At 68.3% G+C, this 227209-nt stretch carries 204 protein-coding genes, 1 tRNA gene, 1 pseudogene and 1 riboswitch (1 of these 207 running past the window's edge); of the genes and pseudogenes, 118 read left to right on the forward strand and 88 right to left on the reverse strand.

Going from position 1 to position 227209, the window contains the following annotated elements:
- On the forward strand, window positions 1-841 hold the 3' portion of the coding sequence (locus ABIE65_RS14535; RefSeq protein ID WP_354078619.1) for a methyltransferase domain-containing protein. Its footprint begins 71 nt before the window's first position; the window shows 841 of its 912 coding nt (coding positions 72-912); the start codon falls outside the window, past its left edge; the stop codon is at window positions 839-841.
- Between the two features lie 44 nt (window positions 842-885).
- On the opposite strand, the gene ABIE65_RS14540 is transcribed toward ABIE65_RS14535, so the two are convergent.
- The 7 genes from ABIE65_RS14540 to ABIE65_RS14570 form a co-directional block, all read right to left on the reverse strand.
- Entirely contained in the window at window positions 886-1470 is a 585-nt protein-coding gene (locus ABIE65_RS14540) for a thiamine pyrophosphate-dependent enzyme (protein ID WP_354078620.1), read from the reverse strand.
- Window positions 1467-1997 carry a phosphonopyruvate decarboxylase gene (locus ABIE65_RS14545; protein WP_354078621.1) on the reverse strand — a complete coding sequence of 177 codons (531 nt, stop codon included), beginning with the start codon at window positions 1995-1997 and terminating at the stop codon, window positions 1467-1469. Before ABIE65_RS14545 ends, ABIE65_RS14540 begins: the two co-directional genes overlap by 4 nt.
- A gap of 86 nt (window positions 1998-2083) precedes the next feature.
- Window positions 2084-2452 carry a VanZ family protein gene (locus tag ABIE65_RS14550; RefSeq protein WP_354078623.1) on the reverse strand — a complete coding sequence of 123 codons (369 nt, stop codon included), beginning with the start codon at window positions 2450-2452 and terminating at the stop codon, window positions 2084-2086.
- The gene (locus ABIE65_RS14555) at window positions 2449-3108 is read right to left on the reverse strand and encodes a dioxygenase family protein (RefSeq protein WP_354078625.1); all 660 of its coding nucleotides are present in this window, start codon (window positions 3106-3108) and stop codon (window positions 2449-2451) included. Before ABIE65_RS14555 ends, ABIE65_RS14550 begins: the two co-directional genes overlap by 4 nt.
- Before the next feature lie 101 nt (window positions 3109-3209).
- Window positions 3210-4400, reverse strand: coding sequence for an acyl-CoA dehydrogenase family protein (locus ABIE65_RS14560; protein WP_354078626.1), 1191 nt, complete (start codon window positions 4398-4400; stop codon window positions 3210-3212).
- A gap of 74 nt (window positions 4401-4474) precedes the next feature.
- Window positions 4475-4885 carry a hypothetical protein gene (locus tag ABIE65_RS14565; protein WP_354078627.1) on the reverse strand — a complete coding sequence of 137 codons (411 nt, stop codon included), beginning with the start codon at window positions 4883-4885 and terminating at the stop codon, window positions 4475-4477.
- Window positions 4886-5330: 445 nt separating this feature from the next.
- Window positions 5331-7052 carry an N-acyl-D-amino-acid deacylase family protein gene (locus ABIE65_RS14570; protein ID WP_354078628.1) on the reverse strand — a complete coding sequence of 574 codons (1722 nt, stop codon included), beginning with the start codon at window positions 7050-7052 and terminating at the stop codon, window positions 5331-5333.
- A 189-nt stretch (window positions 7053-7241) separates the two neighbouring features.
- Here ABIE65_RS14570 and ABIE65_RS14575 point away from each other — a divergent pair, with 189 nt between their 5' ends.
- Both ABIE65_RS14575 and ABIE65_RS14580 read left to right on the forward strand, forming a co-directional pair.
- The gene (locus ABIE65_RS14575; protein WP_354078629.1) at window positions 7242-8015 is read left to right on the forward strand and encodes a ferredoxin--NADP reductase; all 774 of its coding nucleotides are present in this window, start codon (window positions 7242-7244) and stop codon (window positions 8013-8015) included.
- A gap of 94 nt (window positions 8016-8109) precedes the next feature.
- The gene (locus ABIE65_RS14580) at window positions 8110-9288 is read left to right on the forward strand and encodes a TAXI family TRAP transporter solute-binding subunit (protein WP_354078630.1); all 1179 of its coding nucleotides are present in this window, start codon (window positions 8110-8112) and stop codon (window positions 9286-9288) included.
- Between the two features lie 162 nt (window positions 9289-9450).
- Here ABIE65_RS14580 and ABIE65_RS14585 read toward each other — a convergent pair whose 3' ends face one another.
- The 3 genes from ABIE65_RS14585 to ABIE65_RS14595 all read right to left on the reverse strand — a co-directional run bounded on the left by ABIE65_RS14585 (window position 9451) and on the right by ABIE65_RS14595 (window position 13856).
- Window positions 9451-10707, reverse strand: coding sequence for a Rieske 2Fe-2S domain-containing protein (locus tag ABIE65_RS14585; RefSeq protein WP_354078632.1), 1257 nt, complete (start codon window positions 10705-10707; stop codon window positions 9451-9453).
- 364 nt (window positions 10708-11071) lie between these two features.
- Window positions 11072-13219, reverse strand: a complete 2148-nt coding sequence (locus ABIE65_RS14590) for a DUF294 nucleotidyltransferase-like domain-containing protein (protein ID WP_354078633.1) — start codon at window positions 13217-13219, stop codon at window positions 11072-11074.
- A gap of 4 nt (window positions 13220-13223) precedes the next feature.
- Window positions 13224-13856, reverse strand: coding sequence for a hypothetical protein (locus tag ABIE65_RS14595; RefSeq protein ID WP_354078634.1), 633 nt, complete (start codon window positions 13854-13856; stop codon window positions 13224-13226).
- 257 nt (window positions 13857-14113) lie between these two features.
- Between ABIE65_RS14595 and ABIE65_RS14600 the strand changes: the two genes are divergently transcribed.
- The 5 genes from ABIE65_RS14600 (at window position 14114) to ABIE65_RS14620 (ending at window position 17429) form a co-directional block, all read left to right on the forward strand.
- Complete coding sequence (locus tag ABIE65_RS14600; RefSeq protein ID WP_354078635.1) at window positions 14114-14365, forward strand: DUF4212 domain-containing protein; 252 nt, start codon at window positions 14114-14116, stop codon at window positions 14363-14365.
- 10 nt (window positions 14366-14375) lie between these two features.
- Window positions 14376-16229, forward strand: coding sequence for a sodium:solute symporter family protein (locus tag ABIE65_RS14605; RefSeq protein ID WP_354078637.1), 1854 nt, complete (start codon window positions 14376-14378; stop codon window positions 16227-16229).
- Between the two features lie 98 nt (window positions 16230-16327).
- The gene (locus ABIE65_RS14610; protein ID WP_354078638.1) at window positions 16328-16624 is read left to right on the forward strand and encodes a YggT family protein; all 297 of its coding nucleotides are present in this window, start codon (window positions 16328-16330) and stop codon (window positions 16622-16624) included.
- Between the two features lie 7 nt (window positions 16625-16631).
- Complete coding sequence (locus ABIE65_RS14615; RefSeq protein ID WP_354078639.1) at window positions 16632-16955, forward strand: hypothetical protein; 324 nt, start codon at window positions 16632-16634, stop codon at window positions 16953-16955.
- A 90-nt stretch (window positions 16956-17045) separates the two neighbouring features.
- Window positions 17046-17429, forward strand: coding sequence for a hypothetical protein (locus ABIE65_RS14620; protein ID WP_354078640.1), 384 nt, complete (start codon window positions 17046-17048; stop codon window positions 17427-17429).
- Window positions 17430-17448: 19 nt separating this feature from the next.
- Here the strand turns inward: ABIE65_RS14620 and ABIE65_RS14625 are convergent, their stop codons facing one another.
- Both ABIE65_RS14625 and ABIE65_RS14630 read right to left on the reverse strand, forming a co-directional pair.
- Window positions 17449-18876: a protein adenylyltransferase SelO gene (locus ABIE65_RS14625; RefSeq protein WP_354078641.1), complete on the reverse strand. Its 1428-nt coding sequence runs from the start codon at window positions 18874-18876 to the stop codon at window positions 17449-17451.
- A gap of 60 nt (window positions 18877-18936) precedes the next feature.
- Window positions 18937-21066, reverse strand: a complete 2130-nt coding sequence (locus tag ABIE65_RS14630) for a T6SS phospholipase effector Tle1-like catalytic domain-containing protein (RefSeq protein WP_354078642.1) — start codon at window positions 21064-21066, stop codon at window positions 18937-18939.
- 237 nt (window positions 21067-21303) lie between these two features.
- Here ABIE65_RS14630 and ABIE65_RS14635 point away from each other — a divergent pair, with 237 nt between their 5' ends.
- From ABIE65_RS14635 to msrA, 3 genes are all read left to right on the forward strand, one after another.
- Window positions 21304-22455: an acyl-CoA dehydrogenase family protein gene (locus tag ABIE65_RS14635; protein WP_354078644.1), complete on the forward strand. Its 1152-nt coding sequence runs from the start codon at window positions 21304-21306 to the stop codon at window positions 22453-22455.
- Between the two features lie 120 nt (window positions 22456-22575).
- Entirely contained in the window at window positions 22576-23280 is a 705-nt protein-coding gene (locus tag ABIE65_RS14640) for a DUF1223 domain-containing protein (RefSeq protein WP_354078645.1), read from the forward strand.
- A gap of 7 nt (window positions 23281-23287) precedes the next feature.
- Entirely contained in the window at window positions 23288-23935 is a 648-nt protein-coding gene (msrA, locus tag ABIE65_RS14645) for a peptide-methionine (S)-S-oxide reductase MsrA (RefSeq protein ID WP_354078646.1), read from the forward strand.
- A gap of 21 nt (window positions 23936-23956) precedes the next feature.
- On the opposite strand, the gene ABIE65_RS14650 is transcribed toward msrA, so the two are convergent.
- Window positions 23957-24799, reverse strand: a complete 843-nt coding sequence (locus ABIE65_RS14650; RefSeq protein WP_354078647.1) for an alpha/beta fold hydrolase — start codon at window positions 24797-24799, stop codon at window positions 23957-23959.
- Window positions 24800-24898: 99 nt separating this feature from the next.
- On the opposite strand from ABIE65_RS14650, the gene ABIE65_RS14655 reads away from it, so the two are divergent.
- From ABIE65_RS14655 to ABIE65_RS14665, 3 genes are read left to right on the forward strand one after another with little or no spacing between them, the layout of a single operon-like run.
- Entirely contained in the window at window positions 24899-26050 is a 1152-nt protein-coding gene (locus tag ABIE65_RS14655; protein ID WP_354078648.1) for a CaiB/BaiF CoA transferase family protein, read from the forward strand.
- A 19-nt stretch (window positions 26051-26069) separates the two neighbouring features.
- Complete coding sequence (locus ABIE65_RS14660; RefSeq protein WP_354078649.1) at window positions 26070-28475, forward strand: penicillin acylase family protein; 2406 nt, start codon at window positions 26070-26072, stop codon at window positions 28473-28475.
- The gene (locus ABIE65_RS14665) at window positions 28472-29701 is read left to right on the forward strand and encodes a threonine ammonia-lyase (protein ID WP_354078650.1); all 1230 of its coding nucleotides are present in this window, start codon (window positions 28472-28474) and stop codon (window positions 29699-29701) included. Before ABIE65_RS14660 ends, ABIE65_RS14665 begins: the two co-directional genes overlap by 4 nt.
- Window positions 29702-29704: 3 nt before the next feature.
- Here the strand turns inward: ABIE65_RS14665 and ABIE65_RS14670 are convergent, their stop codons facing one another.
- The gene (locus ABIE65_RS14670) at window positions 29705-30196 is read right to left on the reverse strand and encodes a flavin reductase family protein (protein ID WP_354078651.1); all 492 of its coding nucleotides are present in this window, start codon (window positions 30194-30196) and stop codon (window positions 29705-29707) included.
- Window positions 30197-30364: 168 nt separating this feature from the next.
- Here ABIE65_RS14670 and ABIE65_RS14675 point away from each other — a divergent pair, with 168 nt between their 5' ends.
- Window positions 30365-30922: a PAS domain-containing protein gene (locus ABIE65_RS14675; protein WP_354078652.1), complete on the forward strand. Its 558-nt coding sequence runs from the start codon at window positions 30365-30367 to the stop codon at window positions 30920-30922.
- A 3-nt stretch (window positions 30923-30925) separates the two neighbouring features.
- Here ABIE65_RS14675 and ABIE65_RS14680 read toward each other — a convergent pair whose 3' ends face one another.
- From ABIE65_RS14680 to ABIE65_RS14700, 5 genes are read right to left on the reverse strand one after another with little or no spacing between them, the layout of a single operon-like run.
- A complete protein-coding gene (locus ABIE65_RS14680; protein ID WP_354078653.1) occupies window positions 30926-33226 on the reverse strand; it encodes a GNAT family N-acetyltransferase in 2301 nt (766 codons plus the stop codon).
- Between the two features lie 2 nt (window positions 33227-33228).
- Window positions 33229-34209, reverse strand: a complete 981-nt coding sequence (locus ABIE65_RS14685) for a D-alanine--D-alanine ligase family protein (protein WP_354078654.1) — start codon at window positions 34207-34209, stop codon at window positions 33229-33231.
- Window positions 34199-35872: an L-lactate permease gene (locus tag ABIE65_RS14690; RefSeq protein WP_354078655.1), complete on the reverse strand. Its 1674-nt coding sequence runs from the start codon at window positions 35870-35872 to the stop codon at window positions 34199-34201. The genes ABIE65_RS14685 and ABIE65_RS14690 overlap by 11 nt, the downstream gene beginning before the upstream one ends.
- A 35-nt stretch (window positions 35873-35907) precedes the next feature.
- On the reverse strand, window positions 35908-36903 hold the full coding sequence (locus ABIE65_RS14695) for a D-alanine--D-alanine ligase family protein (RefSeq protein WP_354078656.1): 996 nt from the start codon (window positions 36901-36903) through the stop codon (window positions 35908-35910).
- Window positions 36903-38108, reverse strand: a complete 1206-nt coding sequence (locus tag ABIE65_RS14700) for a KamA family radical SAM protein (protein WP_354078657.1) — start codon at window positions 38106-38108, stop codon at window positions 36903-36905. The genes ABIE65_RS14695 and ABIE65_RS14700 overlap by 1 nt, the downstream gene beginning before the upstream one ends.
- A 702-nt stretch (window positions 38109-38810) precedes the next feature.
- On the opposite strand from ABIE65_RS14700, the gene glgP reads away from it, so the two are divergent.
- Window positions 38811-40499, forward strand: a complete 1689-nt coding sequence (gene glgP / locus ABIE65_RS14705; protein WP_354078658.1) for an alpha-glucan family phosphorylase — start codon at window positions 38811-38813, stop codon at window positions 40497-40499.
- Between the two features lie 11 nt (window positions 40500-40510).
- Here glgP and ABIE65_RS14710 read toward each other — a convergent pair whose 3' ends face one another.
- Window positions 40511-41947, reverse strand: coding sequence for a helix-turn-helix domain-containing protein (locus tag ABIE65_RS14710; protein ID WP_354078660.1), 1437 nt, complete (start codon window positions 41945-41947; stop codon window positions 40511-40513).
- 151 nt (window positions 41948-42098) lie between these two features.
- Here ABIE65_RS14710 and aceA point away from each other — a divergent pair, with 151 nt between their 5' ends.
- Entirely contained in the window at window positions 42099-43406 is a 1308-nt protein-coding gene (aceA, locus tag ABIE65_RS14715; RefSeq protein WP_354078662.1) for an isocitrate lyase, read from the forward strand.
- Window positions 43407-43470: 64 nt separating this feature from the next.
- Window positions 43471-43674, forward strand: a complete 204-nt coding sequence (locus tag ABIE65_RS14720) for a DUF4170 domain-containing protein (RefSeq protein ID WP_354078663.1) — start codon at window positions 43471-43473, stop codon at window positions 43672-43674.
- A gap of 10 nt (window positions 43675-43684) precedes the next feature.
- Here the strand turns inward: ABIE65_RS14720 and ABIE65_RS14725 are convergent, their stop codons facing one another.
- Genes ABIE65_RS14725 through ABIE65_RS14735 form a run of 3 tightly spaced genes read right to left on the reverse strand, consistent with a single transcriptional unit; the run spans window position 43685 to window position 48040 of the window.
- Complete coding sequence (locus ABIE65_RS14725; RefSeq protein ID WP_354078665.1) at window positions 43685-45985, reverse strand: heavy metal translocating P-type ATPase; 2301 nt, start codon at window positions 45983-45985, stop codon at window positions 43685-43687.
- A 34-nt stretch (window positions 45986-46019) separates the two neighbouring features.
- Complete coding sequence (locus ABIE65_RS14730) at window positions 46020-46805, reverse strand: fumarylacetoacetate hydrolase family protein (RefSeq protein ID WP_354078666.1); 786 nt, start codon at window positions 46803-46805, stop codon at window positions 46020-46022.
- A gap of 38 nt (window positions 46806-46843) precedes the next feature.
- Window positions 46844-48040 carry an alpha-hydroxy acid oxidase gene (locus ABIE65_RS14735; RefSeq protein ID WP_354078667.1) on the reverse strand — a complete coding sequence of 399 codons (1197 nt, stop codon included), beginning with the start codon at window positions 48038-48040 and terminating at the stop codon, window positions 46844-46846.
- Between the two features lie 250 nt (window positions 48041-48290).
- Here ABIE65_RS14735 and ABIE65_RS14740 point away from each other — a divergent pair, with 250 nt between their 5' ends.
- From ABIE65_RS14740 to ABIE65_RS14760, 5 genes are all read left to right on the forward strand, one after another.
- Window positions 48291-48998, forward strand: coding sequence for a Crp/Fnr family transcriptional regulator (locus tag ABIE65_RS14740; RefSeq protein WP_354078668.1), 708 nt, complete (start codon window positions 48291-48293; stop codon window positions 48996-48998).
- Window positions 48999-49096: 98 nt separating this feature from the next.
- Window positions 49097-50020 carry a hypothetical protein gene (locus ABIE65_RS14745; protein WP_354078669.1) on the forward strand — a complete coding sequence of 308 codons (924 nt, stop codon included), beginning with the start codon at window positions 49097-49099 and terminating at the stop codon, window positions 50018-50020.
- A 68-nt stretch (window positions 50021-50088) separates the two neighbouring features.
- Window positions 50089-50313 (forward strand): DUF3072 domain-containing protein, encoded by a 225-nt coding sequence (locus ABIE65_RS14750; protein ID WP_354078670.1) that lies wholly within the window; start codon window positions 50089-50091, stop codon window positions 50311-50313.
- A 90-nt stretch (window positions 50314-50403) separates the two neighbouring features.
- Window positions 50404-50625, forward strand: a complete 222-nt coding sequence (locus ABIE65_RS14755) for a hypothetical protein (protein ID WP_354078671.1) — start codon at window positions 50404-50406, stop codon at window positions 50623-50625.
- Window positions 50626-50715: 90 nt separating this feature from the next.
- Window positions 50716-50805 (forward strand) — tRNA-Ser (locus ABIE65_RS14760).
- A 213-nt stretch (window positions 50806-51018) separates the two neighbouring features.
- On the opposite strand, the gene ABIE65_RS14765 is transcribed toward ABIE65_RS14760, so the two are convergent.
- On the reverse strand, window positions 51019-52050 hold the full coding sequence (locus ABIE65_RS14765) for a GlxA family transcriptional regulator (RefSeq protein WP_354078672.1): 1032 nt from the start codon (window positions 52048-52050) through the stop codon (window positions 51019-51021).
- A 153-nt stretch (window positions 52051-52203) separates the two neighbouring features.
- On the opposite strand from ABIE65_RS14765, the gene ABIE65_RS14770 reads away from it, so the two are divergent.
- Window positions 52204-53283, forward strand: a complete 1080-nt coding sequence (locus tag ABIE65_RS14770; protein ID WP_354078673.1) for a class I SAM-dependent methyltransferase — start codon at window positions 52204-52206, stop codon at window positions 53281-53283.
- Window positions 53284-53337: 54 nt separating this feature from the next.
- Here the strand turns inward: ABIE65_RS14770 and ABIE65_RS14775 are convergent, their stop codons facing one another.
- A complete protein-coding gene (locus ABIE65_RS14775; protein ID WP_354078674.1) occupies window positions 53338-53733 on the reverse strand; it encodes a hypothetical protein in 396 nt (131 codons plus the stop codon).
- 440 nt (window positions 53734-54173) lie between these two features.
- Between ABIE65_RS14775 and ABIE65_RS14780 the strand changes: the two genes are divergently transcribed.
- Window positions 54174-54569 carry a RidA family protein gene (locus ABIE65_RS14780; RefSeq protein ID WP_354078675.1) on the forward strand — a complete coding sequence of 132 codons (396 nt, stop codon included), beginning with the start codon at window positions 54174-54176 and terminating at the stop codon, window positions 54567-54569.
- 32 nt (window positions 54570-54601) lie between these two features.
- On the opposite strand, the gene ABIE65_RS14785 is transcribed toward ABIE65_RS14780, so the two are convergent.
- On the reverse strand, window positions 54602-55369 hold the full coding sequence (locus tag ABIE65_RS14785; protein WP_354078677.1) for an SDR family NAD(P)-dependent oxidoreductase: 768 nt from the start codon (window positions 55367-55369) through the stop codon (window positions 54602-54604).
- A gap of 131 nt (window positions 55370-55500) precedes the next feature.
- On the opposite strand from ABIE65_RS14785, the gene ABIE65_RS14790 reads away from it, so the two are divergent.
- A complete protein-coding gene (locus ABIE65_RS14790) occupies window positions 55501-56145 on the forward strand; it encodes a DsbA family oxidoreductase (protein ID WP_354078678.1) in 645 nt (214 codons plus the stop codon).
- A gap of 28 nt (window positions 56146-56173) precedes the next feature.
- Here ABIE65_RS14790 and mfd read toward each other — a convergent pair whose 3' ends face one another.
- Together mfd and ABIE65_RS14800 are read right to left on the reverse strand one after the other, a co-directional pair.
- The gene (gene mfd / locus ABIE65_RS14795; RefSeq protein WP_354078680.1) at window positions 56174-59680 is read right to left on the reverse strand and encodes a transcription-repair coupling factor; all 3507 of its coding nucleotides are present in this window, start codon (window positions 59678-59680) and stop codon (window positions 56174-56176) included.
- Complete coding sequence (locus ABIE65_RS14800) at window positions 59667-59948, reverse strand: FAD assembly factor SdhE (RefSeq protein ID WP_354078681.1); 282 nt, start codon at window positions 59946-59948, stop codon at window positions 59667-59669. Before ABIE65_RS14800 ends, mfd begins: the two co-directional genes overlap by 14 nt.
- An 82-nt stretch (window positions 59949-60030) precedes the next feature.
- Here ABIE65_RS14800 and recG point away from each other — a divergent pair, with 82 nt between their 5' ends.
- Window positions 60031-62112, forward strand: a complete 2082-nt coding sequence (recG, locus tag ABIE65_RS14805; protein WP_354078682.1) for an ATP-dependent DNA helicase RecG — start codon at window positions 60031-60033, stop codon at window positions 62110-62112.
- Window positions 62113-62154: 42 nt separating this feature from the next.
- On the opposite strand, the gene ABIE65_RS14810 is transcribed toward recG, so the two are convergent.
- A complete protein-coding gene (locus ABIE65_RS14810) occupies window positions 62155-62472 on the reverse strand; it encodes a hypothetical protein (RefSeq protein ID WP_354078683.1) in 318 nt (105 codons plus the stop codon).
- A 198-nt stretch (window positions 62473-62670) separates the two neighbouring features.
- Here ABIE65_RS14810 and ABIE65_RS14815 point away from each other — a divergent pair, with 198 nt between their 5' ends.
- The 3 genes from ABIE65_RS14815 to ABIE65_RS14825 are packed head-to-tail and all read left to right on the forward strand — an operon-like array spanning window position 62671 to window position 66834.
- The gene (locus ABIE65_RS14815) at window positions 62671-63747 is read left to right on the forward strand and encodes an LLM class flavin-dependent oxidoreductase (RefSeq protein WP_354078684.1); all 1077 of its coding nucleotides are present in this window, start codon (window positions 62671-62673) and stop codon (window positions 63745-63747) included.
- A 14-nt stretch (window positions 63748-63761) separates the two neighbouring features.
- On the forward strand, window positions 63762-64781 hold the full coding sequence (locus ABIE65_RS14820) for a TAXI family TRAP transporter solute-binding subunit (protein ID WP_354078686.1): 1020 nt from the start codon (window positions 63762-63764) through the stop codon (window positions 64779-64781).
- Window positions 64782-64800: 19 nt separating this feature from the next.
- On the forward strand, window positions 64801-66834 hold the full coding sequence (locus ABIE65_RS14825; RefSeq protein ID WP_354078687.1) for a TRAP transporter permease: 2034 nt from the start codon (window positions 64801-64803) through the stop codon (window positions 66832-66834).
- A 35-nt stretch (window positions 66835-66869) separates the two neighbouring features.
- On the opposite strand, the gene ABIE65_RS14830 is transcribed toward ABIE65_RS14825, so the two are convergent.
- Window positions 66870-67781 (reverse strand): NAD(P)-dependent oxidoreductase, encoded by a 912-nt coding sequence (locus tag ABIE65_RS14830; RefSeq protein ID WP_354078688.1) that lies wholly within the window; start codon window positions 67779-67781, stop codon window positions 66870-66872.
- Between the two features lie 123 nt (window positions 67782-67904).
- On the opposite strand from ABIE65_RS14830, the gene ABIE65_RS14835 reads away from it, so the two are divergent.
- Together ABIE65_RS14835 and ABIE65_RS14840 are read left to right on the forward strand one after the other, a co-directional pair.
- The gene (locus tag ABIE65_RS14835) at window positions 67905-68741 is read left to right on the forward strand and encodes a putative hydro-lyase (RefSeq protein WP_354078689.1); all 837 of its coding nucleotides are present in this window, start codon (window positions 67905-67907) and stop codon (window positions 68739-68741) included.
- Window positions 68742-68807: 66 nt separating this feature from the next.
- A complete protein-coding gene (locus ABIE65_RS14840) occupies window positions 68808-70676 on the forward strand; it encodes an ABC-F family ATP-binding cassette domain-containing protein (protein ID WP_354078690.1) in 1869 nt (622 codons plus the stop codon).
- 2 nt (window positions 70677-70678) lie between these two features.
- Here ABIE65_RS14840 and ABIE65_RS14845 read toward each other — a convergent pair whose 3' ends face one another.
- Window positions 70679-70924, reverse strand: a complete 246-nt coding sequence (locus ABIE65_RS14845; protein WP_354078691.1) for a hypothetical protein — start codon at window positions 70922-70924, stop codon at window positions 70679-70681.
- Between the two features lie 99 nt (window positions 70925-71023).
- Here ABIE65_RS14845 and ABIE65_RS14850 point away from each other — a divergent pair, with 99 nt between their 5' ends.
- Window positions 71024-73474, forward strand: coding sequence for a ligase-associated DNA damage response DEXH box helicase (locus tag ABIE65_RS14850; RefSeq protein ID WP_354078692.1), 2451 nt, complete (start codon window positions 71024-71026; stop codon window positions 73472-73474).
- 10 nt (window positions 73475-73484) lie between these two features.
- Here ABIE65_RS14850 and gmk read toward each other — a convergent pair whose 3' ends face one another.
- From gmk to ABIE65_RS14865, 3 genes are all read right to left on the reverse strand, one after another.
- Window positions 73485-74090 (reverse strand): guanylate kinase, encoded by a 606-nt coding sequence (gene gmk / locus ABIE65_RS14855; protein WP_354078879.1) that lies wholly within the window; start codon window positions 74088-74090, stop codon window positions 73485-73487.
- A 34-nt stretch (window positions 74091-74124) separates the two neighbouring features.
- A complete protein-coding gene (locus ABIE65_RS14860; RefSeq protein WP_354078693.1) occupies window positions 74125-75012 on the reverse strand; it encodes a YicC/YloC family endoribonuclease in 888 nt (295 codons plus the stop codon).
- A 91-nt stretch (window positions 75013-75103) separates the two neighbouring features.
- Window positions 75104-76051: a bifunctional riboflavin kinase/FAD synthetase gene (locus tag ABIE65_RS14865; protein WP_354078694.1), complete on the reverse strand. Its 948-nt coding sequence runs from the start codon at window positions 76049-76051 to the stop codon at window positions 75104-75106.
- Window positions 76052-76233: 182 nt separating this feature from the next.
- Between ABIE65_RS14865 and ABIE65_RS14870 the strand changes: the two genes are divergently transcribed.
- The 5 genes from ABIE65_RS14870 to ABIE65_RS14890 are packed head-to-tail and all read left to right on the forward strand — an operon-like array spanning window position 76234 to window position 81575.
- The gene (locus tag ABIE65_RS14870) at window positions 76234-77646 is read left to right on the forward strand and encodes an amidase (protein WP_354078696.1); all 1413 of its coding nucleotides are present in this window, start codon (window positions 76234-76236) and stop codon (window positions 77644-77646) included.
- Window positions 77647-77699: 53 nt separating this feature from the next.
- Complete coding sequence (locus ABIE65_RS14875; protein ID WP_354078697.1) at window positions 77700-78482, forward strand: SDR family NAD(P)-dependent oxidoreductase; 783 nt, start codon at window positions 77700-77702, stop codon at window positions 78480-78482.
- Window positions 78483-78489: 7 nt separating this feature from the next.
- A complete protein-coding gene (locus ABIE65_RS14880; RefSeq protein WP_354078699.1) occupies window positions 78490-79299 on the forward strand; it encodes an enoyl-CoA hydratase in 810 nt (269 codons plus the stop codon).
- Window positions 79300-79336: 37 nt separating this feature from the next.
- Entirely contained in the window at window positions 79337-80125 is a 789-nt protein-coding gene (locus ABIE65_RS14885) for an MOSC domain-containing protein (RefSeq protein WP_354078700.1), read from the forward strand.
- Between the two features lie 4 nt (window positions 80126-80129).
- A complete protein-coding gene (locus ABIE65_RS14890) occupies window positions 80130-81575 on the forward strand; it encodes an N-acyl-D-amino-acid deacylase family protein (RefSeq protein WP_354078701.1) in 1446 nt (481 codons plus the stop codon).
- A 28-nt stretch (window positions 81576-81603) separates the two neighbouring features.
- Here the strand turns inward: ABIE65_RS14890 and ABIE65_RS14895 are convergent, their stop codons facing one another.
- Entirely contained in the window at window positions 81604-82803 is a 1200-nt protein-coding gene (locus ABIE65_RS14895) for an acyl-CoA dehydrogenase family protein (RefSeq protein WP_354078702.1), read from the reverse strand.
- A 121-nt stretch (window positions 82804-82924) separates the two neighbouring features.
- On the opposite strand from ABIE65_RS14895, the gene ABIE65_RS14900 reads away from it, so the two are divergent.
- Window positions 82925-83425, forward strand: a complete 501-nt coding sequence (locus tag ABIE65_RS14900) for a hypothetical protein (protein WP_354078703.1) — start codon at window positions 82925-82927, stop codon at window positions 83423-83425.
- A 40-nt stretch (window positions 83426-83465) separates the two neighbouring features.
- Entirely contained in the window at window positions 83466-83744 is a 279-nt protein-coding gene (locus ABIE65_RS14905; RefSeq protein WP_354078705.1) for a hypothetical protein, read from the forward strand.
- Window positions 83745-83747: 3 nt separating this feature from the next.
- On the opposite strand, the gene ABIE65_RS14910 is transcribed toward ABIE65_RS14905, so the two are convergent.
- Window positions 83748-84659 (reverse strand): ABC transporter substrate-binding protein, encoded by a 912-nt coding sequence (locus ABIE65_RS14910; RefSeq protein ID WP_354078707.1) that lies wholly within the window; start codon window positions 84657-84659, stop codon window positions 83748-83750.
- 86 nt (window positions 84660-84745) lie between these two features.
- Between ABIE65_RS14910 and ABIE65_RS14915 the strand changes: the two genes are divergently transcribed.
- The 4 genes from ABIE65_RS14915 to ABIE65_RS14930 all read left to right on the forward strand — a co-directional run bounded on the left by ABIE65_RS14915 (window position 84746) and on the right by ABIE65_RS14930 (window position 88781).
- Window positions 84746-85912 carry a CaiB/BaiF CoA transferase family protein gene (locus ABIE65_RS14915; protein ID WP_354078708.1) on the forward strand — a complete coding sequence of 389 codons (1167 nt, stop codon included), beginning with the start codon at window positions 84746-84748 and terminating at the stop codon, window positions 85910-85912.
- A 113-nt stretch (window positions 85913-86025) separates the two neighbouring features.
- On the forward strand, window positions 86026-86250 hold the full coding sequence (locus ABIE65_RS14920) for a hypothetical protein (protein ID WP_354078709.1): 225 nt from the start codon (window positions 86026-86028) through the stop codon (window positions 86248-86250).
- Between the two features lie 391 nt (window positions 86251-86641).
- Window positions 86642-88324, forward strand: coding sequence for a 2-isopropylmalate synthase (gene leuA, locus ABIE65_RS14925; protein WP_354078880.1), 1683 nt, complete (start codon window positions 86642-86644; stop codon window positions 88322-88324).
- Between the two features lie 124 nt (window positions 88325-88448).
- A complete protein-coding gene (locus tag ABIE65_RS14930) occupies window positions 88449-88781 on the forward strand; it encodes a DHCW motif cupin fold protein (protein WP_354078710.1) in 333 nt (110 codons plus the stop codon).
- 18 nt (window positions 88782-88799) lie between these two features.
- Here ABIE65_RS14930 and ABIE65_RS14935 read toward each other — a convergent pair whose 3' ends face one another.
- Window positions 88800-89963 carry a mandelate racemase/muconate lactonizing enzyme family protein gene (locus tag ABIE65_RS14935; protein WP_354078711.1) on the reverse strand — a complete coding sequence of 388 codons (1164 nt, stop codon included), beginning with the start codon at window positions 89961-89963 and terminating at the stop codon, window positions 88800-88802.
- Between the two features lie 147 nt (window positions 89964-90110).
- Between ABIE65_RS14935 and ABIE65_RS14940 the strand changes: the two genes are divergently transcribed.
- The 12 genes from ABIE65_RS14940 (at window position 90111) to ABIE65_RS14995 (ending at window position 101979) form a co-directional block, all read left to right on the forward strand.
- Window positions 90111-90572 carry an SUF system Fe-S cluster assembly regulator gene (locus ABIE65_RS14940; RefSeq protein WP_354078712.1) on the forward strand — a complete coding sequence of 154 codons (462 nt, stop codon included), beginning with the start codon at window positions 90111-90113 and terminating at the stop codon, window positions 90570-90572.
- A 66-nt stretch (window positions 90573-90638) separates the two neighbouring features.
- Complete coding sequence (gene sufB, locus ABIE65_RS14945) at window positions 90639-92105, forward strand: Fe-S cluster assembly protein SufB (RefSeq protein ID WP_354078713.1); 1467 nt, start codon at window positions 90639-90641, stop codon at window positions 92103-92105.
- Window positions 92106-92187: 82 nt separating this feature from the next.
- Entirely contained in the window at window positions 92188-92937 is a 750-nt protein-coding gene (gene sufC / locus ABIE65_RS14950; RefSeq protein WP_354078714.1) for a Fe-S cluster assembly ATPase SufC, read from the forward strand.
- Window positions 92938-92989: 52 nt separating this feature from the next.
- Window positions 92990-94336 (forward strand): Fe-S cluster assembly protein SufD, encoded by a 1347-nt coding sequence (gene sufD, locus ABIE65_RS14955; RefSeq protein ID WP_354078716.1) that lies wholly within the window; start codon window positions 92990-92992, stop codon window positions 94334-94336.
- On the forward strand, window positions 94333-95598 hold the full coding sequence (locus ABIE65_RS14960; RefSeq protein ID WP_354078717.1) for a cysteine desulfurase: 1266 nt from the start codon (window positions 94333-94335) through the stop codon (window positions 95596-95598). The genes sufD and ABIE65_RS14960 overlap by 4 nt, the downstream gene beginning before the upstream one ends.
- Window positions 95598-96065: a Fe-S cluster assembly sulfur transfer protein SufU gene (sufU, locus tag ABIE65_RS14965; RefSeq protein WP_354078718.1), complete on the forward strand. Its 468-nt coding sequence runs from the start codon at window positions 95598-95600 to the stop codon at window positions 96063-96065. Before ABIE65_RS14960 ends, sufU begins: the two co-directional genes overlap by 1 nt.
- 7 nt (window positions 96066-96072) lie before the next feature.
- On the forward strand, window positions 96073-96486 hold the full coding sequence (locus tag ABIE65_RS14970) for an SUF system Fe-S cluster assembly protein (RefSeq protein ID WP_354078881.1): 414 nt from the start codon (window positions 96073-96075) through the stop codon (window positions 96484-96486).
- Between the two features lie 61 nt (window positions 96487-96547).
- A complete protein-coding gene (locus tag ABIE65_RS14975; RefSeq protein ID WP_354078719.1) occupies window positions 96548-96886 on the forward strand; it encodes a HesB/IscA family protein in 339 nt (112 codons plus the stop codon).
- Between the two features lie 15 nt (window positions 96887-96901).
- Window positions 96902-97963: a GDP-mannose 4,6-dehydratase gene (gmd, locus tag ABIE65_RS14980; protein ID WP_354078720.1), complete on the forward strand. Its 1062-nt coding sequence runs from the start codon at window positions 96902-96904 to the stop codon at window positions 97961-97963.
- Window positions 97956-98933: a GDP-L-fucose synthase gene (gene fcl / locus ABIE65_RS14985; protein WP_354078721.1), complete on the forward strand. Its 978-nt coding sequence runs from the start codon at window positions 97956-97958 to the stop codon at window positions 98931-98933. The genes gmd and fcl overlap by 8 nt, the downstream gene beginning before the upstream one ends.
- 27 nt (window positions 98934-98960) lie before the next feature.
- Window positions 98961-101192: an adenosylcobalamin-dependent ribonucleoside-diphosphate reductase gene (locus ABIE65_RS14990; protein ID WP_354078722.1), complete on the forward strand. Its 2232-nt coding sequence runs from the start codon at window positions 98961-98963 to the stop codon at window positions 101190-101192.
- Window position 101193: 1 nt separating this feature from the next.
- On the forward strand, window positions 101194-101979 hold the full coding sequence (locus tag ABIE65_RS14995) for a 5-formyltetrahydrofolate cyclo-ligase (protein ID WP_354078723.1): 786 nt from the start codon (window positions 101194-101196) through the stop codon (window positions 101977-101979).
- Here the strand turns inward: ABIE65_RS14995 and ABIE65_RS15000 are convergent.
- The 6 genes from ABIE65_RS15000 to ABIE65_RS15025 form a co-directional block, all read right to left on the reverse strand.
- Window positions 101894-102577: an ABC-type transport auxiliary lipoprotein family protein gene (locus tag ABIE65_RS15000; protein ID WP_354078724.1), complete on the reverse strand. Its 684-nt coding sequence runs from the start codon at window positions 102575-102577 to the stop codon at window positions 101894-101896. The genes ABIE65_RS14995 and ABIE65_RS15000 overlap by 86 nt on opposite strands.
- The gene (locus ABIE65_RS15005) at window positions 102561-103571 is read right to left on the reverse strand and encodes an MlaD family protein (protein ID WP_354078726.1); all 1011 of its coding nucleotides are present in this window, start codon (window positions 103569-103571) and stop codon (window positions 102561-102563) included. The genes ABIE65_RS15000 and ABIE65_RS15005 overlap by 17 nt, the downstream gene beginning before the upstream one ends.
- Before the next feature lie 3 nt (window positions 103572-103574).
- Complete coding sequence (locus tag ABIE65_RS15010) at window positions 103575-104396, reverse strand: ABC transporter ATP-binding protein (protein WP_502918539.1); 822 nt, start codon at window positions 104394-104396, stop codon at window positions 103575-103577.
- 5 nt (window positions 104397-104401) lie between these two features.
- Window positions 104402-105559 (reverse strand): MlaE family lipid ABC transporter permease subunit, encoded by a 1158-nt coding sequence (locus ABIE65_RS15015; RefSeq protein ID WP_354078882.1) that lies wholly within the window; start codon window positions 105557-105559, stop codon window positions 104402-104404.
- 107 nt (window positions 105560-105666) lie between these two features.
- Window positions 105667-107208, reverse strand: coding sequence for a bifunctional aminoglycoside phosphotransferase/ATP-binding protein (locus ABIE65_RS15020; protein ID WP_354078728.1), 1542 nt, complete (start codon window positions 107206-107208; stop codon window positions 105667-105669).
- A gap of 30 nt (window positions 107209-107238) precedes the next feature.
- Entirely contained in the window at window positions 107239-107700 is a 462-nt protein-coding gene (locus ABIE65_RS15025) for a type II 3-dehydroquinate dehydratase (RefSeq protein WP_354078729.1), read from the reverse strand.
- Between the two features lie 111 nt (window positions 107701-107811).
- Between ABIE65_RS15025 and phnC the strand changes: the two genes are divergently transcribed.
- From phnC to phnN, 5 genes are all read left to right on the forward strand, one after another.
- Window positions 107812-108609 carry a phosphonate ABC transporter ATP-binding protein gene (gene phnC, locus ABIE65_RS15030; protein ID WP_354078730.1) on the forward strand — a complete coding sequence of 266 codons (798 nt, stop codon included), beginning with the start codon at window positions 107812-107814 and terminating at the stop codon, window positions 108607-108609.
- 17 nt (window positions 108610-108626) lie between these two features.
- A complete protein-coding gene (phnD, locus tag ABIE65_RS15035) occupies window positions 108627-109541 on the forward strand; it encodes a phosphonate ABC transporter substrate-binding protein (RefSeq protein ID WP_354078732.1) in 915 nt (304 codons plus the stop codon).
- A 95-nt stretch (window positions 109542-109636) separates the two neighbouring features.
- Window positions 109637-110452: a phosphonate ABC transporter, permease protein PhnE gene (gene phnE / locus ABIE65_RS15040; RefSeq protein WP_354078884.1), complete on the forward strand. Its 816-nt coding sequence runs from the start codon at window positions 109637-109639 to the stop codon at window positions 110450-110452.
- Entirely contained in the window at window positions 110449-111276 is an 828-nt protein-coding gene (gene phnE, locus ABIE65_RS15045; RefSeq protein ID WP_354078733.1) for a phosphonate ABC transporter, permease protein PhnE, read from the forward strand. Before phnE (ABIE65_RS15040) ends, phnE (ABIE65_RS15045) begins: the two co-directional genes overlap by 4 nt.
- A 27-nt stretch (window positions 111277-111303) precedes the next feature.
- Window positions 111304-111849 carry a phosphonate metabolism protein/1,5-bisphosphokinase (PRPP-forming) PhnN gene (phnN, locus tag ABIE65_RS15050; RefSeq protein WP_354078735.1) on the forward strand — a complete coding sequence of 182 codons (546 nt, stop codon included), beginning with the start codon at window positions 111304-111306 and terminating at the stop codon, window positions 111847-111849.
- On the opposite strand, the gene ABIE65_RS15055 is transcribed toward phnN, so the two are convergent.
- Together ABIE65_RS15055 and ABIE65_RS15060 are read right to left on the reverse strand one after the other, a co-directional pair.
- Window positions 111846-112184: a PilZ domain-containing protein gene (locus ABIE65_RS15055; RefSeq protein WP_354078736.1), complete on the reverse strand. Its 339-nt coding sequence runs from the start codon at window positions 112182-112184 to the stop codon at window positions 111846-111848. The two genes, phnN and ABIE65_RS15055, sit on opposite strands and share 4 nt — an antisense overlap.
- 63 nt (window positions 112185-112247) lie before the next feature.
- A complete protein-coding gene (locus ABIE65_RS15060; RefSeq protein ID WP_354078737.1) occupies window positions 112248-112940 on the reverse strand; it encodes a DUF1045 domain-containing protein in 693 nt (230 codons plus the stop codon).
- A 217-nt stretch (window positions 112941-113157) separates the two neighbouring features.
- Between ABIE65_RS15060 and ABIE65_RS15065 the strand changes: the two genes are divergently transcribed.
- Entirely contained in the window at window positions 113158-114243 is a 1086-nt protein-coding gene (locus ABIE65_RS15065; protein ID WP_354078738.1) for a CDP-alcohol phosphatidyltransferase family protein, read from the forward strand.
- A 12-nt stretch (window positions 114244-114255) separates the two neighbouring features.
- Here the strand turns inward: ABIE65_RS15065 and hpxZ are convergent, their stop codons facing one another.
- Together hpxZ and argE are read right to left on the reverse strand one after the other, a co-directional pair.
- On the reverse strand, window positions 114256-114654 hold the full coding sequence (gene hpxZ / locus ABIE65_RS15070) for an oxalurate catabolism protein HpxZ (protein ID WP_354078739.1): 399 nt from the start codon (window positions 114652-114654) through the stop codon (window positions 114256-114258).
- Complete coding sequence (gene argE, locus ABIE65_RS15075; RefSeq protein ID WP_354078740.1) at window positions 114651-115829, reverse strand: acetylornithine deacetylase; 1179 nt, start codon at window positions 115827-115829, stop codon at window positions 114651-114653. The genes hpxZ and argE overlap by 4 nt, the downstream gene beginning before the upstream one ends.
- Window positions 115830-115912: 83 nt before the next feature.
- Here argE and ABIE65_RS15080 point away from each other — a divergent pair, with 83 nt between their 5' ends.
- The 11 genes from ABIE65_RS15080 to ABIE65_RS15130 all read left to right on the forward strand — a co-directional run bounded on the left by ABIE65_RS15080 (window position 115913) and on the right by ABIE65_RS15130 (window position 128925).
- The gene (locus ABIE65_RS15080; protein ID WP_354078741.1) at window positions 115913-117454 is read left to right on the forward strand and encodes a M81 family metallopeptidase; all 1542 of its coding nucleotides are present in this window, start codon (window positions 115913-115915) and stop codon (window positions 117452-117454) included.
- 227 nt (window positions 117455-117681) lie between these two features.
- On the forward strand, window positions 117682-119202 hold the full coding sequence (locus ABIE65_RS15085) for an ABC transporter substrate-binding protein (protein WP_354078742.1): 1521 nt from the start codon (window positions 117682-117684) through the stop codon (window positions 119200-119202).
- 82 nt (window positions 119203-119284) lie between these two features.
- Window positions 119285-120262, forward strand: a complete 978-nt coding sequence (locus ABIE65_RS15090) for an ABC transporter permease (protein ID WP_354078743.1) — start codon at window positions 119285-119287, stop codon at window positions 120260-120262.
- The gene (locus ABIE65_RS15095) at window positions 120259-121212 is read left to right on the forward strand and encodes an ABC transporter permease (RefSeq protein ID WP_354078744.1); all 954 of its coding nucleotides are present in this window, start codon (window positions 120259-120261) and stop codon (window positions 121210-121212) included. Before ABIE65_RS15090 ends, ABIE65_RS15095 begins: the two co-directional genes overlap by 4 nt.
- A gap of 53 nt (window positions 121213-121265) precedes the next feature.
- Window positions 121266-122249 (forward strand): ABC transporter ATP-binding protein, encoded by a 984-nt coding sequence (locus tag ABIE65_RS15100; RefSeq protein ID WP_354078745.1) that lies wholly within the window; start codon window positions 121266-121268, stop codon window positions 122247-122249.
- A complete protein-coding gene (locus ABIE65_RS15105) occupies window positions 122246-123319 on the forward strand; it encodes an ABC transporter ATP-binding protein (protein WP_354078746.1) in 1074 nt (357 codons plus the stop codon). Before ABIE65_RS15100 ends, ABIE65_RS15105 begins: the two co-directional genes overlap by 4 nt.
- A gap of 79 nt (window positions 123320-123398) precedes the next feature.
- Window positions 123399-124883: an IMP dehydrogenase gene (guaB, locus tag ABIE65_RS15110; RefSeq protein ID WP_354078747.1), complete on the forward strand. Its 1485-nt coding sequence runs from the start codon at window positions 123399-123401 to the stop codon at window positions 124881-124883.
- Window positions 124884-124918: 35 nt separating this feature from the next.
- Window positions 124919-125467: a GNAT family N-acetyltransferase gene (locus ABIE65_RS15115; RefSeq protein ID WP_354078748.1), complete on the forward strand. Its 549-nt coding sequence runs from the start codon at window positions 124919-124921 to the stop codon at window positions 125465-125467.
- Between the two features lie 85 nt (window positions 125468-125552).
- Window positions 125553-127103: a glutamine-hydrolyzing GMP synthase gene (guaA, locus tag ABIE65_RS15120; protein ID WP_354078749.1), complete on the forward strand. Its 1551-nt coding sequence runs from the start codon at window positions 125553-125555 to the stop codon at window positions 127101-127103.
- The gene (locus ABIE65_RS15125; protein WP_354078750.1) at window positions 127100-128074 is read left to right on the forward strand and encodes a hypothetical protein; all 975 of its coding nucleotides are present in this window, start codon (window positions 127100-127102) and stop codon (window positions 128072-128074) included. The genes guaA and ABIE65_RS15125 overlap by 4 nt, the downstream gene beginning before the upstream one ends.
- A complete protein-coding gene (locus ABIE65_RS15130) occupies window positions 128071-128925 on the forward strand; it encodes a sulfotransferase domain-containing protein (protein WP_354078751.1) in 855 nt (284 codons plus the stop codon). Before ABIE65_RS15125 ends, ABIE65_RS15130 begins: the two co-directional genes overlap by 4 nt.
- Here ABIE65_RS15130 and ABIE65_RS15135 read toward each other — a convergent pair.
- Window positions 128922-130850 (reverse strand): asparagine synthetase B family protein, encoded by a 1929-nt coding sequence (locus ABIE65_RS15135; protein ID WP_354078752.1) that lies wholly within the window; start codon window positions 130848-130850, stop codon window positions 128922-128924. The genes ABIE65_RS15130 and ABIE65_RS15135 overlap by 4 nt on opposite strands.
- A 12-nt stretch (window positions 130851-130862) precedes the next feature.
- The gene (locus ABIE65_RS15140) at window positions 130863-131024 is read right to left on the reverse strand and encodes a hypothetical protein (RefSeq protein WP_354078753.1); all 162 of its coding nucleotides are present in this window, start codon (window positions 131022-131024) and stop codon (window positions 130863-130865) included.
- Between the two features lie 154 nt (window positions 131025-131178).
- Between ABIE65_RS15140 and ABIE65_RS15145 the strand changes: the two genes are divergently transcribed.
- The gene (locus ABIE65_RS15145) at window positions 131179-131505 is read left to right on the forward strand and encodes a PqqD family protein (protein ID WP_354078754.1); all 327 of its coding nucleotides are present in this window, start codon (window positions 131179-131181) and stop codon (window positions 131503-131505) included.
- 22 nt (window positions 131506-131527) lie between these two features.
- Here ABIE65_RS15145 and ABIE65_RS15150 read toward each other — a convergent pair whose 3' ends face one another.
- Together ABIE65_RS15150 and ABIE65_RS15155 are read right to left on the reverse strand one after the other, a co-directional pair.
- The gene (locus ABIE65_RS15150) at window positions 131528-132160 is read right to left on the reverse strand and encodes a 2OG-Fe(II) oxygenase (protein WP_354078755.1); all 633 of its coding nucleotides are present in this window, start codon (window positions 132158-132160) and stop codon (window positions 131528-131530) included.
- Window positions 132161-132444: 284 nt separating this feature from the next.
- On the reverse strand, window positions 132445-132681 hold the full coding sequence (locus ABIE65_RS15155) for a hypothetical protein (RefSeq protein ID WP_354078756.1): 237 nt from the start codon (window positions 132679-132681) through the stop codon (window positions 132445-132447).
- A gap of 86 nt (window positions 132682-132767) precedes the next feature.
- Here ABIE65_RS15155 and ABIE65_RS15160 point away from each other — a divergent pair.
- Window positions 132768-133160: pseudogene (locus ABIE65_RS15160) on the forward strand (DUF2000 family protein).
- 194 nt (window positions 133161-133354) lie between these two features.
- Here the strand turns inward: ABIE65_RS15160 and ABIE65_RS15165 are convergent.
- From ABIE65_RS15165 to gltB, 5 genes are all read right to left on the reverse strand, one after another.
- Entirely contained in the window at window positions 133355-133597 is a 243-nt protein-coding gene (locus tag ABIE65_RS15165) for an anti-sigma factor family protein (RefSeq protein WP_354078757.1), read from the reverse strand.
- Window positions 133597-134136 (reverse strand): sigma-70 family RNA polymerase sigma factor, encoded by a 540-nt coding sequence (locus ABIE65_RS15170; RefSeq protein ID WP_354078758.1) that lies wholly within the window; start codon window positions 134134-134136, stop codon window positions 133597-133599. Before ABIE65_RS15170 ends, ABIE65_RS15165 begins: the two co-directional genes overlap by 1 nt.
- A gap of 197 nt (window positions 134137-134333) precedes the next feature.
- Window positions 134334-135329, reverse strand: coding sequence for an NADPH:quinone oxidoreductase family protein (locus tag ABIE65_RS15175; protein ID WP_354078759.1), 996 nt, complete (start codon window positions 135327-135329; stop codon window positions 134334-134336).
- Window positions 135329-136774: a glutamate synthase subunit beta gene (locus ABIE65_RS15180; protein ID WP_354078761.1), complete on the reverse strand. Its 1446-nt coding sequence runs from the start codon at window positions 136772-136774 to the stop codon at window positions 135329-135331. Before ABIE65_RS15180 ends, ABIE65_RS15175 begins: the two co-directional genes overlap by 1 nt.
- Window positions 136775-136785: 11 nt before the next feature.
- Window positions 136786-141402, reverse strand: a complete 4617-nt coding sequence (gene gltB / locus ABIE65_RS15185; protein WP_354078762.1) for a glutamate synthase large subunit — start codon at window positions 141400-141402, stop codon at window positions 136786-136788.
- Between the two features lie 393 nt (window positions 141403-141795).
- Here gltB and ABIE65_RS15190 point away from each other — a divergent pair, with 393 nt between their 5' ends.
- Both ABIE65_RS15190 and ABIE65_RS15195 read left to right on the forward strand, forming a co-directional pair.
- Window positions 141796-143874 (forward strand): hydantoinase/oxoprolinase family protein, encoded by a 2079-nt coding sequence (locus ABIE65_RS15190; protein ID WP_354078763.1) that lies wholly within the window; start codon window positions 141796-141798, stop codon window positions 143872-143874.
- Entirely contained in the window at window positions 143871-145595 is a 1725-nt protein-coding gene (locus ABIE65_RS15195; RefSeq protein WP_354078764.1) for a hydantoinase B/oxoprolinase family protein, read from the forward strand. Before ABIE65_RS15190 ends, ABIE65_RS15195 begins: the two co-directional genes overlap by 4 nt.
- A gap of 18 nt (window positions 145596-145613) precedes the next feature.
- Here the strand turns inward: ABIE65_RS15195 and ABIE65_RS15200 are convergent, their stop codons facing one another.
- Together ABIE65_RS15200 and ABIE65_RS15205 are read right to left on the reverse strand one after the other, a co-directional pair.
- The gene (locus ABIE65_RS15200; protein ID WP_354078766.1) at window positions 145614-146627 is read right to left on the reverse strand and encodes an aspartate-semialdehyde dehydrogenase; all 1014 of its coding nucleotides are present in this window, start codon (window positions 146625-146627) and stop codon (window positions 145614-145616) included.
- A gap of 128 nt (window positions 146628-146755) precedes the next feature.
- Window positions 146756-148012 carry a multidrug effflux MFS transporter gene (locus ABIE65_RS15205; protein WP_354078767.1) on the reverse strand — a complete coding sequence of 419 codons (1257 nt, stop codon included), beginning with the start codon at window positions 148010-148012 and terminating at the stop codon, window positions 146756-146758.
- A 316-nt stretch (window positions 148013-148328) separates the two neighbouring features.
- Between ABIE65_RS15205 and ABIE65_RS15210 the strand changes: the two genes are divergently transcribed.
- The 4 genes from ABIE65_RS15210 to ABIE65_RS15225 all read left to right on the forward strand — a co-directional run bounded on the left by ABIE65_RS15210 (window position 148329) and on the right by ABIE65_RS15225 (window position 152139).
- Entirely contained in the window at window positions 148329-149567 is a 1239-nt protein-coding gene (locus ABIE65_RS15210; protein WP_354078768.1) for an MFS transporter, read from the forward strand.
- 94 nt (window positions 149568-149661) lie between these two features.
- Window positions 149662-150720, forward strand: coding sequence for a sialidase family protein (locus tag ABIE65_RS15215; protein ID WP_354078769.1), 1059 nt, complete (start codon window positions 149662-149664; stop codon window positions 150718-150720).
- Between the two features lie 42 nt (window positions 150721-150762).
- Window positions 150763-151338, forward strand: a complete 576-nt coding sequence (locus ABIE65_RS15220; protein WP_354078770.1) for a metallophosphoesterase family protein — start codon at window positions 150763-150765, stop codon at window positions 151336-151338.
- Between the two features lie 81 nt (window positions 151339-151419).
- Window positions 151420-152139, forward strand: coding sequence for a nitroreductase family protein (locus tag ABIE65_RS15225; RefSeq protein WP_354078771.1), 720 nt, complete (start codon window positions 151420-151422; stop codon window positions 152137-152139).
- Window positions 152140-152284: 145 nt separating this feature from the next.
- Here ABIE65_RS15225 and ABIE65_RS15230 read toward each other — a convergent pair whose 3' ends face one another.
- Complete coding sequence (locus ABIE65_RS15230) at window positions 152285-152965, reverse strand: cupin domain-containing protein (protein WP_354078772.1); 681 nt, start codon at window positions 152963-152965, stop codon at window positions 152285-152287.
- Window positions 152966-153134: 169 nt separating this feature from the next.
- On the opposite strand from ABIE65_RS15230, the gene ABIE65_RS15235 reads away from it, so the two are divergent.
- The 9 genes from ABIE65_RS15235 to ABIE65_RS15275 all read left to right on the forward strand — a co-directional run bounded on the left by ABIE65_RS15235 (window position 153135) and on the right by ABIE65_RS15275 (window position 163815).
- Window positions 153135-154724 carry an ABC transporter substrate-binding protein gene (locus tag ABIE65_RS15235; protein WP_354078773.1) on the forward strand — a complete coding sequence of 530 codons (1590 nt, stop codon included), beginning with the start codon at window positions 153135-153137 and terminating at the stop codon, window positions 154722-154724.
- 67 nt (window positions 154725-154791) lie between these two features.
- Complete coding sequence (locus ABIE65_RS15240) at window positions 154792-155775, forward strand: ABC transporter permease (RefSeq protein ID WP_354078774.1); 984 nt, start codon at window positions 154792-154794, stop codon at window positions 155773-155775.
- Window positions 155772-156692: an ABC transporter permease gene (locus ABIE65_RS15245; protein WP_354078776.1), complete on the forward strand. Its 921-nt coding sequence runs from the start codon at window positions 155772-155774 to the stop codon at window positions 156690-156692. Before ABIE65_RS15240 ends, ABIE65_RS15245 begins: the two co-directional genes overlap by 4 nt.
- Window positions 156689-157693, forward strand: coding sequence for an ABC transporter ATP-binding protein (locus ABIE65_RS15250; RefSeq protein ID WP_354078777.1), 1005 nt, complete (start codon window positions 156689-156691; stop codon window positions 157691-157693). The genes ABIE65_RS15245 and ABIE65_RS15250 overlap by 4 nt, the downstream gene beginning before the upstream one ends.
- On the forward strand, window positions 157690-158697 hold the full coding sequence (locus ABIE65_RS15255) for an ABC transporter ATP-binding protein (RefSeq protein ID WP_354078778.1): 1008 nt from the start codon (window positions 157690-157692) through the stop codon (window positions 158695-158697). The genes ABIE65_RS15250 and ABIE65_RS15255 overlap by 4 nt, the downstream gene beginning before the upstream one ends.
- 35 nt (window positions 158698-158732) lie before the next feature.
- The gene (locus ABIE65_RS15260; protein WP_354078779.1) at window positions 158733-160121 is read left to right on the forward strand and encodes an aspartate aminotransferase family protein; all 1389 of its coding nucleotides are present in this window, start codon (window positions 158733-158735) and stop codon (window positions 160119-160121) included.
- A gap of 33 nt (window positions 160122-160154) precedes the next feature.
- Window positions 160155-161801 (forward strand): amidohydrolase, encoded by a 1647-nt coding sequence (locus ABIE65_RS15265; RefSeq protein WP_354078780.1) that lies wholly within the window; start codon window positions 160155-160157, stop codon window positions 161799-161801.
- Window positions 161802-161804: 3 nt separating this feature from the next.
- Entirely contained in the window at window positions 161805-162728 is a 924-nt protein-coding gene (locus ABIE65_RS15270; protein WP_354078781.1) for a CobW family GTP-binding protein, read from the forward strand.
- Between the two features lie 85 nt (window positions 162729-162813).
- Window positions 162814-163815 (forward strand): isopenicillin N synthase family dioxygenase, encoded by a 1002-nt coding sequence (locus tag ABIE65_RS15275; RefSeq protein WP_354078783.1) that lies wholly within the window; start codon window positions 162814-162816, stop codon window positions 163813-163815.
- Between the two features lie 157 nt (window positions 163816-163972).
- On the opposite strand, the gene thiC is transcribed toward ABIE65_RS15275, so the two are convergent.
- Entirely contained in the window at window positions 163973-165799 is a 1827-nt protein-coding gene (gene thiC / locus ABIE65_RS15280; RefSeq protein WP_354078785.1) for a phosphomethylpyrimidine synthase ThiC, read from the reverse strand.
- Window positions 165800-165880: 81 nt separating this feature from the next.
- Window positions 165881-166017: riboswitch (TPP riboswitch) on the reverse strand.
- A 106-nt stretch (window positions 166018-166123) separates the two neighbouring features.
- Between thiC and ABIE65_RS15285 the strand changes: the two genes are divergently transcribed.
- From ABIE65_RS15285 to ABIE65_RS15300, 4 genes are all read left to right on the forward strand, one after another.
- Window positions 166124-166951 carry a HesA/MoeB/ThiF family protein gene (locus ABIE65_RS15285; protein WP_354078787.1) on the forward strand — a complete coding sequence of 276 codons (828 nt, stop codon included), beginning with the start codon at window positions 166124-166126 and terminating at the stop codon, window positions 166949-166951.
- On the forward strand, window positions 166951-167385 hold the full coding sequence (locus ABIE65_RS15290) for a hypothetical protein (RefSeq protein WP_354078789.1): 435 nt from the start codon (window positions 166951-166953) through the stop codon (window positions 167383-167385). Before ABIE65_RS15285 ends, ABIE65_RS15290 begins: the two co-directional genes overlap by 1 nt.
- Window positions 167386-167481: 96 nt before the next feature.
- Window positions 167482-168600: a TRAP transporter substrate-binding protein gene (locus tag ABIE65_RS15295; RefSeq protein WP_354078791.1), complete on the forward strand. Its 1119-nt coding sequence runs from the start codon at window positions 167482-167484 to the stop codon at window positions 168598-168600.
- A gap of 49 nt (window positions 168601-168649) precedes the next feature.
- Window positions 168650-169528, forward strand: a complete 879-nt coding sequence (locus tag ABIE65_RS15300; RefSeq protein WP_354078793.1) for a hypothetical protein — start codon at window positions 168650-168652, stop codon at window positions 169526-169528.
- Here ABIE65_RS15300 and ABIE65_RS15305 read toward each other — a convergent pair.
- Complete coding sequence (locus ABIE65_RS15305; protein WP_354078795.1) at window positions 169509-170225, reverse strand: GntR family transcriptional regulator; 717 nt, start codon at window positions 170223-170225, stop codon at window positions 169509-169511. The two genes, ABIE65_RS15300 and ABIE65_RS15305, sit on opposite strands and share 20 nt — an antisense overlap.
- 124 nt (window positions 170226-170349) lie before the next feature.
- Here ABIE65_RS15305 and ABIE65_RS15310 point away from each other — a divergent pair, with 124 nt between their 5' ends.
- Together ABIE65_RS15310 and ABIE65_RS15315 are read left to right on the forward strand one after the other, a co-directional pair.
- Window positions 170350-171438, forward strand: coding sequence for a mandelate racemase/muconate lactonizing enzyme family protein (locus ABIE65_RS15310; RefSeq protein WP_354078797.1), 1089 nt, complete (start codon window positions 170350-170352; stop codon window positions 171436-171438).
- A 95-nt stretch (window positions 171439-171533) separates the two neighbouring features.
- Complete coding sequence (locus ABIE65_RS15315; protein ID WP_354078799.1) at window positions 171534-173141, forward strand: PAS domain-containing sensor histidine kinase; 1608 nt, start codon at window positions 171534-171536, stop codon at window positions 173139-173141.
- 21 nt (window positions 173142-173162) lie between these two features.
- On the opposite strand, the gene ABIE65_RS15320 is transcribed toward ABIE65_RS15315, so the two are convergent.
- From ABIE65_RS15320 to ABIE65_RS15330, 3 genes are all read right to left on the reverse strand, one after another.
- Window positions 173163-173912 carry an SDR family NAD(P)-dependent oxidoreductase gene (locus ABIE65_RS15320; RefSeq protein ID WP_354078801.1) on the reverse strand — a complete coding sequence of 250 codons (750 nt, stop codon included), beginning with the start codon at window positions 173910-173912 and terminating at the stop codon, window positions 173163-173165.
- Between the two features lie 16 nt (window positions 173913-173928).
- Entirely contained in the window at window positions 173929-174621 is a 693-nt protein-coding gene (gpmA, locus tag ABIE65_RS15325; protein ID WP_354078803.1) for a 2,3-diphosphoglycerate-dependent phosphoglycerate mutase, read from the reverse strand.
- 151 nt (window positions 174622-174772) lie between these two features.
- Window positions 174773-175021: a YMGG-like glycine zipper-containing protein gene (locus tag ABIE65_RS15330; RefSeq protein ID WP_354078805.1), complete on the reverse strand. Its 249-nt coding sequence runs from the start codon at window positions 175019-175021 to the stop codon at window positions 174773-174775.
- A 258-nt stretch (window positions 175022-175279) separates the two neighbouring features.
- On the opposite strand from ABIE65_RS15330, the gene ABIE65_RS15335 reads away from it, so the two are divergent.
- The 5 genes from ABIE65_RS15335 to ABIE65_RS15355 all read left to right on the forward strand — a co-directional run bounded on the left by ABIE65_RS15335 (window position 175280) and on the right by ABIE65_RS15355 (window position 179910).
- Window positions 175280-176653 (forward strand): leucyl aminopeptidase family protein, encoded by a 1374-nt coding sequence (locus ABIE65_RS15335; protein WP_354078807.1) that lies wholly within the window; start codon window positions 175280-175282, stop codon window positions 176651-176653.
- 157 nt (window positions 176654-176810) lie between these two features.
- Window positions 176811-177668 (forward strand): transporter substrate-binding domain-containing protein, encoded by an 858-nt coding sequence (locus ABIE65_RS15340; protein ID WP_354078809.1) that lies wholly within the window; start codon window positions 176811-176813, stop codon window positions 177666-177668.
- Window positions 177669-177792: 124 nt separating this feature from the next.
- On the forward strand, window positions 177793-178539 hold the full coding sequence (locus tag ABIE65_RS15345) for an amino acid ABC transporter ATP-binding protein (protein ID WP_354078810.1): 747 nt from the start codon (window positions 177793-177795) through the stop codon (window positions 178537-178539).
- 18 nt (window positions 178540-178557) lie between these two features.
- Window positions 178558-179229 carry an amino acid ABC transporter permease gene (locus tag ABIE65_RS15350; protein ID WP_354078812.1) on the forward strand — a complete coding sequence of 224 codons (672 nt, stop codon included), beginning with the start codon at window positions 178558-178560 and terminating at the stop codon, window positions 179227-179229.
- A 9-nt stretch (window positions 179230-179238) separates the two neighbouring features.
- Complete coding sequence (locus ABIE65_RS15355; RefSeq protein WP_354078813.1) at window positions 179239-179910, forward strand: amino acid ABC transporter permease; 672 nt, start codon at window positions 179239-179241, stop codon at window positions 179908-179910.
- Window positions 179911-180125: 215 nt separating this feature from the next.
- Here the strand turns inward: ABIE65_RS15355 and ABIE65_RS15360 are convergent, their stop codons facing one another.
- The 4 genes from ABIE65_RS15360 to ABIE65_RS15375 all read right to left on the reverse strand — a co-directional run bounded on the left by ABIE65_RS15360 (window position 180126) and on the right by ABIE65_RS15375 (window position 186445).
- Entirely contained in the window at window positions 180126-181820 is a 1695-nt protein-coding gene (locus ABIE65_RS15360) for a hydantoinase B/oxoprolinase family protein (RefSeq protein ID WP_354078815.1), read from the reverse strand.
- 17 nt (window positions 181821-181837) lie between these two features.
- Window positions 181838-183919, reverse strand: a complete 2082-nt coding sequence (locus ABIE65_RS15365) for a hydantoinase/oxoprolinase family protein (protein WP_354078817.1) — start codon at window positions 183917-183919, stop codon at window positions 181838-181840.
- A gap of 107 nt (window positions 183920-184026) precedes the next feature.
- Window positions 184027-185166, reverse strand: coding sequence for a TAXI family TRAP transporter solute-binding subunit (locus ABIE65_RS15370; RefSeq protein ID WP_354078818.1), 1140 nt, complete (start codon window positions 185164-185166; stop codon window positions 184027-184029).
- 115 nt (window positions 185167-185281) lie between these two features.
- Window positions 185282-186445 (reverse strand): TAXI family TRAP transporter solute-binding subunit, encoded by a 1164-nt coding sequence (locus ABIE65_RS15375; protein WP_354078820.1) that lies wholly within the window; start codon window positions 186443-186445, stop codon window positions 185282-185284.
- A 169-nt stretch (window positions 186446-186614) separates the two neighbouring features.
- On the opposite strand from ABIE65_RS15375, the gene coaBC reads away from it, so the two are divergent.
- The 4 genes from coaBC to ABIE65_RS15395 all read left to right on the forward strand — a co-directional run bounded on the left by coaBC (window position 186615) and on the right by ABIE65_RS15395 (window position 190638).
- Window positions 186615-187829 (forward strand): bifunctional phosphopantothenoylcysteine decarboxylase/phosphopantothenate--cysteine ligase CoaBC, encoded by a 1215-nt coding sequence (coaBC, locus tag ABIE65_RS15380; protein WP_354078822.1) that lies wholly within the window; start codon window positions 186615-186617, stop codon window positions 187827-187829.
- The gene (gene dut, locus ABIE65_RS15385) at window positions 187826-188278 is read left to right on the forward strand and encodes a dUTP diphosphatase (RefSeq protein ID WP_354078824.1); all 453 of its coding nucleotides are present in this window, start codon (window positions 187826-187828) and stop codon (window positions 188276-188278) included. Before coaBC ends, dut begins: the two co-directional genes overlap by 4 nt.
- A 103-nt stretch (window positions 188279-188381) precedes the next feature.
- Window positions 188382-189542 carry an acyl-CoA dehydrogenase family protein gene (locus tag ABIE65_RS15390; protein WP_354078825.1) on the forward strand — a complete coding sequence of 387 codons (1161 nt, stop codon included), beginning with the start codon at window positions 188382-188384 and terminating at the stop codon, window positions 189540-189542.
- Between the two features lie 37 nt (window positions 189543-189579).
- Complete coding sequence (locus ABIE65_RS15395) at window positions 189580-190638, forward strand: acyl-CoA dehydrogenase family protein (protein ID WP_354078827.1); 1059 nt, start codon at window positions 189580-189582, stop codon at window positions 190636-190638.
- An 83-nt stretch (window positions 190639-190721) separates the two neighbouring features.
- Here ABIE65_RS15395 and bcsD read toward each other — a convergent pair whose 3' ends face one another.
- The 6 genes from bcsD to ABIE65_RS15425 form a co-directional block, all read right to left on the reverse strand.
- Window positions 190722-191189 (reverse strand): cellulose biosynthesis protein BcsD, encoded by a 468-nt coding sequence (gene bcsD / locus ABIE65_RS15400; RefSeq protein WP_354078829.1) that lies wholly within the window; start codon window positions 191187-191189, stop codon window positions 190722-190724.
- 29 nt (window positions 191190-191218) lie between these two features.
- Window positions 191219-195556 carry a cellulose biosynthesis protein BcsC gene (locus tag ABIE65_RS15405; protein WP_354078831.1) on the reverse strand — a complete coding sequence of 1446 codons (4338 nt, stop codon included), beginning with the start codon at window positions 195554-195556 and terminating at the stop codon, window positions 191219-191221.
- 28 nt (window positions 195557-195584) lie between these two features.
- Window positions 195585-200387, reverse strand: a complete 4803-nt coding sequence (bcsA, locus tag ABIE65_RS15410) for a UDP-forming cellulose synthase catalytic subunit (RefSeq protein WP_354078833.1) — start codon at window positions 200385-200387, stop codon at window positions 195585-195587.
- The gene (bcsQ, locus tag ABIE65_RS15415; protein ID WP_354078835.1) at window positions 200384-201184 is read right to left on the reverse strand and encodes a cellulose biosynthesis protein BcsQ; all 801 of its coding nucleotides are present in this window, start codon (window positions 201182-201184) and stop codon (window positions 200384-200386) included. Before bcsQ ends, bcsA begins: the two co-directional genes overlap by 4 nt.
- Before the next feature lies 1 nt (window position 201185).
- Window positions 201186-201647, reverse strand: a complete 462-nt coding sequence (locus ABIE65_RS15420) for a hypothetical protein (RefSeq protein ID WP_354078837.1) — start codon at window positions 201645-201647, stop codon at window positions 201186-201188.
- 211 nt (window positions 201648-201858) lie between these two features.
- Window positions 201859-202965, reverse strand: a complete 1107-nt coding sequence (locus tag ABIE65_RS15425; protein WP_354078839.1) for a family 8 glycosyl hydrolase — start codon at window positions 202963-202965, stop codon at window positions 201859-201861.
- 160 nt (window positions 202966-203125) lie between these two features.
- On the opposite strand from ABIE65_RS15425, the gene ABIE65_RS15430 reads away from it, so the two are divergent.
- The 4 genes from ABIE65_RS15430 (at window position 203126) to znuB (ending at window position 206411) form a co-directional block, all read left to right on the forward strand.
- Window positions 203126-204145 (forward strand): S1C family serine protease, encoded by a 1020-nt coding sequence (locus ABIE65_RS15430; protein WP_354078841.1) that lies wholly within the window; start codon window positions 203126-203128, stop codon window positions 204143-204145.
- Window positions 204146-204238: 93 nt separating this feature from the next.
- Window positions 204239-204757 carry a Fur family transcriptional regulator gene (locus ABIE65_RS15435; RefSeq protein ID WP_354078843.1) on the forward strand — a complete coding sequence of 173 codons (519 nt, stop codon included), beginning with the start codon at window positions 204239-204241 and terminating at the stop codon, window positions 204755-204757.
- Window positions 204754-205602, forward strand: coding sequence for an ATP-binding cassette domain-containing protein (locus ABIE65_RS15440; RefSeq protein WP_502918537.1), 849 nt, complete (start codon window positions 204754-204756; stop codon window positions 205600-205602). The genes ABIE65_RS15435 and ABIE65_RS15440 overlap by 4 nt, the downstream gene beginning before the upstream one ends.
- Window positions 205602-206411 (forward strand): zinc ABC transporter permease subunit ZnuB, encoded by an 810-nt coding sequence (gene znuB, locus ABIE65_RS15445; RefSeq protein WP_354078886.1) that lies wholly within the window; start codon window positions 205602-205604, stop codon window positions 206409-206411. The genes ABIE65_RS15440 and znuB overlap by 1 nt, the downstream gene beginning before the upstream one ends.
- Before the next feature lie 21 nt (window positions 206412-206432).
- Here znuB and allE read toward each other — a convergent pair whose 3' ends face one another.
- The 3 genes from allE to olsC form a co-directional block, all read right to left on the reverse strand.
- Entirely contained in the window at window positions 206433-207227 is a 795-nt protein-coding gene (gene allE, locus ABIE65_RS15450) for a (S)-ureidoglycine aminohydrolase (protein ID WP_354078844.1), read from the reverse strand.
- Between the two features lie 12 nt (window positions 207228-207239).
- Window positions 207240-207623 carry a Rid family hydrolase gene (locus tag ABIE65_RS15455; RefSeq protein ID WP_354078845.1) on the reverse strand — a complete coding sequence of 128 codons (384 nt, stop codon included), beginning with the start codon at window positions 207621-207623 and terminating at the stop codon, window positions 207240-207242.
- A 97-nt stretch (window positions 207624-207720) separates the two neighbouring features.
- A complete protein-coding gene (gene olsC, locus ABIE65_RS15460) occupies window positions 207721-208563 on the reverse strand; it encodes an ornithine lipid ester-linked acyl 2-hydroxylase OlsC (RefSeq protein WP_354078847.1) in 843 nt (280 codons plus the stop codon).
- A 125-nt stretch (window positions 208564-208688) separates the two neighbouring features.
- On the opposite strand from olsC, the gene ubiM reads away from it, so the two are divergent.
- Window positions 208689-209924, forward strand: coding sequence for a 5-demethoxyubiquinol-8 5-hydroxylase UbiM (ubiM, locus tag ABIE65_RS15465; RefSeq protein WP_354078848.1), 1236 nt, complete (start codon window positions 208689-208691; stop codon window positions 209922-209924).
- On the opposite strand, the gene ABIE65_RS15470 is transcribed toward ubiM, so the two are convergent.
- The gene (locus ABIE65_RS15470) at window positions 209900-210886 is read right to left on the reverse strand and encodes a threonine ammonia-lyase (protein WP_354078849.1); all 987 of its coding nucleotides are present in this window, start codon (window positions 210884-210886) and stop codon (window positions 209900-209902) included. The two genes, ubiM and ABIE65_RS15470, sit on opposite strands and share 25 nt — an antisense overlap.
- Window positions 210883-211608, reverse strand: coding sequence for a haloacid dehalogenase type II (locus ABIE65_RS15475; RefSeq protein ID WP_354078851.1), 726 nt, complete (start codon window positions 211606-211608; stop codon window positions 210883-210885). Before ABIE65_RS15475 ends, ABIE65_RS15470 begins: the two co-directional genes overlap by 4 nt.
- Window positions 211609-211770: 162 nt before the next feature.
- Here ABIE65_RS15475 and ABIE65_RS15480 point away from each other — a divergent pair, with 162 nt between their 5' ends.
- The 5 genes from ABIE65_RS15480 (at window position 211771) to ABIE65_RS15500 (ending at window position 216335) form a co-directional block, all read left to right on the forward strand.
- On the forward strand, window positions 211771-213357 hold the full coding sequence (locus ABIE65_RS15480; protein ID WP_354078852.1) for a peptide chain release factor 3: 1587 nt from the start codon (window positions 211771-211773) through the stop codon (window positions 213355-213357).
- A gap of 92 nt (window positions 213358-213449) precedes the next feature.
- On the forward strand, window positions 213450-213698 hold the full coding sequence (locus ABIE65_RS15485; protein WP_354078854.1) for a DUF3297 family protein: 249 nt from the start codon (window positions 213450-213452) through the stop codon (window positions 213696-213698).
- Window positions 213699-213809: 111 nt separating this feature from the next.
- Window positions 213810-214226: a hypothetical protein gene (locus ABIE65_RS15490; RefSeq protein WP_354078855.1), complete on the forward strand. Its 417-nt coding sequence runs from the start codon at window positions 213810-213812 to the stop codon at window positions 214224-214226.
- Between the two features lie 57 nt (window positions 214227-214283).
- On the forward strand, window positions 214284-215462 hold the full coding sequence (locus ABIE65_RS15495) for a DUF3734 domain-containing protein (protein ID WP_354078857.1): 1179 nt from the start codon (window positions 214284-214286) through the stop codon (window positions 215460-215462).
- A gap of 93 nt (window positions 215463-215555) precedes the next feature.
- On the forward strand, window positions 215556-216335 hold the full coding sequence (locus ABIE65_RS15500; protein ID WP_354078859.1) for a 3-hydroxybutyrate dehydrogenase: 780 nt from the start codon (window positions 215556-215558) through the stop codon (window positions 216333-216335).
- A 24-nt stretch (window positions 216336-216359) separates the two neighbouring features.
- Here the strand turns inward: ABIE65_RS15500 and ABIE65_RS15505 are convergent, their stop codons facing one another.
- Window positions 216360-217769 carry an amidase family protein gene (locus tag ABIE65_RS15505; RefSeq protein ID WP_354078860.1) on the reverse strand — a complete coding sequence of 470 codons (1410 nt, stop codon included), beginning with the start codon at window positions 217767-217769 and terminating at the stop codon, window positions 216360-216362.
- A 110-nt stretch (window positions 217770-217879) separates the two neighbouring features.
- On the reverse strand, window positions 217880-218074 hold the full coding sequence (locus ABIE65_RS15510) for a DUF6898 family protein (protein ID WP_354078862.1): 195 nt from the start codon (window positions 218072-218074) through the stop codon (window positions 217880-217882).
- A gap of 104 nt (window positions 218075-218178) precedes the next feature.
- Here ABIE65_RS15510 and ABIE65_RS15515 point away from each other — a divergent pair, with 104 nt between their 5' ends.
- Complete coding sequence (locus tag ABIE65_RS15515; RefSeq protein ID WP_354078863.1) at window positions 218179-219405, forward strand: acyl-CoA dehydrogenase; 1227 nt, start codon at window positions 218179-218181, stop codon at window positions 219403-219405.
- A 45-nt stretch (window positions 219406-219450) separates the two neighbouring features.
- Here ABIE65_RS15515 and ABIE65_RS15520 read toward each other — a convergent pair whose 3' ends face one another.
- A complete protein-coding gene (locus ABIE65_RS15520; protein WP_354078864.1) occupies window positions 219451-220269 on the reverse strand; it encodes a sulfite exporter TauE/SafE family protein in 819 nt (272 codons plus the stop codon).
- A gap of 146 nt (window positions 220270-220415) precedes the next feature.
- Between ABIE65_RS15520 and ABIE65_RS15525 the strand changes: the two genes are divergently transcribed.
- Window positions 220416-220697 (forward strand): hypothetical protein, encoded by a 282-nt coding sequence (locus ABIE65_RS15525; RefSeq protein ID WP_354078865.1) that lies wholly within the window; start codon window positions 220416-220418, stop codon window positions 220695-220697.
- Here the strand turns inward: ABIE65_RS15525 and ABIE65_RS15530 are convergent.
- The 3 genes from ABIE65_RS15530 to ABIE65_RS15540 all read right to left on the reverse strand — a co-directional run bounded on the left by ABIE65_RS15530 (window position 220689) and on the right by ABIE65_RS15540 (window position 224091).
- A complete protein-coding gene (locus ABIE65_RS15530) occupies window positions 220689-221849 on the reverse strand; it encodes an acyl-CoA dehydrogenase family protein (protein ID WP_354078866.1) in 1161 nt (386 codons plus the stop codon). The genes ABIE65_RS15525 and ABIE65_RS15530 overlap by 9 nt on opposite strands.
- Before the next feature lie 13 nt (window positions 221850-221862).
- Complete coding sequence (locus ABIE65_RS15535; protein WP_354078868.1) at window positions 221863-223494, reverse strand: GMC family oxidoreductase; 1632 nt, start codon at window positions 223492-223494, stop codon at window positions 221863-221865.
- Window positions 223495-223617: 123 nt separating this feature from the next.
- Window positions 223618-224091: an Lrp/AsnC family transcriptional regulator gene (locus tag ABIE65_RS15540; protein ID WP_354078869.1), complete on the reverse strand. Its 474-nt coding sequence runs from the start codon at window positions 224089-224091 to the stop codon at window positions 223618-223620.
- 143 nt (window positions 224092-224234) lie between these two features.
- Between ABIE65_RS15540 and ABIE65_RS15545 the strand changes: the two genes are divergently transcribed.
- Complete coding sequence (locus ABIE65_RS15545) at window positions 224235-224360, forward strand: hypothetical protein (protein ID WP_354078870.1); 126 nt, start codon at window positions 224235-224237, stop codon at window positions 224358-224360.
- A 202-nt stretch (window positions 224361-224562) separates the two neighbouring features.
- On the opposite strand, the gene ABIE65_RS15550 is transcribed toward ABIE65_RS15545, so the two are convergent.
- From ABIE65_RS15550 to ABIE65_RS15560, 3 genes are all read right to left on the reverse strand, one after another.
- Window positions 224563-225849 (reverse strand): DUF4055 domain-containing protein, encoded by a 1287-nt coding sequence (locus tag ABIE65_RS15550; RefSeq protein WP_354078872.1) that lies wholly within the window; start codon window positions 225847-225849, stop codon window positions 224563-224565.
- Window positions 225850-226078: 229 nt separating this feature from the next.
- Window positions 226079-226276 (reverse strand): hypothetical protein, encoded by a 198-nt coding sequence (locus ABIE65_RS15555; RefSeq protein ID WP_354078873.1) that lies wholly within the window; start codon window positions 226274-226276, stop codon window positions 226079-226081.
- Between the two features lie 634 nt (window positions 226277-226910).
- The coding region (locus tag ABIE65_RS15560) for a helix-turn-helix domain-containing protein (protein WP_354078875.1) at window positions 226911-227209 on the reverse strand (299 nt) is incomplete at its 5' end.

Here is a 227209-nt window from a genome sequence, read left to right on the forward strand (position 1 = left end):
GGCCGCGCCGCGTCTGGCGGATCACGACTTCCTCATTCGTGAGGTTGCGGATCGCCTCGGAGACCGCCTCGACGACGTCCGACGCGAGTTCCCGACGGGTCTCGACCTCGGCTGCCATACCGGCCAGATCGCGGACGTTATCGCAGGACGGGCGGGTATCCAGACCCTCGTACAGTGCGACCTCTCCGAGCGCATGGTTCGCCGAGCGGGAGGTTTACGGCTGGCGGCCGATGAGGAGGTCCTGCCCTTCGGCGCGGCGACCCTCGATCTCGTGGTCAGCTGCCTCGGCCTTCACTGGGTGAACGACCTTCCCGGCGCTCTTCTGCAGATCCGCCAGGCGCTAAGGCCCGATGGCTTGATGCTGGCTGCGATGCTTGGCGGCGACACATTGTTCGAGCTTCGCCAAGCCCTGTTCCAGGCCGAAACCGAAGCCACGGGTGGCGTTAGCCCGCGCGTGTCACCCATGGCCGATTTGCGCGATGCGGCAGGCCTTCTGCAACGGGCGGGATTCGCCCTGCCGGTCGCCGACCTCGACACGATAACAGTCAGTTACGATGATCCTATTGCTCTGATGCGCGACCTGCGCGGCATGGGGCAGACCAATGCCGTGCGCGCTCGACACCGAGCCCCGATGCGACGGGAAACTCTGCTGCGTACGGCATCGGTGTTGCAGGAGCGGTTCGCCGACCACGAGGGACGGATCGGGATCACTTTCCAGGTCGTGTGGCTGATGGCGTGGGCGCCGCACGCGGCACAGCCGAAGCCACTGCGGCGCGGCAGTGCGGCGATCCGGCTGGCGGATGCGCTCGGCGTCGGCAAGCCGGAGAGCGAGCCGGATTGAAATGACGGCCGCCGCTCCGTGACCAAGCGGCGGCCGGACATCATTCAGCCGACGGCGTCCTCGCCGACGACGGCCTGCCTGAAGCGGGTCTTGAGGAATGCCCCGTCCTTCGGCGGCAGGACCATGGGCACCGCATCCGCCGACACCTTGATCAGGACGAACACCGGCCCCTCGCCCTCGCGGGCGATCCGGACGGCCTCACCCACAGTCGCCTCGTCCTCGGCGACGAACACCTCGCGGAAACCGACGGATCGCGCCACACCGGCCAGATCGGTCCCGCGCGCCGTGTGCGTCACCTGCTGCCCGGTTTCGCCGTAGCGGCCATTGTCCAGCACGACCACCGCCATGTTCTTCGGCTGCTCCGCCCCGACGACGGAGAGGCTACCCAACCCCATCAGCAATTCGCCGTCCCCGGTAATCACGACGGTTCGACGCTCCGGCTGCGCGATCGCCATGCCGAGACCGATCGGGACAGCCCCTCCCATAGCACCCCAGAGGTAGAAGGTACGGGGATCGTCACCGGCCGCGAAGGCGTCGTAGGTCGACTGTCCCAGACCGGTAACCACCATCGTGTCACCGCGGTTGCTCAGGAGGCTCTTCACCACCTCCCGCCGATGCAGCGCGCTCATCGCGTTCCCTCCGGTCGGCCGGCTTCGAAGACCTTGGCTCCGATCAACCGCTGACCGAGGAGCACGGCAACGGCTGAGTTGGTATTGTAGGCGTAACGGATGCCGGTCCGCACCGTCTCACCGACCGACTCCGGCGTATCGCAGCGATAGCAGGCGACACCGCACAGTTCGAGATGCGCTTCGGTGGTGCGGCCCATCGGGATCTGCCACGTATTGAACTCGCCCCACTCGCCCCGCATGGTCACCAACGTGATCAGTGGAAACTGACAGATCTTCGTCAGGGACAGCATGTTGATGCAGTTGCCGACACCGCTCGACTGCATCAGCATCGCGCCACGGTCGCCGCCGAGCCAGGCTCCCGCGAGCAGCGCGATGCCGTCTTCCTCGGTCGTCATCGACACCGCCCGCATCGACGGCGTTTCGAGACACCGGCGAATCACTTCCTTGTGCCCGGCGTCGGGGACGAACGCCACCTGCCGGATCTTCGCCTCGATGAAGGCGTCGTAAATGTCGTCCTGCCAGGCCATGCCGACCGACGCTCCCTGCTGAACTACGATCGCCGCTGTCTACACGAGGGGCACCGGGGGCACAACGCCGGTCCGGACATTCCGAGCTAGCGGCCGGAGGCGGCCCGCCTGCCGAGTAGTCCAGTGAGGGCCAGAGCAGTAAGCCAGCCGACCGCAACGCCGCTGATATTTGCCGCCACATCGCCCCACTCTGCGAGATGGCCGGTGGGCAGCGCCACCTGCAGTACCTCGATGAGACATCCGAGCGCGACGAGAAAGGCGCAAAGGACGGCACCGCCCGGCATGCCCCAGCCCAGGACGGCGAGCATCGACGCGAGCGCATAGGTGGCGCCGTGCCCGAGCCGATCATGGACGTCGACCATGGGGAGCAGATTGCCGGTCAGCAGAAAGACGGCGGGGAAGCCGGCACAGATCAGCGCCATGAAGGCAATGCGGCAGTGTCGAGCCGGAATCATGCCGGCGCCGAGCGATTGAAGCCCAGGATGATATCGAATTCGGCCCTGAACGTGACGCCCACCTGTTCGGCATCTGCGGTTTGCTGCAGTGGCACGACCAAGCGCGCGCGCGCAGCGGGATCGCGCACGCTGCCCAGAACAGGGTCCCGCTCGTTGTCCTTCTCCCCGGCGAAGAAGATCTGAGTTGTTGTCGCACCGAATCCTGGAGCGGAAATGCGGACATGGATATGCGGCGCGCGGCCCGCGACGGCGCCAGGGCGGATCGTCCGGAAGCCGAAGCGGCCGTCGCCTCCCGTCTCGCTCCGTCCGTAGCCCTGAAAGTTCTGATCCGACGCTTGATCTGTACCGGGTTGCCGCCCTTGCGCGTCGGCATGCCAAATCTCCACACGCGCGTCGGCCACCTCCCGCCCGGCGGCGTCCAGCACCCGGCCTGATAGCAGCAGCAGGCTACCGTCGGCGCTGCCGGCCCGGCCAGCTATTCGGGCCAGGTCGGTGTCCGTCTCCGCTGAAATATCGCGAGGAACAGAAGTCTCCGGTGGGAGGGCCGGGGTAGGGACCAGTTCCGCCCGCGCGGTTCCTATGGTCGCTGCCACCGCAACGAAGAGGACCACCGGAATCACGGCCAGACCCGCCAGCCGCTTGATCGGTAGAGACACATGCCGCTCCAGGATTTTCGTCGCGGCTGGATGTTGGGATCGCTCGTAACGAATGCCAGCCTCGCCCCTGGCGTTGCTCGCCGCCGAGAGGCGATCCGCAGCTATAGCCCCAATTCTGCCTTCGTGATGATGTTCCGCTGGATCTCGTTGGAGCCGCTGTAGATCGAGGCTGCGCGCAGGAAAAGGTAGCTTGGGACCAGGGCATTGAACTCCTCGGATCCCACCGGCTCTTCATTCCAGCCGTTCTTGAGCGCCCCGATATTGTGCGGCAGCGCATAATATCCGGCAGCCTGAACACCGAGCTCCGAGATCATCTGCTGGACCTCAGTCCGCCGCACCTTTATGAGCGACGACACCGCACCGACCTCCTGATCGGCCGTATGCGCCGCAAGCGCACGCATCGTCGTCAGTTCGACGGCTTCCAACTCGATCTCCGTGTTCGCGATCTTCCGGCGGAAGTCGGCATCCGCCATGAGAGGCTCACCGTCGTTCGTCTCGCGCCCCGCGATATCCTTCACCCGCTGCAGCGCCGTCTTCAACTCGCCGACCGCCCCGCCGGAAAACCGTTCGTGCTGAAGCAGGTACTTGGCGATGGTCCAACCCCTGCCCTCTTCCCCGACCAGTGCGTCGAGCGGCACCTTCACGTCGGTGAAGAAGACTTCGTTCACGTGGCGCAGACCGTTCATCGTGATCACGGGCCGGATCTCGATGCCCGGTAGCGTGACCGGGAAGATCAGGAAGGAAATTCCGTCCTGCCGTTTCGCCTCCTGGCTGGTCCGTACCAGGCAGAAGATCCAGTCGGCGTGATGAGCGAGGGAGGTCCAGAGCTTCGAGCCGTTGACGACGTAGTGATCCCCCACCCGATCGGCTCTAGTCTTGAGCGACGCGAGATCCGAACCGGACCCGGGCTCGGAATAGCCTTGGCACCAGACCTCCTCCCCGGACAGGATCTTCGGCAAGTGCTCGTTCTTCTGTGCATCGGTGCCGAATGCCATCAGCACCGGGCCGATCATGCCGATCCCGAACGGCGAGAGGCGCGGCGCCCCCGCAAGCCCTGCCTCATCATCGAAAATATAACGCTGGACGACCGTCCAGGCCGGACCACCCCAGGCCTCCGGCCAATTCGGCGCGACCCATCCCTTCCGGAACAGGATGCGGTGCCAGCGCATATAGTCGTCCTTCGAGACCTCCATGCCAGCGAGCACCTTCCGGCGCACGTCGTCCGGCAGATTCTCGCGGATGAAACGCCTCACCTCGGCACGAAACGCCTCATCTTCGGCACTGAAGCGCATGGCGTCCTCCCGGATGTATTTCGCGCATCGTAAGACGATGCAATCAGTCCGGACAAGTCACCTACGCCAGTCACTCACCGCGTTCGGAGCGATGCATCGCACGCCGCCCGCAAAGCCTCCTGTTGCGGTCTTTCGAGCGGGCGCCCGTTGATCGAGACGCGGCCATCGCCATGGAGTGTGAGGAGACCTGCGAGGGCTTCGCCATAATAGTCCCTGCGGTCGAACCGCCCGGCGTCGGCCCGGCGCATCGGGATCAGGATCTCGAAGGTGGTTTCTTCCGGAAGATCGAACGCGGGAGGCTCCAGATCGGCGGGGATCACGGCACGCCCCTTGACGTCGACGCCCGCCCGGTAGGCGACATCGGGGGACGGACTGTGACGGAGGACCTGCGCGCAGGCGTCAGGCCGTGCGCTGGCCGGGCCGGCCCAGACGACGATCAGCCCGAGCGAAAGCACGGCTATGGGACGGCTGAAGGAAGTGGTCATGCCCACAGGATCGCATCGCAATGATTAACGATCCGCAACTAGCTGCACACGCCAGAGTCGCCAAAGTGCCAACGCATCGGGCGGGTGACGCACACATTTCCGTCGCAATGTGCAAAAAACAGGTGACTGCGACGATGCGACGCTGTAATATCACCGCATTAATCAAGAAGGTCGCTGGTCGCGACCCACGCGGCCCAAGTTGAGGGAGGAAAACCGCTCAAAGCGGGGTGCGCAATAAGCACCGTTCGGGGATCAAGGGCAAGACTTCGGTCTTGCTCTTTTTTTGTCTATTTTTCTGCTCGATTGTACTTGCCTTAGTTGGCGTGGCGGCGTCCTGAAAAGCCGCTTCGGCGGCACAAACGTTGATGAAGTTGGGCAGCCGAATTTCGGCTAGTGCGACATCGAACGGGTCGCCGCTCGCCGAGCGGTGACCCGTTCAGCAACATCAGAGCCTTGTCGAGCGCACGAGCTTCCCGGGCATTGCACCTGTCGCGTGACCCCTCTCGAAGATCGGGGTGCCTGCGACGATGGTCATGACATAGCCGTCTACGCGCTGAACCAGACGCTTGCCTCCGGCTGGCAGATCATAGGCCAGTTTCGGTATGTGGAGTCGCAATGCGGCATAGTCGATGAGGTTGATGTCGGCCCGCTTGCCGACTTCGAGGCGCCCACGATCGTGCAGGCCGAAAAAATCGGCCGTAGCGCTGGTCTGGCGCTTAACGATCATTTCCAACGGCAGTCGCTCGCCCCTTTTGCGGTCGCGAACCCAGTGGGTGAGCATGAAGGTGGGCAGGCTGGCATCGCAGATAACGCCGACATGGGCACCGCCGTCGCCGAGGCCCAGGAGCGTATGCTTGTCGGTCAGCATCTCGCGAATCGGTTCGTGGTCGCCGCTCGCGTAATTGGTGACCGGGAAATAGAGCAGGCGATCACCGTCGCCGTCGACCAGGTAGTCGTAGGCATACTCGGCCGGAGCTTTCCCGTCCCGCGCCGCCAGTGCCGCGATGCTGCAATCCGGCTCGGGCTCGTAGTCGGGCGGATCGCTCAGCAGGAAGATCCGCGACCATTCCGTTGCCAGGACCCGCTGCAGCGGGGGCAGGATGGAAAGCAGCTTTTCCGAAATCGGTTCGTCGAGGATCGCGCGTCTCACGGCCGGGTCGCGGAGCCGGAGCATTCGCTCCGCTGTGGGCAGTTTGGCGATCTCGGCGAAAGTCGGCTTCGGCGTGAAGGGACTGAGCGAGGTCATCAGGCCGAGAATGACGCCGACCGCGCGGCCGCAAACCTGTGCCATGACTGCAGCGCCCTCGTCCTGGGCCTGACGCACTTCACCCATCAGGCGCCGCCAGCGACCAGGGTCGGAGTTCCGGTCTGTGAGCAGGAACCAGACGGGCCGTCCGCTCTCGTGCGCCTGCTTCCGCATCCAGGTGAACTCGGCGGCCTCGTCCTCGAAATCGTTGAGCATGCCGAAGGCACCGGTACCCACCTTACCCAGCGCCTTGCCGATTCCCAGCAGTTCCTCCGGCGCTGCATTGCGGGCCGGCACCAGATCGCCGGTGGTCGTGCGATGGGATTCGGTCCGCGACGTCGTGAAGCCGAAGGCACCGGCGCGCATCGCTTCCTCGGTAAGGAGGTGCATCGCCTCGATGTCGTCGGAGGTTGCCAACTCGCGCCGCACAGCGCGTTCGCCCATCACATAGACCCGCAACGGGTGATGGGGCATTTGGGCGGCGACATCGATCGTGCGCGGCACCTGCTCGAGCGCGTCCAGATACTCCGGGAACGTCTCCCAGTTCCACTTCAGACCTTCGGCAAGGACGATGCCGGGGATGTCCTCCACCCCCTCCATCAGATCGATGAGGCACTCGCGGTCCTTCGGCCGCACCGGAGCGAAACCCACTCCGCAGTTGCCGAACATGACCGTCGTGGCACCGTGCCAGGAGGATGGGGCGAGTTCCGGATCCCACATCGCCTGCCCATCGTAATGGGTATGGATGTCGACCCAGCCGGGGGACACCAGAAGTCCGCTGGCATCGACCTCGCGTCGTCCGGGTCCCACCTTTCCGCCGACTGCCGCGATCCTGTCGCCGTCTACGGCGAGGTCTCCGGAAAAGGCTGGACGGCCGGTACCGTCTACGAGAGTGCCTCCGCGAATAACGAGGTCGTGCATTGCCCGCTACCTCCTATACAGCCGCCCATCGGCACATTAGCGTCGCGTCGACCGCTGGGCAATTTCCATGCCGAATCTGTGAGGATAGCCGCGGCTTGTCGCCGCATGTCAACCTGACGCACAAACCGTCGTGGTAGGACTTCATTTTGCGCCTATCTGCACACTGCCTCCTACCGAAGTGATCTCCGCATGAGCAGTTTCGATCGCGAGCATATCCTTTCGGTCCATCATTGGACCGACAAGCTCTTCAGCTTCACCGCGACGCGCAGTCCCTCGCTCCGGTTTCAGAATGGGCAGTTCGCGATGATCGGCATCGAGGTGGACGGCCGTCCCTTGCTGCGCGCCTACAGTATGGCGAGCGCCAACTGGGAGGATCATCTCGAATTCCTGAGCATCAAGGTGCCCGACGGCCCCCTCACCTCGCGCCTCCAGCACATCCAGCCCGGCGACACGCTCCTGGTGGGGCGCAAGCCCACCGGCACTATCATTCTCGGTAACCTGCTGCCGGGTCGAACCCTCTGGCTGCTCGCGACGGGAACCGGGCTCGCGCCGTTCATGAGCCTGATCAAGGATCCCGAAGTCTACGAGACATTCGAGCGCGTCGTGCTGGTGCACGGCTGCCGACAAGTTGCCGAACTCGCCTATCGCGACTGGATCACCGAGGAACTGCCGCGACACGAACTGCTCGGAGAACTCGTTCGCGGCAAGCTGGCCTATTACCCGACGGTGACCCGCGAACCCTTCACGCCCCGCGCGCGGATCACCGACCTGATCCAGACTGGCCGGATCAACGTCGACCTCGGTCTGCCGCCGCTCGACCCGGCGGCGGATCGGCTGATGCTCTGCGGCAGCCCCGCGATGCTGGCGGATACATCGGCCCTGCTGGAGGCCCGCGGCTTCATCAGCGGCAGCGCCTCCCAACCCGGTCACTACGTAATCGAGAAGGCATTCGTCGAAAAATAGCTGGCGGCACCGGCGCTACCCCGATCCTGTTGCCTAATCCGGACCAATGCGGCGACACTCCTCGAAACGAAGAAGATACCGAGGAGGACGTTCCATGATCTACAGTTCGACCCGCTGTCTGGCCGGCGCACTGTTCGGCGCCGGCCTTTGCCTGTCTCCCGCGCTTGCCGCACCCGATATCGAGCTGCCGCAGACCCTGGTCTGGACCGCATACGACATCGGCTCGACCGGTTACAGTCAGGCCGTCGGTATCGGGTCGGCACTGAAGAACAACCTCGGCATCAACCTCAGGGTCCTGCCGGGCAAGAACGACGTGTCGCGCCTCGTCCCGCTGCGCGAGGACCGCGCCGGTTACTCGGCGACCGGCTCGGAGAGCAGCTACGCCTCGGAAGGCATGTACCTGTTCGGATCGCGCGAGTGGGGACCGCAGCCGATCACCCAGCTGATCATGAGCGTCTCGGACGGGACGTCAGCCATGGTCACGGCGCGCGACGCCGGCATCAAGACAGTGGCGGACCTGAAGGGCCGCCGTGTCGCCTGGGTCAAGAGCGCCGCATCGCTGCAGAACTCGATCCGGGGGCATCTGGCATTCGCCGGACTCACCTGGGACGACGTGATCAAGGTCGAGGTCCCCGGCTATGCCGCCTCCGTACAGGCGGTGATCGACGGCCAGGCCGATGCCGCCTACGGCACGACGAACTCCGCACCGTTCCTCAAGATCGAGGCCAGTCCGCGCGGGCTGCGCTTCCTGCCGTTACCGCACGACGACGAGGCGGGATGGAAGCGCCTGCTGGACGTCCTGCCATTCTTCTTCCCCGCCATCGCGAAGGAAGGACCGACGATCCCGCCGGAGGGCATGCAGATGGCGTCGGCCGCCTATCCCGTGCTGGCGACCATGCCCTTCACCTCGGCCGACCAGAACTACAATCTGACGAAAGCGATGGTGACCTTCTACGACGCCTACAAGGATTCGGCGCCGGGCGCCTACGGCTGGTCGATCGACCGGCAGCGGTTCACCGAAGGCCTGCTGCCGTTCAACGAAGGTGCGATCCGCTACTATAAGGAAATCGACCGCTGGACGCCCGAAGCGCAGGCGAAGCAGGACGAGAACCTGGCGCGCCGGAAGCTTCTCCAGGAGACCTGGGCCGAGTTCATCAAGACGGCCCCCGAAGATGCCGGGGAGTTCCAGAGGGCCTGGATGAAGCTGCGCTACGAGACGCTCCGCAGCCGGGACCTGCCGGCGATCCAGGACTCCTGGGATGTGATAAGCTGACGACGAATCGCGCGGCCGGTGCGGATGCCCGCGCCGGCCGCTGACGTGGAAGGGAGACACCGTCGTATGCCGCCAAGGCCCAGCACGCTCAGCATGCTCATCGTCATCGTCTTCGTGATCGCGGCCGTGTTCGTGCTCTGGGTGTCCTTCGGCTGAGCCTCTTCAGGCCTTTGCTTTGACGCGGCCCAGCGGGTCGCCGAAGCGCTCCATCATCACCTGCTCGAACGAGACCCCCTCCGCGGCGATCCAGCTGCCGGAGCGCAGGCGGAAGGCATCGTGGCGCCACGGGGCCTCCGGCTCCTGGCCCTCGGCGAGCGCCTTGGCGCCGCCCATCACCGTCCGCCGGAAGCGCATGATCGCCGCGTCGGTGGCGGTCAGGTTCTCGGTCGTGCGATCCACGATGAAGCCCTGGCTCTCCTGGATCATCGCGTCCTGCTCGGCGAGGCCGCGGACGCCGGTATAGGTCCGGTCCTTCTGGTCGGCGCGGTCGATCTGGTACTCGTTGCGCCGGTTGCGCAGCGGCACATAGTCCGGGCCGACCTCGCCGATGACGCCGTGGCCGCCCCGGAACTTGGCCCGTTCGGCGTCGGTGATCGGCCGCTCCGGGTTCCAGACGTAGGTGTAGATCCAGCACGACAGGTCGTCGATCGGCACGAAGGTGTAGCCGAAATAGTTCTCGCCCGGCAGGGTCGAGGGCGTCGTCGCGTGCGCCGGCAGCATGAACTGGGTCGTGCGCCAGTAGATGTCCCTGCCGTCCGCCCGGCGCGCCCCGCCGATCACGAAGCCGACGTCGTGCGGCAGGATCGAGAAGCGTGGCATCGGATCGTCGCGGATCCACTTCAGCCGCTTCTCGTCGGCCGGCACGTCCGGGCTCTCGTTCGACGGCACGCTGGGCGCCGGCATGTGCAGGAACGAGAAGTGCGACGTGTCGAGCGCCCCCTCCATCGACTGCGCCCAGTTGCACTCCTGCAGCTTCTTCGTGACGAACCGGTTCTCGGCCGGGAGCGTCGCGAACTCGAGCTGCGAGAGTTCCGGCACCCGCTCCGGCCATCTCTCCGCCGGGCCCATCCAGGCCCAGACGATCTCGCCGAACTCGCGCGTCGGATAGGCCGTGATCCGGATCCTGTCCTTGTAGGACGATCCGGGCGGCACGTTCGGCAGGTCGACCGCCCTGCCCTCCGCGTCGAACTTCCAGCCGTGATAGACGCAGCGCAGGCCGCAGTCCTCGTTGCGGCCGTAATACAGGTCGGCGCCCCGGTGCGGGCAGCGGCGATCGACGAGGCCGACGCGACCGCTGCTGTCGCGGAAAGCGACCAGATCCTCCCCCATCACCCGGACCCGGATCGGCGGACCGTCCGCCTGCGGCAGTTCCTCGCTGAGCGCCACCGGCTGCCAGAAGCGCCGGAAATACTGTCCCATCGGAGTCTCCCGCCCAGTCCGGGTCAGGATCTCGTTGTCGGCCGCGGTGAGCACAGGGCGTTTCCCTAGGTCGTTTCGGGAAACTATAGGAGCGGCGCCCGCCCCGATAAAGCGGCCGCCGCCCCGCTTCGGCCGGGAGATAAGGCGGATAGGTTTTTATGGTGTTTTATGGGGGTGCAGCGGACGGAGCGGTCGTTGGGGGGTTACCAATCATGGGGTTCCATTCCCTTTCGTTGGCAGACGCCACGGCATCACGGAGCGGTGCCTCGATTGCGACGATGTCCAACAGCGGCTGCCGGACGTTGCCGGCGGAAGGCATATCGGGCGGCGCAGGACAATATTCCATACGGACCGTCGGCATGCATCAGAACAGCAGCTCCCGCGTCGTGTCGTGCAGGCCGCCGGCGATGCGCAATGCGTCCTTCACGCGGTCGAGCAGGTCGCGCGGCAGGCCGCTCGGGTCTACCTTCCCGGTCGGCGGAACGCCGGCCTCCACGTCGCGCACCTGCTGGCGCAGGACCGCCTCCAGCACCGCCTCGTAACCCTCCGCCGCGACGACGAGATCGGCCGCCCCGCCGCGCCCGAGTGCCGCGACCTCGCGGAGCCGGTCGACGGTGCCGCGCGTGCCGCGCCCGTGACGAAGCGCCAGGACCCGAGCGGCGCTGACGACCGGCAGCATCGCGGCGCGCTTCAGGTCGATGCGCCCGCCCTCGGTCCGAAGCCCGCCGAACAAGCCGAATGCGGAGGGCGGCTCGGGCGACGCGTCGGCGAGCAGCTTGAGGAATTGCGGCGTCCGCGACGCCTCGGAGAATGCCCCCGCCATCACCCGCCCGGCCAGATCCGGGTCGCCGTGAACCGTGCGGGCGTCGTAGAAGATGTCGACCGACAGAAGATCCTCCGGGCTCGAACGCCGGAGCCAGCCCACGATACGCTCCTGCCATGTCGCGACGCTGCCCCGCCAGTCTGGCTCGCGCGCCATAACCCCGCCGCGGCAGTAGACGACGCCGATCTGGTCCAGGATGTCGGCCAGACGCCTGCCGAGGTCGGCGAAGTAGCCGTCTTCCGGACCCTCCGGATCGCCGTCGGCGAAGACGATCGCATTGTCCTGGTCGTGCGACAGAAGGCTTTCGCCTCGCCCCGCCGACCCGAGGACGAGCAGCGCGTACGGTCCCGGGACGGCTCGCCCCTCGGCGGCGAGCGCCGCCTCCGCCAGTTGCGCGGCGCGCCGCGTGGCGGCCCCGAGTTCCCGGCTGATCACGGCGGCGATGCCCGCCGCCGGCACGCCCTCGGCGAGCAGCGCCTCCGCCATGGCCGGCAGCTGGCCCCACGCGCGGGCCAGGGCGGGCATGTCCGATGCGGCATCGACGGCATCGCCCAGCCGCAGGGCGGCCGATGTCCTCAGCCGCAGCAGGTCACGCGCCGACAGCGCCCCGACGAGCACGCCGGCCTCGTCGACGACGCCCAGATGACGCACTCCGAGCCGGTCCATCCGTCCCATCGCACGATAGATGAACGCTGCCGCCGGTACGGCGCACAGCGGAAAGGACGCCGCTGCCGCCGCCGGCATGCCCAGGGCGTCTGCACCGTCCGACGCCAGCGCCCGAATGACGTCGCGTTCGGTCAGGATCCCTGTGTCGCCGGCATGCCGCAGGAAGACCGAGCTGATGCCGCGCGCGTCCATCATCGTCGCGGCGTCGCGCAGCGACGCGTCTTCGGCAAGGAACTGCGGCGGCGTCGACATGATGTCGGCGACGCGGTGGCGATAGGGGAAGGAATCGATCCGCGCGAGCGGTGCCAGGTTCGCGGCCGAGCCGTTGCCCGATGATCCGTCTCCCGAGCGGCCCCCTTCAGAGCCGCGGTCGCCGGTCCCCTCGTCGTCGGGCAACACCGCGGCGCCGCCGCCGAGGGGGCCGCCGGCCTCGCGCACGACGCGACACGCCGCTTCCGCTTCGGCCCAGGTGCGGATACCGCGCTCGCGGAGCAACGGGAGCAGTCGGCCGAAGATCGCGGCGGTCATGCGCGCGTCGCCGATCGCCGAGTGCCGCATGTCGACCGCGAGGCCCAACCAGCTGCACAAGGTTTCGATCGTGAAGGACGGGAGGGTCGGCGCCACGAGTTCGGCGAGATGCCGCGTATCGAGCGAGCGCGGGCGGCGCCAGAGTACACCGGCACGTTTCGCTTCGGCCGCGAGAACGGCGATGTCGAATGCGACCGCATGCCCGATCAGCGGCCTCTCGCCGAGATAGCGCAGCAGGTCTCGGAGCGCCTCGGCGATAGGGGGTGCGTCCGCGACGTCGGCCGCAGCGATATGGTGGATCGCGGTCGCGGACGCCGGGATGGCGACGTCCGGCTTCACGAAGGTGACGAAGATATCCGGCTCCCCCGCCTCCGGATGCAGCTTCACCGCGCCGATCTGGACGATCCTGGCACTCCGCGGATCGAGGCCCGTCGTCTCGACGTCGAGGACCACCGCATCCGCGGCGATCAGCGGCGCGGCGGCGGGGGACGCCATCGGGTCACGCCCGAGCCGGCGGGATCGCGGAGAGCCGGCGCGCCAGCCGCGGCGGGTCAGCCTCCTTGAGGAATGCTTCGTAGGCCCGCAGAAGGTTGGCGCGCTGGTTGTTGGTCACGAGGCGGAAATCGTAGCTCCTCAGGTCCGGGTGGATCGGCAGGTTGGCGAAGAATGCCTCCGCCGTCTCGATCGGGATGTCCTTCACGGCGCAAGGCGGGGAGCCGGCGCCGTCGATCAGCCGGCCGGCGATGGCTGCCTCGGCCCTGTCCCAGAAATCGAAAGCGGTACCCGGCGGCGTCTCGTAGCCCCGACACACGGTGCCGACGGCCGCGGCGACGCCGGCGGCCAGCGCCCGGGCGTCCTCCGCATGCGGCCGCAGGACGCCCTCCGCCATGATCGCGAGCCCCTGGAGGCAGAGCGGATAGTTGCGCCATTTCGCGCGTTCGGCGGCCGTCTTGAATGCCGGCTCCTCCAGCAGCTTCGTCGACAGCAGGCCGGAGCGGGCACGCGCATACTCGTAGATGCACTTCTGCACCATGAACGCGGCATGCCGGTCGAGGAAGGCCGAGAGGGCGGCCGGATCGCCGATCGGCGCCGCGCGGCGGAAAGAAGCGAGCAATTCCATCAACCCAGCCATCGATGCCGATCCAAGAACAGCTCCTTGTTCTTCACACGCGCCGCGGCGACTTCAATGACGCAAGTGCACAGTGCACATTGTGCAGATGCGAAGATCTCGCCACAAAGTCGCGATATCACCGTAAAGAAGTCTAGTCTAACGCGCCCTTTGTGGATTAAGAATCGAATATCCCGGCTCGTCTAGGTGGTTTGCCGGGCAACCGGACCGGGGCCGTCTGCTTCTGCGGCCGTCAGGTCGAAAGCTGGGGGGATCTGGCATTGACCAATGACCAACTCTACTGGGCGAAGACCAAACGGTTGATGATCACCTGCCTGGTCATCTGGGCGCTCGCCTCGTTCGTTGTGCATGCCTTCGTGTCCACGCTGAACGAGATCGTGATCATGGGCTTCCCGCTCGGCTTCTACATGGCCGCGCAAGGGTCGCTCATCATCTTCGTCGTCCTGATCTTCTGGTTCGCCAGCCGCCAGGACGCGATCGACCGCGAATTCGGCGTCGCCGAGACCGAGTAAGGAGGTCACCATGGCAGCGCGATCGGGTGCTGGTGACTTCACCAGCAATCTCGGCCGGATCTACGGCATCTACACCGGCGGCTTCCTCGGGTTCGTCATCCTGCTGGCGATCCTGGAACAGGTCGGCGTCCCGAACAGGATCATCGGCTATCTGTTCGTCTTCTTCACGCTGGCCGTCTATGCCGGCATCGGCATCCTGTCCCGAACCATGCAGGTGTCGGAATATTATGTCGCCGGCCGGCGCGTCCCGGCGGTCTACAACGGCATGGCGACCGGCGCCGACTGGATGTCGGGCGCGTCCTTCGTCGGCATGGCGGGCACGCTCTACGCCCTGGGATATGACGGCCTCGCCTATGTCCTCGGCTGGACCGGCGGGTACGTCCTTGTCGCGGTCCTGGTAGCGCCGTACCTGCGCAAGTTCGGCGCCTACACCGTGCCGGACTTCCTGGCGGCGCGCTTCGGCGGCAATATGGCGCGTTTCCTGGGCATCATCGTGCTGCTGTGCTGCTCGTTCACCTATGTGGTGGCGCAGGTCTATGCGACGGGCATCATCGCCTCGCGCTTCCTCGGCATCAGCTTCGAGGTTGCGGTCTATGTCGGCCTCGCCGGGATCCTGCTCTGCTCGATGCTGGGCGGCATGCGCGCGGTGACCTGGACCCAGGTGGCGCAGTACATCGTGCTGATCGTGGCGTACCTCGTCCCGGTCGTGCTGCTGTCGACGCAGAAATACGGCCTGCCGATCCCGCAGTTCACCTATGGACAGGCTCTGCAAGACATCACCGCCCTCGAACAGCAGATGCTGACGAACGGACTCGCCACGGCAGGCACGCTTAAGGCTCATTTCGCGCCGTTCACCAACCTCGATCCGTTCAACTTCTTCGCCCTGATCTTCTGCCTGATGCTGGGCACCGCATCGCTGCCGCACGTGTTGATGCGCTACTTCACGACGCCGTCCGTCCGCGACGCGCGAAAGTCGGTGGCGTGGTCGCTGCTCTTCATCTTCATCCTCTACTTCACGGCGCCAGCCTATGCCGCCTTCGCGAAGCTGGAGGTCTATCAGAACGTCATCGGCGTCTCGATGGACGCCCTGCCGCAGTGGATCTATACCTACGGCAATCTCGGCCTGGTCAAGGTCTGCGGCGTCAATGCGACGGCGCTGGAGGCGATCCGGGCCGCGTGCGTCGCCACCGGCAGTGCCGACAACATCCTGGCCCACGCCGACCTCGCGATTAACAACGACGTCATCGTCATCGCGATGCCGGAGATCGCGGGCCTGCCCTACGTCATCGCGGGCCTCGTCGCGGCCGGCGGGTTGGCGGCGGCGCTGTCGACGGCGGATGGCCTGCTGCTAGCCATCGCCAACGCGCTCAGCCACGACATCTACTACAAGATGATCGACCCGAACGCCGCGACGAAGCGGCGCCTGGTGGTGGCGCGTACGCTGCTGGTCGTCGTGGCGGTCTGTGCCGCCTGGGTGGCGGCGACGAAGCCGGCCGACATCCTGTCGATGGTGGCCTGGGCGTTCTCGCTGGCGGCGGCAGGCAACTTCCCGGTGATCGTCCTCGGCATCTGGTGGAAGCGCTGCACCACGGCCGGCGCGGTTTCCGGCATGATCGTCGGCTTCGGCATCACGCTCTTCTATCTGGTCATGACGAAGTATGGCGGCATGCCGCTCTGGGGCATTCCGGGCGTCACCGGTGGGATCCAGAACATCTCCGCCGCGATCATCGGCCTGCCATTCGGCGTCGCCGCGATGATCATCGTCTCGCTGATGACCCCGGCACCATCGCGGGAGATGCAGGACTTCATCGACGAGATCCGGCGGCCGCGGGGCCCGACCGTGATGGTCGAGAAGACGACCTGACCTTCGGAGGAGGGCGGGGACGCCTCCCGCCCTCCTCTGCCGTCCGCGCCGCCTGCCATCGCACCGGCGCCCCTGCCCGACGATCGGAATACCTGTCCTTGGGAACATCCTTCTGGCTGTACGCGCTGCCGAACTATGCGATGGCGGCGCTGATGTATTCGCTGCTCGCGCGCTACGTGCTCGCCTTCTTCATGGCGCCGGACACCGGCAACTACATCTACCGATTCTTCGTACGCATCACGGACCCGGTGGCCGCGGCGGTCAGGTTCGTCAGCCCGGCGGCGGTGCCGGCGCAGGTGATCCTGCTGTTCGGCATCGTGTGGCTGCTGATCCTCCGCTTCGCCTTTTTCCTCGCCATGACCGGGGCGGGGCTCGCCCCCACCCTGGAGGGCTGAGGCGTCGATGAGCGGCACGCCCTTCCTGCCCGTCATCCTCGGGCTCGCCATCCTGAATGGGATATTCTCGCCGTTCCTGGTGTTCACCGCCCGGCTGATCCTGCTGCATCTGGCACCGGCCCTGCTGTTCCTCGGGCCGGTGACCGTCGCCTTCTTCGCGTCCCTCCTGGCCGCGACGGCGGCGCTGGTGCTGGCCGGCGTTCCGGCGGCGCTCTTCGAACGCGTCACTGGTCGGCGGCAGACGGATGCGGCTTCGGCGGCGGTGTGGCTGGTCAGCCTCGGGGTCATCAGCTTCCCCGCCCTGCGACAGGCAGGTGCGTTGCTGTTCTGAGGTGCCGACGACGGTCCGCGGCCGGGTGGCAGCGCATTTGCAGGGAGGTGGCGGGTGTCTGCATCGAACGAGAGCAACGCGGGATCGGGTATGAACGACGTCAGGGATGCCGCCTTTCTGAGCGTCGGGCGCGGCGTCGCCTATGCCGGCTTCGCGATCCTCACCCTGATGCTCAGCCTCTCCTTCGACCCGGTCATGGCGCTGAAGAGCGGTGGCGTCCTGCAGCTGCTGCTGTTCGCCGCGCTGATGCTGAAAGCGCAACGCATCCAGGCACGCGACTACCGCCACACGGAGACGTGGTCATTGCTGGATCGCGCGAAGCGTCCGGACGAGCGCTTCGCCGGCCGCGTCGTCGTCGACGCCCTGCGCGAGGCCTGCCACTGCTTCGCGCGCTGGACCGCCGGCGCCGCCGTCGCCACCTGGATGGCCGCGATCCTGCTCCGGCTGATGGGGGTCGGCGGACCGGTGGTGTGAGCGGCCGAGCCTGCCGCGCCTACGGCGTTGCGCGGCCGTAGGCCTCACCCATCGCACGGATCGCCGCCACTTTGTCATAGAACATCGTCCAGTCGTCGTCGCGGGCGATGGGATCCCAGATCGCCTCCACCTCCTCGATCAGCATCGTGCAGGGCTGGCCGCCCGTGAAGTAGGCGTGATCGGTGCGGGCATCGGGAGCGGGATCGAAACGATCGAGGGCCACGCGCACCGGTTGGAAGTCCGCCGTCGCATAGAGCGGGGCCGACGGGCCTGACGCCGCGCGGGGTGCGGCGAGGCCGCCGCCGTACCAGTCGAACAGCGTCTGCTCGAAAGGTGCCCCGCTCTGCCGGAGAAAGCTCCACAGCGCGCGCACCAGTTCGGCATCCGCCTCGGGGCCGGCGGAGACGATACCGAGCCGCCGAAGGGCCTCCTCGGTGAACATGCGATGGAAGGCGGGCTCGAAGCCGTCGAGCACCGCCTGGAGCGCCGGCGTGTCCGCCACCGGCACGAGGCATTCGGCGAGCCGCGTCAGGTTCCAGGCGAGCGTCTCCGGCTGACGCCCATAGGCGTAGAGGCCGGTCTGGTCGAAATAGGCGGCGGTGAAAGCCGGATCGAGCAGCGGCAGGAAGCGCCAGGGACCGTAGTCGAAGCTCTCGCCGGTGATGTTGATGTTGTCGCTGTTGAGCACGCCGTGCACGAAGCCGGCGACCATCCACTGCGCCCCCATCCGCGCGACGCGTTGCACCACCTCTTCCAGGAAGGCCGCCGCGCGCGCCGGCCGCTCCTCGCGCCATGCATCGGGTATGTAGGTGCGGATGCAGTGGTCGAGCAGCCGGCCGATATTGTCGGTCTCGTCCAGGAAGAGCAGCCGCTGGAACGTGCCGATGCGGATGTGCGAATGGCTGAGGCGCACCAGCACCGACGATCGCGTCGGCGACGGCTCGTCGCCGCGGACGAGGTCCTCGCCGGTCTCGATCAGACTGAACGACTTCGACGTCTCGACGCCGAGCGCCTCCAGCATCTCGGTCGCCAGCACCTCACGCACGCCGCCCTTCAGCGTGAGGCGTCCGTCGCCGCCGCGCGACCAGGGGGTTCGCCCGCTGCCCTTGGTGCCGAGATCGAGCAGGCGGCCGTCGGACCGGTCGTGCAGTTGCGCGAACAGGAAGCCGCGGCCGTCGCCCAGGTCGGGATTGTAGGTGCGGAACTGATGGCCGTGATAGCGCAGTGCCAGGGGCCGTTCGAAGCTGCCGGGAATGGGCGTGAAACGGCCGAAATGGTCGATCCACTCGCCGTCCGTCAGCCCTTCCAGCCCGACGCGCGGGGCCCAGCGGTCGTTACGGAAGCGCAGGTCGTGGCGCGGAAAGCGGGCGGCGTCGACCGGATCGAAGAAGTCGCCGCCGAGGCCGGCATGGGCGGTGGAGGCGCGGATGTCGTGCGAGACAGGCATGGAGCTCCCGGATCCTGGGTTGCCCTCACACTTGGCGCGCCCGGCGCGACGAACAAGGCGTCAGGGTGCGGTCGCCCCGCCGCCGGCGGCGGCGGGCGCCGTCCAGACCGCCGCCCGGGGGTCGCCGGGCCGGAACTGCAGCAGCCATGCCGGCGTCGCGGGATCCGTCTCGCGAAGGCGCTCGATGCGCAGCCGGATGCCGCCGCTGTTGTTGCTGGCCGTCTGCCACCAGTCGTTGGCGAAGAGATAGAGCAGGCCGCCATGCGCCTCGTTGCGCAGGATCACGGCGTCGCCCGGCGCGTGGAGGTCGCGGCCGATCGGCGCCAGTTGCCCCGTCAGTTCCTCCGGATCGCTCACGAAGAGGAACTTCACGAGCAGACGCCATTCGCGTTCCAGCAGAGCCCATCGCCGCGGATGCGCCACGGTCGCCACCAGCCGCATCCAGGGCTCCGTCCTGAGCCGAAGGCCGCGGCCGGCGAAGCGGCGGATGTCGCCGCCGGCCGCCCGCTGACCGTCGGGTCCGCACGCGTCCTTCTCGGCATCGCGCCACAGACCGCCGACATAGGTCAGCCGGTATGCCGCGCCGGCTTCGATCGCGAAGCCGGTACGGTCCCATTCGCGATGCGCCTGGGTGACGAAGTCGCGGCTCTCGCCCGGCGCAAGCCGCAGGATGTCGGGCCGCCCGAGACGCTGGTGCATGATCTCGGCGCGGGCCACGACCGCGTCGTGCAGGTAGGATCCGTGCGGTCCGGTGCTGTCTCCCGGCAGCGGATGCCAGCGCGGCCAGCTGCCGAACAGCTTCCAGCTGGGGTTGCGGGTCAGTTCGTCGTGCATGCGGGCGAGCGGATCGGGGCGCATGTTCTGCCGGGCGTCCTGCCGGAACACCAGCCCATGCCGCTCCATCGCGTCCATCATCCAGCCGAGCGGAATGTCCGAAAGGCCGGTGGTGGCGTAGCCGCCGCCGATGTCACCGTGCGCGCCGCGGAACCAGACCTGCTGCACGACGGTGTCGGCGGGTGCCAGCGGCGGGTCGAAGAGCGTCGGGAAGAACTGCGAGCGCCGCTCGTCCATGGCGAGGGCATGGTAGACGAAGCGGCAGACGGCGGCCGGATCCGTCGCGAAGGGGATGTTGCGCCAGATCGGGAAGACGCGGAACCACCAGCCCCACAGCGGGACGCCGAGCGACGCCACAGTGTCGAAGACGCCGAGGAACTCCACCCGGACATCCTGGTGCATCATGTCGTGCCGAAGCGCCAGCGCGTCGCCGGGCTTGTCCCGGATGCGGTAGAGCTGCACCACCTCGGGGGCGTAGCGGATGTTCTCGGCGCGCAGCAGGCCGCAGCGCGAGATGACCCCGGCGATGCAGCGGGCGGTGAAGGCGCCGCGCGAGAATCCCACGAGATAGATGCGGTCGCCCGGCCGGTACTGGCGCACGATCTCGGTGTAGCCGCGGATGATGCCCTCGCTGACCCCGGCGCCGAACGCACCCTCGAACAGCTTCAGCAGCCGGCTGCCAAATGCGGCGACCTTGGCGCCGGTATCGGTGCCGACCGCCTCGAGCACCTTGTGGGTGCGCCGGGCCTGCCGCGCCGTCGAGGAGGTGTCGGACCCGACGCCCGCCTGGTACCAAGTCACCTGCGTCTCGTCGCAGACCAGGGTGTAGTAGAGCTTCCAGACATTGGTGGTGGCCGGGCTGCCCTCCTCCTCCTGGTCCGGACGGTTGCCGGTGCCGTCGCAGCAGATGACGATGCTGCGGCCGCCGACCTCGCCGGGCGGCGTCGCCGGCTCGGCCGGGCCGGCCAGATCGAGCAGGTGGCGCTGGCGCAGCAGGGCGCCCCAGGCGGCCGACGTCTGCGAGAAGGTGCCGACGATCGCCGCGATCGTGCCGAACACCAGGGGCACGATCAGCGACCACTCCCATATCGCCGCCGTCGTCGGCGACCAGTTCTCCGGATCGGGACGCAGCGCGAGGTACAGGAGCCACGTGGCGACGAGGGTGCCGGCCGCGACCAGCAGCGACACGACGCCGAGCAGGGCGACGCAGGCGTTGCGCGGACCGCCGTGCAGCGGCCAGAGGCGCTCCAGCCGCCTGAGCACGAGGCGCATGCAGAGCGTTGCGATCCACCAGACCGCGACGATGATCGCGACGGCGGCGGTGACGATCTGCCCGAGCATGATCAGCGGCCGCATTCGTGCCTCCCCCGACACCGAGCTGCATCCAGGCAACCGTGGCACCCTCGGCGGCACCACAATGTGAGCGCCCTCACTCGGAGCAGTGTCGTGCAAAATTCGCGGCGAATACAGGCACACCCGGCGCCGGTCCCCATCGGCCATTGCGTCTTCCGCCGAGGCGCGCAAAGGTCGCCGCAACGGGCGCAGGGCCGCCGCATCCATCGCCGGCGGCCCGCATTTCAGGGACGGAACGAGATGCTCTTCACCCACGAACACGAGGAACTGCGCCGCACCGCGCGGCGGGTCATCGACACGCACGTCAACCCCTTCGTCGACCGGTGGGAGGAGGAGGGCATCTTCCCGGCGCACCAGGTCTTCAAGGCGTTCGGCGACGCCGGCCTGCTCGGCATCACGAAGCCGACGGCGTATGGCGGCCTCGGCCTGGACTACACCTACAACATCGCCTTCACCGAGGAGCTCGGGCACATCCGGGCCGGCGGCGTCGGCATGGCGCTCGGCGTGCAGACCGACATGTGCACCCCTGCCCTCGCCAAGTACGGCAGCGACGCCCTGCGCCGGGACTGGCTGGCGCCGACCATCGCCGGCGACCTCGTCGGCTGCATCGGCGTGTCGGAGGAGAGCGCCGGGTCGGACGTGGCGCAGCTGAAGACCTTCGCGCGCAAGGACGGCGACGACTACGTCATCACCGGCTCGAAGATGTGGATCACCAACGGCACCCAGGCCGACTGGATGTGCATGCTGGCGAACACCTCCGACGAGGGCGGTCCGCACAAGAACAAGTCGCTGATCGTCGTACCGATGAAGAGCAAGGGCGTCACGGTGGCGCGCAAGCTCGACAAGCTGGGCATGCGTTGCTCGGACACGGCGCAGCTCTTCTTCGACGAGGTGCGCGTGCCGCAGTCGAACCGCATCGGCGAGGAGAACCGCGGCTTCCTCTACCAGATGGAGCAGTTCCAGGAGGAGCGGCTGCTGGGCGCGGTCAAGATGATCAAGCAGCTCGAGGAGATCATCGAGGAGACGCTGGACTACACGAACACACGCAAGGCGTTCGGCCGGTCGATCCTCGACAACCAAGTCGTGCAGTTCAAGCTGGCCGAGCTCCAGACCGAGGTGGAATGCCTGCGCTCGCTGGTCTACCGGGCCGTCGAGCGCTACGTCGCCGGCGAGGACGTGACGCGCCTCGCCACCATGGCGAAGCTGAAGGCGGGCCAACTCGGAATGACGGTGCCGTCGGAGTGCCTGCAGTTCTGGGGCGGTCAGGGCTACATGACCGAGAACCGCGTCAGCCGGGTCTTCCGCGACGCGCGCCTCACCGCGATCGGCGGCGGCGCCAACGAGATCATGCTGCAGATCCTGTCGCGGATGATGGTGAAGGGCGTGCGCTGAGCGGCAGGGTTGCCGCCGCCGCTCACGGCCTTATGAAGAGAGCCGGCGTCGATCCCGCTTGGCAGGGCGTCGGCGCGGCGCCAACTCCTCGCTGAACGAGATCGAACGGCGGAGAGGCGGATGTCCCCTGCACGCGCGTTGCTCCTCACGGCTGCCGCCGTCGCGGCGATCGCCGCTTCGGCGCTCCGGGGCGGCGCCAGAGCAGCGGACCGGCCGGTGGTCGTCGAACTGTTCACCTCGCAGGGTTGCTCGTCGTGCCCGCCGGCCGAGGCGTTCCTGCTCGACCTGACGGAGGAGCGCGACGACGTGATCGCGCTCGCCTTCCACGTCGACTATTGGGATCGGCTGGGGTGGAAAGACCCATTCTCCTCGCCCGCCGCCACGCAGCGCCAGCGGACCTATGCCGCCCAACTCGGCCGCAGAAACATCTACACGCCGCAGATGGTGGTCGACGGCCGCGCGGACGTCATCGGGTCCGACCGCGCCGGCGTGCGGTCCGCCATCGCCGAAGCCGAGAAGAGCTTGGATTCCGTTCCGATTGCCATACGGCGCACCGACGGTAAGGCCGAGGTCGCGGTCGGTGCAGGGAGCGGTGCCGGAACGGTCTGGCTGTTCGGCTACGACGCCAGGCGCCGGACCGAGGTGCGGCGTGGCGAGAATGCCGGCCGCACGATCGAACAGGCCAATCTGGTGCGCGCCATCGTCCCGGCGGCAGCGTGGGTGGGCGAGCCCGTCACGGTAAGCGTCGCGGACCCTGAAGGCGAGCAGCTGGTCGCCATCGTTCAGACGGCGGACGGCACCATCCTCGGCGCCGCCCGCCAGTGAGGATCATATGAAAAAGCATCCGAGCCCGAACCGGTGGGCGCCGCGCTTTCGGACCATAGCGACCCTGGCGGTGGTGCTGATCACCGCCACAGCCGCGGTGGCGCAAGCGCCCAAGTCCGGCGAGACGAAGCCGCAGACCCAGACCGCGATCTTCGCCGCCGGCTGCTTCTGGTGCGTCGAGGAGGCGTTCGACAAGGTCGAGGGCGTGGTCGAGACGACTTCGGGCTATACCGGCGGCACGGTGCCGAACCCGACCTACGAGCAGGTGTCGTCGGGCGGCACGGGCCATACCGAAGCGCTGGAGGTTCGATACGACCCCAGCGTCGTCGGCTATGAGGAACTGCTCGACACCTTCTGGCGGAACGTCGACATGTTCGACGCAGGCGGCCAGTTCTGTGATCGGGGCAGCCCCTATCGCAGCGCGATCTTCGTCGCAGGCGACGCGGAGCGGCGCATGGCGGAGACCTCGAAGCAGAAGATCGCAGAGAAGTTCGGCCGCGAGGTCGTCACACCGATCCAGCCCGCGGCCCCCTTCTACCCGGCCGAGGACTATCATCAGGACTATCACAACAAGAATCCGCTCCGGTACAACTACTACAAGTGGGGCTGCGGCCGGGCGGCCCGGCTGGAAGAGATCTGGAAGGCGGGCGGCTGAAGCCCCGTCGAGGCTGAGCCGTCACGCCGTTAGGAAGCGCCGCACAGCCTCGATCTGCGGCGCATCGACCAGAGCCGGCGTGTGGCCGATGCCCTCGATCTCGATCGCCTCGCAGCGCGGTCCACGGCGCTGCATCTCGGCGACCGTATCGGCGCGCAGGAGGTCGGATACGCCGCCGCGCAGGACCAGCACCGGCGCGCGGATGGCATCCCACAGTTCCCACATCGCGATGTCCGCCTTCGGCGCGTCGGCGAGCGACCAAGCGATGCCCGGGTCGTAGTTCAGGCGATAGGTGCCGTCGGCCTCCCGGCGCAGTTGCACCTCGACGAAGCGGCGCCATTGCGTCTCCGTCATCGGGCCGAAACCCTTGGCCACGGCACGGATGGTGGCAAAGGCCGTATCGAAGTCCGGAAAGCGCGCGTCGCGCCCGACATAGCCCGCGATCCGCTGCAGCCCCTCGACCGCAACCACGGGCCCGATGTCGTTCAGCACCATACGCCGGATCGGCGCGTTCGGCAGACTGGCCAGCATCATGCCGATGATGCCGCCCATGGAGGTGCCGATCCAGTCGACCTCGGCCGCGCCCGTGGCGGCGACCATCGTCGCCATGTCGCTGCAGTAGAGCTTGTAGTCGTAGAACTCCTTGACCGTCAGGTAGTCGCTCTCGCCGCGTCCCACGATGTCCGGGCAGACGACCCGGTAGACGTCGCTCAACGCCGCGGCGATCTCGTCGAAGTCGCGGCCGTTGCGCGACAGCCCGTGCACGCAGACGAGCACCCGCGGGTTTCCAGGATCCCCCCATTCGGTGTACGCGATGCGGTGGAACCCGGCCGGGCCGAGCGTGCGGAAACTACGTGACCTCATGGACATGTCCCACTACCCTCCGGCCGCGTTCGTGTGGAGTTTCGCTCAGGTCGGCCGCTCGCCGCGTCGATCCTAGCGCCGACAACCGAAAGGACCAGCATGACCGCTTCCGGACCGCTCAGCGGCGTGACCATCGTCGACCTCACCCGCGTGCTGGCGGGGCCCTTCTCCACCATGATCCTCGCGGATCTGGGCGCCCGCGTCATCAAGGTGGAGACGCCCGGCACCGGCGACGATGCCCGCGAATACGGGCCGTTCGTCGGCGGCAAGTCGGCCTACTTCATCTCCGTCAACCGCGGCAAGGAGAGCATCGCCCTCGACCTGAAGAAGGACGAGGATCGGGCGGTGTTCGAGAAGCTGCTCGCCAAGGCCGACGTCGTCGTCGAGAATTTCCGGCCGGGCACCATGGAGAAGCTCGGCTACGGCTGGGACACGCTGCACGCCAAGTATCCGAAGCTGATCTATGCCGCCTGCTCCGGCTTCGGCCACACAGGTCCGCATTCGAAGCGTCCGGCCTACGACATGGTCGTGCAGGCGATGGGCGGCATCATGAGCATCACCGGCCAACCGGGCGGCGAGCCGACGCGCGTCGGCATGTCGATCGGCGACGTCGCCGCCGGCCTCTACACAACGATCGGCATCAATGCGGCGCTCTACGACCGCGCAACCACCGGCGAGGGCCGCAAGGTCGACATCGGCATGTTCGACGTGCAGATGGCGCTGATGGAGAACGCCATCGTCCGCTACTCGGCGACCGGGGAGATCCCGGGCCCGCTCGGCGGCCGCCACCCGTCGATCACGCCCTTCCAGGTCTTCAAGACCCAGGACGGCCACATGATCGTCGCCGGCGGCAACGACACGATGTACCGCCGCTTCTGCGAGATCATCGAGCGGCCAGACCTCGCCACGAATCCGCTGTTCGCGACGAACCGGCTGCGCAACGAGCACCACGACGCGCTGGAGGCCGAGATCCAGGGCGTACTGACGACGCGCCCGACCGCGGCATGGCTCGAACTGCTCGACGCCGCGGGCGTGCCGGCGAGCCGGATCAACGACGTCAGCCAGGTGATGCAGCATCCGCAGGTCGAGCCGCGCAACATGGTGATCGACGTGACCGACCCGAAGGCGGGCAGCCTGCGCGTCGCCGGCAACCCGGTGAAGATCTCCGGCTACGACGACCCGACCAGTCGACCGACCGCACCCGACGTCGACCAGGACCGCGAAAAGATCCTGCGCGAACTCGCGGGCTGAACCAGGAACGACGCCTCTCATGCACCGCGTGCTTCGCCGGATCGTCTTCGGTCTCGCCGGCGTGGCCGCGGTGCTCGTCCTGGCCGGAGCGGCGGGATGGTTCTGGCTGGGGACATCCCTGCCCGACCTCGACGGCGACATCGCGCTATCTGGTCTCGACGCACCCGTCACCGTGGCGCGCGACGCGCACGGGATCCCTTTCATCCAGGCGGGGAGCGAACGCGACGCCGCGTTCGCCCTGGGCTTCGTCCACGCGCAGGACCGGTTCGCGCAGATGGAGCTGACGCGCCGGGTCGGCGCCGGGCGGATGGCGGAGATCCTCGGCGCCGATCTGGTGCCGATGGACAGCATGATGCGCACGTTCGGCGTCTATCGGCTGGCCGCCGCCGATGCCGCCGCGCTGCCGGCATCGGTCAGGACCCACCTGGAAGCCTATGCCGCCGGGGTAAACGCCTGGATGCGGACCGATCACGGGGCGCTCCCGCCCGAGTTCTATGCCCTCTGGTTCGAGCCCGAGCCCTGGAGCGTGACCGACAGCCTCGTGTGGATCCGGCTGATGGCCCTGCGCCTGACCGGGAACTGGAACACCGAACTGCTGCGCGCCGGCCTGCGCCGTCACGTGCCGGAGGATCTCATCGAGAACCTGTTTCCCGAGGCGGAGGGACCTTCGACCCTGGCGAGCGGGTCGGCGGGCCGGCCGGCCGGCGCCAGAGGGGTCGAAACTGGAGGGGACGAAACCGATACGGCCGGCCTCTGGCGGGAAGCCGGACCGGGATGGCGGGCCGAGGGCGGCTCGAACGTCTGGGCGCTATCGGGTGCGCGCACCAGCACGGGCGGTCCCATTCTCGCCAACGACCCGCACCTGGGCATCGGCGCGCCCGCAGTCTGGTACCTCGCGCACGTGGAGACGCCGGACCGCGTGCTTGCGGGCGCGACGGTGCCCGGCCTGCCCTTCCTGGTGCTCGGGCACAACGGCAAGGTGGCCTGGGGGCTGACAACCACCCACGGCGACGCGAGCGACCTGTTCGTCGAGCGTCTCTCCAAGACCGACGACTCCGTATACGACACGCCCGAGGGCGTTCGGCCGTTCTCGGTGCGAAACGAGGTCATCCGCGTCCGTTTCGCCGAAGACGTGCTGCTGCAGATCCGGAGCACACGCCACGGTCCCGTGATCTCCGACGTGAATCCCGCCGCAGCGGAAGCGGCCGGAGACGATCATGTGCTCGCGCTCAGGAACTCCGCCCTGCTGCCCGGCGACCCCGGCGCGACGGCGCTCTACCGTGTCAATCGCGCAAACAATGTCGCCGAGGTCCGGGAGGCCCTGCGGGCGATGCGGGCGCCCCAGCAGAACATCGCCTATGCCGACTCGCACAGCATAGGCCTGTCCATGCCGTCACAGGTCCCGATCAGGCGCTCTGGCGACGGCGCCGACATCACGCGCGGCTGGACCGGCGATCACGACTGGACCGGCTTCGTTCCCTTCGAGGAACTGCCGCACGTCGCCGATCCGGAGTCCGGGATGATCGTCAACGCGAACAACCGCGTGGTCGGCCCTGCCTATCCTCACTTCATCAGTCGCTTCTGGCCCGACGGATACCGCGCCGAACGGATCGAAGACGTTCTCTCCGATGCCGGCCCCACCGACCTGGCCTTCAGCACGGCGCTTCAGCTCGATATCCGGTCGGGCACGGCCGGGACGCTGCTGCCCGTGATGATCGACCCCGCCGTCGCCGATGGAGGCAATGCCGAGGTGCTCGACGGCCTGAGAAAATGGGACCAGTCGATGGCCGTCGACCGCTGGGAGCCGCTCGTCTACGAGGCGTGGCTCCGGGAGGCGACGCGCGCGATCTTCGCAGACGAACTCGACGAGGCCTTCGAGGAATGGTGGGGCGCGCGGCCGGAAACGCTGCTCCACGCCCTGACCAGCGAGCAGACGCTGTGCAACGACACCCGCACGCCCGACGTCGAAACCTGCGGCCAGACGTTGGCGGCGGCACTGCGAGCGGCGCTCGACTGGACCGCGGCGCGGTATGGCTCCGACCGCCGCAACTGGCGCTGGGGCGATGCGCACATGGCGACGTTCCGTCACCCCGTCTTCGGCAGGGTGCCTCTGCTGGGTGACCTGACCAACATCCGGACGCCCGCGGCGGGCGGACAGCACACCGTCAACCGCGGCGGGTTCATGGTAACGGACCCCGTGGCACCGTTTGAGATGGTTTTCGGCCCCGCCTATCGCGCGGTCTACGATCTGTCCGATCTCGATCGCTCGCTCTTCATCGTCGCTCCAGGCCAGTCCGGCAACCCGCTGTCGCCGCACTATGGCGATCTGGTGGACGTCTGGCGCGAAGGACGCTACCTGACCCTCGTCCCGCCGGACGATCCGGCACATATGCTGCGCCTCATGCCGGCCGGAACGGAACGATGACGGTAACCCTAGCGGACATCGAAACTGCCGCCGCAACGCTGACGGGGCATCTGGTCGACAGCCCGTGCGTTCGCTCACGCACGCTGTCCGATATCTGTGGCGCGGATATCTGGCTGAAGCTCGAGAACCTGCAGTATACCGGCTCCTTCAAGGAGCGCGGCGCGCTCATCCGGCTTCTCGCACTGTCCGAGGACGAAAAGCGACGCGGCGTGATCGCCATGTCGGCGGGCAACCACGCCCAGGGCGTCGCCTATCACGCGACCCGGCTCGGCATCCCCGCGACCATCGTGATGCCGGCGGCCACGCCGATGGTGAAGATCCGCAACACCGAACTGCTGGGCGCCAACGTGGTGGTCAGGGGCGACAGCCTGGACGAGGCCTATGCCCTGGCACGCGCCACGGCGAGGCGCGACGGCCTGACCCTCGTCCATCCCTACGACGACGAGAGGATCATCGCCGGCCAGGGGACCGTCGCGCTGGAGGTTCTGCGCGACGGCCGGGACTTCGACACGATCGTCGTGCCGATCGGTGGCGGCGGGCTGATCTCCGGTATCGCCATCGCCGCCAAGGCGTTGCGCCCCGAGACGGAGATCGTCGGCGTTCAGGCGGCGCTCTACCCGTCGATGCTGTGCGGCCTGCAGGGCCGCTCCGTCGAATCCGGCGGGCCGACGATCGCCGAAGGGATCGCCGTCAAGCGGCCCGGCACCATCACCATCGAGATCATCCGGCGCCTCGTCGCAGAGATCCTGCTGGTCAGCGAGGCCCATCTCGAGCACGCGGTGCAGCTGATCGTCGAAATCGAGAAGACGGTCGCCGAAGGCGCGGGCGCCGCACCCCTCGCCGCCGTCCTGGCGAACCCAGCACGCTTTGCCGGAAAGCGGGTCTGCCTGATCGTCAGCGGCGGCAACATCGACGCTCGGCTCCTCGCCTCCGTGCTGATGCGCGGCCTGGTACGCGCCGGACGCCTGATGCGCCTGCGCGTCGAGGTGAGCGACCAGCCGGGCAGCCTCGCGCGGATCGCCGCGTGCATCGGCGGCCTGGGCGGCAACATCCTGGAGGTGCACCACCAGCGCTGGTTCTACGACGTGCCGATCAAGCTGGCCGAGGTCGACATCGTCGTCGAGACGCGGGATGCCGATCATCTGACGCGTATCGTCGCCGGCCTGGGCGAAGCCGGCTTTCGCGCACGCGCCCTCAGCAGCCGTGCCGAGGGCGATGCGAGCTGACGCCTACTGGACTTCGTCCGGCTCCAGCTTGCGGTAGCCGCCGCCGAAATAGAGAAGCGGGCGTCCGGCGGGCGCCGCCTCGATGGCGACCACGCGACCGACGAAGATGTCGTGGTCGCCGCCCGGATGAATCGCCTCCATCTCGCACTCGATCCATGCCACGCAGTCGGCGAGCAGCGGCGCCCCGGTCTTGCCGACGCGGGTGGCGAGATCGCCCCACGGCCGAGCGTTCCGAGAGGCGAAGATGTTGGAGAGCTCCGTCTGGTCTTCGGCCAGGACGTTCACGCCGTAGACCTTCGCCTTCATGAAGGCCGGATGGCAGAGCGCCGACTTGTCGAGGCAGAAGAGAACGAGCGGCGGCGAAAGCGACAGGGAGGAGAAGGAGCCGATCGTGGCGCCGGACCAGACGCCGGCGTCGTCCGTCGTCGTAATGATGCTGACCCCCGTGGGGTAGCGGCCGAGCGTGTCGCGGAAAGCGCGGGGTTCAACGGTCATGACGAGGGGTACTCACAAGGCGAAGGAGGGGTGACCGAAGCATAGCCCGGAGACGGCCCGGTGCGGCAAGGGCCGTCGGACGCAAGCGCCGCTATTTCCGTCGCGCGAAGTAATTTCTTAACGGATGCCGCGTAAGGATGGTTGCAACTGGACAGGAGGTCCAGAAACATGGCGTTACCCCGCGCACGAAGCCGGAATGACGGCGGAGACACGTCGCCCTTCGACCCCCGCCAGATCACCCATCCGGAACTCCGCCGTCTCTACGACTACTGGTACCAGCGGTGCGTCGGCGATCGGCTGCCCGGCCGCTCTATCGTCGATCCCCTGGCGATGCGAGGGTGGTTGGGCAACATCACGCTGATCGACGTGCATCCGTCGCCGCCGCGGTTCACGTTCCGACTGTGCGGTTCGTCCATGGTCGAACGGATCGGCCTCGACCCGACCGGCGCCGACCTCTCCGCGATCCCCGATGCCGACTACCGTGTCCGGATCGAGACGATCTTCGCGCGGATGGTCGAAACGCGCGAACCGTCCGTCTCGCGCAACCGGCGGCGGATCGCGTCGCGCGCCTACGACTTCGAAGTGCTTCGGCTGCCGCTCGCCGATGACGGCCATTCGGTCAGCACGCTTCTCGTGTGCCCGATGTATTTCGAGGTGCCGCCGCTCAATTGTGCCGTCGGAACCGGCCGGGAGCCCGAATTCGAGGCGCCGACCTGGCTCGAATGAGCGTCAGGCCGGCTGCCTGACCAAGGGCTTCACGAAGATCGTCTTGCCGTCGCCGTCACGATAGAAGTCGGGCATCTCCGCCGCAACGCGATAGCCGGTGCGCTTGTAGAAGGCGCGGGTCGGCGCATAGTGCGCGCTGGTCGACGTATCGACGTAGAGGCGCGCCGCACCCTGAGCAGCCGCATCCGCCTCCGTTCGTTCGAGGATCTCCCGGCCGAGCCCCCTCCCCTGGATATCCGGCGCGACGGCGATCCAGTAGAGGTCGTGGCGTCCGTCCGTGCCGGGGATCGGACCGTAGCAGGCATAGCCGGCCAGCCGCCCCTCGCGCTCCGCGACGACGAAGTGATAACCGCTGGCGGGGCCCTTCTCGACCCGCTCCGCGACGAGTTCCGCCGCGATCTCCACCTCCTCGGCCGTGAAGAAGCCGGTCGACGCGACCAAGCGGCGCACCAGGTCGACGTCGCCGGCCTGCACCTCGCTGCGCCAGGAGATGGTCATGTCGGTCGCATGCTTCGCCCGCTGCCGCGTCAGCGAACGGGGTGGCGGGGCGGGTACCGGAACGGCGGCGCGCGCGTGCTCCGTCCCATCCCACAGTCCGCGAAAGAAAGCGGCGGCGTTCTGTCCGAGCGTACGGGTGCGGTAGCCACCCTCCTGCACCACCAGCGTCGGCAGGCCGGCCTTGCCGATCGCCTGTCCCATCCGGACGAAATCGTCGGGCCGGTGCGGCCACGACCCGGTGGGATCGCCGACCGCCGTATCGAATCCGCAGGCAAGCACCAGCCACGCCGGTCGGAAGCGGGCGATCCGCTTCAGCGCATCGGCGAGTGCCGCGGCGTACTGCTCCGGTGTGATCGTCTCCGGCAGCGGCAGGTTCATGTTCGTCCCGGCGCCGGCGCCGCGCCCCTGTTCCTCGCGGAAGCCGCTGAAGTAGGGATAGGCGAAGCTCGGATGGCCGTGGATCGATACCGTCAGCACGTCGCCGCGGTCGTAGAAGATGTCTTGCTGCCCGTTGCCGTGGTGATAGTCGATGTCGAGGATCGCCACGCGGCCGTATTGCGACAGATAGTGCGCCGCCACCGCCGCGTTGCAGAAATAGCAGAAGCCGCCGAACGCCCGCCGCTCGGCATGGTGGCCCGGCGGGCGCGTCAGGGCATAGGCGATCCGGCGGCCGCGCAGGACCTCGTCGGCGGCGGTCAGCGTGCAGTCGACGCCGTGCCGGGCGGCGAGATAGGCATTGCGGTTGATCGGCGTGAAGGTGTCGATGCACCAGTAGCCCGCGCGCAGGCTGAGTTCCTTCGGCGGCCGCGCGGCGTTGCGGATCGGGAAGACGTACGGGTAGACCGACTTGCCGTTGCCGACAGTGGCGCTCGACCGGTCGAGATAGTCGACGAGGCGCGGGTCGTGTACGGCGCGGATGTGCCGGTCGGAGAAGCCGTGCGGCTCGACCCGGTCGAACAGGCCCATCGGCTCGATCGCGCGGAGGATGGCACGTACGCGCACCGGCGCCTCGACATAGCCGCGCTCGTGCACATGGTGGATGTCGTGCCTGTCGTTGACCACCAGCGCGATCTTCCAGGCCGGCGCGGGGACCGGCGAACGCTCCGGGTCCGGGCGGCGGGCATAGTGCGGCGGCCGCAGGCGGATCGGGTCGTCGGTGAAGGACTCGACGACCATGTCGATATAGCCGGGCGGGCAGCGGCTGCCGTACTTGCGCTCCAGGATCGCCCGCACGATGCGACGCGCCTCGTCGCGGCCGGGCGGCGTCTCCCGGCCGAGGCCGTCGTAGGTCAGGTACGGCGGATTGGTCTCGCCCGGCTGCAGCGGCGTCTCGTAGCGGGTGCCGATGATCGGGCGTGCGCCGTAGCGCTCGTAGAAGCGCAGCCGCGCCATGTTCTGCCGGCGGATCGGCGGCTCCGGGCTCAGGGCGGGATCGTCCGGCAGCGTCTCGTAGAAGAGCCCCACCGCACCCAGCGCCGCCGCATGCTCGCGCACCCGGGCATAGAGCGCGCCGCCGATGCCGCCGCCGGAACGGCCGGGCGCAGAGACGATGTAGTCCAGATAGCAGAACTTGTGGTCCGGGGCCCAACTGAGCAGGGCGAAGCCGCGCACCCGCCCGCCCTGCTCGGCCACGAACAGCATGTAGCGGAAGCCGTATTTCAGCGGGTCGTGCAGCTTGGCCGGAATGGCGGCCACCTCGGCCGCGGAGATGCCGGCGAGCTGCGCCGACAGCATCTCCTGGACCTGGGCGACGGCGGTCGCGTTGGCCGGCGTGACGGCGTCGGGAACCTGACGGATCCGGAACATGGCTAGCGTCCACCCTCCCGGGCCGGCCGGTTCGCGGACGCCGCGATGCGCGCGATCACGTCGTCGAAGGAGAGCCCGGCGCGTGCCGCGGCGGCGGCGAAGCCCGCATCCGGCGACAGGCAGGGGTTGGCGTTGACCTCGAGCACGAAGGGCCTCCCCTGTTCATCGACGCGGAAATCGATCCTGGCATAGCCGCGCAGGCCGAAGGTATCCCAGCAACGCCGGGCCAGTGCCGCCAGTTCGCCGAGCAGCGGTTCGTCGGACGGCGGAAAGTCGGCGCGCCTGGGCGTTGCGCGGGCGGCGGCGCTGGCCTCGTCCCACTTGGCCGCATAGCCGACGATCTCGACCCCCGCCAGCAGAAGGATCTCCGCCGGCGGCAGCACTTCCGGCCCATCCGGGCCATCCAGGACGGCGAGATTGAACTCCCGGCCCGGGACGAAGGCCTCGGCAAACCAGCGCCCGCCGTAACGGGCGGTCCTCTCGGCGATGGCGGCGTCGATGCGGGACGGTTCGACGATGCTGCCCTCGTCCAGGCCTAGAGAGGCGTGCGCGGTCGCCGATTTCACGATCCAGCGCTGCCCCTCCACGCCCGCCTCCGGGCCGAGCGGCGTCGGGATGCCGGCGGCGCGCATCAGCCGCTTCGCCACCAGCTTGTCGCTGGTCAGCGCCAGCGCGCCGCTGTCGCAGCCGGTATAGGCGAGACCGAGATGCTCCAGCAGCAGCGGCCCGAGCGGCAGGAGCGCGTCGCTCCCCGCCACCGTCTCGACGAGGTTGAAGGCCAGTGCCGGTGCCAGCTCGCGCAGGCGTGCAGCCGCCGCTGAAAGATCCAATCCCAGTTCGACGCCGACCGCCGTCCGTCCGCGCGCCGCGAAGGCGGCGATGACGGCATCGCGCTGCACCAGGGTGTCCAGGTCGTCGGGTCGCGCGTCCGGCGGGATCGCGCCGTGCAGGATCGCAATGGGACGCTGCGGTTCAGGTCGCATCGAGGCCACGCTCGATCAGGCCGAAGCCGAGGGCGAGCCCGCCGCTGAGCAGCAGGTAGGCGGCCGCGGCCGGCAGCGTGTAGCGGATGATTGCCCCCTCCCGGCCCAGCAGCTGCACCACCGATGCCGCGGCAACCACGTTGACGACGCAGATCATGTTGCCGGCATCGGCGCCCAACATCTGCGCCGCCAGCACCGTCTCGACCGGCCAGCCGGCCATCTGGGCGACGTCGGCCTGGAGCAGCGCGAACATCATGTTGCTGAAGGTCGCACTCCCGGAGATGAAGGATCCCAGCGTTCCGACTACCGGCGCCGCGAGCGGCCAGACCGAACCCAGGCCGGCCGCGGCGACGCGCGCCAGTTCGACGGGCATGCTGGCGAGGCCGGAGGCGTTGACGTCCGAGTTGATGAAGATGCGCACCATCGGCACCGCCGTGCCGAGCGCCACGGCGGTGACCGCCACGCGTTGCGCGGCGCCGCCGAAGGCGCGGCTCATCACGTCACGGCCGGCACGGTGCAGGAGCACTGTGATCAGCGCGACGATCAGGAAGACCGTCCCGGGCAGGTGCAGCGGTGCCACCGCCGCATCGATCGGCGTGCCGAGGATCGCCGGCCATTCCAGCCGAACGCCGGTCAGCCATCCCTGCACCGGCAGCTCGCGCAGCCGCGTGATCACCAGCAGCAGGCCCACCAGCAGGTAGGGCGCCCAGGCGAGCCGCAGGTTCATCGGCTTCGAGGGTTCCACGACCTGCGCCGCGCCCTCGCCACCGCCCTCGCCACCGCCGAAATCCCAGGTCCGGCGTGGCATCAGGAAGCCGAACCGCGCGGCCGAGACGGCGAGCGCGAGACCCGCCAGCGCCCCGAACATCGTCGGGAACTCCGGGCCGAGGAGAATGGCGACCGCCAGCGCCGGCACCGTGAAGCCGAACCCGGCGAGCAGGGCGAACGGCCAGACCTCCAGGCCGCGGCGCCAGCTCCGCTCCGTGCCGAAGAAGCGGGTGAGCACCACGCAGACCAGCAGCGGCAGGAAACTCCCCGCCAGAAGATCGATCGTGATCGCCCGGATGCCCACCGCCTGCAGGAACAGGTCGTAGGGTCGATCACCGACGGCGGCGGCGGCGAGCGGCGCCAGTTCGCCGCCCTGCAGCAGGCCCTGCCCGATGCCGATGAGGACCGGCGTGCCGACGGCGCCGAACGAGACGGGGCTGGAATTGGCGATCAGTGCGAGCACGACGGCAGCCATCGGCGGGAAGCCGAGGGCGACCAGCAGCGGCGCGCACACCGCCGCCGGCGTGCCGAAACCGGCGGCCCCTTCCATGAAGGCGCCGAACAGCCAGGCGACGATGATCGCCTGGATCCGACGGTCCGGCGTGATCCGGGTGAAGCCGGCGCGAATCGCATCGAGGGCGCCGGTGCCCCCCACGGTGCGCAACAACAGGATCGCGCCGAAGACGATCCACAGGATGGACGCGGCGACGAACAGCCCTTCGATCGCCGCAGCGGCCACGTGAACCGCCGGCACGCCCCACAGCCAGACCGCGGCGGCGGCCGTCGCGACGAGGCTGAGCGGCATCGCCTTGACCGCAGGCAGACGCAGCGCGACGAGAAGCCCGAAGACCGCGACGATCGGCGTCAACGCCGCGAGCGCGGCCCAGTACCCCACGTTACCCTGGTCCTCTTCATCGTACCGGCGCCGGCTCAGGCAGCGGCCTGCCTCGCGTCTCCGAGCCGCGTCAGGCAGGAGTCGAGGATGCGCCCGAGCAATCCATCGTAGCTCCAGCCGGCCATCCGCGCGAGGATGACGAGGTCGGACTTCTCGGGGTTGATGCCGGCAAGCGGGTTGACCTCGATGAAATGCGGCCGCCCCGCCGGATTGGACCGGATATCGATCCGCCCGCCGTCACGGCAGCCGAGAGCGCGCCATGCCGCGAGTGCGAGACGGGTCGCCTCCTGCGCCTCGGCATCGTCGGCGAGCCGGTAGGTGATCCGTCCCTCGTAATGCTCCTTGTTCTCGTAGGAGTAGCCGTTCGCCTCGGCCTCCGCACCGAAGAGGATCTCCATCGCGCCGATCGCCTCGGCATCCCGTCCGGTGCCGACGATGCCCACGGTGAACTCGCGCCCCGGAAGGAACGTCTCGACCAGCGCCGGCTGCCGGTAGCGGTCGACGATGCGCAGGCAGGCGGCGCGGAGGGCTTCCGGCGTCTCGACGCGCGAGGCGGCGGTGACACCCTTGCCGGTCCCTTCGGCCACCGGTTTCACGAAGAGCGGAAACGGCAGGTCGACGGCGGCCAGGTCGGCGGCATCGGCGACCACGGCGAACGGCGCCGTGGCCAGACCGGCATCCCGCACCACGCGCTTCGTCATCGCCTTGTCGAGCGTCAGGGCGAGCACCATCGGGTCGGAGAAGGTGTAGGGAATGCGCCAAGCGTCGAGCAGTGCCGGAACCTGCGCCTCCCGTCCGATGCCGTGCATCCCTTCTGCGATGTTGAAGACGAGATCCCACCGCTCGCCCGCCACCAGCCGTTCCGCCAGCCGCCGGACGTGGCCGATGCGGTCGACGGTCCAGCCGCGCGCCGCCAGGACGGCGGCGATCGCGTCGATGGTGACGACGGAGTCGAACTCCGCCGTCTCCTCTTCGGACCAGCCCTCGGCCAGATAGTCGGACCGCAGATCGTAGGTGATGCCGACGCGCATCAGCCGCCGTTCCCCCGCGCATTCCGATCCGCCCCCAGCGATCCGGCGGGATCGGGATAGCGGAACACACCGCCCTCGAAGTTGCGCAGCAGCAGGTCGTCGCCGTCGCGGCCCACGACCGGATCCGGAATCAGCGGGATCTTGCCGCCACCGCCCGGGGCATCGATCACGTAGGTCGGCACGGCATAGCCCGTCGTATGCCCGCGCAGCCCGGCGATGATCTCCAGGCCTTTCTCGACCGGGGTGCGAAAGTGGGCGGAGCCGGAGATCGGGTCGCACTGGTAGATGTAGTAGGGCTTCACCCGGCGCATCAGCAGGCCGTGCATCAGCCGCTTCATCGTCTCCAACTCGTCGTTGATGCCTTTCAGCAGCACCGTCTGACTGCCGAGCGGAATGCCCGCGTCCGCGAGGCGATCGCAGGCCTCGGTCACCTCGGTCGTCAGTTCGTTGGGGTGCGTGAAGTGGAGGCTGAGCCAGACGCGATGCTTGCGCAGCATGCGCGCCAGGTCCTTGGTCACGCGCATCGGCAGCACGACCGGCACCTTGGAGCCCAAGCGGACGAACTCGATGTGCGGAATCTCGCGCAGGCGCGACAGCAGCCACTCCAGCTTGTCGTCGTGGATGGTCAGCGGATCGCCGCCGGAAAGCAGGACGTCGCGCACCTCGGTGTGCTCGCGGAGATAGGCGAGCGCCTGCTCCCACTGACCGACGCTGAAGTGATACTCGCCGCCGGCCTCGCCCACCATGCGGGAGCGCGTGCAGTAGCGGCAGTAGGTCGAGCAGAAGCCCGTCGTCAGGAACAGCACACGATCGGGGTAACGATGGACGAGACCCGGCACCTGCGTGTCGTGATCTTCGCCGAGAGGGTCGTCAGCTTCACCGGGTGCGCGCAGATACTCGCCCATCACCGGCAGGTGCGTGCGACGCAGCGCCTCGGTCGCGTCGGAACGCGCCATGAGACTGGCGTAGTAGGGCGTGATGCCGACGGGCAGCGAACCGGAATGATGGGCGACCGCCGCGCGCTCGTCATCGGAGAGATCGAAGATCCGCTCGAGCTGCGCCAGGCTGCGCACGCGGTTGCGCGCCTGCCAGCGCCAATCGTTCCAGTCACCGAGGGTGGCGGCCGGAAAGAAGCGGCGGCGGAAGGCATTACTGGCTTCGCTGATGGGAAAGCGGTGAACCGGGCGGCCGTTGCGCCCACGCATCGGGACGATCTTGGCGGGGCCCGTAGCGGGCAGGAAAGGGCCACTGTCGTAGGCCGTGGCGGATTCTGATTGTCGGTGGTCGAGGGTCCGGGGGACGCCATCGTTCATCTGTCGGGAGCCTCCGTCTGGGCTTCCGGCGCGACCGCCGGCCCGCTGCCGGTCGAAAGCGCCACGATTTCGCGATATCGCGGAAGACTTCCCCAATTCAAGGTGTCGCGCACGCCCCGCGCCACTTTTTATTCCCGTGTATCCAGTCCTCGCCGCACGTCGATTTTTTGCCACATTTAAAACGATCGTCATCGCAAATATTCGCAAGAAATTTTACTAGGACCGAGAGGAACGCCCATCGCGTGGGCAGACATGGGCCGTCGCGGCCGAATTTAGGTGCAGACCAATCCGTAGGGTGGAGGTCATGCTGCTCGCGCAGGGTTTCGTTCGGTTATCGCCGTCGCGGACCTGCCGGACCGACAACCCGCGACAGGCATCGGGAATCTGCCGGAAGCCTTGTGTAATCAGCACGACGCCCCGCCATCCCGCACGCGGAGCCGGGTAGTTCAGCCCGGGTTCCGTCACACCGCGCTTTAAACTAGCTTAGGGTTTGGCACGTATGATGAAGAGAGATACCGGACTCCGAGCGCATGCTGGGCACCGCCAGCGCGAATCGGGGCTGCCGGATGAAACGGCTCGATCGGAGTTACACATTTGGATGTTCTGACGCGCCGGGCGCGCATCGCCTACTTCTCGATGGAGATGGCGCTCCGCCCCGAAATGCACACCTACAGCGGCGGCCTCGGTGGCCTCGCCGGCGATACGGCGCGATCCAGCGCCGATCTCGAGCTTCCCGTGGTGTTCGTGACGCTCGCCTCCCGCGGCGGCTACATGCGCCAGGAGATCGATGCGGAAGGCCGCCAGGTCGAGCAGCCGCACCCGTGGTCGCCCGAGCAATGGACGCGGCCGTTGGGCGCCAAGGTCGCGATCACGCTGGAAGGACGGGACGTCTGGATTCGTCCGTGGCTGTTCCTGGTCACAGGCGTGACCGGCTATCAGACACCGGTGATCCTGCTGGACACGGCCCTGCTGGAGAACGATCCGGAAGACCGCATCATCACCGATCGGCTCTATGGCGGCGACAAGCGGTACCGGCTGAAGCAGGAGGCGGTCCTCGGCATCGGCGGCCTTCGTGCGCTCCGGGCGCTCGGCTTCGAGATCGATCGCTACCACATGAACGAGGGCCACTCCGCCCTCCTCGTCACCGAACTGCTGAAGCGCTTCGGCACGCACGGCCCGGGTCACGACGGGGCGCAGCACTACGACGTCGCGCAGGTGCGCGACCGCTGCATCTTTACGACGCATACGCCGGTTGCGGCCGGTCACGACCGCTTCGCCTACGATCTGGTCGAGCGCGAACTGGGCGCCAGTGTCGACATGCAGGCCCTGCGCCGCTTCGGCGGTCACGAGGACCTGAACATGACGCACCTCGCGCTCAACCTCAGCGGCTACGTGAACGGCGTCGCAAAGCGGCATGCCGACACCTCGCGCAAGATGTTCCCTGGTCATGCGGTCCACGCCGTGACGAACGGCGTCCATCCGTCGACCTGGACGGCCGCCAGCTTCATCCACCTCTACGACCGGCACTTCCCGGACTGGCGCCACGATCCCGAGGTGCTGCTGCGCGCCCACATCATCCCCGACGCCGAGATCCGAGCGGCCCGGCAGGACGCGAAGCGCGCCCTGCTGTCGCGCGTGCGGGCGGCATCGGGCGTGGTGATGAACCCGGACGTGCCGCTGATCGGCTTCGCGCGGCGCATGACCGCCTACAAGCGCGCCAACCTCCTGTTCCACGACATCGAGCGGCTGCGCGCGATCAACAGGAAGCGGCCGTTCCAGCTGGTCATGGCCGGCAAGGCGCACCCGCACGACGAGGACGGCAAGAAGATCATCCAGCAGATCCACCACCACATCCGCGACCTCGAAGGCGAGTTGCCGATCGCGTTCCTGCCGAACTACGACATGGAACTGGCGCGCACGCTGATCTCCGGCAGCGACGTGTGGCTGAACACCCCGATCCCGCCGATGGAGGCATCCGGCACCTCGGGCATGAAGGCGGCGCTGAACGGCGGCCTTAACTTCAGCGTCCTCGACGGCTGGTGGAGCGAAGGCTGCGTCGACGGGGAGACCGGCTGGTCGATCGGCGACGGCACCGACGGCACAACCGCCGAGCAGGACGCACCGATGCTGTACGACAAGCTCGAGAACAGCGTCCTCGCCCTCTACTACGACGACCCAGACCGCTGGACGTGGATGATGGCCCAGGCGATCAGCCGCCTCGGCAGCTATTTCAACACGCATCGGATGATGCGGCGCTACGCCTCCGAGGCCTATCTGCGATAGGTCTCGGCCGTTCAGTCGGTCAGGAACATGAAAGGCGCCAGTTCGCGCCGGTGCTCGTCGACGATCAGCGGCCGGGTCAGGGGCGGAAAGGCCCGCGCCGTGCAGTCGGCCCGTTCGCAGAGCCGGCAGCCGAGCCCGATGGGCGTGACCTGGCTGTCCTTCGTGGGATCGAATCCGTCCGCATAGACGACGCGCTGCGCGTAGGCCGCCTCGAAGCCGAGCGCCACGGCGAACGGGTGGTGGTCGCCGCTGTTGCCGAGGCCGGCGCGCGAGACCGTGCGCACGAAGGTCACGTAGCGCGATCCGTCCGGCATCTCGACCATCTGCGACAGGATGCGGCCGGGCGTCTGGAAGGCTCGGTGGATGTCCCAGCGCGGGCATGAGCCGCCGAGCCGCGCGAACCGGAAGCCGCCGCTGCTGAAACGCTTCGTGACGTTGCCGGCCGCGTCGAGCCGGACCATGAAGAACGGCACGCCCCGCGCACCGGGACGGTGCAGCGTGGTTAGGCGGTGGCAAACCTGCTCGTAGCTGGCGCCGAATCGGCGCGAGAGCACCTCGACGTCGTAGCGCAACGTCTCCGCCGCCTGCAGGAAGCGCTCGTAGGGCATCATCACGGCACCGGCGAAATAGCTCGCCAGATGGGCGCGGCAGAGGCGGCGCGCCGTCCCGCCCTCGATGCCGCTCTCCTTCACCGCCGCGTCGATCGCCTCGCCGTGCTCGATCAGCGCGATCTGGTAGGCGACCTGGAAGACCCGGCCGGATTCCGGCAGCATCTCCGACAGGACGAGCCGACGGCGGTGGCGGTCGTACAGCCGCAGGGTCTGCGGCAGCAGGTCCACGGGCATGATTGTCACGCCGATGCCCAGCGCATCGAGCAGGTAGCCGCGCAGCCCGTGCAGCAGGTCGTCGCGCGACAGCTTCGCCCGCACGTGCAGGTCCTCCGCACGCGCCTCCAGGTCGGGGAAGTGGTTGTTGCGCAGGCGCAGGAAGTCGCGCACCTCCTCCATCGGATCGCGGAGTTCGGGTGCGTCGCCGCCCTCCCCCCGACTGGTCATGCGCTCGGCCAGATCGGCGCCGCGGGTCAGCGATTCGCGATAAGCCTGGTACAGCGCCAGGATCGCCCGGCTAACTTCCGGGCCGGCGGCGGCCACGTCCTTCAGTTCCTGCTGGGCGATCTCGCGACCGCGCAGCAGCGGGTCGCTAAAGACCTCGCTGAGGTCGGCGAACGCCTCCGCTTCCTCGCCACCCGCGAAATCGCGCAGGTTCACGTCGTAGACCTCGGCGAGGCGGATCAGCAGCTGCGCCGTCACCGGCCGCTGGTTGCGCTCGATCAGGTTCAGATAGCTGGTGGAGATGCCCAACTCCTCGGCCATGCGCACCTGTGTGAGCGCGCGCTCGCGCCGCAGCCGCCGCACCCGCGGCCCGCAGAACAGCTTCTGGTCCTTCATCGCCGTCGCCATCACACACCAATTTTACAAAACGACATTTGTAAACTCGGACACACGTACACCGAAACCTTTTGCTTTCAAACGCCTTATCGACAGACCCACGGATCGTGTCAATCTTCCGTCCAACAAACACATACCGACGGAGACAGACATGTCCGCCAGCGACTTCTCCCGCCTCGTGCCCAACGCGCCGCAGGGCCGCTTCGACGGAATCGAGCGCCCGTACACGGCCGCCGACGTCGAGCGCCTGCGCGGCTCCGTCCGGATCGAGCACACCCTTGCCGAGCGCGGCGCCAACCGGCTGTGGGAGCTGCTGAAGTCCGAGCCGTTCGTGAACACGCTGGGCGCCATGACCGGCAACCAGGCGGTGCAGCAGGTGAAGGCCGGCCTGAAGGCCATCTACCTCTCCGGCTGGCAGGTCGCGGCGGACTCGAACACGGCCGGCGCCATGTATCCGGACCAGAGCCTCTATCCGGCGAACAGCGGCCCCGAACTCGCCCGCCGCATCAACAAGGCGCTGCAGCGCGCCGACCAGATCCAGAAGATGGAAGGTCAGGGCGAAATCGACTGGTTCGCGCCGATCGTGGCGGACGCCGAGGCCGGTTTCGGCGGCCCGCTGAACGTCTTCGAGATCATGAAGGCCTATATCGAGGCCGGCGCCTCCGGCGTGCACTTCGAGGATCAGCTCGCGTCCGAGAAGAAGTGCGGCCACATGGGCGGCAAGGTGCTGATCCCGACCCAGCAGCATGTCCGCAACCTCGACGCGGCGCGCCTCGCCGCCGACGTCATGGGCGTGCCGACCATCGTGATGGCCCGCACCGACGCCCTGACCGCGAAGCTGATCACCAGCGACGTGGACGAGCGCGACCGCCGCTTCATCACCGGCGAGCGCACCGCCGAGGGCTTCTTCCACCTGAAGCCGGGCACGGGCCTGGAGAACTGCATCGCCCGCGGCCTCGCCTTCGCGCCGCATGCCGACCTGATCTGGTGGGAGACCGGCGAGCCGAACCTGGAAGAGGCGAAGATCTTCGCCGAGGCGATCCAGCGTGAGTTCCCGGATAAGATGCTGTCTTACAACTGCTCGCCCTCGTTCAACTGGGAAGCCAAGATCGACAAGGCGACGATCGCCAAGTTCCAGCGCGAGCTGGGCGCCATGGGCTACAAGTTCCAGTTCGTGACGCTGGCCGGCTTCCACACCCTGAACCTGTCGATGTTCGAGCTGGCGCACGGTTATCGCGACCGTGGCATGGCCGCCTATTCCGAGGTGCAGCAGCGCGAGTTCGCCGCACAGAAGGACGGCTACACCGCGGTGCGCCACCAGCGCGAGGTCGGCACCGGCTATTTCGACGCCGTCTCGATGGCGATCTCGGCCGGCCAGTCCTCGACCACGGCCCTGGGCGAGTCCACCGAGGCCGAGCAGTTCCACGGCGAGAGCCACCACGCCGCGGCGGCCGAGTAACCCACTTTCAACCGTCCGAGGGGCCGGTCGTTCCGGCCCCTCCCCTGCCCAGGAGGAAGACACGATGTCTATGTTCGACCGGCGCTACTGGGTCGTGGGCGGCATCTACCGCGACACGGCCTTCGAAGAGATGACGCCCGATTCCCGCAGCGTCATGGGTCCCTACCGCACGCGCACCGAGGCGGAGAGCGCCTGGCGCGTCGCCGCCGACGCCAGCCGCAGCGAGTGCATGGCCCGCTTCTCGATCGCCGAAGAGGTCGTTCGCTGACCCGCGGCGGTCATGCTTCCGCCAAACTGTCGTAGATCTCGTCCTCCTGCGCGAAGTGGAGGCGAAGGATCGCTTCCAACGCATGCAGAACCCGCCGGATGTCGGACCGCTCCGCCGCATCCGGGCCCTCGGGGGGGAGATCGCGCACCAGCCGGTTCAGCCGCCGTGCGAGGTGCGCGATCTCCCGGTGACCGCGGCTGATGGCTGCCATCGGATCACGCCCGCCCAGCATCGGGGCGATCTGCGGATGCAGCACCGCCTCGTCCGCCTGCTCGTGCGGGACGATCCGTTCCGCCAGCAGGCGGTTCACCTCGCGCAGTTCACCGACCAGCGACGCTCCGCCGTCGGTGCCGTCCGCCCCATCGAGCAGGTTGGCCGCCCGCCGCAGCCTGTCGATCACGCCGCGCAGCGCGGCATGGTCGGCGAGCAGCGCCCGGCTCTCCTCCGCGCCCAGTCCAGCGCGTCTCGCCCGGCGGCCGATCGTCAGTGCCCGCAGCGCGTTCAGGATCACCGCGACGTCGATCCCCTCCTGGACGAGCGCGCCGGCCACCGGCGGCAGCCATCCCAGTGCCGCCACGACCATCGCCAGACCCGACAGCGCCATCCCCGCCACCACGCTCTGACGCGCGATCCGGACGGAACGCTGCGCGATGCCGATCCCCTCGGCCAGCCGGTCAAGCCGGTCGACCAGGAGGACCACGTCCGCCGCCTCGCTCGCCGCCCCGGCGCCGCGCGCGCCCATCGCGACGCCGATGTCGGCGGCGGCCAGCGCCGGCGCGTCGTTGATGCCGTCGCCGACCATCGCGGTGATGCCGTCCCCGCGCTCGGCGCGCACGGCATCGACCTTGTCGGCCGGGGTGCGTTCGGCGAGGACGGTGTCGACGCCAAGGGCGGCGCCGACCGCGTCGGCGATGTCGCTGCGGTCGCCGGTGAGCATGACGATGCGGCCGATGCCGGCGCGGCGGAGGGACCGCAGGGCCCGCGGCGCCTCGACCCGGATCTCGTCGGCGAGCAGCAGCGCGCCAGCAGGCACCCCGTCGATCGCGACGAAGACCGACGACGCGCCGTCACGTTCCGCCCGACGGGCGACCGCGCTCGCCCACGCCGGGGCGGCGTTGCCGTCGAACGCATAGGACATAGCACCGGCACGAACGCCGCGCCCGTCGATCGAGCCGGCAACACCGGTCCCCGCCGTTTCCGTCACGGCCTGCGGCATGGCGATGTCCAGGCGCCGCTCCTGTGCCGCCGCGACGATGGCGGCAGCCACGACGTGGTGCGACATCTGCTCCAGCGAGGCGACGAGGCGGAGCAGCTCGTCGCGGTCGATGCCAGCGCCACGCTCGGGTGAGATCTCGATCGCCGTCAGGCGGCCGATCCCGGTGGTCACCGTGCCGGTCTTGTCGAAGACGACCGTCGCGACCCGCGCCAGCGCCTCAAAGGCGCCCCCCGTCTTGAACAGGAGGCCCCGCCTTGCCGCCGCCGACATGCCGGCGACCAGCGCCACGGGTGCCGCCAGGATCAGCGGACACGGTGTGGCCACTACCAGCACCGCCAGCGCCCGGACCGGATCGCCCGACAGCAGCCATCCGGCGCCCGCCACGACGAGGGCCAGCGGCAGGAGGATCAGCGCATACCGGTCGGCCATCCGCACGAAGGGCGACCGGCTGGACTGGGCGGCCTCGACCAGGCGCACGATGCCGGCATAGGTGCTCGCGGCGGCCGGTGCCGTGGCGCGGAGCCGCAGCGGACCGCCGGCATTGACCGATCCGCTCGCGACCGGAGCGCCGGGGCGGCGCTCGACGGGACGCGCCTCACCGGTCAGCGCCGATTCGTCGAGCGTCGCGGCCTCCCCCGTCACGACGCCGTCGACCGGCAGGACCTCGCCCGGCTTCACCACGAGGCGGTCGCCGACGGCGACGGCGTCGACGGGGATGTCCTCGATCCGGTCGCCGCTCTCGCGGTGTGCCGTGCGCGGCGCGCGCGACAGAAGCGCGGTCAGTTCGCGCCGCGCCCGCCCCTCGGCGAACTCCTCCAAAACGGTCCCGCCGAGATACATCGCCGCCACGACGGCGCCCGCGAGATATTCGCCGAGTGCGAGGGAGCCGGCCATCGCGAGGCCGGCGATGATGTCGACGCCGGTTTCGCCGCGCAGCAGCTTGCGGCCCGCCGATACGACCAGCAGCAGGAGTGCGGGAACCACCGCGGCCGCCCAGAGGATCGCGGCGATGCGATCCGCATCCGCCAGCCACGCCGCGATACCGGCGGCCAGGGCGAGCACGGCTAGGACGAGCGCCGCCCGATGCGCCGTCACCGCCGCACCGGTGCCGCGCGCGGCGGCATCGCCGCTACGCGCCCTCGCGCACGACCGGGTTCTTCAGCACGCCAATGCCGGTGATTTCCACCTCCACCGTGTCGCCGTGCTTCAGGTTCTCCGTCTTGCCCTCGGTCCCCATCCAGACGACGTCGCCCGGGTGCAGCGTCATGTACTGCGACATGCGCGACAGATAGTGCGGGATCTTGAAGATCATGCTGTTGGTCGGAAAGCGGATCTTCTCCGCGCCGTTGACGCGCACGATGGTTTCGGCGGCGTCGAGGTCGAGGTCGGTCTCGATCCAGGGCCCCATCGGCGCGAAAGTGTCGGTGTTCTTCGCCCGCCACAGGGTCGTGTCCTCGCCCTGCCACGTCCGCTCGCTGACGTCGTTGCCGATGGTGTAGCCCAGCAGGTGCGACAGGACGTCGGCCTCGGCGACGCGCTTCATCGGCCGGCCGACCACGGCGACGATCTCGCCCTCGTACTGGACGCGCTCGGTCGCGTCGGACGGGATGACGATCGTCTCGCCGTCGGCGATGAGGGCGTTCACGGCGCGGTAGCCGATATTGGCCGTCTTCGGCAGCTTCGGGATCTCGCCGCGGCTGTTCGCGGCGGCCACGGCGTGCTCGGGATAGTTCAGCCCGGCGGCATAGAAGGTGCGCGGCTCCACCGGCACCAGCAGCCGCACGGAGGCGAAGGGGCGCTTAGCACCCGTCCGCTCGTAGCCGGCGAACGGGTCGCCGCGCACCTCCGCCACGTCGTCGCCCTCAACGATGCCGTAGGCGGCACCGCCGTCGGCCTCGTACCGGATCCACCGCATTCTGCTGCCCCCTGCCCGGTTCTTCTTCTCGGCTCGGTCTATTCGGCGGCGCTGACGAGGCCCGGCGAATTGCGCCGCAGATCCTCGGGCCGGTCCCACATCATGAAGTGGGGCCCGAGGTCGGCCAGCGTCGGCGCCCCCATCTGCGCCATGGTCATGTCGAGCTCCTCACGCACAATCGTCAGGGCGCGCGCCACGCCCGGCACGCCGCCGGCTGCCGCGCCGTAGAGCGTCGGCCGGCCGAGGAACACGAACTTGGCACCCATGCAGAGGGCGATCACCACATCGGAGCCGCGACGGATGCCGCTGTCGAGCATCAGGGTCATCCGGTCGCCCACCGCCGCATTGATCGCCGGCAGCACGTCGAGCGCCGCGGGTGCCCGGTCCAGCTGTCGGCCGCCATGGTTGGAGACGACGAGGCCGTCGACGCCCAGTTCGGCAGCGCGCAGTGCGTCGTCGGGGTGCATGATCCCCTTGATCACGAAGTTGCCGGGCCAGAGGCGGCGGAAGTCCTCGATATCCTTCCAGGTCACCGAGGCGCGCGTCTGCGACGACACGAACGTGGCCACCGCATCGGCATCGGCGTTCGGCCCGGCATAGCGCTGCCAGTTCTGGAACATCGGCATGCCGTGCTTGAGATAGTCGGACAGCCAGCCGGGATAGCGCAGCGCGTCGAGCTTGGTCAGCAGGCTGAGCCGCAGCGGCCGTGTGAAGCCGTTGCGCATGTTGCGCTCGCGCTTCGAGCCGGCCGGTACGTCGACGGTCACCACCAGCGTCGACAGACCGGCGTCGTGCGCCCGGCGGATGATGTCCTCGGAAATCTTGCGGTCGCGCGCCGGATAGAGCTGGTACCAGCCATGGTCGGGAGCCACGCGGCCGAGATCCTCGATCAGGCCGGTGCCGGTCCCCGACATGACGAAGGGCAGGTTCGCGTCACGCGCCGCCTCGGCGAGCATCATGTCGGCGCCAGGCCGGAACAGGGCGGCGAGCCCCGTCGGCGAGATGCCGAACGGGCTGGCATAGGTGCGGCCGAACAGCGTCGCCGTCTGGTCCCGCTTCGAGACGTCGACCATGTAGCGCGGCACGATCGCCTTGTCGCGAAAGGCCCGCTCGTTGCGCGTCAGGCCGTCCTCGTCGTCGCAGCCGCCCTCGATGAAGTCGAACGCGATCTTCGGCATCCGCTTCTTCGCCAGCTTGCGCAGGTCGTCGACATTGACCGCCCGGTCGAGATCCATGGTCGTCCGCTCCCCATTCTTCGCGAGCCGCGCCGTCCTCTGGCCGGCTCTTGCCCTCGCCCGCGTTTCGCGCCCTATTCTGATCCGGGCGCGCCCGGCATCCAAGTGGTACCCGTTCGGCGTAATCTGCTTATCCGAGTGCCTTAAGTCACACGAATCGCGCCCATTCGTGGCAAACTGCGCCCGGTGCCGGATCGGCAGGATGTCGGACCGGCACCAGCTGTGACGTGACAGGGATGGGGAGTGCAGGATGAGCAGGCTGTCGGGGATCGCGCTGCTCGCCTCGTTGAAGCCGGACGAACTGGCCGAGGTGGAGCGCCATTGCCGCTGGCACCGCTACTGCAAAGGGGACCAGATCGTCGAGCGGGCCGGCGAGAACCGCGACGTCTATTTCGTCATCGACGGCGTGGTCGAGATCGTCAACCACTCGATATCCGGCCGGGCGGTGGCGTACGCCGACCTCTGCGCCGGGCACTTCTTCGGCGAGCTGGCGGCGATCGACAACGAGCCCCGGTCCGCCAGCGTGGTGGCACGCACCGACTGTGTCCTGGCCTCCATTCCCCCGGCCGACTTCACGTCGCTCCTGCTCAAGCACCCCGAGATGACGCTCTACGTCATGCGGCGGCTGGCGTCGGTCATCCGGATCTGCGACGAGCGCATCATGGATCTCGCCACCCTGGGTGCCATGCAGCGCGTCGTGGTCGAGCTGATCCGACTGTCGCGCCCGGATCCGGCCGTGCACGGCCGCTGGCTGGTCTATCCGGCGCCGCCGCAGCGCGAGACGGCGGTGAAGGCCGCCACCACCCGCGAGACGGTGGCACGCGTGTTCACCCAGTTGCAGGAGACCGGCCTGGTCTTCCGCAAGGACAAGACCCTCTACATCCGGGACAAGCCCGAGTTGGAGCGGCTCGCCCAGCGCCTGGACCCGAACGCCGGCAAGGCGATGCGCAACCTCTGAGGCGCGCCGGCACCGGCCTCGCCGCCCCTTCGCCGCGCCACTTCTCTCGCGCCCCGTCCTGGGCGACAGTGCGGGCGAGCCATTCGGGGGAACAGCCCATGCGTCCGACCGCCCGCCTCGCCGCTGCTCTTTTGCTGGCGGTAGGCACCGTCCTGCCTGCCCATGCCTTCGCACCGTCCGAGACCGCCGATGCGGCATTGGCGGACCTGAACAAGGCCGCGCGTGCGGCCTATGCCCTCGGCAAGGCCGAGAACCTGGCCCGCACCGGGCCGGTCATCCTGGTCGAGAATGATCTGATCTTCATCCGCGACGGCGAGCGGACGGTGGTTCCCTACCTGCCGCCGCTCTACACGACCCTGAAGAACGTTTCCCACATCGCACTCGGCACCATCGTGCTGCTCCAAGCCTATGCCGACCGGCCGGACACAGCGGAGCGTTGGCGCGATTCCCTGACCGACCTGCGCGACAAGGTGCGGACCGCCCGCCCGCTGTTCGCCCAGTCCGGCCTGGAGGGCGCGGCACTGTCGCGCAACGAGGCTCATGCCGACGCGATGCTCGCCTTCATCGACGGCGTCCTCGAACGCGGCGTGGCCTCCGCCGCCGAGGTCGAGGCGGTCGCACGCGCGGCCGCCCTGGTCCTGCTGGCCAACGGCAGCGACGCCGCGCGCATCCAGCTCGATGCGATGCACGAGAAGGTCCAGGCGTGGCGGGCCGGCCTGAAGCCGGGCGAGTGGGAGACGACGCGCGTCATGGTGCTCGGCCCGCGGATGCCGCGCGAGGGCAACCTGCAGTTCGAGTATTTCGTCTACGCCATGGGGCGCAACGCCATCGACCGGCGGCTGATCTATGCCGAGACGATCTTCGATCCCCAGGGCCAGTACGGCCTGCTCGGCACCGTCGTCACGGACCGCCGCCTCGCCGCCGCGATGTTCGGCGACGAGATGCGCATGGACCGCGACTTCATGGCCGACGGCGCCCAGGCGCACCTGCTGCGGATGTTCGGCAAACTCGGGACGGAATAGCCGTCCTGGAGAGGAACCTTCGGCGTCGTCCGTGGTTGGAACGGATGAAGAACACGCGAAGGTGAATCATGTCCGACACGCACGAGAATCCCAAGCTCGACCCGACCCCCGGCTCCAACACCGCAAAGGATCCGGACGATTGGGTATCCGGCGACGAGCCGATGACCGGCGCCCAGGCGTCCTACCTGACCACGCTGTGCGAAGAGGCGCATATCGAGCCGCCGCCCGGCACGATGACCAAGGCGGACGCCTCGAAGATGATCGACGACCTGAAGGCCAAGCTGGGGCGCTGATCCGGAACCGCGGCCCCCGCCGGCCTGTTGTATTGGCAGGCCGGCCGCCGGATGCGCCGGCGGCCGCCTCCCGCTAAGAGAGGATCAGACATGGCCAACGCCAGCGGCAAAAAGATGGGCCCCGGCGCCCAGGGCAAGCACTCCGGCACCGGCGCCATGACGGACCTCCAGGAAGACCTGGTCGGCGAGAACGACGTTCTCAACAATCGCGACAAGGCCAGCCGCGGCGAGATGCGCGGCATGGACGGCAAGGGCGACCAGACGGACCAGTACCAGGACCATTCCGCCAACCGCCGCACCAAACAGGACTGACGCGCCGTTGCGGGAGGCGGAGAACCACCTCCCGCAACCCAAACCGGTTGCCATCCCCCCCGCCCGGCCGCTAAGACGCGATACCGCGACGGATGGGTGGCAGAGCGGTTGAATGCACCGGTCTTGAAAACCGGCGGGGGCGCAAGCCCCTCGTGGGTTCGAATCCCACCCCATCCGCCACTCTGGAACATAAGTGGGAACGCCGTTCGCCGCCGTTCCTACGCCATTCGCTGAAACCAGGACCCTCAGGAGGTCGTTTCGCGAGCCCATGATCCGTACTTCGCGCTCGGCGACCACCGCGCCCGAGCTGGACCAGCGGAGCAGGTGGGTATCCGGCGGCGAACCGGTGCCGTCTCTCCAAAAGGGGGGACACCGAAAGCGGAGTGATATCGTTCACGCCGAATGCAGCGCCGACATCCCTGTGAACCGCTGCCGGTAGCGGGTCGGCGTGATCCCGACCTGACGCTTGAAGATGCGGCGGAAGAAGACCGGGTCGGCATAGCCCACGGCGAACGCAATCGCGTCGACGGGCGCGTCCGTGGTCTCGAGCATCTGCTTGGCCTCCTCCAGACGCAGCGCCTGGACGTACTCGACCGGCCCGTATCCCGTCGCCTTGCGGAATCGGCGCGAGAAGGTGCGGTCGGGCAGGCCCGCCACCTCGGCCATGCGCGCCACCGGGCTCTCGGCGGTGTAGTTGTCGGCGATCCAGAGCTGCGCGCTTCCGATCGCGGCGTCCTCGTGCTGGCGCGGGCGGGCCATGGCGGCGAAGGGCAGTTGGCCGTCCGTCTTGTCGCCGATCACGAAGACCTTTGACAGGCGCCGCGCCTCCGTCTCGCCCGCGAAGCGCGCGACGAGGTAGAGCCCGAGTTCGCTCCAGGTCGAGGCGCCGCCGGCGGTGACGATGCGATGCTCGGCCCCGGCCGGGCACAGGATCCGCTCGGGGCGCAGCTTCACGCCCGGATAGAACTCGCGGAAGATCGGGGCGACCGACCAGTGCGTCGTCGCCTCGATTCCGTCGAGAAGCCCCGCCTCGGCGAGAAACAGCGAGCCCGAGCAGATCGAGCCGACCACCGCGCCCTGTCCGTGCATCCGGCGCAGCCACGCGGCCTCTTCGCCCCATTTGCCGCGCGGGTCGAAATCGACCGGCAGGCCGAGGTCGGTCACTATCACGATGTCGGGCGCGGGCGGTGCGTGCAGCGGGGCCTCGACCGCGATCACCGGCCCCGCGGGAGAGGCGGCCGGCTCGCCTGTGACCGACACCAGCCGCGGCGCGAAATAGCAGGCCGCGGCCTCCGGCTCACCGGTGATCGGCTGCCAGGTGCGCCCGGCCAGCCCGAAGAGTTCGTGCAGGCAGTAGAGCGCGCCCGGGAAGGATTCCGGCAGGACGAGCAGGCTGACGGTCAGCGTAGGCGACGTATCGTTCATGCTCCGATCATGGCCGAAATACAGGAGTGAATCGAGAAGAACGGCCAGCCTTAATGGCCGGAATGCCCCTTTTTCGGCGGTTTCGTCTCTCACGCACGGGTCGACATCGGGCCCATCTCCGCCCCGAATGCAATGGACCCAAGGATGAAGACGATGACGACCCTCGAAAAACTGCCCTTCGATACCGACCGCGCCGAGGCTTTTGCCGGGCGGGTCGGCGACATGCTCGACGCCGGTGCGGCGGCGGCGATGATGGCGCTCGGCCACCGGCTGGGCCTGTTCGACACGCTGGCCGGGCGCGCGCCTGCGACCAGCGCCGAGATCGCCGAAGCGGCGGGCCTGGCCGAACGCTATGTGCGCGAGTGGCTCGCCGCGATGGTGGTGGCGGGCGTGGTCGACTACCGGCCCGACGACCGGCGCTATCATCTGGCGGCCGAGCACGCCGCCTGTCTGACCCGCGAGGCGCCGCTCGGCAACCTCGCGGTCTACGCGCAGCACGTCGCGCTGCTTGGGCAGGTCCAGGACCGGACGATGCACTGCTTCCGCACCGGAGAGGGCACGCGCTACGACGACTATCCCTGCTTCCACCAGATCATGGCCGAGGATAGCGGGCAGACGGTCGCGGCGGCGCTCTTCGACCACATCCTGCCGCTGGCGCCCGAGCTGCACGGTCGGCTGGAGGCGGGCATCGACGTGCTCGACGCGGGCTGCGGCCGCGGCGCCGCGCTGCTCGCCATGGCCGGGCGGTATTCGGCCAGCCGTTTCACCGGCTACGACCTCTGCGCCGACGCCGTCGCGCACGCGACGGCGGCCGCGCGCGACGCGGGGCTGACCAACGTGACGTTCGAGGCGCGGGACCTCACCGGATACGCCGAGCCCGGCCGCTGGGACTTGGTCACCAGCTTCGATGCGGTGCATGACCAGAAGGATCCTCTTGGCCTGGTGAAGGGGCTGCGCAAGTCGCTGAAGCCGGGCGGTGTCTACCTGATGCAGGACATCGGCGCCTCGGCCGACCTCGAGAAGAACCGCGACTTCCCCTTCGCGACGCTGCTCTACGCGGTCTCGACGGTGCATTGCACGCCGGTCTCGATCGGCCAGGGCGGCGAGGGAGTCGGCACAATGTGGGGCTGGGAGACGGCGGAGCGGTTTCTGCGCGAGGCGGGATTCGCCAGCGTCGAACGGCACGTCCTGCCGCATGACCCGATGAACGTCTGGTTCGTGGCACGGGTCTGAGCGTGCGCCCGCTCCGGCATCTCCTCAACTTCACATGCATGAAGGAAAGGAGAACTACATGAAGACAAGGAAGGAAGACCGATCCGGCGGCCGGAAGTCGGCGCCGCGCGCGCTCGCCGCAGGGCTGCGCTGCGTAGGCCTCTGGCAAGACGCCGACAGGGTGATTCCGAGCCCCACGCCTAGTTCGTAACCCGTCGCCTCCAGCAAGCCCGCCGCGCCGCCCTTGCTCGCGTCGACGGCGCCCATGTTGTCGATCGACGAGGCCGTCATTCCGATGCTGAGCGTGAGCCCGAGAATGGCAAGCGCGAACGAAACGAGGAAGCCCGGATCGTGGAAGTCGCTTTGCGCGAGAAACACCAGCGCACCCTGCTGGAGAAATGATAAGCCGCCATCAGACACAGGTTTGGAGCGAAAACGCGGCACCGCCATCGAGAGGTAGGCATTGATCATCCTGCCACTTCTACAACCCGTCGCCGCCTGCTAGCTTCGGTTGCAAGGCGGGGAGCTGGTCGACTTCGAGCGCTACTCGATCTGTCCGGGGGACGTTCCAGGCTGCGCGTGTCCAATGTGCTGAGGGCGGGTGTGCAACAGGCCTCGGATCGGGGAGATCGTGCAACTCGCACAATGCGCCAAGCCTGGTCTCAGCCGGCGCTGGATCCGATGTCGGCGGCGGGTACCCCACCCGGACGGCCCGCCGCCGCGTCGCCTTCAGCAGGGGCAGGCAGTCGTCCGGCTTCGCGCGCCTTCAGGAACGGAACCGAAGCGGTGCCGCCCGGCGCCGGGCCGAACGATGCCGTCGGCGTCGGTCGTGGGGACGTGCCGTGGGCGCGTCTGTCGCGCCGGCGCGCGTCGCGTTATCCTCGTGCCGCTACAGCGAGGAGGCCCAAAAGATGATCAAGAAGCGCATCACCAGCCCGCATGTGGGCGAGCCGCCGGAGAAGACCTGGTCGAACTGCCTGGTCGTCGGCAACCAGTTCTTCATCTCCGGCATGACGGCACGCGACGGCACGACCGTCCTGGGCGGCGACAGCATGTACGGTCAGGCGCAGGCGGTGTTCACCAAGATCCGCCACCTGATCGAAGCCGCGGGCGGCAAGCCCAATGACGTCGTCAAGGTCCTGATCTTCGTCACCGACATCAAGCGGCGCGAAGAGGTCTGGAAGGCGCGCGCCGAACTGTTCAGCGGCGACTTCCCCGCCTCGACCCTGGTCGAGTGCAGTGCGCTCGCCGCCCCCGAACTCCTGGTCGAGGTCGAGGCGGTCGGATTCTTCGGCGCCGGGGGCTGACCGGACGGCAGGACGGCTGACGCTGGGGCCGCTCAGATCGGCGAGACCGAGTGGCCCCCGTCGACGTGCAGGATCTGGCCGGTGACATAGCGCGACGCGTCGCTGCACAGGAAGAGCAGCGGTCCGTCCAGGTCGGCGTCGAAGCCGAGCCGGCGCTGCGGGATCCGGCCGATCAGCGCCTTGCCGGAGTCGCTGGCGAAATAGTCGCGGTTCATGTCCGTCTCGAAATAGCCGGGCGCCAGCGCGTTCACCCGGATGTCGTTGCGGGCGAGTTCGACGGCCATCGTCCGCGTCAGGTGCGCGAGGCCTGCCTTTGCGGCATTGTAGGCGACCGTCCCGATGCCGGTGCGCAGCGCCAGCAGCGAGGCGATGTTGACGATGTTGCCGCCCTGCCCGGCCGCTGCCATCCGCTGCGCCGCCTCCTGGGCGACGAACCAGGCACCGGTCAGGTTGGTGTCGATCACGCTGCGCCAGTCGTCCTCGTCCACGTCGAGGATCCGCCGCGTCACCGCGACGCCGGCATTGTTGACCACCACCGCCGGCGTGCCGAGCGCATCCTCGGCGGCGGCGAAAGCGGACCTGACGGCCGCCCGGTCGGTGACGTCCAGCGAGAAGGTCGCCGCCTCGCCCCCGGCGCCGACGATCTCCGCCCGGATCGCCTCCAGCCGGGACGCGTCGCGGGCCATCAGCGCCACCTTGGCGCCGGCCCGACCGAGGGTCCTGGCGAAGGCCGCGCCGAGGCCGCGCGAGGCGCCTGTCACCGCCACCGTGCGACCGTCGAGCCGGAATATGCTACTCATGAATCGATCCGCTTCTGTCTGCGTCTGCGCCCGGCCTTAACCGACTTTACCGGGACCCGCAACCGGAGGCCCAGAAGCTCGAGCCCAGAAGCTCGAGTCCCACTGCCCGAGCCGCATCGCGGGAGCCGCCGATGATCATCGACATCTTTTCCGACACGATCTGCCCCTGGTGCCTGATCGGCAAGCGGCGCCTGGAACGTGCCATGGCGCAGCGGCCGGACCTGACCTTCGATATCCGCTGGCACGCGTTCCAGCTGAACCCCGGCATGCCGCCGGAGGGGATGGAACGGGCGGCCTATCTGGCGGCGAAGTTCGGCGCGAAGGACGCGGCGTCCGTCTACGACAATATCCGCCGCATCGGCGCCGGCGAGGGCATCGACTTCCGCTTCGACCTGATCCCGCGGACGCCGAACACCCTCGCGTCGCATCGCCTGGTCCGGCGGGCCGCCGCGAGCGGCTGCCAGGATGCCGTCGTCGAGGCGCTGTTCCGGGCCTACTTCCAGGAGGGGCGCGACGTCGGCAGCATCGAGGAACTCGCCGCCATCGCCGCGGAAGCCGGAATGGACCGCGCGGCGACGCTGGCGTGGCTCGCGACGGACGAGGAACGCGAGGCCGTCGTGGCGGAGGACGCGGGCGCCCGACGGATGGGCGTCCAGGGCGTCCCGCTGTTCATCGTGGCCGGCCGCTACGCCGTCTCCGGGGCGCAGGAGCCGGAATATTTCATGCCTGTCTTCGACCTCGCGCTGAACGGCGGCGACCGGTCGGCCGCCGAGTAGCACGGGCAGCCGGTCCGGGAGGGCCCCGTTACGAGGCCGCCTTGCGCCGGGGCGGCTCCGCCTCCGCCGCCTTGGCGATCGAGGCCAGCGCCTGGAGCAGCTTCTTCACGCCCTTCAGCCGCTGCTTCGCGTCTTCCCAGGCGCGCTGGTAGACGAGCCGGTGGTCCGGGCGCAGCTTCGCCGTGCCGGCCTGCCGCGTGATGAAGTCGATCAGCCCGCCGGGATTGGCGAAGCGGCTGCCGCGGAACGATACGACCGTGCCTTTCGGCCCGGCGTCGATCTTCTCGACCCCGGCGATGCGGCACAGCCGCTTGATCGCGACGATCTCCAGCAGGTTCTCGACCTCGGGCGGCAGCGGTCCGAAACGGTCGACCATTTCGGCGGCGAAGGCGTCGATCTCGCGCCGGTCCTCCAGGGACGCCACGCGGCGGTAGAGACCGAGGCGCACCGAGAGGTCCGTCACGTAGGCGTCGGGGATGAGGACGGAGCTGCCGATGTTGATCTGCGGCGACCAGACGTCTTCCTTCTCGGCCGCCAGGTCGCCCTCACGCGCCTGGGTGACCGCCTCTTCCAGCATCTGCTGGTAGAGCTCGATGCCCACCTCGCGGATGTGGCCCGACTGCTCGTCGCCGAGCAGGTTGCCGGCACCGCGGATGTCCAGGTCGTAGCTCGCCAGGGTGAACCCGGCGCCCAGCGCGTCCAGCGTCTGCATGACGTGCAGCCGCTTCTCCGCCGCCTTGGTCACCTGCCGCTTGGGCGGCAGGGTGAGATAGGCGTAGGCGCGCACCTTGCCGCGACCGATGCGGCCGCGCAGCTGGTAGAGCTGCGCGAGGCCGAACATGTCGGCGCGATGCACGATCAGCGTGTTGGCCGTGGGGATGTCCAGGCCGGATTCGACGATGTTGGTGGATACGAGGATGTCGAACGAATGCTCGTAGAAGCCGCTCATCACGGCCTCGAGCTCGCTCGGCGCCAGCCCACCGTGCGCGACCGCGATCTTCACGTCGGGAACGAGCTTCTTGATCTCCTCCACCACCTCGGCCAGGTCGCGGACGCGCGGGCAGACGTAGAAGATCTGGCCGCCGCGGAAGCGCTCGCGGGTGATCGCCTCGCGCACGATCAGCGGGTCGAACGGTCCGACGAAGGTGCGGACCGCCAGCCGGTCGACGGGCGGCGTCGCGATGATGCTCATCTCGCGCACGCCGGACAGCGCCAGCTGCAGGGTCCGCGGGATCGGGGTGGCCGTGAGCGTCAGCACGTGCACGTCGGCGCGCATCTGCTTAAGGCGCTCCTTATGGGAGACGCCGAAATGCTGCTCCTCGTCGACGATCAGCAGGCCGAGATTCTTGAACTGGATCGACTTGGCGATCAGGGCGTGGGTGCCGACCACGATGTCGACCGTCCCGTCCGCCACGCCCTTCTTCACCTTGGTGGCGTCCTTGGCGGAAACCATCCGCGACAGCTGTTCGACGCGGATCGGCAGGCCGGCGAAGCGCTCGGAGAAGGTCTTGTAGTGCTGGCGGGCGAGCAGCGTCGTCGGCACGACGACAGCCACCTGCAGCCCGGCCATCGCGGCCAGGAAGGCGGCACGCAATGCCACCTCGGTCTTGCCGAAGCCGACGTCGCCGCAGACCAGCCGATCCATCGGCCGACCTGAGGCGAAGTCGTCGACGACATCCTCGATCGCCTTCATCTGGTCGTCGGTTTCCGGATAGGGGAACCGCGCGCAGAACTCGTCCCAGAGGCCTTCCGGCGGCGTCAGCGTCTCGCCGGTCCGCACCTGGCGCTGCGCGGCGACGGCGATCAGCTGGTCCGCCATGTCGCGGATGCGCTGCTTCAGCTTCGCCTTGCGCGCCTGCCACTGGGCGCCGCCGAGCTTGTCGAGCTGGACGCTGCTCTCCTCGGAGCCGTAGCGCGACAGCACCTCGATGTTCTCGACAGGCACAAACAGCTTGTCGTTGCCGGCATAGACGACGCGCAGACAGTCGTGCGGCGCGCCGCCGGCATCGATCGTCTCCAGGCCCTCGTAGCGGCCGATGCCGTGGTCGATGTGGACGACGAGGTCGCCCTCCGAGATCTCCGACAGTTCGGTGAGGAAGCGTTCGGCGCGGCGGCGCGAGCGCGGCCGGCGGCCCAGGCGCTCGCCGAGAATGTCCTGCTCGGTGAGGATCGTCAGGCCCGGCGCGCGGGTGCCGTGATCCAGGTCGAGCACCGCGAGCGCCGTCGCCGCGGCCGGCAGCGCCTGCACCTCCGGCCATGTCTGGGCGGGATGCAGGTTCTCCAGGCCGTGCTCGCGCAGGAGATTGGCGAGGCGGTCCCGGGAACCGGCGGTGTAGGCGGTGACGAGCACGCGCTGGCCGGACGCCGCCTCGGCCACCGCGCGCTTGACCGCCGCGGTGAAGACGTTGGCCTTGGGGTCGGCGCGCGCTTCGGAGAAGTCCGGCGCGGGCCGTCCGCCGGCATCGGCGACGCCGGCCTCGCCGGATACGGCCGAGGACAGTTCCAGCACCGGCCGGGAGGCGATGCGCTCCTCCCATTCCGCCTTGTCGAGATAGAGCCCCTCCGGCGGCGCCGGGCGATAGACGCCGTCGCCGCTGTCGCTGCCCATCATCGAGCGCCGGGCGCCGTAATGGTCGGCGATCATGTCGAGCCGGGCGTCGCGCGCCTCCGCGGCCTGCTCGTCGAGAATGACGGGCGCGTCGGGCAGATAGTCGAAGAGCGTCTCCAACTCGTCGTGGAAGAGCGCCAGCCAATGCTCCATGCCGGGGTGCCGACGGCCGGCGCTGATCGATTCGTAGAGCGGGTCGTTGCCGGCGACCGCGCCGAATAGCGCACGATAGCCGGTGCGGAACCGCTGGATCGACGCCTCGTCGAGCAGGATCTCGCTGACGGGCATGAGTTCGAAGCCGTCGCGCTTCGCCGTCGTCTTCTGCGTCAGCGCGTCGAAGCTGCGGATGCCGTCGACCTCGTCGCCGAACAGGTCGAGCCGCACCGGCTCGGCGGAACCCGGCGGGAAGATGTCGACGATCCCGCCGCGCACTGCGAACTCGCCCGGCTCCATCACCGTCTCGGTGCGCGCATAGCCGTTGCGCCCCAGGAAGGCGGTCAGCGCGTCCAGGTCCAGCCGGTCGCCCATCTTCACGGCAAAATGCGCGGCCCGGAACATCTCGCGCGGCGCGACACGCTGCACGACGGCATTGACGGTCGTCACGACCAGCAGCGGCCCGTGGTCGCCCCGCGCGGCGCGGGCGGCCAGCTGCGACAGCGTCTCGATGCGGCGGCTGACGACCTCGCCGTTCGGCGACACGCGGTCGTACGGCAGGCAGTCCCAGGCGGAAAAGCCGGTGGTCGGCAGGTCGGGCGCGAAGAAGGCGGCGGCCTCGCGCAGCCGCACCATCCGCTCCTCGTCGCGCGCCACGAACAGAACCGGCCGGCCCGCCGCCTGGGCCGCCCGGACGATCAGAAGTGCCGCATAGCCCTCGGGCGCGCCGCCGAGACGGCTTCGCCGCGCCTTGGAAAGATCAATATCGATCAATGTCTTGTGCCGAGATGTCGAACTTCAGCAGGAGCTTCGTCACGGGGCTCTCCACATTCCCCGGCACGGCCGCGCGGCCGCTGATCCAGTCGAAGATTTCCGGGTCCGGACAGTCCAGAAGCTGTTCGTAGGCGTCGAGTTCCGCGTCGCCGAACGTGTCGAGATACCGGTCCGCGAACCGGCCCAGAATGAGGTCCGATTCCTTGGTTCCCCTGTGCCAGCTCTGAAACTTCAGTCGCTTTCGCCGGATCTCGATCGGTTGGTCCATCGGGTTCTCCCAGGCTGTGTGACAGGATATAGAGGCGGTCTGCGCCGCTGTCAGCAGGAGGCGCGCTCCCGGATCGGCCCGAATGCGCCCGCAAAGTCTCTTCCCGCTCTTCGCACCGCTCACCGCCCTCCCTGGCGTCGGGCCGCGCGTCGGCCCGCTGCTGGAGAAGCTCGCGGGCGAACATGCGGTCGACCTCTGCTGGCACCTGCCGACAGGCATCGTCGACAGGCGGCACGCGCCGCACATCGCCGACGCCGAGCCCGGCCGGATCGTCACCCTCACGGTCACGGTGGAGCGGCACCTTCCGGGAGCCAGCCGGCGGCATCCGTACCGGGTACGGTGCGCGGACGACACCGGTTTCCTCCACCTCGTCTTCTTCCATGCCCGCCGCGACTATCTGGAGAAGCTCCTGCCGGTCGGTGCCGAGCGGATCGTCAGCGGGCGGGTCGAACGCTTCAACGCCGAGATCCAGATGGTCCACCCCGACCATGTCGCGGCACCCGACGACCTGGACGCCATCCAGGCGGTGGAGCCCGTCTATCCGCTGACGGCCGGCGTGATGCCGAAAGTGCTGCGCCGTGCGATCCGGGCGGCGCTCGACCGTGCGCCGGAGCTGCCCGAGTGGCTGGACCCCGCCTACCAGGCGCGTCAGGGATGGCCTGCCTGGAAGCCGGCGCTGGAAAGCGCGCACGCGCCCGCGGACGAGGCCGACCTAGCGCCCTCTTCCCCGGCCCGCGCGCGGCTCGCCTATGACGAACTGCTCGCGAACCAGCTGGCCCTGGCGCTGGTGCGCCGCCGCCAGCGCCGGCTCTCGGGCCGGCCGATCGCGCCGGAAGGGATGCTCCGGGCAAAGGCCGAGGCGGCACTGCCGTTTGCGCTGACCGGTTCGCAGCAGACGGCGGGCGCCGAGATCCGCAAGGACCTGGCGAGCGGCGACCGGATGATGCGCTTGCTGCAGGGCGACGTCGGCAGCGGCAAGACCGTGGTGGCCCTGATGGCGATGCTGGACGCCGTCGAGGCCGGGGCACAGGCCGCGCTGATGGCGCCCACCGAGATCCTGGCGCGGCAGCATTTCGCGACGATCTCCCGCCTCGCCGCCCCAGCCGGCGTGGAGGTGCAGCTGCTCACCGGCCGCGAGAAGGGCGCCAGCCGGACAGGCATCCTCGAGGCCATCGCCGACGGCCGTGCGCGCATCGTCGTCGGGACGCACGCCCTGTTCCAGGACGACGTCGTCTTCGCCGACCTGGCGCTCGCGGTCGTCGACGAGCAGCACCGCTTCGGCGTCGAGCAGCGGGTGAGCCTCGCGGCCAAGGGGCAGCGCACGCACATCCTCGTCATGACCGCGACGCCGATCCCGCGCACGCTGACGCTGACGGCCTACGGCGACATGGACGTGTCGCTGCTGACCGAGAAGCCCGCCGGCCGCAAGCCGGTCGACACGCGGGTCCTGCCAGCGTCGCGGCTGGAGGATGTGCGCGCCGGCGTCGCGCGCGCCCTCGATCGCGGCACGAAGGTCTACTGGGTCTGCCCGCTCGTCGAGGAATCCGAACAGTCCGACCTCGCCGCGGCGGAAGAGCGCCATGCCGAACTGAAGGCGGCGTTCGGTCCGCGGGTCGGGCTGGTGCACGGGCGGATGAAGGGGCGCGACAAGGACGCGGTGATGGCCGCCTTCGCCGGCGGAGACATCGATCTCCTCGTCGCGACGACGGTGATCGAGGTCGGCGTGGACGTACCGGCAGCGACCGTGATGGTGATCGAGCACGCCGAACGTTTCGGCCTCGCCCAACTCCACCAGCTGCGCGGGCGGATCGGCCGCGGGTCCGACGCGTCCACCTGTATCCTCCTCTACACGCCGCCGCTGGGCGAGACGGCCCGCGCCCGGCTGGAGGTGATGCGGGACACCGAGGACGGCTTCCGGATCGCCGAGGAGGATCTGCGCCTGCGCGGCGCCGGGGAGATCCTGGGCACGCGGCAGAGCGGCATGCCCACCTTCCGGCTGGCCGATCTCGCGCATCATGCCGAACTGCTGGCGGCCGCCCGCGACGACGTGAACCTGATCCTGGAGCGCGATCCGGACCTGTCGTCGCCACGCGGCGCAGCCCTGCGGACGCTTCTCTACCTGTTCGAACGCGACGCTGCCGTGCGCTACGCCCGGTCAGGCTAGGCGACCTCGATACGCCACCGCGAGGATCAACCCCGGGGACTGTCAACCCTGCGGGCTGCTCCTCGGCCCCCGGCCGCCGTTCAGCCGGTTCGCCGCCCCGTCGCCGCCGGCGCAGTTGCCGTGGCGGTCGCAACGGATCCAGCCACGCGGCGTGATGCAGCCATACGTGTCCTGCCCGCGTGGGGCGGCGACCGTCGCTTCCGTTCCCCAGGGCAGCGCATCCGCGGCCTGGCAGAAGGCGGCGACCTCGGCGCGCGTGGCGCGCAGCGGCTTCGCCGCGCTCGCATCGGCGACCGCCGCATATGCCAGGGTGCCGGCGCAGGTGAGCGCCATCAGCAGCGCGATGATCCGTATCGCCATGGTCCGTGTCCCGGACGGTGCAGTGCTTCCGATGTGCGCAATCTGGCCCCGCACCCGGTCGCAGCGAAGTGACCGCTGTCACGACGCGGCGCTCTGTACCGCGTGCCTGTGACCGCTTAACCTTGGCACGTGACTTGCGTCCTGCGTGCGCCCGGCCGGATCTCCGGCACGGCACCGAAGCCGAAGCGGAACCCCAAGATGGACTACGGCCTCTTCATCCTCTCGCCGCTTCGCGACCGCGCGAAGCCCGTATCCGAGCTGGTGTCCGAGATCGAGGCACAGGCGAAGCTGGCGGAGGAGATCGGTTTCTCGACCGTCTGGTTCGCCGAGCATCACCTGAGCAACGTCAGCGTCTGCCCGTCGCCTCTCATGCTCGCCGTCCACTGCGCAGCGCGCACGCGGCGCATCCGCGTCGGCACCGCGATCCTCGTTCTGCCCTTCTATCAGCCGATCCGCCTGATCGAGGAGATCGCCTATGCCGATATTCTGACCGATGGACGGCTGACGGTGGGCGTCGGATCGGGCAATCAGGACCACGAGGCGCGCCGCTTCGGCACGCGCGGCGAAGACCTCCATGTCCGGTTCACCGAGATGCTCGACATCCTCGACCAGGCCTATGGCGAGGGCCCGATCGCCTATGACGGCCAGCATTTCAAGATCCCCGAGACGGAGCTGATCTTCCGGCCGCGGCGGAAGCCGGAGGCGCCGGTTCACATCGGCGGCATGGCGCATGTGCCGGAGGTCGTCCGGCGGGTCGCCGAAAAGGGCTACGTCCCGTTCATCTCGCCGCAATGGAAGCCCGTCGAGACGTTCGTCGAAGCGCGCGACACGCTGTCCCGAGCCCATGCCGCGGCCGGGAACCGGCCCGGCACGATGCCGCTGGCGGTGCAGCGCTATGTGCATGTGGCGACGGACAGGGAGTCGGAGCGGCGCGCGATCGAGCAGCTGCGCTACGGCCAGCGTGTCGCCGGCAGCCTCAAGGCGCGCTCGGCCCGCTTCGAGGGCGCCTGGGTCACCGAGCCGGCCGACGGCACGGGCGAACCGACCGACGCCGAGATCATGGAACGTCTGGTCTTCGGCGACGCCGAGAGTTGCGCGGCCCGCATCGTCGACGACTATCGCGTCCTCGGCCACACCCACATGAGCTGCTTCGTGCAGTTCGGCGGCATGACCGGCAAGGAGGCACTGGACGTACTCGAGCGGTTCGGCCGCGACGTCATGCCTGCGGTCGACAAGGCCCTGGCCGATACACCGAAGAAATCCGCCACCGCCTGAGAGGGGAGCACGATATGACCAAGTTCGAGCGCATGGGGCCGGCGATCACGCGGCGAGACATCATGGCCGGCATCGCCGCCGTCGGCGGAATGGCGGCTCTCGGAAAGGCGGGCATCGCGTTCGCGGCGGATGGCAAGCCGCTGATCTGGGGCTCGTCCAGCCTGGGCTCGACCGGCTACGTCATCCTGACGACGCTGGCGAGCTTCGTGAACAAATCGACCGACCTGCGCAACTCGGCGATCTCGACCCAAGGCGGCACGGAGAACATCGTGCTGATGGGCAAGGGCGAGATGGACCTGGGGCAGACCACCTCCAGTGGCTGGGGGGCCGCGACCTCCGGCGAGAAGCCGTTCACGCAGAAGGTCGATCTCGTCCAGCTCTTCTCCTACACGATCTTCCAGACGTCGCCGATGGTCCGGGCGGACTCGCCGATCCAGTCGATGGCCGATCTCGCCGGCAAGCGCGTCATGCCGGCGGGCGCCGGCGGTGCGACCGCACTGATGTTCCGGACGCTGATGGACGCGGCCGGCGTGGGCGGCAAGGTCAACTGGACGTTCGGCTCGTGGCGCGAAACCTACGACGCGATGAAGTCCGGTGCTGTCGACTGCATCCCGACGCTGATGACCAACGGCCGCATGGCCCCGGTCATGACGGAACTGCAGACCGCGCAGGATATGCGGCCGATCCCGATCACGGACGACCTGGTGAAGGCGGCACAGGAATCCAACCCGGGCATCCTGGTCAGCACCGTCGCGCCGTCGCAGTGGTCGACCCTGAAGGCGCCGGCGCAGTTGATCACCGATTCCGGCATCCTTGCCACGACGCCGCGACTCGGCGCCGACGCCGGTTATGCGATCACGAAGGCCGTGTTCGAGAACGCCGAAGAGATCCGCGCCAGCGGCGCGCAGCTGCGCGACATCGCGCCCGATTTCGCGACGCGCTACCTCCTGCCCAAGTTCCCGGTCAACGCCGGTGCTGCCCGATACTTCAAGGAAAAGGGCGTGTGGCGCGACGATCTGACGATCGCATCGTGATCGAGGCCGGTTCAACGGAATGACCTCGGACCTGTCGTCGGAGCCGGCCCGGCGCGAGCCGGCCGGACTGTCCGGATTCATCCGGGAGATCGCTGACATCCCCACCGCTACGGGCGGGCTGGGGGTGGCCGCGGCGGGGGCGGCGCTCGTCGTCGCGCTCGCCATGGCCGTTGTCCATCTGGCCCAGATCTGGGGCTATTACCTACCGGCGGGCCAGTTCAAGAACCTGCATCTCGGGCTCGGACTGCTGGTCTGTACACTGGTAATGCTGGCGAAGGCGCCGCCCGGCCGAACCCTCGACCGGGCGATCCTGCTGCTCGCCGTGGCGGCGATCCTGGTTCCGCTGGTGTTCATCCACGTCGAGTATGAGGAACTGGTCACCACGCGGACCTTCTTCGCCGAACCGCAGGATTTCTGGATCGGCGTGCTGCTGATCGTCGTCGCCTTCTACATCTGTGGGCGCGAGTGGGGCTGGACGATCCCGGCACTCGCCCTGGCGGCGATGGCCTACGGGCACTGGGGCAACCTGCTGCCGGGCGACCTCTTCTGGCATGGCGGCCTCGGGCTGGAGCGGCTCGTCGGCTACGCCTCGATTCCCTATTTCCAGGGCCTCCTCGGCGGCCTCACCGAGCTCTCCGCCGGCACGATCTTCCTGTTCATGATCTTCGCCGGCATCCTGCAGGTCACCGGCGGCATCGAGTTCATCATCGCGATCGGGCGGGCGCTGGGGGGTCGCAGCCGCGCCGGACCGGCCCAGGTCGCCGTGATCTCCAGCGGCTTCATGGGCATGATCTCCGGCAGCAGCGTCGCCAACGTCGCGGCGACCGGCGCCTTCACCATCCCGATGATGAAGCGCTCGGGCTTCAAGCCGGAGTTCGCTGGCGCCGTCGAAGCGGTCGCATCCACGGGCGGACAGCTGACACCGCCGGTCATGGGCCTGGCCGCCTTCCTGATCGTCGGCACCACCGGGATCCCGTATCTGGAGGTGATGCTCGCCGCCGCCTTCCCCGCGCTGATCTATTACGTCCACCTGATGCTCGGCGTGCATCTGCGGACGGTGGCACTCGGCATCGACACGCGGACCGTGTCGCAAAAGGATGCGGACGGGATGGAGCCGATCGGCGTCGGCGAGGCGATGCTGCGCTACGGCCACCTCCTGCTCGGCATCGCGGTCCTCGTCTGGCTGCTCGTCATCCAGATGCCGGCCGGTACCGCTGCCCTCTATTCGATCGGCGCGCTGATCGCGCTCGACTCCCTGCGCCGGCTCGTCACCGGGTATCGCGAGCCGGTAAAAGCCGTGGGCGGCATCCTGCGGATGATCGTCACCGGCCTGAATGTCGGCGCGCGCGGCGGTGCGCAGGTCGCGGTGGTCATCGCCGTCATCGGCGTCATGGTCGAAGTGTTCGCCGTGACCGGCTTCGCGCAGAAGCTCTCGAACATGATGCTGGAGCTGGCCGACGGCAGGCTCTGGCTGCTGCTGCTGATCGCCGCCTTGACGTGCCTCGTCTTCGGCCTCGGCCTGCCCACGTCGGCGGCCTACATCATCGTCGCCGTGCTCGGCGCTCCCGCGATGATGAAGCTGGGCGTCCCCGAACTCGCGGCGCACATGTTCGTCTTCTACTTCGCCAACGTGTCGGCGATCACGCCACCCGTCGCCGTATCGGCGCTGGTCGCCGCGAACATAGCCGGCGGCCGGTTCATGACGACCGCCTTCACCAGCATGCAGCTGGGCCTGCCTGGCTTCCTGCTGCCGTTCCTGTTCGTCGTCCGGCCGGAAATCCTGGGCATCGATGCGAGCCTGGGAATGCAGGCGGCCGTCGCCGGACTGGCACTGATCGCCGTGCTCTCGCTCAACGTGGCGCTGGAAGGCTTCCTGCTGCGCCCGATGCGCCTGTGGGAACGGCTGCTGGTGCTGCCGGCTGCCTTCGGGCTGCTGGAGCCCGGCTGGATCACCACGGTGATCGGACTGGCGCTTCTGGCGGTGGTCGTCGTTCTTCAGCTGCGGCCGGTGCCGCAGCGTGCGGCGCTGGAGTCAGCCGGGCCGCCGCACTGAGCGGCGGCCCGTCCGGCGCGTCTATTCCGGCGCGGCTACTCCGGCTTGGTGTTGCGGCGACCGCGTACTTCGACGCCCACCGGCTCCTCGACGTAGCGGATGATGTTGGTGAAGTCCTCGGTCTTGCCGCCGCGCGAATAGGCGTAGCTCCACCACTGCTTCACCATCTGGCCGATCCACATCGGCACGCCGAGCGCTTCCGCCTCGTCGATTGCCAGCTTCACGTCCTTGTACATGAGCTCCGTGCGGAAGCCGTAGTCGAAGCTCCGGGTCAGGATCGCGGACGGGAACTTGTCGGTGACGGCCGTATTGCGACCGCTACCGGCGCTGATCACATCGACCATGACGTCGGGGTCGAGGCCCGCCTTCGCCCCCATGACAAACGCTTCGGCCGAGGCCGCCATCGCCGTCGCGGACAGCAGGTTGTTGATGATCTTCATGGTCTGGCCCTGGCCGGCCTCCTCGCCCACGAAGAACGGCTTGCCGATGACCTTGAACACCGGCTCCAGCCGCTCCCAGGTGGCGCGGTCGCCGGACACCATGACGGCCAGCGTGCCCTTCACCGCGCCGCCGACGCCACCGGAGACGGGCGCGTCCATCGGCACGATGCCCTTCGCCTTCAGACCGTTCGCGATGTCGATCGCGGCGCGCGGGCCGGTGGTCGACAGGTCGATGAAGGTCTTCACGCGGCTGCCTTCGGCGACGCCGTTCGGCCCCAGGGCGACCTGCTTCACCACGTCGGGCGTCGGCAGGCTGACGAGAACCGTCTCCGCCTTCGATCCGACGTCGGCCGGCGACGCGGCCGCCTCGGCACCGAGTGCGATCGCCTTGTCCAGCGCCGCCTTGTCGAGGTCGGCCACGATCACCTTGTAGCCGGCCTCGATCAGGCGTCGCGACATCGGCGCGCCCATTGCCCCAAGACCGATGAACCCGAGCGTCTCTGCCACGTCTTGCTCTCCATGGAGGTGTGATTGGCCGGCACTTTAGACCCGACGCCGACCGGGCGCCATCGGCCTCGACTTGGACGCACCGACAGCGCTAGGGTCGCAGCGTTGGACATGGAGGACGTGATGGCCGTCGTCGCGCTGCAACAGCCCGTCGCTTCGCCGGATGCCGCAGAAGACCCGAAACTGTCTCCCGCCGCTGCCCGCCGGCTCATCCGTTCCGGCCGGCACACGGGGCACACGGCCGGCATGGCGCTCGGTTGCCTGCAGGGCAACATCGTCATCCTGCCGAAGGACCAGGCGCTGTTCTTCGCGAACTACTGCCATCGCAATCCGAAGCCGTGCCCGCTGGTCGGCATGTCCGATCCGGGCGATCCGTCGCTGCCGACGCTCGGTGCCGACATCGACATCCGCACCGACGTGCCGCGCTACAACGTCTACCGGGACGGCGAACTCGGCGAGCAGGTGACCGACCTGCAGTCGCTGTGGACCGATGACATGGTCACGTTCGTGCTGGGCTGTTCCTTCTCGTTCGAGGAGGCGCTGATGCAGGAGGGGATCCCGCTGCGCCACATCGAGGAGGACCTGACCGTCTCGATGTACCGGACCAGCATCGAAACCACGCCCTCCGGGCCGTTCCGCGGCGGCATGGTCGTTTCGATGCGGCCGATGACGCCAGCCGACGCCATCCGCGCGGTCGAGATCACGTCGCGCCAGCCGGCGGCGCACGGTGCGCCGGTGCATCTCGGCGACCCGTCGCCGATCGGCATCGCCGACCTCGGCCGGCCCGACTGGGGCGACGTGCAGGAGATCCGTCCCGGTGAGATCCCCGTCTTCTGGGCCTGCGGCGTCACGCCGCAGAACGCCGTGCGTGAGGCGCGCCCGCCGCTCTGCATCACCCATACGCCCGGATCGATGCTGATCACCGACCATCTAAGCCGAAACTTCCGCACCAGCTGGTAGGGGCACCGGCTGCGGCGGAGCGCGCGCGTGCAGTGAGGCGGCCGGCGTGATATCCATCCGGCCGCCATGCTCCGTATAGACAATCTCACCTACCGCATCGCCGGCCGGACGATCCTCGAAGGGGCGTCGGTGACGATCCCCGACGGCCACAAGGTCGGCCTCGTCGGCCGCAACGGCACGGGCAAGTCGACCCTGCTGAAGCTGCTGACCGGCGAGTTGCTGCCTGATGGCGGCTCGATCGAGCTCAGTGCGCGCACGCGCGTCGGGTCGGTCCTGCAGGAGATGCCGGAGGCGAAGCGTTCGCCCCTCGCCTTCGTTCTCGCGGCGGACAGCGAACGCGACGCGCTGCTCACGGAGGCCGAGACGGCGACGGATCCGCAGCGCATCGCCGACATCCACACGCGTCTGGCCGATATCGGCGCGGAGTCGGCCGAGGCGCGCGCCGCGTCCATCCTGGCCGGCCTCGGGTTCGACGATGCGATGCAGGGCCGGCCGCTCGGCGACTTCTCCGGCGGCTGGCGGATGCGCGTGGCGCTCGCCGCCACGCTGTTCGCCGCACCGGAGCTGATGCTGCTGGACGAGCCGAGCAACCATCTCGACCTCGAGACGCGCATCTGGCTGGAGAGCTACCTCAACAATTATCGCGGCACGATCCTGCTGGTCAGCCACGACCGCAGCCTTCTCAACGGCGTCGCCGGCTCGATCCTCCACCTCGCCGGGGGTGCCCTGACGCTGTATCGCGGCAACTACGACACGTTCGAGCGGACGCGTGCCGAGCGCCTGCGGCTGCATGAGGCGCAGGCGGTCAAGCAGGCCGCGGCGCGCGCGCACATGCAGGCCTTCATCGACCGGTTCCGCTACAAGGCCAGCAAGGCGCGCCAAGCCCAGTCGCGCATCAAGGCGCTGGAGCGGATGGAGGAGATCGGGCCGATCCTGCGCGAGCCCGAAACGCGCTTCCAGTTCCCGGACCCCGAGGCGCTGCCCTCGCCGCTGATCACGCTGGACAATGTCAGCGTCGGCTATGACGGGCGGCCGGTGCTGCGCGGGCTCAACCTGACGATCGGATCGGACGACCGGATCGCCCTGCTGGGCGCCAACGGCAACGGCAAGTCGACCTTCCTGAAGCTTCTGCTCGGGCGGCTGAATCCGATCTCGGGCGACGTCGTCCGCGCGTCGAAGGTGCGCCTCGGCTATTTCGAGCAGGAACAGGCGGACGCCTTCGACCTGTCGATCACCGCGTTCGCGCACATGTCGCGCGAGATGCGCGACGCGCCGGAGGCGAAGGTTCGCGCCCATCTCGGCCGGTTCGGCTTTCCGCAGCAGCGCGCGGACGTGAAGATCGGTGCGCTGTCCGGCGGCGAGAAGGCGCGCCTGCTGTTCGCGACCGTGACCCGCGACGCGCCCAACATCCTCCTGCTCGACGAGCCGACGAACCACCTGGACATCGAGGCGCGCGAGGCCCTGGTCGAGGCCCTGGCGGAGTGGGAGGGTGCCGTCCTGCTGGTCACCCACGACCCGCATCTGGTGGAACTCTGCGCCGACCGGCTCTGGCTGGTTCGCGAGGGCGGCTGCCGGCCGTTCGACGGCGACATCGCGGACTACCGCCGCCAGCTTCAGGAGGAACGGCGCGCCGAGAAGCGCGAGGCGCGCGACGACAAGACCAACCGGAAAGAGAAGGTGCGCACGACGGGCGGTGCCCGTTCGAACCTGGCCGCCGAGCGGCGCGCCGTCCGCGATGCCGAGGCACGGGTCGACCGCCTGACGAAGGCGCGGGAGCAGGCCATGCGGCTGCTGGCCGACCCGGGTCTCTACGAGCGGCCGGGCAACGACGTGGCCCGGCTGCAGGTCAAGCTGGCCGAGATCGAGGCGGAACTGGCCACGGCCGAGGATGCGTGGCTGGCGGCGCAGGAAACGTTGGAGGCGACGGCCTCCTGAGGTCAGTCGGCCTCGCCGCCTTCGAGGGTGAACTCTCCGCCCAGGATCCTGTCGGGAAGATCCCCGACGATGTCGGCCGTCCATTCCTCGCCGCGATCGTCGACCAGATCCGTCACGGCGAGATAGATCAGCACCTCGGCCAACACTTCGGCCGAGACGCCGATGTCGGCGGCCTTGTCCCACGTGTCGAGAAACATCTCGATCGCAATCTTGCGTTGGGATTCCTCGCCCAACTCGCGCTGGCCCATCGCCGCCTCCTTGGTCTGCGCATTGCGCTTAATATCGGACGCTTTCTCGGGGGTTTCCACTCCGGCAACGGGAATCCGCACCTTATCTTGTGCATTGCAATGAATCCGACGCTTCCCGAACCCTTCCTGGGCTGGTTCGCGGGCCGCGGCTGGCAGCCGCACCGCCATCAGCTGGCGCTGGTCGAAGCCGCGGTGCGCGGCCGCTCGGCGCTGCTCATCGCGCCGACGGGCGGCGGCAAGACGCTGGCGGGCTTCCTTCCCTCGCTGATCGACCTCGCCGCGGCGCCGCGAACGGGGCTACACACGCTCTACGTCTCGCCGCTCAAGGCGCTGGCGGTCGACATCCATCGCAACCTCGAAGCACCCGTCGCGGAGATGAACCTCGCGATCCGGACCGAGACGCGGACCGGCGACACGCCTTCGCACAAGCGCGACCGGCAGCGGCGCAGCCCGCCCAACATCTTGTTGACGACCCCCGAGTCGCTGGTACTGATGCTGTCCTACCCGGACGCCGGGGCGATGTTCGGCAGCCTCGCCTGCATCATCGTCGACGAACTGCATGCGATGGCGCAGAGCAAGCGCGGCGACCAGTTGGCGCTGTGCCTGGCAAGGCTCGCGGCGCTCGCCCCGAACTGCAGGCGCATGGGCCTGTCGGCCACGATCGCGGATCGCGAGGCCATGCGCGCCTGGCTGTCGCCATCGGCGGGCCGGGATCCGGATGACGTGGAACTCGTGATCGGCCGCAGCGGGACCGCGCCGGATGTGACCGTGCTTCATCCCGATGCGCGGATCCCCTGGGCAGGTCACATGGCGCTCTACGCCATGCCGGAGATCTATGCCGCCATCCGCGCGCACGGCACGACGATCGTCTTCGTCAATACGCGTGCCCAGGCGGAGCTCTGCTTCCAGGCACTCTGGCACCTGAACGAGGACGGGCTGGCGATCGCCCTGCACCACGGCAGCCTGGCCGTCGAACAGCGGCGGAAGGTGGAAGCGGCCATGTCCGCCGGGCGGCTGCGCGCCGTGGTCGCCACCTCCTCCCTCGACCTCGGCATCGACTGGGGCGGCGTCGACCTCGTCGTCCAGGTCGGTGCGCCGAAGGGGGCCTCCCGCCTGCTGCAGCGCATCGGCCGCGCCAACCACCGTCTCGACCAGCCGAGCAAGGCACTTCTGGTGCCGGCCAACCGGTTCGAGCTTCTGGAGTGCCGGGCGGCCATCGACGCGGTCGAGGCGCGGGAACTGGACGGCGAGACGCCGCATCCGGGGGCGCTGGACGTGCTGGCGCAGCACGTGACGGGCATGGCCTGTGCCGCGCCCTTCGATGCGGACGCGCTCTACGGCGAGGTCCGCGGCGCCTGGCCCTATCGCGACCTCGCCCGCCGCGACTTCGATGACGTGCTCGCGTTCGTGGCCACCGGCGGTTACGCGCTCGGCGCATACGAACGCTTCCGGCGCCTCGAACAGGACGAGGACGGGCTGTGGCGGCCGGCCGCGAAGGACCTCGTGCGGCGCTGGCGCATGAATGTCGGCACCATCGTCGAGGCCCCCGTCCTGAAGGTCCGCCTCGGCGGTCGCATCCTGGGCGAGGTCGAGGAGTATTTCGTCTCGGGGCTGGTCCCTGGCGACACCTTCGTCTTCGCCGGCCAGATGCTGCGCTTCGAAGGCGTGCGCGAGACGGTCGTCGTGGCCACCCGCGCCACCGGCGAAACGCCGAAGGTCCCCGCCTATGCCGGCGGCCGTCTTCCGCTGACCACCCATCTTGCGGACCGGGTGCGGCGCATCCTCGCCGACCGCAGCCAGTGGCGGTTCCTCCCCGACGACGTGCGGGAGTGGCTTCGCATCCAGGACTGGCGCTCCCTGCTGCCGGAACGCGACGGCCTGCTGATCGAGACGTTTCCCCGCGGCGGCCGCTGGTACCTCGTCGCCTACTGCTTCGAGGGGCGCAACGCGCACCAGACGCTGGGCATGCTGCTGACGCGCCGCATGGAGCGCATGGGATTCGGCCCGCTCGGATTCGCGGCGAGCGACTATGTGCTGACCGTCTGGAGTCTGCGCGAGGCGACAGGCTTCGACGCCCTCTTCTCCGAGGACATGCTGGGCGACGACCTGGAGGACTGGATGGCGGAGTCCTCGCTGCTGAAACGGACCTTCCGCAACGTGGCAGTGATCGCCGGGCTGATCGAGCGCCGCCACCCCGGCCAGCAGAAGACCGGCCGCCAGGTCACCTTCAACTCGGACCTGATCTACGACGTGCTGCGGCGGCACGAACCCGACCACATCCTGCTGCGGGCCACGCGCGCCGACGCGGCGACCGGGCTGACCGACGTGCGCCGGCTGGGCGACATGCTGGCCCGCGCCCGCGGCCGGATCCGGATCCGGCGCCTCGACCGCGTCTCGCCGCTGGCGGTCCCGGTCCTGCTGGAGATCGGCAAGGAGTCGGTCTACGGCGGCGCCACCGACGAGATGTTGGCCGCCGCCTCCGCCGAATCCGAGGCGGAGCTGATCGCCGAGGCGATGGCCGCCGGCGACACGGCCGAACTTCCCTTATGAAGCCAGCAGGTTAGGCGCCGCCCCTGAGAGCCTTCACGAAGTCGCCGAGGCCGATCTGGCGCCGCCGCTTCAGCCGCTCCGCGTGCAGGATGGCCTGGACCTGCTGCACGCTGCGGTCCACGTCGCGGTTCACGACGACATAGTCGTACTCGAAATAGTGGCTCATCTCGTCCGACGCCTTCGCCATCCGCGCCGCCACCACGTCGTCGCTGTCCTGGGCGCGCCGCTTCAGCCGGCGTTCCAGTTCGGCGATGCTCGGCGGCAGGATGAAGACGCTGACGAGGTCGTCGCGGGCGCTTTCCGCCAGTTGCTGCGTACCCTGCCAGTCGATGTCGAACAGGACATCCTTGCCGCCGGCAAGGGTATCCTCCACGGGTTTGCGCGGCGTTCCATAATAGTGGCCGAAGACCTTCGCGTGCTCCATGAGCTCGGCGCGGTTGATCATCAGGCCGAATTCGGTCTTGTCGACGAAGTGATAGTCGCGTCCCGCCGTCTCGCCCGGGCGCTTCGGCCGCGTCGTGGCGGACACGGACATCGACAGGCCGGGCTCCAGCTCCAGCAGGCGGCGCGAGATGGTCGTCTTCCCGGCACCGGAGGGCGACGACAGCACCAGCATCAGGCCGCGACGATGGATGTGGGACGGGTCGTCGCTATTCAATGTTCTGCACCTGCTCGCGGAACTGCTCCACGACCGCCTTCAGGTCCAAGCCGATCCGGGTGAGTTCCAGGTCGCCCGACTTTGAGCAGACGGTGTTCGCCTCGCGGTTCAGTTCCTGGCAGAGGAAGTCCAGCCGGCGCCCGACGGCCTCGCCCGCCGCCAGCAGTTCGCGCGCCGCCGCGATGTGCGCGGCCAGCCGATCGAGCTCCTCCCGGATGTCCGCCTTGGCGATCAGCAGCGCCGCTTCCTGGTTCAACCGCTCTTCGGTGAGCGCCGGCGACATCTGCAGCAGCGCCTCGACCTGTTCCTTCAGCCGGTTGCGCGCCGCATCGGGATGGGCGCTGGCGCACGCCTCGGCGGCACGGCGCAGTCCGTCCATGGTATCCAGCTGGCCGGTCATCACCGTGCGCAGCCGCGCCCCCTCGTCGCGCCGCATGGCGCCCAGCGCATCCAGGGCGTCGACCAGAGTCGCGAGCATCGCGGCGTCGCGGACCTCCGGCTCCTCGTCGGGCTCGTCCACCGCCGCGACGTCGATGACGCCGCGCAGTGCCAGCAGCCCATCCATGGTCGGCGGCGCGACGCCGTTGGCGGACGCGAGCGCCAGACCGCGCTTCGCCAGGAGGCCGAGGAGGTCTTCGTTGATCTGCGGCTCGGCCTGACCCGCGTGACGCGCGACCACCAGCCCGAGTGCGAGATTTCCGCGCTTGAACCGGGCGGAAACCGCGGCGCGCGCCGCGACCTCGAGCCGGTCGAGCCCGGGCGGCAGCCGGAAGCGCAGGTCGAGCCCGCGCGCGTTGACGCTCTTAACTTCCCAGGTCCAGGTCTGCCACTGGTCGTCGCTCTGGGCACGCGCGAAGCCGGTCATGCTGGCGATTGCCACGCCATCCCCTCAGCAGGTGTATCGGAGCGCTTCTATAGACGCGGCGCCGGGATCGCTCAACCGGATTGGCCGCGAGAGCGGCCGCGTGCGCTTACGCCGGCGCGACGGCCAGCATCTGGCGCGCCGTCTCGGCGTCGGCGGCGATCTGCGCCTTCAGGGCGTCCAGCCCGTCGAACTTCTTCTCCGGCCGCACGAAGCCGATCATCTGAACGCGGAGATGCTTGCCGTACAGATCGCTGGCGAAATCCATCAGATGCACCTCGAACGACAGCTTCAGGCCGTCGACCGTCGGACGCCGCCCGAGATTCGCCACCGCGTCCCGCCAGACCGGAACCCCGCCGTCGTCGATCGCCGCCCGCACGGCATAGACGCCCAGCGCCGGCACCAGCTGCTCGCCCATCTCGACGTTCGCCGTGGGGAACCCGATGGTGCGGCCGCGCTTGTCGCCGTGCTGCACGCGGCCCTCGACCTCCCACCATTGGCCGAGGAGGCGCGCGGCCCCTGCGGGATCGCCCGCCGCCAGCAGTTCGCGAACACGAGTCGACGAGATTTCGTCGCCGTTCGCGGCGCGCACCGCATCCATCTGCGTGACGCTGAATCCCGCCTGCTCACCGAGCGCGATCAGCGCTTCCGCGGTACCGCTCCGGCCCTGGCCGAAGCGGAAATTGTGCCCGATGACCACATGGCGGACACCCAGCCCCTCGGTCAGGACGCTGCCGACGAACGCGGCCGGATCCTTCTTGGCCAGCGTCCCGTCGAACGGCAGCACGAACAGCAGGTCGGCGCCGGTGGCGGCGATCCAGTGCGTCTTGGTGCGCAGCGTCGACAGGCGGAACGGCGGATCGTCCGGCCGGAAGAAGCGGCGCGGATGCGGCTCGAACGTCAGCACGCCGTGCGGCACGCCCTCCGCGCGGGCGATTCGACCGGCCTCGGCGATCACCGCCTTGTGGCCGCGATGCACCCCGTCGAAATTCCCCACGGCGACGGCGGCGCCGCGGGCTTCGGCCGGCAGATCGGTATGATGGCGGAATATGCGCATGCGCGCGGCGAACCCTGATCCCGACGGAAGTCGGCGCGACCGAACCGCGCCCGTCACAAGTGAATACAGGAGCCGGGACGCCCCTGCAAATGGCGGCCGCCGCTGGCGGATAGAGTGTTGCAACGGCCGAGCAAGGGAAGGATGCTCGCGCCACCACCCGCCCCCGGAATGGAGTCCGAGCGTTGCCGAAACTTGACATGCTGCGCACCTCGGCGGTGCAACTCGCAGGCGACCTGCGCTCCGGGACGACGACGGCCGCGGCCGTCGCCGAGGCGGCGATCGATCGGCACGACCGCCTGGACCCCACCCTGTCCGCCTACAAGGTCTGGGAGTCGGATCGGGCACGCCGTGAGGCGGCTCTGGCCGACACCGCCCTGGCCGCAGGCTACGACCTCGGAGCGTTCCAGGGGCTTCCCGTGTCGGTGAAGGACCTGTACGGCGTCCGGGGCTTCCCGACCTTCGCCGGCTCGCCGACCCGCCTGCCGGCGTCGTGGGAGGAGGAAGGTCCGGTCGTTACCGCCCTGCGCCGTGGCATGGCGGTGATCCCGGGCAAGACGCACACGGTCGAGTTCGCGTTCGGCGGCCTGGGCACCAATCCGCACTGGGGCACGCCGCGCAATCCCTGGGATGCCGCCAGCCATCGCGTGCCGGGCGGTTCGAGTGCCGGCGCCGGCGTCAGCCTCTGGGAAGGCTCGTGCGTCCTCGCCCTCGGTACCGACACCGCCGGTTCGGTGCGCATACCGGCGAGCGTCACCGGCTGCGTCGGCCTCAAGACCACGGCCGCACGCTGGTCGACGCTCGGGATCACGCCGCTCAGCCGCACGCTGGACACGCCGGGCGTGCTGGCGCGGTCGGTCGGCGATGCGGCGATGGGCTTCGCGGCGATCGACCCGCAGACCGACGAGCACCCGCTCGACCTCGTCGCGGCGCTGTCGGGCTACGACCTCTCGACCCTGCGCGCCGGCGTCTGCGACTGGTTCTACCGCGACTGCGCGCCGGGCGTGGCGGAAGCCGTCGAGCAGGCGGTGCAGGAACTCTCCGGCGCGGGCCTGCACGTCTCGCGCCTCGACCTGCCGGAACTCGACGACGTCATCGGCATCTTCAGGACGGGCGGCATCACCGCAGCCGAGTTCGCGGCCTTCATCAACACCGAACTGGCCGATTGGAAGGCGACGCTCGATCCGAACGTACGCAGCCGCTTCGAGCGCATGGAGGCGGTGCCGGCGATCGACTATATCAGCCGCCTGTGGCGCCTGCGCGACGTCGCGGCGAAGGTCATGGCGCGCATGGCGCCGTTCGACTTCGTCATCGGTCCGACCGTGCCGATCACGCCGCCGACGGTCGAGGCCGTCGCGGGCGCCGAGGCGTACCAGTCCGCGAACATGATGGCGCTGCGCAACACCTGCATCGCCAACCTGCTCGGCTTCTGCGCCATCACGCTCCCGGTCGGCAAGGATGCCGCCGGCATGCCCGTCGGCATCCAGCTGATGGCCGGCCCGGAGCAGGAAGAGCTGCTGCTCGCCGCCGGCATGGCGTGCGAGCGCGTCATCGGCACGCCCGTCGAGCGGCTGGGACTGCCGCCCCTCTGCGCCTGACCGCGCCGGAACCACACCGACCAGAAGACGCGAACGACAAGAAGGATCGCCCGATGTCCTACAAGCCCTTCGACCTCACCGGCAAGGTCGTCCTCGTGACCGGCGGCAACGGCGGCATCGGCCTCGGCATGGCCGAAGCCGTGGCCCAGGCCGGTGCCGACGTCTGCATCTGGGGTACCAACGACGAGAAGAACGCCGCGGCGCTGGAGACCCTGAAGGGCTACGGCACCAAGGTCATGGCGCTGAACTGCAACGTCGCGGACGAACAGTCGGTGATCGACCGCTTCGCCGAGACGGTGGCGGAGCTGGGCCATGTGAACGCCTGCTTCGCCAATGCCGGTGTCTCCAGCGACCGCCGCCGCAACAAAGACGGATTCACCGGCATGAGCTACGAGGAGTGGCGCCGGGTGATGAGCGTCAACCTCGACGGCGTCTTCTTTACGCTGCGCGAGGCGGCGAAGCACATGGTCGAGCGCGGCCAGGGCGGGTCGCTGGCCGTCACGTCGAGCCTCGCGGCGATCATGGGCCAGGCGCGCGGCGAGCATTACGGCGCCACCAAGGGGGCGGTGAACTCGATGATCCGCGGCCTCGCGGTCGAGTTCGGCCGCAACGGCATCCGCGCCAACGCCATCCTACCCGGCTGGATCGAGACGTCGATGACCGCCGGCAGCTTCGCCTTCCCGAAATTCGTCGAGGCGGTGAAGCCGCGCGTTCCGGCGGGGCGCTGGGGCACCAAGGAGGATTTCGGCGGCATCGCCGTCTACCTGACCAGCGACGCCAGCAGCTATCATTCCGGCGACACCTTCGTCATCGACGGCGCCTATTCCCTGTTCTGAGAGTTCGATGCCCGACAGTTCTATGTCCGACAGTTCATCTCCCGTCGCCGTCTCGATCGAGGAGCGGCCGAACGGCAAGGTCGCGACCGTGGCGATCGACAATGCCCGGCGCATGAACAGCCTGGGCTCGGCGACGATGCGGGCCTTCATCGACGCCGTCGATACCCTGGGCCGCGACCCGGACCTGCGGCTGGTGATCGTCACCGGCGTCGGCGACCGCGCCTTCATGGGCGGCGCCGACATCTTCGAGCTGGGCAGTCTGGACCAGCACTCGGCGCGCGACTTCATCCTGCTCGTGCACGGCATGAGCCGTGCGCTGCGCGACCTGCCCGTACCGGTGATCGCGCGGGTGAACGGCATCTGCCTCGGCGCCGGACTGGAGGTGATGGCCGCCTGCGACATGCGGGTGGCGTCCGACAATGCCGTCTTCGGCATGCCGGAGGTCAAGATCGGCCTGCCGTCGGTGGTGGAAGCCGCCCTGCTGCCGCAGCTCATCGGCTGGGGCCGGACGAAGGTCTTCCTCTACACGGGCGAGAACATCGACGCCCGCGAGGCGCTGGAATGGGGCCTGGTGGAGCGGGTGGTGCCGGCCGCCGAACTCGACGCGGCGGTCGCCAGATGGGTCGATTCCATCGTCGCCGCCGGCCCGAACGCCATTCGCCTGCAGAAGGGGCTGATGCGCGAGTGGGAGGCGATGCCGGTCAACGACGCGATCCAGGCCGGCGTGCGCTGCATCGCGCGCTCCTATGAGACCGACGAGCCGCGACGGCTCATCGCCGAGACGATCGCCCATTTGAAGGCCCGCAAGCGGCCCTGACGGCCGCCGTCCGCAGCATCGACCAGAGGCAAAATCCATGACCCTCGGCAGGCTCGAAAGCATCTGGCGCTATCCGGTGAAGGGGCTGCCTGGCCAGCAGCTCGACGGCGTCACCGTCGCCCCGGGCCGCCCCCTGCCCCACGACCGGCGTTTCGCGGTGGCCCAGGGCGACGCGGATTTCGGCGGCATGCGGCCCGGCTGGATCCGGCGCTCGAACTTCCTCCAGGTCGCGAACAACGCGCCCCTGGTGAAGCTGCATCCCGAGCACCGGCCGGACGAGGCGCACCTCGCCTTCGACGGCGAGGGCGTGCATTTCGACGGCGACCTTCGCCAGCAGCCGGCGGCGGACCGTCTGGTCGATGCCCTGTCGGCGGTGGTCGGGGAGGACGCGCTGCGCGGCATGCCGCGCCTGGTGGAGATCCCGGCGGACCTGCCGCCCGGCGCCGACGGGCAGAGCTTCGCCGACACCGCCCCGCCGCACGTCTCGATCATCAACCTCGCCAGCGTCCGCGACCTGGGCACCCGCATGGGGGCCGACCTCGACGCGCGCCGCTTCCGCGGCAACCTGATCATCGAGGCCGAGCCGTGGGCCGAGTTCGACTGGATCGGCAAGACGATCGCCGTCGGCGACGTCCGCCTGGAGATCGTGTCGCGCATCGAACGCTGTGCCGCGACGACCGTGAACCCGCAGACGGGCGAGCGCGACCAGCAGGTGCCGCTGGCGCTGCGCAAGAACTACGGGCACGCCGACTGCGGCGTCTACGCGATCGTGCGTTGCGACGGCATGGTTCGTGCTGGCGCAGAGATCAGCGAATACCGGGAATAGGCTCATGGACCATTTCGACATCGTCATCCGCGGCGGCACGATCGTCGACGGCACCGGCACCCCCGGCAGGCCGGGCGACGTCGCCATCAGCGGCGACCGCATCGTCGCTGTCGGCGATGTCGGTCCGGGCCGCGCCGAACTGGAGATCGACGCGACGGGCAGGACCGTCTCGCCGGGCTTCATCGACGCGCATACCCACGACGACCGCCTGCTCCTGTCGGACCCCGACATGTCGGCCAAGGTCAGCCAGGGCGTGACCACGGTGGTGGTCGGCAATTGCGGCGTCAGTCTGGCGCCCTTCGTCCCGACCGGGCGGCCGCCGCCGCCGCTCGACCTGCTGGGCGTGGAATGGTTCCGCTTCCCGACCTTCGGCGCCTATCTGGACGAGCTGGACGCAAAGCCGGCCGCGGCGAACGGCGTCTTCCTGATCGGCCACCAGACGCTGCGCGTGCGCGAGATGGCAGACCTGGACCGCACCGCGACCGACGACGAGATCGCCCGGATGAGAGGCCATGTGACGGAGGCGCTGCAGGCCGGCGCCACCGGCTTCTCGACCGGCCTGTTCTACCCGCCCGCCCGTGCCGCATCGACGGACGAGGTGGTGGCGATCGCCGAGGCGCTTCAGCCCTTCGGCGGCCTTTACGCCACGCATATGCGCGACGAGGGTGCTGGCCTCGAGCAGTCCGTCGAGGAGACACTCGAGATCGGCCGGCGCGCCGAAGTCCCGGTCGTCATCTCGCACCACAAGGCATCCGGCCTACCCAACCACGGCAAGGTCGAAAAGACCCTGCTGCGCATCGCGGAAGCGGCGAAGAGCCAGCGCGTCTCGCTCGACGTCTATCCCTATTCGGCCAGTTCCACCGTCCTCCTGCCCGGCCGCCTGAACGACGCGACCCGCGTCATCGTCACATGGTCGGAGAAGATGCCGGAGGTCGCGGGCCGCGACCTGGACGACATCGCCGCCGAGCACGGCGTCGACAAGTTCGAGATGGCGAGCCGGCTCGTGCCCGCCGGCGCCATCTACTTCACCATGTCCGAGGACGACGTGCAGCGCGTGCTGCGCTTCGCCGGCGCGATGATCGGCTCCGACGGGCTGCCGCACGACCCGCGCCCGCACCCACGGCTGTGGGGTACCTTCCCGCGCGTCCTGGGGCACTACAGCCGCGACCTCGGCCTTATGCCACTGGAAGAGGCCGTGCGCCGGATGACCGGCCTGACCGCCGCCAAGTTCGGCATCAAGGACCGCGGCGTACTGCGTGTCGGCGCCTTCGCCGACGTGACCGTCTTCGATCCGGCCACGGTGATCGACGCCGCGACGTTCGAGGATCCGATCCGTCCCTCGCCCGGCATCGACATCGTGCTGGTCAACGGCCAGCCGGTCTGGCGCGACGGTGTGTCCACCGGCGTACGTTCCGGCCGCGCCCTGCGCCGCGACGGGCCGATCGCGTGACCCGGATCGACTGTTTGGGCCCGATCTCCTAGAGCCCCAGCGCCGCCTTGGCGATGATGTTGTGCTGGATCTCGTTCGAGCCCGAATAGATCGAGACCTTGCGGAAATGCAGGTAGGCCGGCGTCGCGCCGTTGGCGTATTCGGGCCCGATCGGCGGCTCGTTCCAGCCCTCCGTCAGCGCCGATAGGACATAGGGCTCGGCGTAGTAGCCGAGCGCCTCCATGCGCAGTTCGGTCAGCAGCTGGTGCAGTTCGGTGCCGCGGATCTTGATCATGTTGGCCTCGACACCGAGCTGCCGCTCGGCCGAGACGCCGCCGAGTGCACGCAGCATGAGCGCCTCGACCGCCTTCAGCTCCAGTTCGGCCCGCGCCAGCTTCGCCCGAAAGGCGGGCTCCTCGATCAGCGGCCTGCCCTCCGACGTCGCGTCCGTAGCAGCGATGCGCCGCAGGTGGCTGAGGATCTTCTTCTGATGGCCCAGTGAGCCGCCGCTCATGCGCTCGTGGCCGAGCAGGTATTTCGCGATGTCCCAGCCCCTGCCCGGCTCCCCGACCAGATTCTCGGCCGGGACCCGGACATTGTCATAGAAGACCTGGTTGGTCTCGTGCAGGCCGTCGATCAGGTGGATCGGCCGGATCGTGACGCCGGGCGCGTCCAGGTCGGCCAGCAGGAACGATATGCCCTCCTGCTTCTTCGCCTCCTGGCTGGTGCGGACCAGCAGGAAGACCTTGTTGGCGAAATGCGCCATGGTGGTCCACAGCTTCGTGCCGTTCACCACCCAAAGGTCGCCGTCGCGGTCGGCGCGGGTCTTCAGCGACGCCAGGTCCGAGCCGGACTCGGGTTCGGAATAGCCCTGGCACCAGACGTCCTCGCCGGAGAGGATCCGCGGCAGGAAGTGGCGCTTCTGCGCCTCGGTGCCGTAGTGGATCAGCACCGGCCCGCACATGTTGATGCCGAAGCTGATCAGCCGCGGCGCCCCCGCGAGCCCCTGCTCCTCGTCCCAGATGTATTTCTGGCCGATCGTCCACCCCGGCCCGCCCCATTCCACCGGCCAGTTCGGCGCGACCCAGCCGCGTTCGTACAGGATACGGTGCCACCGCATGATGTCGTCGCGCCGCAAGGCGACGCCGTTGTCGACCCTGGCCTTGATGTCGGGCGGCAGCCGCTCCCGAAGGAATGCGCGAACCTCGTCGCGAAAAGCGACATCCTCGGCACTCGGATCGACCAGCATGGGACGCGCTCCACAGTGAGGCCGCAATTGCCGCTATCTTAGGACCGAGATGAACCGTCACAGAAGCAGGATCTGGCAGTCGTACTGATCATCCTGCCAAGTCGATGCGGGATCCTCGACCATGGCCATTCGGACGGCACGGTTTCTGGCACTGCTCCTCACGGCGCTCGCACTGATCCCGGGCGGCGCTCATCTGGCGGAACTGCCGGGCAAGATGGCGCTCGATCGGGAGGCCTATTTCACCGTGCAGCAGATCTATGCCGGTTGGTCCCACTTCGGGATCCTCCTGATCGGCGCACTCCTTACGACGCTCGCACTGGCGCTTCTCCTGTATCGGCGGGCGGAGCGTCCGGCGCCGGCATTCCTCGCCTTCCTCCTGGTGGCCATCAATCTCGCCGTGTTCTTCGTCTGCACCTTCCCGGCGAACCAGTCGACCGGCAACTGGACGATGATAACGGCCGACTGGGCCGCGCTGCGCCTGCAGTGGGAATATTCCCATGCGGCGAATGCGCTCGTGATGCTGGCTGCGTTCGTCTGCCTGCTCTTCGACACGGTACGCCGGACGGACTGGCCAGCGCCTCCGGCGCCCTCCTCCGGAACCGTGAGCCGACGCCCGCATTGAGTGGCCGAACGCCTGTAAACCGGTGCGGCAGGAGGACGGCATGCACGAGCAGATGACGGCGAAGAGCCTTCACGGCGGAAAGCCGGGAGAGCAGCGCCCGCGCGCGACGCGGCGCTGGTTCTTCTGGGGCTGGATCGCGCTCACCATCGTCGCGGCGATCTATATCGGCGTGGCCGCTCCCTTCGCCGAAGCGTCGATCACGCGAATTCCGCTCATCGGGGCCGTGTTCGTGCCCCTGATGATCCTGTTGCTGGGTGCGGGCATCGCCTGGCTGATCGTCTTCGTGTCGCGCCGCGGGCCGCCGACGAACCGCGCCTGACGGTCAGCGCACCGTGCGGACGACCTCCTCGGCGAAGCGCGTCTCGACGCAGTTCTCGTAGGGCACGTCCCGGGTGATGAGGCCCCCCGAGAGAAGTCCGAGCTTCTGGCGCACGAAGCCAGTGACCGGCAGGAGCGGATCCTTGCCCCACACGTCCAGCCGCCGGTAGCGCTCGATGCAGGCGGCCAGGATCTCGAGATCCAGGTCGGGGAAGTAATCCTTCACCGCCTCGGCGATGTCGGGGGCGGCGCGGGTGCTGACCCATTTCTGGGCACGATAGGCGGCGCGGGTCATGGCGAGCACCCGCTCCGGCGCAGTCTCGATCACGCGGCGCGTCGTGATGAGGGTCGTGTAGGAGGTCGCCCCCCGGCTGGCTGCGGCGTACCAGATGTGGCCGACGCCCTCCCTGACCAGCTGCTCGACGAACGGTTCGAACACCTGGATGACGTCCAGCGTGCCGGCGCGCAGGGCGTCGGCGTTCTCCGCCATCGACCGGTCGGCGATCCTGTCGAGGCCCTCGGGATCGATGCCGGACCGACCGATATCCTCCTGCAGGCATAGCCAGGGTGTCGGTGCCTCGGAGACAGTGGCGATTCGCCGATGCATCAGATCGGAGAAGCGGAAGTCCGGCTTCGGCTCGCGCCCGACCAGGAAGAAAGGGTCCCGGGTCACGACCTCGCAGAAGGCGACCACCGGCGATCGGGGATCCTCGTCGTGGTGACGCATCACCTGCATCGGCCCGCCCCAGACGAACTCGGTCTCGCCCGCCAGCAATGCGCTGGTGCTGGACCCGCCGGCACCGGCGGTGGCGATGCTCACGTCCAGGCCCTCGGACGCGTAGAAGCCTAGCGCCACCGGCAGGTAGAACGGCGTGTAGAACACGGCGCGGAACGGCTCGTGCAAAGCGATCGTCATGGCAAGCTCCACAAGGGAGCGGCGCGGCCTAGTACGCGCCGGAGCCCCCTGACAGAATGGCACATCAACCGGCGAAGGAGGCAAGCATGGCGACCGCCCTGGACGGCTTACGTGTGATCGATCTCACATCGAACCTGTCCGGCCCCTATTGCGCAATGCTGCTCGCCGACCAGGGTGCCGACGTCATCAAGGTGGAGAGCCCCGGCGGCGGCGACGACATGCGCCGCACGCCGCCCTTCATCGGCGGCGAGAGCGCCCCCTTCATGCTGTGGAACCGCAACAAGCGCAGCATTGTCCTCGACCTGAAGTCCGAGGAAGGCAAGGAGGCGCTGCACCGGCTCGCCAAGGGTGCCGACGTGCTGATCGAGAACTACCGCCCCGGCGTCGCCGAGCGACTCGGCATCGGCTACGAGGCGCTGGCGGCCGAGAACCCGCGCCTCGTCTACTGCTCGATCTCCGGGTTCGGCCAGACGGGTCCCTATCGCACGCGCGGCGGCTTCGACCTGATCACCCAGGCGATGTCCGGTCTGGCCGCCATCTGCGGGCCGAAGGACGGCGGACCGCACCGCCTGCCGATCGCCATCTCAGACGTCAGCGCCGGCATGTTCGGCGCGATCGGCGTGCTCAGCGCCCTGCAAGCCCGCCACACCACCGGCGCCGGCCAGCATGTCGACGTCTCGCTGATGGAATCGGCGATGCAGATGCAGGTGTACGAAGCTGCCTCCTATTTCGCCACCGGCGAGATTCCGGCACGCATCGGACAGGCGCATCGCGGCAGTTCCCCCTACCAGATCTTCGCGACGCGCGACGGCCACATGGCGCTGGGCGCCTCCAGCCAGAACATGTGGCCGAAGGCGGCGAAGATCCTCGGCTGCGAAGCGCTGGTGGACGATCCGCGTTTCGCGCAGAAGGCGGACCGGGTCGCGCACAATGACGAACTGGTGGCCCTGCTGCAGGAGCGATTCTTGACGCGCGACACCAAGGAATGGTGCCAAGCATTTGATGCGGCGGGCATTCCGGCCGGTCCCGTGATGAACCACGAGGAGGTGTTCACCGACCCGCAGGTCCTGTCGCGCGACATGGTGGTGCCGGTCGAGCATCCGGCCGCCGGCCCCGGCCGCACCCTCGGCACCGGCGTGAAGCTGAAATCGACCCCCGGCGGCGTGCGCCGCCCGGCGCCGATGCTGGGTGAGCATACCGCGGAGGTGCTGGCCGAAATCGGCATGGCGCCCGGAGCGCGCGCCGCGGAGTAGACACGGCTCGGGCCTCCGCGGCTTAGCCCGTCCGCGAACTGTGCCCGATGCGGCGCCGCCGGTAAGGTCCTCGCCTGACGGGGGAGGTTCCGAGTGTCGGCGGCGTGGGGGAGATGAGGCGGATCCGCAGGCTGGCCGTGACGACCGTCCAGGTCGCACCGGCGGTGACGGCCCTCGTCGTCCTCTCCAACGACCTCGACGGCTTCGCCTTCCTGGTCATGCTCGGCATCTTCACGGCGCTCGCGACCGCACTGGCCGGGGCTCTCGCCTATTACGAGCGCGAGGTTCTGCGCCCCGTCCCGCCGGAGCGGTTGCGCCGCCTTCGCCTCTTCACTTGACGTTCACCAAATCCGCCGCAATATTCGGTCCATGAACCGCACCGCGCTACCGCTCACGCTTCGACTTACCAGCCCGTCCCTCTGAGGGGGCGAGGTCGGCCGGCCTTTTCCGGTCATTGGTTAGCGTGACGACGGGTACCGGGGAAGATCATGACGGTTCGAATCCACTCCCAGGCGAACATAGGGCAGGAACAGATGCGGCGCGGCACGGGGCGCGCGCTGCGACTTATCGGCGGTCCGCGGGCCTGAACAGGGCGCGACGCGCCTGCCCGTGGACCTGAACGCCGGCCGCCCGTACCGCGCCGCAGCGTTCGACGATACGTCCAATTCCCATGAAGCTGTCGGCGCCCGGCGCGGCAGACGCAGCCCGAAGGACCAGACCATGCCCCGTATGCCCGTTCCCAGCAGCACGAAGTACGTTCCCTACAAGCCGGTGGACCTGCCCGACCGACGATGGCCCTCCGCGGTGATCGACAAGCCGCCGATCTGGTGCTCGGTCGATCTCCGCGACGGCAACCAAGCCCTGATCGAGCCGATGGACGGCGATCGCAAGACCCGCATGTTCAAGCTGCTGGTCGAGATGGGCTTCAAGGAGATCGAGGTCGGTTTCCCCGCCGCCTCCGACACCGACTTCGACTTCGTGCGCCAGCTCGTTGAACAGAAGATGATCCCGGCCGACGTCACCATCCAGGTGCTGACGCAGTCGCGCCCGGAGTTGATCGAGCGCACCTTCGAATCGATCAAAGGCGTCCATCGGGCGATCGTTCATCTCTACAACTCGACCTCGACGCTGCAGCGGCGCGTCGTGTTCGGCATGGACGAGGCCGGCATCACCGAGATCGCGGTGCGCGGCGCCAGGCAGATCAAGGCCCTGGCGGAGGCGAACCCGGAGATCGACATCGTCTACGAATATTCGCCGGAGAGCTTCACCGGCACCGAGCTGGAATTCTCGCGCGACATCTGCAAGGCGGTCTGCGACGTCTACCAGCCGACGCCGCAGAAGAAGATGATCATCAACCTGCCGTCGACGGTCGAGATGTCGACGCCGAACATCTATGCCGACCAGATCGAGTGGTGCCACCGCAACTTCGCCTATCGCGACAGCATCATCCTGTCGCTGCACCCGCACAACGACCGCGGCACCGGCGTCGCGGCGGCGGAGTTGGCCTACATGGCGGGCGCGGACCGGATCGAGGGCACGCTGTTCGGCAACGGCGAGCGCACCGGCAATGTCGACATCGTCACCTTGGGCCTGAACATGTACACCCAAGGCGTTGATCCGGAACTGGATCTGTCGGACGTCAACAAGATCCGCCAGACCGTCGAGTACTGCAACCAGCTGCCCGTACACCCGCGCCACCCCTATGGCGGCGAACTGGTGTTCACGGCTTTCTCCGGCTCGCACCAGGACGCGATCAACAAGGGCTTCGACGCGCTCTACAAGGCGAACAGCCCGATCTGGGAGGTGCCATACCTGCCGATCGACCCCGCCGACCTGGGCCGCACCTACGAGGCGATCATCCGCATCAACAGCCAGTCGGGCAAAGGCGGCATCGCCTACCTGCTGAAGACGGACCACGGGCTGGAGGTGCCGCGCATGCTCCAGGTCGAATTCAGCAAGGTCATCCAGAAGATCGCCGACAAGACGGGCAAGGAGATCGGGCCGAAGCTGATCTGGGAGACGTTCGAGCGCGAATATCTGGATCGGACCACGCCGATAGAATTCGTCAGCCACACGACCGTCCCCGAGTCCGGCCGCAGCGGCTTCCGCACGCTCGACGCGTCGATCGTCGAGAACGGGACGGAGCGCGTGATCAAGGGCCACGGCAACGGCCCGATCGCCGCCTATGTCGACGCCTTGGCGCAGAATTGCGACGTTTCGCTGAAGGTGCGCGACTATCACCAGCATGCCATCGGGCACGGCGCCGACGCGAGTTCGGTCACCTACATCGAAGCCGAGCGTGACGACGGCACCGTCGTCTGGGGCGTCGGCATGAGCCCCAACATCGTCGAGGCCTCGCTCAAGGCGGTCACCAGCGCAGTGAACCGATCGAAACAGGGCCTGCCGGTCTGATGCAGAAGGGGCTTCCCGCCGACCCGGCCGGAAGCCCCTTCTTCTTTCCGGCGTCGCCGCGGCACGCGTTATGCTTCGCGGCGATGCCGCCAGCAGGGCGGCCACCCAACGACGGACGCCGACCATGAAGATCCCGCCCCTGCCCTACACGCCGACCGACTGGAGCAAGGTCCCCGCGACCGAGCACAAGGGCGACAGCGGCGTGGCGCTGTGGCGCACGCTCGAGTTCGGTGACGTGCGCGTGCGCGTCGTCGAATACTCCCCCGGCTACGTCGCCGACCATTGGTGCGACCGCGGCCACGTCATCTATCTGCTGGAAGGCGAACTCACCACCGAACTGAAGGACGGCCGCAAGTTCCAGATGAAGCCCGGCATGGGCTATCAGGTCTCCGACAACGGCGACTCGCCGCACCGCTCGGTAACCGAAACTGGGGCGAAGCTGTTCATCGTCGACTGACGGCGCACGGTCCGGTGCTCAGGCGAGCGTCCTGAGCACCGCCCACAGGTTGGCCTTGCGCTCGAAGCCGATGCCGGGTGCGTCAGGCAATCCCACCATGCCGTCCTCCACCGCCACGTCGTCGGCGAAGCCGCCGAAGGGCTGGAAGACGTCCGGGTAGCTCTCGTTGCCGCCGAGGCCGAGGCCGGCGGCGATGTTGAGGGCGAACTGGTGGCCGCCGTGCGGGATGCAGCGCCGCGCCGACCAGCCGTTCTCCTCCAGCATGGCCAGCGTGCGCCGGTACTCGACGAGACCGTAGCTGAGCGCCGGGTCGAACTGCAGGATGTCGCGGTCCGGCCGCATGCCGCCGTAGCGGATCAGGTTGCGGGCGTCCTGCATCGAGAACAGGTTCTCGCCGGTCGCCATCGTGCCCGGATAATGCTTCGCCAGCTCCGCCTGGAGAGCGAAGTCGAGCGGGTCCCCGGCTTCCTCGTACCAGCGCAGGTCGTACGGCCGGAGCATTTCGGCATAGGCGATCGCGGTGGGAAGATCGTAGCGGCCGTTCGCGTCGACGGCGAGCGCCTGCCCGCTGCCGACGACCTCCAGCACCGCCTCGATCCGCCGGCGGTCCTCGTCGATGTCGCCGCCGCCGATCTTCATCTTCACGGTGCTGTAGCCCATGCCGAGATAGCGCTTCATCTCGGCCTGCAGGGCGCCGTCGTCCTTGCCGGGATAGTAGTAGCCACCGGCGGCATAGACGAAGACGCGCTCGTCCGCCTGCCCGCCGCGATAGGTGTCGGCGAGGTGGCGGTAGAGCGGCTTGCCCGCGATCTTCGCGACCGCGTCCCAGACGGCCATGTCGATGACGCCGACCGCGACGGACCGGTCGCCGTGGCCGCCCGGCTTCTCGTTCGCCATCAGCACGGCCCAGATCTTCTCCGGGTCGAGATTGTCGCCCGCCTCGTTCACCAGCGTCTTCGGGTCGGCCGCCTTCAGCCGCGGCAGGAACCGCTCGCGCAGCAGCCCGCCCTGGGCATAGCGTCCGTTGGAGTTGAAGCCGTAGCCGACGACGTGCTCGCCGTCGCGGACCGCGTCGGTGACGACAGCCACGACGCTGCAGGTCATCTGGCTGAAGTCGATGAAGGCGTTCCGGATCTCCGACTTGATGGGGACGGTCTTCTCGACCACGTCGACGATGCGCATCTCTTTACTTCCCCGCTGCGTTCCCGGCTGCCGTGCGGGCACTCTACGCATCCTGGAACCGTTCAAAAAGGCGCTTGAAAGCGGCCCCGTTCCGGTCCAATTACAAACCGTACGCGAGTGGTACGGTTTTGCCGACACGGGTATGACATGCTGCGACTGAGCAAGATGAACGACTATGCGGTGGTGGTGCTGGGCCAGATGGCCGCGCGCCCCGGCGCGGTCGTGACCGCACCGGACGTGGCCGAGGCGACGGGTCTCGCGGCGTCCACCGTCAGCCAGGTCCTGAAGCGTCTGGCGCACGGACAGTTGGTGGCCTCCCACCGCGGCGCGCACGGCGGCTATTCCCTGGCGCGCAGCCCGGCGGACATCTCGGTGGCCGACCTGGTCGAGGCGCTGGAGGGGCCGGTGGCACTGACCGCCTGCGTCGACGGTGCCGAGGGCAGTTGCGGCGTCGAGGCGGTTTGCCCGATGCGCGGCGGCTGGGACCGGGTCAACACCGCGATCCGCGCGGCGCTGGACTCGGTCACGCTGGCCGACATGCTGACGCCGTATGCACGTAGCGGTGCGACGGGTATATCCGGGGAGCCGCGCGACAGGCTGAACGCCTAGCCGCGGGGCACGCCGTATCGGACGACGGGTCGACGACAGGTTTACGCAGAGGATCGGGCGAGAGCTATGAGCGCCAGCGTTGAGACGATCGAGCAGGTCCGCTCGATGGCGGAGCAGAAGTACAAGTACGGCTTCGTCACCGACATCGAATCGGACACCGCGCCGAAGGGGCTGAGCGAGGACACTGTCCGGTTCATCTCGGCGAAGAAGAACGAGCCGGAATGGCTGCTCGAATGGCGGCTGAAGGCGTTTCGCCATTGGGTGAAGCAGGCGAAGAACGAGGGCGAGCCGACCTGGGCAAAGCTCGACTTCGCGCCGATCGACTATCAGGACGCCTACTACTATTCGGCGCCGAAGGCGAAGGACGGCCCGAAGAGCCTCGACGAGGTCGACCCGGAGCTGCTGAAGACCTACGAGAAGCTGGGCATCCCGCTGCGCGAGCAGGAGATGCTGGCCGGCGTCGCGGTCGACGCGGTGTTCGACAGCGTGTCGGTGGCGACGACCTTCAAGAAGAAGCTGGAAGACGTCGGCGTCATCTTCTGTTCGATCTCCGAGGCGGTGCAGAAGCACCCGGAGCTGGTGCGGAAATATCTCGGCACCGTGGTGCCGTACAGCGACAACTTCTTCGCGACGCTGAACTCTGCGGTCTTCACCGACGGGTCGTTCGTCTACATCCCGAAGGGCGTGCGCTGCCCGATGGAGCTGTCGACCTACTTCCGGATCAATGCGGCGAACACCGGGCAGTTCGAGCGGACGCTGATCATCGCCGACGCCGACTCCTACGTCAGCTACCTGGAGGGCTGCACCGCGCCGATGCGCGACGAGAACCAGCTGCATGCGGCGGTGGTCGAACTGATCGCGCTGGACGACGCCGAGATCAAGTACTCGACCGTCCAGAACTGGTATCCGGGCGACGAGAACGGCGTCGGCGGCATCTACAATTTCGTCACCAAACGCGGCGCCTGCCGCGGCCGCAACTCCAAGATCGCCTGGACCCAGGTCGAGACGGGATCGGCGATCACCTGGAAGTATCCGTCCTGCATCCTGCAGGGCGACAATTCGGTGGGTGAGTTCTACTCGATCGCCATCACGAACAACATGCAGCAGGCCGATACCGGCACGAAGATGATCCACCTGGGCAAGAACACCCGCTCGCGGATCATCTCCAAGGGCATTTCGGCCGGCCGCGCGCAGAACACCTATCGCGGCTTGGTGCGGGTCGCACCGAAGGCGCAGGGTGCGCGCAACTACACCCAGTGCGACAGCCTGCTGATCGGCGACAAGTGCGGCGCGCACACCTTCCCGTACATCGAGAGCCAGAACCGGTCGGCGCGGGTCGAGCACGAGGCGACCACTTCGAAGATCAGCGAGGACCAGCTCTTCTACTGCCGCCAGCGCGGCATCGCCGAGGAAGACGCCGTCTCGCTGATCGTCAACGGCTTCTGCCGCGAGGTGCTGCAGCAGCTGCCGATGGAGTTCGCGGTCGAGGCGCAGAAGCTCGTCGGGATCAGCCTGGAGGGCAGCGTCGGCTGACGCCCGCGCCCTCCTCTCACAGCCAACCACCCTTCCCCGGCCCGGCCGGGGAAGCGCCGCCGCAACAGGTGGAACGGAAACGATGATCGAAATCAGCAATCTGCACGTGAACGTCGCCGACAAGCCGATCCTGAAGGGCATCGACCTCAAGGTCGGCACCGGCGAGGTCCACGCCATCATGGGCCCGAACGGGTCGGGCAAGTCGACGCTGGCTTATGCGCTGGCCGGCCGTCCCGGCTACGAAGTGACCGACGGTTCTGTGCGCTTCGCCGGCGTCGACCTGCTGGAGCTGGAGCCGGAGGAGCGTGCGGTCGCCGGCCTGTTCCTGGCGTTCCAGTATCCGGTCGAACTGCCCGGCGTCACCGGCATGACCTTCCTGAAGACGGCGCTCAACGCGGTGCGCAAGGCGCGCGGCGACAGCGAACTGGACGCGATGCAGTTCCTGCGCCTGATCCGCGAGAAGACCAAGGAACTGGGCATCAGCGAGGACATGCTGAAGCGCGCCGTGAACGTCGGCTTCTCGGGCGGCGAGAAGAAGCGCAACGAGGCGCTGCAGATGGCGGTCCTCGACCCGAAGCTGGCGGTGCTGGACGAGACCGACAGCGGCCTGGACATCGACGCCCTGCGCATCGTCGCGGACGGCGTGAACAAGCTGCGCTCGCCGGAACGGTCGATGATCGTCATCACCCACTATCAGCGCCTGCTCGACTACATCGTGCCGGACCGGGTGCACGTCCTGGCGCACGGCCGGATCGTGAAATCGGGCGGCAAGGAACTGGCGCTCGAACTCGAGGAGAAGGGCTACGGCGCGTTCCTGGAGGCCGCCGCCTGATCGGGCGCGCGAGGCCTCCGCAGCGACTGCCGACCCGCAACGGACGAATATGATGAGCCAACAGCCAGTCACATCCACGGCGGCCGCCGCTCCCGGTACGGAAGCGTTCGCCGAACAGTTCGCGGCCCTGAAGGACCGCCTGCCCGGCGCCGGCGCGCCCGCGGTCGCGGCGCTGCGCGAGGCCGGCCTGAAGCGGTTCTCGTCGGTCGGCTGGCCGCACAACAAGATCGAGGCGTGGAAGTACACGACCCTGCGTCCGCTGGGCGGGATCGGCTTCTCCGCTGCGGCCGTTGAGTTGGGTGCGTCCGTCCAGGACGCGCCGCGCAGCCTGTTCTCCGAGACGGCGGCGCGGGTCGTGCTGGTCAACGGCCATGTCCGCCGCGACCTGTCGCAGCTGGACGGCCTGCCGCGCGGCGTATCGCTGCGCACGCTGGCCGACGTGCTGCGCGACGACCCGGCGCTGCTGGACGGCATGATGGCGCCGTCGGCGGAAGACCCCGAGCAGCCGATGGCCGCCCTCAACCTCGCGCTGATGAGCGACGGCGTGGTGCTGGTCGTCGAACCGGGTGCCGCGGTCGAGGCGCCGATCGAGGTGATGCACCTGATCGTTCCCGGCGACGCCGCACCGGCGGTGCACGTCCGTTCCGCCGTGATCGTGCGCGACGGCGGCCGGGCGACGCTGGCCGAGCGGCACATCGCGCTGGACGGCGGTGCCTATCTGGCCAACGGCGCCACCGACATCGTCGTCGAACAGGGTGGGACGCTGCTGCACGTCAAGGTGCAATCAGAGTCGGTCGACGCCTATCACCTGCACGCCAACCGCGTGCGCATCGCCCAGGACGCCCGCTATCACAGCGTCGTCCTGTCCCGGGGTGCCAAGCTGGCCCGCAACCAGATCGACGCGGTGATCGAGGGTACGGGCGCCGAGTGCCTGCTGGACGGCATCTATGCCGGCAGCGGGAAACAGCTGCTCGACCATTCGAGCCTGATCGAGCACGCCGCGCCGCACGCCCGGTCCCGGCAGGTCTATCACGGCGTGCTCGACGACCAGTCGCGAGGCGTCTTCCAGGGCAAGATCATCGTCCGCCAGCCGGCGCAAAAGACCGACGGGCACCAGCTCAACCGGGCGCTGCTGCTCTCCGAGGGTGCCGAGATCGACGCCAAGCCGGCGCTCGAGATCTATGCCGACGACGTGAAGTGCAGCCACGGCTCGACCGCCGGGGACATCGACGCCGACGCACTCTTCTATCTGCGTGCCCGCGGCATCCCCGAGGCCGAGGCCCGCGGACTGCTGGTCGGCGCGTTCCTGGACGAAGTGCTGGAGCACCTGCCGGAAGGGCCTGTCCGCACCGCGCTTTCGGACGAGGTGCGCTCCTGGCATACCGGAGGCCGGCCATGACGCTTTCGCAGCCTCTGGCCGCCGCCCGGACGGACGCGCGCCCGAACTTCGACGTGGAGCGCGTCCGCGAGGACTTTCCGATCCTGGCGCGGCCCGTCCATGGCAAGCGCCTCGCCTTCCTCGACAGCGGCGCCAGCGCGCAGAAGCCGCGGCAGGTCATCGAGGCGATGCGCGCCGCCTACGAGGAGACCTATGCGAACGTCCATCGGGGCGTGTACTTCCTCAGCCAGCGCAGCACGGACCTGTTCGAGGGCGCGCGGGAAAAGGTCGGCCGCTTCCTGAATGCGCCGTCGCACGAGAACATCGTCTTCACGCGCAACACGACCGAGGCGATCAACCTCGTCGCGGCGAGTTGGGGCCGGACGTTCCTGCGAGAGGGCGACGAGGTGATCATCTCGGCGCTGGAGCACCATGCCAACATCGTGCCCTGGCACCTGCTGAAGCGCGAGAAGGGCATCGTCCTGAAGATCGCGCCGATCGACGACGACGGGAATTTCCTGCTCGACGCCTTCGCCGACCTGCTGACCGATCGCACCCGCCTCGTCTCGATCACGCACATCTCGAACGCGATCGGGACGATCGTGCCGGTCGCCGAGGTGATCCGCCTCGCCCATGCGCGCGGCGTGCCGGTGCTGGTCGACGGCAGTCAGGCGGCGCCGCACATCAACGTCGACGTACAGGCGCTGGACGCGGATTTCTACGCCTTCACCGGCCATAAGGTGTACGGCCCGACCGGCATCGGCGTCCTCTACGGCAAGAGCGACCTGCTGGCCTCGATGCCGCCCTACCAGGGCGGCGGCGACATGATCGAGACGGTGACCGAGCAGGAATCGACCTTCAAGGATCCGCCGTTCCGCTTCGAGGCGGGAACGCCGGCGATCGTCGAGGCGATCGGACTGGGTGCCGCGATCGACTATGTCGAGGCGCTCGGCTGGGACAACCTGCACGCGCACGAGCGCGACCTGTCCGCCTACATGGCGCAGCGGCTGGGTACGGTCGAAGGGCTCACAGTGGTCGGCAATGCACGCGAGAAGGCCGGAATCACGTCCTTCGTCATGGAATGCGCGCACCCGCACGACATGGGCACGATCCTCGACCGCGCCGGGGTCGCGGTGCGCGCCGGGCATCATTGCGCCCAGCCGCTGATGGAGCGTTACGACGTGGCGGCGACGGTGCGCGCTTCGCTCGGCCTCTACAACAACCGTGCTGACGTCGACCAGCTGGTCGAGGGACTGCAGCAGGTTCGGGAGATCTTCGGCTGATGGACGATCTGCGCGAACTGTACCAGGAAGTGATCCTGGACCACGGCAAGCATCCGCGGAACAAGCGCCACCCGGAGCATGTGACGCATGCGGCGCACGGCAACAATCCGCTCTGCGGCGACAAGGTCACGATCTACCTCGTGATCGGCGAGGGCGACCGCATCGAGGACGTCGCCTTCGAGGGGCGCGGTTGCGCCATATCGACGGCCTCGGCGTCGCTAATGACCGAGATCGTCAAGGGGAAGACCGAGGCCGAGGCGCGGGCGCTGTTCGAGCGCTTCCACGCCATGTGCACCGACGATTCCTACGTCTCCGCCGGCGACGACGAGATCGACCCCGAATCGATGGACCGCCTGCAGGTCATGGCCGGCATTCGGCAGTTCCCGATGCGGGTGAAGTGCGCCACCCTGCCCTGGCATACGCTGACTGCGGCGATGGCGGGCAAGGAAAAGGCCTCCACGGAGTGATGCGGTGATGGACAGCGACGCACTGCGCGACTTCATGCCGACCGGCGCCTCGAGCGGTGCCGGCGACGACGGCGAGTTCCGCGCCCATGCCGGGGCTCCGCTGGAGCCGGGCGAGGCCGTGGCAGACCGCGAGGCAGTCATCGCCGCGCTGAAGACCGTGCACGACCCGGAAATTCCGGTGAACATCTACGACCTGGGCCTGATCTACGAACTCGACATCGCCGAGGACGGCTCCGCGCAGATCGAGATGACGCTGACCGCGCCCGGCTGCCCCGTGGCCGGCGAGATGCCGGGCATGGTCGCCGGCGCCGTCGCAGGCGTGCAGGGCATCGGGCAGGTCGACGTCACGCTGACCTTCGATCCGCCATGGACGCCGGAGCGCATGTCCGAAGAGGCACGCGTCGCCTTGGACATGTGGTGACGCGTCCTCATATCCTCTGAAGCAGCACCGCTGCGCGTAACCGAACCAACGGGAAGCTGAGATGGACCGACCGCCCGTCATCACTCTCACCGATGCCGCCGTCGACCGCGTGAAGGCGCTGATGTCGAGGACCACCGACCCGGTCCTCGGCCTGCGCATCGGCGTGAAGACCAAAGGCTGCTCCGGCATGAGCTATTCGGTCGAGTACGCCAAGGAGCAGAAGCGCTTCGAGGACAAGGTCGAGCAGAAGGGCGTCACGCTCTTCATCGACCCGACGGCGGTGATGTTCATCGTCGGGTCGGAGATGGATTACGTCGAGGACAAGTTCGAATCCGGCTTCGTCTTCCGCAATCCGAACGAGAAGGGCCGTTGCGGCTGCGGCGAATCCTTCCACGTCTGATCGCCGACGCCCTCGATGTCGAGGAAGGTCGCCCTGATCACCGGCGCCACCGGACAGGATGGCGCCTATCTCTCCGAAATCCTTCTCGATCGCGGCTATGAGGTGCACGGGCTGAAGCGGCGGTCGTCGTCGTTCAACACCGGCCGGGTCGACCATCTCTACGTCGACCCGCACGAGGGCCCGACGCGCTTTCACCTGCACCACGGCGACATGACCGACGCCACCGGCCTGATCCGGCTGGTGCAGGAGGTGCAGCCGACCGAGATCTACAATCTCGCGGCGCAGAGCCACGTGCTGGTCAGCTTTGAGACGCCGGAATACACCGCCAACGCCGACGCGCTCGGCACGTTGCGGCTGCTCGAGGCGATCCGCATCCTGAAGCTCGAGGACCGGGTGCGCTTCTATCAGGCGTCGACCTCGGAGCTCTACGGCAACGCCCGCGCCCCGCAGGACGAGAGCACGCCGTTCCAGCCGCGCAGCCCCTACGGCGTCGCCAAGCTGTATGCCTACTGGATCACGGTGAACTACCGCGAGGCATACGGCATGCACGCGTCAAACGGCATCCTCTTCAACCACGAGAGCCCGATCCGCGGCGAGACCTTCGTCACCCGCAAGATCACCCGTGCCGTCGCCGCTATTACGCATGGGCGGCAGCGCACCCTGTGGCTCGGCAATCTCGACGCGAAGCGCGATTGGGGCCATGCGCGCGACTATGCCGAAGGCATGGCGCTGATCGCCGCCCAGGACGAACCCGACGACTACGTGCTCGCCACCGGCGAGGCACATTCGGTACGCGCCTTCGTCGAGCGCGCGTTCGGCCATGCCGGGCGCCGGATCGTCTGGCAGGGTTCGGGAACGGAAGAGGTCGGCAGCGACGCGGCGACGGGCGAGACCCTCGTCGCGATCGATCCGCGCTATTTCCGGCCGACCGAGGTGGAGCATCTGGTCGGCGACGCACGCAAGGCGCGCGAGCGGCTCGGCTGGCGGCCGAAGACGAGCTTCGACGACCTGGTGCGCGAGATGGTCGAGGCCGATCTCGCCGCCGTGGACGCCACCGCGCGTAACGGCCATGACTGAGCGCACCTACGACCTGCGCGGCAAACGCGTCTGGGTCGCCGGTCACCGCGGCATGGTCGGCTCGGCCTTGGTGCGACGGCTGGCCGAAACGGGCTGCGAGATCCTGACCGCGCCGCGCGACCGCGTCGACCTGCGCCGGCAGGTGGAGACCGAGGCCTGGATGGCCGAGGCCCGGCCGCAGGCCGTATTCCTCGCGGCGGCGCGCGTCGGCGGCATCCTCGCCAACGACAGCCGGCCGGCCGATTTCATCTACGACAACCTGATGATCGAGGCGAACGTCATCGACGCCGCATGGCGCTGCGGGGTCGAGAAGCTGCTGTTCCTCGGGTCGTCCTGCATCTATCCGCGCGATGCGGCGCAGCCGATCGCCGAGCCGGTACTGCTCTCCGGACCGCTCGAGCCGACCAACGAATGGTATGCGATCGCCAAGATCGCCGGGATAAAGCTCTGCCAGGCCTATCGCCGCCAGCACGGCGCGAACTTCATCGCCGCCATGCCGACCAACCTCTACGGACCCGGCGACACCTACGACCTGGCGGCGTCGCACGTCATCCCGGCACTGATCGCCAAGATGCACCGGGCGCACGAGACGGGCGCCGCCACGGTCGACATCTGGGGCAGCGGCCGGCCGCGGCGCGAGTTTCTCTATGTCGACGACCTGGCCGACGCCCTCGTCTGGCTGATGGAACGCTACGACGGCGAGACCCACGTGAACGTCGGCACGGGCGAAGACCTGAGCATCGCCGATCTCGCGCGCCGGATCGGGGATGTCGTAGGCTTCCGCGGCGACCTGGCGTTCGATACCACGAAGCCGGACGGCACCCCGCGCAAGCTGCTCGACGTCTCGCGCCTGCGCGACCTCGGCTGGACCGCCACGACGCCGCTCGCCGAGGGGCTCGCGCGGACCTATGAGGACTTCCGCCGCCGCGGAGCGCCCGGCGTCGCCCGGCCTGACGTCGCCCCGGCCTGACGCCGCCAGAGGAGCCCGGAGGCGCCGATGAACCAGGTTCCCGCCATCGCCCAGCAGATCTGGGACATGAAGTACCGGCTGAAGGGACCGGACGGCGCGCCCCTGGAGGCCACCGTCCAGGACACCTGGCGCCGGGTCGCCCGCGCGCTCGCCGCCGTCGAGGCGCCCGAGCGGCGGGCGGAATCGGAGGCGGCCTTCTACGACGCGCTGGACGGTTACGGCTTCGTGCCGGCGGGGCGCATTCTGGCCGGCGCCGGCACCGACCGCCGGGTGACTCTCTTCAACTGCTTCGTCATGGGCACGATCCCCGACGATATGACGGGCATCTTCGACCAGTTGAAGGAAGCCGCGCTGACCATGCAGCAGGGCGGCGGCATCGGCTACGACTTCTCCACCCTGCGGCCGCGCGGCGCGCCGGTGAAGGGTGTCGGCGCCGACGCCTCGGGGCCGGTCACCTTCATGGACGTCTGGGACTCGATGTGCCGGGCGATCATGAGTGCCGGCTCCCGCCGCGGCGCCATGATGGCGACCCTGCGCTGCGACCATCCCGACATCGAGGAGTTCATCGACGCCAAGCGCGATCCGGCGCGGCTGCGCAACTTTAACCTGTCCGTCCTGGTCACCGACGCCTTCATGGACGCCGTGGACCGTGACCTGCCCTGGGATCTCGTGTTCGACGGCCGCACCTACCGCACCGTGCCCGCGCGCGGGCTGTGGGAACGGATCATGCGGGGGACCTACGCCTATGCGGAACCCGGCGTCATCTTCATCGACCGCATCAACCGCCTGAACAATCTGCACTATTGCGAGACCATCCAGGCGACGAACCCGTGCGGCGAGCAGCCCCTGCCCCCCTACGGCGCCTGCCTCCTCGGGTCGATCAATCTGGCGCGGCTCGTCGTCCAGCCCTTCGGGCCGGAGGCGCGGCTCGACGGCGAACGGCTGAAGTCGCTGGTCGCCACGGCCGTCCGCATGATGGACAATGTCGTCGACGCCTCCAACTTCCCGCTGCCGCAGCAGGCGCAGGAGGCACGCGCCAAACGGCGCATAGGTCTGGGCGTCACCGGCCTCGCCGATGCGCTCGCCCTGTGCCGCGTGCGCTACGGCAGCGAGGAGTCGCTCCGCCTGACGGGCGAGTGGCTCGCGGCGGTGCGGCGCGAGGCCTATCTGGCGTCCACGGCGCTCGCCGCGGAGAAGGGTCCCTTCCCGCTCTTCGACCGCGAGCCATTCCTGGCGGGCGAGAATGTCCGCACGCTCGATCCGGACGTGCGCGCGGCCATCGCCGAACACGGCATCCGCAATGCGCTCCTGACGTCGATCGCGCCCACCGGCACGATCTCGCTGTTCGCCGGCAACGTGTCGTCGGGGATCGAACCGATTTTCAGCTTCGCCTTCACCCGCGCCGTCCTGATGCCGGACGGCAGCCGGCGCGAAGAAGAGGTCGTCGACTACGCTGTCGCGGCGTGGCGGGAATCTGCGGGCGAGGAAGCGCTGCCGGACTGGTTCGTCGACGCCGGATCGCTGACGCCGCACGAGCATGTCGCGATGCAGGCCGTGGCGCAGACCTATGTCGACAGTTCGATCTCCAAGACGATCAATCTGCCGGAGACGATCGGCTTCGACGCGTTCCAGGATGTCTACCTCGAAGCATGGCGCACCGGCTGCAAGGGCTGCACGACCTATCGGCCGAACGAGGTCACCGGCGCGGTGCTGACCGCGACCGGCGCCAAGGCAGCGGCGGCGGCCGGAGGGTCACTGCCGATGGCCCGGCCGGAGACCCTCCCCGGCAGCACCTACAAGATCAAATGGCCCGAGAGCGACCATGCGATCTACATCACCCTCAACGACATCGTCGAGGATGGCCGCCGCCGCCCGTTCGAGGTGTTCATCAACTCCAAGAACATGGAGCACTACGCCTGGACCGTCGCCCTGACGCGGATGATCAGCGCCGTGTTTCGGCGCGGCGGCGACGTGGCCTTCGTGGTGGAGGAACTCAAGGCCGTGTTCGATCCGCGCGGCGGCCAGTGGATGGGCGGCCGCTACGTGCCCTCGCTCCTCGCCGCCATCGGCGACGTGATCGAGCGGCACATGGTGGAGATCGACTTCATGGCGACCTCGCCGCGAACGCCGCGGACGGCGGACGTGACGCACGCCGGGTTGGCCCCCGTCGCCCAGTGCCCGAAATGCGGTTCGGCGGGACTGCTGCACCAGGAAGGCTGCGACCTCTGCACGGTCTGCGGCTATTCGAAGTGCGGCTGAAATGAGCGGCCGATTCCCCGACAAGGCGGCCGCGCGGCGGCACGTCTGGGAGCGGCTGGAGCGTGAGGGCGCCGCCCGGCCGCCCCTCCCCGCGCATGGGCGCATCCCGAATTTCGACGGCGCCGACACGGCCGCCCGACGACTCTTCACGCTAGCACCTTGGCGCGACGCCGGGCGGATCAAGGTCAATCCGGACACCGCGCAGTTCCATGTCCGCCTGGAAGCCCTCAGGCGCGGCATCGAGGTCTATGTGGCGACGCCGCGACTGGCGGCGGGCTTCCGGCGCATCGATCCGGCGCGGATACCGGCGGAGCGCCTCGCCGAGGCGGCGGACCGACGGACGTGGGATGCCTGGAGCGCCGAAGTCGACCTCGGCGCGCTGCCGCAGATGGACGCCATCGTCTGCGGTTCGGTCGCCGTCGGCCCGGACGGCGGGCGCGCCGGCAAGGGCGCCGGCTACAGCGACCTCGAGTTCGCCATCCTCATGGAACTCGGGCAACGCCCGGTGCCCGTGGCGACGACCGTGCACGACCTGCAGGTCGTCGAAGCCTTTCCGACAGAGGACATCGACCAGCGGCTATCCGCGATCGTGACGCCGACACGTGCGATGGAGGTTTCCGCCACCGCCGTTCAGCCGGCGTGCATCGACTGGCAGAGGCTGACGGAGGCCGATATCGCGGCGATGCCGGTCGTGGCGGCCCTCAGAGAGCGTCCGAGCGGCGGCGTTCCTTCTCGGCGGCGGCCTGATCGGCCTTCGACTTCACCCATGCCTCCTGGCCGGAGGTGAGCGTCCAGACGACCATCCGCTTCAGGACCCGGCCGAGCGCCTCGTCGAACGCAGCGATGGTCGAGGACATGTCGTCGATGTCGGCCGGTGCCGCGTCGCGGAACTCGCTCGCGGCCACGATGGTCCGCTCCGGCATCTTCACGAGCTTGGCGTCGATGCCGACGACGGCCTGACCGGAGAACGCCTCCGCCTGAAACTCACGCAGCTCCGTCTTCAGGATGAAGTCTGAGCGCAGGCCGATGGAGGCGCGGCCGACGGAGACGATGCGGCGGGAGTTCTCGAAGGACTCCACCATCAAGGTCTGCATCATCATCGGCGCGACGTCCGTCCAACTCGCGCGCGCGTAATAGTCGAAGCTTGTCGGCCCCGGCTTCACGGCGATGCGCGTGGTGTTCAGCGCAGCCGCGGCGAACGGCACTTCCAGCGTGAGCTGCCAATCGACGACCGGCAGGTCGGGGGTGAACGTGCTCTTCGGCGTCAGCGTATAGAGCAGCGGCGCGGGCCCCTGCCCCGGGACCAGACGGGCGCATGCCGCCGACAGCAGGACGATCGCGACGGCGGCGAAGGCCGCCAGGGTTCGCTTACTGTTTGGCCTCATACCCGTCCTGCTGGCTGCCGAAGATGAAACGCGCGGGATCGCGCCGAATGTCGGTGGTGACGCGGCTGAGACCGCTGACCAGCTGGCGCAGCTCGTTGACGAATGCCGACAGCTCGTAGAGGCCCGTGCTGGTGAAGTCGCGGATCGGCCCGCGATTCTCTTCGATCATGCGCTGGACGTCGCGTGCCACGGTGGTCGCTGTGGCAGCGGTACGCCGCAGTTCCTGCAGGACCTTCTGGCCGTCCGCACCGAGCCCGGTGACGGCGCCGTCGACGCTCTTCGCGACCTTGTTCACCGTCCCGATGGTCTGGACGAGGTCCTTCTCGACCTGCTCCGCCAGACGGCCCATGGCCTCGCTCGACGACCGCAGTTCGGCGAGGGTGACCGACGCGTCCTCGATCGTGCGCGCGATGTTGGGGGACTCGGCGGCGAGCATTCCGGAGAAGATCTGCAGGTTCTGCATGGTCTCCGAGAACGCCTCGCGGTTCTCCGGCCGCAGGATATCCTGGGCCTGCACGATCAGCGCGCTGACCGTTTCCACCAGAGCCGGTGCACCTTCCAGCAGCCGTTCGAGCTGCGACGGCGTCGACGGGATGACCGGAAGACGCTGTTCGGCGGTCTTCTGCAGGGGCGGCGCCTGGTTGGTGCCGCCGCTCAGCATGACCAGGGAGCCGCCGGTGAGACCCTGCATCTCCAGGCTCGCCTCGGTGTCGGCCTTGATCGGCGTGTCCTCCTGGACGCGCACCGTCACGCGGATGCGGTCGACGTTCTGCGGATCGATCTTGATCTCGTCGACATCGCCGACAGTCACACCGCGATAGCTGACCGAGCTGCCCTGCTTCAGCCCGCTCACCGAGCCAGTGAAGTAGATGTCGTAGCGGTCGTACGCCATCTGCGACCGGAACTCGGCGATCCACAGGGTGAAGCCGATCAGGCCGAAGAACAGGACCAGCACGAAGGCGCCGACCGCGATGTAGTTCGCTCGCGTCTCCATGGGCTATTTCGCCTCCTCGGCAAACGTCGGAATGCGTGAATCCGCTTGGGCGGCCATGGCCGCCGCACGGCCCCGCGGCCCCCGGAAATATTCCTTGATCCAGGGATGATCGTCCCGCTCCAGCTCGGCCAGGGTGCCGACGCGCGTGCGCTTGTCGATCAGCACGGCGATCCGGTCGCAGATGGCGTAGAGGCTGTCGAGGTCGTGGGTGACCATCACGACGGTCAGGCCGAGCGAGCGCTGCAGGTCGCCGATCAGCGCATCGAACTTCGACGCGCCGATCGGATCGAGCCCGGCGGTCGGCTCGTCGAGGAACAGCAGGTCGGGATCGAGCGCCAGGGCCCGGGCCAGACCGGCGCGCTTCTTCATGCCGCCCGAGAGCTCGGCCGGATACTTGTGGGCCGCATCAGGCGGCAGCCCCGCGAGCGCGATCTTCAGCGCGACGATGTCCGCGCGCAGGTCGGCGCCGATACGGGTATGCTCCTTCAGCGGGACCTCGATGTTCTCGGCCACGGTCAGCGAACTGAACAGGGCGCCATCCTGGAAGAGGACACCCCAGTGCCGGCGGAGCCGCCGCGCCGCCTCGCCCTGCAGCGTGCGCACGTCAAGGCCCAGCACTTCGACCTCGCCGGCGGCCGGGTCGATCAGACCGATGATCTCCTTCAGGAGGACGGACTTGCCGGTGCCGGAGCCGCCGACCACCCCGAGGACCTCGCCCCGCCGGACGTCGAGGTCCAGGCCGTCGTGAATGACGGCGCTGCCGAACTGGGTGCGCAGGCCCCGCACCCGGATCGCGTAATCGCCGCGTCCGTCCGGGCGCTCCATGCCGCTCATACGCCGATCACCGAGAAGAGGATCGACAGCATCGCGTCCACGACGATGACCAGGAAGATCGATTCGACCACGGAGCGCGTCGTGCGCTGGCCGACCGATTCCGCGCTCTGCGATACCTGCATGCCCTCGAAACACCCGACGACGCCGATAATTCCAGCGAAGAGCGGCGCCTTGACGAGGCCGACGAACAAGGCGCTGGCGTCCACCGCACCCTGCAGCTGGGTCAGGAACTGGGCGAAGCCGATGTCGAGCGCCATCATCGACATCACCGCGCCGCCCAGGATGCCCATGATGTTCGCGTAGAAGGTCAGCAACGGCATCACGAGGATCAGCCCGAGCACGCGCGGCACCACCAGCACGTCCACCGGGCTCATGCCGAGGGTATCGAGGGCGTCGATCTCCTGGTTCACCTTCATCGTGCCGATCTGCGCGGTGAAGGCGCTGCCCGACCGGCCGGCGACGATGATCGCGGTAATCAGCACGCCCATCTCGCGCAAGATCCCGACCGCGACGATGTTCACCGTGTAGATCTGCGCGCCGAAGCGCGCGAGCTGGTCGGAGCTCTGATAGGCGAGCACGATGCCGATCAGAAAGCTCAGCAGACCGACGATTGGCACGGCGTGGAGCCCGGTATGCTCCATCTGCGCGATGAGGGCCTTCCAGCGGATCCGCCACGGCCGCAGCACCGCGCCCAACAGCGCGACGGTGACGGCGCCGAGGAAGCTGAGGAGGTCGCGGCCGGTCGCCGCGAACCCGACCGCATGCCGGCCCGTCCGGGCGAGCAGGCCGATCAGCGCGTTCGGCCGCCGGGGCGGCTCGGTTCGAACGTCGGGGCTGCGCGCGGCGGCCTCGAACAGCGTGCGATAATGGGGGTCCGCGACCTCGATCTCGACCTGCCCGCCCCCCGCCTCGAACGCCTGCCGCTTGTGCAGCAGGAAAAGCGCGCCGTTCGTATCGAGCGATTTGACGCCCTGCAGGTCGACGACGACGGATCGCGCACCCTCGGGATCGATCCGGTCCAGGGCCGCCGACGCGTCGGCCAGGGCTTCGGTGCTCCAGTCGCCCGAGAGGGCGAGCATCAGCACGTCGCCGTCCCGCCGCGCGGCGACACTGCCCGGTTCGATCGTTCCCGCCTGCTCGCCGTCCCGCACCATCAAGCCCGTCTATCCCCGCAGCCGGTCGCTGCGGTACCCGTGCGGAGATAGCACGACCCCCCCAGCGCCGGCCACCGCGACCGCCGGAGCGTGTGACCGATGCACGATCAGAGGTCCCCCAGCAACTGCCGGGCCGCCGCGACGACGCCGTCCGAGCCGCCGCCGCTCGACAGATGCGGCCAGTTTTCCGGCGCGGTCAGGTTCGCGGCCTGAAGGCGGACCACCGCGGGCGTCGCATCCGAAGCGTCGCCCACCCGCGCGGCGACACGTGACACCAGCATTTCTGTTTCCGCCTCCAGCCAGATCGGACGCCATCGCGCACCCGTCCGGGCGGCGATATCGGCGAGGCCCTCGCGCTGCCACCGATCGCCGAAGACCGCGTCCGCCACGACGCTGTGGCCGGCCGACAGCGCGGCCTCCGCCATCTCGAACATCGTCTCGAACACGCGCCGGCTGGCGTCGGCGGTGTAGGCGCTCTGCGGCAGACGGTCCGTCTCGGCGACGCCGAACTGCCGCTTGCGCAGGACGTCGCTGCGCAGATGAACCGCGCCCGGTGCCGGGTCCAGCAGCGGCGCCAGGCGCGCCGCGAGGGTGGATTTGCCGGTACCGGAGAGCCCGCCGACCGCGACCAGGGTCGGCGTCTGTGGCGCGAGATAGCGCAGGGCCGCATCGAAATAGGCTCGCGCCTCGGCCCGCAGCACATCCCGCCGGGCCGGAACCGCCTGCGCGGTGCTCACCGCCACCTTCGCCCGTACCATTGCCCGCGCGGACAGGAAGAGCGGCAGGCACGCGAGGCCGGCAATTTCGTCGGCGGCGACCACGTAGCGATTGAAGAAGGCGTTCGACATCGCACGCAGATCGCGGTGCTCCAGGTCCATGAGGAGAAAGGCGACGTCGTAGAGGACGTCGATCCAGGCGAAACTCTCGTTGAACTCGATCGCGTCGAACAGGGTGGGGACGCCGTCGACCAGGCACACATTGCCGAGATGGAGATCGCCGTGGCAGCGCCTCACCTTCCCCGCGGCGCGCCGGGCATCCAGCAGTGGCGCGACGCGCTCGGACGCACCCCGGGTCGCCTCCCTGAGCGCCGCCGCTTCGGGCGGGGGAAACAGGTCCGGCGCATCCTCTAAGGCCGCGAGGTTCTCCCGCAGCATCTCGATGACGGACGTTGAACGCCCCCAGGGCGCCGCAGGGTCGACCCGCTCGGCCCCGGCATGGAATCGGGCCACCTCGTCCGCGAGATCCACGACCAGCTCCCGGGTCATCTGGCCGCGCGTGGCGACGACGTCGAGCAGCCCCTCCTGGGGGAACCGCCGCATCATCACTACCCATTCGATCGCTTCGCCGGCGCCGCCCAACTGCAGCGCGCCGCTCGCCAGCCGGACGACGGGTTCGACCGACAGGTAGAGTTGCGGCGCGGTGCGCCGGTTCAGCTCCAGCTCCCGCCGGCACGCCTCTTCCCGACGTTTCAGGGTGGAATAGTCCATGTAGGGGAAGCGCACGGCGCGCTTCATCTTGCAGGCGCGGTCGCCGGCGAGGAAGACGATCGCACCGTGCGTCTCATGGCGCTCGACGGCAGCCCCGCCCCATGTGGCCGGATCGCCGAGGAACGCCGTCACCGCCTGCTGTCGATCATCGCTGAATGGCATCCGCTTCAGATAGAGGTGCGCGCTGCCGCCTTAAACCTCGGTCTCGCGCATTCTGCCGGCGATCACACGCATCAGCCCGTCCAGGCCGAGGATGTAGGCGTACGGGCCCAGTCCGGCGATCATTCCGTCGGCCGTTTCCGCCATGACCGAGGTCCGGCCGCGCCGTTCGATATTGGTCATGTGCACTTCCACATACGGCAGCCGCACGGCCCGCAGGCAGTCCGCCAGTGCATGCCCGCCGAGCAGGAACCCCGCGGGGTTCATCAGCAGGCCGTGGCAGCCCGCCTCCGCCGCGGCATAGATCCGGTCGACGGCCACGCCTTCGATGTTCGTGTAGAAGATATCCAGCCGACAGCCGCGCGCCGCCGCCGCGGTCAGCAGCATCGCATCCAGCTCGGTGGCCGTCATGGTCCCGTAGAGCTCGGGCTGCCGGCGGCCGAGCCAGTTCATGTTGGCGCCCTGCACCAGCAGGATCGAAACCGCATCTGCCATTCCGCCCCACCTCCGTCACGCGCGCGCAACGCAAGCTTTACAGGACGGTCGCGAAACGGTCACCCGCGTCGCCTAGGGTCCGCGCAGCCCAAATGGCATGGAGGCAACCGGATGCTGGAACTGCGACAGGTCACAAAGCGCTTCGGCCGCGTGACCGCAGTCGACGGCGTCTCCCTGACCGTGCCAGCCGGACAGATGCTGGCGATCATCGGTCGCTCCGGCGCCGGCAAGTCGACCCTCCTTCGTCTCGTCAATCGCCTGCACGATCCGAGTTCGGGGAATATTCTGTTCGACGGGACCGAGACGACGGCGGTGCGCGGACGCGAACTGCGTGCCTGGCGCAGCACCTGCGCGATGATCTTCCAACAGTTCAACCTCGTGGACCGGCTCGACGTGCTGACGAACGTGCTGGTCGGGCGCCTGAGCCACCGCGGGACACTGCCGACGCTGTTCAAGCTGTTCACGGCGGAAGAGCGGGCGCGCGCCATTCTGGCGCTGCATCGCCTCGGACTCGCAGAGCAGGCGCTGCAGCGCGCCGAGACACTGTCCGGCGGGCAGCAGCAGCGCGTCGCCATCGCGCGCGCCCTCGTGCAGGAACCCCGCGTGCTCCTCGCCGACGAGCCCATCGCCTCACTCGATCCCGCCAACGCTCAGCTCGTCATGGAAGCGCTGCGCAGGATCAACCGCGAAGACGGGCTGACCGTCGTCTGCAACCTGCATCAGGTGGAGACGGCGCGCGCCTTCTGCGACCGGATCGTCGGCATGGCGCACGGTCGCATCGTCTTCGACGGCCTGCCCGGCCAGCTGAGCGGCGCGGCGGTCCGCGAGATCTATGGTGCCGAAGTCGACGAGCGTCACACCGAACCCATGTTCGCTCCGGCTGCCGGGGCGGTCCCAGCCTACGCTTGAAATTCAGGAGAGATCAGATGCAGCCGACCAGGCGAGCCCTTCTGCTGACCGCGACGGCCGCGTTCGCCGCTGCCGCCTTCGCCGGCACCGCCGCAGCCGACTGGCGCAAGCAGTATCCCGAGGTCACGCTGGGCGTGATCACCTCGGAGAACGAAGCTGACCGCGTGGTCCGCTACAAGCCGGTGATGGAGTATTTCGAGAAGAAGCTCGGCGTCCGGATCAACTGGCGTTCGGCCACCGACTATGCCGGCATCATCGAAGGTGTGAAGGCGAAGAAGGTCGAGATCGCGCGCTTCGGACCGGCGGCCTATGCCCAGGCCTGGATCGTCACCGAAGGCCAGGTCGAACCGCTGGTCGGCGAACTCGATCCGGCCGGTGACTTCGGCTACTACTCGGTCGTCGTGGTCAAGAACGACAGTCCGTTCAAGACGATGGACGATCTGAAGGGCAAGACCTTCGCTTTCGCCGACCCGAACTCGACGTCCGGCTTCCAGGCGCCGTCCTACTTCATGCGGGAGGCCGGCATCGACCCGACGACGTTCTTCGGGTCGACGACCTTCTCGGGCAGCCACGAGAACAGCGTCATGGCACTCGTGAACGGCTCGGTCGACGCCGCCGCCACCTGGGCGCGCACCTCGATCGGCAATGTCAGCCGCATGGAAGGCAAGGGCATGATTCCCGCAGGATCGACGCGGACGATCTGGACCTCCCCGCTCCTGCCCGCCAGCCCCTGGGCGATGCCGACCTGGCTGCCCGAGGAGATGCGCCGCGACGTCACCAAGGTGCTCCTCGACATGCCCACCGAGGGCAAGGACGCCTGGCTGGCGCTGACCGACGGAAAGGCCGCCGGCTTCAAGCAGACGAACCATGAAGAGTACGACCCGATCGTCCGCATGATCCGCGAGAATCTGCGCCAGCGCCGGTCGAGCTGAGTTCGACGGAGCGTCAGGCCGTTCCTGAACAGCATTTGCAGACGATGACGCTCGCCCTCGACCCGGTCGCGACGTTCGAACGGGCCCGTAGCGGAATGGTACGCGCACGCCGGAGGAGAAGCGGCCTTTTCGTGGCTGCTTTTCTTCTCGCCGTCGTGGTTTCGAGCTGGGTCGGCGAGGTGAACCTCACCAACCTCGCCACCGGTATCCCCGGCGCGCTCGGCTACATCGCCGCCACTGTGCCGTCGCTTCGCTTCGGAACCCTCGGGGCGGACCTGGCGGACTGGTTCTGGGCGCTGGACCGATGGCTGCTGCTGCTCCTCGACACCATCGTGATCGGCTTCCTCGCGACGGTCATGGGAACGGCGGCCGCTTTCCTGCTGAGTTTCGCCGCCGCGCGGAACCTGTCTCCGAACCGGACGCTCTGCTTCGTTACACGCCGTGTGCTGGAGATCGCACGATCCGTACCCGAACTCGTCTATGCCATGATTTTCGTGTTCGCCTTCGGCCTGGGGCCGCTCGCAGGGGTGATGGCGATCGCGATCCACACCACCGGGGCGCTGGGCAAGCTCTTCTCCGAGGTCAACGAGAACGCCGACCTCCGCCCCCTCGACGGGACGCTGGCGGCGGGCGCCAACTGGTTTCAGGGCATGCGGTACGCGATCGTCCCGCAGGTACTGCCGAACTTCGCCAGCTACACCCTGCTTCGCTTCGAGATCAACGTCCGCTCGGCAACCGTCATCGGCTTCGTCGGTGCCGGCGGGATCGGGCAGGAACTGATGTTCGTGATCCGGCAGTTCGTCTACCAGGACATCAGCGCCATCGTGCTGCTGATCATCCTGCTGGTCTGCATCATCGACTTGACGTGCGAACGGATCCGCCAGAACTTCACGCGTGCGGGTGCCGCATGACGCGCGACGTAGAGGCGGCTGCCCGCCTGTGCCCCGACGCGTTCGCTAAACCGGCCGCGGGACGCACCGTCCATGCGGCCGGCTGGAGCCTCTTCGTCGCGCTCACGATCTTCTGCCTCTGGCGCACCGGCTTCTTCGACTTGTCGCGGCTGATCGAGGGTGCCGGCAAGCTCGGCTGGGTGCTGGGCTTCATGCTGCCGCCGGCCCACAACGGCTGGCTCGGCGAGTTCGGCTGGGCCCTCGCCGAGACGCTCGCCATGGCGTTTCTTGGCACCTTGCTCGCGGCACTGGCAGCCATCCCACTCGGCTTCCTCGCCGCCCGGAACATCGTGCCGAACTGGCTCCTGCATTTCGGCATCCGGCGGTTCCTGGATGGGATCCGGGGCGTTGATCAGCTGATCTGGGCCCTGGTCTTCGTCAGCGCGGTCGGTCTCGGCCCGTTTGCGGGCATCCTCGCCATCGCGGTATCGGATACCGGCTCCCTCGCCAAGCTGTTCTCCGAGGCCATCGAGACCGTCAACCGGCGACAGGTGGAGGGGGTCGAGGCGGCCGGCGCCGACCGTGCGCAGCGCATACGCTTCGGGATGCTGCCGCAGGTTCTGCCCGTGATGCTGTCGACGACGCTCTACTACTTCGAATCGAACACGCGGTCCGCGACAATCCTCGGGGTCGTCGGTGCGGGAGGCATCGGCCTGCAGCTCGCCGATCGAATCCGCGTCAACAACTGGGACGAGGCCTCTTTCATCATCCTGATGATCCTTGTTACCGTCGCGTGCATCGACTGGCTCTCGGGCCAGCTCCGCATGCGCTTCATCCGCCCCTGAGAAACGCCGGTCCCCCGAGAACGCCGCATGTCCACTGAACGTCCCGGCACCCTCTATCTCGTCGTCGGGCCCAGCGGAGCCGGCAAGGATGCCCTGCTGTCCAAGGCACAGGAGATGCTGGCGGCGACGCACGTCTTTCCGAAACGGATCATCACCCGCCCTGCGGATGCGGGCGGCGAGGACCATCGGGCGGTCTCACATGAAGACTTCGCGGCGATGCGCGACCGGGGGGAGTTGGCTTTTTACTGGCAGGCACACGGCCTGCACTACGGGATCGACGCCGGGATCGACGGACTGCTGGGTGCCGGCCGGCACGTCGTCTGCAACGTCTCGCGGAGCGTCGTCGAGCATGCCCGCCGGCGCTTCCGCTGCATCGTCGTGGCCGTCACCGCCTCGCCCGAGGTGCGCGCCGCGCGGCTGCGCGAGCGCGGCCGCGAGGCCGAGCGCGACATCGCCGGACGGGTCCTGCGCGAGGTTCAGGTCACCCCCGACGTGACCGTCGTGAACGACGGCCTTCTCGAAACGGCGCAGAAGCAGTTCGTCGCGATCCTGAGCGAAGAGGCGATCGCCTAGGCGGCGTCGGTCAGCGCCTCTCCCATGCCGGTGAACGGCAGCACCGCGGCGACCGCGGCCGCGACCGTCTTCGGCCGATCGAGGAACCGGATGCCGGCGCTGCCGTCGCCGGACCAGCGCACCTCGCCCGTGAAGAGTCCGAACCGGTCGATGTGCAGGGCGCCGAACCTGTCCCCGCCTGGGCAGCGATCCAGCATGATCCGGGCACCGTTCGCCGAGATGTCCGTGACGAGGCAAGGGACCGTGTCCTCGCCGCGCAGCAGGCGGCCCGCCAGAAGGACATGCTTGCGCTCGTAGCGGCGTCGACCGTGGGACGCGTCTTGTGTCGGGTTCATCGGCGTGCGCTCGCGGTTGCTCCGTATTGATTAAACCTTATGGCAAAATGTGTTTACGCCGCGTTACTTGGCGAACGGAAGATGTGCCGCGACCACGAACGGCTCGCCCGGCTGGGGTTCCTCAAACAGACAGACCGAGTCGACCCGCACCGGATCGCGGCAGAGGTCGGTGGTCAGCGGCTCCAGCACCGCCGCCAGGCGATCCCGGTCCGCCGGCTCCAGGGGGCCGGTGAGCGTGAGATGGAACCGGAACGCGTCCATCACGTAAGGATAGCCCCACTGCGCCAGCAGCTCCTCCTGCCGCGCTGTCAGCCCGCCCCGGCGGCGCCGCGCCAGTTCCGCCTGTGACGGCGGCGCCCGAAACCCGTCCAGCGCGCGCACCGCATCCGCGGCGAGCGCGGCCAGTTCCGGGGACGGCGCCGACGGCACCAGCGCCAGGAACCGGCCGAGCGCCGCCAGGCGCAGCGGCGGCAGCAGGAAGGGCACTCGGGACGCGGCGAACGCCGCTGCCGCTTCGCCGAGGGCGGCGACGTCGGATGCCTCGCCCAGGTGAAACGGCGGCTTCAGCGTGCCGTGGAAACCATAGCGCCGGGGCTCCGCCGTCAGTTCGCGCAGCCGATCCGGCTCGATATCCGGGACGGATATCTGCGGGACGGACGCTCCGGTGCGGGCGGAACGGCCGAGCCACGCCTCGCCGAAGCGGTCGAGCGCACTGCCCGGATCTGGCGCGTAGTAGACCGCGTAGCGTGCCGGCATATCGGACTGTCCTCCTGCGTTCGCGCGCGCCAGATAGCCCGCCGGCGCCGGCGGAACAACCTTCACCGGGATCGCTGCATTTCCCTTTCCGGGGTCGGTGCGGTATCCACCCCTCATCCGATCACCGCAGGCTGGCAACATGACCGACGGCAGCAGAACCTTCGCGATCCTTGGAACATGCGGCAAGCGCCTGTGGGGGATGACCGCGGAAGACCGCATGCGACGCGCGTTCGCCCGGTCGGGTGTGAACGAAGCCGCGGCCCCAGACGTGGCCGCCCAGTCGGACGACGGGGCGATCTTCGTCCGCGCCGAGTATCTGATCGAAGAACGCCTGATCCAGGCGCTGATCGCGACCCCCGGCGCCCTGCTCGTGCTCGGCACCTACGGGTCGGCACGACAAGTGGTCGGAGCGCACGCACCGGCGGGTTGCGCCGCCGCCGCCGCACGCCTCGTCGCCGACGGTGAGCTCGCAGCCGGAGCCGCTGCCGTGCCGGAGGGGTTGCGCCCCCTCACCCCCGAGGAACTCGGCTCGACCTGGAACATCACGCTACGCAAGAAGGCGGCACCCTACGTTGCGTCCTTCGAGACGGAGCCGACCGACGCGCTGGAGCGCCTGACCTTCGGCGCGTCCTACAAGGGCGCCACCGACTTCGTCACCAAATATCTCTGGCCCTGGCCGGCGCGCCACGTGACGCGCTGGTGCGCCCAGGCCGGGATCACGCCGAATGCCGTCACGCTGTTCAGCCTCGTGCTGGTGTTCGTGACGATGCTGCTCTTCGCCCAGGGCCATTTCCTGATCGGCTGCATCGTCGGCTTCTTCATGACCTTCCTCGATACGGTCGACGGCAAGCTGGCGCGCGTCACCCTGACGTCGTCGAAATGGGGCGAGGTGTTCGATCACGGCATCGACATGATCCACCCGCCCTTCTGGTGGTGGGCCTGGTGGATCGGCCTCTACGCCGTCGGCGACACGCCGCCTGGCACCGACCTCGCCCTCTGGATCATCATCGCCGGCTACGTGATCGGCCGTCTGCTCGAGGGCGTCTTCCTCGCCTGGTTCAAGATCGAGACGTTCATCTGGCGCCCGATCGACTTCGCCTTCCGCACGATCACGGCGCGGCGCAACCCGAACCTCGCGATCCTGACGATCGGCGCCCTCGTCGGCGAGCCGGGCATCGCCTTCCTGCTCGTCGCGCTATGGACGGCGATCTCGATCGCCTTCCACACGATCCGGCTGGCGCAGGCCGCCTTCATCCGCCTGCGCGGCGGCGAGATCCGCTCCTGGCTGATCGAGGGCGCCTGAAGGCGCACCTGCTCAGTCCGATTCCGCCAGCAACGAGACGTGCGCCGCCACGACCCGCCAGCCGTCGGGTGTGCGCATCCAGGTCTGGCTCTGGCGGCCGATCCTGCCGGTGGCATCGCGGACATACTCGGTGTTGGCCGTGGCGAAGTCGCGCCCGTAGGTGGTGATCACCGTGCGGGTCAGCTTTCGGCCGTGCCAGCCGCCGCCGGCGGCGCGCTGCTTGCGGTAGCCGGCGATCTCGTCGATCCCGTAGAGATTCTCGGCGATGCCGTAGCGCAGCGTCAGCGGATTGTCCCAGAAGCTCTCGATCAGCACGTCCGGGTCGTTGCCCATGAGTGCGGCCTCGTAGCGATCGAAGGCCGCCCGGACCTCCGCGACGACGTCCGGCAGGTTGATCGGCATGTCGGTCATCGGGCGCAGACCCGGTCGAGCAGTCGTTCCATGAAAACCTCGCCTTTCCTCAGCTGCTCCAGGCTGATGAATTCGTCGGGCTTGTGTGCCTGGTCGATGTGGCCGGGCCCGCAGACCACTGTCGGAATGCCGCCGCGGGTCTGAAACAGCCCCGCTTCGGTGCCGAAGGCGACCTTGCCGTGGTCGTTGCGCTCGGCGAGCTGTTTCACCAGCGTCACCACCTCCGCGTCCGGTTCGATCGCCAGCGCCGGAATCGACGAGATCTCCTCCCATGAGAAGCCGGCGTCGGGATCGGTCGCCCGCATCTCCGGCCCGAGCGTCTCGTCCGCGAAGCGGCGCACCTCGTCGAACAGGGCATCGGGATCCTGCTCCGGCAGGTGGCGGAACTCGAAGTCGAAGGAGCAGTCCTTCGGCACGATGTTGAGCGCGGTGCCGCCGTGCATGACGCCCACATGCGCCGTGGTGTGCACCACGTCGTACTTGTCGTCGAACGGTCCCTCCCTGCGGAGGCGTTTCGCGACGCCGCGGATATAGGCCACCATCTGGGCGGCATACTCGACCGCATTCACCCCCTGCGGCGCCAGGCTGGAATGGCACTCCTTGCCGCGGACGTGCCCGCGGAAGCTGCGCTTGCCCTTGTGCGCGACCGTCGGCTGCATGCCGGTCGGTTCGCCGACGATGCACATGAGAGGCTTCACCGGCAGGTCGTTCAGCATGTCGATGAGCCCGCGCACGCCGACGCAGCCGACCTCCTCGTCATAGGAGATCGCCAGGTGAAGCGGCGTCGCGAGGCCGCGCCGCTTCGCTTCGACGGCGTAGACCAGCATGAGCGCGACGAAGCCCTTCATGTCGCAGGCGCCGCGTGCGTAGAGCTTGTCGTCCTTCTCGGTCAGCGTGAACGGATCGGTCGTCCATGCCTGCCCGTCGACCGGTACCACGTCGACGTGTCCCGACAGCATGATGCCGCCGCGGTCATCCGGCCCCACCGTCGCATAGAGATTGGCCTTCCGCTTCTCGGCGTCGTAGACGCGGCGGCTCGATATCCCGTGCGACGAAAGATAGTCCTCGACGAACCCGATCAATTCCAGGTTCGAATTTCGGCTCGTCGTATCGTAGGAGACCAGCTTCTCGAGCATTCCGCGAACATCGAGACGTTCGGCACCGGCATCGACCATCAGACTCTCTTTCTCGCATGCGGGGCTGTGCTTCTACTATCGCCCGCGGCACGACCTGTCACCAGTCCGGAGACCCGAATCACATGCCGTCCACACCAGCGCCGCAGGCCGGAGACGCGCCCAGGATCGCGATCCTCGGCATCCACCTCGAGGCGAACCGGTTCGCGCCGGTGACCACGGGCGCCGATTTCCGAGACTCGTGCTATCTTGAGGGGCAGTCGATGCTGGACGAGGCGGCGAAGCCCGCCCCCGCGATGCCGGCCGAAATTCCCGGATTCATCGCGGCGATGAACGCCGCCGGGCCGTGGACTGCGCTGCCGATTCTCGTGACGGCGGTGGAGCCGGGCGGCCCGGCCGACGACGGCTTCGTCCAGGAGACGCTCGCCCGCATGCGGGAGATGCTGGAAACGGCACTGCCGCTCGACGGCGTCTACGTCACGAACCACGGCGCGATGACCTCCACGGCCGGCACCGACCCGGATGGCGCGCTGTATGCGATGGTCCGCGAGGTCGTGGGACCGGAGGTTCCCGTGGTTGCCACGGTGGACCTGCACGCGAACATCAGCGAGCGCATGGCGGAGAGCGTCGAGGCCATCGTGGCCTACCGGACGAACCCGCATGTCGACCAGCGCGCCTGTGCCGCCGAGGCGGCGACGCTCCTCCGCAGGTTCATCACGGGCGAGCGCTTCACGCGCACCTTCGTCCGGATGCCGATCGTCGCACCGAGCGTCCGCCTGCTCACCGCGGCCGGCCCCTATGCCGACCTCGTGGCGGAGGGCATCGCCCTCACCGGCCCCGACGTGCCGCTGATCTCGGTCGTCGGTGGCTTCGCCTGGAGCGACACGCCTGAGAACGGCCTCGCCATCCTGGCCTACGGCACCGGCGACGGTGCGGCGGCCGCAGCGGCGGCGCAACGGCTCGCCCGCCGCGCCTGGGCCGAGCGCGCGCGTTTCAAGGTCGCGCTGATGCCGCTGATCGAAGCCGTCGACCGGGCTCGCGCCGCCGCGGCAGACGCATCGGCGCCGGCCATCTGCCTCGCCGACGTCGCCGACAATCCCGGCGGCGGCGGGCGCGGCAACACGACGGACATACTGGAAGCGCTGCTCGCGGCGGACGTGCAGGGGGTGCTGCTGGGTCTCTTCGTCGATCCCGAGATCGCCGCCGCGTGTGTTGCCCGGGGTGTCGGATCGAGCTTCGATGCCGTCCTCAACGAGCAGAACGCCGACGACCACGGACGTGCGCTGCCGGTCCGCCTCCACGTGCTCGCCGTCTCCGACGGCAGGATCGTCGGCCGTCGCGGCATCGCCCGCGGCCGGACGATCAACCTCGGGACATCCGCCGCCGTCAGGATCGGCGGCCTCACCATGGTGGTCGTCAGCCGTCGGATCCAGGCCGCCGATCCGGCCTATTTCGAAGCGTTCGGGCTCGACATCGGTGCGTTCCGGACGGTCGTCGTCAAGTCGCGCGGTCACTTCCGCGCCGGGTTCGACGAGTTCTTCCCGCCCGAGCGGATCTTCGAGGTGGACGCCGCCGGGCTCACCTCCCCGGTGCTCGCGCGGTTCCCGTTCCAGGGGCTGCCGCGCCCCGTCTACCCGCTCGACGAGGATACCGCCTGGACCGCCTGACGCCGTCGCCACGCCGCTCAAAACCTGCGCACAGCGCATGCCTTGCCCGCATTCCTTGCATGGCAGCGAGCCTTCGTTCAAAGTCGGGCGGGGTTTCGGTTGCAGCGTGGCGCTTCGGCGCGCGTCGAACCGATAACGGAGACTGAAGCGAGGGGATGATGAAGCTTAAGGCGCGATATCTTCGTAGTGCGGTCGCCGCACTCGCTCTGCTCGGCGGGATCGGGGCGATGACCACCGTTGCGACGGCCGCCGAGATCCGCATGGGCTTGGCGCTCGAACCCAGTTCGATCGATCCGCACTATCACAATCTCGGACCGAACAACGCCTTCTCCGCCCACATCTTCGACCCCCTGGTCGCGATGGACGAGAACCAGCGCCTGATCCCGGGCCTCGCCGAGAGCTGGAAGCCGATCAGCGACACCGTCTGGGAGTTCAAGCTCCGCCGGGACGTGAAGTGGCACGACGGCTCGCCGTTCACGGCCGACGACGTGATGTTCACCTTTGAACGCGCACCGAACGTGCCGAACAGCCCGTCCTCCTTCGGGCTCTACGTCAAGGGCAAGAAGGTGGAGAAGGTGGACGACTACACCGTCCGCTTCTCGACGGAGAAGCCGTACCCGCTGATGGCGAACGACCTCTCGGGCATCTACATCGTCTCGAAGAAGGCCGCGGAGGGCGCCAGCACCGGCGACTTCAATTCTGGCAAGGCAGCGGTCGGTACCGGACCCTACAAGTTCATCGAGTGGGTGCCGGGCGACCGCATCATCCTCGAGCGCAACCCCGACTATTGGGGCGAGAAGGCGAAGTTCGACAAGGTCACGATCAAGCCCATCAAGTCCGACCCGACGCGCGTGGCTGCGCTGCTGGCCGGCGATGTGGACTTCATCGACCAGGTGCCGACGGCCGACATCGAGCGTCTGAAGAAGGACGCCAACATCAACCTGTCGCAGGGCGTCTCGAACCGGATCATCTACCTGCATCTGGACCAGTTCCGCGAGAAGTCCCCCTTCGTCACCGGCACCGACAAGAACCCGCTGCTCGACGTGCGGGTGCGCAAGGCGATCTCGAAGGCGATCAATCGCGAAGCGATCGTCGAGCGCGTCATGGAAGGCGTGGCGATCCCGGCGGGACAGCTGCTGCCCGATACATTCTTCGGCGTCAGCCCGAACCTGAAGGCGGAGAAGTACGACGTCAAAGGCGCCAAGCAGCTCCTCGCCGACGCCGGCTATCCGAACGGCTTCGGCCTGACGATCCACGGGCCGAACGGCCGCTACATCAACGACGCGGAGATCGCCCAGGCGGTGGCGCAGATGCTGACCCGGGTCGGCATCGAGACGAAGGTCGAGACGCTTCCGCCCAGCGTCTTCTTCAGTCGCGCGTCGAGCGGCGGACCCGACAAGACCCCCGAGTTCAGCCTCGTGCTGGTCGGCTGGGGATCCGGCACGGGCGAAGCCTCGTCGCCACTCAAGTCGCTGCTCGCGACCTACAACCGTGATGCGGGCATGGGCGCCTCGAATCGTGGGCGGTATTCGAGCCCGGAGACGGACAAGCTCCTTGGCGAGGCCCTCGCCACGGTCGACGACGCCAAGCGGGCGGAGTTGCTCGCCGCGGCGACCGACCAGGCGATCGGCAAGGACCAGGGCATCATCCCGCTGCACTATCAGGTGAACACCTGGGCGGGACGGAAGCCGTGGAAGTACACGCCGCGTACCGACGAGCGGACGGTCGCCATGGAAGTCCACCAGTAGCACTGGCTCCAACCAACTGCGTCGCGGGAGAGGCCTCGGTCTCTCCCGCCGTCGTCAAGGAAACGGGTACGACCGGAAGACAATGACCGTCTTCATCATCCGACGCCTGATGCAGGCGGCATTGGTGATCTTCGTGATGTCGGTGATCGTCTTCATCGGGATCAGCGTCGTCAGCAATCCCATCGATATCCTGATCAATCCCGATTTCACCCAGGAGGAGTATGAGCGTGCGGTGCGCGCGCTCGGCCTCGACCGGCCGCTCTACGAGCAGTACTTCGTCTTCCTGGGCAACGCGCTGCAGGGCAATCTCGGGGACTCCTTCGTCTTCGGGCAGCCGGCGCTCGAACTGATCGCGCACCGCATTCCCGCGACCATGGAACTGGCCTTCGGGTCGCTCTTCCTGTCGATCGTCCTGGGCATCCCGCTCGGCGTGTATGCCGGACTGCGGCCCGACAGCCGGGTCAGCAAGACGATCATGGCGGGATCGATCTTCGGTTTCAGCCTGCCCTCCTTCTGGGTCGGCATCATGCTGATCATGATCTTCGCGGTGGAACTGGGCTGGCTGCCGTCGACGGGGCGCGGCGAGACGGTCGAGCTGATGGGGATGCAGGTCAGCTTCCTCACCTGGGACGGGCTCCAGCACCTGTTCCTGCCGGCACTGAACCTCGCGCTGGTGAACATCTCGCTCGTCATCCGCGTCGCCCGCGCCGGAACGCGGGAGGCGGCGCTCCAGGACTATGTGCGCTTCGCCAGGGCCAAGGGGCTCTCGTCGTCGCGGATCGTGCTGGTGCACATCCTCAAGAACATCATGATCCCGATCGTGACGATTCTCGGCCTCGAGCTCGGCTCGCTGATCGCCTTCTCGGTCGTCACCGAAACGATCTTCGCCTGGCCCGGCATGGGCAAGCTGCTGATCGATTCGATCAACGTGTCGGACCGGCCGATCGTCGTGGCCTATCTGATGCTGATCGTCTGCATCTTCGTCGTGATCAATCTGATCGTCGACGTCCTCTATTCCGTGCTGGATCCGCGCGTGCGCCTGCAGGATGTGAAGCAATGAGCCCGCCCGCCAATCCGAAAGCCGCGGCAGCGGTGACCATGGCAGAAGCGCCGGCGGTAGGTGCCCGGGCTGCTCCCGTTCAGACGCCACTGCGTCGCTTCCTCAGCGAGTTCGCCGAGAGCAAGGTCGCCGTGGGCGCACTGGTCGTCCTGATCCTCGTCGTTCTCTGCGCCGTCTTCGCGCCTTGGATCGCGCCGCAGAACCCGTACGACCTCGGGCAGATATCCATCCTCGACGGGCGCCTGGAGCCCGGCAGCGAGAGCATGGACGGCTGGACCTTCTGGCTCGGCACCGACGATCAGGGCCGCGACATGGTCAGTGCCATCCTCTACGGCCTGCGCATCAGCCTGGGCGTCGGCGTGACGAGCGGCATGATCGCCGTCTTTATCGGCCTGACGGTCGGCATGATCGCGGCCTATTTCGGCGGCAAGGTGGACACGGTGATCATGCGGGTCGTCGACCTGCAGCTCTCGTTTCCCGCCATCCTGGTGGCGCTGATCCTGCTCGCCGTGCTGGGCACCGGCGTCGACAAGATCGTCATCGCCCTCGTCGTCGTGCAGTGGGCCTATTACGCGCGCACCGTGCGGGCGAGTTCGCTGGTCGAGCGCCGCAAGGAGTATATGGAGGCGGCGCACTGCCTCGCCCTGCCGACGCGGCGCATCCTGTTCCGGCACATGCTTCCGAACGTGCTGCCGCCGCTGATCGTCGTCGCGACGGTACAGGTGGCGCATGCGATATCGCTCGAGGCGACGCTCTCCTTCCTCGGTCTCGGCCTGCCGATCACCGAACCGTCGCTCGGCCTGCTCATCTCGAACGGTTTCAAGTACGTGCTCAGCGGCAAATACTGGATCAGCGTGTTCCCCGGCGTGGCCCTGCTGATCACCATCGTCGTCATCAATCTCGTCGGCGATCGCCTCAGGGACGTGCTGAACCCGCGCCTCCAGCGATGACCGCCGCCGTCGCAAGTCCCCCCGCCACGACACTCGCAGCAACGGGAACGCGCGTGCCGCAAGACACCCCTGCCCTCGTCGTCGAGAATCTCAGGACGCACTTCTTCACCAAGGCCGGCGTCGTGAAGGCGGTCGACGACGTCTCCTTCTCGGTGAACCGAGGCGAGATCCTCGGCCTCGTCGGCGAATCCGGCTCCGGCAAGACCGTCACCGGCTTCTCGATCCTGGGCCTGGTGGACGAGCCGGGCCGCATCGTCGGCGGACGCATCCTGTTCAACGGCGAGGACATCGCCGGTTACGGCGACGACCGGATGCGCAACCTGCGCGGCAAGAAGATCGCGATGATCTTCCAGGACCCGATGATGACGCTGAACCCCGTCCTGCGCATCGACACCCAGATGGTCGAGGCCATCCAGGCGCACGAGAAGGTCAGCCGCGCCGACGCGCTGGCGCGGGCGCGCGACGCGCTCGGCCAGGTCGGCATCGCCTCGCCGGAGGAGCGCCTCCATGCCTACCCGCACCAGTTCTCCGGCGGCATGCGCCAGCGCGTCTCGATCGCGATCGCGCTGATCAACAAGCCCGACCTGATCGTCGCGGACGAGCCGACGACCGCGCTCGACGTCACGATCCAGGGCCAGATCCTCTACGAGGTGCAGAAGCTCGCACGCGAGACGCGCACCGCCCTCATCTGGATCACGCACGATCTGTCCGTGGTCGCCGGCCTCGCCGACAAGGTCTGCGTGATGTATGCGGGCCGCGTGGTCGAGTCCGGTACCGTCGACGAGGTTCTCGACCGGCCGCTGCACCCCTATACGCACGGCCTGATCGGCTCGGTGCCGAGCCAGAACAACCGCGGCCAGCCGCTGCGACAGATCCCGGGCATGACTCCGTCGCTGCTGAACCTGCCCGCCGGCTGCGCCTTCCGCACGCGCTGCCCCCGCGCCGACAAGGTCTGCGAGGTCGAGCCGGATCTTACCTCGCCCCTGCTCAACCGCGAGATCCGCTGCTTCCATCCGCACCTGGAGGGCGCGGCATGAACACCATCGCGCAGCCATCGTCGACGGCACAGCCGTCCACCGCGAGCGAGATCGCCAACGCCGGCAAGACCAGCACTGCACGGACGCTCGTCGAGTTGCGGGGGGTCAGCAAGCGCTTCGTCAAGACGCTCGATCTCGCCGAGAAGGCGGCGAACCTGCTGGGCGCCAACGTGCAGGAGCAGGTCGTCCGTGCCGTCGACAAGGTCGATCTCACGATCGCCGAGGGCGAGGTCGTCGGCCTCGTCGGCGAGTCCGGCTGCGGCAAGTCGACGCTCGGGCGCATCATCGCCGGCATCCTGCCGCAGAGCGAGGGGACCGTCGCCTTCCGCGGCCGGGACGTCTCCGCTCTCAAGGGCAAGGACGCCCGCGACGCCGCCCTCAAGATCCAGATGATCTTCCAGGACCCCTACGCGTCGCTCAATCCGCGCATGCGCGTCGCCGAGATCATCGGCGAGGCACCGCGTCATCACGGCCTGGTGTCGGCGCAGGGGCTCGACGCCTATGTCGAGGAGGTGATGCTGCGGGTCGGCCTCGACCCCAGCTTCAAGCGCCGTTACCCCCACCAGTTCTCCGGCGGGCAGCGCCAGCGGATCGGCATCGCGCGCGCCCTCGCGGTCAAGCCCGACTTCCTGGTCTGCGACGAGGCGGTCGCCGCCCTGGACGTCTCGATCCAGGCACAGGTCCTGAACCTCTTCATGGACCTGCGCAGCGAACTCGGCCTGACCTACCTGTTCATCAGCCACGACCTCGGCGTCGTCGAACACCTCTCCGACCGTGTCGCCATCATGTATCTCGGCCGCGTGGTGGAGATGGCGGCGACGGAGGAACTGTTCGCCGCCCCCAACCACCCCTATACGCAGGCCCTGCTGCGCGAGGTGCCGCGACTCGATTCACGCCGGCGGACCTTTGAGCCCGTGAAGGGGGAGATACCCTCGCCTCTGTCCCCGCCGCCGGGCTGTCACTTCCATCCGCGCTGCCCCTTCGCGGTGGACCGGTGCCGCACGGAACAGCCGGCACTGCGCGAGGTCGCCCCCGGCCGCATCTCCGCCTGCCACCTGAACGACGGCTGAGGGTGCCAGAGAGACGCGACCGCTTCACTTTACCCGGCGGTTCGTGTAATAGGGGCCGCCAACCATTATTGGGGTTGGCATGAACGCCTTCGACCCGGACCGCATCCCCCTCGCCCTGACCTTCGACGATGTGCTGTTGCGCCCCGGACGCTCCGCGGTGCTGCCGGCGCAGGCATCGACGCGCACGCGTCTGACGCGCGGCATCGAGTTGGGGATCCCGCTGATCTCCGCCGCCATGGATACCGTCACGGAAAGCCGCCTCGCCATCGCCATGGCCCAGGCCGGCGGCCTGGGCGTCATCCACAAGAACATGGACACCGCACGCCAGGCCGACGAAGTCCGGCGCGTGAAGAAGTTCGAATCGGGCATGGTCGTCAATCCCGTGACGATCCACCCGAACGCGCCGCTCGCCGACGCGCTGCAGATCATGCAGCAGTACGGCATCTCCGGCATCCCGGTGGTCGAGCCGGAGACGCGCAAGCTCGTCGGCATCCTGACCAACCGCGACGTCCGCTTCGCCAACGACCCGAAGCAGCCCGTGGCCGAACTGATGACGCAGCGCGTCGTCACGGTGCGCGAGGGCGTGGCACACGACGAGGCGCGGCGGATCCTGCACCAGCACCGCATCGAGAAGCTGGTGGTGGTCGACGAGGACTATCGCTGCATCGGCTTGGTCACCGTCAAGGACATGGAGAAGGCGGCCCGCCATCCCGACGCGGCGAAGGATGAAAAGGGACGGCTGCGTGTGGCTGCGGCCACGGGCGTCGGACCGCAAGGTATAGAACGGGCCGAGGCCCTGTTCGACGCCGAGGTCGACGTGGTCATCGTCGACACGGCGCACGGCCATTCCGAAGGCGTGCTCGGCACGGTGCACGCCATCCGGCGCCTGTCGAACTCCACCCAGATCGTCGCCGGCAACATTGCCACCGCCGAGGGCGCGCGCGCGCTGATCGACGCCGGCGCGGACGCCGTGAAGGTGGGCATCGGCCCCGGCTCGATCTGCACTACCCGCGTCGTGGCGGGCGTCGGCGTGCCGCAGTTGACGGCGATCATGGAAGTCGTCGAGGAATGCCGGCGCCACGGCGTGCCGGCCATCGCGGACGGCGGCATCAAGTCCTCGGGCGACCTGGCCAAGGCGATCGCGGCCGGTGCCGACTGCGCCATGATCGGTTCGCTGCTGGCCGGCACCGACGAGAGCCCGGGCGAGGTCTTCCTCTACCAGGGCCGCTCCTACAAGGCCTATCGCGGCATGGGATCGGTGGGCGCCATGGCGCGCGGCTCGGCCGACCGCTACTTCCAGCAGGAAGTGGCGGACACGCTGAAGCTCGTGCCCGAGGGCATCGAGGGTCAGGTCCCCTACAAGGGCTCCGCCCACGGCGTCGTGCATCAGCTGATCGGCGGCCTCAGGGCGGCCATGGGCTATACCGGCAACGGCACGATCGCGGACATGCAGACCAACTGCAGCTTCCTGCGCATCACCAACGCCGGCCTGCGCGAGAGTCATGTCCACGATGTCACTGTCACGCGCGAAGCGCCGAACTACAATGTCGGAGGCGGCCTCTAGCCGACGCTGAAGGGACGTACCGGGAGCATGGGCGGATGACATCGGCCGGGTCCGGCATCGTGACGGTGAGACCGGCCGAACTGGCCGATGCCGGCGCCATCGGACGCGTCCAGTCGGAAAGCTGGCGGTCGACCTATCCCGGCCTCGTCCCGGATCACGTCCTCCTGCGGATGACCCCGGAGCGTCAGGGGGCGATGTGGCGCCGCTACCTCGGCGATGCGCGCCGGCCGATGGGTTCGGTCTTCGTCGCCGAGGCGAGCGACGGCGGCGTGGTCGGCTTCGGCAGTTGCGGCCCGGAACAGACCCGCCGGATGGCGGCCCACGACGGCGAGGTGTACACCCTCTATGTCGGCGACGCCGCGCGCGGACAGGGTGTCGGGCAGCGGCTGCTGCACGCCATGTTCGCGCGCCTGTCGCGCGACGGGCACAAGGCGGCGGCGATCTGGGTGCTGGACGGAAATCCGGCGCGCTTCTTCTACGAGGCGATGGGCGGCACCCTGATCGCCCAGCGCCACAGCCGCGAATGGGGCACCGCGATCGCCGAACGCGCCTACGGCTGGTACGGGCTGGACCGCTTCGCATGATCTTCGACATTCCGCATCGGCCGCCCCGGACCCCGTCCGGCGCGGCCGCGATCCGTTTCCTCCCTCTCCCTCTCGGGTGGCACATATGAGCGACCGCATCCTGATCCTCGACTTCGGCTCCCAGGTCACCCAGCTCATCGCCCGGCGCGTGCGCGAGTCCGGCGTCTATTGCGAGATCGTGCCGTTCAACCGGATCGACGAGGCGGGGCTGCGCGCGTTCGACCCGCGCGGCATCATCCTCTCCGGCGGGCCGGCCTCGGTCACCAAGCTGGACACGCCGCGCGCCCCCGACGCAGTGTTCCGGCTCGGCCTGCCCGTCCTCGGCATCTGCTATGGCGAGCAGACGATGGTGGCGCAGCTGGGCGGCGAGGTGCAGGGCGGCCATCACCGCGAATTCGGCCGCGCCTTCGTCGACGTGATCGACGACTGCGCCCTGTTCGAGGGCGTCTGGCCGAAGGGCGCCCGCGAGCAGGTCTGGATGAGCCACGGCGACCGCGTCATCAGCCTGCCCGAGGGCTTCCGCGTCGTGGGCACCAGCAACGGGGCGCCCTTCGCCGCCATCGCCGACGACGCCCGCCGCTTCTATGGGGTCCAGTTCCACCCCGAGGTGATGCACACGCCGCACGGCGCGCAGCTGCTGCGCAACTTCACCCACGCCATCGCCGGATGCCGCGGCGACTGGACCATGGCCGCGTTCAAGGAACACGCGATCGAGCGGGTGCGCGCGCAGGTGGGCAAGGGCCGCGTGATCTGCGGCCTGTCGGGTGGCGTCGACAGTTCCGTCGTCGCGGTCCTGCTGCACGAGGCGATCGGCGACCAGCTCACCTGCGTCTTCGTCGACACCGGCCTGATGCGCGCCGGCGAGGCCGACGAGGTCGTCGCCCTCTTCCGCGAGCACTACAACATCCCGCTCGTCCACGCGGACGTCGGCGACCTCTTCCTCGGCAAGCTCGCCGGCATCTCCGACCCCGAGAAGAAGCGCAAGACGATCGGCGCCACCTTCATCGACGTCTTCGAGGCCGAGGCGAAGAAAATCGGCGGCGCCGACTTCCTGGCCCAGGGCACGCTCTATCCCGACGTGATCGAATCCGTCTCGTTCATCGGCGGCCCCAGCGTCACGATCAAGTCGCACCACAATGTCGGCGGCCTGCCCGAGCGCATGAACATGAAGCTGGTCGAGCCGCTGCGCGAACTCTTCAAGGACGAGGTGCGCGCCCTCGGCCGCGAACTGGGCCTGCCGGACAGTTTCGTCGGCCGCCACCCCTTCCCCGGCCCCGGCCTCGCCATCCGCATCCCCGGCGAGATTACCCCGGACAAGCTGGAGATCCTGCGCCAGGCCGACACGATCTACCTGGAGGAGATCCGCAACGCCGGCCTCTACGACGCCATCTGGCAGGCCTTCGCGGTGCTGCTGCCGGTGCGCACCGTCGGCGTGATGGGCGACGAACGCTCCTACGACTTCGCCTGCGCGCTGCGCGCCGTCACCTCGACCGACGGCATGACCGCCGACTACTACCCCTTCGACCACGCCTTCCTCGGTCGCACCGCCACCCGCATCATCAACGAGGTCCGCGGCATCAACCGCGTGACCTACGACATCACCAGCAAGCCCCCGGGCACGATCGAGTGGGAGTGACCCATACAAAGGGCGCGTCGGAGCAGATGGCGACTGGGGTGTCTGTGATTGCAGGGACGAGCGATCATTCTCTTTGCGGCTGGCGCGTGCGTACCGAATGGCCGGTACCTGAGCTTCTGCCATGGAGCGGCGATGACCGGCGTCCGGACATCTGGATCCGGATGGGCCAAGTACCCGGGGAGCTGGACGGTACGGTGCGCAAGCACCCGCTGGTTCAGGTCAACGAGCGGGGCTGGCTGCGATTTACCGTCCGGAACGTCGCGGACTATCTCGTACGCGACGGAAACGAGGTCGTTATCGATACCGCGCATTCTCCGGACACCGCGGACGTGGCGCTGTTCCTGCTGGGATCCGTCCTCGGATTTCTCTGTCATCAGCGGGGCCTCCTGCCGCTTCATGCGAGCTGCGTCGAATATGAAGGCAAGGTCTTCGCTATGGCCGGGCATTCGGGCGCAGGCAAATCGACGCTCGCGGCGCTGCTGCTGGCACAAGGCGCCCGGCTGCTGTCCGACGACGTCACGGTAATCGATATCCGAGCCGAGGGTGGACCCTTGGTGCTGCCGACTTATCCACGGCAGAAGATGTGGCGCGACACGCTCGATAAGCTCGGCATCGCGCCGGGCCGTTATTTGCGCAACACCGTCCAACTCCAGAAATTCGACCGGAAGGTCACCGACCTTTTCCAGCCGGCGCGGACTCACCTCGACGGCGTGTGTCAGATCCACCTCCAGTTGCGGGAGAGCGGCTTGCGCATCGAGGCGCTGGACGGACTGCCTGCGGTGCGCATGCTTTATGAGAATGTATATCGCCGCATTGCGGCGGGATTGCTGGGCCGCTCGGACCAGGTGTTCGCGGACTGTGCGCTGCTTGGAGGGCAGTTGGCGCATCACGCGCTGGTCGTGCCGAACGGGCTCGACACCCTCGCGCGGCATGGCGACGACCTCGGCAGATTGATGGGGGGTCTGCGATGATGCGCGCCGCGCCGCGAGAAAATGTGTGGCTGGCGTCCTATCCCAAATCTGGCAACACCTGGATGCGGATCGCGCTCGGCGCGCTGCGCGACGGCGAGGCCGCTTTCGACCTCGCCCGCATGACGAACAACATCGGCATATTCCTGGCGATGCGCCATCGCCTCGACATGGCGCTCGACATCGATTCATCCGACCTGTCGGCAGAGGAGGTGCATCTCCTTCGCCCGAAGATCTATGGCTTGATCGATACCCAGGGGCGCCAGACGACCATCTGGAAGATTCACGACTGCTGGATGCGCACGGCAGACGGCGAGGCGCTGTTTCCTTCGGATGTCACCGCAGCCACCATCTATCTGGTGCGCGATCCGCGCGACGTAGCGGCATCGTTCGCGCATCATTTCGAAGTGGATATCGACCGGGCGATCGACCTGATGGCCGACCCCGCCTATCGCGTCGCCGCCAAGGCCAATTCCGCTCACTTCCACTTGCCGCAGCATTATTCGACCTGGCGCAATCATGTATTGAGCTGGCTCGACGACTCCGGCCACGACCCGTTGACGATCCGCTACGAGGACATGGTCGCCGACCTGGCCTCGACCTTGAAACGGGTCTGCGCGACGCTCGGCTGGTCCAGCAGCGACGCAGCGATCGAGGCGGCGGTTGCGGCGACGCGGTTCGACCGGTTGCGCGCCGAGGAATCGGCCGGGAAGTTCCCCGAAAGCCTGCGCGGCGATCGGCCCTTTTTCCGCCGCGGGATTGCAGGCGGCTGGCGGGACACCCTCACCCCCGCCCAAGCCACACGCATCGAGCGCGACCATGGCGACGTGATGGCACGGCTCGGCTATCTCTAGCCGTTCGACTGCTCCACCCAGCGGATGAACCGGCCGTAGTGTATGCCGCGACCGAACAGGTCGAGCATGTCCGTGGCGCGCGCCATGGCGGCATCCGCGTCGACGGGCCAATCCTCCGCCATGGCGCGCAGGCGTGGCAGGTCGATCATCCGCCGCGCCGCCGGCGATGCCTCCAGCCGGTCTAGTTCATCCATGAAGACGGGCCGTAGCTGCGTCAGCCGGTGGAACCAGTCTCCATTCTGATAGCCGCGCTTATGTTCGTTCACCACCCGCGGCGGCACACGGTCGCTGAGCACGTCGCGCGCAAAGGAGCGAGGCCGGCCGTCCCGCTGCCAAAGCTCGGGCGGAAGCGCTAGGCAGAATTCCACCATCCTGCGATCCCCAAGCGGATCGCGCAGGTCGCATCCGGTGACATAGGGATGCGCCGCCAGCCATTGGTTCTGCGACCAGTTCTTCTCCAGGTAAACGAGGCGAACGCGGCGGTCGCGATCGCCCCCGCTCGAGCCGATGAGCATGGTGTCGGTGATCTCACGCGCATCGACGCTTGCTGCGAGCGCTGCGGTTGCGGACGATCGCGACTGCCAGTCGTTGTCAGTACCACGCAGTCGTCGGATTGCGGTGCGGATGCGGGCCGGGACGGCATAAGCGAGCAGGTTCTGCCGGATCTGCAATCGGAGCCGATAGCCGTGACGGTGCAGGCCGCGGAGTTGCCGGGCCACCGCCACCACTCGTCCGGAACGAGCGAGATCGGCAAGCAGTGCTTCGCTCTTCCACGACAGCGTGTAGTTGCCGGAGGTACCCGTCAGCATGACAGAGGCGTCGGCTTCGCGCGCGCGGGAATAGAGTGGCTCCCAAGCGGCCAGATTCATGAAATTGCGCACGGGGATGCCGAATTCCCAGAACAGCCGGGTCGCGTCATCCTCGCCCCGGGTGATATCCCCCGCGGGAACGAAGTGTGCGTCGATGTTCCGGTAGAGGGCGGCCGTGGCGCGTGCGAGCGCCCCTTCGTCATAAAACGCCCGCGGACGCTCCGCCGGCAGGGGCACTGCGGAGTTGGGAACCGACGTGAACGCGTGGAGGCGCGTCGGGTCCAGCAGGCGCGCGGCCGTTGCCGCGACACCCGACGAATCGAGTCCGCCCGACAGTTGGCACGCAACCGCACCCGTCGTCCTAAGGCTCGGCGCGACCACCCGGTCCAGCATCTCGCGGCCCGCTTCCACATAGTCCCGCGGGTCCCGATAGCGGATCCTGCGCTCGAGATCCGGCTGCCAGTAGCGGCGGACAGAGCAACTGCCCTTGTGCCAGAGGAGCAGGCCGGCGGGCGGGAGACGGAAGACGCCGTGAAACGGGGTCGCGCCTGCGGGCATCGCGCGCGCGAGCAGCAGGTGGGCCATCGCCGATTCGTCGATGCGCCGATCGACATCGGGAAAAGCGAGCACGGCCAACGGGCGTGTCGCGAAACAGAGCCTTTCGCCATCGCCGTGCGCGAATATCGCCCGACCGCCGGTGGCATCCACCGCCAGCACCAGCCTGCGGTCGACCTCGTTCCACCAGGCAAGGGCGAACGAACCGATGAAACGGGGGCAGGCGTCGACGCCCCAGCGTTCGAGCGCCGCCATCACCAACGCGGCATCGCCGCGCCGTGCGGCGTCGGACGCAGGCAAGTTCAGGGACGCGATCATCTCGTCACGATTGTCCAGCCGCCCGTCGAACACCAGCCGCGACATGTCGCCCATGAAGGCCGCCGGGAGACGATCCAGACTGTCTTCCGCGGTGAACGCACGCGGCGTCAGAACAAGTGCAGCGGTGTCGCCACGCCAGACCCTGCCCGTGCCACCGCCATAAGTGACGGCGATGCTGCTGAGACGCTCGGTTTCCCGCTGGTCAACCGAGCTCGCGCAGGCGAGGCCAGCGAAAAACGACATGGATGTCTGAAATTAGCTCCCGGTCGGTGACGGCGAAAAGGTGCCGTCACCGGGCGCGACGAGACCGTTGTTCGCGGCCTGCTGCACGGGGAGGACTTCAAAGTCGGGCGTCTGCCACGGCTGCTTCGCCGCAGGGGGATCCATGGCCCGATCCTTACCATTGATCTCGCTCATGCTATGCATCCCCAATTGGCTGAACTGGTTCCGTCCGCCCGTCACGCAGCTTGTGCGGACCTCCCGGACCTAGCCATGTCGATCCGTCGTAGCACGATCGCGAAAATGTTGTGTAAAAAATCCACCGACGCATCTATTACTCACGTCGTGGCGCATGGAGCGACAGCACGAAGCTGAAAGCGTGAATATGGAAGTTTCGAGCGATCCGATCTATCGGCGCCGGCAACACGTACTGAGCGCCGTCGTCAACAACGAGTTGGTCATGATGAGCGTAGAGACGGGCCAGTATTTCAACCTTAATGCCGTCGGGGCGCACATCTGGCGCCTGATGGAGGCCCCGCAGAGCCTGGACTCCATTGTGGCGGCTCTCATGGACGCCTACGATGCGCCGGAAGCTGCTATCCGTGAGGAGGCGCTAGACTTTCTCGTACGACTGGAAGGAGAGAAGATGGTCGCGTCGGCTCCCAGCGAGGCGCCCTGACGCGCCGGATGGCGAGGGTCGCTCAGATCGACTTGCCCAGATACCAGCAGTTGATGGCGAAGCGGGACTGAGCGAAACCGCCGCCCGGACACGAGACGGGGCGCACCTCATGCGGGACCCAAGCGGGGAACAGCAGCATGCGGTCGTCCCGCGGCTCGACGTCCACATGGCTGCCGCCGTCTTCGGCGACACGGAGCGAATGGAGCCTCAACTCGCCGCCCGTGAACGGGCGGGGAACGACATGGAAATAATAGACGCCCGTCAGCATTCTATCGGATGTCGACGCGCCGCCGGCCACAAACGTGTCGATGTGCCGTTGATAGAAGTCGCCGTCACCATGTGCCGCCAGTTCCATCGAAAGGCCCGTCAGCGCAAAGGGCGCGAGCCCCAGGCGTGATATCGCGGAGGGCATCAGGCCGCGAAACCGCTCCTCCAGTTCGCCGTGCAATTCTCCGAAATCCCGTGTGGCGCGCGAACTGCGTACGGCTTTGCGAACAGTTCTGTTCGCGCTGTCGCCAATCGTCGTATCGGCAAAGACCGATTCCCGCTCCAGCACGAACAAAAGCAGGCGCGCGGCCAAATCGGCACCAAACACCGTGTCGATTACCCAGTGGGGCGGCAGCGCCGAGAAGGCAGTGAGTGAATTGGATTTCATTGTCGGCCACCGCATCGAACTTCAGGGAGAACGAATAACCCGCTTGGATGCCGCTCATCAATCTACAGCGCAGGGAATTTGTACTCTCTGATAATTGAGCCCAGCAAAAGGCGGATCCCCAACCAATGATGCCCCGGACTTTTGTCCGGACAGCTTGAAGCGTCCCGAATCTCTGTATCAGACCGAGGTCATCGGTGGCCGGAACCGCCAACGACAAGAGCGGAGGAGCCGCCGGACCTCTGGGTGACGCGGCTACCCGCGGGCGTTGGGCCCGCTCCTGAAACTCATGTCTTTCTCATGGCGAGCCAGCGGCCCGGCGGTATGCCGAAGGCGCTGCGGAAGTGCCGCGCCAGTTCGTAACGGTCGAGCCGGGTGACGGTCTCGATATCCTTCGAGCGGACTGTTTCGAAGCAGCGACCGTCGAGATCGTCGCGCGCCCGAAACACGGCCGAGCGCGCCGGACGTACCGTGGCACGGGGCCCGGCACCCGACTGAAACCGGAGCCGGGCAGCGATCCGCATCACCGCGTCGAATGCGGTAAGTGCTGAGGGATCCCGGTTCCCCGAACGGAAGTGGCCGCACGTTCGATACCAAAATCGCAGTCGTCGTGCGCGATGATCTCGCCGTATGGCAGAAACTGAAGGCCGCCGCCTTCCCGACGAGCGGCGTCACCGCTCAGTCGCCGACGATCGTCGGAGAAGGATACCGCGATGCTGCCGGCAATCTGTAGAACCCGATGACGATCCAGCCCATGATCGTGCTTGCGGCGGATGAGGAAACCCTCAGAAGAATTCATCAGCGCGCGCTGGAGCGCGAGGTGACGACGTCGGCCTTTATCGAGGAAATGTTCTCCACTGGTCACGACGCGGCCAATCGCGCGGTGTTTTCCCAGTTCGCACCCCACACGGCCCGGCTCGTCGGCATCGCGCTCCGCGCCGAGAAGAAACTCGCCGACAGGATCACGAAGGGGCGCGAATGCATCCGTGAAGGCGCGCGCTAACCCGAGCACGTACTCTCTCTCCGTCGCCGACACATCGTCGGCGCAACGAAAAAAGGGGCCGCCCGGAGGACGGCCCTAGTAGGAAGGGAGTCGGTATTGCGGGGTGAGGGGGATGAATGTGCGACCCCCGCGGATCGCACACTCGTCAAACCGCCCTCGACTGAAAGCGTTCCCTGGAACGCGAAAAAATTGGGTCAGCGGCGCTTGTCGGGGATCCGGCGCAGGATCTCCTGCAACCGATCGGGAATCGGTTCTGCCAGGATCTCCGTGCCGAGCCGGCGCAGAGCCTCCTGCTGGCGCAGCAACGCCTGGACTTCGGCCTGCCGCTTCGGATTGGCGGCGAGAAACGCATCGACCTGCGCACGCAGGGCGGGAGACGCCCGCCCGTCGATATATTCCTGGATATCTTCTTCAGACACCATCTCGGGTCGAGCCATCAGTTTCCCCTCTCCCCGGCACTCCCACGCGCGAGCAGATCGCGCAGGGCCGTCCTGGCCCGTGACAACCTGGAACGCACCGTACCTATAGGGATATCCAGGATTTGTGCAACTTCCTCATACGCCAATCCCTCCACAGGAACCAGAAGGATGATGTCGCGCTGCTCCTCCGGCAGCTTCTCGACCGCCTGGCGGACCTCGTCGAGCATCAGCCGCTGCTCCTGATCGGCCGCCGTCGACACGCTGGCGTGGGCTTCCGACAGTTCGGTGAGTGCGGGGCCACGGCGGCCACGATGATAGTCGTTGATGACCACGTTACGCAGGATAACGAACAGCCACGCCCGAAGGTTCGTCCCCGGCTCGTAGCTGTCCAGTCGCGCAACGGCGCGCGTCAGGCAGTCCTGCACGAGATCGTCCGCGTAGGCCGGGTCGCGCACGAGAACGCGCGCGTACCGCCGCAGCCGCGGTATCTCCTCCGTCAGGCGGCGGCGGACGTCGTCGGGGGCCGTCTCCCCGCCCACGTCCAGCGAAACCGACACATCGCTCGTACTGCCAGACACCATGCGGGCGGAGCGCCAGCTCCTTCCTGATACGGACCACCGCGACGACCCTGACCGGTCGTGCGGCTTCCGTTCTGGAACCCGCGCCGGACACCGCGGTTCCGGCCACTTCGCCCGTATCGGCACAATTTCTCGGCAGAGTGTATCAGCGCGGCGCAGTATCCGCCGACGTGGGGTCATCCGCTCAGGACGGCCTTGCCGACGACCTTGCGATCCACGAGGAGCTGGAGTGCCTCGGCCGCCTTCTCCAACGGCAGGACGTGGGACACGTGAGGCTTCACCCGGCCCTTCGAGGCCCAATCGCACAGCACGCGCAGATTCTCCGCCGCAGTCTCCGGTTCGGCCTCGACGAAGCCGCCGAGCCGCACGCCGACGGCAGAGGCGCCCTTGATCAGCAGGTGATTGGTGCGCGCCATGGCGGGGCCGCCGCCGAGGAAGCCCAGGATCAGGATGCGCGCGCCCCAGTTCAGGCAGCGCATCGATTCCTCGAACACCCAGTCGCCGACCGGATCGTAGACCACGTCGGCACCGCGGCCGCCGGTCAGCTCCTTCACCTTGTCGCGGAAGCTGCCGCGACCATCGACGACGGGGTCGTAGCCGATGACGTAGTCGGCGCCGTTCTCCAGCACCAGCGCGCGCTTCTCCTCGGTGGAGGCGGCGCCGATGACCGTGGCGCCGAGCGCCTTGCCGACCTGGACCGCGGCGAGGCCGATGCCGCCGGCCGCCCCGTGCACCAGCAGTGTCTCGCCGGGCTGCAGTCGGCCGCGCTGCACCAGGGCGTGATAGGCCGTCGAGTAGGCGGAGCGGAAGCCGGCGGCCGCTTCGACGCCCAGGCCCTGCGGAATCAGCATCGTCTGGTCGGCCGGCGACACGCCGAATTCGGCGAAGGCGCCGCTCGGGCTGTGCCGGCTCATGACCATGTCGCCGACCGAGAAGCCGGTGACCCCCTCGCCCAGCGCCACCACCTCGCCGGCCGCCTCGCCGCCCGGGATGAAGGGCACCGGTGGCTTGGTCTGGTACTGGCCGGCCACCATCAGGACGTCGACATACTGGACGGCCCGCGCCAGCAGGCGGACCTTCACCTGGCCCGGGCCGGGTTCCGGCTCGGGCCAGTCGGTGTGCACGACCAGCGTATCGGGCGTTCCGAGGGTTTCGCAGACGACGGCACGCATCAGCGGGGAAGCTCCGTAGTGCCCATCAGGAACGCATCGACGGCGCGCGCCGCCTGACGGCCTTCGCGAATCGCCCACACGACCAGCGACTGACCGCGCCGCATGTCGCCGGCGGCGAACACCTTGTCGACCGATGTCCGGTAGCGCTCGGTGTCGGCCTCGACATTGCCGCGCGCGTCGCGCTTCACGCCGAGCTGCTCGAGCAGGCCCTGGTGCGTCGGATGGACGAAGCCCATCGCCAGCAGGACGAGGTCGGCCTTCAGCTCCATCTCGCTGCCCGGCACGTCGGCCATGGCGAGACGGCCGTCCGGGCCGGTCTTCCATTCGACGCGCGTCGCCTTGAGGGCCCGCACATTGCCCTTGCCGTCGTCGAGGAACGCCTTGCTGCCGATCGCCCAGTCGCGCTCGGCGCCCTCCTCGTGCGAGGAGGACGTCCGCAGCTTCTGCGGCCAATAGGGCCAGACGAGGTCCTTGTTCTCGCGCTCCGGCGGCTTCGGCAGGATCTCGATCTGCGTGACCGAAGCGGCACCATGACGATTCGACGTGCCGATGCAGTCGGAGCCCGTGTCGCCGCCGCCGATGACGACGACATGCTTGCCCTTGGCCGAGATCGCCTGGTCGGCCGGGACGTCAAGGCCGGCGACGCGGCGGTTCTGCTGGCGCAGGAAGTCCATGGCGAAATGCACGCCGTTGAGTTCCCGCCCCGGCAGCGGCAGGTCGCGCGGCACCTCGGACCCGCCCGTGAGGACCACGGCGTCGAAGCCGTCGAGCAGTTCCTGCGCCGGCATGTCGACGCCCACATGGACGCCCGGGCGGAACGTCACGCCCTCGGCCGCCATCTGTTCCATCCGGCGGTCGATCTGCCACTTCTCGAACTTGAAGTCAGGAATGCCGTAGCGCATCAGCCCGCCGATGCGGTCCTGCCGGTCGAACAGCGTGACGTCATGGCCGGCGCGTGCCAACTGCTGGGAGCAGGCCATGCCGGACGGGCCCGAACCGACCACCGCGACGCGCTTGCCCGTCTTCCGGTCCGGCAGCTGCGGCACCACCCAGCCTTCGGCGAAGCCGCGGTCGATGATGGCGCATTCGATCGTCTTGATGGCGACCGGGGTGTCGTTGATGTTGAGGACGCAGGCTTCCTCGCACGGCGCCGGACAGATCCGGCCGGTGAACTCCGGGAAGTTGTTGGTCGAGTGCAGGTTGATCAGCGCCTCGCGCCAGTCGTCGTGATAGACGAGGTCGTTCCAGTCCGGGATCTGGTTGTTGACGGGGCAGCCCGTGTGACAGAAGGGCACGCCGCAATCCATGCAGCGCGCCGCCTGAACCCGCAGGTCGGCATCGGCCAGCGGCGTGAGGAACTCCTTCCAGGTGCGCAGACGCTCCTGGGGTTTGACGTAGCCGCGCTCCCGGCGCGGAAACTCCATGAAACCGGTGGGCTTGCCCATATGGCTGGCTCCTATTCCGCGGCGACGGCGGCCGCGCGCTCTTCTGCGAGCTCGCGCAGCGCGCGCCGATAATCGACGGGCATGACCTTGACGAACTTTCCGACGTTGGCCGGCCAGTCGGCCAGGATCTCGCGGGCGCGCGCACTGTTCGTGTAGTGCATGTGCCGCTCGATCAGGCCGCGCAGCCGCACGGCATCGTGCCGGGTCATGTCGGAGAGGTCGACGCCGCCCGCGGCCGGGGCCGGCTCCGTCGCCTCATGGGCGATCGGCTCCAGTTCGACCTGGTCGAGGTTGCAGCGCTCCTCGAAACGGCCGTCGGGGTCCCAGACATAGGCGATACCGCCGCTCATGCCGGCCGCGAAGTTGACGCCGGTCTGGCCGAGCACGACGACGATGCCGCCGGTCATGTACTCGCAGCCGTGATCGCCGCAGCCTTCGACCACGGCGGACGCGCCCGAATTGCGCACCGCGAAACGCTCGCCCGCCACGCCGTTGAAGTAGGCCTCGCCCTGGATCGCGCCGTAGAGCACCGTGTTGCCGACGATGATGTTCTCGGTCGGCTTCAGCGGCGCGTTCGCCGGCGGATAGACGACGATCCGGCCGCCGGACATGCCCTTGCCGACATAGTCGTTGGCGATGCCCGACAGTTCCAGCGTCACGCCGGTCGCGAGCCAGGCGCCGAAGCTCTGGCCGCCGACGCCGTGGGCACGGATGACGATCGTGTCCTCCGGCAGGCCGGCATGGCCGTACGTCTTCGCCACCTCGCCCGACAGCATGGCGCCGACCGTCCGGTTGACGTTCCGCACCTCGGTCTCGATCACGACGGGCGTCCGGTTGTCGAGCGCCGGCCGCGCCTTCTCGATCAGCGTATGGTCGAGGGCGTGCACGAGCCCGTGATCCTGCGTCTCCGAATTGAAGGTGCGGATCTCCGGCCCGACCTTCGGCCGGTAGAGCAGCTTCGCCAGGTCGAGGCCGTGCGCCTTCCAGTGGTCGACGGCACGGCGCATGTCCAGCCGGTCCGTCCGGCCGATCATCTCGTCGACGGTGCGGAAGCCCATCGCCGCCATGATTTCGCGCATCTCCTCCGCGATGAAGAAGAAGTAGTTGATCGCATGCTCGGGCTTGCCGGCGAACTTCGCCCGCAGCACGGGATCCTGCGTCGCGATGCCGACCGGGCAGGTGTTCAGGTGGCACTTGCGCATCATGATGCAGCCCATCGCGATCAGCGGCGCCGTCGCGAAGCCGAACTCGTCGGCCCCGAGCAGCGCGCCGATGACCACGTCGCGGCCCGTCCGCAGGCCACCGTCGACCTGCACGGCGATGCGGCCGCGCAGGTTGTTCATGACGAGAGTCTGATGCGTCTCGGCCAGGCCGATCTCCCACGGGCTGCCCGCATGGGTGAGCGACGTCAGCGGCGACGCGCCCGTGCCGCCCTCAAAGCCCGAGATCGTCACATGGTCGGACTTCGCCTTGGACACGCCCGCAGCGACCGTGCCGACGCCGACCTCGGAGACGAGTTTGACACTGATTCGCGCCCTTGGGTTGACGTTCTTTAAGTCATGGATGAGCTGCGCCAAGTCCTCGATCGAGTAGATGTCGTGATGCGGCGGCGGCGAGATCAGGCCGACGCCGGGGGTCGAGTGGCGGACCTTGGCGATCGCCTTGTCGACCTTGTGGCCCGGCAGCTGTCCGCCCTCGCCCGGCTTGGCGCCCTGCGCCATCTTGATCTGGATGTCGTCGGCACTGACCAGGTACTCGGTCGTGACGCCGAAGCGGCCCGACGCCACCTGCTTGATGCGCGAGCGCATCGAATCGCCGTTCGGCATCGGCACGTAGCGGTCCGGCTCCTCGCCGCCCTCGCCCGTGTTCGACCGGCCGCCGATGCGGTTCATCGCCACGGCCAGCGTGGTGTGCGCCTCCCGGCTGATCGATCCGAAGGACATGGCGCCCGTGGAGAAGCGCTTCACGATCTCGGCCGCCGGCTCGACCTCGTCGAGCGGCACCGGGCCGTCGGCGGGCTTCAGGTCGAGCAGCCCGCGCAGCGTCATCAGCCGCTTCGACTGGTCGTTCATCAGCTGGGCGTATTCGCGCCACGTGTCCGGCAGGTTGGCGCGAACCGCGTGCTGCAGCTTGGCGATGCTGTCCGGGTTCCAGTTGTGCGCCTCGCCGCGCAGGCGATAGGCGTACTCGCCGCCGACGGGGAGCATGTTGCGGTAGACCGGCGCGTCGCCATAGGCGAGGCGATGGCGCTCCACCGTCTCGCGGGCGATCTCCTCGATCCCGACGCCCTCGACCATGGTCGCCGTGCCGGTGAAGTAGCGCGACACGAACGGCGTGGAGAGGCCGACGGCGTCGAAGATCTGGGCGCCGCAATAGGACTGATAGGTCGAGATGCCCATCTTGGACATGACCTTCAGCAGGCCCTTGTTGATCGCCTTGACGAAGTTCTTCGCCGCCTTTTCGTCGCTGACGGCGTCCGGCAGATCCTCGCGCAACGCCTTGATGGTCTCGAACGCGAGGTAGGGGTTGATCGCCTCGGCGCCATAGCCGGCGAGGAGGCAGAAATGGTGCACCTCGCGCGCCTCGCCCGTCTCGACGACGATGCCCGTCTCGGTGCGCTCGCCCTCGCGGATCAGGTGATGATGGACCGCCGAAGTCGAGAGCAGTGCCGGGATGGCGATGCGGTCGGGGCCGGTGCCGCGGTCCGACAGGATCAGGATGTTGAAGCCGTCCAGCACGGCCTGGTGGGCGTCGCGGCACAGGGCCTCGACGGCGGCCGCCATGCCGGCCGGGCCTTCCTCGGCCGCCCAGGTGGTGTCGAGCGTGCGCGTGCGGAACGCGCCGACGACGTCGGTCACCGTGCGGATCTTGTCCAATTCCTCGTTGGTCAGGATCGGCTGCTTCACCTCCAGCCGCAGGTGCGAGCCGCCCGATTCGAGGTCGAGCAGGTTCGGCCGTGGCCCGATCATCGAGACCAGCGACATCACCAGCTCCTCGCGGATCGGGTCGATCGGCGGGTTGGTGACCTGGGCGAAGTTCTGTTTGAAGTAGCTGTAGAGCGTCTTGCTCTGGTCGGAGAGGACCGAGATCGGCGTGTCGGCGCCCATCGAGCCGACCGGGTCGTCGCCGGCGATGGCCATCGGCTGCAGGAAGAACTTGATGTCCTCCTGGGTGTAGCCGAACGACTGCTGCAGATCGAGGAGCGGCACGTCGCTGCGGGCGAGATTGGTCGCGGCGCGGGCGGCATCACCGCCGGCGTTCGCCGCCGGCAGTTCCTCCAGCTTGAACTGCGTCTTGCCCAGCCACTCCTTGTAGGGGTGGGCGCGCGCGAGTTGCTGCTTCAGCTCGGCGTCGTCGACGATCCGCTTCTCTTCCAGGTCGATGAGGAACATCTTGCCCGGCTGAAGCCGCCACTGCTTGACGATCTTCTCGGGCGGGATGTCGAGCACGCCGATCTCGGACGCCATGACGACGAGGTCGTCGTCCGTCAGCAGCCAGCGCGCCGGGCGCAGGCCGTTGCGGTCGAGCGTCGCGCCGATCTGCCGGCCGTCGGTGAAGGCGACCGCCGCCGGGCCGTCCCACGGCTCCATCAGGGCGGCGTGATACTCGTAGAACGACCGCCGCTCCTCATCCATCAGCTTGTTGCCGGCCCACGCCTCGGGGATCAGCAGCATCATGGCGTGGGCGAGGCTGTAGCCGCCCTGCACCAGCAGCTCGAGGGCGTTGTCGAACGAGGCCGTGTCCGACTGGCCCTCCGGGATCAGCGGCCAGAGCTTGTCGAGATCGTCGCCGAACAGCTTCGACTTCATCGAATGGCGGCGGGCCGCCATCCAGTTCACGTTGCCGCGGAGCGTGTTGATCTCGCCGTTGTGGCAGACCATGCGGAACGGATGCGCGAGGCGCCAGGACGGGAAGGTGTTGGTCGAGAAACGCTGGTGGACGAGCGCCAGTGCGCTGTCCATCCGCTCGTCCTGGAGGTCCAGGTAATAGGCGCCGACCTGGGCCGCGAGCAGCATGCCCTTGTAGACGATCGTCCGCGAGGACAGCGACGGAACGTAGAAGTCCTCGATCCCCGGCGTCTGCCGGGCACGGACGCCGTTCGCCGCACGCTTGCGGATGATGTAGAGCTTGCGCTCGAAGGTGTCCTGGTCGGGCGTCCCCTCGCCGCGGCCGACGAAGATCTGGCGCACCGCCGGCTCCGTCGGCTTCACCGTCTCGCCCAGCCCGGAAGGATCCACCGGCACGTCGCGCCAGCCGAGCAGGACCTGCCCCTCCTCGGCGACCAGACCTTCGAGCAGTTCCTCGAACGTGCGGCGCCGGTCGGCGTCCTTCGGCAGGAAGACCATGCCGGCCGCATAGTCGCCGAAGGCGGGCAGCGTGATGCCCAGATCGGCAGTCACGGCACGCAGGAAGGCGTCCGGCGTCTGGATCAGGATGCCCGCACCGTCACCGGCCAGCGGATCGGCACCGACGGCGCCGCGATGCTCCAGATTTTCGAGAATGCGCAGCCCCTGCCGGACGATGGCATGGCTTTTGCGTCCTTTGACGTCGGCGACGAAGCCGACACCACAGGAATCGTGCTCGTTCAACGGGTCGTACAGGCCCTGGGCGGGCGGAAGCTGGCTCACAGGCGGTCCTCACGAAGCGAGAGCGCGCGCCGGCGGCGGCTTTTGACGCGCCGACGCCGGGCGCGGCCCTCCTCTTGGGCTGCGCTCGGGTTGAAGGGACGAACCCCGGGGAGTTCGACAGCATGACGGACGTTACGCCGGCACTTTCCGCACCTCGCGTCACGCCCGACGGATATCCCCGGTTCCGTCCCGGACAACGACGCCCATCGAGGTGGGCGCTGCTGCGACCGACTAACCTAACGGCAGAGGTCCGCCCTGCCAACATGCGAATGATCGGACATGTCCTTCGGGCACCCGCGGCGGACCGGCGGACCGGCCGTCTTCCGCGCGGGACGCGCCTCACGCATAGTTTCCCGATACGTCCCTTCCCTATCCAGCGAGGCTGACCAGCGGATGAGCGAAAAGCGCATCGCCATCGACATCGGCGGTACCTTCACCGACGTCGTGCTGGAGCATGGCGGATCCCGCACCACGGCAAAGGTGCTGACCACGCACGGCGCACCGGAACGCGGCGTCATGGAGGGGGTGGCGGGCGTGCTGGCCGAGGCCGGCGTGGCCGCCGCGGATGTCGGCCTGGTTATCCACGGCACGACCCTGGCGACCAATGCGCTGATCGAACGCAAGGGCGCACGGACCGCGCTGGTCACGACCGAAGGTTTCCGCGACGCGGTCGAGATGGCCTACGAGCACCGTTTCGACCAGTACGACCTCTACATGGAGCGGCCGGAGCCGCTGGCGCCGCGCGACCTGCGATTCGCCGTGCCGGAGCGGATCGCCGCCGACGGCGAGGTGCTGCTGCCGCTCGACGAGGCCGCGGTCGCGGCGCTGGTTCCGGCGCTGCGCGCGGCGAACGTCGCCGCCGTCGCCGTCGGCTTCCTGCACAGCTACGTCAATCCGGCGCACGAGGACCGTGCCGCGGCGATCCTGGCCGAGGCGCTGCCCGACGTCGCGATCACCCGCTCGGCCGACGTCTGCCCGGAGATGCGCGAGTATGAGCGCTTCTCGACGGCGCTCGCCAACGCCTACGTCCAGCCGCTGATGTCGGGCTATCTCGGCCGGCTGGAGACGCGGCTGCGCGCAGGCGGCGTCGCCTGTCCGCTGCTGCTGGTCATGTCGAGCGGCGGCGTCACGACGATCGAGACGGCGCGCGCCTTCCCCATCCGCCTCGTCGAATCGGGGCCGGCCGGCGGTGCCATCCTGGCGCGCAACGTCGCCGCCGAGTGCGGGCTCAACCAGGTGCTGTCGTTCGACATGGGCGGCACCACCGCGAAGATCTGCCTGATCGACGACTTCAAGCCGCAGCTGTCGCGCAGCTTCGAGGTGGCGCGCATGCAACGCTTCCTGAAGGGCAGCGGCCTGCCGCTGCGCATCCCGGTCATCGAGATGGTGGAGATCGGCGCCGGCGGCGGGTCGCTGGCCGCCGTGGATACGCTCGGCCGCATCACGGTCGGCCCCGAGAGCGCCGGTTCCGAGCCGGGACCGGCCTGCTACGGCCGCGGCGGCACGCGGCCGACGGTCACCGACGCCGACTTGGTGATGGGGCGCATCGACCCGGTGAAGTTCGCCGGCGGCCGGGTGCCGCTGGACGCCGCACAGGCCGCCGCAGCGGTCGACGCGATGGTGGGCAGGCCGCTCGACCTGCCGACCGAACTCGCGGCCGGCGGCATCGCCGAGATCGTCGACGAGAACATGGGCAACGCCGCGCGGGTGCATGCCGTCGAATCCGGCAAGGACCTGCCGGAGCGCGGGCTGATTGCCTTCGGCGGCGCCGCTCCCCTGCACGCCGCCCGCCTCGCCGAGAAGCTCGGCATCGGCACGGCCGTCGTCCCGATGGCGGCCAGCGTCGGCTCCGCGGTGGGCTTCCTGCGCGCGCCGATCGCCTACGAGGTGGTGCGCAGCCGCTACGTCGACATGCGTCGCTACGACTCGGACATGCTGACAGACCTGTTCGCCGGGATGCGCGCCGAGGCCGAATCCGTGGTGCGGATGGGCGCGCCGCACGCGCCGCTGGTCGAGACGCGCACCGCCTACATGCGCTATCGCGGCCAGGGGCACGAGATCGCCGTGCCGCTGCCCGAGGCCCGCATCGGCGGCGACGGCGGGGAGGCCCTGCGCGCCGCGTTCGAAGACGCCTATCGACAGCTCTACGGGCGCATTATCCCGAACCTGACGGTCGAGGCCATGTCCTGGAGCCTGGCACTGGCGACCGAAGTGCCGCTGCCGGAGCGCGCCGACGCGACGGCCGGCGGCGCCGCGGCGATGACGGGCGAGATGCGCCTGCTGTACGACATCGACGCCGGAACCTGGCGCGAGGTGCCGGTCTACTGGCGGCCCGACCTTTCGCCGGGCGAAACGGTCGCCGGACCCGCCGTGATCGCCGAGCCCGACACCGCCACCGTGGTCACGGCCAATTTCGACGCGACCGTCAACGCGGTCGGCCATCTGGTGCTGAACCGCAGGAGCGCGCCATGACCGCGAACCCCCTCGCCCGCATCCGCATGCAGGTCATGTGGAACCGCCTGCTCGCCGTCGTCGAGGAGCAGGGCCAGACCCTGGTCCGCACAGCGTTCAGCACGTCGGCCCGCGAAGCGGGCGACATCTCGGCGGGCGTCTTCGACGTCGAGGGCCGGATGCTGGCCCAGGCGGTGACGGGCACGCCCGGCCACATCAACTCGATGGCGCTGGCGGTGAAGCACTTCATCGACCGCTTCCCGGTCGCGACCATGCGCGAAGGCGACGTCTACATCACCAACGATCCGTGGAAGGGCACCGGCCACCTGCACGACCTGACGGTCGTCACGCCGACCTTCCGCAACGGCGAACTCGTGGCGCTGTTCGCCTGCACCAGCCACCTCGTCGACATCGGCGGCATCGGCCTCGCCCCCGACGGGCGGCAGGTCTACCAGGAAGGCCTGTTCATCCCCCTGATGCCGCTGGTCGAGCAGGGCCGGATGAACGCGTGGTTCATGGAGATGGTGCGCGCCAACGTGCGCGAGCCGATCCAGGTCGAGGGCGACATCTACGCCCTGATCGCCTGCAACGAGATCGGCTGCCGCCGCCTCGTCGGCATGATGGACGAGTACGGCCTGGAGACGCTCGACGATCTCGGCGCCTTCATCATCGACTCCAGCCGGCGCGGCATGCAGGCCGAGATCGACAAGCTGCCCAAGGGCACGTGGCGCGCATCGATGCGCATCGACGGCTACGAGGCGCCGATCGACCTCGTCGCCGCCCTCACCATCGCCGAGGGCGAGATCGTCATCGACTTCGAGGGCACGTCGGGCGTGTCGACCTTCGGCATCAACTGCCCGCTCTGCTACACCGAAGCCTACACGACCTTCGGCGTGCGCTGCATCGTCGGGCCGGGCCTGCCGAACAACGCCGGCTCGCTCGAACCGATCAAGGTCAGGGCGCCCATCGGCAGCATCGTGAACCCGCCGCATCCCTGCGCCGTGGTCGCGCGCTCGACCATCGGCCACATGCTGCCGGACGTCGTGTTCGGCTGCCTCGACCAGGCCATCCCGGGCCGGGTGCCGGCGGAGGGCACGTCGAACCTGTGGAACGTGAAGCTGGGCGCCGGTCACGGCCTCGCCGACGAGGTCTGGAACCCGCAGGCGACCGCCTTCCAGGTGACCAGCTTCCACTCCGGCGGCACAGGCGCGCGCCCGCGGCAGGACGGGCTCTCCGCCACGCCCTATCCCAGCGGCGTGCGCAACGTGCCCGTCGAGGCGACGGAGGCGATCACGCCCCTCGTCGTCTGGGCAAAGGAACTGCGGCAGGATTCCGGCGGACCCGGCCGGCAGCGCGGCGGCCTGGGCCAGACGATGGTGATCGGCAGCCGCGAGGCCGCACCCTTCGCGATCTTCGCCTCGTTCGAACGGGTGAACCATCCGGCACGCGGTCGCGCCGGCGGCAAGCCCGGCACCAGCGGCCGGCTGAGCCTGGGGTCCGGCACGGTGCTGAAGCCGAAGGGACGGCAGACGGTGCCGACGGGCGAGCGGCTGATCGTCGAGATGCCCGGCGGCGGCGGCATCGGCGACGCCTTCGCGCGCGAGCCCGAGCGCGTCGCGGCAGACGTCCGCAAGGGCTACGTCACGGCGGAAGCCGCGGTCCGCGACTATGGCGTCGCGGTCGGCGCGGACATGCTGCCCGACGAGGCGGAGACGCGGCGCCTGCGCGCCGCGCGCTCCTGAACCTCGGTCAGATCGGAGTCAGAGGTAGGTCTCGACCAGCGCTTCGGCGATCTGCACGGCGTTGGTCGCCGCCCCTTTGCGCAGGTTGTCCGACACGACCCACATGGCGATGCCGTGCGGGACCGTCGGATCGCGCCGGATGCGGCTGACATAGACCGCGTCCTCGCCGGCACAGTCGACGGGCATCGCGTAGAGGTTGTCTTCCGGCCGGTCGAGGACCACCACGCCCGGCGCGTTGTCGAGGGCGTCGCGCGCTTCCTCGACGGTGATCTCCTCCTCGAACTCGACATAGACCGCCTCGGAGTGGCCGACGAAGACCGGCACGCGGACGCAGGTCGCGATCACCTGGATCGCCGGATCGAGGATCTTCTTGGTTTCCTCGACCATCTTCCACTCCTCCTTATAGGAGCCGTCCGGCATCAGGACGTCGATCTGCGGGATCACGTTGAACGCGATTCGGTGCGGCATCTTCTTCGGCTTGTACTCCTGGACCTGGTAGATGGCCTTGGTCTGGTTGAAGAGCTCGTCCATGCCCTCCTGCCCGGCGCCGGACACCGACTGGTAGGTCGAGACGACGACGCGCCGGATGGGCACGATGTCGTGCAGCGGCTTCAGCGCCACGACCAGCTGGATGGTCGAGCAGTTCGGGTTGGAGATGATGTTGCGCGCCGTGTAGCCGGCGATCGCGTCGGGATTCACCTCCGGCACGACCAGCGGCACGTCCGGGTCCATGCGGAACTTCGAGGTGTTGTCGATGACGATGCAGCCGGCCTCGCCCGCCTTCGGCGCGAACTCGGCCGAGACGCTGGCACCCGGCGAGAACAGCCCGATGTCGGCTTTGCTGAAGTCGAATTTCGCGAGGTCCTGGACTTTCACGGTGTCGTCCTCACCGAACGATACGCTTTTGCCGGCCGAGCGGGCGGAGGCGAGAGCGAACACTTCGTCGACGGGCACGCTTGATTCCGCGAGCCCGGCCAGTAACTGCCGGCCCACCGCACCGGTGGCGCCGACCACTGCAACCCTGTAGCCCATAGATAGGTCCTCGCTGATTCGTCCGGCCGAATCGCGGCCCGGACGTGCGCGGTCACTTACGCGGCACGCCGGGCGATTTCAAGCGCGACGGCCGGCGGGTGCCGGCGGCCCGCCCCTGCTCTTCGTCGCTACTCTCCGGCCGCCGGCCGCAGGGCCGCCGCCGTCGGCCGGAACAGTCGCCCGCGCTCGGTGACGAAGACGACGGCCAGTGCCGCGCAGCCGCACCCGGCGAAGCCCAGCGTCAGCGGTACGACCGTCCCGTCGAACTGCTGGCCGATGTAGAAGCCGATCATTGCGCCGCCCACCGTGGTGATGAACCCCTGGACGGAGGCCGCCGTGCCGGCGATGTGGCCGAGCGGCTCCATCGCCATCGCGCCGAAATTCGGACCCATGAGGCCGAAGCAGAACATCATGCAGCCCTGCAGCAGCGCGAAGCTCCACAGCGTGTCGAGCCCGGCCAGCGACACCACGGCATGGATCACCGCCAGCGCGATGTAGCCGCACAGCGCCGTGTGCGAGACGCGCCGCGTGCCGATGCGCCCGACGATCCGGGCATTCAGGAGCGAGGCGAACACCATGAAGCCTGCGATCATCGCGAAGATGGCCGGGAACCAGACCTCGGCGTCGAAGACGTCGACGAAGACCTGCTGTGCCGAATTGATGAAGCCGAACAGGCCGCCCATCGCCAGGGCCATCGCCAGCATGTAGCCGATGGCGATGCGGTTGGTGAAGACCGTCACAAAGGCGCCGGTGACGCGGGCGGGCGCGATCGGCAGGCGGTCGTCCGGATGCAGCGTCTCCGGTAGGCGCAGCACCGTCCAGACGGCGACGACGACGCCGATCGCCGCAAGCACCTCAAAGATGCGCGGCCAGGCGCCGAAGACCATGATCGCCTGCCCCACGGACGGCGCCACGATCGGCACCGCGAGGAAGACGGTGAAGGCCAGCGACATGACGCGCGCCATCTGCCGCCCGGCATAGCAGTCTCGCACGATGGAGACGGCCAGGACGCGCGTCGCAGCGGCACCGACGCCCTGCAGGATGCGGGCCGCCATCATCACGTCGAACGACCAGGCGTAGGCGGCGGCGAAGCTGGCGACCGCATAGACGCCCACGCCGACGAGCAGGACGGGCTTGCGTCCGAAACGGTCCGCCAGCGTCCCGTAGACGATCTGCGCACCGCCGAACCCCAGCAGGTAGGCGGTGATGATCCACTGCCGGCGGTTGTCCTCGACGATCCCCAGCGCGTCGCCGATGTCCGGCAGGGCGGGCAGCATGGAATCGATCGACAGGGCGTTCATCGCCATCAGCGCGGCGACAAAGGCGACGAATTCGCGAAACCCCATGCCGGGATGCGGGCTGGCAGACGTACCTGCAGCCGTCATCGGAAACCTCGCTTCTTGCGGAGGGTCCGGCCGTCGCTGGGGACAGCCGGTATGATCGGCGGCGCGCCTCCCGGCGGTCCGCTCGACGGCAAGCCTACCCCCGTTCGCAACGCCATGGGGCAGCTTTCATTGCAGTGCAGCATTGCGCGACGTGCGGGAACCGCGGGCCGACGGGTCCGGAACTACGGGGGGGACGTGGCGGGACGGCTCCGATCGCGCTAAACCTTGGCGGAAGGCGGCATCCGAGCCCGCCGGGAAACGCCTGGGAACGGCAAGCGAGGTCGGCGTGCGAGACGGGCCCGATCAGGGTGGGCACGTGCAGGAGGGACATCCGGTCGCCGCGCCGGGGCTGCTCTCGCAGCCCGATTTCCGCCGCGCCTGGCTCGCCGGCGCGCTGGCGCAGACGATGCGCTGGCTGGAAGTGCTGGTCGTCAGCCTGTTCGTCCTGCAGCTGACCGGCTCCGCCGGCATGGTCGCCTTCGTCCTCTTCCTGCGGATGCTGCCCAGTTTCCTGTTCGGCACCCTGACCGGCATCGTCGCCGAGCGTGTCAGCCGGCGCATCCTGCTGGGGGTCGGGCTCGGCCTGCTCTCGCTGCTGTCCCTCGTGCTCGGGACGCTGGTGGCCACCGGCAACATCGCCATGTGGCACGTGGCGCTGGGCGTCTTCCTGAACGGCACCTTCTGGTCGATGGACCATCCCGTGCGGCGCACGCTGATGGGCGAGATCGCCGGCCCGCACGCCGTGGCACGCGCCATGGGCCTCGACTCCTCCACGATGAATGCCACCCGCGCGCTGGGTCCGGCGATCGGCGGCACGCTGCTGGCGGCGATCGGGATGGAGGGCGCCTACTTCCTGGGGACGGTGCTCTTCGCGCTTGCCGCATGGCAGATCATGTCGATCGAGCGGCCGATCCGGCCGGTCGGCGGCAGCGGCAACATCCTCGCCGACATCCGCGAAGGCCTGCGCTTCATCCGCGGAAGCCGCGTGCTCATGGGCACGCTGTGCATGACCGTCGCCATGAACTTCTGGGGCCTCGTCTATATGGGCCTGGTGCCGGTCATCGGCCGCCAGGAACTCGGCCTCGGCCCGTTCGCCACCGGCCTCCTGATGGCGATGGAGGGCACCGGCGCCTTCTTCGCCGCGCTCATGATCGCCTGGAAGGTCCGCAGCGCGCAGTATCTGCGGCTCTACTTCTGGGGGTCGTGCCTGTGCGTCGCGTCGGCGCTGGCCTTCTCGCAATCCGGCTCCGCCGCCTTCTCCTTCGGCATCCTGATCGTGGCCGGCCTCGGCTTCGCCTGCTTCGGCGCGATGCAGAGCACCATTGTGCTCTCCTCGACGCCCCCGGCCCTGCGCCCGCGCGTGATGGGCGTGCTGGCCGTCTGCATCGGCGGCGGCAACCCGCTCGGCATCCTCCACGTCGGCCTGCTCGCCGACTGGTTCGGCGCCCCCACCGCCGTGTCGATCGTCTGCGCGGAGGGCCTCCTCGCCATGACCCTGATCGCCTGGCGCTGGCCCGAACTGATCCGGCCGTTCAAGCCGTGGGGCGATCAGTGAACGCTCAGTCTGCGTTCACGCAGCGGGCGATTTGATGGATGTCGGTTTCCGGCTAGTCTCGTCCCAACTCATAAGGGATCAGGGGAAGCGGGCGATGGCTGCCAACGCAGAAGCGCATGTCTATGTCGGGGCCGCCCCCTGGTCCGGCGGCGAGGTCGGCGGGCTGTTCCGGCGGAACGTCGCGGGCGGGCCGTGGTCGCACCTGACCGAAGGCCTGGACGGTGTCCGCCACGTCCAGGCGGTGACCATCCATCCGCAGGATCCCCGCACCGTCTTCATCGGCACGGCCGACGGTCCCTGGCGCAGCCGCGACGGCGGCGACAGCTGGGAACGGCTCGCCTTCCCCGAGCGCGACGTGCAGATCTGGTCCATCGCCGTGCATCCGACGCAGCCGGAGACCCTGTACGCAGGTGCCTCGCCGGTCGCGGTCTATCGCAGCGACGACGGCGGCGACAGCTGGCGCCGCCTGCCAGACCCGCCGGTGCCCGAGCGGGCCCGCATGCCCTTCGCCTGCCGCGTCATGCGCATCGCGGTCGATCCGGCGCAGCCCGACGCGGTCTACGCGACGCTTGAGGTGAACGGCGCGATCCGCAGCCTCGACGGTGGCGAGACCTGGGAAGACTGCAGCGACGCGCTGGTGACGCTGGCGCAGCAGCCGCACCTCAAGAGCCGGATCCTCAGCGACACCGACGCCGAGGGCATGCTCGACGGCCACGCCGTCTGCGTCAGCGGCGCCGCACCCGGCAGCGTCTTCCTCGCGGTCCGCATGGGCGTCTTCCGCAGCGACGACCGGGGCATCCACTGGCGCGACCTGGAGGTCGGGCGCTTCTCGCCGCTGACCTACGCCCGCGACATCCGCGTGGCGCCCCAGGATCCGAACACCTTCTACGCCTGCCTCAGCCCGGCGGCGCGCAGCGAGGACGGCTCCGTCTACCGCAGCCGCGACCTGGGCGCGACCTGGGAACGGTTCGACAGGGGCGTGAAGGCGGAGAGCACGATGATGGGCGTCGCCCTGCACGCCGGCGATCCCGACGTCGTGTTCGCGACCTCACGCACCGGCCAGGTCTTCGGCACCACCGACGGCGGCGCCACCTGGACGGAGAGTCGTCTGCCCGCGGACTGCAAGGACGTCTATGCCATCGCCGTCGGCTGACCCCGCACCCGGCCGCCGCCGGAACGCGCGCGGGGTCGACGCTTGAAGCTCGGCATCGTCTCCGACCTCCACTGCAACATCGCGGGGCTGACCCGGGCGCTGGCGTTGATGGGCGCCGTCGACGAACTCCTCTGCCTGGGCGACAGCATCTACGAATACCGCTTCTCCAACGAGGTGGTGGCGGCGCTGCGGCAGCACGGGGCCCACGTCATTCTCGGCAACCACGAGGAGGTGTTCTTCGGCCGACATGGCGAGCGCGCACGGTCGGCGGACTGGATCGACCGCGACCTGCTCGCCTGGCTGGCGGAGCAGCCGCACCGCCGTGAACTGACCTGCGGCGGGAAGCGCGTGCTGATGGTCCACTCGACGCCGTGGGAACCGCGCGGCGCCTACGTTCTCCCCACCAGCGCCGAACTCGACCGCTTCGGCGGCGCCGACGCCGACATCGTGCTGTACGGCCACACGCACCAGCAGGTCGTCCGGCGCATCGGCGATGTGCTCGTCGTCAATCCGGGATCGGCCGGCGACGCGCGCGACGCCCGCAATGGCCGCCGCCTGAGCTGCGCGGTGCTCGACACCGCCGACGAGACGGTGCGGATCATCGACTTCGACGCCTGACCGCTTCTTCCGCCGCCGCCTTGCCGAACCCGCCGGCAGCGGCGATGCTCCGGCCCTTTCGAAACGCACGAGTAGAGCCAGATGACTGAAGCCGCGCAGACTGCCGCCGCGATCGGCACCGAGAACACCGACGACGCCGCGCAGCTCGACCGGCTGCTGCGCGCGCGCTACAGCTGCCGCGCCTTCCTGCCCGACCCCGTGCCGGAGCCGGTGATCGCGCGCATCCTGGAGATGGCGCAGCGCACGGCCTCCTGGTGCAACAGCCAACCCTGGCACACGATCGTCACCAGCGGCGACGCCACCGAGCGCTTCCGCCAGGCGATGTATGAGCACGCCACGACTGGCGGCGACGGCGCTTCCGACCTGCCGCAGCCACGCGAGTATCGCGGCGTCTATCTCGACCGGCGGCGCGAGAGCGGCTTCCAGCTCTACAACACGCTGGGCATTCCGCGCGGCGACCGTGCCGGCTACCAGCGTCAGGCGATGGAGAATTTCCGCCTGTTCGGCGCGCCGCACGTGGCGATCATCACGACCGAGGAGGCGCTCGACGTCTATGGCGCGGTCGACTGCGGCGGCTTCGTCAGCACGTTCCTGTTGGCCGCGCAGGCAATGGGTGTCGCGACGGTGGCGCAGGCCGCCCTCGCCCGCTACGCGCCCTTCGTGCGCCGCCACTTCGAGATCCCGGACGACCGGCTGCTGGTCTGCGGCATCTCCTTCGGCTACGGCGACCACGACCATCTGGTGAACAGCTACCGCACCAGCCGCGCGCCGCTTACCGAAACCGTGAGGTGGATGCGCTAGACTAGCAACAATTCCTGGGCTGGCGCCCGGTTCGCCACCAGAACCGGCCTACGAAGCAGCGACGCGGGCTACCCCTTGTAGGCGTGCGGCGTGGAGCAACAGCCTCACCTGCTGGACGATCAGCAATGTCGCAGAGCAGAAACACTCAATAGGTCGGCGGCGTATAGACCCACACGACCACCGCATCGACGCTGCCGGGATTCCGGCACCGGTGCGGGCCGGGTTCCTGGAACGCGAAACTGTCGCCCGCCTCCAGGCGGAAGGTCTCGCCGCCGGCCTGGATCTCGATCGTGCCGGAGATCACGAAGCCGGCCTCCTCGCCCTTGCGGATGCGATCCTCGGCGCCCGTGCGGCTGCCGGGTTCGAAGGTGGTCAGCGTCATCTCGATCTGCCCGCGCAGGTTCGGCGACAGCAGCTCCTCCTCGATGCCGCTGCCGCCGAAGCGCAGCTTGCGGCGGTTGCCGCGGCGCACGATGAAGTCCCGCTCCTTCTCCGGCGCCATCGCGTTGCCCTGGAAGAACCAGGTGACCTGAACGTCGAGCGCCGTCGCGATCTGCTGCAGGACCGTGATCGAGACGGCGGACAGCTCGCGCTCGACCTGGCTGACATAGCCCACCGAGCGGCCGATGCGCTCCGCCAGCTCGGTGATGGTGATCCCGCGCGCCTTGCGCAGGTCGCGGACCTGCCGGCCGACCGGGATCTCCCCCGCCGGCCGCCCTTCTCCCGAAGCCGCTCGGTTGCCCGGCGACTGAGCAGCTGACTGGGCAGCTGATGAAATTTTCGCGTTTTTTTTCACGTCGGTGATTGTCGCCTGGAATTTCTTCATCGGGGAAGCTAGCGTCGCTTCGAAGCAAAAGAAGGCGGGTTCACGGCGAGAGCAAGGAATTCCGCAGAAGACGGCCGCGGAACGGGCGGCAATTGCCCGTGATCGACGGTGTGGCGAGCGGCTTGCAATGGGCTTCGCCACGGAGGCGTTGGCGACAGGGGAGGTGGACATGACAAAGTGGCTGAAGAGCGCCGGTACGCTGGCGATGATGAGCGCGGTGCTGTGGACGACCGCGGCGACGGCGGAGGCGCCGAAGCGCGGCGGCGAGCTGGTGATGCTGTCGAGCCAGGTGCCGCGGCACTTCAATCCGGCCGTGCAGTCGGGGGTCGCGACGATGATCCCGGGTGCGCAGATCTTCGCGATGCTGGTCCGCGCCGACGCGGACTGGAAGATCCATCCGTATCTCGCCGAGAGCTGGACCGTTTCCGACGACGGCCTGACCTACACCTTCAAGCTCCGCGCGAACGCCCGCTTCCACGACGGGCAGCCGATCACCGCCGAGGACGTGAAGTTCTCGATCGAGACGCAGAAGGCGAACCATCCCTTCAAGACGTCGCTGGGCGCGGTGAGCGCGGTCGAGACGCCCGACGCGCAGACGGCCGTGGTGAAGCTCAGCCAGCCGCACCCTGCCCTGCTGCTGGCGATGTCGACGTCAATCGTGCCGATCATCCCGAAGCACGTCTACGGCGACGGCCAGGACGTGAAGACCCATCCGCGCAACGTCGAGAACGTCGTCGGATCCGGCCCCTTCAAGCTCGCCGAATATCGCCAGGGCGAGTACATCGTGCTGGAGCGCAACAACGACTTCTTCCTCGACGGGCGCCCCTACCTCGACAAGATCGTCGTCCGCATCATCAAGGACGCGACCAGCCGCATCATCGCCATGGAGAACGGCGACGGCGGGATCTATCCGCTGCTCAGCAGCTCCCGCGACATCCAGCGGCTGCAGGACGACAAGGATCTCGTTGTCACCGACGAAGGCTATGCCGCGGTTGGCCCCATCAACTGGCTCGCCTTCAACACCAAGAAGGCGCCGCTCGACGACCCGAAGGTGCGGCAGGCGATCGCCTATGCCGTCGACCGAAACTTCATCATCAAGGCGCTGCACCGCGGCGTCTCGAAGGCGGCGCCCGGCCCGATCGCGCCCGAATCGCCCTTCTTCCATCCCGAGATCGCGCCCTACGACCTGAACCTGGACAAGGCGAACAGCCTGCTCGACGAGGCCGGCAAGAAGCGCGGCGCCGACGGCGTGCGGTTCAGCCTGGGCGTCGACTATCTGCCGAACAGCGACGAGCAGCAGAAGGCGCTGGCCGAGTATCTGAAGCCGCAGCTGAAGAAGATCGGAATCGACGTCCAGGTCCGCAGTTCGCCGGACTTCCCGACCTGGGCGAAGCGGGTGTCGAGCTACGACTTCGACATGACGATGGATTCGGTCTTCAACTGGGGCGACCCGGTCATCGGCGTGCACCGGACGTATCTGTGCAGCAACATCGTCCAGGGTGTCATCTGGTCGAACACCCAGCAGTACTGCAGTCCGAAGGTCGACGAGCTCCTGAACGCGGCGGGCAAGGAGCCCGACGAGGCCACGCGCAAGGATCTCTACGTCCAGTTCCAGAAGATCGTCGCCGAAGACCTGCCGATCTACTGGATCAACGTGCTGCCCTACCACACGGCCTACAGCAAGAACCTCGGCAATCCGCCGCTGACCGTCTGGGGCATGATGTCGCCGCTGGACGAGACCTACTGGAAACAGCAGTAGCCGCGAGCCGGCCCCCGTCCGCCGGCACGGCGCACGGGGGCCTCGCCAGACGGAGGATCCGAACGGCATGCAGTTCCTGACGCTGATCGGCCGGCGCATCGCCTGGGGCCTCGGCCTGCTGGTCGCAGTGCTGGTGCTGAACTTCACGCTGATCCACATCGCGCCCGGCGATCCGGCCGACGTGATCGCCGGGGAGATGGGCGGCGCCACCCAGGAGAGCCTCGCGCAGATCCGTGCCGCCTACGGCCTGGACCGGCCCTTCCTCGAGCAGCTCGGCGTCTACGTGGCCCGGGTGGCGCAGGGCGACCTGGGCTATTCCTTCTACTTCAACCGGCCCGTCACCGACCTGATCCTGGAGCGGCTCTGGCCGACAATCCTGCTGGTGGTGACGTCGCTGCTGTTCGCGGTGTTCCTCGGCACCTTCCTCGGCGTCTATGCGGCGAAGCGGCCGTCCGGCATCGTCAGCCACCTCGTCACCGTCCTCGCCCTCGTCGGCTACGCGCTGCCGGTCTTCTGGACCGGCATCATGCTGCTGATCCTGTTCGCGAGCTGGATCCCGCTCTTCCCGGTGTCCGGCATGTACGACATCTCCGGCCCGCGCGAAGGCCTGACCTACGTGCTGGACGTGCTGCACCACCTCGTGCTGCCGGTGGTGACCCTCTCGACGATCTATCTGGCGATCTACAGCCGGCTGGCGCGCGCCAGCATGCTCGACGTGCTGGGGGCCGACTATATCCGCACCGCGCGCGCCAAGGGCCTGCGCCAGGGCAAGGTGATCTACAAGCACGCGCTGCGGAACGCCGTCTTGCCGGTGGTGACCTATGCCGGCCTGCAGTTCAGCCATCTCCTCTCCGGCGCGGTGCTGGTCGAGACCGTGTTCAGCTGGCCCGGCCTCGGCACCCTCGCCTTCGACTCGCTGCTGCGGCGCGATTCGCCGACGCTCCTCGGCATCCTCTTCTTCTCGGCGCTGATCGTGATCGTGGTGAACCTGCTGACCGATCTGTCCTACCGGCTGATCGATCCGCGCATCCGTTCGGGAGCGCGGGCATGAGCGACGCCGACAGCCTCGCCGTCCCCGCGCGGCCCGTCCCCGCGCCGCCCGACGCCGAGCCGGTGATCGTCCGCGCGGAATCGCCGCTGCGCGAGGCGGCCCGCATGTTCCTGCGCAACCGCTCGGCCGTCGTCGGGCTGGTCCTGCTCACGGCGGTGGTGGCGACCAGCATCCTCGGCCCCTGGCTCTACCCGGTCGACCCGTTCGAGATGGTCTGGTCGCCGCTGGCGCCGCCGGGCGAGGAAGGCTTCCTGCTCGGGACCGACTATCTCGGCCGCGACCTCGTCGCCGGAATCATCCAGGGCAGCCGCGCCACGCTGGCCGTCGGCGGCGCCGCGGCGGCGATCACCATCTGCATCGGCGTTCTGGTCGGCGCGCTGGCCGGCTTCTACCGCGGCTGGGTGGAAGAGGTGCTGATGCGCATCACCGAGTTCTTCCAGGTGCTGCCGCCGCTGCTGCTGGCGATGGTTCTGGTCATGCTGTTCACGCCCTCGCTGGTGACGATCGCCATCGCCATCGGCGTGGTCTCGTGGACCGGCACCGCCCGCCTCGCCCGCGCCGAGTTCCTGCGCATCCGCGAACTGGAATATGTGAAGGGCGCGCGGGTCGCCGGCTCGCGCAACCGGCGGATCATCTGGCAGGTGATCCTGCCGAACGCCGCCCCGCCCCTCGTCGTCAGCGCCGCCCTGTCGGTGGGCGTGGCGATCCTGTTCGAGGCCGGCCTCAGCTTCCTCGGCCTGACCGATCCCAACGTCATGAGCTGGGGCTACATCATCGGCGCGAACCGGCCCTACATCCTCGACGCCTGGTGGGCGGTGACGTGGCCGGGCCTCGCGATCTTCCTGACGGTCCTGGCGGTCAGCCTCGTCGGCGACGGCCTCAACGACGCCTTCAACCCGAGGCTGCGCCAGCGATGAACCCGTCCGAACCGCTCCTCTCGGTCGACCGGCTGCGCGTCGAGTTCGCCACGCGCAACGGCGTCGCGCGCGTCATCGACGACGTCAGCTTCGACCTGCGCGCCGGCGAGACGCTCGGCATCGTCGGCGAATCCGGCTGCGGCAAGAGCATGACCGCCCTTGCGATCATGGGCCTCGTCCCCGACCCGCCGGGCCGCGTCGCCGGTGGCGCCATCCGCCTGCTGGGCGAGGACCTCACCCGCGCCGACGAGCGCCGGATGAGCCGGATCCGCGGCAAGGAGATCTCGATGATCTTCCAGGAGCCGATGAGTTCGCTCAATCCGGTCTACACGGTCGGCGACCAGATCGGCGAGACGGTGCGCCTGCACGAGGGCCTGGGCAAGCGGGCGGCCCGCGAGCGCGCCATCGACATGCTGAAGGCCGTCGGCATTCCGGCGCCGCAGCGGCGGGTCGACGAGTATCCGCACCAGATGTCCGGCGGCATGCGCCAGCGCGTGATGATCGCCATGGCGCTCGCCTGCCGGCCGAAGGTGCTGATCGCCGACGAGCCGACGACCGCCCTCGACGTGACCGTGCAGGCGCAGATCTTCGACCTGCTGCGCGACCTGAAGGAGCAGACCGGCACGGCGATCATCCTGATCACCCACGACATGGGCGCCATCGCCGAACTCGCCGAGCGCGTCGTCGTCATGTATGCGGGCCGCAAGGTCGAGGACGCGCCGGTCGACGAGATGCTCGGCAATCCGAGCCACCCCTACACGCGCGGCCTGATCGCCTGCGTGCCGCATCTCGAACCCGATCCGCCCCTGGAGCGGCAGCCGCTGACCGAGATCCCCGGCGTCGTGCCCTCGCTCGCCGAACTCGGCAGGGGCGGCTGCCCCTTCGTGCCGCGCTGCGGTTTCGCGCACGACCGCTGCCGGTCGGAGATGCCGCCGCCGTTCGACGTGCGCGGCCAGCATCACGCGTCCTGCTGGCTGCTCGACCCGAGGGCGGCGGCATGACCGACGCACTGCTCCGGGTCAGCGACCTGAAGGTCCACTTTCCGCTGCGCCGACGCCACCCGTTCGCCCGGCCGTCGAAGGTGCACGCGGTCGACGGGATCGACTTCGCCATCCGGCGCGGCACCACCTTCGGGCTGGTCGGCGAGAGCGGCTCCGGCAAGACCACCACCGCGCTGGCGGTGATGCGCCTCATCGAGGCGACGTCGGGCAGCATCGACCTTCAGGGCACCGACCTGCTGGCGCTGAAGGGCGAGGCCCTGCGGCTGCGGCGCCGGCACATGCAGATCATCTTCCAGGACCCCTACTCGTCGCTGAACCCGCGCGTGCGGGCGGGCGCCATCGTGCGCGAACCGCTCGACCAGCTCGACGTCGGCCCCGCCGACGGCCGCGAGGAGCGTGTCGCCGAGCTGTTCCGCCATGTCGGCCTGCGGCCGGAGCAGCGCGCCCTCTTCCCGCACCAGTTCTCCGGAGGCCAGCGCCAGCGCATCGGCATCGCCCGGGCGCTCGCGACCCAGCCGGAACTGATCGTCTGCGACGAGCCGGTCTCCGCCCTCGACGTCGCGATCCAGGCGCAGATCCTGAACCTGCTGCGGCGGCTGCAATCGGAGTTCGGCCTGACCTACCTGTTCATCAGCCACGACCTCGGCGTCGTCCAGCACATGTGCGACGAGATCGCCGTGATGTATCTCGGCCAGATCGTCGAGCAGGCCGACCGGCTGTCGCTCTTCCGCACGCCGCTGCACCCCTACACCTGGGCGCTGCTGTCCGCCGTGCCGTCCGCCCGGCGCGGCGCCGGGCGGAACGTGCGCGTGGCGCTGACCGGCGACCCGCCCAGCCCGATCGACCCGCAGCCCGGCTGCCGCTTCGCCTCGCGCTGTCCCTTCGCCGAGGCCCGCTGCCGGACGGACACGCCCGTCCTGCGCACCGTCGGCGCCGGACACCGCGTCGCCTGCCATCTCGTCGACGAACAGGGTGTCGCGCCGCACATGCGCGCCGCAGCCTGATCCCCAACCCTCCGCCACAGCGAAAGGTACCGCCCATGAACGTCATCGCGAATTCGCCCCAGGCACGCGACATCGCCTCCCTGGTCCACCAGCAGTCGAACCTGAAGGCCTATCGCGAGCAGGGCGGCGTGCTCATGGCGAAGGGCGACGGCGTCTATGTCACGGATTCCGACGGCAAGCGCTATCTGGAGGCGATGGCCGGCCTGTGGTGCGCGTCGCTGGGCTTCTCGGAAAAGCGTCTGGCCGAGGCCGCCTACAAGCAGATGCTCGACCTGCCCTACTACCATACGTTCTTCGACAAGGGTCACCTGCCCAGCGTCGACCTCGCCGAGAAGCTGCTCTCGGTGGCGCCGGCGGGCATGTCGAAGGTGCTGTTCCAGTGCTCCGGGTCGGAGGCGAACGACGCCGCGATCAAGCTGATCTGGTACTATCACAACGCCATCGGCAAGCCGGAGAAGAAGAAGATCATCGGCCGCGAGCGCGGCTATCACGGCAACACCGTCGCGTCGGTCAGCGTCTCCGGTCAGCCGCACATGGTCGCCGACTTCGACCTGCCGCTGCCGATGTTCAAGCACACGAACAACCCGAACTACTACCGCTTCCATGAGGACGGCGAGACCGAGGAGCAGTTCGCCCAGCGCATGGCGGACGACCTGGAGAAGCTGATCCTGGCCGAGGGGCCGGAGACGGTGGCCGCCTTCTTCGCCGAGCCCGTCCAGGGCGGCGGCGGCGCGATCACCCCGCCCGACACCTACTTCGACAGGATCCAGCCGATCCTGAAGAAGTACGACATCCTCTTCGTCGCCGACGAGGTGATCTGCGGCTTCGGCCGGACGGGCAACATGTGGGGCACCCAGACCTACGGGCTGCAGCCCGACATGATCTCCTGCGCCAAGCAGCTCTCGGCCTCCTACCAGCCGATCTCGGCGCTGATGATCTCCCAGAAGATCTACGACGCGCTGATCGACCAGAGCGGCAAGCTCGGCTCCTTCGGGCACGGCTTCACCTATGGCGGTCACCCGGTGGCCTGCGCCGTCGCCCTGGAGACGCTGAAGATCTACGAGGAGCGCGACATCATCTCCCACGTCCGCCGGGTGAGCCCGGTGATGCTGAAGGGGCTCGACGCCTGCGAGGACCATCCGCTGGTCGGCGACGCCCGCGGCGTCGGCCTGATCGCCGGCGTCGAACTGATGCAGGACAAGGCGAGCCGCACGCCCTTCCCCGCCGGCCTGAAGGTCGGAACGCTGGTCCAGGACAAGTGCCTGGAGCACGGCCTGATCGTGCGCGCCATCGGCGACCGCATCGCCTTCACGCCGCCGCTGATCATCACCGAGGAACAGGTCGGCGAGATGCTGACCGCCTTCCGCGCCGGCCTCGACGCCGCCTGGAAGGAACTCGACGCCACCGGCATCGCCGCGCAGTAGGCACCTGTCGATACAAGCTGGGGGAGCGCCGCGATGGCCGCCGACATCAGGGTCCTGAAGGCCCGCAAGATCATCACGATGAACAGCTACCGCCCGGTCGCGACCCACGTCGCGATCCGGGAGGGCCGGATCCTGGGCGTCGGCTCGCTGGAGGACGTCGCCGGCTGGGGTCCCTACGACCTCGACGAGACCTTCGCCGACAAGGTGCTCATGCCGGGCTTCGTCGAGGGCCATTCCCACGCCTCGGAGGGGCGGTTCTGGGAGTACACCTATGTCGGCTTCCAGGGCCGCCGCGACCCCGACGGCCGGCAGTGGCCGGGGGTCGAGGGTATCGAGCCCGTCGTGGCGCGCCTGCAGGCCGAGGAGGCGAAGCTGACGGACCCCGCCGCGCCGCTGTTCGCCTGGGGGTTCGATCCGATCTATTTCGGCGGCCGGCGGATGGAGGCGGCAGATCTCGACCGGGTGTCGTCGACACGGCCGGTCGTGGTCCTCCACTCCAACGGCCACCTGATGAACGTGAACTCGGTCGTGCTCGACCGCGCCGGCATCGACGCCCGCACCAACATCGAGGGCGTGGCGAAGGGCGCCGACGGCAAGCCGACCGGGGAACTGGCCGAGATGGCCGCCCGCTTCATGGCGTTCCGCGTCACCGGCAACCCGTTCGGCACCGGCATGACCAGCGCCGTGCTGCGCCGGTTCGGCCAGTCGGCGTGCTTCGTCGGCGTGACGACGGCGACCGACCTGCACGCGCTGCTCGACGACGCGACCGTCGAGACCTACCGCGTCGCCACCGGCGATCCGGCCTTCCCGATGCGGCTCGTCCCGGCCTTCGCCGCGATCTCCGCCCCTGCGGCCGAGGGCATCGCCAAGGTGAAGCGCCTGCAGCGCACGAGCACCGACAAGCTGCGCTACGGCCTGGTGAAGGTGATGAGCGACGGCTCGATCCAGGGCTTCAGCGGCCGGCTGAAATGGCCCGGCTACTATAACGGCCATGCCAACGGCGTCTGGAACGCGCCGCCGTCGCAGCTCATGGAACTGGTGCAGGCCTATCACGAGGCCGGCCTGCACATTCACATCCACACCAACGGCGACGAAGCGTCCGAGCTGATGATCGACGCCATCGAACTGGCGCTGCAGAAGGTGCCGCGGGCCGACCATCGCCATACGTTGCAGCATTGCCAGATGGCGGACGAGGCGCAGTTCCGCCGCATGGCGAAGCTCGGCATCTGCGTGAACCTGTTCGCCAACCACCTCTATTACTGGGGCGATCAGCATGCGGCGATCACCATGGGCCCCGACCGCGCGGCGCGCCTGGACGCCACCGGCACGGCGCATCGCCTCGGCGTCAACTACGCCATCCATTCCGACGCGCCGGTCACCCCCCTCGCCCCGCTCTTCACCGCGTGGTGCGCCGTGAACCGGCGGACGATGAGCGGCAGGGTCCTCGGCCCGGACGAGTGCCTGACCGTCGACCAGGCGCTGCGCGCGATTACGATCGGCGCCGCCTATACGCTGAAGATGGACCACCTCGTCGGCAGCATCGAGAGCGGCAAGTTCGCCGACTTCGCCGTGCTGGAGGACGATCCGCTGTCGGTGCCGCCCGACGCGCTCAAGGACGTGCCGGTCTGGGGCACCGTGCTGTCCGGCGTGCCGTTCCAGGCGCCCCCCACCGTGAGCTGACCGGTGCCGATTCCGTTCACCGTCATCGGCGGCTTCCTGGGCGCCGGCAAGACGACGCTCCTGAACCGTGTGCTGCGCGAGGCGCGCGACGAGCGCGTCGCGGTGCTGGTGAACGATTTCGGCGCGATCAACGTCGATGCCGATCTGGTGGTGGAGCACGGCGGCGAGACCATCGCGCTCGCCAACGGCTGCATCTGCTGCTCGATCGGCGACAGCCTGATGGACGCGCTGATCCGCATCCTGTCGGCGCCGCAGCCCGTCGACCGGATCCTCGTCGAGGCGAGCGGCGTGTCCGATCCGGCGCGCATCGCCGACATGGCGCGCATCGACCGCGCCCTCACCCTCGACGGCGTCGTCGTGCTGGCCGACGCGGCGGAAGTGCGGGCGCACGCCGCGGACCGCTTCGTCGGCGATGCCGTGCGCGGACAGATCGCCGTCGCCGACATCGTGCTGCTCAACAAGGCCGACCTCGCCGGCCCGGCGACACTCGCACAGACCGAGGCGTGGCTGGCCGAGGTGGCCCCCGATGTCCCGCGCGTGCGCACGACGATGGCCGAGGTCCCGCTCGACCTGATCCTCGGCGGCGCGGCGCACGGCTCCTCCGCGCCGCGCGCACCGGGTTTCGTCGATCACGAGGCGCGCTTCGCCCGTGCGGCGCTGCGCCTCCCGGTCCTGACCGACCGCGCCGGCTTCGAGGCGGCGCTTCGCGGGCTGCCCGCCTCGGTGCTCCGCGCCAAGGGCGTCGTGCACTTCGCCGAGGATCCCGCTGACGCCTTCCTCCTCCAGAAGACGGGCCGCAGCTGTACCCTGGCCTCCCTTGGTCGCCGTCCGCCCGACGGCGACGGCCTGGTCTTCATCGGGACGCCGGAGATGCCGTCCGCGGCCCTGCTGGCCGATGCGCTCGGCGGCGAACCGCTGGCGGACTGAACGGCTGCGCGTTGCCGGTTGCCGAACCCGGCAAGGGCGGCGAGACTTTCGTTCGGAACGTCTCGACGCTTCGAGGGAGGAAACCATGGCCACCGCCCAGTTCCAGCCTGACGGCGCGATCCCGATCATCGACATCGGAAACTATCTGGCGGGGAAGCCCGGCGCACTCGACCAAGCCGCGGCCGAACTGCGTTTCGCGCTGGAGAATGTCGGCTTCTACATCATCCGCGGCCACGGCGTGCCGCAGGAGCAGATCGACGGCGCCTTCGCGGCCGCGGCGGCGTTCCACGCACAGCCGATCGAGGCCAAGATGGCCCTGAAGATCAACGAGCACAATGTCGGCTACCTGCCGATGCGCGGCAACACGCTGCGCACCTCGGAGATCCAGAAGGACACGAAGCCGAACGCCAACGAGGCCTTCTTCGCCAAGCGCGACCTGCCGGCGGACCATCCCGACGTGATCGCCAACAAGCGCTTCCGCCCGATGAATCCCTGGCCGCAGAACGTGCCGGGCTTCCGCGAGGCCGTGGTCGCCTACAGCACCAGCCTGGAACGGCTGGCGCTGTCCCTGCTGCCGATCTACGCCCGCGCGCTCGAGTTGGCAGCGGACCATTTCGATGCGGCGTTCAGCGACCCGCAATACACGCTGCGCCTGACGCACTATCCCGAGCAGCCGGTCCGTGCCGAGGACGAGTTCGGCCTGGCGCCGCACGTCGACACCAGCTTCATGACGCTGCTGGCGCAGAACGACGTGCCGGGCCTCTCGATCCGCTCGCGCGACGGCGACTGGATCGACGCGCCGTCGATCCCCGGCACCTTCATCGTCAACGGCGGCGAGATGCTGCGGCGCTGGACCAACGACCGCTTCCTGGCCACGCCGCACCGGGTGATCAACAGATCCGGCCGCGAGCGCTACGCCGTCCCCTTCTTCTTCGACTGCAACATCGACCAGCCGATCAAGCCGGTCCCGACCTGCACCTCGCCGGACAACCCGCCGAAGTTCCCCGAGACGACCTACATGGAATACATGATCTGGTACCAGAACCGGAACTACGACGCCGTGACCGGGAAGACCGGCGGCGCGTAGGCGAGCAAGCATGCGGACGCCCACCCCGCAATGTCATCCCCGGACGCAGCGAAGCGGAGATCCGGGGATCCAGGCTCAGCGCTGAGGCTGTCCCCCGGATCCCCGGCTCGACGGGGCCGCGCCCCTCGCCCGCGGACGACGCGCAGGAATGCCCCGCCTACTCCGCCGCGGGCTTCGTCTCCTCGACCGGCCGGTAGATCTGGCTGCCGCCCTCGCGGAAGGCCTCGGCCATCTGCTCCATGCCCGAGTTGGCATAGTCGCGGATCTCCTGCGAGATCTGCATCGAGCAGAATTTCGGCCCGCACATCGAGCAGAAGTGCGCCACCTTGTGCGCGTCCTTCGGCAGCGTCTCGTCGTGGAAGGACTGGGCCGTGTCGGGATCGAGCGACAGGTTGAACTGGTCCTGCCAGCGGAACGAGAAGCGCGCCCGCGACAGCGCGTCGTCGCGGAGTTGCGCCCCCGGATGGCCCTTGGCCAGGTCGGCCGCGTGTGCGGCGATCCGGTAGGTGATGACGCCGGTCTTCACGTCGTCGCGGTCCGGAAGGCCCAGATGCTCCTTCGGCGTGACGTAGCAGAGCATGGCGCAGCCGTACCAGCCGATCATCGCCGCACCGATGCCGCTGGTGATGTGGTCGTAGCCGGGGGCGATGTCGGTCGTGAGGGGGCCGAGCGTGTAGAACGGCGCCTCGCCGCACTCCTCCAGCTGCTTCTCCATGTTGATCTTGATCTTGTGCATCGGCACGTGGCCGGGGCCCTCGATCATGACCTGGACGTCCTTCTCCCAGGCGACCTTGGTCAGTTCGCCCAGCGTCTCCAACTCGGCGAACTGTGCCGCGTCGTTGGCGTCGGCAATGGCACCGGGCCGCAGGCCGTCGCCCAGCGAGAAGCTGACGTCGTAGGCCCGCATGATGTCGCAGATCTCGTCGAAATGCTCGTAGAGGAAGCTCTCCTTGTGGTGTGCCAGGCACCACTTCGCCATGATCGAGCCGCCGCGGCTGACGATGCCGGTGACGCGGCTGGCGGTCAGGTGGATGTAGCGCAGCCGCACGCCGGCATGGACGGTGAAATAGTCGACGCCCTGCTCGGCCTGCTCGATCAGCGTGTCGCGATAGACCTCCCAGGTCAGGTCCTCGGCGACGCCGCCGACCTTCTCCAGCGCCTGGTAGATCGGCACGGTGCCGATCGGGATCGGCGCGTTGCGGATGATCCATTCGCGGATGTTGTGGATGTTGCGGCCGGTCGACAGGTCCATGACCGTGTCGCCGCCCCAGCGGATCGACCAGACCATCTTCTCGACCTCCTCGGCCACCGACGAGGTGACGGCCGAGTTGCCGATGTTGGCGTTCACCTTCACCAGGAAGTTCCGGCCGATGATCATCGGCTCCAGTTCCGGGTGGTTGATGTTGGCCGGGATGATGGCGCGGCCGCGGGCGATCTCGTCGCGCACGAACTCGGGCGTCACATAGTCGGGAATGCTGGCGCCGAAATCCTCGCCGTCGCGGACCGCCGCCTCCTTCAGGCGCTTGCGGCCCTCGTTCTCGCGGGTCGCGACATAGATCATCTCCGGCGTGACGATGCCGGCGCGGGCATAGGCCAGCTGGCTGACCGAACGGCCGCCGATCGCGCGGCGCGGCTGCGGGACGTTCGGAAACTCGGCGACGAGGCGTTCGCCGGTGGCGTAGCCGTTGTCCTCGGGCTTCACCGAGCGGCCGGTGTAGAGTTCGGTGTCGCCGCGTGCGGCGACCCACGCCTCGCGCAGGCGCGGCAGGCCCTTGTAGATGTCGATGGCGGCGTCGGGATCGGTGAACGGCCCGGACGTGTCGTAGACCATGACGGGCGGCTCGTTGGCCGTCGGCGACAGGGCGATCTCGCGCAGCGGGACGCGGATGTCGGGGTGCCCCTCGGCGGGTACGAAAATCTTGCGCGAGCCGGATATCGGCCCGGTCGTCACCGTGAAGCGTGGCGTCTTGGCTAGGTGGTTCATTGCTAGACCTCCGGTCGAAAAAGGACGCAGAGATCCGGCGCTGGTCGGTTGGGTTGGCATTTAGGCTGACCGCGGCCCGATCGGCCGCGTCGTTCCCGTTCCCTCCGCCGGCATGACCCGGATCAGGTACAAAGGGTCACCGCGTTGCAGGGAGCAGGTCGTTCGCTCCGATGCCGGCGGTATCTCAGCCCCCTAACGGGACCCCCCTCGGACGAGAGGCAGGGTGCGTCAGCCCGCCGCAGAGGTCAAGCCCAACGGACGCAGCCGCCCTTGGCGGGCGCGGCGCGATGCCCAACTATGGGGCGTCGCAACGAGGATGCCGCGATGGACTTCAGCGAAGACCAGATCCAGCGCTATTCGCGCCATATCCTGCTGCCCGAGGTCGGCGGCGCGGGCCAGGCGAAGCTGATGGGCGCGCGCGTCCTGATCGTCGGCGCCGGCGGCCTGGGCGCGCCGATGCTGCTCTATCTCGCCGCGGCTGGCGTCGGCACGATCGGCGTCATCGACGACGACACGGTCGACCTCTCCAACCTGCAACGGCAGGTGATCCACACCACCGGCAGTGTCGGACGGCCGAAGGTCGACAGCGCCATCGAGGCGGTGGCATCCCTCAACCCGGAGGTGCGGATCGAGGCGCACCGCGGGCGGCTCAATGCCGGCAACGTCATGGACATTCTCGCCGGCTACGACCTGGTCGCCGACGGCACAGACAATTTCGCGACCCGCTTCCTGCTGAACGACGCCTGCTACCTCGCCGGCAAGACGCTGGTGTCGGCGGCATTGCTGCGCTTCGACGGCCAGCTCTCGACGTTCAAGGCGCATCTGGGCGACCCGCATCCCTGCTATCGCTGCATCTTCCGCGAGCCGCCGCCGGCGGGCATGGTGCCCTCCTGCTCCGAGGCCGGCGTGTTCGGCGCCGTCGCCGGCGCCGTCGGCACGCTCCAGGCGACCGAGGTGCTGAAGGAACTGCTGGGCATCGGCGATTCGCTGTCGGGGTCGCTGCTCATGTACGACGCGCTGTCGACGACCTTCCGCAAGGTGAAGGTGAAGCGCGACGCCGAGTGCCCGCTGTGCGGCACGCATCCCGCCATCCACGACCTGTCCGCACACGCGCCCGGCAACGCGGCCCCAGCCGACGCGGGCGTCGCCTGATGGCGACGACGCCGCCGGACAAGCTGTCGGTGATCGTCCAGTCGGGCGATTTCGACCGGGTCCACTATGCGCTGATGACCGTCGCCGCCGCGGTCGCGGTGAACATGCCCGCCACCGTGTTCTTCACCATGGGCGCCTGCCGCGCCCTGGCGAAGCCGCAGGACGGCCGGCCCGGCTGGGCCGCGATGCGCACCGCCGGCGGCGAGGAGGCGGCGGCATGGGACGCGGCGCTGGAAGCCCGCAAACTGGCGACCTTCGAGGAGCTGCTGGAAGCCTGCGTCGCCCTCGGCGCCCGCATCATGGTCTGCGAGACCGGCCTCGCCGCCATGGACATGGAATCAAGCGACCTGCGCGACGACGTACCGGCCGAGATCACCGGCCTCGTCAGCTTCCTGAAGGACTCGTCGGCGACGGGAACGACACTCTTCGTCTGATCCGCCGGCACCGAACCGAGCGCGGATACGCGCCCGCATGGATCGGCTGCGACAAAGCGGGCACTATCGCCGTGCGACAGCTCGGAGGAGGTCGGCATGAGCAGATCCGGTCGCGCCGCGCGCAGCGGTGTGCGGGTGCTGGCAATGACGATGGCGACAACCGTGGCGATGGTCCTGTTCGGCGGGATCGCCACCGCCGACCCTGACCGTACGTTCACCCTTCTCGATCAGGCTGGCGTCTTTTGGAACGACGATCTTGAGCGATGGTTCGAAGAAGTCGTCGCAGAGAGCACCAAAGGCGCGGTCTCGTTGCGTGTCCTCGACGAACGCACGGTTCCCGGGGAAGCGGTCGTATCGGGGACGCGGAGCGGTCGCTACCCGCTGGCGACGGTCTTCGCCCGGACCAGCGGTCTTCCGCTGGTCGATATCGCCGCCCTTCCCGGCGTTCTCGACAGTGTCGGGGCCTACGGGAAGGCCTTCGACAGCGGCCTGGAGCAGGCGTTCCGGGACGTGCTGGATTCCCGCGGCCTCGTCTTTCTGGCCACCGGTGCCTATTCGGGCCTGGTGCTCGTGACCACGCAGAGTCTGGACAGCCTGGGGGCGCTCGCAGGACGCAGGATCGGTTCGCGAATGCCCGACCTCTCCAGCGCACTCACGGCGATCGGGGCCGTGCCCGTACCGATTACCCACTCCCCTTCCGCTACCAGCGCGGCCATGAACAGCGGTGATCTCGACGCAGCGCTTATCAATCCATGGACCGTTGCAGCTCTATCCAAAGAGGTCTTCACCGATGCTTCAGTCTATGAATGGCCCTTCGGCAAGCTGCGGCCGTGGCTGGCATTCGCCGACGAACGCGCCTGGGCCGGCCTGGAGAGCGACGCCCGGAACGGTCTCGCGACGGCCTTTGAGCAATTGCAGGGCCGATTAATCGAGGAAGCCCACGCAAACGAGGTCGGTGCGCTCGAGGCGCTGCGCGAGCGTGGAATCGCGTGGCGCGGGTTCTCGCGGCAGGGCCTGAAAGCCGCGCAGACCACGGGCCAGCCGTTCAAGGCGACTTGGCAGGACTGGGTCGACCGAGCGGTCGCCGGTGGCGTGGCGAAAGACCGTGCCGAGGACCTTCTGCGCCGGATGCGCGAGATCGGCGTCGCCTATTCCGGGCCGAGCTGTCCCGATAACCAGACCGACTGCAGCGGCGAATGCCGGATCCAATGCTGACGTGCCGTCACGGCCACAGATAGCGAAGCCGCACGAGACGGAGAAGGCCATGTTCCCGTCCGACCCCTGGAAGGCCGTCGTCTTCCTTCTGCTCATCCTGCCGGGCTTCGTGGCGCTCGGACTGATCCAACTCTGGAGCGACCTGCGATTCGATGAGTTCTTGTACACCATGCTCGCCCTCTCGCTGTCGCTTCTGATCTTCGTCGTCTCGCTCGGACTGCTCGGCCTGTTGCTGTTGTTCTTGCCTCGACGGGAGCGGCGAACGTCGCCCGCGGACATGCCATGGCGGGCGGCGTTCGACCGTCGGCGGAGCGGATCTGCCGATCCGGACCTGTCCTCGCTACCTATCGTCTCGGATGCGGGCCGGTTCTGGTACCTGTTCACGCCGATCGTCCTCGTCGCCACGGTCGGCGCCGCGGTTTCGGGCTGGCTCCTCTACCGCAACGAGGTGCTGATGGCGGCACCGCAATATGTCTTCCGGTCGCTCGGGATGAACTACGGCCTGGAGGCGATGGCGACGCCGTCGGAGCTGCTGTTCCGCTACTACCGCAACGCTTCGACCGCCAAGGGATTCGTCGCAGATGCGCGCCCGGCGCATCTGCGCGGCGACAGGATGTGGGTGAGGGTCTTCCTGCGCGACCAGCTGGTCTACGAGGGCTTTCCGCGCTACGTCGCCACGCGGCAGCGCTCGCCGGAATTCTTCCTCAGCCCTGTATGCCGCGTGCGGGACGGCGGGACGACAGTCACGCCGGTCGATGGGCCGGGCCTCGTCCTGTTCGCCGACCAGGTCGGCCACGTGGAACTGCTCGACGAGCGCACGAGCCGCTGCTGCCAAGCCTTCTTCTCCGCGCCGCCCTATAGTTGCGGGGCGACCGATACCGGCCGGCCGGCCGCCACGACCTCCGGCGTCAGGCCTGCCGGATACTGACCTCGAGCGCCAGCGGGCTCGACAGGATGGCGTCCATCACCATCTTGCGCGACGCGTCGACCTGCTCCGCCGCAATGCCCGCCGCGGCATCGCCGTCGCCGCGGATCAGCGCGTCGACCAGCGTCTTGTGCTCGTGCTGCATCTCCTCGGTACGATTGCGCAGGGCGAGGCCCAGGTGCAGCAGCCGCTCCATCTCGTCGAGCAGGCCCGCCAGGGTCGTGGTCAGCCGCGCGTTGCCCGACGCCTCGGCGATGGTGACGTGGAAGTCGCGGTTGGCGCGCAGGAAGTCCGCCTCGCTTTCGCGGTCGCCGGGCACGTAGCCGGCGCGGCAGACGGCGTCGAGCTGGCGCAGCCGGTCGCCCTGGACACGGCCGGCGGCGAGCCGCGCCGCCTCGGGTTCCAGCAGCATGCGGAACTGGAAGATGTCCTGCACGTCGCGCAGCGTCACCGGCGCCACCAGATAGCCGCGGCGCGGCAGCGCCCGGATCAGGCCCTCCTGCGACAGGCGCATCAGCGCCGCGCGCACCGGCGCCTTGCCCAGGCCCAGCCGCACCCCGAGCCGCGCCTCCGTCACCTCCTCGCCCGGCGCCAGGGCGCAGCGGATGATGTCGTGCTTGATCCGCTCATAGGCGATGTCGCTCAGGCGCTGCTGAACGGGCGGCGCGGAAACGGCCGTCAGGGGCGAAACGGCATCCATGGCGAGGCTCGTGGTCCGGTTGTTCTGCTGGGCAGCCTGCGCCAAGCTCTAGCATAAGCGCCGCACCGCGTCATCGGAGGGCGCGTGCGGCCGCCGAAGACCGCGGAAATACGGGAGCGCTGCCATGAAGATCACCAAGGTCGAGACCATCTGGATCAGCATCCCCTTCGACCACGGCGGCCCGGCGAGCGGCTTCGGCGGCAAGGTCTGGCGCGACCTCGGCACGCTGCTGGTCAAGGTCGAGACCGACGCGGGCATCACCGGCTGGGGCGAGGCCTTCGGCTACAACGCCATCCCCTCGACCCGTGCCGCGATCGAGAGCATGGTGGCGCCGCTCGTCATCGGCCGCGACCCGCTCGCCATAACGCCGCTGATGACCGAACTGCAGAAGACGCTGCACATCTTCGGCCGCTACGGCCAGACGATCTATGCCCTGTCCGGGCTCGACATCGCGCTCTGGGACATCGCGGCGAAGGCGGCGGGCGTGCCGCTGCGCCGGCTGCTCGGCACCGGCGGCGACGACCCCCTGCCCTGCTATGCCAGCCTGCTGCGCTACGGCGACCCGGCCATCGTCGCCGAGCGGTCCGCCGCCGCGGCGGCCGAAGGCTACCGTTACATCAAGCTGCACGAGACGACGGTCGAGGCGGTGGCCGCGGCGCGCGACGCCGTCGGACCCGACGTCGAGATCATGGTCGACACCAACTGCCCCTGGACGCTCCAGGAAGCGCTCGACATGGCGCGCCGGCTGGAGCCGCAGCGGCTCTACTGGCTGGAGGAGCCGATCTGGCCGCCCGAGAACTTCGCCGGTCTCGCCGAACTGTCGCGCCGCGCGCCGATGCCGATCGCGGCCGGCGAGAATGCCTGCACCGCCTGGCAGTTCCAGGCGATGCTGGAGGCGCGCGCCGTCGCCTTCGCCCAGCCCAGCGTCACCAAGGTCGGCGGCATATCCGAGTTCCGGAAGGTCCAGGCCCTGTGCGAGACGCACAACACCGCCTGCGCGCCGCATTCGCCCTATTTCGGGCCGGGCTTCCTCGCCACCATGCAGCTGGTCGCCGGCACCGGCACCCCGGTCGAACGCTTCTTCGGCCGGCTGGAGGCGAGCCTCTATGGCGACCTGGTGGATGCGCGGGACGGCTGGCTGCGCGTCGCCGATGTGCCCGGCGTCGGTCCCGACCCCGATCCGGCCGTGATCGCACGGTATCGGGTGGAATAGCCGCTCGGTAATGGAGCGTATCAATCGACTATAAACTGCCTCCAATTTGCCCTAAACTGATCACGTTCCGTGCTCCTCAGATCGACACGGTCGCGATGCAGAAGGTCTTCGACCTCGCCAAGCTGGTAGCCGAGCCCGGCGGCTTTCCCGCCGTCGCCCAGGTTCTCGACCTCGTCGACACCGCCGCCTGCCTGATGGACGCCGAGGAACGGATCAAGGGCTGGAACCGCTGCTACGAGCGCTTCTTCCCCGAGCATATCGGCCGCCTGACGCCCGGCCTGACCTATGCCGAGAACCTTGAACGCTTCTTCTCGCACAACGTCACCTTCAGGAGCGAGGAGCAGCTGCGGGAGAAGGTCCAGGCGGGACTGATCAGGCACCGTGGCCAGACGCAGCCCTTCTTCTTCCAGCTCCGCGACGGCCGCTGGCTGAAGTCGCAGAACCTCTGGCTTGACGACGGCGGCTGCATCAAGCTCTGGACCGACGTCACCGAGGAGCACAACGCCCGGTTCGCCGAGCGCGGCCTCGCCGAAGCGATCGCCCACTACGACCTCGGCTTCGCCCTTTTCGACAAGAACGGCTGCTTCGTCCTGGCCAACCGTGCCTACTCGAACCTGTTTCCCTATACGCCCGACCTCTTCCATCCGAAGACGACCTACGCCGAGCACCTGCTCCGGCACGCACGCCACAGCTGGGACGAGGTCGAGGCGGAACGGCTGTCGGCGCTCGCCGGCCGGCCGGTGCCCCTGACCGCGGCGCTCCGCGGCGCGGCGGTCTTCCGGATGAAGAACGGCGGCTGGATGCGGCTGGAGGAGCACGTCACGCACGAGGGCGGGATTGCCTCGCTCTGGATCGACATCACCGAGATCCACGAACTCGACGAGACCAACGCCCGCCTCGCCGCACAGACCAGCGACCTGCGGCGCCTGGCCCAGGAGCTGCGCGAGGCCCGCGACGCCGCCATCGCCAGCCAGATGCGCGCCGAGCAGGCCAACCGCACCAAGTCCGGCTTCCTGGCGATGATGAGCCACGAACTCCGCACCCCGCTGAACGCGGTGATCGGCCTCTCCGATGCGATGCTGCACGAGATCTTCGGGCCGATCGAGAACCCCCGCTACAAGGACTACGCCCACGACATCAACGCCGCCGGCCGGCATCAGCTCGACCTGATCAACGATCTCCTCGACCTGTCGCGCATCGAGGCGGGGCGGCTGCCGGTGCGGCTTGAGCGGATCGATCCCGCGACAGTGGTCGAGGAAGCCTCGGCGATGCTGACGCCGCTCGCCGAGGAGCGCGAGATCGTCTTCGAGGCCCGGATCGACGATCGTCTCGACAGCATCACGGCCGACCGCCGGGCGCTCGTCCAGATCGCGGTCAACCTGCTCTCCAATGCCGTGAAGTTCACGCCACCCGGCGGACAGGTGCGTCTCGCCCTCGGTCCTGCCGCCGCCGGCGGCTTCACGCTGACGGTCGCGGATACCGGCATCGGCATGACCGAGGTCGAGGTGGCGCGCGCCTTCGAGCTCTTCGTGCAGATCGACAATGCCTGGACCCGCCAGCAGGAAGGCACCGGCCTGGGCCTGCCGATGGTCAAGGGCCTGGTCGAGATGCACGGCGGGACGGTCCGGATCGACAGCAGCCCGCACCACGGAACCACGGTGACCGCGGAATTTCCCTGTCAGCGCGCCGCCAACGCCGCCTGACCGCCCGGCTGCCCGCGCCGTTCAGCCGAGCGACATGCCGCCGTCCACGTGAATGGTCTGACCTGTCACATAGGCCGCGTCGGGTGACAGGAGGAAGGCGATGACGCCGGCGACCTCGGCGGGATCGGCGAGGCGCCCGAGCGGAATCCCCGCTGCGATCTCCGCCCACTTCTGCGGCGAGAGCGCCGTGTGCGCCCCGGCATCCTTCCTGACAAAGCCGGGCGAGACGCAGTTCACCGTCACCCCGGCCGGCGCGAGTTCGGCCGCGAGCGACCGGGCCAGCGTCTCCATGGCGGCCTTGGCCGCCGCCGTCGACGGAAAGCGATAGCCGTGCGCCGGAAACCGGTGCGCCCCGAAGGCGCTGACCGCCACCACCCGGCCCGCACCGGACGACTCCAGGCTGGGCCGAGCCGCGCGGATCAGGTGGAAGAAGCCTTCTGCGATCGCGGCGAAGGGTCCGCGAAGCCCGTCTTCGGGCAGCTCGGCAAGGCTCCGACGATCGGCGAAACCGGCATTGCTCACCAGCCAGTCGAGACCGCCGAACCGCTCCACCGCCGTCCCGACGAGGTCGGCGGCGGTCTCGGGCGCGGCGAGATCGCCATAGGCCAGCGCGGTCTCGGCACCCGCCGCGCGAACGGCGGCTGCCGTTCGCTCCAGCCCCTCCCGGTTGGCGCGGGTGTGGAGCAGGATCCGGACGTCCCGGCCCGCGATGCGGCGCGCAACGGCAGCACCGATCCCCGATGCCGCGCCGGTGACGAGGGCCACCGTCACGGGCGGCGCTCCGCGCTCAGTCTTCCAGATAGTAGTGGCGGATCGGCTTCATCTTCTCGTCGAGTTCGTAGACGAGCGGCACGCCGGTCGGGATCTCGACCTTCGGGATCTCCGCGTCGGACACCTCGTCCAGATACTTGACCAGGGCGCGCAGGCTGTTGCCGTGCGCCGCGATCAGCACGCGCTTGCCCTGGGCGATCTGCGGCGCGATCTCGCCGACGAAATAGGGTTCGACCCGCGCGATCGTGTCCTTCAGGCTCTCCGCCAGCGGAATCGCCTTGGGCGGCAGCATGGCGTAGCGGCGGTCGGCGCCCGGCCAGCGCTCGTCGCCCGGCTCCAGCGCCGGCGGCGGCACGTCGAAGCTGCGCCGCCAGATGAAGACCTGCTCCTCGCTGTGCTTCTGTGCCGTCTCGGCCTTGTTCAGGCCCTGCAGCGCGCCGTAGTGTCGCTCGTTCAGGCGCCAGTCGCGCACCACCGGCAGCCACATCCGGTCCATTTCGTCCAGGATGGTCCAGAGCGTGCGGATCGCCCGCTTCAGCACCGAGGTGTAGCAGAGGTCGAAATCGAACCCGGCCTTCATCAGCGCGCGCGCGCCCTTGCGCGCCTCGGCGACGCCGGCCTCGGTGATGTCGACGTCCTTCCAGCCGGTGAAGCGGTTCTCCAGGTTCCACTGGGACTGCCCGTGCCGGACCAGAACTAGCTTGGTCATCCTATCGTCCATGATCTTCGCTGCGACGGCCGACCATACCGGTTGCCGCGCCCGTGCGAAACATTGCGGTTGGGTCTGGCCGGAATCGAGAAGGCCGCCCGGATGTCGGGCGGCCTTCGAACATCGCGACGCGGTTCGCCGCGCCGTCCGATTACTTCCAGGCGGGCTTGCCGAGATTCACGTCGTCCTTGTCGGTGACGGCGCCCGCGACGGCACCCGCCGCGCCGCCGATGAGCGCACCGCCGACCAGGCTCCCGCCGGCCAAGCCGCCGACGAGCGCGCCGCCTGCCGCGCCCAGTCCGGCACCCGAAAGCGCGCGCTCACCCGAAGAGTTGCCGCAGGCGGCGAGAGACAACGCCAAAGCCGAGACGAGAACCGAAGTCTTGAGAAGGCGAGGCATCTATCATCTCCACAATCAATCCGCGCCCGGCTGCGTCCAACTGCTGCCGGCATGCCGCGTCAACGCCGCCTTCCTGCTGTTGTTCCGTCGCTGCGTATTTGCGGCCCGGATCGACCCTCCACCCCTCTGCCTGTCTGCGGCCGCCACGCCTGCCATCAATGAAGCGTGCCCAGAGCAGCGTCGATCTTTTCAGTCGGCCCGTAAGCCGTCATGGTCTCGGCAGGAACCGCGGACATCTCACGAAAGGATGCGCACGGCATGTCGGACTTTCTCACCGGCCGGAGCAGCTCGGCCATTCCCCTGACGGTCGTGACGAGCGGCCAGTATGACGGGTGGCTCGAGGCGCAGCCGGCAGGGGTCCGGGCTTGGCTCGATGCCTCGGCATTCAAGGGCAAGCCGGGCTCGGTGGTGCGGATACCCGACGCGGAACGCGGCGTATCGCAGGTCGTCGTCGGCGTGGAGGACCCCGCGTCTCCCTGGAGCTACGGAGACCTGCCCGCGCGGCTCGAGAAGGGCACCTATCGCCTGGACCGGGATCTTTCGGCGCACGCTGCCACCCAGGCCACGATCGGCTGGGGCCTCGGAACCTATGCATTCGACCGCTACAAGCGGCGCGACAAGGCGTTCGCGACCCTGGTCTGGCCCGAACAGGCGGACCGCGACCATGCGCTTCGGACGATCGAAGCCGTCTTCCTCGCCCGCGACCTGATCAATACGCCCGCCAACGATCTCGGCCCCGCCGAACTGGAGGATGCCGCACGCGCGCTCGCCAAGAAGCACAAGGCGAAGTTCAACACCATCGTCGGCGACGACCTGCTGAAGCAGAACTACCCGACCATCCACATGGTCGGCCGCGGCAGCGTCCGGGCGCCCCGCCTGATCGACATCCGCTGGGGCAAGGCGGGCGCCCCGCGCGTGACCCTGGTCGGCAAGGGCGTCTGCTTCGACACCGGCGGCTACGACCTCAAGCCGTCGTCGGGCATGCTGAACATGAAGAAGGACATGGGCGGTGCCGCGAACATCCTGGGGCTCGCGCACATGGTCATGGCGGCGAAGCTGCCGGTCCGGTTGCGGGTGCTGATCCCGGCGGTCGAGAACAGCGTGTCGGGCAACGCGATGCGGCCGCGCGACATCGTCAAGACGCGCAAGGGGCTGACCGTCGAGATCGGCAACACCGACGCCGAGGGCCGTCTCGTCCTGTGCGACGCGCTCGCCGACGCCGACGACGAGAAGCCGGATCTGGTCATCGACTGCGCCACCCTCACCGGCGCGGCCCGCGTGGCACTCGGCCAGGACCTGCCGGCCCTGTTCTGCAACGACGACGATTTCGCCGCCGGCCTCACCGCGCATGGCGGCAGCGAGGCCGACCCGATGTGGCGGCTGCCGCTGTGGGACGGCTACCGCAAGAACCTCGACAGCGACATCGCCGACATGAACAACGTCTCCGAAGGCGGCTTCGGCGGCGCGATCACCGCCGCCCTCTACCTCCAGGCCTTCGTCTCCAAGGAGACGAAATGGGCGCACGTCGACATGTTCGCCTGGAACCAGGGCAACCGCCCCGGCCGGCCGAAGGGCGGCGAGGCCCAGTTCATCCGCGCCGCCTTCGGCTATCTGCGCGAACGGTATGCATGAGACGGCGGCGCGCGCGCCACAGCGCGCGTCCGCCTAAATAATCGGCAGTTCCGCCCGCGCATAAGCCCACACCTCGCCCGCTCCGGCCCGTAGACGGGCTGGCATGCCGCTTGCGGTAATCCTCCGGCAAAGAAGGCCGGAACGGGAGACTGGCGGAATGATGCGGAACGTGCGGACGAAGACGGCGCGGGCGGCGGTCGCCGCCGCGGTCCTGGTGCTCGCGGCGGGCGGCGCCCAGGCGCAGGAGAAGTTCAGGGTCGCGGCCGACGTGGGCTACGCGCCGCATGTCATGGCGAAGCCGACGGGCGGCGTCGAAGGCATGAACATCGACATCGGCGAGGCCATCGCCAAGAAGATGGGCATGCAGCTGGAGGTGATCGACCAGCAATGGTCCGGCATCTTCGCCGGCCTCAACGCCAAGAAGTACGACATGATCGTCGCCCCGACGACCATCACCGAGGAGCGCGCCAAGTCGATGCTCTTCACCGAGGGCTACTTCGAGAGCGAATACCAGTTCGTCATCAAGAAGGGCGCACCGCAGGTCACCTCGCTGGACGACCTGAAGGGCAAGGTCCTGTCGGTCAACAAGGGCAACCTCTACGACAAGTGGGCGACCGAGCGTGAGCCGCAGTACGGCTGGACGGTCATGCGCTTCGACAAGAATGCCGACGCCATCGCAGCGGTCATCGCCGGGCGCGCCACCGCCAACATGGCGGGCTCCACGGTCGGCGGCTGGGCCGCGAAGCAGAACCCGATGATCGTTCCGTCGACCCTGATCATCTCCACCGGCCTGGTGTTCGGCATGGCCTTCCGGCTGGACGACGTCGCGCTGCGCAACAAGGTCGAGACGATCATGGAGTGCCTGAAGAAGGACGGCACCATCGCCGCCGCCTTCGAGAAGTGGACGGGTCAGAAGCCCGGCCCCGACGCCGTGGTCCACACGATCGACCCGGGCTTCGGTGCGAAGGGCTTCAACGGCTACGACCCGACCCCGCACGAGGTGAAGTGCGGCTGATCCGGCCGTAGCGCGTCACCGGGGCGGCACCGCCGCCCCTCCCTCCCCGGGGCGGCCGGCGGCCCCCCCTTCCCTTCCATCGCAGTGGACGGCTGGTGCCGAGCCGGCCGATCGGGTGCCTCACGTGGTCCGTACCCAGCCGATCGTCGACATCCAGGATCTGCACAAGTCGTTCGGCCAGCTCGAAGTGCTGACCGGCGTCGACCTGGACGTGCTGCCGCAGGAACTGGTCTTCATCATCGGGCCCTCCGGGTCCGGCAAGAGCACGCTTCTGCGCTGCTGCAACCGCCTGGAGGAGCCGACGAGCGGTAGCATCGCCGTCGACGGCATCGACATCCTGTCGAGCAAGGTGAACATCAACAAGGTCCGCCAGCGGATCGGCATGGTGTTCCAGTCCTTCAACCTCTACCCGCACATGACGGCGCTGGGGAACGTGACCCTGGCCCTGCGGAAGGTGGCGGGACAGGGCCGCAAGGAAGCCGAGGACCGCGGCCGCGCGGCACTCGACCGCGTCGGCCTCTCCGAGAAATACGACGCCTATCCCACCGAACTCTCGGGCGGCCAGCAGCAGCGCGTGGCCATCGCCCGCGCCCTGGCGCTCGAACCGAAGGTGATGCTGTTCGACGAACCGACCAGCGCGCTCGACCCCGAGCTCGTCGGCTCCGTGCTCAACGTGATGCGCGAGATGCGCCGGGAGGGCATGACTATGGTCGTCGTGAGCCACGAGATGCGCTTCGCCCAGGAGGCCGCCGACCGGGTGGTCTTCATGAACGGCGGCAACATTGTCGAACAGGGTCCGCCGGAGCAGATCTTCAAGGCGCCGACCCAGGCGCGCACGCGGGAATTCCTCGCGCGCATGTTCGATCACTGAGGCGCGGAGCGCCGCCCGATGGAACAGTTCGCGCACAACTTCTTCAACGTTCCGATCATGCTCCAGTATCTCCCGGAGATGCTGAAGGGCCTGGTCGTCACCCTCGAACTGGCGGCTCTGGTCGTGCTCACCGGCCTGTCGACCGGGCTACTGCTCGCCCTGGGCCGCTCGTTCCAGTTCAAGCCGGCGAATTTCCTGATCGTCGTGCTGGTCGACATCTGCCGGGCCCTGCCGCCGCTGGTGCTGATCATCCTGGTCTACTTCGCCCTGCCCTTCGTCGGCGTGCAGATGTCCGGCTTCGCCGCGGCTTGGCTGGTCCTGTCGCTGGTGCTCGCCTCCTTCTCGGAGGAGATCTTCTGGGCGGGCATCACCTCGGTGCAGAGGGGCCAGTGGGAGGCTTCGCGCTCGACCGGCCTCTCCTTCGTCCAGACGCTGGGCTACGTCGTCCTGCCGCAGGCGTTCAAGCTGACGATCCCGCCGCTGACCAACCGGACCATCGCGGTCACCAAGAACACCGCGCTCGCCTCGGTGGTCGCCGTCGACGAACTGCTGACCCAGGCGGGAACCGCGCAGGCCTATTCGGCCAACACCTCGCCGCTCACCGTCGCCGCGATCGGCTACCTGCTGATCTTCTTCCCCCTGGTGGTGCTCAGCCGCTGGGTCGAAAGCCGCTACGGCTGGAAGCGCTGAGGCCGCCCGATGGACCTGCTGATCCAGAACTTCTTCAACATCGAGATCCTCGTCGTCTCCTGGCCCATGCTGGTCGAGGGACTGAAGATGACGGTGCTGCTGACGCTGTTCGTCGTCCCGCTGGGCTTCTCGGCCGGACTGCTCATCGCCGTCCTCTACAATCTGCGCTACTGGTGGCTGCGCTGGCCGATCGTCTTCTACGTCGACTTCTTCCGCGCGTTCCCGCCGCTGGTGCTGCTGATCTTCGTCTATTACGGCATGCCGTTCCTCGGCGTCGACCTCGACCCGTTCTTCTCGGTCGCCGTCGCTTTCATGCTCAACAATTCGAGCTATTACGGCGAGATCTTCCGCGCCGGCATCGAGAGCATCCCGAAGGGCCAGACCGAGGCGGCGCGCTCGACCGGGCTTTCGGGCTTCCAGACCATGCGCTGGGTGATCCTGCCCCAGGCGATCCGCAACGTGCTGCCCGACCTCGTCGGCAACACGGTGGAGGTGGTCAAGCTCACCTCGATCGCCAGCGTCGTGGCACTGCCGGAACTCCTGCGCATGGCCCGCATCGCCCAGGGCAACATGTACAACCCGACGCCGCTGATCGCCGCGGCGCTGATCTACCTCGTCATCCTGTGGCCGGTCGTCCGCATCCTCAGCCGCATGGAGCGCAAGATGATGGCCGGGCGGTAGCTTCGGTTGCACCGCCGACTTGGCAGGACCATTTCCCTAGATCGGCGCAGCGTCGCCGACCGCTGACGGACATGGTGGAGATCGACATCGACGAGTGAGGCGGCGCGCCGCCCACTGCGCCGCCACCCCCACAAAAACCCATGAAAACCTATCCGCCGCACACCCGGCTGCGCGCACCACCCCCATAAAACCCTACGAAAACCTATCGCGGCGACTCAGCCCACGCCGTAGTCGCGCAGGGCGGCCTCGGCGGTCACGTAGCCGTCGGCGACGTCCTCGCGCACCAGCGCCGGGTCGCGCTCGGCGTGCGGGCCGTAGCCGCCGGAACCGGGCACGTCGAAGATGACGCGCGAGCCGGCGGGCGCGGTGAAGGCGCCCTTGCTCAGCGGGCGCCGGCTGGTGCCGTCGGGATGCTCGACCGTCAGCCGGGCCGGCGATCCGGCCGAACCACCGACGAGACCGAAGGGCGCCGAGACGGTGCGTTCGCAGCAGATCGCGGCGCGCGAATCGTGGTCGAGCACGCGCCAGACGCGGCGCACGCCGCAGCCGCCGCGCCAGCGGCCGGCACCGCCGGAGTCGGGCAGGATCGAATATTCCTCGACCCTGACCGGGAAGCTCATCTCGAGCACCTCGATCGGCGTGTTCATCGTGTTGGAGATCGTGCTGGCGACCGCGTTGATGCCGTCCTTGCCCGGCCGCGCGCCGAAGCCGCCCTTGATGGTCTCGTAGCTGACATAGCGCTCGCCGCTGCGCGGATCGGTGCCGCCCAGCGTCAGCACGGCGGAGGTGCCCTGGCTGCAGGCCATCACGTTGTCCGGAGCGAAGGCGACGCAGGCGCCGAACATCATGTCGGCGATCCGGTGCGACATCTCGTGGTTGGCGTAGACCACGGGCGACGGCGACTGGGCGTGGACCACCGAGCCGGGCTCCGCGACCACTTCGACCGGCCGCCAGCAGCCGGAGTTCGGCGGGATCAGGCTGTTGGGGTCGGCGATCATCTTCAGCGCGCAGAAGACGCCGGACGCCGTGACGGTCAGCGGCGCGTTGATCGGCCCGGCCACCGCGGGGTCGGTGCCGGTGAAGTCGACCCGCAGCCGGTCGCCGGACTTCACGACGTGCATACGGATGGTGAAGGTGCGGTCCTCGGTCTCGCCCGGCTCCAGGATGCCATCGCCGTCGCAGACGTCCTCGAAACGGCCCTCTCCGTCCGGCAGCCGGGAGAGCGCGTCGCGCATCAGCCGCTCGGAATAGTCGAGCACCTCGTCCATGATCCGGGTCAGGGTCGCCGCGCCGTAGCGGGTGGCGAGTTCGCCCATCCGGATCGTGGCGCGCCGGCAGGCGGCCATCTGGGCGCGCAGGTCGCCTCGGCGCTCCTCGGGCGTGCGGACGTTGGCGAAGATAATCGCCTCGATGTCGCGCAGCATCTCGCCGTTGACGGCGAGCCGCACCGGCGGCAGGCGCAGCCCCTCGCCGTAGATCTCGGTGACGGCGCCGTAGCTGCCGGGCGTCGCACTGCCGATATCCGGCCAGTGCGCACGCACGCAGGCGAAGCCCAGCAGGACGTCCTCGTGGAAGGCGGGTGCGACGACGTTCACGTCCGGCAGGTGCGAGCCGCCGAAATAGGGATCGTTGTGGACGAACATGTCGCCCGGCGCGAAGGCGTCGAACGACTTCACCACCGCCCGCACCGCGTCCGGCATCGAGCCCAGGTGGATCGGCAGGTCCGGCCCCTGCGCCACCATCTGGCCTGTGGCGTCGAACACGCCGCAGGAATAGTCGCCCGCCACCTTCAGGATCGGCGAATAGGCCGTCTTGGCGAGGACGACCTTCATCTCCTCGGCGGCGGCGTAGAGCGCGTTCTTGACGACTTCGAAGGTGACCGGGTCAGTGCGGTCCGTGGCGTCGCTCATCGGCTTGCTCCCCTCGCTCATGCCGCCCGCCGGCGCATCACGATGAACCCGTCCCCGTCGATCTCGGTCCGCCAGCCGGGCGGGACGACCAGGGTCGCGTCGACCGACTCGACGATCGCCGGCCCGTTCAGCACGTCGCCGGGGACGAGCCCGTCGCGCCAGCGCACCGGGCAGTCGACGAACCCCGTCTCGCGGAACCAGACGCTCCGCGTCCGGTCGCGTGCCCGGTCGGGCGCCTCGGGCAGATGGCGCAAGCGCAGCCGCTCCAGCGTGCCGACGGCGCTGAGCCGCAGGTTGACCAGTTGCACCCGCTCGGTCGGATTGCTGTGGCCGTAGGTCTCGCGGTGGCGTGTGTGGAAGTCGGCGGCCAGCGCGTCGAGCGCCGCCCGGTCGATGGTTCCGTCGCGCATCGGCACTGTCAGTTCGTAGGCCTGCCGCCCGTAGCGCACGTCCGCCGAGCGGACCAGCGCCCCGCGCTCCGCGCCGAACCCTGCCGTGGTCAGCATGGCGGTGCCGGCCGCTTCCATCTCGGCCATGACCCCGGCGATCCGTGCCGGGTCGACGGTGTCGAGCGGGGCGTAGAGCGTGCGGACATAGTCGCGGCGCAGGTCCGTCGCGACCAGGCCGAGCGCCGAGAAGACGCCGGGCACCGGCGGCACGATGACCTCAGGTATGCCGAGTTCCTCGGCGAGACGCGCGGCGTGCACGGGCCCCGCCCCGCCGAAGGCGACCAGTGCGCAGCCGCGCGGATCGTGGCCGCGCTCGATCGAGACGATGCGCAGGGCGGCGGCCATGTTGGCGTTGACGATCTCGATCACGCCCGCCGCCGCCTCGGCCGTGGTCATCCCGAGCGGCGCGCCGACCTTCTCGCCCAGGGCGCGCTCCGCCGCCGCCGCGTCGATCGGCAGGTCGCCGCCGAGCAGCGCCTCCCGATCGAGATAGCCCAGCACGACGTTGGCGTCGCTGACGGTGGGCTCGGTGCCGCCGCGGCCGTAGCAGACCGGGCCGGGCTCCGCCCCGGCGCTCTGCGGACCGACCTTCAGCGCGCCGCCGGCGTCGACCCAGGCGATGCTGCCGCCGCCGGCGCTGACCTCGGCGAGGTCGATGACGGGCACGCGGATCGGGTGTCCGGTGCCGTGCAGCCAGCGGTTGACGTTGCCGTGGCCGCCGACCTCGTACTCCGGTGTCACCGCGACCTCGCCGCCGGCGATCAGGCTGGCCTTCGCGGTCGTGCCGCCCATGTCGAACGAGATCAGGTCGGGCCGGCCGAGCTGCCGGCCGATCAGCGCGGCGGCGACGACGCCGGCCGCCGGGCCGGACTCGACGGCCATCGCCGGCATGCGCAGCGCCTCCGCCGTCTCGAACACGCCGCCGCTGGACCCCATGACGTAGAACGGCGGCAGGCCGAGCGCCCCCAGCGCCGCCTCCAGCCGCTCCAGATAGGAGCGCAGGATCGGCGCCACATAGGCGCAGACCGCCGTCGTGCTGGTCCGCTCGAACTCGCGGATCTCGGGCAGCACCTCGCTCGACAGGTAGACGGGGATGTCTGGCAGCAGGGCCCGCAGCCGCTCGCCCACGCGCCGTTCGTGGGCATCGTTGAGAAACGAGAAGAGCAGGCACACGGCGACGGCCTGTACGTCCGCGGCGCGGATCTCTGCGGCGATCGCCTCCAGCCCGCTCTCGTCGAGCGGCTCGACCACTTCGCCCGCCGCGCCGATGCGCTCGGCGACCTCGAACCGCAGGCGCCGCGGCACCAGCACCGACGGCGGGTCCTGGAACAGGTCGTAGAGGTCGGCCCGCGCCGAGCGCCGCAGCTCCAGCACGTCGCGGAAGCCGCGCGTCGCGATCAGCGCCGTCCGGCCGCCCTTGTTCTCGAGCAGGGCGTTGGTCACCACCGTGGTCGCATGGGCGACGAGGCTCACGGCACTCGGTGCGACCCCCTCCCGCGTGATGGCGGCCTGCACGCCTTCCACCACCGCCCGGGAGAAGTCCCGGGGTGTCGTCAGCACCTTGGCGAGACGGATCCGCCCGTCGGCCTCGTTCACCAGTGCGACGTCCGTGAACGTGCCGCCGATATCGACCCCGATCCGCCAACCCATGCCGCAGCCCCCGTCCGGTTCGGCGTCCAGTCTGGGCAAGCCTGCGCAAAAACGAAAGGGGAGCGGTGACACCGCCCCCCTTTCCGGCCGCTACGGCCTTGGGAGGGTTACCACTCCGTCCAGATCGGATTGAGGCCGGCCTTGGTGAGAACGTCGGCGCGGACCTTCATCCAGCCCTTCTCGAAAGTGTCCGCGTCCTTGGCGTTGGCGACGTGATCCTTCCAGGCGTCACGCAGGAGCTTCTCGCGCGCCAGCAGATCCGCCTGATGTTCCTCCTCGGCGGCCTTCCAGATGCCCTTTTCCTTGTAGTATCGGATCGCACCCGGATGGAACGGCAGTACCCAGCTGAGCACCTGCCTGTCGAGCGCCCAGCCCCTGGCACCGGGGGCGGAGTCCTTGTACTCGGGGTAGAGTTCGTACATCGCCGCGGTCATCTGATAGACCATCTCCTCGTCCTGGCTCTCGTAGCCGATGAGGATCGGATAGGGGTAGCTGGCAGCCTCGAACGGTTCCTTGATGCCGGCGCCTTCGCTGCACATCGACTTGAAGAAGTAAGGCGCCACCGCGTGCATCCGCTTCCAACCCGCCTCGTCATCGTGAGGCACCGGAGCGTAGTAGTAGCCACGCGGGCCGGCGGCGATCTTCGTCGCAAAGCCGGAACTGGTGATGGTGATGGCGCCGTCCACCTGCCCTTCGACGACGGCGTCCATCGAGGCGCCGTATCCGCCGAATTCGACGGTCTTCACGTCCGACCATTCCAGGCCGGCGAAGCGCAGATAGGCATAGACGTTCTGGTTCAGGGCCGGTGCCCCCTTCACCACCGGCAGGCGCTTGCCCTTGAGGTCCTTGTAGCTGGTGATGCCGAGGTCGCCGGCCAGCATCAGCGTGTTGCACGCGTCGGAGTTGGACATCGACAGCATCCGTAGCGGCTGCGGTCCCCAGTCCTTCTGGCCGAAGGTGAACACGGCCTCCAGCGCTTGGTAGCCACCGATGCCGAAGGCGGAGAAATCGACCTTGTTCTCCCGCAGCGGCACCAGCCGGGAGACGTCGTTCTTTCCCGGGAGTACGCGGAGCGTGATGTTCTTCTTGTTCTTCAGCGCCGCACCGATCGCGACCGCCTGATTGTAGCCGGACGAGCCCACGTCGTAGGCCGTCCACGCCATCGTCGACGGCAGGTCCTTCGCGAAGGTCCCCCCGGCGATCGTCAATCCGGCAACGAGGCTCGTGGTCAACAACGCGTACCGCATCTTCGCACCTCCTCTGTCGATCGTTGTTGTTGGGAGGAGTTTTCTCCTCCGAAAGCAGAACGGCCCCGCGGCGGGACGCCGTGGGGCCGTTCTGTCGTCAGCGGCGCATCGCCGCCTACCAGTCGCGCCAGACCGGCAATTCCTTCGCCTTCTCCAGGGCGGAGACGCGGGCCGATTGCCAGCCTTTCACGAATTCCTCTTCCGGGCGGCCCTTCGCCTCGGCCGCGTAGGTCTTCCACGCTTTCGCCAAGACATCCTGGCGCGCGAGGTTCGCCTCGTTGTTGGCCTGATGTGCGTCCGTCCACATTCCGGCCTCCTTGTAGTAGCGGACGGCGCCCTCGTGGACCGGAACGACCCAGTCGAGCCTCTGATTGTCACGGCGCCAACCGTCGGCGCCCGGCGCCGCATCCTTGTAGGACTCGTACAGGTCGAAGATGGCCTTCGTCATGGCATAGGCCGTGTCGGCGTCCATGTGGTCGTAGCTCATCAGCACGGGATAGGGGTAGGTCGCCGCTTCGAGCGGCTTCTCCTTGCTGAGCCCGACGCCCTCGGTGCAGAGGTGCTTCACGTAATAGGGTCCGGCTTCCATCAGGCGCTTCCAGCCCGCTTCGTCGCCGTGCGGCGCGCCGGCGAAAGTCGCACCGCGCGGGCTCGCTTCGAGCTTGCGCACATTCCCGGTGATCGTCGACCCGAACGCCGCATCGGCCTGGTTGTTGACGATCGAATCGGCTGCGGCGGTCGCGCCCGGAAAGTCGACCCTGATGACGTCGTCCCACTCCAGGTCGGCGAAGCGCATATAGACGTAGAGATTGTAGTTGAGGCCGGGCGCACCACGGATGATCGAGACGCGCTTGCCCTTCAGGTCGTAGGCCGTCTTCACGCCGAGATCCCCCGCGGCGTAGGGCACGAGGCAGTAGTCGCCGAGAGACATCGCCACCGTCCGCAGCCGCTGCGGCCCCCAGTCGGGGTGCGCGAACTCGAAGACGCCCTCCTGCGCCATGTAGGTGCCGATCCCATTGGCGGCGAAGTCCGCCTTCTTGTCGCGGACCGGGACCAGCCGAGACAGATCGTTCTTGCCGGGCAGCACGCGCAACGTGATGCCCATCTGGTTCTTGAGAGCGCTGCCGATGGCGACCGCTTGGCCATAGCCGCTCGACGTCGTCTCGTAGGCGGTCCACGCGAGCGTCCGCGGCAGGCCGGCGGCCCCCGCGGTCCCGGCGACGAAGGTCGACAGGGCGAGCGCAAGCGCCCCACCCAGATGGTGCGAATTCAGCGACATATCTCCTCCCGCGGGCTCCGTTGTGGCTGGAGCTTCCTTCTCAATCGCAGGATGATCGCCCCCGCCAGCCCCCGGAGTCAAACCACCCCCGGGCCCCATCCGGAAGCCCGACTTGCGGCAATGACGCGGGACGCCTAGCTTTGCCGCATCCAACAGTCGGAGACCGCACGTGCTCGAAGGCAAGCGCATCCTCCTGGTGATCGCCGGAGGCATCGCGGCTTACAAGAGCCTCGACCTGATACGGCGCCTGCGCGAACGCGGGGCGTCGGTGCGGTGCATCCTCACCAAGGGTGGTGCCGAATTCGTCACGCCGCTCGCCGTCGCCGCGCTCAGCGAGGAGAAAGTCTATCAGCACCTGTTCTCGCTGACCGACGAGAACGAGATGGGCCATATCCGCCTGTCGCGCGAAGCAGACTTGGTCCTGGTGGCGCCGGCCACCGCCGACATCATGGCCAGGATGGCAGCCGGCATCTGCGACGACCTGGCGACAACGGCCCTGCTCGCCACCGACAAGCCGGTGATGGTCGCCCCCTCGATGAATGTCATGATGTGGGGCCACCTCGCGACGCAGGCCAATCTGGCGACGCTGGAGAAGCGTGGCGTGCTGCGCGTGGGGCCGGGCTCCGGCGACCTCGCCTGCGGCGAAGTCGGTTCCGGCCGCCTCGCCGAGGTGATGGACATCGTCCGGGCCGTGGAATCCTTCTTCGACGCGTCCGCTGGCCCCCGCCCCCTCTCCGGGCGCCGGGCGATCGTGACCAGCGGACCGACATGGGAGGCGATCGATCCGGTCCGCTACATCGCGAACCGATCCTCGGGCAAGCAGGGCCACGCCATCGCTGCGGCGCTGGCGAAACTCGGCGCGGAGACGGTTCTGGTCTCCGGACCCAGCCGGGAACCCGATCCTCAGGGCGTGAGGGTGATCCACATCGAGTCCGCACGCGAGATGCGCGACGCCTGTTTCACCGCACTGCCGGCCGACATCGCCGTCTGCGCCGCCGCCGTTGCCGACTGGCGGCCGGCAGAGGCCGCCGGCCAGAAAATGAAGAAGAACGGCGATGCCCCTGCACCGCTCGCCCTGACCGAGAACCCGGACATCCTCGCCAGCCTGTCGCAGGCGGAGAACCGACGCCCGCGCCTGGTCGTCGGGTTCGCCGCGGAGACGGAGAACGTCGTCGCCTATGCCCAGGCGAAGCGCGCGCGGAAGGGCTGCGACTGGATCCTCGCCAACGACGTCGCGCCGGGTACGGGCACCTTCGGCGGCGCCAGCAACACCATCCATCTGATCACCGCCGAAACCGTCGAGGACTGGCCGACCATGTCGAAGGAAGCGGTCGCCGGACGCTTGGCGGAGCGTATCGCGGCCGCCTTCGGCAGGCCGGCGTGACGCCGGTCGCCGTCGAGGTCGAAAGGCTGGACCATGCGCGCGACCTGCCCCTGCCGGCCTATGCGACGCCGCAGGCGGCCGGCATGGATCTTCTCGCGGCCGTCGACGCTCCCGTCCATCTCGCGCCCGGCGCGCGGGCGCTGATCCCCACGGGACTTCGCATCGCCCTCCCCGAAGGCTATGAGGCTCAGGTTCGGCCGCGCTCCGGCCTTGCGCTGCGACACGGGGTCACGGTGCTGAACAGCCCGGGCACGATCGACGCCGACTATCGGGGCGAGATCGGCGTCATTCTCGCGAATTTCGGCGAGACGGCGTGCACCATCGACCGGGGAATGCGCATCGCTCAACTCGTCGTGGCTCCCGTTTCCCATGTCCGGTGGGTCGCGACCGAAACGCTCGACGAAACCCCGCGCGGCCAAGGTGGTTTCGGATCGACCGGGTTTCGCTGACTTACGTCGGCAGAAAGCGCCTGAGGCGCTTGCACCGCGCGGCTTCCGCACCATAATCGCCGCCCAAGACTGGACATATCCCCTTAGCGCCGGAGACCCGCGCATGGCAGCCACTGGCTTCCGCTTTCCGAAAGTCGACCTGGGCCCCGAAGCGGAACAACTCCGCGCCGACGTCAGGGCTTTTCTGGCGGAAGAACTCGCCTCCGGCGGCTTCACCCCGATGGCGGACTCCTGGACGTCGGGCTACTCCGCCGAGTTCAGCCGCAAGCTGGGTGCCAAGGGTTGGTTGGGCATGACGTGGCCGAAGCAGTATGGCGGCCATGAGCTGACCGCGCTCGATCGCTACGTCGTCACCGAGGAACTGCTGTCGGCGGGCGCTCCGGTCGCTCTGCACTGGATCGCCGATCGCCAGAGCGGTCCGCTCCTGCTTCGCTTCGGCACCGAGGAGCAGCGGCAGTCGATCCTGCCGCGCATCGTCCGCGGCGAATGCTATTTCTGCATCGGCATGAGCGAACCGGACTCCGGGTCCGACCTCGCCTCGCTGCGGTCGAGCGGCAAGCGGGTCGATGGCGGCTGGCTGGTCACCGGTCGGAAGATCTGGACCAGCGGCGCGCACCTCTGCGACTACATGATCGCCCTGATCCGTACGTCGCCGCGCGACGACACGGCCCGCCACGACGGCCTCAGCCAGTTCCTGATCGACCTGAAGAGCAAGGGCATCTCGATCCGCCCGATCAGCAACATCGCGGGCGAAGCGCATTTCAATGAGGTCCTGTTCGAGGACGTGTTCGTGCCGGACTCGATGGTCGTCGGCAACATCGGCGACGGCTGGAAGCAGGTGGTCAGCGAACTCGCCTTCGAACGCAGCGGCCCGGAACGCTTCCTCAGCAGCTTCGTCGTCCTGCGCGAAGGCCTGCGCGAGATCGGCGAAATGCCGAACGACGGCGCTGCCGGCAGCATCGGCAGGCTGGTGGCCCAACTGAAGGCACTGCGGCGCATGTCGCTCGGCGTAAACGGCCTGCTGCAGGCGGGAGAATCCCCCGTCGCCGCCGCGGCACTCGTCAAGGAGGTGGGCACCCGGTACGAGCGGACCGTGTTGGAAGACATGCGTCAGCACATCCCGTACCGCCCGGCCGGCCAGTCTCCGGACGCCTATGCGTCCGTCCTGCGCGACGGCATCCTGCACGTTCCATCCGCGACCATCCGCGGTGGCACGAACGAAGTCCTCAAGGGCATCGTCGCCCGCGAACTCGGCCTGCGCTGATACGGCGCCGATCAACGAATAAGTCGAAAGAAGACAGATGAACGACAGCGACAATCTTATCGTCGATACGGCCACCAAGCTCCTGCAGGACCTGTCCACGCCGAGCATCATCAATGACGCTGAGGCGGGGAAATGGCCCGGGGGGTTGTGGGATGCCCTCGAAGAGTCCGGCCTGACGCTGACCTGGGTCTCCGACGAACTTGGCGGTGCCGGGGCCGAGGTATCGGACGGGTTCGCCGTGCTGAAAGTGGCCGGGCTGTTCACGGCCCCTGTCCCGCTCGCCGAGACGTTGCTCGCCGGGTGGCTGCTCGGCCAGGCCGGAATGAACGTTCCCGCCGGACCGATGACGGCCGGACCTGTCTACGCCGACGCATCGATCGACCTCAACGGCGGCAAGCTGACGGGCAGCGCGCGTCACCTGCCCTTCGCGCGCTCCGCCAAGCACATCGCCCTGATCGTCCGCGACGGCGGCACGCCGAAGGTTGCACTGGTCGCGGCGGCCGACTGCGCGATCGCCCACGGCGTCAGCCTCGCCGGCGAACCGCGCGACGATGTCTCGTTCGACGGGGTGACGCCGCTGAAGGTCTCGCCCGCACCAGCCGGACTGGACGAGACGCGCCTCGCCATGGTCGGTGCCGCCATGCGATCGGTGCAGATGGCCGGTGCCCTGCAGAAAATTCTGGACCAGTCGGTGCAGTACGCGACCGAGCGCGTGCAGTTCGGCCGCCCCATCGGCAAGTTCCAGGCCATCCAGCATTCGCTGGCCGAGTTGGCCGGCGAAGTCGCTGCCGCGGGTGCCGCAGCCGATGCCGCGGCAGAAGCCGTGGCGCGTGGCGCCTTCGACGATGCGGACGTCGCCGACATCGCGACCGCAAAGATCCGGGTGGGCGAAGCCGCGAGCACCGGGTCGGCGATCGCCCATCAGGTGCACGGCGCGATGGGCTTCACCTACGAACACTCGCTGCATCACGCCACCCGCCGGCTTTGGGCATGGCGCGACGAGTTCGGCAACGAGGCACAGTGGTCGATCCGCCTGGGCCACCTGGTGGCGAAGCGCGGCGCCGACGATCTGTGGCCGTTCATTACCGGGGCCTGATCACCGCTCCGGGCTGAAATGACGAGGGCGCCGCTCCCGGCCGGGAGCGGCGCCCTTTCTCTTCGCCGACGGATGCAGTGAGATCAGCCGTGCCGGCCGTAGAGCATCACGATCGGCTTGTACGGTGAGTCCGGCAGTTCGGCATGCCGCGCGCGCAGGCCGCGTCCGCCCAATGCGTTCAGCCACTCGGTATAGAGACCTTCCAGAACCGGTACGAACCAAGTGTCCGGAGCGTTCTGGTACATCGGGACCATCGGATAGGCGCCGTGGACAACCTTCAGATGCGGCCCCGCCTCCTCGATCTCGACCCATCCCCAATCGATCTGCCACAGGACCCGGTTGATCTCGGAAACCAGATCCGGCAGCGACGTGCAGTCCGGCAGGGGCAGCGACCGTGCCACGCGTGTGCCGACACGGAACAGGAAGTCCTCGGCGGCGGATGCTTCGACCTGATCGTAGAACTCCGCCACCATCTCGGTCAGAAAGGCGCGCCATTGCTCGGCGCAGCTCCGCTGGCCGTAATAGTGAAGGCTTGACTGCACGTCGGTCATAGATCGGCTTCCCCCCGGCGTACGGATTCTCAGCGATCCCCGCCGAGCGTGTGACGCAGATAGATCAGGCCGGTCGCCTCGAACCAGTCGGCCGCACTGTCCATGCTCGCGGCTGCGCCGATCGACGTCTGACGGTTGACCTCATACTCGATCTGGCCGCGGACGTTCAGACCGATGCCGGTGTCGTCCTCGGCGGCATAGGTCGTGATCGCACTCGCATCGGTCCGTGCCCGATCCTCGAGCGCAGCCTGGGCGCCGCTGTCGTGCGGGAACACCGGCGTCGCGTCTTCCTCCCAATCCTGGATGCCAATGGCACCGCCAATCATGTAGGTGACACGATCCCGCCGTGCGATGTACTCCGCCGGCACCGAGAAGGACACGTAGCTCTGCGGACTGAAGTAACCGCCGTGTCCCATCGTGAAGTAACGCAGATTCTTGTCGTAGGTGAAGTAGCTCAGGCTACCCCCGACCTTCAGTTCCTCGTCCCGGCGCTGGATGAACCGGTAATAGGCGCCGAGATTCATCTCGAACATGTCGTTCGTCTCGGTGTCCTCGCCCTGCAGCTTGTAGTAGGCACCGTTGACATAGGCGCCGACGGCGCCGTCGTCATAGTTCAACTCCACCCGACCGCCCCTCCGGGTCACGCCACCCCAGGTGAGATCCTCGGTCCTCGCGTCTTCGGCGCCCGCATAGGACAGAAGGCTGTCGGTCACGGCGCGCTGCTCGAGCGTGAACTTCAGGCCGATATTCTGGTCCAACATCGGCGCAAAGCTTACGCCGCCGACCGGGTTGATCAGGTCGAAGCCGAGCGGAGTGACGCCGAGGTCGACCGAGAACGCATCGATCCCGTAGCCGACGTTGACGCCGACACCCGCGGCGTCCTGTTTGCCCGGATCGAGCAGAGGCAGCAGGGGATTGAGGCCAAAGCGGTCGAGATCGCCGCTGCTGACGTTGCCCGCATTCAGGTAGGTCGGCGTCAGCGTCGCGGTCAGTCGCCCCGCCCCGGGGGAGAAGGTCGCCTTCATCGGCGCCTGTATGTCGGTCAGCCGATCCAGGCCGCTGTCGCCGTCGCGGCCGCGGAAGCGAATCCCGCCTTCGAAGGACGGCCCAGTCTCACGCCGGATCTGGGCGAGGCTGGTCTGGATGTCGCTCATCAGATTGTCGGGTTGCCGCTGCACCCGCGAGGCCGGATCGATGAACGGCGGCACGTAGCCGTCGCCCGCCGGCGAGGGATAGGTCTGCGGCGGGCGGGCCTGCGCCTGCCGGGCGGCAGGCGCGGGAGCGCCATAGCTGCCAGTCGGCGGCACGTACGGGACATAGGCCGCCGGATAGCTCCCCTGGCTCTGCAGGTAGGGCGGCATCGCCGGGTCGGCACTGGTGTTGGGCGTGCGTCCCGAAACCGACGGCGGCGGCGGAAGCACGTAGGCCAGATCCACCCGCGGATCGGCCGAGGCGATCTGCACGGGCTTCGCGCTGGATGCCGTCTGCGGCCCGGCTTCCGCCGGAAGCGCCGCCTGGGGACGCGAGAAGGGATTACGTCCTGCACCCGCAGGGCGGAACGGATTGGCGTTGCCCGCAGTCGGCACGGCGGGCGAGAGGGTGCGGAACGGATTGTTCGGCAACGGCACCCGGCCCGCCGGCGAGGCCATCGAGGTGGTCGCCGCGGCGATCTCCTGTTCGCGCAGTGCCCGTGCCGTCTCCAGCGACTTACGCGCCGTTGCCATATCCCCCTCGGAGCGCGCCACTTCTCCGACGAGGTAATAGAGGCGGGGCTCGCGCGGATACCATTCCAACGCCCGCCCCAGGAGGCTGGTCGCGTAATCATGGTCGCGCGACGCGATCGCGGCGCCGACGGCCCCACGGATCACGTTCAGGTCGGTCGGGTTCAGCTCCAACGCCGTCGAATAGACCGACCGCGCCTCTTCGGTATAGCCCGCTGTCCCGTAGACCCGCCCCAACGCCATCAGCAGGTTCACATTGTTCGGATCCTGGGCGAGATGCGGATAGAGGATGTCGTAGGCGTCGGCATAGGCGCCCGCCTCGCGCGCACGGTCTGCCTGCATCACCGCCAGGTCCGCCGACTTGCCGGCGAGCTCGCGACGTTCCCGCGCCGTCATCGTCGCGTTCTGCTCGAGCGAGCGGATCCAGGCGGCGGCTTCGGCCTCCTGGCCCGACTTGAGCAGGACGTTCACATACTGAAGCTGCGTCTCCGGCTTCGCGTTGCCACCCGAGACGTGCGGCCGGAGGATCGCGAGTGCACGCCGGCTGTCCCCGACATCCGCCATAGCGCTGGCGACGCGTGCCGTCTTGTCGACGGTCTGGGGCGGCAGGCGGTAGAGCTCGTCCAGGATCCGCTGCGACTCGCGCGGCAGGCCGGCCTCGGCGAAGGCCTTCGCCCGGTTGATCTGCGCCTTCATGTATGTCCGGTAGCGCAGATCGCGCATCGCGGAGGTCTGGCTTGCGACGGGGACGCGGTCGAGGGCGTAGATCGCCTCCGTCGACATCTCCTGTTCGTCGTACCAGATGGCGGCCGCATGCAGCGCCGCCGGGGTCGTACCCGGCGCGTCGACCATCGACTGCACCATCTCGCGCGCCTGGCCTCGCTCGCCCTGGCGTGCCAGGAAGCGGGCGAAATCGAGCCGCACCCAGGGGTTTGACGGGTCCGATACGACCGCATCCTGGTAGATGCGGAACGCCGCGTCGCCCTCTCCCGCAAGTTCGTACTGCTTGGCCTGCATCCGCAGGACCTCGGCACGGCCTTCGGCACCGAGCCCCGCACTGCCGACGTTCGTACGGTCGAGCCGCGACGACAGCGCGAGCGCCGCATCCGTGCGATTCTGAGCCACATAGAGATTGAACAGGCCGCTGATCGCCTGAACGTCGTTCGGATCACGCTGCAGGACAGCCTGGTACTCGCGTTCGGCCGCATCGTCCTTGCCCTGACGCACCAGGACATCGGCCAGCGCACGCCGGGCCTCGCTCGCATCGCTCGAATTGCCGCGTGCCAGGCCGGTCAGGATCCGCTCGGCCTCGTCCAACCGGCCGGCTGTCATCGCCGCCTCGGACTGCTCCATTCCGGCCCAGAAGCGCGCGCTCTCGTAAGCCTGTCCGTAGCGCTGGCGCGTCGCGCGCGAGCTGTTCACGGCACGGCCGAGAAGCTCCGATGCCTCGCTGAAGCGCTCTTGCCGCAACCTGACGATGCCGAGTCCGGCAAGAGCGTCGGAATCGCCGCGGTTCAGGCGAAGTGCCTCCTGGAAGCGCGCCTCGGCGTCGGCCAGATCGCCCTGATTGAGCTCGTCGAAGCCCTGCATCCGACGGCGGACGGACGGCGGCGGGCCGGAGGGTGCGGAAGCCGTGGCTGTGCGCGTCCGCGTGCCGCTCAGGCGCGCCTGGACGTCGCGGTCGTTGGGATAGCGGTTGAGGTAGGCTTGGTAATAGGACCGGTCTCGCCCGTCGAGCGAAAGCCAGAGCACAGCCTGTCGCCACGCCGCGGCCGCATCGGTCGCGACGGCCGGCGTCCGCGAGAGCTCCTCCAGCCGCTTTATGCCCTCGCGGCGCGTCGACTCGCGATAGGTCAGCACCCGTGCCAGGGCGAGACGCGCGCGCGGATCGTTCGTGCTCTTGACGATCTCTTCCAGCCCGCTGCGCGCCCGGTCGAACCCGCCCGGCGAACCGGCGAGGGTCTGGTAGTATTCGAGCGCGTACGGGCCGGTCGGGTCGCCGCGGAACGCCTGCTCGTATTGGCGGGCTGCCCGGTCGTACTGGCCGGTTTCGGCCAGCTGGCGCGCCTGCGCGACATCGGCGGGGCTGACCTGGCCGCGCCGCACCGCCTGCTCCAGGCGCGTGATCTGCGTGCCGGCCTGCGGATGGGCCGCGCGCAGGCGACTCAACAGCTGGCGCGCACCCTCTATGTCGCCCTGCTCGGCCTTCAGCATTCCGAGCTCGAGGAGGCCTTCGCGGTGGGTGGGGCTGCTCCGCAACAGGCGCTCGAACGCCTCCATGGCGAGCTCGGGGCGGTTGCGGCTCTTCCAGTAGCGCCCGCGCTCCAGCAGCACCTTCTCGGCCGCGGATCCGGTCGCTGGCGGTTCCGCCTGCCCCGGTGCCGCGGCCGGCCCACTGCCCGTAGCCCCGACCGCTACCGGCGTCGGCGCCGGAGCCTGGGCGATGTTCGTCCAGCCACCGGACGACGGCGCGGCCTGGGCGACGCTGCTCCAGTTCGCGGCGCGTGGCGTCGCCTGGGCGATGTCGACGCCGGTGGCGGCGGGTACGTCCCCGCTCACCGCCGTCCACTGCCCTGCAAGGGCGGCGCAGGGGACCAACGCCGTGGTCAGCAACAACCCCATACCGAAACCGACACGCTTACTCATTCCGGCGTCCTCCCTACCCCACCAGCGCTCAGGCCGACCGCCGCCGCACCCGCATCGAAGCCAGCTTCTTCAGGAGCGAGAAGAGCAGCCACGCGATGAGGATGACGCCGAGCGCGAGCAAAGCCACCAACAGGAGCGGCTTGTCCGCGAAGTACCACTTGACCTTCGTCGTGATCGGAAGGTCCTCGGTCTCGCGCGTGTACTGCTCACCCACCCGGAAGCTGGTGATCTCGTTGCCCTTCAGTACGACGAGGTCGCCCTGGACCGACGGCGCCAGATCCGGCGACTTCACCGCTGTCGTCAGCCGCACGAGACCGGCGGGGGATTGCGCAGCCGCGGCCACCACCGTCCGGCCGTCGTTCAGCGGCGACTCAAAGCTGACGAGGTTGGCCATGTCCTCGCCGCTCGAGGTCAGCAACTCGTCCGCGAGACGCCGCTCCTGCTCACCCTGCGGCGAACCGCCGACGATGGCCTCGAACCGGCTCGAGGTAGCCGCGAGCCGCACGCGCAGGCGACCCTGGTCGACCTGGAACGGGCTGTCCTTCGACCATTCCGCCAGCAGCGGCTGGTCCTCGTAGGTCCCGATGACCAGCAGGTCGCGATCCGCCACCTGGTCCACCTGACCCGGCCCGACGACGACATGCTTGGTCCCGGGATACCCCGTCGCGTCACCCATCAGACCCATCAGGTTTAGATAGGCCTCGATTTCGGCCGCTGCCGGGCGCGGGGGCATCACCACCGCCGTCTCGGACAGGTCCGCCATCCGCGTGAACGGATAACCGGAGTTCACGAAGAAGGAGAGATTCGGCAGCGGCGCGTAGCGGATCGTATTGGAGAAGTCGATCGTCGTATCGGGATCGATCGCGGTCAGGATGTTCTCGGGCGGCTGGCCTTCGCAGTAGCCCGGAATGTAGGGCTTCAGGTCGAAGAAGTACTGAAGCTGGTTCTGCCCCGAGATGAGATAGGGGGGAATGTTCACCAAGCCTTCGTTGACGGTGAAATTCATCCCCGTCACCGCATCCCGGATCGTCTCCAGCGTGCGGTTCTCCTCAAGCGGAAGGCTCTTGAGGTAGTAGTCGTTGATCAGGACGTCGAGCCGCGAGTCGCGCCAGTTGATCCACTGGGCCGACGGATAGCGGTACTTGACGCGAAGCGGGATCCCCGCCTCGCGCCAGGCGAAGAAGCCCGGCGCCGTCTGGAAGTTGACCGTGAGGAGGCCGGGGAACACGCCGCGGCCCATCAGTTCGGTCGGCTCGGCGATCAGCTCGCCCATCCGCACCGGCCGGTTCGTCGGTAGCCACGCGGGGGCGTCGAACGGCTGGCGCTCCGGCATCTGCGGCATGCCGACAACGGCCGTCGGACCCGAGAGTCCCGCCGCACCGAGCGCCAGTGTGCGCGCCGCCGCCTGCAGTTCGTCGTCGTTCCGGCCCATGACGAGCAGGAGCCGGCTCAGTTCGTTGTAAGGGTTGGCCACGATGGCCAGGGTTGGCCCCTGAACCTGCGGCAGCGTGAGGCCGGAGGGACGGGCGTCCGCGGTTGCGAAGATGACGGCGTTGCTGTTCGGGACGTCGCCGAAGCTGACCGGGAACTTCGCGCCGCGATAGGACGCGAGGTCGCCGAAATAGCCTGCCACCGACCCTGCGGCCTGCAGCATCGTCTGGCTCGCACCGGCGGGAAGCACGAACGGCAGCGCCAGCGGATTGATGTCGCGGCGGTCGAAGAAGGGCAGCGGCAGCAGCGACAGGTCCGGCCGCAGCGGCAGGCGCTCCTTGACCATCTCGATGGACGTCGTGTCGCTGACACGGCCCCACAGAGTGCTGTGATAGGGATCTTCGCAGCCCAGGGTGTAGTGCCCGACGAACTTGAAGAGGATCTCGTTGTCCTCGCGGAACAGCACCGGGTTCGCCGGCAGCTGGACCGTCCGGCTCTCGGACATCTCCTTGACCAACTGAATCGAGCCGATCAGTTCCTGGTTCACGAAGACATGGAGATGGCTCAGTTCCGGGATCAGCGCCGGCGAATAGGCCATGTTCAGGTTGACCTGTGCCGCCGTCACGACCTCGTCGCGGCGCACCGCGAATTTGCGGCCGGCGTCGTCATCGACGCCCCGCAGGAGGATCGGCGCCTGCTCGCCGAGGTCGCGCAGGGTGATCGTGTCGGAGCGCGCACCTGCCGTGTCCGGCACGGGCAGCCGCACGAGGTCCGTTGCCGTCGCCGTGCTCGTGGTGAGAGCCCGGCCGACCGCCGGATCGGGCAGGTAGATGCTGGGTGCGCCGGCCGGGCCCGCTTGGGTCCGTCCGTTGGCAAATCCGCGGGCGTTGCGCTCCGGCTGGGTCGCGGACGGCCTTGGCTGGCCCGGCACGCCGTTGTGACCGGGAACGCCTTCCGAGCCGTCGAGAGCGACGGGGGAATTGGCACGCTCGTTGGCGAGTTGCGCCGGCGTCGGCTGGTATCCCTGCCGTTCCACCGTGCCCGGACGCGGCGCCGGCATCGGCGCGGAGGTCGTCGGCGGCATCTGCCGCTGTGCCGCCTGCCCCGTAGGGCTGCCATAGGGCTCGGGGCGCTGGCTCTGCGCATCGGCACCGGATGCCCAGCCGAAGGCGAGCGAGCCGACGATCCCCGCCACCGCGAGCATTGCCGGCGCGGAGCCGCGCCGACGCCGCTTGAAGAAGGAATTGCTGCGGCTTGCCGCGGCTTGGTCTGGACGACGCCTACCTTCCTGTCGTGCGACGGGCCGGACGCGCCGCCCGTAGAACGCGCCGAGGATCGTGGTGACGATCGAGCGAGCCGCTCGCAACGGCCGGTCGGCGGAGTGGCCGTCCCAGTCGAGCCAAGCATCCGCCCGTCCGAAGATCGCCCGCACGAGGCGACGTTGGTCCGCGATCGTCTCCAGTTCGAACATAAGACGCAAGTCCTCCCCCTCCCAACTGACGACGCGCGCCGGAACGACGACGGATTCCCGACCGGCGGGAAGCTCGACGTCGACCCTGTCGTCCGGGCCGAAACCATTCGGATTACGAACCCGGAAGAACGCGCCGCCCATCGAGATGTCTTCCGACGTCGACATGACGGTCCGTCCATCCGGGAGATAGATCACCCCCGGCAGTCTTACCTTGAGACGCACGTTGCTCCGCACCTGTCGTGCCTCCCGCGCCACCGCGACCGCGGCACCGAGCGTCAGCAGGTTGAACAGCGCCCACGCCATGTTGAGCGCGAGCACCTGCATCTCGCTGTCGGAGAGGTTCTCGAAGATGTAGCGCAGCAGGCCGATCACGCTCGCGAACGTCAGCAATGCGATCAGGATGAGCTGCGGCCGGACGACGCGCGTGTCGAAATAACTGTCGGGCAGAAGGCCGCCCTTCTCGGTGACGTTGAACGAACCCCGGCGCGGGTTGAACAGTGTCACGAGCGTCGGCTTCAGCAGATAGAATGTCAGGACGCTTTCGTAGATCTCGCCCCAGAAGGAGTGTCGGTACTTCGAGACGATCCGCGAATTGGTCACGACCGCGTGCACCAGGTGAGGCCCGGCATAGGCCAGCACGCCCAGCGCCGATGCGCCGATGATGTTCTGTTTGAAGAGCAGATACGCGAGCGGCGCGGTGAGGAACACGAAACGCGGCAACGCGAAGAAGAAATGGAACATCGCGTTGAGGTAACAGAGCCGTTGCGGCAGCTTCAGGCCCCGGCCGAGCAGCGGATTGTCCAGGCGGAAGATCTGGGTCATGCCGCGTGCCCAGCGCATCCGCTGGCCCATGTGCAGCGCGAGCCGCTCGGTCGCCAAGCCGGCCGCCATCGGCAGCCGCAGGTAGGCCGATGTAAAGCCGGCCCGGTGCATCTTCAGCGCCGTGTGCGCGTCCTCGGTCACCGTCTCGACCGCGAACCCGCCGATCGCCTCCAGCGCCTCGCGCCGGATCACCGCGCAGGAACCGCAGAAGAATGCGGCGTTCCAGAAGTCGTTGCCTTCCTGGATCAGGCCGTAAAAAAGCTGGCCCTCGTTCGGAATCGAGTAGCCGCTGGCAAGGTTCCGCTCGAACGGGTCGGGCGAATAGAAGTGATGCGGCGTCTGGACGACGGCCAGCTTCCGGTCGCGCAGGAACCAGCCGACCGTCATCTGCAGGAAAGCCCGGGTCGGCACATGATCCGAGTCGAAGATGGCGATCAGTTCGCCGTCGGTATGCTTCAGCGCGTTGTTGAGGTTGCCCGCCTTGGCGTGAGCGTTGTTGTCGCGCGTGATGTAGCCGCAGCCGGCCTCCTCGGCGAACTGACGGAACTCCTCGCGGCGGCCGTCGTCGAGGAGCCACACCCGCAGCTTGTCGCTCGGATAGTCGATGCTCATCGCGCCGAGCACGGTGATCCGCACCAGGGCGAGCGGCTCGTTGTACGTCGGGACGTAGAGGTCGACCGTCGGCCACAGCGACGTATCTTCCGGCAGGGGCTCGGGCTTGCGTTCGAGTGGCCAGGCCGTCTGCAGGTAGCCGAGGATCAGCACGATCCAGGCATACATTTCCGCAGCGAGCAGGCCGGCGCCGAGCACGGCCTCGATCCAGGTCTCGAAGACGAGCGTATCCGTAAAGCGCCACCAGATGTAGCGGCTCGACACGGTGATCGAGAGGATCACGAGGACCAGCGTGATTCCGCGCCCCTCGAACCGGCTGAGGATGAAGAGCAGCAGGAGGCAGACGCCTGCGAAGATTGCCTGCGACTCGAGGTCGAGATCGGCCACGACCACAAGCGCCAGCGGGATCATCGCGAGGATGATCCCGATCGTGGCGATCAGCTTGCTGCCGCCGGCACCGCCACCGCCGCGCCCCACCCTGTCTTCGTCGGTCACCGCGCCGCCATCCTCAATCCCCCTACAGCGGTCGTCTCGTCCGCAAGGATGTCGTCAAGCCGCCTCGCCAGATCTGCCATGTCGTAGGCGGCCTTGCTGTCCGGCGCGAATTCGGCAACGAGCCGTTGCTTTCCGATCGCTTCCTGGACGGCCTCATCCCGATAGATCACCCCCGCGAGCCGATCCCCGATGCGGCTGCGAAGGACGGTGAGGACGTCACGCCTCAGCCGCCTGCGGATATCCACCTGGTTCAGAGCGTAGAAAACGTTCTCGGTGCCCCACTCCCCCCGGGCGTCCTCGAAGAACTCTCCCGACTCCAATTTAGGGAGAATTGCAACGGACGTCGCGTCGGCGAGCATAACCGCCAAATTCACGTCCGCAAGTGCAGATAATTGTTCGAGAAACGCCGATCGGCCGGGCGGCAGATCGACGAGGATCAGTACGTCCGGCGCCGCCAGGAATGGCGCGAGCCGCGCGCGCAACCAATCCGGATCGCCGCGGACGAAGGTCATGAGGCGCTGCGCGGCGTGATTGTCGATCGCACCGAAAGGGAGGAGCAGAACGCCGGAGGCCGTTTCGAAGATCAGGTCTTCCCACGGACGATTGCGGACCGATTCCACGGCCAGGCCGCGGCCATCGCCGAGCGGCATCGCATAGTGGAGGCGCAGCGCGTTCTGGGAATCCAGGTCGACCACGAGAACCTGCCAGCCGATACGCTGGAGCTCGTAGCCCAGGTTCGCCGTGAGGGTCGTCTTCCCCACTCCTCCCTTCGGGGACGCGACGCTGATCAACGGCATGTCAGGACAGGCGCTTGAAGATCTGTGACAGCGGCGTCTCCCGCGCCCGGGCAGGCGGAGGCTCCTGACGAACCGGCTCGGGCGGCGTGTCGCCGCGAAGCTTCGCGAATACGCGTTGCAGCTGCCCGCGCGCTTCACCCGTCTGCTGCGGATGGGGCTCTTCCGGAACCTCGGCCGGCGTCAGCTCGCGTTCGACATAGGGCGGACGCGGCGACGTGGCCCCGGTCGGGGACGCAGGCGGAACGACGCCACTCGTGGCAATACCTGGGGCAACGCTGCCCGCCGCAGCCGGCACGGGCTGCGACGCACCGGAACGCTGCCGTTGGCCGCCGGTGGCCGAATCGAGGAGGGACCAGTCTGCGCGGGCGCGCACCTCCTCCTGCGGCGTCTCGAACTCGATGTAGCGCATGTCGGGATCTCCGATATGCGCCAGCATCCGCTCTATGTCCGAAGCCTTCTTCATCCCCACCGTCCCCATCGTCGCCGTCGTCACGCGATGACCCGCAGCCTGGATCGCCGCGGTTCTCACCGCCTGGGTGCGCGCGGTGTGCTGCGATGGTCGCCGCACCTCGCGAGGAGCACTTCCTTCGCCAAATGACGAAACGCCGACGACACTTCATTCCCTACCAATAATTTGCCCCGTACGGCAATGCGGGCGATACCCATTCCGATGCTCAAAGGCCACGGGTGCCGCTTTGCCGCAACAGGTCCGCCACCGCGATACGGGAAAGCAGGATGAGACTGGCCGAATAATAGTCGTCCTGCGCCGTGATTCCCGGCAGCGCCTCGCCGCTCCAGCCGCCCCCCATCGCGACGTCGACGATGAGGCCGATCGATCTCAGGCCGTTCGACGCTTCGTACGGCGCCACGGACCGACCATCGAGGCTGGCCCATCCCGGCTGCCGTTTCTCCTGCCAGTGTTCCTGCCAGAAGCCCCGATAAAGCCGCAGCCGTTCCGGCGTACCGAGCCCGGCCCAGACCAGATAGAGCGGAATCCGCACGGCGTCGTAACCGAACCGGGCGGGCCGATCGGCCGCCGGGCGAATTTCGCCGGTGGGTGCGATCTGCAGCCAGTCGGGTGACAGCCCCCAATGCCCGAAGCGAGCATCCTCGATCAGTTCGAGGCCGTCGCGCCGCACGCTCGACCACACCGGTGCCGGATCGATCCCGATGATCGCTTCAATGGCGGGGAAGACATAATAGGAGAGATTGACCGTCACGCGCTCGCCGGTCTCGAAACCGTTGAAGCCCGGCAGCAGGACGACCCGGCCGCCGACCTCCGTCACCAGCAGCCGGCGGACGTCGCGCGCGATCCGCCGCGCCGCTTCGGCGTAGAGCGGCTCGTGCCACCGCTGCGCGGCACGTGCCAACGCCCAGGCAATGAAGAGGTCGCCGTCGGTGGCGTTGTTCGCGTCCGGCACGGGAGTGGCGTTCCCGGGCACGTACCGCCAAGCGTGCAGCCAGGTACCCTCCCAGCGCAGATTGGCATCCGTCCACGTCCATATGCGCTCGAAGGTCTCGCGGTCGTCGAAGGCGGCCGCGAAGAGCATGCCGAATCCCTGGCTCTCCGTATGCGACACGTCACCGTTGTACGTGTCGACCACGCGTCCGTCCGGCCGCACGAAGCGCGCTTTGAAGGTCGTCCATTCCTGCGCATCGGGTGATATCGAGAGAATCCGCGGCAACTCGGCAGTTGTCCCGCCGCCGCTCGATGCGATCAGGGCGACCAGCGCGACAAAGAGCGCCAGAGCCCCGGTTCGGTAGAGACGGATACCGTTCATGACCTCGGCCGTTTCTGCACGCGGCATTGCAGGGAGACGCAGCGCCGGCAGGCTACTCTCCGATGTTGCGCCGGGCCACGTGAAAGTAGTGCTAATGCATCTGCGCCGCAGTTCCGTCGGCACCCTTTGCGGCGGCCGCGCGTCGCGCTAGGCTCTCGGCATGGCAGAAAAGAAGGGACTCAACGGCCACCGCTTCGAGCGGCTGAGCCATGGCGGCGAGCCGGATGTTCCGGTCGCGCGGCGTCCGCGTGCCGAGGACGTGCGCTTTCCGCTGGAGCAGGTGCTCGGCGCGATCTTCGGCCTTCATGTAAAGGTTGCGGGTGACGCGTTCACCGCGCGCACGCTCGGGACCGAGCGCGAGGGCAGCGCCGTGCTCGTCGGCGAGGGTGGTCTCATGCTGACGGTGGGATACCTCGTCACCGAGGCCGACCGCGTCGACCTCACCGATGTGAACGGGCGCCGGATCCCCGCAACGGTGGTCGGGGTCGATCAGGAGACGGGCTTCGGACTGGTGCGCGCCCTCGAGCCGGTCGATGCGGCCCCGATCCCCTTCGGCGATTCCAGCGCGTTGCGCGAAGGCAAGCCGGTGATCGTCGCGGCTGCGGGTGGACTGCGGCAGGCGATGAACGCTCTGGTCGTGTCCCGACGCACCTTCGCCGGCTACTGGGAGTATCTGCTGGACAGCGCGATCTTCACGGCGCCGCCGCACGGCCGGTGGAGCGGCGCCGCCGCCCTCGGCCTCGACGGACATCTCCTGGGCATCGGGTCGCTGCTCGTCCAGAACGCCGAGGCCGAAGATGAGGCGCGACCGGGCAACATGTTCGTGCCGATCGACCTGCTGGAGCCGATCCTTTCGACCTTCCGCGACACCGGCCGGTCGCCGCGCCCGCCGCGGCCCTGGCTCGGCATGCTCACCGCCGAGGTGGAGGGCCGGCTCGCCGTCGCGAGCGTGACGCAGACCGGACCCGCTCACGGTGCCGGTCTGCGCGAAGGAGACCTGATCCTGAACGTCGAGGGTCGCGAAGTGACCGATCTGCCGACATTCTACCGGTTCGTCTGGGCCCTCGGCCCGCCCGGCGTCATGGTCACGATCCACGTTTTGCGTCATGGCGCCCGCGTCGAATGCGTCGTACGGACCGGGAACCGATACGAGTACCTCAAGCAGCCGGGCCGGGCCTGACGGGGCGTCGCCCCTGGCAGCGGGTTGCCCCTCCCGTTATATGGTAACCTCCAGCCGCCGATCGTTTGCGGGATGGGGTGCGGGAGCGGAGCTATGCAGGGCCAGACGGCGGATGGCGACAGGGGCGAGCACCAAAAGCAGCCCCATGGGCAGCCGGAAGAATTGCACGACCACCATGCCTGCATCGTCGACGCGCTCGCCGCTGCGGGCGAGGTTTGCGCCGCACGGGGCGCGCAGCTCACGGCCCTGCGCCGCCGTGTCCTGGAGCTGATCTGGTCGAGCCATCGTTCGGTCAAGGCCTACGACCTGATGGAGCAGCTCGGCACCGCCGGCAAGCCGGCCAAGCCACCCACGGTGTACCGGGCACTCGATTTCCTGATCGAGCAGGGCCTAGTCCACAAGGTCGAAAGCCTGAACGCCTATGTCGGCTGCCCCCATCCGACATCGCCGCATGAGGGCCAGTTCCTGATCTGCATCGCCTGCGGCCGTGTCGACGAGATGCGCGACCCTGCCGTCCGCGCCGCCATCCGCGCCGGTGCGCAGGCGGCCGGTTATGTTCCGGAGGGGCAGACGATCGAGGTCCGGGGTCGCTGCGCGCGGTGTCGGCCTTGACCGCAGCGGGGTCGAAGGCCGGACCTCGCGACGAACATCGCCGGAGACCGCTGATCGCGGCGCGCGGAATCGGGGTCGCCGGGCGCGGCGCGCCGATCCTCGAGAAGGTCGACATCGAGATTGCGGCTGGCGAGATCGTCACCCTCGTCGGGCCGAACGGCGCGGGCAAGACCACCCTCGCCCGGATCCTGCTCGGCCTCGACAAGCCCGATCTAGGCGTCGTCGAACGGGCGGATGCGATCGTCGTCGGCTATGTGCCGCAGAGGCTCGGCATCGATGCGGTGCTGCCGCTGACGGTCGACCGCTTCCTTACGCTGGCACGGCGTGCCGACCGCAGGACCGTCGATGCGGCGTTGGACGAGGTCGGCGCGCGGGAGCTCGGTCGCCGTGCGCTGCACGAACTCTCCGGCGGCGAGTTGCAGCGGACCCTGCTGGCCCGCGCTCTGCTGCGGAAGCCGGACCTGCTGATCCTCGACGAGCCCGTGCAGGGCGTCGATTTCAGCGGCCAATTCGAGCTGTACGAGCTGATCGCGCGGATCCGCGATGAACGCGGCTGCGGCATGCTGCTCATCTCCCACGATCTGCATCTCGTGATGGCGGCGACCGACCGCGTGGTCTGCCTGAACCGCCACATCTGTTGCGCCGGGCACCCGGAAGACGTCAGCCGGGACCCCGCCTACGTGGCACTGTTCGGCCCCCGCGCCGCGCGCGACCTCGCCGTCTATCACCACGAACACGATCATCGGCACGATCTGCACGGCGGCGTGGTCCCCATCGCGGCCGACCATCGGCACGAACACGACCATCGGCACGACCACGATCAACACGATCGTCGCCGGGTATGATGCTCGACGACTTCATCGTACGGGCGCTGCTGGCCGGCATGGGGGTAGCGATCGTCGGCGGCCCGCTCGGCTGCTTCATCGTCTGGCGCCGCATGGCCTATTTCGGCGACAGCCTCGCCCATGCCGGGCTGCTCGGCATAGCCCTGGGGCTGACACTGCAGATCGGCGTCAACGTCGGAATCCTCGCCGTGTGCGTCGCCCTCGCTCTGGTACTCGCCATGCTCGAACGCCAGCGCCGGCTGGCTACCGACACGCTCCTCGGCATCCTCTCGCATGCGTCGCTCTCGATCGGACTGGTCACGATCAGCCTGCTGGCGACCGTGCGCGTCGACGTGATGGCCTATCTCTTCGGCGACATCCTCGCGGTCGTTCCGGCAGATCTCTGGTGGATCTATGGCGGCGGCGCGGTCGTCCTCGCAGCACTCGCCTATCTGTGGCGGCCGCTTCTGGCCATGACCGTGCATGCCGACCTCGCCCAGGCGGAAGGCATCAACGTCGCCGCCGTGCGGCTCGCCTTCATGCTGTTGATCGCGCTGGTGATCGCGATCGCGATGAAGATCGTGGGCGTCGCCCTCATCACGTCGCTTCTGATCATTCCGGCGGCCACCGCCCGGCGGTTCTCGCGCACCCCGGAGCAGATGGCCATCGGTGCCAGCCTGCTCGGCTGCATCGCCGTCGGCGCCGGCATGTTGGGTTCGCTCACCTGGGACACGCCGTCGGGCCCGTCGATCGTCGTGGCGGCGACGTTGCTGTTCGCGATCGCCCTCGCGGCGGGCGAAGTGGCCGACCGGACCCGCCGCCCCCGCTGACGGGCGACCGCGCCGCCCGTCTCAGAAGGCGATTTCGCGGTTGACGTTCTTGTAGAGCAGGTAGGCGGCCTCGCCGTACCCAGTCGGGTAGAACTGCTGCGGACAGAACGGCCCCATCCAAATGAAGTCCTCGACCCAGATCTCGTGCCAGTCGGTGTCGAGCAGGTAGATCCCCTGCCCTTCCAGCATGTAGAGCCCGTGCTCCATGATGTGCGTCTCGACCGCCGGGAAGCAGACGCCCGGACTGAAGATCAGGATGTTCATCTCCATGTCGAAGCGCATGTCGCCGACCGGCAGCAGGTGCTGCCAGGCCCGCCCCTCCATACCGAGATGGTTTGTCCGCGGCACCTGCGAGCGATGCGAGACGATCGGCTCGGGCGGCGGCAGGTCGATCGCTTCGTAGGGCTTCCGAAGCACGAGCACCTTGGCCGTGGAGTCGGCATCGTTGCGCAACGAAAAGGCACAGCCGGGCGGTACATAGGCATAGCCGCCCGGCGTGAACGCCATGCGCGGATAGCCGTCGACGGTCAGGACCGCTGAGCCGCCGACCGCATAGAGGAAGGTCTGGACGGTGTCGGCACAGGGCTGGCGCGAGCCACCGCCCGGCGCGATTTCCAGCAGCGCCTGGGCGAAGCCGGCGCCCAGCGCGGGCGCCGCCAGAAACCGCACCGCCGTGGCCTCGAAATTGGGCAGCCGGCTCGGCAGGACGCCCTCGGGCGGCAGGAAGGCGTAGTTGCGGCTGACGACACCGCGATTGTGGCCGATCGCGCCAGGCAGGACGCGGCCCGGGCCGGTCGGAAGCGATCTCGGATGCATGATGCCGACCTCTCAGACCGGTTCGGGAAGCGCGGCCGTGATGATGATCTCGATCAGGTCGCCTTCGGGCATCACCGACTGGACGAAGGACCGCACCGGCCCGTGGCCATCGACCGCCCAGGATGCCCAGACCTCGTCGAAGGCAGGCTTGTTGTCGTGGTCGGTCACGATCACTTCGGCGCGGACCAGACGGTTGCGATCGACGCCGGCGCGGCGGAGGTGCTCGTCGAGCGCTGCGAGGGTCGCCCGCGTCTGCCCCACGAAGTCCAGGCTCTTGTCGGCGGAGGTCGCGACGGCCCAGAGGAGGCCACCGCCGCCGGGAAAACGGTAGATGGCGACGGAAGACTTGCTCGGAAGCGCGGCATTGGGGACGCGCGAGAGATCCTGCGGAGGCATGCGGGCCAATTCCTCGGGTGGCGGTGATGGTGTCGGAGACAATGTCCCGTCCCTTGCAAGCGCCGTTCCCGACGCTAAGCGCCGCCCCGCTCGCTCGCTAGTCCGCCGGCGCGTTCCGGATCGCCTCGGCCTGGGCGTAGAAGCGCTTCTCCCACTCCTTCTGCTTGTCCACGCCCTCGCGGATGAAGGGGGTGAAGACCGCGATGTTGAGGAGCAGCCAGTTGATCAGGTTCGCCGGGAAGCGCAGCGGTTTGACGAAGTCGACGAACAGGACCACGCGCGTCTTGTCCGTGTGGTTCCACGCCTCGTGCTCGTAGGCGTCGTCGAACAGCAGGACCTTGCCTTCCTCCCAGTTGCAGACAACGTCCGCCACCCGGATGCCCAGCTTCTCGCGCGGCTCCGGGACGATCAGGCCAAGATGGAGGCGCAGGACGCCGTTATACGGGCCGCGGTGCGGCGGAAGGTGCTTACCGGGCTCGAAAATCGAGAACATCGCGGTTTTCAGGCCCGGGATCTTCTGGACGATCCGCCAGGTCTCGGGGCACTGCCGGATCGCATGATCCGACTTGAGCCCGTAGCCGCAGATCATGAAGGTCTTCCAGTGATTGTCCTTCGTGATCGTCTTCACGTCCGAGGAAATGTCCGAGAAGCTTGGCAACTCGTCCTGGCGGACGAGCACGCGGTCGAGTTCGGCCCGGATCAGCGGCCACTCCCGCTCGATCTCCGCCGACCAGGGAAAGGCCGCGTTCTCGTAGACGGGCAGGTTCTCGACCTTCGAAAAGCGGAGGTTGAGACGCTCCGCCCATTGGACCACGGCCATCAGGCCGCGCACGACCATGCCCGGGCGTTCGAGGGCCGCGATGCCCTCGGTTCCGAATTCCTGTCGCGCACCACCGGCCGCGGCCGTGCCGTCGATCTGTCGCATTCCAGCGTCGGTCATCAGGCTCCACCTATAGACACGCTATCCGTCGGCCCGCTAGATCGGGCTTCCCTTCCGAAGATGCTCGTCACCGCAGTGTCACATAGTGCACGGCACCGTCGCGACGAAAGAGGGACGGCCATCAAATGAGCAACGAATCCCGGATGTTCGACGTCATTGTGGCGGGCGGCGGACCGATCGGCCTCGCATTCGCCTGTTCCTTGTCGCGGCTGGCGGCGGCTTCGGACCTGAAGATCGGCCTCGTCGAGCGGCAATCCGAAGACGCGCTGCGGCGACCGGCCTTCGACGGCCGGGAAATCGCGGTGACCCACCGTTCGCAGATGCTGCTGCGCGAACTCGGTGCCTGGGAGCGCCTGCCGGCGGAGGATATCCAGCCGCTGCGCGAGGCGCGCGTCAGGAATGGCACCGGCGAACGGCCGCTGCGATTCGATCCGCCCGGCGAGGGTGGCGGCGTACTCGGGCACCTCGTCCCGAACCACCGGATCCGCGAGGCGATCTTCGCCGAGACCGCGGCGGCGGATCGCCTCGAACTGATGACCGGGGCGGCGGTCGATTCGGTCCGCGACGAACCCGATGCCACCGTGGTGTCGCTTCAGGACGGTCGCAGCTTGCGCACACGCCTGCTCGTGGCGGCCGATTCGCGCTTCTCGCGGATCCGCACCATGCGCGGCATCGGTGCGGCGACCCGCAGCTTCGGCAAGACGATGATGGTCTGCCGCGTCGCCCACGACGAGGACCACGAGCAGACCGCGGTCGAATGGTTCGGCTACGGCCAGACGATGGCGATGCTGCCGCTGCGCGGCCGGATGTCGTCCGCCGTCGTCACCTTGCCCCCGGCGGAGATCGAGGCGCTGATGGCGATGGACGAGGAGGCGTTCGGCGATGCTCTGACCCGCCGCTATGACGGCAGGCTCGGCCGCATGCGGCTGGCGAGCACCCGGCACGTCTATCCGTTGACGTCGGTCTATGCCGACCGGTTCGTGAGCCGGCGCTTCGCGCTGCTCGGCGACGCGGCCGTCGGCATGCATCCGGTGACCGCGCACGGCTTCAACCTCGGGCTTCAGGGCCAGCACCTGCTGGCGACGGCGCTCGCCGGCGCGTTGGCACGCGGCGCGGGCGTCGCGGATCCCGGGGCCCTGCTGCACTATGAGCGCGAGCATCGGCGCGCCACGCGGCCCCTGTATCTCGCGACCAACACGACCGCGATGCTCTACACGAACGACTCCCGCCCGGCGCGGATGCTGCGCGACGCCGCGCTGTTCTGCGGCGGCCTGCCGCCCATCCGGCGCACGATCGTCGCACATCTGATGGAACGCGACCGCAGCGGACCGCCGGATCACACGGCGAGCGCGGCGCGGTAGACCTCCGCGTCGACGTTGCCGCCGGATCCGACCACCGCGATCGTCCGGCCGCGGACGGGCAATTTGCCGCTGAGCACGGCGGCGAGCGCTACGGCGCCGCCCGGCTCCAGCACGAGCTTGAGGTGCCGGAAGGCCGCCGCCATCGCCTGCTGCGCCTCGCGGTCGGAGACCACCAGGGATCCCGCGAGCAGCCGCTGGTTGACGGCGAAGGTGATGGCCCCCGGCTGAGGCGCCAACAATGCGTCGGCGAGCGACGGCTTGCCGATCTGGATCGCGACGGGTTTGCCCGCAGCGAAGGACAGGGCATGGTCGTCATAGCCTTCCGGCTCCGTGGTCCAGACCTCCGCCTCGGGCCGCTCCGCCTTGACCGCGAGTGCTACGCCACCGACTAGGCCGCCGCCGCTCGCCGGCGCAAGCACGGCGTCGACCGTCGCCCCCAGGTCCGCCGCCTGCTCCATCAGTTCCAGCCCGACCGTGCCCTGCCCGGCCATCACGTCCGGATCGTCGTAGGGGTGAACGAACGCGAGCCCCTCCTTATCCGCCAACGCCTGTGCAATGGCCGCCCTGTCGTCCTTCAGGCGATTGTAGAGGACGATCCGGGCGCCATAGGCCCGGGTATTCGCGATCTTCATCGCCGGCGCGTCCTCCGGCATCACGATGGTCGCCCTCACCCCGAGTGCCTGGGCCGCAGCCGCGACGCCCTGGGCATGATTGCCCGACGAGAACGCGACGACACCGCAATCCCTGGCGGCATCCGGGAGGCGGCTGATGGCGTTGAACGCGCCGCGGAACTTGAACGACCCCGTCCGCTGCAGGCACTCGGCCTTCACCAGCAGCCGGCAGCCCAGTTCCTCGTTCAGCAGCCGCGCTTCGAGCAACGGCGTGCGGATCGCATGGCCGCGCAGCAGCGAGGCGGCGGCGCGGACGTCCTCGACCGTCGGAATGCGTTCGGATGGGCTCACGAATCGCGATGCCCGAGCAGCGGCGGCAGATCGCTCAGGCTCGTGATCGTCACATTGGCCTGGTGGGGCAGGTTCTCGACGGGCGCACCCGTGCGGTTGATCCAGGCGACCTGGAAGCCGAACGCGGCGGCGCCGGCGGCATCCCAGCCGTTCGCGGTGACGAAGCAGACATGGGCGGCGTCCACCTCGAGCTTCTCCGCGGCCAGCAGGTACACGCTCGGATGCGGCTTGTAGGAGGCCCGCTCCTCGACCGAGATCACATGGTCCAGGCTGCGCGTCATCTCGGAACGGTTGACGACCGCCGTTAGCATCGTCTCCGAACCGTTTGAAAGAATGGCCGTTTTCTTGCCTGCTGCCTTCACCTGCTCGAGCATCGGCTTGGCATCGGGATAGGCGTCGAGATTCAGGTAGGTCTGCATCAGATCGGCACGAAGCACCGGATCGGTCAGCCCCAGCACCGCCATCGCATGATCGAGCGCGTCGCCGGTCACGCGCCAGAAATCGGCGTGGCGGCCCATCAGCGTGCGCAGCCATGAATATTCCAGCTGCTTGCGGCGCCACAGCGCCGACAGTTCGTCGGCCTTCGGCCCGATCTTCTCGCGCCGGCGCGCCATCGGCGCCTGGATGTCGAACAGTGTTCCGTATGCGTCGAAGACGCAGGCCTCGATGTCTGTGAAGCGGAAGTCGCTCATGGAGCTTCCCTCTCTTCGCTGCGGCGGCATTTCCTGTCGCGCAAGCTAGCCGCGGCGGGGACGCGCGCCAACCATTGTCTGGCGCCGACGTCTGGCGCGCGTGTGCCGAGGGCGTTTCGGACCGGCCGTCTTTGACATCGCGCCGCTTCGTGACTATCTGCCCGTCGTCCGCTCACATCCCCCGAGCCCTCAATGGCCGAACTGAACGGCGCCGTTTCGCGCCGGCGTACTTTCGCGATCATCGCGCATCCGGATGCGGGCAAGACGACCCTGACCGAGAAGCTGCTGCTGTTCGGCGGCGCGATCCAGATGGCCGGCGCCGTCAAGGCGCGCGGCGAGCAACGACGCGCGCATTCTGACTGGATGAAGGTCGAGCGCGAGCGCGGAATCTCCGTCACCTCCTCCGTGATGACGTTCGACTACCGCGGCTGCACCTTCAACCTCCTCGACACCCCCGGTCACGAGGACTTCAGCGAGGACACCTACCGCACGCTCACTGCCGTCGACTCGGCCGTGATGGTGATCGACGGTGCCAAGGGCATCGAGGAACAGACCCGCAAGCTGTTCGAGGTATGCCGCCTCCGCGACGTACCGATCACGACCTTCGTCAACAAGTTCGACCGCGAGAGCCGCGAGCCGTTCGATCTCATCGACGAGGTCGAGCAGGGATTGGCTCTCGACGCGACACCGGCGTCGTGGCCGATCGGCATGGGCCGGGATTTCCTCGGCTGCTACGACCTGTTCCACGACAAGCTGGTGCTGCTGGCGCGCAGCAAGGGCGGCATGCCCGACACCGGCGAGACCTGCGAGGGCCTCGACGACCCCAAGCTCGACCGGCTCCTGCCGGCGCATGCGGTGGCGAAGCTGCGCGAAGACGTCGAGATGGCGCGCGGCCTGTGCCATCCCTTCTCGCTCGAGGCCTACCGCGGCGGCCATATGACGCCCGTCTTCTTCGGCTCCGCGGTCAACAATTTCGGCGTTCGCGAGTTGCTCGACGGCCTGGTCGACATGGCACCGCCGCCCCGGACACAGCCGGCCACTCCCCGCCCCGTACAGCCCGACGAGACCAAGGTCAGCGGCTTCGTGTTCAAGATCCAGGCGAACATGGATCCGAAGCATCGCGACCGGATCGCCTTCGTCCGCCTCTGTTCGGGGCAGTTCAAGCGTGGCATGAAGTTGGTCCAGACGCGAACTGGCAAGGCAATAAATCTCTCCAACCCATTGCTTTTCCTTGCACAAGACCGCGAGCGCGCCGAGGAGGCCTGGGCCGGCGACATCATCGGCGTGCCCAATCACGGCCAGCTGCGCATCGGCGATTCGCTGACCGAGGGCGAAGCGATCCGCTTCACCGGCATCCCGAGCTTCGCACCGGAATATCTCCAGCGGGTGCGTCCGGACGATCCCCTGAAGGCCAAGCACCTGCAGCGTGCCCTGGAGCAGCTGGCCGAAGAGGGCGTGGCGCGCGTCTTCCGACCGCTGATCGATTCGGCCTGGATCGTCGGCGTGGTCGGCGCGCTCCAGTTCGACGTGCTGGCGGACCGCGTGCGGACGGAGTACGGCATCCCGGTCCACTTCGAGCCGGCGCCGATCCACACCGCGCGGTGGCTGGAAGCGGACCCGCGCGAGGTGAAGAAATTCATGGACGCCAACCGCGGCGCCTATGCCGAGGACCATGATGGCGCGCCTGTCTTCCTCGCCCGGAACGCCTGGCACCTGAACCACACCGCGGAGACCTGGCCCGCGGTGAAGTTCCTGAAGACCCGCGAGCAGAGCGAGTAGCCGGGCCGGCCGCCGGAAACGCGTTGCATCCGCCCGGCCGGCCGCTAGGTTCTTGCCCCAGTACTTAGCTTTACCGCTGCGATGGCCGAGACATGACCGACACCCTCCCCGACCGGCTCTGCAACAATCCGAAGAGCCCCTATCACGACGCCGAATTGCTGGAGCGCGGCGTCGGCATCCGCTTCAACGGCGCCGAGAAGACGAACGTCGAGGAATACTGCATCAGCGAGGGCTGGATCCGCGTGGCGGCGGGCAAGGCGCGCGACCGCGCCGGCAACCCGATGACGATCAAGCTCAACGGCAAGGTGGAACCGTACCTGCGCGATCCCGAGCCGGCCTGAACGAATCGCATGCGGATGTGACGCCGCGCACCGTTCGTCCGCACGCGCGCACCTATGTACCGGCCGCCGGCGGCAGCGGCCTCGGCAGTCCAATCTTCTGCGGATGAGACCGTGCGCAAGATCCTGACCGTCGATACCCCCCGCATCCTGCTGGGCCTGCTGTTTCTCGTCGGCGCCATCGAAGGCTTCACCTTCATCTTCACCGGTAACCATCTGATTCACCCGCCGACCTCGCCCGCGGGCGAGGCGTTCGAGCTGGCGCTGCAGCAGTCCGGCTTCGTCTGGCCGCTGGTGAAGACGGTTCATCTGGTCGGCGCGCTCTGCCTGCTCTCCAATCGCGCACCGGCTTTCGGTCTGGCGATCCTGCTGCCGGCGATCACGGTGATCGCGCTGTTCCATTTCGTGCTGAATCCGGGCGGCATACCGATGGCCCTCGCCATGCTCGTCCTGACGGGCCTGTTGCTCGTCGCGTATCGCGACCGCTACCGGCCGCTGTTCGGACGCGGCGCAGCGGGTCGCTTCGCGTAGCATGCGTCCACGCCGGCACCGGCTCGACCAGGCTGCCCTGCAGGAAAGGATCCCGCCATGACCACCGATCGGCGCAGGGCGAAACAAGGTGGGCCGGCGTCGGAACCGCTGCCCTTCGAGCGCATCGCCCTTCTGCTCCAGGGCGGCGGTGCGCTCGGCGCCTTCCAGGCGGGCGTATATGACGGACTGGCCCAGGCCGGGATCGAGCCCGACTGGGTCGCCGGAATATCGATCGGCGCGATCAACGCCGCCATCATCGCCGGCAATCCACCCGGCGAGCGCGTCGCCAAGCTGCGGTCGTTCTGGGACGGCGTGACGGGGCGCGCCTGGTGGGAGGCTGGCGGACACCGCAACCCGCTGCTGCCCCGGGGGGACGTGGCACGGACGCTGATGAACCAGGCGAGCGCCGGAATGGCACTCGCGACCGGAGCGAAGGGCTTCTTCGCGCCGCGCGTACCCTCCCCCTGGCTCGCCCCGGCGGGGACCGAGGCCGCGACCAGCTACTACGACACCGCACCGCTCCGCGGCACGCTCGAGTCCCTCATCGACTTCGACCGGATCAACGCGGGCGCCATGCGCCTGAGCGTCGGGGCGGTCAACGTCCGCTCGGGCAACTTCGTCTACTTCGACACCGAGACGCACACGATCGGGCCGGAACACATCATGGCCAGCGGCGCGCTGCCGCCGGGCTTCCCGGCGGTCGAGATCGACGGCGAACACTACTGGGACGGCGGCATCGTCTCGAACACGCCGCTCGACTGGGTGCTCGACAGCGAGCCGCAGCGCGACACCCTGGCCTTCCAGGTCGACCTCTGGAGCGCCCGCGGCGAGATACCGCGCAATATCACCGAAGTGTCGACCCGGCAGAAGGAGATCCAGTACTCCAGCCGGACGCGCGCCAGCACGAACCGCTTCAAGCGGATCCAGCGCATGCGCTGCGCGCTGTCGAGCCTGCTCGACAAGCTGCCCGACGCATTGAAGGACAGTCCCGAGGCCCGTCTGCTGGCGCCGGCCGCGAGCCACAAGACCTTCAACCTCATCCACCTGATCTACCGCTCGCAGAGCTACGAGGGCGATTCGAAGGACTACGAGTTCTCCAAGCTGAGCATGGAAGACCATTGGAAGGCGGGCTACACCGACACGGTGCGCACCCTGCGCCATCCCGAGGCGCTCACCCCGCCGAAGGACCTTGGCGGCGTCGTCACCTTCGACCTGCACACCCAGGGTCGCGACTAGCGGCCGCTTCGCAGATGCACAATATCCAGAAGACAGGCCCGCGAGGCCGGGCGTAGTCTGCGCCACCGCTCCTCAGGAACCGGAGAGCCAATCGTGCGGATCAAGGACAAGGTCGCCGTCGTCACTGGCGCCGCCAGCGGCATCGGCAAGGAGATCGCCCGTACCTTCGTCCGCGAGGGTGCCAAGGTCGTCATCGCCGACCTGAACAAGGACGGCGCGGTCGCGACCGCCGCCGAACTGGGCGGCGACGCTGTCGCGCGCGGCGTGGCCATGGACGTGACGAACGAGGCCCAGGTCGATGCCGGCATCGACGAGGCCGCGGCCGCGTTCGGCGGCATCGACATCCTGGTCAGCAATGCAGGCATCCAGATCGTCTCGCCGATCGAGGAGTTCGACTACGCCAAGTGGAAGCTGCTGCTGGCGATCCACCTGGACGGCGCCTTCCTCACGACGCGCGCCGCACTGCGCCACATGTACGCCCAGGGCCGCGGCGGCAGCGTCATCTACATGGGATCGGTCCACTCCAAGGAGGCGTCCGTCCTGAAGGCCCCCTACGTCACCGCCAAGCACGGCCTGATCGGCCTCGCCAAGGTCGTGGCCAAGGAAGGTGCAAAGCACGGCGTCCGCGCCAACGTCATCTGCCCCGGCTTCGTCCGCACGCCGCTGGTCGACAAGCAGATCCCCGAGCAGGCCAAAGAACTCGGCATCTCCAAAGAGGACGTCATCAAGAAGGTCATGCTGAAGGAAACGGTCGACGGCGAGTTCACCACCGTCCAGGACGTCGCCGAGGCCGCCCTCTTCTTCGCCGGCTTCGAGTCGAACGCCCTGACCGGCCAGTCGCTGGTCGTCAGCCACGGCTGGTTCATGCAGTAGGCGGGGCGGCCGAGGCCGCCCCCCTTACCAGGCCGGATCGATCGGCGTGTCCAGTCCGTGGCGCGCCTCGATCACCTCGGCCGCGTCGAGGATGAGGTCTTCCCGGAAGCGCGGCCCGATCAGGTGGACGCCGAGCGGCAGGCCCTCGACCGATCCGACCGGGACCACCGCCGCCGGCATTCCGATCAGCGGCACCGCCGTCTGCACCCGCTGCGCCGTCATCGTCCGATCCATGCTCTCCGCGCTGTCGGTGTCGAAGCCGATGGCGAAGGGCGGCTCGGTGCTGACGGGCGTCAGGACGATGGGGTAGCGGTCGAGGAACAGCGTCCAGTCGCGGACATGCCTGCTGCGCTCCGCCAAGGCCTTCATATAGCCTTCGAGGTCGAGCGGCGGCTCCGACCCCGTCATGAAGCCGACCGAGCGTCTGGCGCCTTCGTCGCCCAGGTCCTGGATCGTCTGCCACTGCAGCATGCGGATGTCGGTCGCGACGAGCCGCCGCCAGAGCGCCGCCGCTTCGCCGATCGACGGCGGCTCCACCGCTTCCACCGCATAGCCAGCGTCGGCCAGCGCCTCGCCCGCGATCTTCACCGCTTCGGCAACCGCGGGATGAACGCCGAGCCCGGAGGGATCCGCGCAGAGGGCGACCCTGATCGGACGGGCCGCCGGCGGCCCGTCCATCGGCGCCGGCACGAACCAGGGATCGCGCGCATCCCGGCGCGCCATGGCGGCCAGCCCGATCCGCACGTCGCGCACCTTGCGCGCCAGCGGCCCCTGCACCGACATCAACTGCGCCGTCATCGGGCGCTCGCCCTGGACCGTCGGATTGTAGGCCGGCACGCGGCCGAAGCTCGGCCGGATTCCCGCCAGGCCACAGCAATAGGCAGGATAACGGACCGACCCGCCATAGTCGTTGCCGTGCGCCAGCGGACCGATGCCGGCCGCGGCTGCCGCCGCCGCGCCGCCGCTCGACCCGCCCGGCGTATGGCCGCGCGACCAGGGATTGAAGGTCCTGCCGCGCAGGTCGTTGTCCGTGTCCCAGCGCAGGCTGAAGGCGGGAGCATTGGTCCGGCCCAGGATGACGGCGCCCGCCGCCTTCCAGTTGGCCACCGGCGCACTGTCCGTGTCGGCGATCAGGTCCTTGTAGGCTACGACGCCGTTGGCGGTCGCACAGCCGGCCTGATCGACATTCTCCTTCATCGTGACCGGGACGCCGTGCAGCGGGCCCAGCACGTCGCCGCGCTTCACGGCGGCATCCGCGGCATCGGCGGCGGCGAGCGCCTGCTCGGGCATCGGCACCGTCACCGCGTTCAGCTTGCCGTTCACCGCCTCCATGCGGGCGAGACACGCCTCGGTAGCCTCACGACTGGAGATGCGGCGCGTGCGGATGCCCTGCGCCAGATCGACGGCGTCCCAGCGCCAGAGTGCGTCGCCCATGCCTTCCCCCGCTCGAATGAGCGGGAATGCTGACGCACACCGGCGGGCATGTCCACGAAAACGCCCGGGACCCGCGCCATATTCGCGTACCGGCGGCCCTTCGGCGCGTGCTAGCGCCCGCGCGTCGCGAGGGCGGCTTCCAGCTTCCGCACGGCGGTCTTTTCCAGCATCCACGCCGGACTGTGGACCGAGCCGACGATGCAGACCTCGATAAGCGTCGCCGGGTCGCACGCCGAAACCTTCACCGCGCTGCCGAGGCGAAGAAACTCGATGATATAGTCCTTGTCCTGGTCGGGCGACCGCATGCCGCTTTTCCTTGGCTGCGACCGGTGTTCCCTGCCGGTCGGCACCGCTATATAAGCCCGCAGCTTTCGGCGGGATTAACGACCGCCCAACGACGGAGACCGAGATGTCCAGCGCGACGGCCGCAAAGGCAGACACCAGCAGCCCCGCCCAGAAGGCCAAGCTGGCCCCGTTCACCTGGGAGGATCCGTTTCTGCTCTCCGAGCAGCTGACCGAGGACGAGCGGATCGTTCAGGACAGCGCCCGCCGCTACTGCCAGGAGAACCTCTTCCCCGGCGTGCTGATGGCCCACCGGAACGAGACGTTCGACCGGAAGACCTTCCTGGAGCTGGGAGCAAACGGCTTCCTCGGCATCGGCATCGAGGGCTATGGCTGCCCCGGCGGCAGCCATGTGATGTATGGCCTGATCGCCCGCGAGGTCGAGCGCGTCGACAGCGCCTATCGCTCGGCGATGAGCGTCCAGTCCAGCCTCGTGATGTTCCCGATCTACAGCTACGGCTCGGAAGAACAGCGCGAGAAGTATCTGCCGAAGCTGGCGTCCGGCGAATGGGTCGGCTGCTTCGGCCTGACCGAGCCCGACAGCGGGTCGGACGCGGGCGGGATGAAGACACGCGCCACCAAGGTCGACGGCGGCTGGCGCCTGAACGGCGCCAAGATGTGGATTACCTCCTCGCCGATCGCCGACGTCGCGGTGGTCTGGGCAAAGACCGAGGACGACACGATCCGCGGCTTCATCGTCGAGCGCGGCTATGAGGGCTTCAAGACGCCGAAGATCGAGGGCAAGTTCTCGCTGCGCGCCTCGCCGACCGGCGAGATCGTGCTGGAGAACGTCTTCGTTCCCGACGAGAACCTCCTGCCCAACGTGCGCGGCCTCGGCGGCCCGTTCGGCTGCCTCAACAAGGCGCGCTACGGCATCGCCTGGGGTGCCATGGGTGCGGCGGAGTTCTGCTGGCACGCCGCCCGCCAGTACACGCTCGACCGCAAGGCCTTCGGCCGCCCGCTCGCCGCGACGCAGCTGATCCAGAAGAAGCTGGCCGACATGCAGACCGAGATCGCGCTGGGCTTCCAGGCGGCGCTGCGCGTCGGCCGGATGCTCGACGAGCACATCGCCGCCCCGGAGGCGATCTCGCTGATCAAGCGCAACAATTGTGGCAAGGCGCTCGATATCGCGCGCGCCGCCCGCGACATGCACGGCGGCAACGGCGTGGCGGACGAATACCACGTCATCCGTCACGTGATTAACCTGGAGGCCGTGAACACCTACGAGGGCACGCACGACGTGCACGCCCTGATCCTGGGCCGCGCCCAGACGGGCATCCAGGCGTTCGGCTGATCCTTCGATCGATGCGGGCCGGCCTTCGCGCCGGCCCGCTGTCGCTCAGAGCAGGCCCCAGAACATCCGCGCTGCGGTGAGCAGCAGGAACAACGCGAAGAGCCGACGCAGCACGATCGGCGATGCGGCATGCGCCAGCCTCGCCCCCCAGGGTGCCGCCGCGGTACTCAGCGGCGTGATGAGCACCACGCCCAGAATGCTCACGAAGCCGATGCTCAGTTCCGGCAAGGCCTCGTCGCCCCAGCCCGACAGCATGAAGCCGAACGTCGCCGGCACGGCGATGATGAAGCCGATCGCCGCCGCGGTCCCGACCGCCTTGTGCACCGGATAGCCGCAGGCGCTCATGAACGGCACGCCCAGGGTGCCACCGCCGATACCCATCATCGCCGACACCGCACCCATGGCCGCGCCCGAAGCGGCCTTGCCCGCGCCCCGCGGCAGCCCGTCGCGCAGGCGGAAGTCGGGCTTCGTCGTCGCCATGAAGATCGACACGAACAGCGCGACGCAGGCGAAGACCGCGATCAGCACCGCGCTGCGCACATAGCCGGCGACGGCGGTTCCGGCGAGCGTGCCCAGCAGGATCCAGATCCACCACGACTTCAGCAGGTCCCAGTCGACCGCGCCGCGCCGGTTGTGTGCCCTGGTAGAGATCGCCGAGGTGGCGACGATGGTGGTCAGCGAAGTGCCCACCGCCAGATGCATGCGGATCGACGGGTCCACGTCGATCAGCGCGAACATCTGGAACAGCACCGGCACGATGACGATGCCGCCACCGACGCCGAGCAGTCCGGCGAGGATACCGGCGACGACGCCGGTCATCGCCAGGATCGCGGCGAGTTCGAGGAGCGTGATCAGGTCGGGCATAGACGGCACCGGAGCGGCGGGGAACAATCGCGGAGCAGCATGAGGTTACTGACACACTAGCAATGAAGGGGCCATGTTCGTCTCCGGACGATGAGGCCGCCGCGGCGACCTGCTATCCTTCATCACCGGCATGTGGAGGTACCGCCATGACCGATCCGACGTCATCACTGGTGCTCGACTTGGTGGAATGGGTCGCGGCACGCCCGCGGACCTATGCCGAGGTCATGGAGGCGTGGCGAACGTCCTGCCCGCGCCTCACGGTCTGGGAGGACGCTCTCGACGGCGGGCTGCTTATCCGTACCGCCCTTCCCGGCGCGCCTCCCGGCGTGGCGGTCACGCGGGCCGGCTTCGACGCGCTCGCACGCGCGGGCCGGTCGCCGCTCGCGCCCGCACGGCGGCCGATGTCCCGGGCCGCCGCCTCAGCGTAGCCCCAACCCCCGGGCGATGATGCCGCGCAGGACCTCCCGCGTGCCGCCCTGGATCGTCAGCTTCGGCGCGATCAGCGTGTTGAACGCCATCGTCTCGGCGTAGCCGCTGGCATTCGCCGAGGTCGCGGCGTCGCTCGGCGCCAGCAGAAGCCGTGCCTTGCGGGGAAGCGCCTGCTCCCAGTTCGTCCCCAGGTCCTTGACCACCGCCGCCTCGACCGACGGCGCCTGCCCCGCCTGAAGCATCCCGGCGACCGAGACGGACATGCGCCGCAGCGTCTTCAGGTGCGCGATCTCGCGCCCGATGCCTTCGGCAACGCGGTCGGACGGCGCCGCGCCGACCGCGCGGACCAGTTCGGTCAACACCGGCAGGGTCTCCAGGATGCGGTCCGGCCCGCTCCGCTCGTAGGCGAGTTCGTCGGTGGCCTGCTTCCACGCCATGTCCTTCTCGCCGATCAGATGGCTGTCGGGCACGAAGACGTCGTCGAAGACGACCTCGTTGAAATCGGCATGGCCGGTGATGTTGCGGATCGGCTGGACCTTGATCCCCGGCGTCGTCATGTCGACGAGGAACTGGGAAAGCCCGTGCCGCCGATTCTCGCTCGTCGACGGCGACGTGCGGAAGAGGCCGATCATCCAGTTCGCGTTGTGCGCGCCGGACGTCCAGATCTTGCGGCCGTTGATCAGCCAGCCGCCGTCCGTCTTCGTCGCCCTGGTCGACGCGGCGAAGACGTCCGAGCCGGAGTTTGGCTCCGACAGGCCGATGCAGAAATACGCCTCGCCGCTCAGGATCTTCGGGATGACCTTCCGCTTGGCCTCCTCCGTCCCGTATTTCAGGATGACGGGGCCGCTCTGCCGGTCGGCGACCCAATGGCCGCTGACCGGCGCACGGTGCGCCAGCATCTCCTCGATCATCACATAGCGCTCGAGGTGGCTGCGCCCGCCGCCGCCATGCGCCTTCGGCCATGTCATGCCGATCCAGCCGCGCGCACCGACCCGGCGGCTGAATTCCGGCGAATAGGACGATTTGCGTTCGGCACCGGACGTGAAGGTGCCGCGGTCGATCTCCTCGCGCAGGAACTGGCGTACCTCGGCGCGCAGCGCCTGCGCTTCGGGCGGCAGGGTGATCGGGTCGAACTTGAAGCTGTAGGACATGGCGGCCCCTCCCTCAGGCGGCCGCTTTCGCGGCTCCCGTCTTGGCGGCGGCCTTGATCATGTCGGCGCCCTTTTCGCCGATCATGATCGCCGCCGCGTTCGTGTTGCCGGAAACGAGCGTCGGCATGATCGATGCGTCGACGACGCGCAGGCCGTCGATGCCGTGCACGCGCAACTGGTCGTCGACGACCGCCATCGGGTCGCTGCCCATCTTGCAGGTACCGATCGGGTGATAGACCGTCTGGCCGTTGATCCGTGCCCAGTCCAGCCAGTCGGCGTCGCTCTGGCATGCGGGGCCAGGGTTCATCTCGAAGGCGCGATACTTGTCCATGCGCGGATTCTCGATGATCCGGCGCGCGATCTTCATGCCGGCGATGAGGCAGTCCCGGTCGCCCTGTTCGGCCAGGAAGTTCGGCCGGATGGCCGGTGCTGCGAGCGGATCCGCCGACTTGATGTGGATGCTGCCCTTCGATTCGGGCCGGAGCTGACAGACCGCGACGGTCATGCCCGGCTCGCGATCCAGCTTCCGGTCGGCCGCCGTCGCGTAGCTGGCATGGGCGAAGTGGTACTGGATGTCAGGGCTGGCGAGTTCCGGCCGCGTCTTCACGAAGCCGTACACGATGCCGGCGGTGAAGGTCAGGATACCGCGGCCGGTGGTGTAGTATTTCACCAGTTCCTTCAGGAAGTTCACGCCGCGCGTCTGCTCGTTCAGCGTGATCGGCAGCTTCACGCGCCAGTTCATCCGGGTCGCGTAGTGATCGCGATAGTTCTCGCCCACGCCGGGCAGCGCGTGCCGGACCTCGATGCCCAGCCCCTTGAGGCGCTCCGGCTGCCCGATCCCCGACAGTTCGAGAATCTGCGGCGACTGCACCGCGCCCGCGGCCAGCACGACCTCGCCGGCGCAGCGGGCCTCCCGCCTGGCGCCGTTCTGCACATAGGCCACGCCGACACAGCGTTTGCCGTCGAACAGCAGGCCCGTCGCCTGGGCGTTCGTCTCGACACGCAGGTTGGGGCGGCTGCGCGCCGGCTCCAGGAACGCCTTCGCAGTGGACCAGCGCTTGCCGTCTTTCTGGGTGCACTGATAGTAGCCGAAGCCTTCCTGGTCGCCGTTGTTGTAGTCCGGATTGCGCTTCCACCCTTCGCCTTCGCCGGCGTCGATGAAGGCGTCCAGCAGTTCGTGGCGCTCGTACATCTCCACCACGTTCAGCGGACCGCTCTTGCCGCGCGTGTCGTCGCTCTGCCCCTCGTAATGCTCGGACTTGCGGAAGTAGGGCAGCACCGATTCCCAGGACCAGCCGCGGTTGCCCAGCTGCGACCAGGTGTCGTAGTCGAGCGACTGGCCGCGCACGTAGAGCATGCCGTTGATCGAACTCGACCCGCCCAGCGTCTTGCCGCGCGGGATGGGGATAGACCGGCCCTTCACATTGTCCTCGGGCTCGGTGGCGAAGCACCAGTTGTAGCCCTTGTGGTTCAGCAGCTTGGAGAAGCCGACCGGCACGTGGATCCACATGCTGTCGTCCTTGCCGCCGGCTTCGAGCAGGAGGACCCGCATGGACGGATCCTCGCTGAGGCGCGCGGCGAGCACGCAGCCGGCCGAGCCGGCGCCGACGACGATATAGTCATAGGTGGAGGACTGGTCGGCCATCTTGGAACTCCCACAGCAGGCAGGCGCCTTGGTGCACCTTTGCGCGGAAGCATAGACCGGAAGATCGGCGGAGTGGGAGAGGCCCCGAGCGGTTGCTCCCCCCCCCACTACTCCAGTTCGGCGCTACTCCAGCTCGATGGGTACGCCCGGCTGTTCCTTCGCCGTGCGGATGACCGGAAATGTCGTCACGCGCACCACGCCGGCGGAGGAGGTCAGCTTCGTCGTGATCTGGTTCTCGTGCGCCGTGCTGTGCGCGACCAGCTTCAGCAGGAAGTCGCCGCCGCCGCGCACCATGTGGCATTCTCGGACCTCCGGCCATTCCTCGACCATCGCCTCGAACGAGGACAGCCGCTCCATCGACTGGCTGTCTAGGCCGACGATGGCGAAGAACACAGCCTCGAACCCCAGCTTCTCCGGGTCGAGGTCGGCGTGGTAGCCGCGGATATATCCCGCCTCCTCCAGCGCCCGCACCCGGCGCAGGCAGGGCGGCGCCGAGATCCCGGCATTGGCGGCCAGGTCGACGTTGGTCATGCGCCCGTCCGCCTGCAGGTCGTGCAGGATCCGCCGGTCGATCCGGTCCAGCTTGACGCGCGCCATTGATCCTGTCCCCTCTCCCCGATTTTGTAAGGATATTACACGAATCGGTCCGCCATGCATGGCGAACCTGACGCGAACGGCCCTACCGACTCGCCGGATCCGCGGATAGCATCGGCGCCGGATCGATCAGCGAGGAGATGCGGATGAACGGATGTGCGTTGATGCGGAGGATCATGGGCGACAGCCTGATGACGGCGACGGCGGGCTTGGCCCTCATCCTCGGGACCGTCTCGCTGATCGGCGGAACCCTGGCCTGGCTCATCTACTGAAGGCCCGGCGCCCGAATCAAAAGCCCCGGCGCTCTGTCCGAGCACCGGGGCTTTTGATCATGGTGCGGTCGAGAAGACTCGAATCGCGGTGGAGAAGGTGACATGACGGCAACTAGTTGATTTTACTGCATTATTTTTCCGACTAAAATCCTATTGGCACTGGTGTGTGCACTGTCCTGTGCACTGGTGTTCCACCCTAAATCTACGCGACTAGACCCGACTCGGCGTCGGGATAGCCGGCTTGACGGGCCAGTGTGTCGGGCTGATTCGGAAACTGCCTCGGGTCCGCCAGCAGCGCCGCGAACTCGGCTTCGGTCAACCAGTCCGGCACGACTTGCGCCTTGCGCAGGTAGGAGAAGACGACCGAGAGGGGAAGGACGCCATCCTTGTGCATCAGCGCGATTGCGCGTAGCTCGCGGGCTCCGATGCCGGACGGGTCGCTAAGGTCGGCGTTGAGGTCGGCGCGGATCGTGGCGGCGGCTTCGGCGGGAATGTCCTGCCAGATGGCCCAATGACGTAGCAGGTCGGTAAGGCCGGACTCGGTCGCGGTGACGACACCGAGAAGTAGGCTTTGCTCATTCCGGTCTTGCAGCTTGGCTTGCTGGTCGGACTGCCCCGACGACATGCCGGAGCCGCCTAGAAGACGCCCGCCAAGCGCGGCTATCTGATCCTCTTTGGTCCTGAGGGCGGATTCGAGGTTGCCCAGCCCCTGGCCCGAATATTCGAGGATGCCCGGCTTAGAGGCGCCCGCGGGCACCTCCCAAACGGTGGACGGCCCGACGTAATAGTCGCCGCCTGTCTCACTGCTTCCTGCCGTAACCGGCGCATAATAGACCGGTAAGGCCGTGTAGAAGCGCCCGTGTTCTAGCTGCGCATAGGAGCGATAGTGACTTAGGTTCACCTCTACAATATCGAGGATGGGCGGCTTCTCTACGTCCGGATTGTTCGATGTGGCGCCGAAGAACCGGAATAGGATTTGGTTGAACGGCTTGCCGCGGTTCACCGGTCGCACGATCTCGTCGGGATCGTTGGCGAGATTGGGCGGGGTGTCACCGTCGCCTCGATACAGGTGGGACTCGTACACCATGGCGTCGGTTTCCGCGTCATAGACAAGCCGAAGGCACCGGTAGTCCGTGATGTAGGTGCGCCGGCTGCCCGGCTCACGCGGGAGTCCGCGTTGTTCGGCGAGGACCACCTCGGTAAGCTGTACGCGGCCGTCAACAAGGTCGGTCGTCCAATCGAGGATCTGTTCGGCCTTGTAGAGGGCGAGATAGGGGGCCGTCTCGCCGCTTGCGCCCATGTCCAATAGGACCCCGGCGCGCCCAACGGACAGTAGTTCACGCACAAGGATCTTGGTGAGTGTCGCGAAGGATTGGTTGTCCTTGGTGATCTTCCGGGCGCGTTTCGCCAGCTTCTCAGGTAGGTCGCGAGTGACGGGCTCGCGTCGGAAGGTGGACCCGAGGAGGCCGTTGACCGTTCGATCAACCATGTTAAAGTAGACGGCGCTATTTAAGTACTGATTGTACTCAGTATTCGATTGATCATGACTTATCTTCTGTAAATATTCAGTCGTTTTTTATTTTACTGCCTTCTCGCCTTCCATCGCGTCGCGGATGATGCGCCACTCTGGATACCAGTTGGTGAAGTCGGGATGCAAGTCAATGAAGAGACCGAGCACGTTGGCTTGATTTTTGTAATGTGTGTGAGGAGCGTACATACTAGGCGGCCTGCTTCTGATTCATTTTAATGATGGTCTCCGCGACTTGCTTTGCTGACTCGCCCGCGAAGAACAGCGTTGGTCCGATTACGATTTGCTTCGGCGTCTTCGCGTAAAGCAGGAAGCGCTGCCACTGCCTGTAATTGAAACCCAGAATATTTCGGACAGTCCGTCCGAGTACCATTTTCGTTTCGGCCATAATGTATATTCCACATCAAGTGACTAATTATGAATGTATAGCATACAATGCACTGAAATGCAAGATTTACACCAATAAACGGACCGCATAAGGGGACAATGATCTTGTTTCACTGGTTGTGATAGTGCTTTATTTTTGCGCGAAAACTAAAGCAATTCTATTCTCGGTCATTTGATGGTCCAAGCATGCTTAGAATTGCACGTGGCAGGCAGTGGGTGTAGCTGAATCCATCGGAGGGGGTACCCCTGCCTTGGGCCCCTGCCCAGTCGATTCTTCGCTATATGTTGTGCCTGAAGGGCGGTAAGGCCGCTATATGCAGGCGCATGGCGCCGCTAACGCGGCGTTCGCCGTCACGCCTTCGGGCTGGTCGCGGTCACGCCTTCGGGTTGGTCGCGCTCGTCATCGTCGCGCTGGTCGCTCGCCTTCGCCGATGCGTGGTCTCGTCGTCGTCGTGGTGGGCTCGTCGGCGCGTGGAAGGTGGCGCGTAGGGCGCTAGGGGCGGGCTGCGGTGGACTTTGGCGCGTGAGCCCATGGGAGGGGGCTGGCGGGCGCGTCAGCGCCTTCTAGGGGCTGCCTAGGCCGATGCACAGATAGGCCACGAAGAAGGCCAGCGCGGCGCGTAAAGCGAGGTGGATCACTTGCCGAGCATCCGATAGACGGAAGCGCGGCCGATGCCCATGGCGCGGGCGATCTCAGTGCCGCCCATGCCCTCAGCGTGCATCGCCTTGACCTTCTCAGCGTCGATTGACGGGGGACGGCCCTTGTAGACGCCAGCGGCCTTCGCCTTGGCGATGCCCTCTAGCTGGCGTTCCTTGCGGATGTTGGTCTCGAACTCGGCTGTGTTTCGGCGTGCAAGTTTGACCCCCTTGGCGGGGGTATCGGCGTTCAAAAATGACCCCCTGCTGGTGACGTTGATCAGACTGCCCACCGGCC

Source organism: Constrictibacter sp. MBR-5, from assembly GCF_040549485.1.
Taxonomy (GTDB): Bacteria; Pseudomonadota; Alphaproteobacteria; order JAJUGE01; family JAJUGE01; genus Constrictibacter.

Excerpts from the sequence above, each read along its gene's own strand:
- ABIE65_RS15545 (WP_354078870.1), top strand. The coding sequence starts at position 224,235 with ATGAACGGATGTGCGTTGATGCGGAGGATCATGGGCGACAGCCTGATG.
- ABIE65_RS14930 (WP_354078710.1), top strand. The coding sequence starts at position 88,449 with ATGAAGATCCCGCCCCTGCCCTACACGCCGACCGACTGGAGCAAGGTC.
- ABIE65_RS15515 (WP_354078863.1), top strand. The coding sequence starts at position 218,179 with ATGTCCAGCGCGACGGCCGCAAAGGCAGACACCAGCAGCCCCGCCCAG.
- ABIE65_RS14810 (WP_354078683.1), bottom strand. The coding sequence starts at position 62,472 with ATGGCGATACGGATCATCGCGCTGCTGATGGCGCTCACCTGCGCCGGC.
- ABIE65_RS14670 (WP_354078651.1), bottom strand. The coding sequence starts at position 30,196 with ATGACCGTTGAACCCCGCGCTTTCCGCGACACGCTCGGCCGCTACCCC.
- ABIE65_RS14575 (WP_354078629.1), top strand. The coding sequence starts at position 7,242 with ATGAGCAGTTTCGATCGCGAGCATATCCTTTCGGTCCATCATTGGACC.
- ABIE65_RS14840 (WP_354078690.1), top strand. The coding sequence starts at position 68,808 with ATGCTCCGTATAGACAATCTCACCTACCGCATCGCCGGCCGGACGATC.
- ABIE65_RS14565 (WP_354078627.1), bottom strand. The coding sequence starts at position 4,885 with ATGACCACTTCCTTCAGCCGTCCCATAGCCGTGCTTTCGCTCGGGCTG.
- ABIE65_RS14750 (WP_354078670.1), top strand. The coding sequence starts at position 50,089 with ATGTCCGACACGCACGAGAATCCCAAGCTCGACCCGACCCCCGGCTCC.
- ABIE65_RS14615 (WP_354078639.1), top strand. The coding sequence starts at position 16,632 with ATGAGCGGCACGCCCTTCCTGCCCGTCATCCTCGGGCTCGCCATCCTG.
- bcsD (WP_354078829.1), bottom strand. The coding sequence starts at position 191,189 with ATGACCGACGTGCAGTCAAGCCTTCACTATTACGGCCAGCGGAGCTGC.
- ABIE65_RS15350 (WP_354078812.1), top strand. The coding sequence starts at position 178,558 with ATGGAACAGTTCGCGCACAACTTCTTCAACGTTCCGATCATGCTCCAG.
- ABIE65_RS15115 (WP_354078748.1), top strand. The coding sequence starts at position 124,919 with ATGACATCGGCCGGGTCCGGCATCGTGACGGTGAGACCGGCCGAACTG.
- ABIE65_RS15175 (WP_354078759.1), bottom strand. The coding sequence starts at position 135,329 with ATGCGTGCCGTCGTCTGCGAAACCCTCGGAACGCCCGATACGCTGGTC.
- ABIE65_RS15355 (WP_354078813.1), top strand. The coding sequence starts at position 179,239 with ATGGACCTGCTGATCCAGAACTTCTTCAACATCGAGATCCTCGTCGTC.
- ABIE65_RS15200 (WP_354078766.1), bottom strand. The coding sequence starts at position 146,627 with ATGGGCTACAGGGTTGCAGTGGTCGGCGCCACCGGTGCGGTGGGCCGG.
- ABIE65_RS14995 (WP_354078723.1), top strand. The coding sequence starts at position 101,194 with ATGAGCGGCCGATTCCCCGACAAGGCGGCCGCGCGGCGGCACGTCTGG.
- ABIE65_RS15550 (WP_354078872.1), bottom strand. The coding sequence starts at position 225,849 with ATGGTTGATCGAACGGTCAACGGCCTCCTCGGGTCCACCTTCCGACGC.
- ABIE65_RS14880 (WP_354078699.1), top strand. The coding sequence starts at position 78,490 with ATGCCCGACAGTTCTATGTCCGACAGTTCATCTCCCGTCGCCGTCTCG.
- ABIE65_RS15525 (WP_354078865.1), top strand. The coding sequence starts at position 220,416 with ATGACCGATCCGACGTCATCACTGGTGCTCGACTTGGTGGAATGGGTC.
- ABIE65_RS15250 (WP_354078777.1), top strand. The coding sequence starts at position 156,689 with ATGAACCCGTCCGAACCGCTCCTCTCGGTCGACCGGCTGCGCGTCGAG.
- ABIE65_RS15140 (WP_354078753.1), bottom strand. The coding sequence starts at position 131,024 with ATGAGCGAGATCAATGGTAAGGATCGGGCCATGGATCCCCCTGCGGCG.
- ABIE65_RS15405 (WP_354078831.1), bottom strand. The coding sequence starts at position 195,556 with ATGAGTAAGCGTGTCGGTTTCGGTATGGGGTTGTTGCTGACCACGGCG.
- guaB (WP_354078747.1), top strand. The coding sequence starts at position 123,399 with ATGAACGCCTTCGACCCGGACCGCATCCCCCTCGCCCTGACCTTCGAC.
- sufC (WP_354078714.1), top strand. The coding sequence starts at position 92,188 with ATGATCGAAATCAGCAATCTGCACGTGAACGTCGCCGACAAGCCGATC.
- ABIE65_RS14640 (WP_354078645.1), top strand. The coding sequence starts at position 22,576 with ATGTCCCCTGCACGCGCGTTGCTCCTCACGGCTGCCGCCGTCGCGGCG.
- ABIE65_RS15295 (WP_354078791.1), top strand. The coding sequence starts at position 167,482 with ATGAGCAGATCCGGTCGCGCCGCGCGCAGCGGTGTGCGGGTGCTGGCA.
- ABIE65_RS15540 (WP_354078869.1), bottom strand. The coding sequence starts at position 224,091 with ATGGCGCGCGTCAAGCTGGACCGGATCGACCGGCGGATCCTGCACGAC.
- ABIE65_RS14655 (WP_354078648.1), top strand. The coding sequence starts at position 24,899 with ATGACCGCTTCCGGACCGCTCAGCGGCGTGACCATCGTCGACCTCACC.
- ABIE65_RS14895 (WP_354078702.1), bottom strand. The coding sequence starts at position 82,803 with ATGCTGGTCGATCCGAGTGCCGAGGATGTCGCTTTTCGCGACGAGGTT.
- ABIE65_RS14710 (WP_354078660.1), bottom strand. The coding sequence starts at position 41,947 with ATGAAGGACCAGAAGCTGTTCTGCGGGCCGCGGGTGCGGCGGCTGCGG.
- hpxZ (WP_354078739.1), bottom strand. The coding sequence starts at position 114,654 with ATGACCGACATGCCGATCAACCTGCCGGACGTCGTCGCGGAGGTCCGG.
- ABIE65_RS14665 (WP_354078650.1), top strand. The coding sequence starts at position 28,472 with ATGACGGTAACCCTAGCGGACATCGAAACTGCCGCCGCAACGCTGACG.
- ABIE65_RS14540 (WP_354078620.1), bottom strand. The coding sequence starts at position 1,470 with ATGAGCGCGCTGCATCGGCGGGAGGTGGTGAAGAGCCTCCTGAGCAAC.
- ABIE65_RS15195 (WP_354078764.1), top strand. The coding sequence starts at position 143,871 with ATGACCGCGAACCCCCTCGCCCGCATCCGCATGCAGGTCATGTGGAAC.
- ABIE65_RS15285 (WP_354078787.1), top strand. The coding sequence starts at position 166,124 with ATGGACTTCAGCGAAGACCAGATCCAGCGCTATTCGCGCCATATCCTG.
- ABIE65_RS15145 (WP_354078754.1), top strand. The coding sequence starts at position 131,179 with ATGGAGCGACAGCACGAAGCTGAAAGCGTGAATATGGAAGTTTCGAGC.
- ubiM (WP_354078848.1), top strand. The coding sequence starts at position 208,689 with ATGAGCAACGAATCCCGGATGTTCGACGTCATTGTGGCGGGCGGCGGA.
- sufB (WP_354078713.1), top strand. The coding sequence starts at position 90,639 with ATGAGCGCCAGCGTTGAGACGATCGAGCAGGTCCGCTCGATGGCGGAG.
- ABIE65_RS15230 (WP_354078772.1), bottom strand. The coding sequence starts at position 152,965 with ATGAAGAAATTCCAGGCGACAATCACCGACGTGAAAAAAAACGCGAAA.
- ABIE65_RS15535 (WP_354078868.1), bottom strand. The coding sequence starts at position 223,494 with ATGGCCGACCAGTCCTCCACCTATGACTATATCGTCGTCGGCGCCGGC.
- ABIE65_RS15215 (WP_354078769.1), top strand. The coding sequence starts at position 149,662 with ATGGCTGCCAACGCAGAAGCGCATGTCTATGTCGGGGCCGCCCCCTGG.
- ABIE65_RS15245 (WP_354078776.1), top strand. The coding sequence starts at position 155,772 with ATGAGCGACGCCGACAGCCTCGCCGTCCCCGCGCGGCCCGTCCCCGCG.
- ABIE65_RS15395 (WP_354078827.1), top strand. The coding sequence starts at position 189,580 with ATGAACGACAGCGACAATCTTATCGTCGATACGGCCACCAAGCTCCTG.
- ABIE65_RS14970 (WP_354078881.1), top strand. The coding sequence starts at position 96,073 with ATGGACAGCGACGCACTGCGCGACTTCATGCCGACCGGCGCCTCGAGC.
- ABIE65_RS15065 (WP_354078738.1), top strand. The coding sequence starts at position 113,158 with ATGCGACGCGCGTTCGCCCGGTCGGGTGTGAACGAAGCCGCGGCCCCA.
- msrA (WP_354078646.1), top strand. The coding sequence starts at position 23,288 with ATGAAAAAGCATCCGAGCCCGAACCGGTGGGCGCCGCGCTTTCGGACC.
- ABIE65_RS15360 (WP_354078815.1), bottom strand. The coding sequence starts at position 181,820 with ATGAGCGACGCCACGGACCGCACTGACCCGGTCACCTTCGAAGTCGTC.
- ABIE65_RS14785 (WP_354078677.1), bottom strand. The coding sequence starts at position 55,369 with ATGAGTAGCATATTCCGGCTCGACGGTCGCACGGTGGCGGTGACAGGC.
- ABIE65_RS15155 (WP_354078756.1), bottom strand. The coding sequence starts at position 132,681 with ATGCGGATCGCTGCCCGGCTCCGGTTTCAGTCGGGTGCCGGGCCCCGT.
- ABIE65_RS14730 (WP_354078666.1), bottom strand. The coding sequence starts at position 46,805 with ATGCGGTGGATCCGGTACGAGGCCGACGGCGGTGCCGCCTACGGCATC.
- ABIE65_RS14935 (WP_354078711.1), bottom strand. The coding sequence starts at position 89,963 with ATGCGCATCGTCGACGTGGTCGAGAAGACCGTCCCCATCAAGTCGGAG.
- ABIE65_RS15015 (WP_354078882.1), bottom strand. The coding sequence starts at position 105,559 with ATGGTGCGGGACGGCGAGCAGGCGGGAACGATCGAACCGGGCAGTGTC.
- ABIE65_RS15375 (WP_354078820.1), bottom strand. The coding sequence starts at position 186,445 with ATGTCGCTGAATTCGCACCATCTGGGTGGGGCGCTTGCGCTCGCCCTG.
- ABIE65_RS15080 (WP_354078741.1), top strand. The coding sequence starts at position 115,913 with ATGCCGTCCACACCAGCGCCGCAGGCCGGAGACGCGCCCAGGATCGCG.
- ABIE65_RS15025 (WP_354078729.1), bottom strand. The coding sequence starts at position 107,700 with ATGGCAGATGCGGTTTCGATCCTGCTGGTGCAGGGCGCCAACATGAAC.
- allE (WP_354078844.1), bottom strand. The coding sequence starts at position 207,227 with ATGCATCCGAGATCGCTTCCGACCGGCCCGGGCCGCGTCCTGCCTGGC.
- ABIE65_RS14960 (WP_354078717.1), top strand. The coding sequence starts at position 94,333 with ATGACGCTTTCGCAGCCTCTGGCCGCCGCCCGGACGGACGCGCGCCCG.
- aceA (WP_354078662.1), top strand. The coding sequence starts at position 42,099 with ATGTCCGCCAGCGACTTCTCCCGCCTCGTGCCCAACGCGCCGCAGGGC.
- ABIE65_RS15505 (WP_354078860.1), bottom strand. The coding sequence starts at position 217,769 with ATGGGCGACGCACTCTGGCGCTGGGACGCCGTCGATCTGGCGCAGGGC.
- ABIE65_RS14910 (WP_354078707.1), bottom strand. The coding sequence starts at position 84,659 with ATGACGATCGCTTTGCACGAGCCGTTCCGCGCCGTGTTCTACACGCCG.
- ABIE65_RS14580 (WP_354078630.1), top strand. The coding sequence starts at position 8,110 with ATGATCTACAGTTCGACCCGCTGTCTGGCCGGCGCACTGTTCGGCGCC.
- ABIE65_RS15430 (WP_354078841.1), top strand. The coding sequence starts at position 203,126 with ATGGCAGAAAAGAAGGGACTCAACGGCCACCGCTTCGAGCGGCTGAGC.
- ABIE65_RS15370 (WP_354078818.1), bottom strand. The coding sequence starts at position 185,166 with ATGCGGTACGCGTTGTTGACCACGAGCCTCGTTGCCGGATTGACGATC.
- ABIE65_RS15475 (WP_354078851.1), bottom strand. The coding sequence starts at position 211,608 with ATGCCGCCGCAGCGAAGAGAGGGAAGCTCCATGAGCGACTTCCGCTTC.
- phnC (WP_354078730.1), top strand. The coding sequence starts at position 107,812 with ATGCTGGAACTGCGACAGGTCACAAAGCGCTTCGGCCGCGTGACCGCA.
- ABIE65_RS14850 (WP_354078692.1), top strand. The coding sequence starts at position 71,024 with ATGAATCCGACGCTTCCCGAACCCTTCCTGGGCTGGTTCGCGGGCCGC.
- ABIE65_RS15510 (WP_354078862.1), bottom strand. The coding sequence starts at position 218,074 with ATGCGGTCGCCCGACCAGGACAAGGACTATATCATCGAGTTTCTTCGC.
- ABIE65_RS15265 (WP_354078780.1), top strand. The coding sequence starts at position 160,155 with ATGGCCGCCGACATCAGGGTCCTGAAGGCCCGCAAGATCATCACGATG.
- ABIE65_RS14755 (WP_354078671.1), top strand. The coding sequence starts at position 50,404 with ATGGCCAACGCCAGCGGCAAAAAGATGGGCCCCGGCGCCCAGGGCAAG.
- ABIE65_RS14740 (WP_354078668.1), top strand. The coding sequence starts at position 48,291 with ATGAGCAGGCTGTCGGGGATCGCGCTGCTCGCCTCGTTGAAGCCGGAC.
- ABIE65_RS14885 (WP_354078700.1), top strand. The coding sequence starts at position 79,337 with ATGACCCTCGGCAGGCTCGAAAGCATCTGGCGCTATCCGGTGAAGGGG.
- ABIE65_RS14905 (WP_354078705.1), top strand. The coding sequence starts at position 83,466 with ATGCACGAGCAGATGACGGCGAAGAGCCTTCACGGCGGAAAGCCGGGA.
- gpmA (WP_354078803.1), bottom strand. The coding sequence starts at position 174,621 with ATGACCAAGCTAGTTCTGGTCCGGCACGGGCAGTCCCAGTGGAACCTG.
- ABIE65_RS15335 (WP_354078807.1), top strand. The coding sequence starts at position 175,280 with ATGTCGGACTTTCTCACCGGCCGGAGCAGCTCGGCCATTCCCCTGACG.
- ABIE65_RS14820 (WP_354078686.1), top strand. The coding sequence starts at position 63,762 with ATGACCAAGTTCGAGCGCATGGGGCCGGCGATCACGCGGCGAGACATC.
- ABIE65_RS15000 (WP_354078724.1), bottom strand. The coding sequence starts at position 102,577 with ATGAGGCCAAACAGTAAGCGAACCCTGGCGGCCTTCGCCGCCGTCGCG.
- argE (WP_354078740.1), bottom strand. The coding sequence starts at position 115,829 with ATGGTCGATGCCGGTGCCGAACGTCTCGATGTTCGCGGAATGCTCGAG.
- phnD (WP_354078732.1), top strand. The coding sequence starts at position 108,627 with ATGCAGCCGACCAGGCGAGCCCTTCTGCTGACCGCGACGGCCGCGTTC.
- ABIE65_RS15435 (WP_354078843.1), top strand. The coding sequence starts at position 204,239 with ATGCAGGGCCAGACGGCGGATGGCGACAGGGGCGAGCACCAAAAGCAG.
- ABIE65_RS14700 (WP_354078657.1), bottom strand. The coding sequence starts at position 38,108 with ATGCGTGGGCGCAACGGCCGCCCGGTTCACCGCTTTCCCATCAGCGAA.
- ABIE65_RS15020 (WP_354078728.1), bottom strand. The coding sequence starts at position 107,208 with ATGCCATTCAGCGATGATCGACAGCAGGCGGTGACGGCGTTCCTCGGC.
- ABIE65_RS15090 (WP_354078743.1), top strand. The coding sequence starts at position 119,285 with ATGACCGTCTTCATCATCCGACGCCTGATGCAGGCGGCATTGGTGATC.
- ABIE65_RS15205 (WP_354078767.1), bottom strand. The coding sequence starts at position 148,012 with ATGACGGCTGCAGGTACGTCTGCCAGCCCGCATCCCGGCATGGGGTTT.
- ABIE65_RS14595 (WP_354078634.1), bottom strand. The coding sequence starts at position 13,856 with ATGGCTGGGTTGATGGAATTGCTCGCTTCTTTCCGCCGCGCGGCGCCG.
- ABIE65_RS14770 (WP_354078673.1), top strand. The coding sequence starts at position 52,204 with ATGACGACCCTCGAAAAACTGCCCTTCGATACCGACCGCGCCGAGGCT.
- ABIE65_RS14650 (WP_354078647.1), bottom strand. The coding sequence starts at position 24,799 with ATGAGGTCACGTAGTTTCCGCACGCTCGGCCCGGCCGGGTTCCACCGC.
- ABIE65_RS14680 (WP_354078653.1), bottom strand. The coding sequence starts at position 33,226 with ATGTTCCGGATCCGTCAGGTTCCCGACGCCGTCACGCCGGCCAACGCG.
- ABIE65_RS14585 (WP_354078632.1), bottom strand. The coding sequence starts at position 10,707 with ATGGGACAGTATTTCCGGCGCTTCTGGCAGCCGGTGGCGCTCAGCGAG.
- ABIE65_RS14620 (WP_354078640.1), top strand. The coding sequence starts at position 17,046 with ATGAACGACGTCAGGGATGCCGCCTTTCTGAGCGTCGGGCGCGGCGTC.
- ABIE65_RS15315 (WP_354078799.1), top strand. The coding sequence starts at position 171,534 with ATGCAGAAGGTCTTCGACCTCGCCAAGCTGGTAGCCGAGCCCGGCGGC.
- ABIE65_RS15520 (WP_354078864.1), bottom strand. The coding sequence starts at position 220,269 with ATGCCCGACCTGATCACGCTCCTCGAACTCGCCGCGATCCTGGCGATG.
- ABIE65_RS14660 (WP_354078649.1), top strand. The coding sequence starts at position 26,070 with ATGCACCGCGTGCTTCGCCGGATCGTCTTCGGTCTCGCCGGCGTGGCC.
- ABIE65_RS14875 (WP_354078697.1), top strand. The coding sequence starts at position 77,700 with ATGTCCTACAAGCCCTTCGACCTCACCGGCAAGGTCGTCCTCGTGACC.
- ABIE65_RS15225 (WP_354078771.1), top strand. The coding sequence starts at position 151,420 with ATGACTGAAGCCGCGCAGACTGCCGCCGCGATCGGCACCGAGAACACC.
- sufD (WP_354078716.1), top strand. The coding sequence starts at position 92,990 with ATGAGCCAACAGCCAGTCACATCCACGGCGGCCGCCGCTCCCGGTACG.
- ABIE65_RS14975 (WP_354078719.1), top strand. The coding sequence starts at position 96,548 with ATGGACCGACCGCCCGTCATCACTCTCACCGATGCCGCCGTCGACCGC.
- ABIE65_RS14890 (WP_354078701.1), top strand. The coding sequence starts at position 80,130 with ATGGACCATTTCGACATCGTCATCCGCGGCGGCACGATCGTCGACGGC.
- ABIE65_RS14775 (WP_354078674.1), bottom strand. The coding sequence starts at position 53,733 with ATGATCAATGCCTACCTCTCGATGGCGGTGCCGCGTTTTCGCTCCAAA.
- ABIE65_RS15135 (WP_354078752.1), bottom strand. The coding sequence starts at position 130,850 with ATGTCGTTTTTCGCTGGCCTCGCCTGCGCGAGCTCGGTTGACCAGCGG.
- olsC (WP_354078847.1), bottom strand. The coding sequence starts at position 208,563 with ATGACCGACGCTGGAATGCGACAGATCGACGGCACGGCCGCGGCCGGT.
- ABIE65_RS14675 (WP_354078652.1), top strand. The coding sequence starts at position 30,365 with ATGGCGTTACCCCGCGCACGAAGCCGGAATGACGGCGGAGACACGTCG.
- thiC (WP_354078785.1), bottom strand. The coding sequence starts at position 165,799 with ATGAACCACCTAGCCAAGACGCCACGCTTCACGGTGACGACCGGGCCG.
- ABIE65_RS14800 (WP_354078681.1), bottom strand. The coding sequence starts at position 59,948 with ATGGACCAACCGATCGAGATCCGGCGAAAGCGACTGAAGTTTCAGAGC.
- ABIE65_RS15300 (WP_354078793.1), top strand. The coding sequence starts at position 168,650 with ATGTTCCCGTCCGACCCCTGGAAGGCCGTCGTCTTCCTTCTGCTCATC.
- ABIE65_RS14765 (WP_354078672.1), bottom strand. The coding sequence starts at position 52,050 with ATGAACGATACGTCGCCTACGCTGACCGTCAGCCTGCTCGTCCTGCCG.
- leuA (WP_354078880.1), top strand. The coding sequence starts at position 86,642 with ATGCCCGTTCCCAGCAGCACGAAGTACGTTCCCTACAAGCCGGTGGAC.
- ABIE65_RS14625 (WP_354078641.1), bottom strand. The coding sequence starts at position 18,876 with ATGCCTGTCTCGCACGACATCCGCGCCTCCACCGCCCATGCCGGCCTC.
- ABIE65_RS14570 (WP_354078628.1), bottom strand. The coding sequence starts at position 7,052 with ATGCACGACCTCGTTATTCGCGGAGGCACTCTCGTAGACGGTACCGGC.
- ABIE65_RS14635 (WP_354078644.1), top strand. The coding sequence starts at position 21,304 with ATGCTCTTCACCCACGAACACGAGGAACTGCGCCGCACCGCGCGGCGG.
- ABIE65_RS15495 (WP_354078857.1), top strand. The coding sequence starts at position 214,284 with ATGACCACCGATCGGCGCAGGGCGAAACAAGGTGGGCCGGCGTCGGAA.
- phnE (WP_354078733.1), top strand. The coding sequence starts at position 110,449 with ATGACGCGCGACGTAGAGGCGGCTGCCCGCCTGTGCCCCGACGCGTTC.
- ABIE65_RS15165 (WP_354078757.1), bottom strand. The coding sequence starts at position 133,597 with ATGGCTCGACCCGAGATGGTGTCTGAAGAAGATATCCAGGAATATATC.
- ABIE65_RS14720 (WP_354078663.1), top strand. The coding sequence starts at position 43,471 with ATGTCTATGTTCGACCGGCGCTACTGGGTCGTGGGCGGCATCTACCGC.
- ABIE65_RS14560 (WP_354078626.1), bottom strand. The coding sequence starts at position 4,400 with ATGCGCTTCAGTGCCGAAGATGAGGCGTTTCGTGCCGAGGTGAGGCGT.
- ABIE65_RS15290 (WP_354078789.1), top strand. The coding sequence starts at position 166,951 with ATGGCGACGACGCCGCCGGACAAGCTGTCGGTGATCGTCCAGTCGGGC.
- bcsQ (WP_354078835.1), bottom strand. The coding sequence starts at position 201,184 with ATGCCGTTGATCAGCGTCGCGTCCCCGAAGGGAGGAGTGGGGAAGACG.
- ABIE65_RS14590 (WP_354078633.1), bottom strand. The coding sequence starts at position 13,219 with ATGGCGTCCCCCGCCGCCGCGCCGCTGATCGCCGCGGATGCGGTGGTC.
- gmd (WP_354078720.1), top strand. The coding sequence starts at position 96,902 with ATGTCGAGGAAGGTCGCCCTGATCACCGGCGCCACCGGACAGGATGGC.
- ABIE65_RS14865 (WP_354078694.1), bottom strand. The coding sequence starts at position 76,051 with ATGCGCATATTCCGCCATCATACCGATCTGCCGGCCGAAGCCCGCGGC.
- ABIE65_RS14835 (WP_354078689.1), top strand. The coding sequence starts at position 67,905 with ATGGCCGTCGTCGCGCTGCAACAGCCCGTCGCTTCGCCGGATGCCGCA.
- ABIE65_RS15480 (WP_354078852.1), top strand. The coding sequence starts at position 211,771 with ATGGCCGAACTGAACGGCGCCGTTTCGCGCCGGCGTACTTTCGCGATC.
- ABIE65_RS14845 (WP_354078691.1), bottom strand. The coding sequence starts at position 70,924 with ATGGGCCAGCGCGAGTTGGGCGAGGAATCCCAACGCAAGATTGCGATC.
- ABIE65_RS15340 (WP_354078809.1), top strand. The coding sequence starts at position 176,811 with ATGATGCGGAACGTGCGGACGAAGACGGCGCGGGCGGCGGTCGCCGCC.
- ABIE65_RS14695 (WP_354078656.1), bottom strand. The coding sequence starts at position 36,903 with ATGCGCGTCGGCATCACCTACGATCTGCGGTCCGACTATCTGGCCGAG.
- ABIE65_RS15130 (WP_354078751.1), top strand. The coding sequence starts at position 128,071 with ATGATGCGCGCCGCGCCGCGAGAAAATGTGTGGCTGGCGTCCTATCCC.
- ABIE65_RS14920 (WP_354078709.1), top strand. The coding sequence starts at position 86,026 with ATGAGGCGGATCCGCAGGCTGGCCGTGACGACCGTCCAGGTCGCACCG.
- ABIE65_RS15530 (WP_354078866.1), bottom strand. The coding sequence starts at position 221,849 with ATGTCCTACAGCTTCAAGTTCGACCCGATCACCCTGCCGCCCGAAGCG.
- ABIE65_RS15180 (WP_354078761.1), bottom strand. The coding sequence starts at position 136,774 with ATGGGCAAGCCCACCGGTTTCATGGAGTTTCCGCGCCGGGAGCGCGGC.
- ABIE65_RS14915 (WP_354078708.1), top strand. The coding sequence starts at position 84,746 with ATGGCGACCGCCCTGGACGGCTTACGTGTGATCGATCTCACATCGAAC.
- ABIE65_RS15255 (WP_354078778.1), top strand. The coding sequence starts at position 157,690 with ATGACCGACGCACTGCTCCGGGTCAGCGACCTGAAGGTCCACTTTCCG.
- ABIE65_RS15365 (WP_354078817.1), bottom strand. The coding sequence starts at position 183,919 with ATGGGTTGGCGGATCGGGGTCGATATCGGCGGCACGTTCACGGACGTC.
- ABIE65_RS14545 (WP_354078621.1), bottom strand. The coding sequence starts at position 1,997 with ATGGCCTGGCAGGACGACATTTACGACGCCTTCATCGAGGCGAAGATC.
- ABIE65_RS14790 (WP_354078678.1), top strand. The coding sequence starts at position 55,501 with ATGATCATCGACATCTTTTCCGACACGATCTGCCCCTGGTGCCTGATC.
- ABIE65_RS15330 (WP_354078805.1), bottom strand. The coding sequence starts at position 175,021 with ATGCCTCGCCTTCTCAAGACTTCGGTTCTCGTCTCGGCTTTGGCGTTG.
- ABIE65_RS15425 (WP_354078839.1), bottom strand. The coding sequence starts at position 202,965 with ATGAACGGTATCCGTCTCTACCGAACCGGGGCTCTGGCGCTCTTTGTC.
- ABIE65_RS14990 (WP_354078722.1), top strand. The coding sequence starts at position 98,961 with ATGAACCAGGTTCCCGCCATCGCCCAGCAGATCTGGGACATGAAGTAC.
- fcl (WP_354078721.1), top strand. The coding sequence starts at position 97,956 with ATGACTGAGCGCACCTACGACCTGCGCGGCAAACGCGTCTGGGTCGCC.
- ABIE65_RS14685 (WP_354078654.1), bottom strand. The coding sequence starts at position 34,209 with ATGCGACCTGAACCGCAGCGTCCCATTGCGATCCTGCACGGCGCGATC.
- ABIE65_RS15060 (WP_354078737.1), bottom strand. The coding sequence starts at position 112,940 with ATGCCGGCACGCTACGCGGTCTACTACGCGCCAGATCCGGGCAGTGCG.
- ABIE65_RS14605 (WP_354078637.1), top strand. The coding sequence starts at position 14,376 with ATGGCAGCGCGATCGGGTGCTGGTGACTTCACCAGCAATCTCGGCCGG.
- recG (WP_354078682.1), top strand. The coding sequence starts at position 60,031 with ATGCGCCCGCAAAGTCTCTTCCCGCTCTTCGCACCGCTCACCGCCCTC.
- ABIE65_RS15055 (WP_354078736.1), bottom strand. The coding sequence starts at position 112,184 with ATGAACCCGACACAAGACGCGTCCCACGGTCGACGCCGCTACGAGCGC.
- znuB (WP_354078886.1), top strand. The coding sequence starts at position 205,602 with ATGCTCGACGACTTCATCGTACGGGCGCTGCTGGCCGGCATGGGGGTA.
- ABIE65_RS15150 (WP_354078755.1), bottom strand. The coding sequence starts at position 132,160 with ATGAAATCCAATTCACTCACTGCCTTCTCGGCGCTGCCGCCCCACTGG.
- ABIE65_RS14745 (WP_354078669.1), top strand. The coding sequence starts at position 49,097 with ATGCGTCCGACCGCCCGCCTCGCCGCTGCTCTTTTGCTGGCGGTAGGC.
- phnE (WP_354078884.1), top strand. The coding sequence starts at position 109,637 with ATGGTACGCGCACGCCGGAGGAGAAGCGGCCTTTTCGTGGCTGCTTTT.
- ABIE65_RS15005 (WP_354078726.1), bottom strand. The coding sequence starts at position 103,571 with ATGGAGACGCGAGCGAACTACATCGCGGTCGGCGCCTTCGTGCTGGTC.
- guaA (WP_354078749.1), top strand. The coding sequence starts at position 125,553 with ATGAGCGACCGCATCCTGATCCTCGACTTCGGCTCCCAGGTCACCCAG.
- ABIE65_RS15390 (WP_354078825.1), top strand. The coding sequence starts at position 188,382 with ATGGCAGCCACTGGCTTCCGCTTTCCGAAAGTCGACCTGGGCCCCGAA.
- gmk (WP_354078879.1), bottom strand. The coding sequence starts at position 74,090 with ATGCTGGTGCTGTCGTCGCCCTCCGGTGCCGGGAAGACGACCATCTCG.
- ABIE65_RS15260 (WP_354078779.1), top strand. The coding sequence starts at position 158,733 with ATGAACGTCATCGCGAATTCGCCCCAGGCACGCGACATCGCCTCCCTG.
- ABIE65_RS15275 (WP_354078783.1), top strand. The coding sequence starts at position 162,814 with ATGGCCACCGCCCAGTTCCAGCCTGACGGCGCGATCCCGATCATCGAC.
- ABIE65_RS15095 (WP_354078744.1), top strand. The coding sequence starts at position 120,259 with ATGAGCCCGCCCGCCAATCCGAAAGCCGCGGCAGCGGTGACCATGGCA.
- ABIE65_RS14825 (WP_354078687.1), top strand. The coding sequence starts at position 64,801 with ATGACCTCGGACCTGTCGTCGGAGCCGGCCCGGCGCGAGCCGGCCGGA.
- ABIE65_RS14550 (WP_354078623.1), bottom strand. The coding sequence starts at position 2,452 with ATGATTCCGGCTCGACACTGCCGCATTGCCTTCATGGCGCTGATCTGT.
- ABIE65_RS15485 (WP_354078854.1), top strand. The coding sequence starts at position 213,450 with ATGACCGACACCCTCCCCGACCGGCTCTGCAACAATCCGAAGAGCCCC.
- ABIE65_RS14735 (WP_354078667.1), bottom strand. The coding sequence starts at position 48,040 with ATGGATCTCGACCGGGCGGTCAATGTCGACGACCTGCGCAAGCTGGCG.
- ABIE65_RS15105 (WP_354078746.1), top strand. The coding sequence starts at position 122,246 with ATGAACACCATCGCGCAGCCATCGTCGACGGCACAGCCGTCCACCGCG.
- phnN (WP_354078735.1), top strand. The coding sequence starts at position 111,304 with ATGTCCACTGAACGTCCCGGCACCCTCTATCTCGTCGTCGGGCCCAGC.
- ABIE65_RS14630 (WP_354078642.1), bottom strand. The coding sequence starts at position 21,066 with ATGCGGCCGCTGATCATGCTCGGGCAGATCGTCACCGCCGCCGTCGCG.
- ABIE65_RS15085 (WP_354078742.1), top strand. The coding sequence starts at position 117,682 with ATGACCACCGTTGCGACGGCCGCCGAGATCCGCATGGGCTTGGCGCTC.
- ABIE65_RS15240 (WP_354078774.1), top strand. The coding sequence starts at position 154,792 with ATGCAGTTCCTGACGCTGATCGGCCGGCGCATCGCCTGGGGCCTCGGC.
- ABIE65_RS14940 (WP_354078712.1), top strand. The coding sequence starts at position 90,111 with ATGCTGCGACTGAGCAAGATGAACGACTATGCGGTGGTGGTGCTGGGC.
- ABIE65_RS15555 (WP_354078873.1), bottom strand. The coding sequence starts at position 226,276 with ATGGCCGAAACGAAAATGGTACTCGGACGGACTGTCCGAAATATTCTG.
- ABIE65_RS15305 (WP_354078795.1), bottom strand. The coding sequence starts at position 170,225 with ATGGATGCCGTTTCGCCCCTGACGGCCGTTTCCGCGCCGCCCGTTCAG.
- ABIE65_RS14780 (WP_354078675.1), top strand. The coding sequence starts at position 54,174 with ATGATCAAGAAGCGCATCACCAGCCCGCATGTGGGCGAGCCGCCGGAG.
- ABIE65_RS14815 (WP_354078684.1), top strand. The coding sequence starts at position 62,671 with ATGGACTACGGCCTCTTCATCCTCTCGCCGCTTCGCGACCGCGCGAAG.
- sufU (WP_354078718.1), top strand. The coding sequence starts at position 95,598 with ATGGACGATCTGCGCGAACTGTACCAGGAAGTGATCCTGGACCACGGC.
- ABIE65_RS15190 (WP_354078763.1), top strand. The coding sequence starts at position 141,796 with ATGAGCGAAAAGCGCATCGCCATCGACATCGGCGGTACCTTCACCGAC.
- ABIE65_RS15455 (WP_354078845.1), bottom strand. The coding sequence starts at position 207,623 with ATGCCTCCGCAGGATCTCTCGCGCGTCCCCAATGCCGCGCTTCCGAGC.
- ABIE65_RS15310 (WP_354078797.1), top strand. The coding sequence starts at position 170,350 with ATGAAGATCACCAAGGTCGAGACCATCTGGATCAGCATCCCCTTCGAC.
- ABIE65_RS15420 (WP_354078837.1), bottom strand. The coding sequence starts at position 201,647 with ATGAAGAAGGCTTCGGACATAGAGCGGATGCTGGCGCATATCGGAGAT.
- ABIE65_RS14900 (WP_354078703.1), top strand. The coding sequence starts at position 82,925 with ATGGCCATTCGGACGGCACGGTTTCTGGCACTGCTCCTCACGGCGCTC.
- ABIE65_RS15010 (WP_502918539.1), bottom strand. The coding sequence starts at position 104,396 with ATGGAGCGCCCGGACGGACGCGGCGATTACGCGATCCGGGTGCGGGGC.
- ABIE65_RS15235 (WP_354078773.1), top strand. The coding sequence starts at position 153,135 with ATGACAAAGTGGCTGAAGAGCGCCGGTACGCTGGCGATGATGAGCGCG.